Annotated in this window: 216 protein-coding genes, 1 tRNA gene and 1 pseudogene (1 of these 218 running past the window's edge); 100 read left to right on the forward strand and 118 right to left on the reverse strand. The window is 71.1% G+C overall.

The window, feature by feature from the left end; translation table 11 throughout:
- Positions 1-223 precede the first annotated feature (223 nt).
- Positions 224-2,650: an excinuclease ABC subunit UvrA gene (locus tag ITJ59_RS00005; protein WP_194649057.1), complete on the forward strand. Its 2,427-nt coding sequence runs from the start codon at positions 224-226 to the stop codon at positions 2,648-2,650.
- Between the two features lie 206 nt (positions 2,651-2,856).
- Here ITJ59_RS00005 and ITJ59_RS00010 read toward each other — a convergent pair whose 3' ends face one another.
- The 4 genes from ITJ59_RS00010 to ITJ59_RS00025 form a co-directional block, all read right to left on the reverse strand.
- The gene (locus ITJ59_RS00010) at positions 2,857-5,649 is read right to left on the reverse strand and encodes a choice-of-anchor G family protein (RefSeq protein WP_194649058.1); all 2,793 of its coding nucleotides are present in this window, start codon (positions 5,647-5,649) and stop codon (positions 2,857-2,859) included.
- Positions 5,650-5,918: 269 nt separating this feature from the next.
- Positions 5,919-7,904: a potassium transporter Kup gene (locus tag ITJ59_RS00015; RefSeq protein ID WP_323749341.1), complete on the reverse strand. Its 1,986-nt coding sequence runs from the start codon at positions 7,902-7,904 to the stop codon at positions 5,919-5,921.
- 180 nt (positions 7,905-8,084) lie between these two features.
- The gene (mtnN, locus tag ITJ59_RS00020; protein ID WP_194649059.1) at positions 8,085-8,795 is read right to left on the reverse strand and encodes a 5'-methylthioadenosine/S-adenosylhomocysteine nucleosidase; all 711 of its coding nucleotides are present in this window, start codon (positions 8,793-8,795) and stop codon (positions 8,085-8,087) included.
- 39 nt (positions 8,796-8,834) lie between these two features.
- Positions 8,835-9,722 carry a serine hydrolase domain-containing protein gene (locus ITJ59_RS00025; protein WP_194649060.1) on the reverse strand — a complete coding sequence of 296 codons (888 nt, stop codon included), beginning with the start codon at positions 9,720-9,722 and terminating at the stop codon, positions 8,835-8,837.
- Between the two features lie 125 nt (positions 9,723-9,847).
- On the opposite strand from ITJ59_RS00025, the gene ITJ59_RS19755 reads away from it, so the two are divergent.
- The 3 genes from ITJ59_RS19755 (at position 9,848) to ITJ59_RS00040 (ending at position 12,048) form a co-directional block, all read left to right on the forward strand.
- Positions 9,848-10,090: a helix-turn-helix domain-containing protein gene (locus ITJ59_RS19755; RefSeq protein ID WP_416354845.1), complete on the forward strand. Its 243-nt coding sequence runs from the start codon at positions 9,848-9,850 to the stop codon at positions 10,088-10,090.
- Between the two features lie 156 nt (positions 10,091-10,246).
- Positions 10,247-11,263, forward strand: a complete 1,017-nt coding sequence (locus ITJ59_RS00035) for a zinc-dependent alcohol dehydrogenase (protein ID WP_194649062.1) — start codon at positions 10,247-10,249, stop codon at positions 11,261-11,263.
- Complete coding sequence (locus ITJ59_RS00040; protein ID WP_194649063.1) at positions 11,263-12,048, forward strand: hypothetical protein; 786 nt, start codon at positions 11,263-11,265, stop codon at positions 12,046-12,048. Before ITJ59_RS00035 ends, ITJ59_RS00040 begins: the two co-directional genes overlap by 1 nt.
- Here the strand turns inward: ITJ59_RS00040 and ITJ59_RS00045 are convergent.
- Both ITJ59_RS00045 and ITJ59_RS00050 read right to left on the reverse strand, forming a co-directional pair.
- Positions 11,941-12,603 (reverse strand): response regulator transcription factor, encoded by a 663-nt coding sequence (locus ITJ59_RS00045; RefSeq protein ID WP_194649064.1) that lies wholly within the window; start codon positions 12,601-12,603, stop codon positions 11,941-11,943. The genes ITJ59_RS00040 and ITJ59_RS00045 overlap by 108 nt on opposite strands.
- Positions 12,600-13,778, reverse strand: a complete 1,179-nt coding sequence (locus ITJ59_RS00050) for a sensor histidine kinase (protein WP_194649065.1) — start codon at positions 13,776-13,778, stop codon at positions 12,600-12,602. The genes ITJ59_RS00045 and ITJ59_RS00050 overlap by 4 nt, the downstream gene beginning before the upstream one ends.
- A 146-nt stretch (positions 13,779-13,924) precedes the next feature.
- On the opposite strand from ITJ59_RS00050, the gene ITJ59_RS00055 reads away from it, so the two are divergent.
- The 4 genes from ITJ59_RS00055 (at position 13,925) to ITJ59_RS00070 (ending at position 16,607) form a co-directional block, all read left to right on the forward strand.
- The gene (locus tag ITJ59_RS00055) at positions 13,925-14,485 is read left to right on the forward strand and encodes a hypothetical protein (RefSeq protein ID WP_194649066.1); all 561 of its coding nucleotides are present in this window, start codon (positions 13,925-13,927) and stop codon (positions 14,483-14,485) included.
- A gap of 18 nt (positions 14,486-14,503) precedes the next feature.
- The gene (locus ITJ59_RS00060; protein WP_194649067.1) at positions 14,504-15,028 is read left to right on the forward strand and encodes a hypothetical protein; all 525 of its coding nucleotides are present in this window, start codon (positions 14,504-14,506) and stop codon (positions 15,026-15,028) included.
- 62 nt (positions 15,029-15,090) lie between these two features.
- A complete protein-coding gene (locus tag ITJ59_RS00065) occupies positions 15,091-15,639 on the forward strand; it encodes a cysteine hydrolase (protein ID WP_194649068.1) in 549 nt (182 codons plus the stop codon).
- 137 nt (positions 15,640-15,776) lie between these two features.
- On the forward strand, positions 15,777-16,607 hold the full coding sequence (locus tag ITJ59_RS00070) for an SDR family NAD(P)-dependent oxidoreductase (RefSeq protein WP_194649069.1): 831 nt from the start codon (positions 15,777-15,779) through the stop codon (positions 16,605-16,607).
- 32 nt (positions 16,608-16,639) lie between these two features.
- Here ITJ59_RS00070 and ITJ59_RS00075 read toward each other — a convergent pair whose 3' ends face one another.
- A complete protein-coding gene (locus ITJ59_RS00075) occupies positions 16,640-17,275 on the reverse strand; it encodes a TetR/AcrR family transcriptional regulator (RefSeq protein ID WP_194649070.1) in 636 nt (211 codons plus the stop codon).
- Positions 17,276-17,406: 131 nt separating this feature from the next.
- Between ITJ59_RS00075 and ITJ59_RS00080 the strand changes: the two genes are divergently transcribed.
- Complete coding sequence (locus ITJ59_RS00080; protein ID WP_228510721.1) at positions 17,407-18,342, forward strand: alpha/beta hydrolase family protein; 936 nt, start codon at positions 17,407-17,409, stop codon at positions 18,340-18,342.
- Entirely contained in the window at positions 18,339-19,316 is a 978-nt protein-coding gene (locus tag ITJ59_RS00085; protein ID WP_194649071.1) for an SDR family NAD(P)-dependent oxidoreductase, read from the forward strand. Before ITJ59_RS00080 ends, ITJ59_RS00085 begins: the two co-directional genes overlap by 4 nt.
- A gap of 33 nt (positions 19,317-19,349) precedes the next feature.
- Here the strand turns inward: ITJ59_RS00085 and ITJ59_RS00090 are convergent, their stop codons facing one another.
- Positions 19,350-20,195, reverse strand: a complete 846-nt coding sequence (locus ITJ59_RS00090) for a helix-turn-helix transcriptional regulator (protein WP_323749342.1) — start codon at positions 20,193-20,195, stop codon at positions 19,350-19,352.
- 106 nt (positions 20,196-20,301) lie between these two features.
- On the opposite strand from ITJ59_RS00090, the gene ITJ59_RS00095 reads away from it, so the two are divergent.
- The 3 genes from ITJ59_RS00095 (at position 20,302) to ITJ59_RS00105 (ending at position 23,392) form a co-directional block, all read left to right on the forward strand.
- On the forward strand, positions 20,302-21,249 hold the full coding sequence (locus ITJ59_RS00095; protein WP_194649073.1) for a quinone oxidoreductase family protein: 948 nt from the start codon (positions 20,302-20,304) through the stop codon (positions 21,247-21,249).
- A gap of 29 nt (positions 21,250-21,278) precedes the next feature.
- Positions 21,279-21,617, forward strand: coding sequence for a MoaF-related domain-containing protein (locus tag ITJ59_RS00100; protein WP_194649074.1), 339 nt, complete (start codon positions 21,279-21,281; stop codon positions 21,615-21,617).
- A gap of 230 nt (positions 21,618-21,847) precedes the next feature.
- Complete coding sequence (locus tag ITJ59_RS00105; RefSeq protein ID WP_323749343.1) at positions 21,848-23,392, forward strand: alpha-L-fucosidase; 1,545 nt, start codon at positions 21,848-21,850, stop codon at positions 23,390-23,392.
- A 14-nt stretch (positions 23,393-23,406) separates the two neighbouring features.
- Here the strand turns inward: ITJ59_RS00105 and ITJ59_RS00110 are convergent, their stop codons facing one another.
- Positions 23,407-24,390, reverse strand: coding sequence for an aldo/keto reductase (locus ITJ59_RS00110; RefSeq protein ID WP_194649076.1), 984 nt, complete (start codon positions 24,388-24,390; stop codon positions 23,407-23,409).
- 90 nt (positions 24,391-24,480) lie between these two features.
- Here ITJ59_RS00110 and ITJ59_RS00115 point away from each other — a divergent pair, with 90 nt between their 5' ends.
- Positions 24,481-24,903, forward strand: a complete 423-nt coding sequence (locus ITJ59_RS00115) for a MerR family transcriptional regulator (protein WP_194649077.1) — start codon at positions 24,481-24,483, stop codon at positions 24,901-24,903.
- Here the strand turns inward: ITJ59_RS00115 and ITJ59_RS00120 are convergent.
- Genes ITJ59_RS00120 through ITJ59_RS00130 form a run of 3 tightly spaced genes read right to left on the reverse strand, consistent with a single transcriptional unit; the run spans position 24,896 to position 27,323 of the window.
- Complete coding sequence (locus ITJ59_RS00120; protein WP_194649078.1) at positions 24,896-25,834, reverse strand: ABC transporter substrate-binding protein; 939 nt, start codon at positions 25,832-25,834, stop codon at positions 24,896-24,898. The genes ITJ59_RS00115 and ITJ59_RS00120 overlap by 8 nt on opposite strands.
- On the reverse strand, positions 25,834-26,616 hold the full coding sequence (locus ITJ59_RS00125; protein ID WP_194649079.1) for an ABC transporter permease: 783 nt from the start codon (positions 26,614-26,616) through the stop codon (positions 25,834-25,836). The genes ITJ59_RS00120 and ITJ59_RS00125 overlap by 1 nt, the downstream gene beginning before the upstream one ends.
- Positions 26,617-26,618: 2 nt before the next feature.
- Positions 26,619-27,323: an ABC transporter permease gene (locus ITJ59_RS00130; protein ID WP_194649080.1), complete on the reverse strand. Its 705-nt coding sequence runs from the start codon at positions 27,321-27,323 to the stop codon at positions 26,619-26,621.
- Between the two features lie 244 nt (positions 27,324-27,567).
- Here ITJ59_RS00130 and ITJ59_RS00135 point away from each other — a divergent pair, with 244 nt between their 5' ends.
- The 4 genes from ITJ59_RS00135 (at position 27,568) to ITJ59_RS00150 (ending at position 32,555) form a co-directional block, all read left to right on the forward strand.
- Positions 27,568-28,197 (forward strand): CPBP family intramembrane glutamic endopeptidase, encoded by a 630-nt coding sequence (locus tag ITJ59_RS00135; protein ID WP_194649081.1) that lies wholly within the window; start codon positions 27,568-27,570, stop codon positions 28,195-28,197.
- 140 nt (positions 28,198-28,337) lie between these two features.
- On the forward strand, positions 28,338-29,090 hold the full coding sequence (locus tag ITJ59_RS00140; protein WP_194649082.1) for a CPBP family intramembrane glutamic endopeptidase: 753 nt from the start codon (positions 28,338-28,340) through the stop codon (positions 29,088-29,090).
- A 612-nt stretch (positions 29,091-29,702) separates the two neighbouring features.
- Positions 29,703-31,184, forward strand: coding sequence for an FAD-dependent oxidoreductase (locus tag ITJ59_RS00145; RefSeq protein WP_194649083.1), 1,482 nt, complete (start codon positions 29,703-29,705; stop codon positions 31,182-31,184).
- A gap of 48 nt (positions 31,185-31,232) precedes the next feature.
- Complete coding sequence (locus ITJ59_RS00150; RefSeq protein ID WP_194649084.1) at positions 31,233-32,555, forward strand: cytochrome P450; 1,323 nt, start codon at positions 31,233-31,235, stop codon at positions 32,553-32,555.
- 189 nt (positions 32,556-32,744) lie between these two features.
- Here ITJ59_RS00150 and ITJ59_RS00155 read toward each other — a convergent pair.
- A tRNA-Gln gene (locus ITJ59_RS00155) sits at positions 32,745-32,816 on the reverse strand.
- A gap of 79 nt (positions 32,817-32,895) precedes the next feature.
- Here ITJ59_RS00155 and ITJ59_RS00160 point away from each other — a divergent pair.
- Both ITJ59_RS00160 and ITJ59_RS00165 read left to right on the forward strand, forming a co-directional pair.
- A complete protein-coding gene (locus ITJ59_RS00160; RefSeq protein WP_194649085.1) occupies positions 32,896-33,390 on the forward strand; it encodes a MarR family winged helix-turn-helix transcriptional regulator in 495 nt (164 codons plus the stop codon).
- Positions 33,391-33,428: 38 nt separating this feature from the next.
- Positions 33,429-33,869 (forward strand): VOC family protein, encoded by a 441-nt coding sequence (locus ITJ59_RS00165; RefSeq protein ID WP_194649086.1) that lies wholly within the window; start codon positions 33,429-33,431, stop codon positions 33,867-33,869.
- A 6-nt stretch (positions 33,870-33,875) separates the two neighbouring features.
- Here ITJ59_RS00165 and ITJ59_RS00170 read toward each other — a convergent pair whose 3' ends face one another.
- The 9 genes and pseudogenes from ITJ59_RS00170 to glp form a co-directional block, all read right to left on the reverse strand.
- The gene (locus tag ITJ59_RS00170; RefSeq protein ID WP_416354850.1) at positions 33,876-35,222 is read right to left on the reverse strand and encodes an ABC-F family ATP-binding cassette domain-containing protein; all 1,347 of its coding nucleotides are present in this window, start codon (positions 35,220-35,222) and stop codon (positions 33,876-33,878) included.
- Positions 35,223-35,278: 56 nt separating this feature from the next.
- Positions 35,279-35,747, reverse strand: a pseudogene (locus ITJ59_RS19760) (ATP-binding cassette domain-containing protein); the annotation flags it as partial.
- A gap of 214 nt (positions 35,748-35,961) precedes the next feature.
- Positions 35,962-36,636, reverse strand: coding sequence for a hypothetical protein (locus ITJ59_RS00175; protein ID WP_194649088.1), 675 nt, complete (start codon positions 36,634-36,636; stop codon positions 35,962-35,964).
- Between the two features lie 2 nt (positions 36,637-36,638).
- A complete protein-coding gene (locus ITJ59_RS00180; protein WP_194649089.1) occupies positions 36,639-37,037 on the reverse strand; it encodes a PLDc N-terminal domain-containing protein in 399 nt (132 codons plus the stop codon).
- Positions 37,038-37,112: 75 nt separating this feature from the next.
- On the reverse strand, positions 37,113-37,454 hold the full coding sequence (locus tag ITJ59_RS00185; protein ID WP_194649090.1) for a hypothetical protein: 342 nt from the start codon (positions 37,452-37,454) through the stop codon (positions 37,113-37,115).
- A 34-nt stretch (positions 37,455-37,488) separates the two neighbouring features.
- The gene (locus tag ITJ59_RS00190; RefSeq protein WP_194649091.1) at positions 37,489-37,938 is read right to left on the reverse strand and encodes a molybdopterin synthase catalytic subunit; all 450 of its coding nucleotides are present in this window, start codon (positions 37,936-37,938) and stop codon (positions 37,489-37,491) included.
- Positions 37,935-38,447, reverse strand: coding sequence for a MogA/MoaB family molybdenum cofactor biosynthesis protein (locus ITJ59_RS00195; RefSeq protein WP_194649092.1), 513 nt, complete (start codon positions 38,445-38,447; stop codon positions 37,935-37,937). Before ITJ59_RS00195 ends, ITJ59_RS00190 begins: the two co-directional genes overlap by 4 nt.
- Positions 38,444-38,950 (reverse strand): cyclic pyranopterin monophosphate synthase MoaC, encoded by a 507-nt coding sequence (moaC, locus tag ITJ59_RS00200; protein ID WP_194649093.1) that lies wholly within the window; start codon positions 38,948-38,950, stop codon positions 38,444-38,446. Before moaC ends, ITJ59_RS00195 begins: the two co-directional genes overlap by 4 nt.
- Positions 38,947-40,173 (reverse strand): gephyrin-like molybdotransferase Glp, encoded by a 1,227-nt coding sequence (glp, locus tag ITJ59_RS00205; protein WP_194649094.1) that lies wholly within the window; start codon positions 40,171-40,173, stop codon positions 38,947-38,949. Before glp ends, moaC begins: the two co-directional genes overlap by 4 nt.
- Before the next feature lie 114 nt (positions 40,174-40,287).
- Between glp and ITJ59_RS00210 the strand changes: the two genes are divergently transcribed.
- The 7 genes from ITJ59_RS00210 to pgm all read left to right on the forward strand — a co-directional run bounded on the left by ITJ59_RS00210 (position 40,288) and on the right by pgm (position 46,682).
- Positions 40,288-41,229: an MTAP family purine nucleoside phosphorylase gene (locus ITJ59_RS00210; protein ID WP_323749344.1), complete on the forward strand. Its 942-nt coding sequence runs from the start codon at positions 40,288-40,290 to the stop codon at positions 41,227-41,229.
- Positions 41,226-42,296 (forward strand): NAD-dependent epimerase/dehydratase family protein, encoded by a 1,071-nt coding sequence (locus ITJ59_RS00215; protein WP_194649096.1) that lies wholly within the window; start codon positions 41,226-41,228, stop codon positions 42,294-42,296. Before ITJ59_RS00210 ends, ITJ59_RS00215 begins: the two co-directional genes overlap by 4 nt.
- A gap of 270 nt (positions 42,297-42,566) precedes the next feature.
- Positions 42,567-43,352 (forward strand): glycosyltransferase family 2 protein, encoded by a 786-nt coding sequence (locus ITJ59_RS00220; protein WP_323749345.1) that lies wholly within the window; start codon positions 42,567-42,569, stop codon positions 43,350-43,352.
- The gene (locus ITJ59_RS00225; protein ID WP_194649097.1) at positions 43,349-43,981 is read left to right on the forward strand and encodes a TIGR04282 family arsenosugar biosynthesis glycosyltransferase; all 633 of its coding nucleotides are present in this window, start codon (positions 43,349-43,351) and stop codon (positions 43,979-43,981) included. Before ITJ59_RS00220 ends, ITJ59_RS00225 begins: the two co-directional genes overlap by 4 nt.
- Positions 43,978-44,640, forward strand: coding sequence for a methyltransferase domain-containing protein (locus ITJ59_RS00230; RefSeq protein WP_194649098.1), 663 nt, complete (start codon positions 43,978-43,980; stop codon positions 44,638-44,640). Before ITJ59_RS00225 ends, ITJ59_RS00230 begins: the two co-directional genes overlap by 4 nt.
- Before the next feature lie 59 nt (positions 44,641-44,699).
- Positions 44,700-44,945, forward strand: coding sequence for a hypothetical protein (locus tag ITJ59_RS00235; protein ID WP_194649099.1), 246 nt, complete (start codon positions 44,700-44,702; stop codon positions 44,943-44,945).
- A gap of 117 nt (positions 44,946-45,062) precedes the next feature.
- The gene (gene pgm / locus ITJ59_RS00240; RefSeq protein ID WP_194649100.1) at positions 45,063-46,682 is read left to right on the forward strand and encodes a phosphoglucomutase (alpha-D-glucose-1,6-bisphosphate-dependent); all 1,620 of its coding nucleotides are present in this window, start codon (positions 45,063-45,065) and stop codon (positions 46,680-46,682) included.
- A gap of 39 nt (positions 46,683-46,721) precedes the next feature.
- Here the strand turns inward: pgm and ITJ59_RS00245 are convergent, their stop codons facing one another.
- Genes ITJ59_RS00245 through ITJ59_RS00265 form a run of 5 tightly spaced genes read right to left on the reverse strand, consistent with a single transcriptional unit; the run spans position 46,722 to position 53,466 of the window.
- Positions 46,722-48,005 carry a glycoside hydrolase family 125 protein gene (locus tag ITJ59_RS00245; RefSeq protein WP_194649101.1) on the reverse strand — a complete coding sequence of 428 codons (1,284 nt, stop codon included), beginning with the start codon at positions 48,003-48,005 and terminating at the stop codon, positions 46,722-46,724.
- Positions 48,002-50,320: a glycoside hydrolase family 3 protein gene (locus ITJ59_RS00250; protein WP_194649102.1), complete on the reverse strand. Its 2,319-nt coding sequence runs from the start codon at positions 50,318-50,320 to the stop codon at positions 48,002-48,004. Before ITJ59_RS00250 ends, ITJ59_RS00245 begins: the two co-directional genes overlap by 4 nt.
- The gene (locus ITJ59_RS00255; RefSeq protein ID WP_111085518.1) at positions 50,317-51,171 is read right to left on the reverse strand and encodes a carbohydrate ABC transporter permease; all 855 of its coding nucleotides are present in this window, start codon (positions 51,169-51,171) and stop codon (positions 50,317-50,319) included. Before ITJ59_RS00255 ends, ITJ59_RS00250 begins: the two co-directional genes overlap by 4 nt.
- A gap of 36 nt (positions 51,172-51,207) precedes the next feature.
- Positions 51,208-52,146 (reverse strand): carbohydrate ABC transporter permease, encoded by a 939-nt coding sequence (locus tag ITJ59_RS00260; protein WP_123937565.1) that lies wholly within the window; start codon positions 52,144-52,146, stop codon positions 51,208-51,210.
- 30 nt (positions 52,147-52,176) lie between these two features.
- Positions 52,177-53,466 carry an ABC transporter substrate-binding protein gene (locus ITJ59_RS00265; protein ID WP_194649103.1) on the reverse strand — a complete coding sequence of 430 codons (1,290 nt, stop codon included), beginning with the start codon at positions 53,464-53,466 and terminating at the stop codon, positions 52,177-52,179.
- Between the two features lie 121 nt (positions 53,467-53,587).
- Here ITJ59_RS00265 and ITJ59_RS00270 point away from each other — a divergent pair, with 121 nt between their 5' ends.
- The 3 genes from ITJ59_RS00270 (at position 53,588) to ITJ59_RS00280 (ending at position 58,458) form a co-directional block, all read left to right on the forward strand.
- Positions 53,588-54,634 carry a LacI family DNA-binding transcriptional regulator gene (locus ITJ59_RS00270; protein ID WP_194649104.1) on the forward strand — a complete coding sequence of 349 codons (1,047 nt, stop codon included), beginning with the start codon at positions 53,588-53,590 and terminating at the stop codon, positions 54,632-54,634.
- 13 nt (positions 54,635-54,647) lie between these two features.
- The gene (locus ITJ59_RS00275; protein ID WP_194649105.1) at positions 54,648-55,892 is read left to right on the forward strand and encodes a glycoside hydrolase 5 family protein; all 1,245 of its coding nucleotides are present in this window, start codon (positions 54,648-54,650) and stop codon (positions 55,890-55,892) included.
- Between the two features lie 184 nt (positions 55,893-56,076).
- The gene (locus tag ITJ59_RS00280; protein ID WP_194649106.1) at positions 56,077-58,458 is read left to right on the forward strand and encodes an MDR family MFS transporter; all 2,382 of its coding nucleotides are present in this window, start codon (positions 56,077-56,079) and stop codon (positions 58,456-58,458) included.
- 110 nt (positions 58,459-58,568) lie between these two features.
- Here ITJ59_RS00280 and ITJ59_RS00285 read toward each other — a convergent pair whose 3' ends face one another.
- The 3 genes from ITJ59_RS00285 to ITJ59_RS00295 form a co-directional block, all read right to left on the reverse strand.
- Positions 58,569-59,075 carry a hypothetical protein gene (locus ITJ59_RS00285; protein ID WP_194649107.1) on the reverse strand — a complete coding sequence of 169 codons (507 nt, stop codon included), beginning with the start codon at positions 59,073-59,075 and terminating at the stop codon, positions 58,569-58,571.
- Between the two features lie 40 nt (positions 59,076-59,115).
- The gene (locus ITJ59_RS00290) at positions 59,116-60,924 is read right to left on the reverse strand and encodes an alpha/beta hydrolase (RefSeq protein WP_194649108.1); all 1,809 of its coding nucleotides are present in this window, start codon (positions 60,922-60,924) and stop codon (positions 59,116-59,118) included.
- A gap of 103 nt (positions 60,925-61,027) precedes the next feature.
- Positions 61,028-61,882 carry a site-specific DNA-methyltransferase gene (locus tag ITJ59_RS00295; RefSeq protein ID WP_194649109.1) on the reverse strand — a complete coding sequence of 285 codons (855 nt, stop codon included), beginning with the start codon at positions 61,880-61,882 and terminating at the stop codon, positions 61,028-61,030.
- A 55-nt stretch (positions 61,883-61,937) separates the two neighbouring features.
- Between ITJ59_RS00295 and ITJ59_RS00300 the strand changes: the two genes are divergently transcribed.
- Positions 61,938-62,225, forward strand: a complete 288-nt coding sequence (locus ITJ59_RS00300) for a GNAT family N-acetyltransferase (RefSeq protein ID WP_194649114.1) — start codon at positions 61,938-61,940, stop codon at positions 62,223-62,225.
- Between the two features lie 14 nt (positions 62,226-62,239).
- Here the strand turns inward: ITJ59_RS00300 and ITJ59_RS00305 are convergent, their stop codons facing one another.
- From ITJ59_RS00305 to ITJ59_RS00315, 3 genes are all read right to left on the reverse strand, one after another.
- Positions 62,240-62,569 (reverse strand): hypothetical protein, encoded by a 330-nt coding sequence (locus ITJ59_RS00305; protein WP_194649115.1) that lies wholly within the window; start codon positions 62,567-62,569, stop codon positions 62,240-62,242.
- Positions 62,570-62,784: 215 nt separating this feature from the next.
- Complete coding sequence (locus ITJ59_RS00310) at positions 62,785-63,834, reverse strand: lipoate--protein ligase family protein (RefSeq protein WP_194649117.1); 1,050 nt, start codon at positions 63,832-63,834, stop codon at positions 62,785-62,787.
- A gap of 85 nt (positions 63,835-63,919) precedes the next feature.
- Positions 63,920-64,798: an alpha/beta hydrolase gene (locus tag ITJ59_RS00315; RefSeq protein ID WP_194649119.1), complete on the reverse strand. Its 879-nt coding sequence runs from the start codon at positions 64,796-64,798 to the stop codon at positions 63,920-63,922.
- An 87-nt stretch (positions 64,799-64,885) separates the two neighbouring features.
- Between ITJ59_RS00315 and ITJ59_RS00320 the strand changes: the two genes are divergently transcribed.
- Both ITJ59_RS00320 and ITJ59_RS00325 read left to right on the forward strand, forming a co-directional pair.
- Positions 64,886-66,046 carry an inorganic phosphate transporter gene (locus ITJ59_RS00320; protein ID WP_194649120.1) on the forward strand — a complete coding sequence of 387 codons (1,161 nt, stop codon included), beginning with the start codon at positions 64,886-64,888 and terminating at the stop codon, positions 66,044-66,046.
- An 11-nt stretch (positions 66,047-66,057) separates the two neighbouring features.
- A complete protein-coding gene (locus ITJ59_RS00325; protein WP_194649121.1) occupies positions 66,058-66,327 on the forward strand; it encodes a hypothetical protein in 270 nt (89 codons plus the stop codon).
- A gap of 102 nt (positions 66,328-66,429) precedes the next feature.
- Here the strand turns inward: ITJ59_RS00325 and ITJ59_RS00330 are convergent, their stop codons facing one another.
- Positions 66,430-67,182, reverse strand: coding sequence for an SDR family NAD(P)-dependent oxidoreductase (locus tag ITJ59_RS00330; RefSeq protein WP_194649122.1), 753 nt, complete (start codon positions 67,180-67,182; stop codon positions 66,430-66,432).
- Between the two features lie 94 nt (positions 67,183-67,276).
- On the opposite strand from ITJ59_RS00330, the gene ITJ59_RS00335 reads away from it, so the two are divergent.
- Together ITJ59_RS00335 and ITJ59_RS00340 are read left to right on the forward strand one after the other, a co-directional pair.
- A complete protein-coding gene (locus ITJ59_RS00335) occupies positions 67,277-67,687 on the forward strand; it encodes a MarR family winged helix-turn-helix transcriptional regulator (protein WP_111085532.1) in 411 nt (136 codons plus the stop codon).
- Positions 67,684-69,030 carry an MFS transporter gene (locus ITJ59_RS00340; RefSeq protein ID WP_323749346.1) on the forward strand — a complete coding sequence of 449 codons (1,347 nt, stop codon included), beginning with the start codon at positions 67,684-67,686 and terminating at the stop codon, positions 69,028-69,030. The genes ITJ59_RS00335 and ITJ59_RS00340 overlap by 4 nt, the downstream gene beginning before the upstream one ends.
- Before the next feature lie 177 nt (positions 69,031-69,207).
- Here ITJ59_RS00340 and ITJ59_RS00345 read toward each other — a convergent pair whose 3' ends face one another.
- Positions 69,208-70,101: an alpha-E domain-containing protein gene (locus ITJ59_RS00345; RefSeq protein ID WP_194649123.1), complete on the reverse strand. Its 894-nt coding sequence runs from the start codon at positions 70,099-70,101 to the stop codon at positions 69,208-69,210.
- 164 nt (positions 70,102-70,265) lie between these two features.
- Between ITJ59_RS00345 and ITJ59_RS00350 the strand changes: the two genes are divergently transcribed.
- Entirely contained in the window at positions 70,266-70,784 is a 519-nt protein-coding gene (locus ITJ59_RS00350) for a MarR family winged helix-turn-helix transcriptional regulator (protein ID WP_194649124.1), read from the forward strand.
- Positions 70,785-70,794: 10 nt separating this feature from the next.
- Positions 70,795-70,998 (forward strand): hypothetical protein, encoded by a 204-nt coding sequence (locus tag ITJ59_RS00355; protein WP_194649125.1) that lies wholly within the window; start codon positions 70,795-70,797, stop codon positions 70,996-70,998.
- A 10-nt stretch (positions 70,999-71,008) separates the two neighbouring features.
- Here ITJ59_RS00355 and ITJ59_RS00360 read toward each other — a convergent pair whose 3' ends face one another.
- The 6 genes from ITJ59_RS00360 to ITJ59_RS19475 all read right to left on the reverse strand — a co-directional run bounded on the left by ITJ59_RS00360 (position 71,009) and on the right by ITJ59_RS19475 (position 77,050).
- A complete protein-coding gene (locus ITJ59_RS00360; protein ID WP_323749347.1) occupies positions 71,009-71,890 on the reverse strand; it encodes an NAD(P)-dependent oxidoreductase in 882 nt (293 codons plus the stop codon).
- A 27-nt stretch (positions 71,891-71,917) separates the two neighbouring features.
- The gene (locus ITJ59_RS00365) at positions 71,918-72,751 is read right to left on the reverse strand and encodes a M23 family metallopeptidase (protein ID WP_194649126.1); all 834 of its coding nucleotides are present in this window, start codon (positions 72,749-72,751) and stop codon (positions 71,918-71,920) included.
- 19 nt (positions 72,752-72,770) lie between these two features.
- Positions 72,771-73,109 (reverse strand): hypothetical protein, encoded by a 339-nt coding sequence (locus tag ITJ59_RS00370; RefSeq protein WP_194649127.1) that lies wholly within the window; start codon positions 73,107-73,109, stop codon positions 72,771-72,773.
- A gap of 137 nt (positions 73,110-73,246) precedes the next feature.
- Positions 73,247-73,993: a lysophospholipid acyltransferase family protein gene (locus ITJ59_RS00375; RefSeq protein ID WP_194649128.1), complete on the reverse strand. Its 747-nt coding sequence runs from the start codon at positions 73,991-73,993 to the stop codon at positions 73,247-73,249.
- A gap of 90 nt (positions 73,994-74,083) precedes the next feature.
- Positions 74,084-75,937: a DNA helicase RecQ gene (recQ, locus tag ITJ59_RS00380; protein WP_194649129.1), complete on the reverse strand. Its 1,854-nt coding sequence runs from the start codon at positions 75,935-75,937 to the stop codon at positions 74,084-74,086.
- A gap of 9 nt (positions 75,938-75,946) precedes the next feature.
- Positions 75,947-77,050 (reverse strand): CPBP family intramembrane glutamic endopeptidase, encoded by a 1,104-nt coding sequence (locus ITJ59_RS19475; RefSeq protein ID WP_194649130.1) that lies wholly within the window; start codon positions 77,048-77,050, stop codon positions 75,947-75,949.
- A gap of 36 nt (positions 77,051-77,086) precedes the next feature.
- On the opposite strand from ITJ59_RS19475, the gene ITJ59_RS19480 reads away from it, so the two are divergent.
- On the forward strand, positions 77,087-78,016 hold the full coding sequence (locus ITJ59_RS19480) for an EamA family transporter (RefSeq protein WP_194649131.1): 930 nt from the start codon (positions 77,087-77,089) through the stop codon (positions 78,014-78,016).
- Between the two features lie 9 nt (positions 78,017-78,025).
- Here the strand turns inward: ITJ59_RS19480 and ITJ59_RS00395 are convergent, their stop codons facing one another.
- Positions 78,026-78,454: a GNAT family acetyltransferase gene (locus ITJ59_RS00395; protein WP_194649132.1), complete on the reverse strand. Its 429-nt coding sequence runs from the start codon at positions 78,452-78,454 to the stop codon at positions 78,026-78,028.
- A gap of 94 nt (positions 78,455-78,548) precedes the next feature.
- Here ITJ59_RS00395 and ITJ59_RS00400 point away from each other — a divergent pair, with 94 nt between their 5' ends.
- Complete coding sequence (locus ITJ59_RS00400; protein ID WP_323749348.1) at positions 78,549-79,361, forward strand: class E sortase; 813 nt, start codon at positions 78,549-78,551, stop codon at positions 79,359-79,361.
- Positions 79,358-79,534: a hypothetical protein gene (locus ITJ59_RS00405; RefSeq protein WP_185021323.1), complete on the forward strand. Its 177-nt coding sequence runs from the start codon at positions 79,358-79,360 to the stop codon at positions 79,532-79,534. The genes ITJ59_RS00400 and ITJ59_RS00405 overlap by 4 nt, the downstream gene beginning before the upstream one ends.
- A gap of 12 nt (positions 79,535-79,546) precedes the next feature.
- On the opposite strand, the gene ITJ59_RS00410 is transcribed toward ITJ59_RS00405, so the two are convergent.
- From ITJ59_RS00410 to ITJ59_RS00425, 4 genes are read right to left on the reverse strand one after another with little or no spacing between them, the layout of a single operon-like run.
- Positions 79,547-82,522, reverse strand: coding sequence for an AAA family ATPase (locus ITJ59_RS00410; RefSeq protein WP_194649133.1), 2,976 nt, complete (start codon positions 82,520-82,522; stop codon positions 79,547-79,549).
- Positions 82,522-83,685: an exonuclease SbcCD subunit D gene (locus tag ITJ59_RS00415; protein WP_194649134.1), complete on the reverse strand. Its 1,164-nt coding sequence runs from the start codon at positions 83,683-83,685 to the stop codon at positions 82,522-82,524. Before ITJ59_RS00415 ends, ITJ59_RS00410 begins: the two co-directional genes overlap by 1 nt.
- A 60-nt stretch (positions 83,686-83,745) precedes the next feature.
- On the reverse strand, positions 83,746-84,918 hold the full coding sequence (locus ITJ59_RS00420) for a signal peptidase I (RefSeq protein ID WP_194649135.1): 1,173 nt from the start codon (positions 84,916-84,918) through the stop codon (positions 83,746-83,748).
- Positions 84,919-84,936: 18 nt separating this feature from the next.
- A complete protein-coding gene (locus tag ITJ59_RS00425; RefSeq protein ID WP_194649136.1) occupies positions 84,937-85,536 on the reverse strand; it encodes a hypothetical protein in 600 nt (199 codons plus the stop codon).
- A 206-nt stretch (positions 85,537-85,742) separates the two neighbouring features.
- Here ITJ59_RS00425 and ITJ59_RS00430 point away from each other — a divergent pair, with 206 nt between their 5' ends.
- Positions 85,743-86,288: a MarR family winged helix-turn-helix transcriptional regulator gene (locus tag ITJ59_RS00430; RefSeq protein WP_194649137.1), complete on the forward strand. Its 546-nt coding sequence runs from the start codon at positions 85,743-85,745 to the stop codon at positions 86,286-86,288.
- A gap of 36 nt (positions 86,289-86,324) precedes the next feature.
- Complete coding sequence (locus ITJ59_RS00435; protein WP_194649138.1) at positions 86,325-86,834, forward strand: mycothiol transferase; 510 nt, start codon at positions 86,325-86,327, stop codon at positions 86,832-86,834.
- 142 nt (positions 86,835-86,976) lie between these two features.
- On the opposite strand, the gene ITJ59_RS00440 is transcribed toward ITJ59_RS00435, so the two are convergent.
- Positions 86,977-89,094 (reverse strand): DEAD/DEAH box helicase, encoded by a 2,118-nt coding sequence (locus ITJ59_RS00440; protein WP_194649139.1) that lies wholly within the window; start codon positions 89,092-89,094, stop codon positions 86,977-86,979.
- A gap of 268 nt (positions 89,095-89,362) precedes the next feature.
- Positions 89,363-90,217, reverse strand: a complete 855-nt coding sequence (locus tag ITJ59_RS00445; RefSeq protein WP_194649140.1) for a PPK2 family polyphosphate kinase — start codon at positions 90,215-90,217, stop codon at positions 89,363-89,365.
- Between the two features lie 114 nt (positions 90,218-90,331).
- On the opposite strand from ITJ59_RS00445, the gene ITJ59_RS00450 reads away from it, so the two are divergent.
- Both ITJ59_RS00450 and ITJ59_RS00455 read left to right on the forward strand, forming a co-directional pair.
- Positions 90,332-91,342: an alpha/beta hydrolase gene (locus tag ITJ59_RS00450; RefSeq protein WP_194649141.1), complete on the forward strand. Its 1,011-nt coding sequence runs from the start codon at positions 90,332-90,334 to the stop codon at positions 91,340-91,342.
- A 236-nt stretch (positions 91,343-91,578) separates the two neighbouring features.
- Positions 91,579-91,917: a hypothetical protein gene (locus ITJ59_RS00455; RefSeq protein WP_194649142.1), complete on the forward strand. Its 339-nt coding sequence runs from the start codon at positions 91,579-91,581 to the stop codon at positions 91,915-91,917.
- Here the strand turns inward: ITJ59_RS00455 and ITJ59_RS00460 are convergent.
- From ITJ59_RS00460 to ITJ59_RS00470, 3 genes are all read right to left on the reverse strand, one after another.
- A complete protein-coding gene (locus ITJ59_RS00460) occupies positions 91,914-95,243 on the reverse strand; it encodes an efflux RND transporter permease subunit (protein WP_323749350.1) in 3,330 nt (1,109 codons plus the stop codon). The genes ITJ59_RS00455 and ITJ59_RS00460 overlap by 4 nt on opposite strands.
- A gap of 39 nt (positions 95,244-95,282) precedes the next feature.
- Positions 95,283-95,966, reverse strand: coding sequence for a DUF6518 family protein (locus tag ITJ59_RS00465; RefSeq protein WP_194649143.1), 684 nt, complete (start codon positions 95,964-95,966; stop codon positions 95,283-95,285).
- Positions 95,967-96,051: 85 nt separating this feature from the next.
- Positions 96,052-97,503: a PLP-dependent aminotransferase family protein gene (locus ITJ59_RS00470; RefSeq protein ID WP_194649144.1), complete on the reverse strand. Its 1,452-nt coding sequence runs from the start codon at positions 97,501-97,503 to the stop codon at positions 96,052-96,054.
- Positions 97,504-97,564: 61 nt separating this feature from the next.
- On the opposite strand from ITJ59_RS00470, the gene ITJ59_RS00475 reads away from it, so the two are divergent.
- Entirely contained in the window at positions 97,565-98,242 is a 678-nt protein-coding gene (locus ITJ59_RS00475; protein WP_194649145.1) for a YczE/YyaS/YitT family protein, read from the forward strand.
- A gap of 86 nt (positions 98,243-98,328) precedes the next feature.
- Here ITJ59_RS00475 and ITJ59_RS00480 read toward each other — a convergent pair whose 3' ends face one another.
- Positions 98,329-98,874 (reverse strand): cysteine hydrolase family protein, encoded by a 546-nt coding sequence (locus ITJ59_RS00480; protein WP_194649146.1) that lies wholly within the window; start codon positions 98,872-98,874, stop codon positions 98,329-98,331.
- 106 nt (positions 98,875-98,980) lie between these two features.
- Positions 98,981-99,283, reverse strand: coding sequence for a hypothetical protein (locus ITJ59_RS00485; protein WP_194649147.1), 303 nt, complete (start codon positions 99,281-99,283; stop codon positions 98,981-98,983).
- Between the two features lie 345 nt (positions 99,284-99,628).
- On the opposite strand from ITJ59_RS00485, the gene ITJ59_RS00490 reads away from it, so the two are divergent.
- From ITJ59_RS00490 to ITJ59_RS00505, 4 genes are all read left to right on the forward strand, one after another.
- The gene (locus ITJ59_RS00490; protein ID WP_194649148.1) at positions 99,629-101,002 is read left to right on the forward strand and encodes a hypothetical protein; all 1,374 of its coding nucleotides are present in this window, start codon (positions 99,629-99,631) and stop codon (positions 101,000-101,002) included.
- A gap of 171 nt (positions 101,003-101,173) precedes the next feature.
- Positions 101,174-101,824: a class F sortase gene (locus tag ITJ59_RS00495; protein WP_323749351.1), complete on the forward strand. Its 651-nt coding sequence runs from the start codon at positions 101,174-101,176 to the stop codon at positions 101,822-101,824.
- 153 nt (positions 101,825-101,977) lie between these two features.
- A complete protein-coding gene (locus tag ITJ59_RS00500) occupies positions 101,978-104,008 on the forward strand; it encodes a sigma-70 family RNA polymerase sigma factor (RefSeq protein ID WP_194649149.1) in 2,031 nt (676 codons plus the stop codon).
- A 28-nt stretch (positions 104,009-104,036) separates the two neighbouring features.
- On the forward strand, positions 104,037-104,408 hold the full coding sequence (locus tag ITJ59_RS00505; protein ID WP_194649150.1) for a cupin domain-containing protein: 372 nt from the start codon (positions 104,037-104,039) through the stop codon (positions 104,406-104,408).
- Positions 104,409-104,468: 60 nt separating this feature from the next.
- Here ITJ59_RS00505 and ITJ59_RS00510 read toward each other — a convergent pair whose 3' ends face one another.
- Together ITJ59_RS00510 and ITJ59_RS00515 are read right to left on the reverse strand one after the other, a co-directional pair.
- Positions 104,469-104,771, reverse strand: coding sequence for a hypothetical protein (locus tag ITJ59_RS00510; protein WP_194649151.1), 303 nt, complete (start codon positions 104,769-104,771; stop codon positions 104,469-104,471).
- 95 nt (positions 104,772-104,866) lie between these two features.
- Positions 104,867-105,709 carry an NAD-dependent epimerase/dehydratase family protein gene (locus ITJ59_RS00515; RefSeq protein ID WP_194649152.1) on the reverse strand — a complete coding sequence of 281 codons (843 nt, stop codon included), beginning with the start codon at positions 105,707-105,709 and terminating at the stop codon, positions 104,867-104,869.
- A 103-nt stretch (positions 105,710-105,812) separates the two neighbouring features.
- On the opposite strand from ITJ59_RS00515, the gene ITJ59_RS00520 reads away from it, so the two are divergent.
- Both ITJ59_RS00520 and ITJ59_RS00525 read left to right on the forward strand, forming a co-directional pair.
- A complete protein-coding gene (locus ITJ59_RS00520) occupies positions 105,813-106,751 on the forward strand; it encodes a DUF4097 family beta strand repeat-containing protein (protein ID WP_194649153.1) in 939 nt (312 codons plus the stop codon).
- Complete coding sequence (locus ITJ59_RS00525) at positions 106,748-107,329, forward strand: PadR family transcriptional regulator (protein ID WP_194649154.1); 582 nt, start codon at positions 106,748-106,750, stop codon at positions 107,327-107,329. Before ITJ59_RS00520 ends, ITJ59_RS00525 begins: the two co-directional genes overlap by 4 nt.
- 138 nt (positions 107,330-107,467) lie before the next feature.
- Here ITJ59_RS00525 and ITJ59_RS00530 read toward each other — a convergent pair whose 3' ends face one another.
- A complete protein-coding gene (locus ITJ59_RS00530; RefSeq protein WP_194649155.1) occupies positions 107,468-107,887 on the reverse strand; it encodes a MerR family transcriptional regulator in 420 nt (139 codons plus the stop codon).
- Positions 107,888-108,017: 130 nt separating this feature from the next.
- On the opposite strand from ITJ59_RS00530, the gene ITJ59_RS00535 reads away from it, so the two are divergent.
- The 4 genes from ITJ59_RS00535 (at position 108,018) to ITJ59_RS00550 (ending at position 111,996) form a co-directional block, all read left to right on the forward strand.
- Complete coding sequence (locus tag ITJ59_RS00535) at positions 108,018-110,255, forward strand: APC family permease (protein WP_194649156.1); 2,238 nt, start codon at positions 108,018-108,020, stop codon at positions 110,253-110,255.
- Between the two features lie 104 nt (positions 110,256-110,359).
- Positions 110,360-111,115, forward strand: coding sequence for a hypothetical protein (locus ITJ59_RS00540; protein WP_194649157.1), 756 nt, complete (start codon positions 110,360-110,362; stop codon positions 111,113-111,115).
- Between the two features lie 83 nt (positions 111,116-111,198).
- Positions 111,199-111,435 carry a DUF3072 domain-containing protein gene (locus ITJ59_RS00545; RefSeq protein WP_194649158.1) on the forward strand — a complete coding sequence of 79 codons (237 nt, stop codon included), beginning with the start codon at positions 111,199-111,201 and terminating at the stop codon, positions 111,433-111,435.
- 120 nt (positions 111,436-111,555) lie between these two features.
- Complete coding sequence (locus ITJ59_RS00550) at positions 111,556-111,996, forward strand: DoxX family protein (protein WP_194649159.1); 441 nt, start codon at positions 111,556-111,558, stop codon at positions 111,994-111,996.
- A 130-nt stretch (positions 111,997-112,126) separates the two neighbouring features.
- Here the strand turns inward: ITJ59_RS00550 and ITJ59_RS00555 are convergent, their stop codons facing one another.
- On the reverse strand, positions 112,127-113,242 hold the full coding sequence (locus ITJ59_RS00555; RefSeq protein WP_194649160.1) for an NAD(P)-binding domain-containing protein: 1,116 nt from the start codon (positions 113,240-113,242) through the stop codon (positions 112,127-112,129).
- A gap of 158 nt (positions 113,243-113,400) precedes the next feature.
- Here ITJ59_RS00555 and ITJ59_RS00560 point away from each other — a divergent pair, with 158 nt between their 5' ends.
- Entirely contained in the window at positions 113,401-113,619 is a 219-nt protein-coding gene (locus ITJ59_RS00560) for a DUF3073 domain-containing protein (protein ID WP_123310266.1), read from the forward strand.
- Between the two features lie 128 nt (positions 113,620-113,747).
- On the opposite strand, the gene purM is transcribed toward ITJ59_RS00560, so the two are convergent.
- A complete protein-coding gene (gene purM, locus ITJ59_RS00565) occupies positions 113,748-114,863 on the reverse strand; it encodes a phosphoribosylformylglycinamidine cyclo-ligase (RefSeq protein WP_194649161.1) in 1,116 nt (371 codons plus the stop codon).
- A gap of 73 nt (positions 114,864-114,936) precedes the next feature.
- Between purM and purF the strand changes: the two genes are divergently transcribed.
- Positions 114,937-116,394 carry an amidophosphoribosyltransferase gene (gene purF / locus ITJ59_RS00570; RefSeq protein ID WP_194649162.1) on the forward strand — a complete coding sequence of 486 codons (1,458 nt, stop codon included), beginning with the start codon at positions 114,937-114,939 and terminating at the stop codon, positions 116,392-116,394.
- Positions 116,395-116,477: 83 nt separating this feature from the next.
- Here purF and ITJ59_RS00575 read toward each other — a convergent pair whose 3' ends face one another.
- Complete coding sequence (locus ITJ59_RS00575) at positions 116,478-116,873, reverse strand: hypothetical protein (protein WP_194649163.1); 396 nt, start codon at positions 116,871-116,873, stop codon at positions 116,478-116,480.
- Between the two features lie 179 nt (positions 116,874-117,052).
- On the opposite strand from ITJ59_RS00575, the gene ITJ59_RS00580 reads away from it, so the two are divergent.
- Complete coding sequence (locus ITJ59_RS00580) at positions 117,053-119,569, forward strand: LuxR C-terminal-related transcriptional regulator (protein WP_194649164.1); 2,517 nt, start codon at positions 117,053-117,055, stop codon at positions 119,567-119,569.
- 279 nt (positions 119,570-119,848) lie between these two features.
- On the opposite strand, the gene ITJ59_RS00585 is transcribed toward ITJ59_RS00580, so the two are convergent.
- Positions 119,849-120,211, reverse strand: a complete 363-nt coding sequence (locus ITJ59_RS00585; RefSeq protein ID WP_194649165.1) for a sterol carrier family protein — start codon at positions 120,209-120,211, stop codon at positions 119,849-119,851.
- 57 nt (positions 120,212-120,268) lie between these two features.
- Between ITJ59_RS00585 and purD the strand changes: the two genes are divergently transcribed.
- Positions 120,269-121,537 carry a phosphoribosylamine--glycine ligase gene (gene purD, locus ITJ59_RS00590; RefSeq protein ID WP_194649166.1) on the forward strand — a complete coding sequence of 423 codons (1,269 nt, stop codon included), beginning with the start codon at positions 120,269-120,271 and terminating at the stop codon, positions 121,535-121,537.
- Positions 121,534-122,403 (forward strand): phosphoribosylaminoimidazolesuccinocarboxamide synthase, encoded by an 870-nt coding sequence (locus ITJ59_RS00595; protein ID WP_194649167.1) that lies wholly within the window; start codon positions 121,534-121,536, stop codon positions 122,401-122,403. The genes purD and ITJ59_RS00595 overlap by 4 nt, the downstream gene beginning before the upstream one ends.
- 133 nt (positions 122,404-122,536) lie before the next feature.
- On the opposite strand, the gene ITJ59_RS00600 is transcribed toward ITJ59_RS00595, so the two are convergent.
- On the reverse strand, positions 122,537-123,739 hold the full coding sequence (locus ITJ59_RS00600; protein WP_194649168.1) for a PP2C family protein-serine/threonine phosphatase: 1,203 nt from the start codon (positions 123,737-123,739) through the stop codon (positions 122,537-122,539).
- A gap of 98 nt (positions 123,740-123,837) precedes the next feature.
- On the opposite strand from ITJ59_RS00600, the gene ITJ59_RS00605 reads away from it, so the two are divergent.
- Positions 123,838-124,158 carry a hypothetical protein gene (locus ITJ59_RS00605; RefSeq protein ID WP_194649169.1) on the forward strand — a complete coding sequence of 107 codons (321 nt, stop codon included), beginning with the start codon at positions 123,838-123,840 and terminating at the stop codon, positions 124,156-124,158.
- 12 nt (positions 124,159-124,170) lie between these two features.
- On the opposite strand, the gene ITJ59_RS19485 is transcribed toward ITJ59_RS00605, so the two are convergent.
- The 4 genes from ITJ59_RS19485 to ITJ59_RS00625 form a co-directional block, all read right to left on the reverse strand.
- Entirely contained in the window at positions 124,171-124,983 is an 813-nt protein-coding gene (locus ITJ59_RS19485) for a helix-turn-helix transcriptional regulator (RefSeq protein ID WP_194649170.1), read from the reverse strand.
- Between the two features lie 78 nt (positions 124,984-125,061).
- Positions 125,062-125,682 carry a signal peptidase I gene (gene lepB / locus ITJ59_RS00615; RefSeq protein ID WP_194649171.1) on the reverse strand — a complete coding sequence of 207 codons (621 nt, stop codon included), beginning with the start codon at positions 125,680-125,682 and terminating at the stop codon, positions 125,062-125,064.
- Positions 125,679-126,242, reverse strand: coding sequence for a hypothetical protein (locus tag ITJ59_RS00620; RefSeq protein WP_194649172.1), 564 nt, complete (start codon positions 126,240-126,242; stop codon positions 125,679-125,681). The genes lepB and ITJ59_RS00620 overlap by 4 nt, the downstream gene beginning before the upstream one ends.
- Positions 126,243-126,375: 133 nt before the next feature.
- Entirely contained in the window at positions 126,376-127,260 is an 885-nt protein-coding gene (locus ITJ59_RS00625; protein WP_228510725.1) for a VOC family protein, read from the reverse strand.
- Positions 127,261-127,403: 143 nt separating this feature from the next.
- Here ITJ59_RS00625 and ITJ59_RS00630 point away from each other — a divergent pair, with 143 nt between their 5' ends.
- On the forward strand, positions 127,404-127,970 hold the full coding sequence (locus tag ITJ59_RS00630) for a GNAT family N-acetyltransferase (RefSeq protein ID WP_194649173.1): 567 nt from the start codon (positions 127,404-127,406) through the stop codon (positions 127,968-127,970).
- Between the two features lie 97 nt (positions 127,971-128,067).
- Here ITJ59_RS00630 and ITJ59_RS00635 read toward each other — a convergent pair whose 3' ends face one another.
- Together ITJ59_RS00635 and ITJ59_RS00640 are read right to left on the reverse strand one after the other, a co-directional pair.
- The gene (locus tag ITJ59_RS00635) at positions 128,068-129,594 is read right to left on the reverse strand and encodes a catalase (protein WP_194649174.1); all 1,527 of its coding nucleotides are present in this window, start codon (positions 129,592-129,594) and stop codon (positions 128,068-128,070) included.
- Positions 129,595-129,644: 50 nt separating this feature from the next.
- Complete coding sequence (locus ITJ59_RS00640) at positions 129,645-130,133, reverse strand: Fur family transcriptional regulator (RefSeq protein WP_228510727.1); 489 nt, start codon at positions 130,131-130,133, stop codon at positions 129,645-129,647.
- 169 nt (positions 130,134-130,302) lie between these two features.
- On the opposite strand from ITJ59_RS00640, the gene ITJ59_RS00645 reads away from it, so the two are divergent.
- Together ITJ59_RS00645 and ITJ59_RS00650 are read left to right on the forward strand one after the other, a co-directional pair.
- Positions 130,303-131,616 carry an acyltransferase family protein gene (locus ITJ59_RS00645; RefSeq protein ID WP_194649175.1) on the forward strand — a complete coding sequence of 438 codons (1,314 nt, stop codon included), beginning with the start codon at positions 130,303-130,305 and terminating at the stop codon, positions 131,614-131,616.
- A 148-nt stretch (positions 131,617-131,764) separates the two neighbouring features.
- The gene (locus tag ITJ59_RS00650) at positions 131,765-132,583 is read left to right on the forward strand and encodes a cytochrome c oxidase assembly protein (RefSeq protein WP_194649176.1); all 819 of its coding nucleotides are present in this window, start codon (positions 131,765-131,767) and stop codon (positions 132,581-132,583) included.
- 249 nt (positions 132,584-132,832) lie between these two features.
- Here ITJ59_RS00650 and ITJ59_RS00655 read toward each other — a convergent pair whose 3' ends face one another.
- Positions 132,833-134,482 (reverse strand): DHA2 family efflux MFS transporter permease subunit, encoded by a 1,650-nt coding sequence (locus tag ITJ59_RS00655; RefSeq protein ID WP_194649177.1) that lies wholly within the window; start codon positions 134,480-134,482, stop codon positions 132,833-132,835.
- Positions 134,479-135,087, reverse strand: a complete 609-nt coding sequence (locus ITJ59_RS00660) for a PadR family transcriptional regulator (RefSeq protein WP_194649178.1) — start codon at positions 135,085-135,087, stop codon at positions 134,479-134,481. Before ITJ59_RS00660 ends, ITJ59_RS00655 begins: the two co-directional genes overlap by 4 nt.
- A 176-nt stretch (positions 135,088-135,263) precedes the next feature.
- Here ITJ59_RS00660 and purS point away from each other — a divergent pair, with 176 nt between their 5' ends.
- The 4 genes from purS to ITJ59_RS00680 are packed head-to-tail and all read left to right on the forward strand — an operon-like array spanning position 135,264 to position 139,582.
- Complete coding sequence (purS, locus tag ITJ59_RS00665; protein WP_017886272.1) at positions 135,264-135,515, forward strand: phosphoribosylformylglycinamidine synthase subunit PurS; 252 nt, start codon at positions 135,264-135,266, stop codon at positions 135,513-135,515.
- Positions 135,516-135,520: 5 nt separating this feature from the next.
- A complete protein-coding gene (purQ, locus tag ITJ59_RS00670) occupies positions 135,521-136,216 on the forward strand; it encodes a phosphoribosylformylglycinamidine synthase subunit PurQ (protein WP_194649784.1) in 696 nt (231 codons plus the stop codon).
- Positions 136,217-136,263: 47 nt separating this feature from the next.
- A complete protein-coding gene (gene purL / locus ITJ59_RS00675; protein WP_323749352.1) occupies positions 136,264-138,645 on the forward strand; it encodes a phosphoribosylformylglycinamidine synthase subunit PurL in 2,382 nt (793 codons plus the stop codon).
- Between the two features lie 16 nt (positions 138,646-138,661).
- Complete coding sequence (locus ITJ59_RS00680; RefSeq protein ID WP_194649180.1) at positions 138,662-139,582, forward strand: 2-hydroxyacid dehydrogenase; 921 nt, start codon at positions 138,662-138,664, stop codon at positions 139,580-139,582.
- 340 nt (positions 139,583-139,922) lie between these two features.
- Here the strand turns inward: ITJ59_RS00680 and ITJ59_RS00685 are convergent, their stop codons facing one another.
- The gene (locus tag ITJ59_RS00685; RefSeq protein WP_194649181.1) at positions 139,923-141,029 is read right to left on the reverse strand and encodes a lactonase family protein; all 1,107 of its coding nucleotides are present in this window, start codon (positions 141,027-141,029) and stop codon (positions 139,923-139,925) included.
- Positions 141,026-141,349 (reverse strand): chorismate mutase, encoded by a 324-nt coding sequence (locus tag ITJ59_RS00690; RefSeq protein WP_194649182.1) that lies wholly within the window; start codon positions 141,347-141,349, stop codon positions 141,026-141,028. Before ITJ59_RS00690 ends, ITJ59_RS00685 begins: the two co-directional genes overlap by 4 nt.
- 86 nt (positions 141,350-141,435) lie before the next feature.
- On the opposite strand from ITJ59_RS00690, the gene ITJ59_RS00695 reads away from it, so the two are divergent.
- Positions 141,436-141,840: a DUF1304 domain-containing protein gene (locus ITJ59_RS00695; RefSeq protein ID WP_194649183.1), complete on the forward strand. Its 405-nt coding sequence runs from the start codon at positions 141,436-141,438 to the stop codon at positions 141,838-141,840.
- A 122-nt stretch (positions 141,841-141,962) separates the two neighbouring features.
- Here ITJ59_RS00695 and ITJ59_RS00700 read toward each other — a convergent pair whose 3' ends face one another.
- Positions 141,963-142,970, reverse strand: a complete 1,008-nt coding sequence (locus tag ITJ59_RS00700; RefSeq protein ID WP_194649184.1) for an iron-siderophore ABC transporter substrate-binding protein — start codon at positions 142,968-142,970, stop codon at positions 141,963-141,965.
- 58 nt (positions 142,971-143,028) lie between these two features.
- Between ITJ59_RS00700 and ITJ59_RS00705 the strand changes: the two genes are divergently transcribed.
- Positions 143,029-143,895 (forward strand): shikimate dehydrogenase, encoded by an 867-nt coding sequence (locus tag ITJ59_RS00705; RefSeq protein ID WP_323749353.1) that lies wholly within the window; start codon positions 143,029-143,031, stop codon positions 143,893-143,895.
- 33 nt (positions 143,896-143,928) lie between these two features.
- Here ITJ59_RS00705 and ITJ59_RS00710 read toward each other — a convergent pair whose 3' ends face one another.
- The 3 genes from ITJ59_RS00710 to ITJ59_RS00720 are packed head-to-tail and all read right to left on the reverse strand — an operon-like array spanning position 143,929 to position 145,738.
- Positions 143,929-144,882: an SDR family NAD(P)-dependent oxidoreductase gene (locus ITJ59_RS00710; protein WP_194649186.1), complete on the reverse strand. Its 954-nt coding sequence runs from the start codon at positions 144,880-144,882 to the stop codon at positions 143,929-143,931.
- 34 nt (positions 144,883-144,916) lie between these two features.
- Positions 144,917-145,303: a YchJ family protein gene (locus ITJ59_RS00715; protein WP_194649187.1), complete on the reverse strand. Its 387-nt coding sequence runs from the start codon at positions 145,301-145,303 to the stop codon at positions 144,917-144,919.
- A gap of 9 nt (positions 145,304-145,312) precedes the next feature.
- Positions 145,313-145,738: an organic hydroperoxide resistance protein gene (locus tag ITJ59_RS00720; protein WP_194649188.1), complete on the reverse strand. Its 426-nt coding sequence runs from the start codon at positions 145,736-145,738 to the stop codon at positions 145,313-145,315.
- Positions 145,739-145,931: 193 nt separating this feature from the next.
- Here ITJ59_RS00720 and ITJ59_RS00725 point away from each other — a divergent pair, with 193 nt between their 5' ends.
- From ITJ59_RS00725 to ITJ59_RS00735, 3 genes are all read left to right on the forward strand, one after another.
- Entirely contained in the window at positions 145,932-146,615 is a 684-nt protein-coding gene (locus tag ITJ59_RS00725; RefSeq protein ID WP_194649189.1) for a hypothetical protein, read from the forward strand.
- A 3-nt stretch (positions 146,616-146,618) separates the two neighbouring features.
- On the forward strand, positions 146,619-147,215 hold the full coding sequence (locus ITJ59_RS00730; protein WP_194649190.1) for a hypothetical protein: 597 nt from the start codon (positions 146,619-146,621) through the stop codon (positions 147,213-147,215).
- 113 nt (positions 147,216-147,328) lie between these two features.
- Entirely contained in the window at positions 147,329-148,069 is a 741-nt protein-coding gene (locus ITJ59_RS00735; RefSeq protein WP_194649191.1) for an SOS response-associated peptidase, read from the forward strand.
- Between the two features lie 25 nt (positions 148,070-148,094).
- On the opposite strand, the gene ITJ59_RS00740 is transcribed toward ITJ59_RS00735, so the two are convergent.
- From ITJ59_RS00740 to ITJ59_RS00755, 4 genes are read right to left on the reverse strand one after another with little or no spacing between them, the layout of a single operon-like run.
- Entirely contained in the window at positions 148,095-148,919 is an 825-nt protein-coding gene (locus ITJ59_RS00740; protein WP_194649192.1) for a carbohydrate ABC transporter permease, read from the reverse strand.
- A complete protein-coding gene (locus tag ITJ59_RS00745; RefSeq protein WP_323749354.1) occupies positions 148,916-149,827 on the reverse strand; it encodes a sugar ABC transporter permease in 912 nt (303 codons plus the stop codon). Before ITJ59_RS00745 ends, ITJ59_RS00740 begins: the two co-directional genes overlap by 4 nt.
- Positions 149,824-151,182 carry an extracellular solute-binding protein gene (locus ITJ59_RS00750; RefSeq protein ID WP_194649193.1) on the reverse strand — a complete coding sequence of 453 codons (1,359 nt, stop codon included), beginning with the start codon at positions 151,180-151,182 and terminating at the stop codon, positions 149,824-149,826. The genes ITJ59_RS00745 and ITJ59_RS00750 overlap by 4 nt, the downstream gene beginning before the upstream one ends.
- A gap of 39 nt (positions 151,183-151,221) precedes the next feature.
- Positions 151,222-152,172, reverse strand: coding sequence for a carbohydrate kinase family protein (locus ITJ59_RS00755; protein ID WP_194649194.1), 951 nt, complete (start codon positions 152,170-152,172; stop codon positions 151,222-151,224).
- A 195-nt stretch (positions 152,173-152,367) separates the two neighbouring features.
- On the opposite strand from ITJ59_RS00755, the gene ITJ59_RS00760 reads away from it, so the two are divergent.
- Together ITJ59_RS00760 and ITJ59_RS00765 are read left to right on the forward strand one after the other, a co-directional pair.
- Positions 152,368-153,147 carry a DeoR/GlpR family DNA-binding transcription regulator gene (locus tag ITJ59_RS00760; RefSeq protein ID WP_194649195.1) on the forward strand — a complete coding sequence of 260 codons (780 nt, stop codon included), beginning with the start codon at positions 152,368-152,370 and terminating at the stop codon, positions 153,145-153,147.
- Positions 153,144-154,502 (forward strand): 6-phospho-beta-glucosidase, encoded by a 1,359-nt coding sequence (locus tag ITJ59_RS00765; protein ID WP_194649196.1) that lies wholly within the window; start codon positions 153,144-153,146, stop codon positions 154,500-154,502. Before ITJ59_RS00760 ends, ITJ59_RS00765 begins: the two co-directional genes overlap by 4 nt.
- An 80-nt stretch (positions 154,503-154,582) precedes the next feature.
- On the opposite strand, the gene ITJ59_RS00770 is transcribed toward ITJ59_RS00765, so the two are convergent.
- The 3 genes from ITJ59_RS00770 to ITJ59_RS00780 form a co-directional block, all read right to left on the reverse strand.
- On the reverse strand, positions 154,583-160,153 hold the full coding sequence (locus tag ITJ59_RS00770) for an Ig-like domain-containing protein (protein WP_194649197.1): 5,571 nt from the start codon (positions 160,151-160,153) through the stop codon (positions 154,583-154,585).
- Positions 160,154-160,388: 235 nt separating this feature from the next.
- On the reverse strand, positions 160,389-160,718 hold the full coding sequence (locus ITJ59_RS00775) for a hypothetical protein (protein ID WP_194649198.1): 330 nt from the start codon (positions 160,716-160,718) through the stop codon (positions 160,389-160,391).
- 97 nt (positions 160,719-160,815) lie between these two features.
- Entirely contained in the window at positions 160,816-161,145 is a 330-nt protein-coding gene (locus tag ITJ59_RS00780; protein WP_194649199.1) for a hypothetical protein, read from the reverse strand.
- 260 nt (positions 161,146-161,405) lie between these two features.
- Here ITJ59_RS00780 and ITJ59_RS00785 point away from each other — a divergent pair, with 260 nt between their 5' ends.
- Positions 161,406-161,876: a VanZ family protein gene (locus ITJ59_RS00785; RefSeq protein ID WP_194649200.1), complete on the forward strand. Its 471-nt coding sequence runs from the start codon at positions 161,406-161,408 to the stop codon at positions 161,874-161,876.
- Between the two features lie 82 nt (positions 161,877-161,958).
- Here the strand turns inward: ITJ59_RS00785 and ITJ59_RS00790 are convergent, their stop codons facing one another.
- The 7 genes from ITJ59_RS00790 to ITJ59_RS00820 form a co-directional block, all read right to left on the reverse strand.
- Positions 161,959-162,519: a sortase gene (locus ITJ59_RS00790; RefSeq protein WP_194649201.1), complete on the reverse strand. Its 561-nt coding sequence runs from the start codon at positions 162,517-162,519 to the stop codon at positions 161,959-161,961.
- An 85-nt stretch (positions 162,520-162,604) separates the two neighbouring features.
- Positions 162,605-164,401, reverse strand: a complete 1,797-nt coding sequence (locus ITJ59_RS00795; RefSeq protein WP_194649202.1) for a DUF4012 domain-containing protein — start codon at positions 164,399-164,401, stop codon at positions 162,605-162,607.
- Positions 164,402-164,452: 51 nt separating this feature from the next.
- Entirely contained in the window at positions 164,453-165,337 is an 885-nt protein-coding gene (locus tag ITJ59_RS00800) for a glycosyltransferase (RefSeq protein WP_194649203.1), read from the reverse strand.
- Entirely contained in the window at positions 165,334-166,428 is a 1,095-nt protein-coding gene (locus tag ITJ59_RS00805; RefSeq protein ID WP_194649204.1) for a hypothetical protein, read from the reverse strand. Before ITJ59_RS00805 ends, ITJ59_RS00800 begins: the two co-directional genes overlap by 4 nt.
- Entirely contained in the window at positions 166,377-167,564 is a 1,188-nt protein-coding gene (locus ITJ59_RS00810; RefSeq protein ID WP_194649205.1) for a glycosyltransferase family 4 protein, read from the reverse strand. Before ITJ59_RS00810 ends, ITJ59_RS00805 begins: the two co-directional genes overlap by 52 nt.
- A gap of 10 nt (positions 167,565-167,574) precedes the next feature.
- Entirely contained in the window at positions 167,575-168,798 is a 1,224-nt protein-coding gene (locus ITJ59_RS00815) for a hypothetical protein (protein WP_194649206.1), read from the reverse strand.
- A 49-nt stretch (positions 168,799-168,847) separates the two neighbouring features.
- On the reverse strand, positions 168,848-170,080 hold the full coding sequence (locus tag ITJ59_RS00820; protein WP_194649207.1) for a hypothetical protein: 1,233 nt from the start codon (positions 170,078-170,080) through the stop codon (positions 168,848-168,850).
- A gap of 177 nt (positions 170,081-170,257) precedes the next feature.
- On the opposite strand from ITJ59_RS00820, the gene wecB reads away from it, so the two are divergent.
- A complete protein-coding gene (gene wecB / locus ITJ59_RS00825) occupies positions 170,258-171,409 on the forward strand; it encodes a non-hydrolyzing UDP-N-acetylglucosamine 2-epimerase (RefSeq protein ID WP_194649786.1) in 1,152 nt (383 codons plus the stop codon).
- Between the two features lie 9 nt (positions 171,410-171,418).
- Here the strand turns inward: wecB and ITJ59_RS00830 are convergent, their stop codons facing one another.
- The 3 genes from ITJ59_RS00830 to ITJ59_RS00835 all read right to left on the reverse strand — a co-directional run bounded on the left by ITJ59_RS00830 (position 171,419) and on the right by ITJ59_RS00835 (position 175,276).
- Positions 171,419-172,813 (reverse strand): sugar transferase, encoded by a 1,395-nt coding sequence (locus tag ITJ59_RS00830; protein WP_323749355.1) that lies wholly within the window; start codon positions 172,811-172,813, stop codon positions 171,419-171,421.
- Between the two features lie 62 nt (positions 172,814-172,875).
- Complete coding sequence (locus ITJ59_RS19490) at positions 172,876-173,823, reverse strand: hypothetical protein (protein WP_323749356.1); 948 nt, start codon at positions 173,821-173,823, stop codon at positions 172,876-172,878.
- Between the two features lie 13 nt (positions 173,824-173,836).
- Complete coding sequence (locus ITJ59_RS00835) at positions 173,837-175,276, reverse strand: polysaccharide biosynthesis tyrosine autokinase (RefSeq protein WP_194649208.1); 1,440 nt, start codon at positions 175,274-175,276, stop codon at positions 173,837-173,839.
- A gap of 158 nt (positions 175,277-175,434) precedes the next feature.
- Between ITJ59_RS00835 and ITJ59_RS00840 the strand changes: the two genes are divergently transcribed.
- Positions 175,435-176,157 carry a CPBP family intramembrane glutamic endopeptidase gene (locus tag ITJ59_RS00840; RefSeq protein WP_194649209.1) on the forward strand — a complete coding sequence of 241 codons (723 nt, stop codon included), beginning with the start codon at positions 175,435-175,437 and terminating at the stop codon, positions 176,155-176,157.
- A 70-nt stretch (positions 176,158-176,227) separates the two neighbouring features.
- A complete protein-coding gene (locus ITJ59_RS00845; RefSeq protein ID WP_194649210.1) occupies positions 176,228-177,526 on the forward strand; it encodes a PP2C family protein-serine/threonine phosphatase in 1,299 nt (432 codons plus the stop codon).
- Positions 177,527-177,531: 5 nt separating this feature from the next.
- Here the strand turns inward: ITJ59_RS00845 and ITJ59_RS00850 are convergent, their stop codons facing one another.
- Together ITJ59_RS00850 and glgX are read right to left on the reverse strand one after the other, a co-directional pair.
- Positions 177,532-177,969 (reverse strand): hypothetical protein, encoded by a 438-nt coding sequence (locus ITJ59_RS00850; protein ID WP_194649211.1) that lies wholly within the window; start codon positions 177,967-177,969, stop codon positions 177,532-177,534.
- A 33-nt stretch (positions 177,970-178,002) separates the two neighbouring features.
- Positions 178,003-180,021 carry a glycogen debranching protein GlgX gene (gene glgX, locus ITJ59_RS00855; protein WP_194649212.1) on the reverse strand — a complete coding sequence of 673 codons (2,019 nt, stop codon included), beginning with the start codon at positions 180,019-180,021 and terminating at the stop codon, positions 178,003-178,005.
- Between the two features lie 420 nt (positions 180,022-180,441).
- Between glgX and ITJ59_RS18885 the strand changes: the two genes are divergently transcribed.
- From ITJ59_RS18885 to ITJ59_RS00865, 3 genes are all read left to right on the forward strand, one after another.
- Positions 180,442-181,611, forward strand: a complete 1,170-nt coding sequence (locus ITJ59_RS18885) for a hypothetical protein (protein WP_228510731.1) — start codon at positions 180,442-180,444, stop codon at positions 181,609-181,611.
- Complete coding sequence (locus ITJ59_RS18890) at positions 181,608-183,299, forward strand: glycosyltransferase (protein WP_323749357.1); 1,692 nt, start codon at positions 181,608-181,610, stop codon at positions 183,297-183,299. Before ITJ59_RS18885 ends, ITJ59_RS18890 begins: the two co-directional genes overlap by 4 nt.
- An 83-nt stretch (positions 183,300-183,382) precedes the next feature.
- The gene (locus ITJ59_RS00865) at positions 183,383-184,480 is read left to right on the forward strand and encodes a BLUF domain-containing protein (protein WP_228510733.1); all 1,098 of its coding nucleotides are present in this window, start codon (positions 183,383-183,385) and stop codon (positions 184,478-184,480) included.
- On the opposite strand, the gene ITJ59_RS00870 is transcribed toward ITJ59_RS00865, so the two are convergent.
- Together ITJ59_RS00870 and ITJ59_RS00875 are read right to left on the reverse strand one after the other, a co-directional pair.
- Positions 184,435-184,896 (reverse strand): GNAT family N-acetyltransferase, encoded by a 462-nt coding sequence (locus ITJ59_RS00870; RefSeq protein WP_194649215.1) that lies wholly within the window; start codon positions 184,894-184,896, stop codon positions 184,435-184,437. The two genes, ITJ59_RS00865 and ITJ59_RS00870, sit on opposite strands and share 46 nt — an antisense overlap.
- Before the next feature lie 200 nt (positions 184,897-185,096).
- The gene (locus ITJ59_RS00875) at positions 185,097-185,720 is read right to left on the reverse strand and encodes a TetR/AcrR family transcriptional regulator (protein WP_194649216.1); all 624 of its coding nucleotides are present in this window, start codon (positions 185,718-185,720) and stop codon (positions 185,097-185,099) included.
- Positions 185,721-185,845: 125 nt separating this feature from the next.
- On the opposite strand from ITJ59_RS00875, the gene ITJ59_RS00880 reads away from it, so the two are divergent.
- Entirely contained in the window at positions 185,846-186,316 is a 471-nt protein-coding gene (locus tag ITJ59_RS00880) for a hypothetical protein (protein WP_194649218.1), read from the forward strand.
- A 29-nt stretch (positions 186,317-186,345) separates the two neighbouring features.
- On the opposite strand, the gene ITJ59_RS00885 is transcribed toward ITJ59_RS00880, so the two are convergent.
- From ITJ59_RS00885 to ITJ59_RS00920, 8 genes are all read right to left on the reverse strand, one after another.
- The gene (locus tag ITJ59_RS00885; RefSeq protein ID WP_194649219.1) at positions 186,346-187,014 is read right to left on the reverse strand and encodes a response regulator; all 669 of its coding nucleotides are present in this window, start codon (positions 187,012-187,014) and stop codon (positions 186,346-186,348) included.
- Positions 187,011-188,336 carry a sensor histidine kinase gene (locus tag ITJ59_RS00890; RefSeq protein ID WP_194649221.1) on the reverse strand — a complete coding sequence of 442 codons (1,326 nt, stop codon included), beginning with the start codon at positions 188,334-188,336 and terminating at the stop codon, positions 187,011-187,013. Before ITJ59_RS00890 ends, ITJ59_RS00885 begins: the two co-directional genes overlap by 4 nt.
- Positions 188,323-189,297: a type II CAAX prenyl endopeptidase Rce1 family protein gene (locus ITJ59_RS00895; protein ID WP_194649222.1), complete on the reverse strand. Its 975-nt coding sequence runs from the start codon at positions 189,295-189,297 to the stop codon at positions 188,323-188,325. Before ITJ59_RS00895 ends, ITJ59_RS00890 begins: the two co-directional genes overlap by 14 nt.
- A 95-nt stretch (positions 189,298-189,392) precedes the next feature.
- Positions 189,393-189,884: an SRPBCC family protein gene (locus ITJ59_RS00900; RefSeq protein ID WP_194649223.1), complete on the reverse strand. Its 492-nt coding sequence runs from the start codon at positions 189,882-189,884 to the stop codon at positions 189,393-189,395.
- A 202-nt stretch (positions 189,885-190,086) separates the two neighbouring features.
- Positions 190,087-190,647, reverse strand: coding sequence for a low molecular weight phosphatase family protein (locus tag ITJ59_RS00905; RefSeq protein ID WP_194649224.1), 561 nt, complete (start codon positions 190,645-190,647; stop codon positions 190,087-190,089).
- Positions 190,648-190,649: 2 nt separating this feature from the next.
- Positions 190,650-191,945 (reverse strand): adenylosuccinate synthase, encoded by a 1,296-nt coding sequence (locus tag ITJ59_RS00910; RefSeq protein WP_194649225.1) that lies wholly within the window; start codon positions 191,943-191,945, stop codon positions 190,650-190,652.
- Between the two features lie 179 nt (positions 191,946-192,124).
- A complete protein-coding gene (locus ITJ59_RS00915; protein WP_194649227.1) occupies positions 192,125-192,286 on the reverse strand; it encodes a hypothetical protein in 162 nt (53 codons plus the stop codon).
- Positions 192,287-192,455: 169 nt separating this feature from the next.
- On the reverse strand, positions 192,456-196,130 hold the full coding sequence (locus ITJ59_RS00920) for a S8 family serine peptidase (RefSeq protein ID WP_194649228.1): 3,675 nt from the start codon (positions 196,128-196,130) through the stop codon (positions 192,456-192,458).
- Positions 196,131-196,291: 161 nt separating this feature from the next.
- Between ITJ59_RS00920 and ITJ59_RS00925 the strand changes: the two genes are divergently transcribed.
- The 4 genes from ITJ59_RS00925 to ITJ59_RS00940 all read left to right on the forward strand — a co-directional run bounded on the left by ITJ59_RS00925 (position 196,292) and on the right by ITJ59_RS00940 (position 201,097).
- On the forward strand, positions 196,292-196,957 hold the full coding sequence (locus tag ITJ59_RS00925; protein ID WP_194649230.1) for a TetR/AcrR family transcriptional regulator: 666 nt from the start codon (positions 196,292-196,294) through the stop codon (positions 196,955-196,957).
- The gene (locus tag ITJ59_RS00930) at positions 196,954-197,679 is read left to right on the forward strand and encodes a hypothetical protein (protein WP_194649231.1); all 726 of its coding nucleotides are present in this window, start codon (positions 196,954-196,956) and stop codon (positions 197,677-197,679) included. Before ITJ59_RS00925 ends, ITJ59_RS00930 begins: the two co-directional genes overlap by 4 nt.
- On the forward strand, positions 197,676-199,910 hold the full coding sequence (locus ITJ59_RS00935) for a YhgE/Pip family protein (RefSeq protein WP_194649233.1): 2,235 nt from the start codon (positions 197,676-197,678) through the stop codon (positions 199,908-199,910). Before ITJ59_RS00930 ends, ITJ59_RS00935 begins: the two co-directional genes overlap by 4 nt.
- A 191-nt stretch (positions 199,911-200,101) precedes the next feature.
- Positions 200,102-201,097, forward strand: a complete 996-nt coding sequence (locus tag ITJ59_RS00940; RefSeq protein WP_194649234.1) for a LacI family DNA-binding transcriptional regulator — start codon at positions 200,102-200,104, stop codon at positions 201,095-201,097.
- A gap of 91 nt (positions 201,098-201,188) precedes the next feature.
- Here the strand turns inward: ITJ59_RS00940 and ITJ59_RS00945 are convergent, their stop codons facing one another.
- Positions 201,189-201,827 carry a TrmH family RNA methyltransferase gene (locus tag ITJ59_RS00945; RefSeq protein ID WP_194649236.1) on the reverse strand — a complete coding sequence of 213 codons (639 nt, stop codon included), beginning with the start codon at positions 201,825-201,827 and terminating at the stop codon, positions 201,189-201,191.
- Between the two features lie 133 nt (positions 201,828-201,960).
- The gene (locus tag ITJ59_RS00950) at positions 201,961-202,668 is read right to left on the reverse strand and encodes a TetR/AcrR family transcriptional regulator (RefSeq protein ID WP_194649238.1); all 708 of its coding nucleotides are present in this window, start codon (positions 202,666-202,668) and stop codon (positions 201,961-201,963) included.
- A gap of 193 nt (positions 202,669-202,861) precedes the next feature.
- Between ITJ59_RS00950 and ITJ59_RS00955 the strand changes: the two genes are divergently transcribed.
- The 3 genes from ITJ59_RS00955 (at position 202,862) to ITJ59_RS00965 (ending at position 204,977) form a co-directional block, all read left to right on the forward strand.
- Positions 202,862-203,659 (forward strand): HAD-IIA family hydrolase, encoded by a 798-nt coding sequence (locus ITJ59_RS00955; RefSeq protein ID WP_194649239.1) that lies wholly within the window; start codon positions 202,862-202,864, stop codon positions 203,657-203,659.
- Positions 203,660-203,661: 2 nt separating this feature from the next.
- Positions 203,662-204,474: a methyltransferase domain-containing protein gene (locus tag ITJ59_RS00960; RefSeq protein ID WP_194649241.1), complete on the forward strand. Its 813-nt coding sequence runs from the start codon at positions 203,662-203,664 to the stop codon at positions 204,472-204,474.
- A gap of 92 nt (positions 204,475-204,566) precedes the next feature.
- The gene (locus ITJ59_RS00965) at positions 204,567-204,977 is read left to right on the forward strand and encodes a hypothetical protein (protein ID WP_194649242.1); all 411 of its coding nucleotides are present in this window, start codon (positions 204,567-204,569) and stop codon (positions 204,975-204,977) included.
- Positions 204,978-204,996: 19 nt separating this feature from the next.
- On the opposite strand, the gene ITJ59_RS00970 is transcribed toward ITJ59_RS00965, so the two are convergent.
- From ITJ59_RS00970 to ITJ59_RS19495, 3 genes are all read right to left on the reverse strand, one after another.
- On the reverse strand, positions 204,997-205,869 hold the full coding sequence (locus ITJ59_RS00970; protein ID WP_194649244.1) for a L,D-transpeptidase: 873 nt from the start codon (positions 205,867-205,869) through the stop codon (positions 204,997-204,999).
- 153 nt (positions 205,870-206,022) lie between these two features.
- The gene (locus ITJ59_RS00975; protein WP_194649245.1) at positions 206,023-207,834 is read right to left on the reverse strand and encodes a phosphatase PAP2 family protein; all 1,812 of its coding nucleotides are present in this window, start codon (positions 207,832-207,834) and stop codon (positions 206,023-206,025) included.
- Between the two features lie 102 nt (positions 207,835-207,936).
- The gene (locus ITJ59_RS19495) at positions 207,937-208,827 is read right to left on the reverse strand and encodes a type II CAAX prenyl endopeptidase Rce1 family protein (protein WP_194649247.1); all 891 of its coding nucleotides are present in this window, start codon (positions 208,825-208,827) and stop codon (positions 207,937-207,939) included.
- Between the two features lie 37 nt (positions 208,828-208,864).
- On the opposite strand from ITJ59_RS19495, the gene ITJ59_RS00985 reads away from it, so the two are divergent.
- Positions 208,865-209,554: a metal-dependent transcriptional regulator gene (locus ITJ59_RS00985; RefSeq protein ID WP_194649249.1), complete on the forward strand. Its 690-nt coding sequence runs from the start codon at positions 208,865-208,867 to the stop codon at positions 209,552-209,554.
- A 243-nt stretch (positions 209,555-209,797) separates the two neighbouring features.
- Here ITJ59_RS00985 and ITJ59_RS00990 read toward each other — a convergent pair whose 3' ends face one another.
- Positions 209,798-210,442: a HEAT repeat domain-containing protein gene (locus tag ITJ59_RS00990; RefSeq protein ID WP_194649250.1), complete on the reverse strand. Its 645-nt coding sequence runs from the start codon at positions 210,440-210,442 to the stop codon at positions 209,798-209,800.
- A 111-nt stretch (positions 210,443-210,553) separates the two neighbouring features.
- Here ITJ59_RS00990 and ITJ59_RS00995 point away from each other — a divergent pair, with 111 nt between their 5' ends.
- Complete coding sequence (locus tag ITJ59_RS00995) at positions 210,554-211,507, forward strand: aldo/keto reductase (RefSeq protein WP_194649252.1); 954 nt, start codon at positions 210,554-210,556, stop codon at positions 211,505-211,507.
- A gap of 235 nt (positions 211,508-211,742) precedes the next feature.
- Here the strand turns inward: ITJ59_RS00995 and ITJ59_RS19500 are convergent, their stop codons facing one another.
- Both ITJ59_RS19500 and pyrE read right to left on the reverse strand, forming a co-directional pair.
- The gene (locus ITJ59_RS19500) at positions 211,743-214,100 is read right to left on the reverse strand and encodes a septum formation family protein (RefSeq protein ID WP_194649253.1); all 2,358 of its coding nucleotides are present in this window, start codon (positions 214,098-214,100) and stop codon (positions 211,743-211,745) included.
- Positions 214,097-214,648 (reverse strand): orotate phosphoribosyltransferase, encoded by a 552-nt coding sequence (pyrE, locus tag ITJ59_RS01005; protein ID WP_194649255.1) that lies wholly within the window; start codon positions 214,646-214,648, stop codon positions 214,097-214,099. The genes ITJ59_RS19500 and pyrE overlap by 4 nt, the downstream gene beginning before the upstream one ends.
- A gap of 85 nt (positions 214,649-214,733) precedes the next feature.
- Here pyrE and ITJ59_RS01010 point away from each other — a divergent pair, with 85 nt between their 5' ends.
- From ITJ59_RS01010 to ITJ59_RS01035, 6 genes are all read left to right on the forward strand, one after another.
- A complete protein-coding gene (locus tag ITJ59_RS01010) occupies positions 214,734-216,401 on the forward strand; it encodes a hypothetical protein (protein WP_194649256.1) in 1,668 nt (555 codons plus the stop codon).
- Positions 216,402-216,465: 64 nt separating this feature from the next.
- Complete coding sequence (locus ITJ59_RS01015) at positions 216,466-217,809, forward strand: peptidoglycan DD-metalloendopeptidase family protein (protein WP_194649257.1); 1,344 nt, start codon at positions 216,466-216,468, stop codon at positions 217,807-217,809.
- 137 nt (positions 217,810-217,946) lie between these two features.
- Positions 217,947-219,764, forward strand: coding sequence for an alpha/beta hydrolase (locus ITJ59_RS01020; RefSeq protein WP_194649259.1), 1,818 nt, complete (start codon positions 217,947-217,949; stop codon positions 219,762-219,764).
- 89 nt (positions 219,765-219,853) lie between these two features.
- On the forward strand, positions 219,854-220,441 hold the full coding sequence (locus ITJ59_RS01025; protein WP_194649261.1) for a hypothetical protein: 588 nt from the start codon (positions 219,854-219,856) through the stop codon (positions 220,439-220,441).
- A gap of 3 nt (positions 220,442-220,444) precedes the next feature.
- Positions 220,445-221,104, forward strand: a complete 660-nt coding sequence (locus ITJ59_RS01030) for a hypothetical protein (protein WP_194649262.1) — start codon at positions 220,445-220,447, stop codon at positions 221,102-221,104.
- A gap of 76 nt (positions 221,105-221,180) precedes the next feature.
- Entirely contained in the window at positions 221,181-221,768 is a 588-nt protein-coding gene (locus ITJ59_RS01035) for a hypothetical protein (RefSeq protein WP_194649264.1), read from the forward strand.
- Positions 221,769-221,790: 22 nt separating this feature from the next.
- Here ITJ59_RS01035 and ITJ59_RS01040 read toward each other — a convergent pair whose 3' ends face one another.
- From ITJ59_RS01040 to ITJ59_RS01065, 6 genes are read right to left on the reverse strand one after another with little or no spacing between them, the layout of a single operon-like run.
- Positions 221,791-222,558: an aminoglycoside 3'-phosphotransferase gene (locus ITJ59_RS01040; RefSeq protein WP_194649266.1), complete on the reverse strand. Its 768-nt coding sequence runs from the start codon at positions 222,556-222,558 to the stop codon at positions 221,791-221,793.
- Between the two features lie 7 nt (positions 222,559-222,565).
- The gene (locus tag ITJ59_RS01045) at positions 222,566-223,168 is read right to left on the reverse strand and encodes a hypothetical protein (protein ID WP_194649267.1); all 603 of its coding nucleotides are present in this window, start codon (positions 223,166-223,168) and stop codon (positions 222,566-222,568) included.
- Positions 223,165-223,803 carry a hypothetical protein gene (locus ITJ59_RS01050; protein WP_194649269.1) on the reverse strand — a complete coding sequence of 213 codons (639 nt, stop codon included), beginning with the start codon at positions 223,801-223,803 and terminating at the stop codon, positions 223,165-223,167. Before ITJ59_RS01050 ends, ITJ59_RS01045 begins: the two co-directional genes overlap by 4 nt.
- Positions 223,800-224,171 carry a hypothetical protein gene (locus tag ITJ59_RS01055; RefSeq protein ID WP_194649271.1) on the reverse strand — a complete coding sequence of 124 codons (372 nt, stop codon included), beginning with the start codon at positions 224,169-224,171 and terminating at the stop codon, positions 223,800-223,802. The genes ITJ59_RS01050 and ITJ59_RS01055 overlap by 4 nt, the downstream gene beginning before the upstream one ends.
- Positions 224,168-224,359, reverse strand: coding sequence for a DUF2273 domain-containing protein (locus ITJ59_RS01060; RefSeq protein ID WP_194649273.1), 192 nt, complete (start codon positions 224,357-224,359; stop codon positions 224,168-224,170). The genes ITJ59_RS01055 and ITJ59_RS01060 overlap by 4 nt, the downstream gene beginning before the upstream one ends.
- On the reverse strand, positions 224,356-224,841 hold the full coding sequence (locus tag ITJ59_RS01065) for an Asp23/Gls24 family envelope stress response protein (RefSeq protein ID WP_194649275.1): 486 nt from the start codon (positions 224,839-224,841) through the stop codon (positions 224,356-224,358). Before ITJ59_RS01065 ends, ITJ59_RS01060 begins: the two co-directional genes overlap by 4 nt.
- A 93-nt stretch (positions 224,842-224,934) precedes the next feature.
- Here ITJ59_RS01065 and ITJ59_RS01070 point away from each other — a divergent pair, with 93 nt between their 5' ends.
- Both ITJ59_RS01070 and ITJ59_RS01075 read left to right on the forward strand, forming a co-directional pair.
- The gene (locus ITJ59_RS01070) at positions 224,935-225,771 is read left to right on the forward strand and encodes an exodeoxyribonuclease III (RefSeq protein ID WP_194649276.1); all 837 of its coding nucleotides are present in this window, start codon (positions 224,935-224,937) and stop codon (positions 225,769-225,771) included.
- Positions 225,772-225,872: 101 nt separating this feature from the next.
- On the forward strand, positions 225,873-226,076 hold the 5' portion of the coding sequence (locus ITJ59_RS01075) for a nuclease (protein WP_194649278.1). 45 nt of this gene lie beyond the right edge of the window; 204 of the gene's 249 nt are visible here — the first part of the coding sequence; its start codon is at positions 225,873-225,875; the stop codon falls past the right edge of the window.

Consider the following 226,076-nt stretch of genomic DNA (forward strand, 5'->3'; position numbering starts at 1 on the left):
CCGTCAAGCGCGGCCTCCTCGTCGGCACCGCCACCATCACCGCACAGATCAAGTAACACCCAGCACCACCGCACCACCGCACCACCGCACCACCGCACCACCGCAGCACCGCAGCACTGCACCACACGAGAAGGGCCGCCCCGGGCAACCGGGACGGCCCTTCCGTCGTCCAACGGGCCATCCCCTGGACCGCGCTCAGCGCCGTCCGCCTACCATCGAGCAGATGCCCGCTCCCCGATCGACCGTGACCGACGACCAACCCGGGCCCGATGACTTCATCCGCGTCCGCGGCGCCCGCGAGCACAACCTGCAGGACGTCGACGTGGACATCCCGCGCAACCGGATCGTCGCGTTCACCGGCGTCTCCGGATCCGGCAAGTCCTCGCTCGCGTTCGGCACCGTGTTCGCCGAGGCCCAGCGCCGGTTCCTCGAGTCCGTCGCCCCGTACGCCCGACGGCTCATCGCGCAGGGCTCGACGCCGCACGTCGACTCGATCACCGGGCTGCCGCCGGCCGTCGCCCTGCAGCAGCGCCGCGGCGCTCCGAGCAGCCGATCGACCGTCGGCACGCTGACGACCCTGTCGAACTCGATGCGCATGCTCTTCTCGCGCGCGGGCACCTACCCGGCCGGCACGGAGCGGCTCGAGTCGGACTCGTTCTCGCCGAACACCGTCGCCGGCGCCTGCCCCCGGTGCCACGGCCTGGGCATCGCGCACGAGGTCACCGAGGCCTCGGCCGTGCACGACCCGTCGCTGAGCATCCGCGACGGCGCGATCACCGCTTGGCCCGGAGCGTGGCAGGGCAAGAACCTGCGCGACGTGACCGCCGTGCTCGGCTACGACATCGACGTGCCATGGCGTGAGCTCTCCCGACAGGACCGCGACTGGTTGCTGTTCACCGAGGAGCAGCCGGTGGTCCAGGTCCACCCGAAGCGCGACCGCGTGGCGAAGCCGTACAAGGGGCGGTTCTGGAGCGCACGCCAGTTCGTGATGCACACCCTCGCCGACTCGCAGAGCGAGACGCAGCGGACCAAGGTGCTGCAGTTCGTCGAGTCGGGTCCGTGCGGCCTCTGCGGCGGCACCGGCCTGACCCGGGCCGCGCTCGCGGTGACGGTCGGCGGCCACTCGATCGCCGACCTGAACGGCCTGCCGCTCACGGCGCTGGCCGACGTCCTGCGCCCGATCGCCACCATCACGGACGCTGGCGCTGCCACCTCACGCGCCTCGTCCGGCGAGCACACCGAGGTCGCGGTCGCGATCTCACGCGACCTGCTCACCCGGGTCGAGGTGCTCGTCGGCCTGGGCCTCGGGTACCTCGCGCTCGATCGGGCCACCCCGACGCTCTCCCCCGGCGAGACGCAGCGCCTGCGCATCGCGACACAACTGCGCTCCGGCCTGTTCGGTGTCGTCTACGTGCTCGACGAACCGAGCGCCGGCCTGCACCCGGCCGACGCCGAGTCGCTGGTCGAGGTCCTCGACGACCTGCGCGCCGGTGGCAACAGCGTGTTCGTCGTCGAGCACGACATGAGCATCGTGCGGCGTGCCGACTGGATCGTCGACGTCGGCCCCGGCGCCGGGTCCGGCGGCGGCACCGTCCTGTACAGCGGACCCGTCGACGGCCTGGCCGAGGTCGAGGCCTCGGTCACCCGCCGGTTCCTGCACCCGCGCGGACGCGCCGACGACGAGCGCGCCGTCCGGACCCCGGTCGGGACCCTCGAACTCCGCGACCTCACCCTGCACAACCTGCGCAGCCTCGACGTCGACCTGCCGCTCGGGGTGCTCACTGCGGTCACCGGCGTCAGCGGCTCCGGCAAGTCGTCGCTCGTCGGCGGCGTCCTGCCCGGCATGGCGACGTCGCACCCGCTCATCGACCGTGTCGTGCAGGTCGACCAGAAGCCGATCGGCCGCACTCCCCGGTCGAACCTCGCCACCTACACCGGCCTGTTCGATGCCGTGCGTGCCGCGTTCGCCGCGACCGACGACGCCAAGACCCGCGGGTGGAGCGCCAGCCGGTTCTCGTTCAACGTCGCCGGCGGTCGGTGCGAGGTGTGCCAGGGCGAGGGTTCGGTGTCGGTCGAGCTGCTGTTCCTGCCGGGCAGTTGGTCACCCTGCCCGGAGTGCCACGGCGCGCGCTACAACGACGAGACGCTCGAGGTGCAGTGGAACGGGGCGTCGATCGCGGACGTCCTCGGCATGACCGTCGACCAGGCCGCTCCCTTCCTGGAGTCGTTGCCCGCCGCTGCCCGCGGGCTCGAGGCCCTGCGTCAGGTCGGGCTGGGCTACCTGCGCCTCGGGCAGCCCGCACCGGAGCTGTCCGGCGGCGAGGCCCAGCGCATCAAGCTCGCCACCGAGCTGCAGCGCGCCCGCACCGGGCACACGCTCTACCTGCTCGACGAGCCGACCACGGGGCTGCACCCGGCCGACGTCGAACTCCTGACCGCACAGCTCGCGCGCCTCACCGACGCCGGCAACACGGTCGTCGTGGTCGAGCACGCGATGGACGTCGTCGCGAGTGCCGACCACGTCATCGACATGGGTCCCTCCGGCGGCGAGGAGGGCGGCCGCGTGGTCGCGACCGGCACCCCGGTCGACGTGGCAGCGTCCACCACGAGCCGGACCGCGCCGTACCTGCGGGAGCAGCTGGGGCGCTGAGCGCAACCACGCGTGGACTGGCGCGTCCTGTGGCGGGCCGGCACCGTGCCTCCCGTCCGCCGGTGCGTGTGCATGTTCCGACGTTCCACGCGTCGATCAACCGGTGCCGTGTCGCAGGATGCGCGCGCATGCACCGCGCCCGCACCCGCACGCGCGCAACAGCGCCCGCCGGGACGGATCCCGACGGGCGCTGCTGGTGGTGCGGACTAGGCCCGGCGGAAGCGACGGGCGATGGTGAGCCCGACGCCCGCGAGCATCAGCAGGATCGCGAGGGCGATCACCGGGGCCGGGTCGCTGCCCGTGTAGGCGAGCGTCCCGTTCGGGCCGGCGCCGTTCGTCCCCGTGCTCCCCGCGCCACCGTTGCCGGCGGTCGCGAGACGGACGGTGAACGTCACCGGGTCGGACGCCGCCGAGGTGCCGTCGGGGCCGGTCTGGGTGGCGGTGATGGTCACCGTTCCCGGGCCGAAGCCGACGATCGGCGTGCACTTCCAGGTACCGTCCGCCGCGACGACCGCGGTGCAGACGATGACCGTGCCGACGGTGACGGTGACCGTCGCGCCGGGCTGCCCGGTGCCGGTGATCGGCGGGGTGGGCGTCGTGACGGTGCCACCGTCGGTCGGCGAGGTGATCACCGGCGGCGGGGTCGTCGTGGTCGACGCGGGGTTGTAGGTGTAGACCAGCGGGTCGGACGTGCCACCCGCGGTCGTCACCGTGACCTCGACGTCACCGGCAGCGTGCGCCGGCGTCGTGAAGGTGAGCGACGTGCCGTCCGCCGACACGCTGGCCGGCGTGATCGGGTCGGAGCCGTCCACCGAGACCGTGGAGTCGTCGGTGAAGCCGGTGCCCGTGACGGTCACGACCGTGCCACCAGCTGCCGGACCGTTGTCGGGGTCCAGCGACGAGATCGTCGGGACCGCGGTCTGGGCCGGGTTGTAGGTGTACGGCAGCGGCGCCGAGGTACCGGAGCCGTTGGTGACGGTCACGGGGACCGCACCGGCGGTGTGCGCCGGCGTCGTGAAGGTCAGCTCGGTGCCGTCGTCCGACACGGAGTCCGGCGTGATCGGGTCGGAGCCGTCGACGGAGACCGTCGAGTCGTCGGTGAAGCCGGTTCCGGAGACCGTGACGACCGTGCCACCCGTGACCGGACCGTTGTCGGGGTCCAGCGCCGTCAGCGTCGGGGCCCCGGCGGGTGCCGGGTTGTAGGTGTAGGTCAACGGGTCCGAGGTGCCGACGTCGGTCGTGACGGTGACGTCGACGGGACCAGCGACGTGCGCCGGCGTCGTGAACGTCAGCTCGGTGCCGTCGTCGGAGACCGACTCCGGGTCGATCGGGTCGGACCCGTCGACCGAGACGGTCGCGTCGTCGGTGAACCCGGTGCCCGTGACGGTGACGAGCGTGCCGCCGCTGACCGGCCCGTTGTCCGGGTCCAGCGTGGTGAGCGTCGGAACGGCGGCGGGTGCCGGGTTGTACGTGTAGTCGAGCGGGTCCGAGGTGCCAGCAGGCGTGGTGACCGTGACGTCGACCGTCCCGGCAGCATGCGCCGGAGTCGTGAAGGTCAGCTCGGTGCCGTCGTCGGAGACGGAGTCCGCCTCGATCGGGTCGGAACCGTCGACCGACACCGTGGCGTCAGCCGTGAACCCGGTCCCGGTGACGGTGACGGTGGTGCCACCGGCGACCGGCCCGTTGTCGGGGTCCAGCGACGTGGCGGTCGGGACGGCGAGGGGACCGGCGTTCGGACCGACCGCAGCCGAAGCGAGGTTGACCACCGCGGTGCCGGAAGCCGGCACGAGGGCGCGCTGGGTGTTGGCAGTGGGCACGAGGACGAGACGCAGGGCGCGCTGGGTGAAGACGCCGTCGGCGCTGGTCTCCTGCACGTTGGCCTGCAGCGACACGACGGTCGTCAGGGCTTCGGCGAGGGGCGTGACGACCGTCTCCCCGAGGCCGGCGACGACCTGGTTGATCGGGGCGACCACCTGCGCGATGACCGGGTTCACGACGTCCAGCAGCTGACCGACGGGCAGCGGCAGGCCGGCCACCGTGACGGTGAGCCCCCGGAGCGACTGCGTGATCTGGGTCACGGCACCCTGCAGCGCGGTGGTGACCGCCGGCAGGAGCTGCGTCGTGAGCGCGTCCGTGATGTACGGCAGCAGCTCGGTGTTCGCAGGCAGGTTGTTGATGTCCAGCCCGGCGTTCGTCAGCACCGCGGCGACGTCGATCGTGATCGCACCCGTCTGCAGGTTCGCCGTGATCGAGCCGTCGGCACTGGTGACGTCACCGGTGGCCGAGTCGAGCACCGTGACCAGGTCGGGCAGGCCCTGCACCTGGACGAGCGGGCCGAGCGGGCCGAGCGCGTTCAGCGTGTCCTGGACGCCGTCGACGGTCGGCTGGAGCGTGCCGAGCGTGGTGCGGAGACCCGACACCGTGCTGCCGAGCGCGGGGCTGGTCAGCGACAGGTCGAGGCCGGCGATGCCGTAGTCACCCGTCTGCGCGCCGTCCGGACCGGCTGCCTGTGCGGCGGTGGCGGAGACGGCGCCGACCTCGAGCTGGGCGTTCGCGAGTGCGCCGGCCAGGTCGGGCCCGATGAGTCCGGACAGGTCGAGGGTGGCGTTCGACTGCGGGACGCCGTCCTGGCCGCCCACGCCGATGCCGCCGGTGTTCGTGACCGCGCCGGACGCGGCGACCGAGCTGCCGTCGGCGTTGGCGGCAGCGTACTGGTTGACGGCGCCGAGGGCGAGGATGCCGTTGTTCCCCAGCAGGTTGAGTCCCCCGCCCAGGTTCACGTTCACCGCGTTGAGCGCGGTGACGTCCAGCGGGTGGACGTCGGTGTCCGTGGCGCCGCCGCTGTTGACCGCGTTCGCCGGGGTCACGGTGAGGATGTCGTCGAGGTTCACGCCGAGCGCGGAACCGCTGACGAAGCGGCCCTGCGCGGTGGACGCGACCGGCGCTGCCGTCGCGGGGGCGGCGGCGAGGATGCTGCCGCCCGCGCCGAGGAGCGCCACGGTGACGACCGCGATGCCTTGTTTCCGACCTGACCATCGGGTGGATGTGGGCGCCCCTGGGACTTTCTGGGCGCGCTCGAGTACTCCAAGCCTCATGTGGCTTCGCTCCTGATCCTGGTGCTGGTCCGGCAGTTGGTGATGCTGCCTGCAGCTGTGGTGTGGTTCCGATGAGCGTAACCCTGAACGGGCGCACAAGACCATCACCCCCGATCGGGGGCCTGCGCTCTGCGGATGCGGATGCAGATGCAGAGCGCCGGTACACGACGCGGTCAGATCTCGACGTCGCTGCCCATCGTCACGGTGCGCTGCGCGGGGAGGCCGAAGCGTGCAGCGGGGTCCGCCGCGTTGTGGGCGAGCCCGACGAACAGCTTCTTCCGCCAGCCGACCATGCCGCGGTTGCCCGGCGTCGGCCGGAGCGCGCCGCGCGAGATGAAGTACGAGGCGCGGAGCATCTCGTCCGGGTCGATGTCCAGGATCTCGGCCAGGCAGGCGGCGTGCAGTGCCCTCGGCAGGTCCTGGTCGTCAGAGAAGCCGAACTTCACCGTGATGTGGTCGATGCCGTCGTCCGCGTACCCCAGGTCGTCGCGGTGGAAGGCCTTCGCGTGCGGCACGTGCGGCACGTTCGCGGTGAGCACCGAGACGATCAGGACGGTCCGGTGCACCACGTGGTTGTGCTCGACGTTCGCCCGGAGCGCGAGCGGGGTGGTCTCCTTGTTCGGGTGCGGGAACACCGCCACCCCGGGCACCCGCGGGATGCTGTGGTGGTTGATGCGGTCGATGAACTCGGAGAGCGAGCCCTCACGCTCCTTGCGTTCCTCCTGCACCAGCGCGCGGCCTCGGCGCCACGTCGTCATCACGGTGATCACGGCGAGGGCGATGAGGAGCGGCACCCATCCGCCGTGGATGATCTTCGACAGGTTGCCGGCGAGGAAGGTGAGCTCGAGCCCGCCGAACGCCACCGCCGCGACCACGAGCTTCCAGGTCTTCCACTTCCACAGCGGCCGCACGACGAGCAGCAGCAGGATCGTGTCGACGACGAGGGCGCCCGTGACGGACACCCCGTACGCCGTCGCGAGGTTCGCCGACGAGCGGAACGCGAGCATGATCGCGAGCACCCCGATGAACAGCAGCAGGTTCACCGCGGGCAGGTAGATCTGGCCGCTCTCCCGCAGCGAGGTCTGCCGGATCGTGAGCGGCGGCAGCAGCCCGAGCTGGACCGCCTGCCGGGTGAGCGAGAACGCGCCGGAGATCACGGCCTGGCTGGCGATCACGGTCGCGAGCGTCGCCAGCACCACCACGGGCAACCGCAACGCGTCCGGGAACAGCAGGAAGAACGGGTCCTTCGCCGCCGAGGGGTCGCGGAGCACGAGCGACGCCTGCCCGAGGTAGTTGAGGACGAGCGCCGGGAACACCACGAAGAACCACGCCTTCAGGATCGGCGACCGACCGAAGTGCCCCATGTCGGCGTAGAGCGCCTCGGCACCGGTGATGACCAGCACCACCGCGCCCATCGCCACGAAGGTGATGTACGGGTGCGCGAACGCGAACGAGATCGCCCACGTCGGCGAGAGCCCCTGCAGGACACCGGGGTGCTCGATGATGTGCGGGACGCCGGCGGCGGCGATCACCACGAACCAGAGCAGCATCACCGGGCCGAACAGGTTGCCGACCTTGCCGGTGCCGAACCGTTGCACCGCGAAGAGCACGACCAGGATGACCGCGGCGATCGGCACGATGAGGTGTTCCACCGACGGCGCTGCCGTGCCCAGGCCCTCGACCGCGGACAGCACCGAGACCGCCGGGGTGATCACGGAGTCGCCGTAGAACAGCGAGACGCCGACGATGCCGATCACCAGGAAGATCACCGAGCCGCCGCGGCGCTTCGCGTAGAGCCGTCGGGCCAGGGCGGCGAGCGCCATGACCCCGCCTTCACCGTCGTTGTCGGCGCGCATCAGGATCAGGACGTACTTGATCGAGACGATGATCGTGATGCTCCAGAACATCATCGAGATGACGCCGTAGACGTCCTCTTGGTTGGCCTTCACCAGGCCGTCGTCGATCGTGAACACCGTGCGGAGTGCGTAGAGCGGGCTCGTGCCGATGTCGCCGAACACCACGCCGAGGGCGGCGAGCGCCAGCACCGCGACACCCTTGCGCGGACCGTGACCACCGTCGTCGGTCGTCTCGGTCGCGGGGGTGGTCGGGTCCGTCGGCTTCGACGGTTCCGTCGGGGTCTCGGAGCGGGTATCGGTCACGCTCGGCACTTCCGTCTCCGGCCGTCGGGGCGACGGCCGCCGCTCATCATCGCACCGCTCGCGGGGCGCGCTCGCAGCTGGCGCACAAGCGTGCGCACAACGGCTCTCGACGTGCCCGCGGGGCGGACGGGAGGCACGTGGCGGCCTGGCACCGGGCCTCCCGTCCGACGACCGGCCAGTTCAGGGCCGCAGGCCGCGCACCAGGTCGTGGACCACGCGGGCGGCGCGCGCCGCGGCGCCGTCCAGGTGCTCGCGGAACTCCGCGCCGTCGGGTGCGCACAGGTCGCTGATGCACCGGACGGACACGAAGGGCATGTCGTGCACGTGGGCGAACTGGGCGATGGCGGCGGATTCCATGTCGACCGCGGCCACGTCGGGGAAGGCACCGCGGAGTGTCCGGGCGCGGCCCTCGGTGACGAAGACCTCGCTCGAGCCGATCGTCGCCGAGCGCAGCGGCCACGCGATGTCCGCACCCATCGCCAACTCGACCAGGCGGGCGTCCGGGGCGTACCCGGTCGGCATCCCGGGGACCTGGCCGAGGGCGTAGCCGAACGCCGTGGCGTCCGCGTTGAGGTTGACGTACCGGTCGCCGACGACGACGTCACCGATCGCGATGCCGTGCATGAGCCCGCCGGCGGTCCCGACGCTGATCACCGGGATGCCCGGCCCGAAGTCGTGGAAGCCGTGCGCGACGGCGGCCGTCGCGTTCGTGAAGCCGATGCCGCTGCGGCGGACGACGACGGTGGCGCCGCCGATGTCGAGCAGCTGGTGCGGGTCGTGCCCGCCGACGGGGCCGTCCAGGACGGGGACGCCGCCGAAGAGGTCGGCGAAGGCCGAGACCTCTTCGCTCATGGCCGCGATGATGATCGCGACGGGCGCCTGCTGTTGCACTGATCGATCCTCGCACGCCGAGGACGCAGAAGATGCCAGCTACCGCTGCCGGGCGAGCTCGTCGGCGACGAATGCCGCCATGGCGTCGGCGCCGAAGTGGTCGTCAGCGGTGATCGTGACCACGGTGTCGCCGCCGGGATGGTCGTCGAACAGCAGCATCTGCCCGTACGCCCCGTGCAGCCGCCACAGCTGCCCCGGACCACCCCACCCGGCCATCGCGTAGCGGTGGTACCCCGGCCCGGTCCCCTCGCGTTCGACCCAGTCGGTGTGCATCGCGTCGCACCAGCGGCCGCTGACGATGCGCCGTCCGTCGACCACCCCGCCGTCACGGATGAGCCGGCCGAGCCGGGCGAGCTCCTCGGTGCGGAGCGCCAGCCCCTCACCGGCGGCGACGTACCCGTTCGCGCAGCGCGACCACTCCACGTCCTCGATGCCGAGCGGGTCGAACAGCCGTCGGGACACGAACGCGCCGACGTCGCCGACACGGGTCTCGAGCACGCGCATCGCCGTGTAGGTGCTGACGTTGGCGTACTGGAACACGCGGCCCCGCGACGGCCGCCGCAGGAACTCGGCCGCCAGGTCCGGCCAGTCGGTCAGCTCGGTCGCCGACCAGGGCATGTCGATGCCGCTCGTCATGGTGAGCAGGTGCCGGAGCGTGACCCGGTCGACGCCGTCGCCGAGTTCGAACCCGGGCAGGGCGTCGGCGATCGGTTCGTCGACGTCGACCAGGCCGTCGTCGGCGGCGATCCCGGTGGCGAGGACGCAGACGCCCTTGGCCACGGAGTGGATCTCCTCGCGCACGTCGGGGGTCCAGCGGTGCTCGGCGACGTCGTCGTTCGCAGTCCGGACGTGCAGCCCATGGGCGCCGAAGCCGGTGTCGTCGACGTGGCGGACGATCGCGTCGAGGATGCTGGTCGCGGTGGTCACACCGCCATCTTCTCGCGTGGCACCACCCTGGTGCCGCCGTGTCCCTCACGCGAGAAGGGTGCGGAACCGATGGCGTTGGTTCTGTATTCGTCGTAAGTGTTACCAACGCGAGCGGGGATGAACGGGTGAGGGCCCTGGTCGACCTCGCGATCGAGCATCCGGTCCTCAACGCCGGTCTCATCCAGGATCGTCTCGGTGTCGCTGCGCCGACCGCGTACCGTGCCGTCGAGACCCTGGTGCAACGCGGTGTCCTCCGACCGGCGAACTCGAAGCAACGCAATCGGATCTGGATCGCCGAAGCGCTGATCGAGGCGCTGGAGGCCTTCGCGGCTCGCGCCGTGCGGCGCGGTCCGGCTCAGCGACCCTGAACCGTCGACCAAGCGGACGGGAGGCACGTGGCGGTCCCGCACTGTGCCTCCCGTCCGATGACCCGGCGCTACTGCGATCGCAGTACGTGCGCAGGTCGCCGTCTTGGTCAGATGGTTCCGTCCCGAGCCGACCGTGCTCGTGACGGAAGGAGCACCATGCGCACCGTCGTCGTCACCGGCCCCGGATCCGTCGAGATCCGCGACGAGCCCGTCCCCGAGGTCGGCCCCGCCGACGTCCTGATCGCCGTCAAGGCGTGCGGGGTCTGCGGCTCCGACGCCTTCTACGCCGCCCGCGGCGGCATCCCGCCGCGCGAGGGCCACACGCCCCTCGGCCACGAGGTCGCCGGCGAGGTCACCGTCGTCGGCGACGCGGTCGAGGGCATCGCCGTCGGCGACCACGTGGTGGTCAACCCGATGGGCGACCCACGCGGGATCATCGGCAACGGTGGCCCCACCGGCGGGCTCTCCGAGTTCCTGCTCGTCGAGCAGGCCGTGCTCGGCACCAGCATCGCGATCGTCCCGCAGGACCTGCCCTGGCAGGTGGCCGCGCTCAACGAGCCGATGGCGGTCGCCCTGCACGCCGTGAACCGGACCGCGCCGCAGCCCGGTGACACGGTGGTCGTGTTCGGTGCCGGCCCGATCGGGCTGGGCGCCGTGATCAGCTACAAGGCGCTCGGCGTCGGCCACGTGGTCGTCGTCGACGTGATCGCCTCGCGGCTCGAGAAGGCGCTGCTCGTCGGAGCCGACGCGGTCGTGAACTCGGCGGAGGAGTCGCTGGACGAGCGCCTGATCGCCCTGCACGGCGAAGCGCGCGACGGCGTCGGGCACGGCGGGAAGTCCGGCACCGACGTCTGGCTCGACGCCGCCGGGGTCCCAGCCACCGTGCAGACGGCGTTGCGACTGGCGAAGCACCGCGCGACGATCGGCGTCGTGGCGGTGCACAAGCGGCCGGTGGAGGTCGACTTCGGCGACCTGCTGGCCGTCGAGCCGACGATCGTGACCGCCATGGGGTACCCGACCGAGATCTTCGACGTCACCGAGCACATCATCGCGAACCCCGAGGCGTACGCACGGATCGTCAGCGACGTGTTCCCGGCGAGCGACGTGCTCGAGGCCCTCCGGGTGGCGGCGACCCCCGGGGCGGCCGACAAGGTCGTCGTCACGTTCGACTGATGCCGGCGCGCAGGCAGGCGGCCGTCCGGTACGCGGTCGCGGTGTGGCGGGACCGGCCGCGGCGCGGGCTCGTGCTCGCCGTGCTGTCGGTGCCGGGCAGCCTCGTGATGGCGGGGTGGAAGGTCGTCCTGTTCTGCGCCGCCCCCTCGTTGTTCCTCGCCGCGACCGTGGTCTTCACGCTCGGGGTCGCGGCCGCGAAGGTCTGGGCCGTCCGTCGGCACCGACGCTCGTTCGCGTTCGACGTGGCGAACGGCGAGCGGATGCGGTTCCGGCAGGCCGGACACCGGTGGATCGGGGGTGCGGTGACCGCGATGTCGGTCGTGTTCGTCGGGTGCAGTGTGCCGATGCTCGTCGGGCGAGCGCACCCGGTGCACTACGACCAGTGGGTGGCGATCGTCATCGCGGCCGCGACCTTCGCCGAGCTGGGGGTCGGGGTCTGGGGTGCGGTGACCGCTCGCAAGGACGGGGAACCGCTCGTCGAGGCGACGAAGCTCGTGAACGTCGCCGCCGCCGTGGTCCTGCTCGTCCTGACCCAGTCGGCACTGCTCTCGTTCGCGGCCAGCGCCGAGGACGCCGCTTCGACCACGGGTGCGAGCGGGGTGTTCCTCGGCGGTGTGGCCGCGGTGATCGGGCTCGCGATGGCGCTGCGGCGGTTCCCGGTGGTGACGGGTGCCGTCTCAGTCGACCAGGCCGGCCTGGAAGGCGAACGCCACGAGCTGGGCCCGGTCGCGGGCGTCGACCTTCGCCATGGCCCGGTTCACGTGGGTCTTGACCGTGAGCGGTGAGAGGAACAACTCGGCGCTGATGGCGTCGATCCCCTGACCCCGGCTGACCATGGCCACGACGTCGCGCTCGCGAGCGGTGAGGGCCTCGAAGCGCCGGGTCATCTCCGGGTCGACCGAGGACGCCGGAGTGCGGGCGACCTGTCCGATGAGCGCCGCTGCAGCCGCCGCGGACAGCGCCCCGCCGCCCGCGGCCACCTCCTCGATCGCCGCGACGAGCTCTGCGGGGCCCGCGGCCTTGCTGAGGAAGCCGTTCGCCCCGGCACGCAGCGCCGCGAAGACGAGCTCGTCCTGGTCGAAGGTCGTCAGCATGACGATCCGCACCTGCTCCGCGGTGCGTTCGGCGCGGATCCGACGGGTCGCCTCGACCCCGTCGATGCCCGGCATCCGGATGTCCATCATGACGACGTCCGCCGGCACCGACAGCGCCGTCTGCACCGCGGCGAGCCCGTCCGCTGCCTCGCCGACGACCTCGAGGCCGTCCTGCCGGTCGAGGATCGCGCGCAGCCCCAGTCGGATCATGTCCTGGTCGTCGACCAGGATCACTCGTGTGGTCATCGTGCTCCGTTCGTGGTGGGCAGGTGGACGCGCACGACGAACAGCACGCCGTCCGCCGCGGCCTGCACGGACCCGCCGACGGCGGCGACGCGTTCGCGCATGCCGACCAGGCCGAGCCCGCCGGTCCGGCCGGCGACGGGGTCGCTCGTCGGGGTCCGCCGACGGGGGTTGCGGACCTCGAGCACCAGGTCGCCGCCGCCGCGGGTGAGGGTGACGGTCGTCCGGCCCTCGCCGTGCCGGTGGGCGTTGGTGAGCGACTCCTGCAGCACCCGGTACACCGTCACACCGATCGGCGCGGAGACCGGACCGACGTCGTCCAGGCGCGCATCGACGTCGAGACCGATCCCTTCGTACGAGGCGACGAGTCCGGGGAGCTGCTCGATGCCGGGGGCCGGAGCCGTGGGGTCGTCGAGGTCGGCGACGCGGCCCGATGCGGAGCGCAGCACGGTCAGGACGTGCTGCGTCTCCGTCAGGACGTTCCGCACGCCGTCCCGGGCGGCGTCCAGCGCGCGCCGGGCCTCGTCCGCGCCGGCGGGCAGGGTGACCTCGGCGACCCCGAGCTGCATGCTGACGACCGCGATCTCGTGCCCGATGACGTCGTGCAGGTCCCGCGCGATCCGCACGCGTTCCTCGGCCACGCGGCGTTCGGCCTCGAGCTCCCGCGTGGCGACGGCATCGGCCGCGCGCTGTTCCAACGACGCCCGGTACTGGTGCTGGACCCGCAGCCCCGAGCCGATCGCCGCCGCGGCGACGACGGAGATGAGGGCGCCGAGCGCGGTCGGCACCGCACCGCCCTCCCCCGGTGCGAGGAGCGTGCCGACGACCACGCCGGGAGCGATGATCGCCGCGGCGCGGACCGGATGCCCCTCGCGCGATGACACCGCGAACAGCAGCAGCACCGCGCAGCTCCACGTCACGATCGGCGACCAACCGGACAGGCCGCCGAGCACGGGGGCGACCGTGGCGAGCCCGAGCGCCGTCCACGGTGCCCACGGCGCCGCGACGACGGCGAGCACGGTCGCGGCGACCGCGATGCCGGGCCCCGGTCCGGCACCGGCCGCGATCACCCGGCCCGACTCGATCGCACACGCGAGCAGGACGACGACGGCCGTGCCGCGGAACACCCAGCGGTCGTCCGGACGCCACGAACCCCAGATCGCCCGCAGTCGCCGCATGCACTCATCCTGTCGTGCGGGTCGGCGCTCCGGCTACTGCGAACGCAGTAGTCGGAGGTACCGCCGATCCGGGATCCCCCTGCGGCCCGTCCCCGGAACGATCGACACCAGGCCGGAACACTCCGGCACCGACCGGAGGAACCACCATGACGCTGACGAACACCGCCGCCCCCGCTGCCACCACGTACGACTACTGCACCGTCGACGTCCCTCGGGGCAAGGACGCCCTGTACGCCGACACCTACCGCAACTTCGGGTGGACGCCCGACGGCTCGGAGCGAACGGTCGGACCGACCCGACGGCACGTCCTCGGCCTCCGCCGCGACCGTTCCGTCCGCGCCGTCGAACTGACCGAGCTCCAGCAGAACGCCGAGACCGCCCTGGCCACGATCGACGCACTCGAGCGTTCCCGCACGACCGCGGCGACGGTCGTCGCGTACGCCCTCGGTGCGATCGGCAGCGTCCTGCTGGCCGGTTCGGTGTTCGCGATGCAGGACACCGTGGCCGTCCCCGACCTGCTCGCCGGACTCGACCCGGTCACGGTGTTCCTCGTCGGAGCCGGCGGCCTGGTCAACTGGGCGATCGCGCCGGTGGCCTTCCACCTCGTCCGGGCGGCGCGCACCAAGCGGATCCGTCCGGCCATCGACCGCCAGTTCGACGTCGTCTACGGCGCGTGCGAAGCGGCCAGCCGCCGCCGCAGCGTCTGATCCCGTCCGCGATCCGCGATGACGAACACCATCGCCCGAGCCGGCGCCGTCCTGCGTGCGCCGGCCCCCGGCCACCTGGAGACCCGGGTGCTGTACGCGCCGACCGCGTTCGTGCCGCTCCACCGGCACACGCTGGAGCAGTTCGGCTGGACGGTGACCGTGCAGGGCGGACGACTCGGCACGACGTCCCTCCTGCTCCAGCGTCTGCGCACCCGGCACGACCCGGCGCGACCGATCCTCGAACGTCGTGCCGAGCGGGCACTCGCCCGGATCGCCGCGCTCGAGCAGCAGCCGGTCCGACTCGCCGGTGTCGTCGCCACCGCCGGCTCCGCGGTCGCCGTGCTGGCGGTCGCGTTCGGCGGTCTGCTCGCCCTCGGCGGGGACCCGACGCTCGTCCCGGTCCTGGCCGGCGCCGGCGTGTGGATCGCCGCCGTGGCCGCTGCACCCGGCATCCGGTCGTGGCGGACCCAGCGGAACCAGGCCGAACTCGCTCGGGAGTACGCCGCCGTCGACGCATGCACGCACCCGCCCGTCGGGCCGTGAGCGCGACCGGGATACCGCAGACGCAGTACGCGCGGCACGGGGCGATCGAGCACCCTGGACCGGTGACCCGAACCCGCACCGACCACACCGCCCTGCTCGTCGTCGACCTGCAGGCCGGCACCGCCCCGTACCAGCGCACCCACCCCGTCGACGCCGTCGTGGCGAACGTCGACGCCCTCGCTCGCGCCACCCGGAACGCCGGCGGACCGGTGGTCTTCATCCGCCACGACCCCGCCGCGACCCCGGCAGGCGCGACCCAGTACGGCGGCGGCCCCCGCCCGGCTCCGGTCGCCTACGGCTCCCTGCTGCTCGAACCTGCCGACGACGACACCCTGACCCGCGGCGGGTGGAGCGCCTTCGCCGGCACCGACCTCGACGAGCGGCTGCGCGCCGGCGGCGTCACCGCAGTGGTCGTGGTCGGCCAAGCGACGACGTTCGGTGTCGAGTCCACGGCTCGGGCCGCGTACGACCTGGGCTACGACGTCGTCCTCGTCGAGGACGCCACCAACGACCCGGACCCCGACGCCCACGCCGCCCGGTTCCGGTCGGTGTTCCCCGCCCTCGGCGTCGTCACGCAGACGGCCGACCTGGCGGGGCCGGGCGCGGCCTGAGCGGCGACCGGACGGCGGACGGGAGGCACGGTGCCAGACCGCCACGTGCCTCCCGTCCATCACGTGGTCCGTTCAGGGCCGACCCTGTAGGACGGGAGTACTCGAGCGCACGCTCGCCCCCGACCCGAGGAGCACCCATGGCTGCGAAGACCATCGTCATCACCGGCGCGAGCGACGGCATCGGCGTCGCCGCCGCGCGGGAGCTCGTCCGCCGCGGCAACGAGGTCGTGGTGGTCGGTCGCAACCCCGCCAAGACCGAGCGGGTCGCCCGGGACCTCGGCGTGGACCACTTCGTGGCCGACTTCTCGGACCTGTCCGCCGTGCGGAAGCTCGCCGACGACCTGCTCGAACGATGCCCCCGGATCGACGTGCTCGCCAACAACGCCGGCGGCATCTTCAGCGCGGGCCGACAGGTCACCGTCGACGGCCACGAACTGACGTTCCAGGTCAACTACCTGGCGCCGTTCCTGCTCACGGAGCTGCTGCTGGACCGGCTCATCGCGTCCCGCGGAACGGTCGTCAACACCTCGAGCGTCGCGAACAAGCTGTTCGGCCGGGTGGACCTCGACGACCTCGAGGGCGAGCGGCACTTCCGGGCCACCAAGGCCTACGGCGACTCGAAGCTCGAACAGATCCTGTTCACCAAGGAACTCGACCGTCGGTACCGCGACCAGGGCGTCACGTCGACGGCGTTCCACCCCGGCACGATCAGCACCGGGTTCTCGAACGACAAGACCTCACCGATGTACCTCGTCTACCACACGCCCCTGCGCCACGTGTTCCTGACGACCCCGGAGAAGGGTGCCGACACGCTCGTGTACCTGGCCGACAACACCCCCGGTCGCGACTACCCGACCGGTGAGTACTACGTGAAGCGCAAGGTGGCGGCACCGAACGCGCAGGCCGAGGACGCCGACCTGGCGCGCGAGCTGTGGGACCGGAGCGTGGCGATGCTGCACGCGGCCTGACCGGTCGCGTTCCGCGATGGGTCTTCGGCGCGCTACGCGTCGGTCGTCGGCGCGGGGGTGGCCGTCGGCTGGGCCTGCCGCAGGCCGGTGACCAGCAGCGTCACGATCGTGCGCACGTCGTAGTCCGGGTCCTGGGGGCTCCACGCGACCAGGTCGCCCACGGCGCGGAGCAGCTGGTACGGCGACACCGTCGCGGCCACCTCGCCCGACGTGCGAGCATCGTCGAGCATCCGGCCGAGCACCGGGACGAGCTCGTCGACGAACAGGGTGTGCAGCGCAGTGAAGCCGTCGGCGTCCCCCTCCCACACCCGCGCCAGGCCGTGCTTCGTGCCGAGGAAGTCGACGAACTGGTGCACCCAGCGCAGGATCGCGTCGAACGCGGTCGGCGCCGAGGCGAGGAGCACGGGGCCGGCCTCGGCCAGGGCCTCGATCTGGTGCCGGTAGACGGCGACGACCAGGTCCGAGCGGGTCGGGAAGTGCCGGTAGAGCGTGCCCACCCCCAAGCAGGCTGCGGCGGCGACCTCGCGCACCGGCGCACCGACGCCGGACGCGGCGAAGACCCCGGCGGCGGCGTCGAGGATCGTCCGCTCGTTCCGTTCGACGTCGCGGCGACGCCGGGGCGGTGCGGTGTCGTTCGACGGCGCGGTGTCGTTCGACGGCGTGCTCATCCCCCGATCATCGCACGGTCTGCCCACGGAACGGAACGGCGCTCCGTTTCGCTTGCAATCCGGAGCGCTGTTCCGTATCGTTCCGGAACGTCGCTCCGTTTCGAGTGACGACCGCTTCCGGAAGGACCCCCTTGGCAACGACACCAGCACGCCCGCAGGTCATCAGCGTGCGCCCGATCACCCTCCCCGCGCCGCCACGCGGTCACGACCTCGAGGTCCGCGTCACCGCACCGACCACGGGCACGGACCTGCCCGTGGTCGTCTTCGCCCACGGCTTCGGGCAGTCGATGACCGGCGGCGACCCCCTCGTCGACCACTGGACCGCGGGCGGGTTCGTCGTCGTCCAGCCCACGTTCCTCGACTCGACGCAGTACGCCCTGCCGCTCGACGACCCCCGCACCCCGACGATCTGGCAGACGCGGGTCGACGACCTCGAGCGGGTGATCGACGACCTCGACGTCCTCATCGCCGCCGTCCCCGGTCTCGCCGGACGTGTCGACCCGGCGAACCTCGCGGTCGCCGGGCACTCGTGGGGCGGCCAGTCCGTCGGCATGCTCCTCGGCGCCCGGGTGATCGGGGCGGACGGGCAGCCCGGCGAGGACCGCACCGACCACCGGGTGCGAGCCGGGGTCCTACTCTCCACCACCGGGCTCGGTGGAGAGGACCTGACGCCGTTCGCGCAGGAGCACTTCGCCTTCATGAGCCCCGACTTCAGCCAGCTGCGCACCCCGTCGCTCGTCGTCGCCGGGGACCACGACCAGTCCCAGCTCTCCACGCGAGGCCCGGACTGGTTCACCGACGTGTACCACCACAGCCCCGGCGCCCGGCACCTGGTGACCGTGCACGGCGGGGAGCACCTGCTCGGCGGCATCCAGGACTACGCGTCCACCGCCACCACCGACGAGAGCCCGGAGCGCGTGGACCTGGTCCGCCGCACCACGACGGCGTTCCTCCGGACGACGCTCGGGCTCGACGACGATGCGTGGTCCGCTGTGGCCGCGGCCATCGCCCCTGCTCCGGGCGCGGACGCGGTCGGCCACATCGACACCAAGGAGGACCACTCGTGATCACCGCCCAGCACCCACTCCCCACCCCCTTCACCGCGTCGTCGACCGCCACCGACGTCCTCGATGGCGTCGACCTGACCGGCCGGAACGTCGTCGTCACGGGCGGCCACGGCCGTCTCGGCCGCGAGGCCAGCCGCGCCCTCGCAACCGCCGGTGCCACGGTCACCGTCGCCTCCCGCGACACCGACCGCGCGGGCGCCGCCGTCGCCGGACTCCCCGGCGTCCGCGTCGAGCAGCTCGACCTGACCGACCCCGCGTCGATCGACGCCTTCGCGGCGCGGTGGACGGCCTCCGGCTACCCACTCCACGCACTGGTGAACAACGCGGCGATGCTCTTCACCCCGGACCGTCGACTCGACGCCCGCGGCAACGACCTGTCGTTCTCGACGTCCCACCTCGGGCACTTCCGGCTCACGCGGGCGCTCCTCCCTTCCCTGCTGGAGGCCCGTGGTGCGCGGGTCCTCACCGTCACGTCCGGCGCCGCCAGGTTCGGGCAGATCCGGTGGGACGACCTGGCGTTCGCCAGCGGCTACGACGCGGCCGCCGCCTACGGGCAGTCCAAGCGGGCGAACGTGCTGTTCGCGGTCGAGCTCGACCGCCGGTACGCCGACCAGGGCATCCGCTCCTTCGCGGCACACCCCGGCGTGATCATCGGCCCCGGCCCGCACGACGAGTCCCGCATCGCCTCGTACCGCGAGCAGGGGTTGGTCGACGACGACGGCGAGACGGTCATCGATCCCGAGCACGGCAAGAAGACGATCGAGCAGGGGGCGGCGACGCTCGTGTTCGGTGCCGCGAGCCCGCTGCTCGACGGCGTCGGCGGCGTCTACCTGAAGGACAGCGACGTCGCCGTCATCGACGACGAGGTCCGGCCCCTCACCGCGGACAGCATCCCGTCGGACGCGAACTCGGCGATGCTCGATGCCGACGACGCGCGGCGGCTGTGGGAGGTCAGTGCGCGGCTGGCGGTGTGAGGACAGAGCGACCCGCCACCGTCCCTGACCGGGTCAGCCGCGTCGGTGCCGAGTGCGGTCGGCGAGCTGGCGCATCCGTTCCTCGGACACCGAACCCGGTTCCGCAGTCCACAGCACGATCAACTGGTCCTGGTCCATCGCCGACGCCAGGATCTCCCAGTCGAGCTCGACCTCACCGACGACTGGATGCCGCAGTGTCTTCCGTCCGGTCCCGCGACCGGCGACGGCATGGGCGGCCCAGATCTCCTGGAACTCCGGGAAGCCGGTGGACATCCCGTCGACGACCCGGTGGAGGTCGGGGTCGTCGGGGTACCGCGCGCTGTCACCCCGGAGCTGGGCGATGGCGAGTTCGACCACCTCTGACCAGTCGGCGTACAGAGTCCGCATGGCCGGGTCCGCGAACAGCAGCCGGATGAAGGTGCGATCCGCCGACGGGATGGCCCCGAAGTCGGTGATGAGCGCGGCACCGAGCCGGTTCCAGCCGATGATCTGCGTCAACCGCCCGAGGACGAACGCGGGCGTCGTCGCGAGGTCGTCCAATGCGCGCTGCAGCGCCGGTTGCACCACCTGGCTGCGAGGCAACGGCGGAGCCGTCTCGGCCTTGCGGGTGAGGTCGAACAAGTACGTCCGGTGCTCGTCCGTCAGGCGTAGCGCGTCCGCCAACCCTGCAAGGACCGGAGCGGACACGGCGATGCGTCCCTGCTCGATGCGCGTGTAGTACTCGACGCTGATCGACGCGGCCGCCGCGACTTCTCCCCGCCGGAGGCCGGGCACACGCCGCCTCGTGTCCGCGGGCACACCGAACGCCGCCGGGTCGAGTTCCGCACGCCGAGCGCGAAGGAAGTCACCCAGTTCCGCTGCACGCACGTCGATCGCCACGTCGGGCAGTCTGCCACCGGTCCGAGAGGGGGAGAGATCCCTGCCCTCCACAGCGCGTGCGCCGGCTGGCATCGTCGGGGTCATCCCCGACCACGAAGGAGCCGCCATGAGAGCGATCGGTCTGATCGAGTACGGAGCACCCGGTGTGCTGCACGAGGTGCAGCTGCCGGAACCGCACGCAGGACCGGGCGAGGTCCGTGTCCGTGTCCGTGCCGCCGCCGTCAACCCCGTCGACGCGATCATCCGATCCGGAGGGTTCGCCGGCAACGACCGTGCGATCGCCGTCCCCGTCGTCCCCGGCACCGACGTGGCCGGCATCCTCGACGAGATCGGCCCGGAGCAACCCGAGGGGTTCGACCTGGCCGTCGGCGACTCCGTCACCGGGTTCGTCGTGCCGGACGGGAGCCACGGCGGGTACTCCGAACAGATCGTCCTGCCGACCCTGTCGGTGACACGGATGCCGTCGAACGGCTCGTTCGCCCGAGGGGCGGCGTTCCTGTCGAACGCGCTCACCGCGGAGATCACCCTCGAACACCTCGCCCTGGGGCGCGGACAGACCCTCGCGGTGACCGGTGCGACCGGCGCCGTCGGCGGGTACCTGGTCCAGCTCGCCGCCGCGCGTGGCATCACCGTCATCGCCGATGCACGCCCCGCGGACGCACAGCGCGTCCGGGACCTCGGGGCGGCCGTCGTCCTCGACCGTGACGCGGACTTCGGGGCGGGGGTCCGGGAGGCCACCGACGGTCGCGGCGCCGACGCCGCCGCGGACCCCGCGATCCTCACCGACCAGGTCGTCGACGCGGTCCGCGACGGCGGGCAGGTCGCGTTCTACCTGCCGACCGACGTCGACCCGGGCCGTGGCATCAGCGTGTTCGGGTCCTACGTGATGCGCTCGAACCTCCGGCACGACGCCATCGAGCGGCTCGCCCGCTCTGTCGAGCGCGACGAGCTCACGGCCGACGTCGCCGGTGTCCTGCCGGCGCGCGACGCCGCCACCGCGCACGAACGACTCGAGCGAGGCGGCCTGCGTGGCCGGCTCGTCCTCGACTTCTGATCCCCGCCAACACACCGAAGGAACCACTCTTGGACACCACTGCAACCCTCCCCGCCGTCGGACAGACCTGGCTCGCTGACCTCGGCCCGGACACTCCCCTCGGCCACTTCACCGTCGAGATCACCTTCGACACGGACACCCAGGTCACCTTCCACGTCACCGGCGGTGCCATCGCCGGACGGACCGAGACGATGCCGTACACGACCACGAAGGTGCGCGACGGGCTCTACGTGGTCCGGTGGACCGAAGCCGACGCGGGCGACCACGTCACCCACATCGAGGACTACGACGCCGGGACCTGCATGGCCAGCTCCGTGGTCGGCGGGGAGTTCATCCAGCTCAGCGGCACCTGGACACGCGTCCGCTGACCTCTGGCGCTCTCGTCCGTCGCTGTCGACGCCTCGGCGGCGACGGCGGTGCCCTGGACGGGCGACGGGGCGGACGGGAGGCGCGGTGCCAGCTGGCACCGCGCCTCCCGTCCGTCAGGTGGTGGCGACGACTGCTCCTGCCCTCCGTGACGAGACGGCCGAGCAGACATAGGATGTCTCACGCTCGGGACATCGCCGTCGCGAGCCGCCGCAATCGATCGGAGCACGTCGTGCACGAACCGCTCACCCCGCTGGACCCGACCACCCTGCCCGAGCCCGTCGACGTGTCGGACAACTCCGCGGCCCTGGCCGCGGTCGACGCCGTCGTGCGCTCGGGCCCGTACGACGCGACCTGGGCGTCCCTGCAGGAGTACCGCGCGCCGCTGTGGTACCAGGACGCGAAGTTCGGGATCTTCATCCACTGGGGGGTCTTCTCGGTCCCGGCGTTCCGGAACGAGTGGTACTCCCGCGACATGTACCGCGCCGGGACGCCCGAGTTCGCGCACCACGTCGAGACCTACGGGCCGCAGGACGAGTTCGGGTACAAGGACTTCATCCCCTCGTTCACGATGGAGCACTTCGACGCCGCCGAATGGGTGCGGGTGTTCCGCGAGGCCGGCGCGCAGTTCGTCGTCCCCGTCGCCGAGCACCACGACGGCTTCGCGATGTACGACACCGACCGCTCCCGGTGGAGTGCCGCGCACCTCGGGCCGGGGCGCGACGTGTTCGGCGAGCTCCTCGTCGCCGCCGACGAAGCGTGGATGGTCCGTGGCGCGTCGTCCCACCGGGCCGAGCACTGGTTCTTCATGAACGGCGGGACCAAGACCCCCTCGGACGTGCTCGATGCGCGGTTCAGCGACTTCTACGGGCCGGCGCAGCGCGAGGAGACCGCCCCGAACGAGCGCTTCCTGGAGGACTGGCTGCTCCGCACCGTCGAGCTCATCGACAAGTACCGACCCCAGGTGCTCTGGTTCGACTGGTGGATCGAGCAGCCCGCGTTCCAGCCGTACGTCCGGACCCTCGCGGCCTACTACTACAACCGCGCCGCCGAGTGGGGCCGCGAGGTCGTCATCAACTACAAGTGGGAGACCTTCGCCCCGGGCAGCGCCGTGTACGACATCGAGCGCGGTGCGATGGGCAGTACCCCGGAGGCCGTCTGGCAGAACGACACCGCGATCGCGAAGACCGCTTGGAGCTGGATCGAGGGCCACGACTACAAGTCCGTGCGCGACCTGGTCGCCGAACTCGTCGACGTGGTCGCGAAGAACGGCGTGCTGCTGCTCAACACCGGGCCGAAGGCCGACGGCACCCTGCCCGAGGACGAGGTCCGCATCCTGCGCGGCATCGGCTCGTGGCTCGCGGTGAACGGCGAGGCGATCTACGGCACCCGGCCGTGGACGATCTCGGGCGAGGGACCGACGACGCGACCCGCCGGCTCGTTCGTGGACGCCGACGCCGTCGTCTACACCGCCGAGGACGTCCGGTTCACCACGCGTCACGACGTCACCGGCGACGCCGTCTACGCGACCCTGCTGGCGGACCCGGACGACGGGTCGGCGCGCATCCGCGCGTTCGGGTCTGCCTCTGGTCTGCTCGGCCGGACGATCCGGTCCGTCGCGGTCCTCGGCCACGATGGTGAGGTCACCTGGGAGCAGCGCCCCGATGCACTCGAGGTCGCGCTCGACGGCGTCACCAGCGTCGACTCCGGACCGGTGGTCCGGGTGCGGCTCGCGCCGGTGGTCGAGCAGGAGCGGCAGGACTCCCTGCACCAGTGACCGCCCCGCAGACGTCAGCCGCGGTCGCGGGCCATTCCCGCTTCGGTGTTGCGGGTGCCGACGGCAACACCGTGCGGTGAGGCCGCCCCGATCCGTTCGAGGTCGTCCGCGGTGAGCTCCAGGTCTGCAGCGGCGGCGTTCTCCTCGACGCGGGAGGCCTTGGTGGTGCCGGGGATGGGGACGGTGCCGGCCTGGACGAGCCAAGCCAGGGCGAGCTGCGCGGTGGTGACGCCCTTCTCGTCGGCGATGACCTTGAGCGCGTCGACGATGCGGCGGTTCGCGTCGATGGCTTCGTCGGAGAACCGTGGGAGGTTCCGGCGGGCGTCACCCTCGGGCAGGTCGTCCTTGCGGGTGACGGTACCGGAGAGGAACCCGCGCCCGAGCGGGGAGAACGGGACGAACCCGATGCCGAGTTCGGCGGCCGTGTCGAGGACGCCGTTGTGTTCGGCGTCGCGCTCGAACAAGCTGTACTCGGACTGGACAGCGGTGATCGGGAAGGTCACGTGCGCCCGTCGCAGCGTCTCGGCGGAGGTCTCCGACACTCCGATGTAGCGGGCCTTGCCGGCGATGACGGCTTCGCTCATCGCGCCGATCGTGTCCTCGATCGGCACGTTCGGGTCGGCGCGGTGCAGGTACCAGAGATCGACGTGGTCGGTGCCGAGGTGACCGAGGGACCGGTCGATCGCGCGACGGGCGTGTTCCGGGGAGCCGTCGAGGCCGATCGCGGCGCCGTCGTCGGTGAAATCGGTGGCGAACTTCGACGCGACGACGACGTGGTCACGGTCGGCCCCGAGGACCCGGCCGAGCAACTGCTCGTTCTCGAACGGTCCGTACGCCTCAGCCGTGTCGAACAGGGTGATCCCGAGGTCGAGCGCGCGGCGGATGGTCTCGACGGAACCCGCTTCGGTGGCCCCGCCGTAGAAGGCGCTCATCCCCATGCACCCGAGCCCGAGTGCGGACGTCGTGAGGCCCTGAGAGCCGAGAGGGATCTGCTGCATGTGCGTTCTCCGTTCACCGCCGGGGCGCCCCGGACGATGATGACCCTCCACCCTGGTGTGCACACCATGTCAAGTGGGAGACTCGGCGCCATGCTGCTTCCCGAGGTGCACGTCGACGAGCCGGTCACGATCAGCGTCGCCGCGGACCTGCTCGGCATCACGGTCGACACGATCCGGTACTACGAGAAGGAAGACATCGCGCCCTCGCCCGACCGCGGTCCGGACGGGTGGCGACGGTACGACACGTCCGCGCTGAGCTGGCTCGCCGGCACGGTGATGCTCCGCGGCACAGGGATGAGCGTGCGGGAGATGCGCGAGTACGCCGCCGCCTACCGGGCGGGCGCCGATGACGCCGAACGACTCACGCTCCTCGAACAGCACCACGCGGCCGTCCTCGTCCGGCAGGCCGAAGTCCAGCGGCACCTGGCCGCACTGGAACGGAAGATCGACGCGTACCGCCAGACCATCGCCGGGGCGAGCGAGGTCCGCCGCTCCCGAGCCCGCGCTACTTGAGCAGTCCTTCCTTGGTCAGCCAGTCCTTCGCCGCGGTCGCGGCCTGGGCCTTCTCGCTCCCCTCGACACGGTTGCGCAGGGCGATGAGATCATCGGTCGTGAGCTTCGCGGAGATCCCGTTCAGCACGGAAGCGAGCTTCGCGCTGGAGATCTTCTTGTTGAGGAACGGCAGGACGTTCTGCGCCGCGATCAGGTTCTCCGGGTCCTGCAGCACCTGGAGCTTCTCGGTCGTGAGGTCGGGCGACGTCGTGTAGATGTCGGCCACCTGCACCGTGTCGTCGACGAGTGCCTTGACCGTGTCGGGTCCGCCGTAGTCCTCGATCGACTTGAACGTCACCTTGTCGACACCGTACGTCGACTTGAGCCCGGGGATGCCGTACGGGAGGGTGCCGAACTGCGGGTTCGCACCGAGCGTGAACGGCTCGATCTTCGACAGGTCAGAGATCGACGTCAGGCCCTCCTTCTCGGCCGTGGCCTGGGTCACGACGTAGGCGTCCTTGTCCTGGGCCTTCGACGGGTCGAGGACCTGGAAGTCCTTCGGGATCTCGGTCTTGAGCGCGGCGTCGACCTCTTCCGTCGTCTTCGCGGTGGCCTTGGTGTCGTAGAAGAACAGCAGGTTGCCGTTGTACTCCGGCATGAGGTTGATCGAACCGTCCTTGAGCGCGGGGATCGTGGTCTGCCGGGGGCCGAGGTTGAACTTCGTCGTGACGTCGAACCCGGCGTCCTTCAGCGCCAGTGCGTACATGTTGCCGAGGATCTCGCTCTCGGGGAAGTTGAACGAACCGACCACGATCGGAGTGCTCCCCGCTTTGTCGTCTCCGCCGGAGGTCGCTCCGGTGGGATCCGAGGTGGAGCACCCGGAGAGCGCGACGATCGCGCCGATCGCCATCACGCCCGCGAGGATGCGTGTGCTGGTACCTGCTGTGAACATCAGTGGTCCCTTTCGTCGACGGTGGATACCGTCACCGCGCGGCGCCGGGATGGCAGCGCGCGGACGTGTGTGCGACGACGGCGGCGGGTCGGCTCTTCGTGGCCGCGTCGACTGAGGCGCTGCGCGAGCGCGAAGAGCCCGTCGATCACGAGCGCGAGCACCGTCACGAGCAGGGCGCCACCGAGGATGAGGTCGTTGTCGTTCAGGCTGATGCCGGTCGAGATGATCGCACCGAGCCCGCCGAGCGAGACGTACGACGCGATCACCACCGTCGCGATGACCTGCAGGACCGAGGCGCGGATCCCGCCGATGATGAGCGGCAACGACAGCGGGATCTCGACCCTGAAGACGATCTGCAGTTCGGTCATCCCGATCGAGCGGGCGGCATCCACCGTCTGCGGGTCCACGGATTCCACCCCGGCGTACGCCCCCGCCAGGATCGACGGGATCGCCAGGACGACGAACGCGATGACGGACGCGAAGAACGCCGTCTGCGTGAACGGCACCGTGAACCCGATGACGACGAAGAGGGTGCCGAGCAGCCCCAACGTGGGCAGTGCGCGCATGCCGCCGCTGAAGGCGATGACGAAACCGCGTCCGCGCCCGGTGTGACCGATGTACAAGCCCAGCGGGAGCGCGATCAGGGCCGCGATGGCGACGGAGATGAACGTGTACAGGAGGTGCTCGACGATCCGGTCCTGGATCGGGAGCGGACTCTGGAGTCCGTGACGGTAGTTCGCCGGGTCGAAGAGCCAGGCGAGCGCATCGAGGAAGAACTGCACCGTCAGGCCCCCCGCTCGATCGTCGCCAGCGCTGCCCGCCGCCGTGTCCGCCGCAATCCCCGCGACCGCCGATCGATGTGACGCGACCACGGCATCAGGAGGCGCCCGATCGCCACCAGGACGGTGTCGAAGACCAGTGCGATGACGAGGCTCGCCACGACGCCGACGAGGATCTCCTCGAGGAACTGACGCTGCCGACCGTCGGTGAACAGGAACCCGATGTTCGCGGAGCCGACCAGGGCACCCACCGAGACCAGGGCGACCGTGCTCGCGGAGACCACCCGCATCCCGGCGAGCAGGACGGGTCCGGCCAACGGGAACTCGACCGCCCAGAAGCGGTGCCACGCCGAGAACCCGACCGAGGTGGCCGAGTCGACGACGTCCGCCGGGACGGCACCGAAGGCATCAGATGCCAACCGCACCATGATGGCGACCGCGTAGACGGACAGCCCGACGACGATGTTCACGGGGTCCGTGATCCGGGTCCCGAGCAGGTACGGCAGGATCACGAACAGCGGCAGCGACGGGATCGTGTAGAGCAGACTGCCGCCGCCGACGATGACCGAGCGGACTGCGCGCCACCGGTTCGCCACCCAGCCCAGCGGCACCGACACGATGAACCCGAGCACGATCGGCACGGCGGCGAGCGCCGTGTGCGTGACGGTGAGGCTCCAGATGAGCCCGAAGTTCGCGATGATCCAGTTCACGTCGGCATCCCGATCGTCGTCGGACAGCCGACTGGTCGGCCGTCGTCCCGCAGGGGCGCTGCGTCCGTCTGACAGTAGCCGCGCGGGGCGGTTCTGACCGGGGAAGATCAGACGGCGCGTGCAGCGCGTACGGTCGGCTCTGGGTGCTCGGCCGGACGACCACAGCGCTCGTCGGCGGGTGGAAGCACCTCCACCCCGTCGCGAAGAACGCGCGCTGAAGGTCCGACCTCGCGTGTGGATCGGCTTGGCCATCTACGTCGGGTACGTCGCGGTGTTCTTCACTGTGCAGCGGCTCTCCGGGATCCCGTACGACCAGTTCGGACGCAACGGGCACACCCTGTTCATCGGGGCCGGTCTCTCACCCATCATCGGCGCCGTGCTGATGGCCATCACGACGACGCTGCTCGGTTGGTGGCGCCCCGCACTGTTCGACCGCCACCGCAGCGTCCGCTGGCCGATCATCGCGCCGATCATCATGTTCGTCGCGCTCGCCGTCAACCTCAGCGCCGTCGACTGGGGTTCCTACGACGGAGCGTTCTTCGCCGCTTCCCTCGTCCTGCTGCTCGTCGGCTTCACCGAGGAGATCACCACCCGCGCGCTCGTGCTCACGGCGCTCCGGAGCCGCCTCGGTGAAGGGTGGGTGTGGTTCCTCACCTCGGCCCTGTTCGGCCTGCTGCACGGAGCGAACGCCTTCCTCGGCCAGGACCTCGCGCCCACGATCCAGCAGATGGTCTTCGCGATCGGACATGGCACACCGGGCGCGATGGCCGGCTTCGGCGCGGTTCTGGAGTTCCCCACGTTCGCGCTCGCGCTCATCGCCGTCCCGTTCGTGATCCGACACGCGGACGAGCGCCTCCCGCGACCGCCACGCTAGATTCCGAAGGAAGCGAGTCGCGACACAGGGCGGTGCGGATCAGGCACCGGTCGCGCTCGGCGTCACCGTCGCTCACGCACGGTCGGGACGCATCCTCCCGCAGCCCGTCGCGGGCGACACAACGATCGAGGGGACACATCATGGCAACCGACGAACGACGGTACGGCAAGGCGATCGAACGAGCAGACGGTCGGGACTTCCCGTTCTACGACGGCGACCCGATCCGGATCCCCGCATGGCAGTGGGTGACGATCATCATCGCCTGCGTGGCCGGCATCACCGTGCTGAGCTTCTACCCGGCTGCGAACAACATCCAGTCGCTCGTGCCACGGTTCCTCTTCACCGCGATCATGCTCGCCGTCCTCATCGCCTTCACGAAACGGCACTGGGCGCGCATCTTCCAACGCACCACCGCACGCGACTTCGGCACCATGATCGTGTTCGCGATCCTCAGCCTCATCGTGTCGTTCGCGGTCGGCATCATCGTCAAGGCGATCTTCGGCAGCAACGCCAACACCGCGACCGACGGCATCCACGGCGCGGGTGAGATCGTCGCGTTCTACGTCGGGACCGCGATCCAACTGCTCGGCGAAGAGCTCTTCACCATCCTGCCGTTCCTCGCGGTCATGGCACTGTGCCACCGCATCGGACTCACGCGCACCCAGGGCATCCTCATCGCCTGGCTCGCGACGGCGATCTGGTTCGGTGCAGCCCACCTGCCGACCTACGGGTGGAACTTCGCACAGGCGTTCCTGATCATCGGCGTCGCACGACTCGTCCTCACGCTCGCGTACATCCGCACGAAGAACATCGCGGTCAGCACCGGCGCCCACATCATCAACGACTGGGTCCTCTTCACCGCCGCGATCATCGGAGCAGCGGTGAGCGCCTGACCCGACGTCGACGTCGGCGAGGTCCACGTCGACGTACAGGTCCTCGAAGAGTCCGAGGCGGAACTTCTCACGGAGCACACGACGGATCGAGGCGTTGATCCGAGCACCTGGCGGTTGAAGGCGAACGCGACCTCTTCGAGTTCCGTGTCGATCGGCATGCCGCGGTGGCTCACCGGGTCACACTCGACCGTGCCTCGGGAAGCAGACGCGCACGCTCGGCTCGATGGTCTTCGAGCTTCGGGTACAGGCGCCGCACCGACGCCGTCGATGCCCAGCCGCCGCAACGGTTGACCTGACCGGCTCACGAGCTACACGCTGCGTCGCCCTGCTGCTGGCGGGGCTCCGCAACTGCACCCGGTCTGCGCGCCACCAGCCTCAGCACCGCCGCCCGACGACCCACCGCTCCCCGATCGTCATCGGCGCATGCCCATCGAACCGGTGACTGCACCCCAGGCTCGGGCATCACGCCAGCAGATGTGGGCGCGCCTGACGTACTGCAGAAGCAGTGATCGGACTACCACGACTGCGGGACGAATCGAGTTGGTGCGCCGCCGACGATGGGAACGTCCCACAACGAGAACCCGGGAGGTCTTCGTGGAGATCGCGGTCGACATGACGAAATGTCAGAGCTATGCGCAGTGCTGCTTCCTTGCGCCGGGGGTGTTCCGGTTCGAGGGCGAGGAAGCGCTCGCCTACAACCCCAACCCCTCCGACGCCGAACGTTTCCGGGTGCTGCAGTCGGCAGCCGCGTGCCCCGTCCAGGCGATCCGTGTCGGGGGTGCACGTCTGCCGGTACGACCAGCTGACACCGCTGAACCGGTGCACACTCCGCTCGCCGCGGACGAACGAGTCGTCATCGTCGGCGCGTCACTGGCCGGTCTCACTGCTGCCGAGACGCTCCGCACAGCCGGTTTCACCGGCACGATCACCGTGCTCGGTGACGAACCGCACCTGCCCTACGACCGTCCGCCGCTGTCGAAGCAGGTGCTCACGGGCGTTGTCGGCACCACCACGACACGGTTGCCGCACGCCGCGGACCTCGACGTCGACTGGCGGCTCGGCGAGACCGCCACGTCCCTCACCACCGGTGCCAAGCAGGTGCTCCTGCAGAGCGGTGCGCGAGTCGGCTACGACCGCCTGCTGATCACCACCGGCCGCCGCTCCCGCCCCTGGCCCATCGCCGCCGAGGCAGCGCTGGACGGCGTCGTCGTGCTCCGCACCGCTGAGGACGCCGCCGCGATCCGCGAACGACTGTCGGCCGACCCCCGGAGGGTGCTGGTGATCGGCGGCGGATTCACCGGCGGTGAGATCGCCTCCTCCTGCAGCAGCCTCGGCATTCCCGTCACCGTCGTCGACCGCGGGCCAGCACCCATGGCGAAACTCTTCGGGACAGCCATCGGCGAGATGATGCGCAGCATCCACCACGAGCACGATGTCGATCTCCGGACCGGCACCAGCGTCACGGCCATGCTCGGTGACGATGCGGGACGGCTCACCGCAGTACAGCTCACCGACGGCTCCACGATCGATGTCGACGTGGCCGTCGTCGCGATCGGCGCCATCCCGAACAGCGGATGGCTCGCCGGATCCGGCATCGCGAGCGACGACGGGGGCGTGCTCTGCGACGCGGCCCACCATGCCCTCAGCGACGACGGCCACCCCATGCTCGACGTGTTCGTCGCCGGGGACATCGCCCGGCACCCGAACCCGCTTGCCGGGCCAGGCGCGTGGACGAGTGAACACTGGGGCGCCGCCGTCGGACGAGCCGAGACCGCAGCGCGGAACATGGTGCACGGCACTGACACACCCCATCAGGACGTGCCGGTGTTCTGGACGACGCAGTTCGGGCAGGTGCTCAAAGCGGCGGGAGAACCGGCGATCGCCGACACGGCACAGATCACACAAGGATCCCTCGCAGCGCGATCCGCGGTGGTCACGTTCGGCCGTGACGGCCGCCTGGTCGCCGCGGTCGCCGTGAACCAGTCGAAGTGGTTGCCGTACTACCGGGCGCAGATCGAAGCCGGCGCAGCCTTCCCCCTCGAAGACCCGACGGTCGATCCCGCCGCCGACACCACGCTGTCAGCGGCGCGGTAGCGCCCGGCATCGCCCGCCACTGATCGAACCCACCAGGAGTAGAACACGATGACCGACACCCCGCAGACCACACCGACCACCGACGCCGCATCGACGACAGCGACCGCGTCGGCGACCTGGGAGACGTTGCTCGAGCAGGACAGTCGACCCGACCCCAACCCCCACTACGAGCAGCTCCGCACCCAGCCGGTGCAGCGGCTCGACAACGACGCGTTCCTCATCACCGGGTACGACGAGATCCTGCAGCTCGTGCACGACCCCCGCATCAGCTCCGACCCGATGGCCGCGCACCGCGAAGCGGGTGCTGACGCGGGTGAGCCCGGGCTGACGTCCGCGTTCGTGATGACCGACCCGCCGGTCCACGACCGGCTCCGCCGGCAGACGATGCGCCACTTCGGCCCGCCGCACGCCGCCGACTACATCGACGGGCTCCGCCAGGACATCGACGCCATCACCCATGACCTCATCGACGGGTTCGCCGGCCGCACGGAGATCGACGTCGTCGAAGCCTTCGCGTACCCGCTCCCTGTGGCGATGATCTGCGACGTGCTCGGGGTCCCCCCGGAGGACGAGCCCCGCTTCCACGAGTGGAGCCAAGCCGTCATCGCGCCGCCGGAAGCGGTCGACGACGCAGACGCTGCGGTCAAGCGCCGCGAAGCCGACGACGCATCCCGCGAGATGGCGGCCTACCTCGGCGACCTCGCCGACGCGCGGAAGGGCACCCCGCAGGCCGACCTCCTGTCCGGCCTCGTCAACGACCACGGCCCCGACGGGCCGATGTCGCGCACCGAGATCCTCAACACGTCCATCATGTTGCTCATCGGCGGCCACGAGACCACCGTCAACATGATCGCCAACGGCACACTCACCCTGCTGCGCCATCCCGAGACCATCGACCTCATCCGCGACCACCCGCACACGATCGCGCAGGTCTTCGAAGAGCTCATCCGCGTCGAACCGCCCGCCCAGGTGACACCGAAGTACGTCGCCCTCGCCGACGTCACCGTTGCAGGCGTCACCATCCCCGCAGGTTCACCGGTCTGGATCGCATGGGCAGCCGCGAACCGCGACCCTCGCCACTTCGTCGACCCGGACCAGTTCAACCCGCACCGCGCCGGCAACGACCACCTCAGCTTCGGCGCCGGCATCCACGCATGCTTCGGGGCGCCATTGGCACGGCTGGAAACCCAGATCGCTCTCGCCGGCCTCTTCGGGCGCCTCATCAACCCGCAGCTGGTCATCGATCCGCCGCCCTACCGCCGCAACGCGCTCCTCCGCGGACCGAGCGAGCTGCGCATCACCTTCGACGGCGTTCGCCCCGCGATCGGACGCGCTCGACGCGAACCCCCGACATCGCCCGCGACGGAGTGATGCTCCTGCGCAGTGACCGACCTGACCGGGCTCCCTCGTCGTGAACAGGTTTCGACTCCTTTGTGGAGCAGTCGTGGGTCCGGTGCCGTGCGGCCGAGTCGGCTGTCCATGCTGTTCCGGTCAGCCAACCTCGCGAGTCATCAGCAGCCCAGCGATCACTCCCGCGGTCGGCCACCGAAGCCCAGGCAGCTCCGCCTCCAGGATTCGAACCCGGACCTAACGGCACCAAAGGCCGTCGTGCTGCCATTACACCAAGGCGGAACACACCCGTGGGTGCTCGTCCATCTTCCCATGACCGACGAGGCTGGCCGTCCGCCCCGCGTTCGGCCAAGATGGAGGGATGCCGCCACAGGACGAGGTCGACCGCATCGTCGCGGCGTGGGGTCGTGAGCGTGCGGACCTGGACTTCGGCCCGCTCGAGGTCCTGTCCCGCGTGGACCGGCTCGCCCGGCACCTCGATCGCGCCCGGCGCACGGCGTTCGACGCCGGCGACATGGAGCCGTGGGAGTTCGACGTGCTGTCGGCCCTGCGGCGCGCTGGTGAGCCGTACGAGCTGAGCCCGAAGATCCTGCTGCAGCAGACGCTGGTGTCGAGCGGCACCATGACGAACCGGGTGGACCGGCTGGCAGCACGCGGGCTGGTCGGTCGGCGCACGGACCCGAAGGACGGCCGGGGCATCCTCGTCTCGCTGACGGGAAAGGGCCGGGTCGCCGTCGACGCCGCGATCGCGGACCTGTTGACGGCGGAGCGGGACATCTTGGCGGGTGTCTCCGATGACGAGCAAGACCAGCTCGCCGGGCTGCTGCGGCGACTCATCCTCGGCCTCGGCGACTGAGCCGCCCGACCGACGAGACCCGGGGTAGCCTCCGGCCCATGCACGCGATCACCCTGGCCGTCGCCGACGTCGCACGATCGGCGGACTTCTACCGCGCCCTGCTCGGGGTCGAGGGCAGCGGGATCATCGGCACCGAGTACCCGTCGACGGAGACCCAGGCCGGTGGGACGACGGCGATGTTCACCCTCGACGACGGTCTGATCGTCAGCGTCTACGGGCGTGACGACCTGGGGAAGGACTCCGGGGTGACCCTCGCGACGGCGCCGAGCAGCACGATCGGGCACTTCGTCGACAGCCAGGCCGACGCCGAAGCGTTCCTCGACCGGGCCCGGATCGCCGGCGCGACGATGCTCGCGGCGCCGTACACGCGCCCGTGGGGCATGTGGTCCGGCTTCTTCCAGGACCCGGACGGGCACCTGTGGGAGGTCGTCGCGAACCCCGGCGGCGGGGCCCCCGAGGACGCGAAGCCAGCGGAGTAGAGCTGCTCAGACCCCGAGCAGCTCAGCGACCTCGAGCCAGCGCTCTTCGAGCTGCTCGATCTCGGCCTCGTGCGCCGCGAGCTTCGCCTGCAGTTCCCCGAGCCCGGCGTAGTCCGACTGGTCGTGGGTGGCGAAGTCGTCGAGCAGCTTCTTGCGCTCACCGCCGACGCGGGCGATCTTGCGGTCGAGCGCCGACATCTCCTTCTCGGCCGTCCGACGCTCCGCTCCCGACAAGCTCGAGGCGGCCGCAGCCGACGCGCCGGAACCGGCCGACGCACTGGAACCGGCCACGGCACCGGCCGAGCCGGTCCCGCCAGCGGTGTCGGGCCTCCCGGCAGACGCGGCGGCAGCCGCAGAGGCGGTCCGGCCACCGGTACCGGCCGCACGCAGCCGCATGTACTCGTCGACGCCGCCGGGCAGGTGCCGCAGGTGCCCGCCGAGCACGGCGTACTGCTGGTCGGTGACGCGCTCGAGCAGGTACCGGTCGTGGGAGACGACCAGCAGGGTGCCTGGCCAGGTGTCGAGCAGGTCCTCCATGGCGGCGAGCATGTCGGTGTCGAGGTCGTTCGTGGGCTCGTCGAGGATCAGCACGTTCGGCTCGTCGAGCAGGATGAGCATGAGCTGCAGGCGGCGCTTCTGCCCACCGGATAGGTCCTTGACCGGCGTGGAGAGCTGCTCCGCCGTGAAGCCGAGGCGCTCGAGCAGCTGTGCCGGCGTCATCTCCTTGCCGTCCGCGACGTAGCTCGTCTTCTTGCGCGCGACGACCTCGCGCACGCGGTCGTTCGCGAACTGCGCCAGGTCGGCGAGCTGCTGGTCGAGGATCGCGACCTGCACGGTCTTGCCCGTCTTCACGCGGCCGCTGGTCGGCGCGAGCGTGCCCGAGACGAGGTTGAGCAGCGTCGACTTGCCGGCGCCGTTCGGGCCGAGGATGCCGGTCCGCTCCCCCGGTGCGATGCGCCACTCGATTCGGTCGAGGATCTGCGTGCCGTCGAACGAGACGCTGACGTCGAGCAGGTCGACGACGTCCTTGCCGAGGCGGGCGGTCGCCGTCTTCGCCAGCGCGACCGTGTCGCGGATCGGCGGCACGTCGTCGATCAGGGCGTTCGCGGCGTCGATGCGGAACTTCGGCTTGCTCGTCCGGGCCGGTGCGCCACGGCGCAACCACGCGAGCTCCTTGCGGGCCAGGTTCTGGCGGCGCTGCTCGCTGGCAGCGGCCTGCCGGTCGCGCTCGACGCGCTGCAGGATGTACGCCGCGTAGCCGCCCTCGAACGGGTCGACGACGCCGTCGTGGACCTCCCACGTGTCGGTCGACACCGCGTCGAGGAACCACCGGTCGTGCGTCACGACCACCATGCCGCCCTGGTTCGACGACCAGCGACGGTTGATGTGCTCGGCGAGCCACTGGATGCCCTCGACGTCCAGGTGGTTGGTGGGCTCGTCGAGGAACAGGACGTCCCAGTCACCGACGAGCAGGCGTGCGAGTGCCACGCGGCGGCGCTGGCCACCGGACAGCTCGTCGACGCTGACGTCCCACGGGATGTCCGACACCAGGCCGCCGATGACGTCACGGATCTTCGGGTCGCCGGCCCACTCGTGCTCTTCCAGGTCGCCGACGACGGTGCTGCCGACGGTCGCGCCCTCGGGCAGGATGTCGCGCTGGTCGAGGTAGCCGACCGTCAGCCCGCGGCGGTGCGTGACGCGGCCGTCGTCGGGTTCGAGGCGCTGGGACAGCAGTGCGAGCAAGGTCGACTTGCCGTCGCCGTTGCGTCCGACCACGCCGATCCGGTCCCCCTCGTCGATGCCGAGGGTGACGTTGTCGAAGACGACCTTGGTGGGGAACTCGAGATGGAGGTTCTCGGCGCCGAGGAGATGAGCCACGCGTCAAGGGTAGGCGGCGCGGCGGGGTGGTCGGTGCGCGGGGGTGATTCGGGTGGTGGGGCCGGGGTGGGCCCGGGGTGCACGGTGCGGGGTTCGTCGAGTGGTGCGAGGTTGGTCGCTCGGTGCGAGGTCGTAGCGGCGCACGGAGCGTGCAACCTCGCACCACACGACAGAACGCGCGCGGTGCGCCGGCGCGTCGGCCTGGAGGCCCGGGTCAGCTCGCGGGGGTCGGCTCGGCTCCCGCGCGGGGCTCGGTCTCCTGCAGGAACGCTCGCCACTGCCTCCGCTTGCGGACGGTCCAGAGCAGCATCGCGAGGAAGAACACCGCGAGGAGTGCGTACAGCAGTCCGAACCACGTCCCCCAGTTGAGCAGGAACTGGGCGAACGCGAACGGCGTCCACCCGAGGGCAAGCCAGAACGTCGATGTCGATCGGTTGATTCGACGGCCGGCGAGCGCGACGAGCGCGGTCCGGTGCTGCAGGTCGGCTGGCTGCCGCCCACGAGCCATGCGCTCGATCCGTCGGCGGTCGGCACGGGCAAGCCCGAGCGTCGGGTCGGAGATCGCGCTCTGCAAGTTCCCACCGCCCCGGACGATTGCGGTGACCCAGCAGACCGGGCCAGCGATCATGAGCGGGAGGATGGCGAAGAACGTCCAGCCCGGCAGGTCTGCGCCGGACTGCGGCAGGTCCAACCCCGGCAGCCAGACGGCGCCGAGCCACCCGGCTGTGGCTGCTGCGACCACGGCCACGCCGATCACGATGATCCGTCGGACTGTCGAACGGCGGACGCGCGGACCGGCCGGAGTGCCAGCGAGACGGTCCTCGAGCTGCTGCCAGGTCTCGTCCGAGAGCGTGGCATGGGTCGCGTTGTGCGCAGCCGGAACGGACACGGTCAGCTCGCGGGAGCGGCGTCGCCCTCGCCTGCGGCTTCCTTCGCGCGCTTCAGGCGAGCCTGCGCCTCCCAGTACTCGATCTCGCGCTCGAGCTCGGCGAGCTCCTGCTCCGTGCCGCTGATGCGCTTCGCGCCGTGGGCGTTCCGGGCATCGCCGAGGGTGGCGTATCGGTCCTCGTGGCGGGTGGGCTCGAGGTAACGGCCGTGGTTCCGCTCACCCGGTGCCCAGTCGTGGCCGATGGCGAACCAGACGATGCTGCCGACGACGGGGACCAGGATCACGAGGATCACCCACGCGATCTTCGGCAGACCGCGGATCTGGTCGTCGTTCTTCGTCAGGATGTCGATCAGGGCGAAGACCAGCAGGATGACGGTGATCCCGGGCAGCAAGACGCTCATGTTCGAGATTCTATGGAGAACCTGAGGGCTGTCGCCATGCCCCGAACGCGTGCCGGTGTTGCGATCCGGCCACGGTCAGCTGCGGGGCCGTACAGGCTCGGTGTCGAGGTACCGTCTCGCGCCGACGACGTCGCGGAACACGGAAACGGTCCCGACGGCGTACAGCGCAGCGACGGCCGCGTCGGCCAGCAGGAGCACCAGGCCGAGAACGCTTGCGATGATCGCGGTGATCCAGCGACCCGTCGAACCAGGCTCGAACGAGAGTGCGGTCGCGAGCACGGCGGTGACGACGCCCGCGAGAGCGCCCGCAGCGAGCGCGATGGAGAAGCGACGTGGCGCCGGCTCGGCGAGCAGGACGCGTGCCTGCTCGTCGGCGAGCGCCCAGCGCCACTCGGCCTGTGCTGCGGTGTCGGTCACCGACCCGAGTGAACCAGCCGGACCTGAGCATCCATCACAGGGCAGCGACCCACTCGTCCGCCCCGTCGGTGAACCGCTGGTGCTTCCAGATCGGCACCCGCTCCTTCACCAGGTCGACCAACTCGCCGCACGCCGCGAACGCCTGGGCACGGTGCGACGACGCCACCGCTGCGGCGAGCGCGACGTCCCCGATGCCGAGTGCCCCGACCCGGTGGAGCACGGCGATGCGGACGTCGGGGTGGGCGTCGGCGATGGTGCGGGCGACCTCGGCGATGACGTCGCCGGCGCTGGGGTGCCGCTCGTAGTCGAGCGCGGTGACGCCCTTGCCGCCGTCGTGGTCGCGCACGACGCCGGCGAAGGTGACGACGGCGCCGTCCTGGTCGGTGGCGACGACGGCCGAGACCTCGTCGACGGTGATCAACCGATCGACGACGTCGGCGAGGACGACGCGCGCGTCCGGTGCCGGGGACGGGGACGCGGTCACGACGCGCTCCGCGGTGCGTGGCCCTCGCCGTGCACCTGGGCGAGCACGTGGTCGAGCAGCCCGTCGAGCACGGCCAGTCCGTCCGCCACCCCGCCGCGCGAACCGGGCAGGGTGACGATCAGGGAGCCGCCGGAGCTGATGCCGGCGATGCCACGGCTCAGGAGTGCGGTCGGGCCGGCCCCGGCGAGCCCGCGACGACGGACCTCTTCGAGGACACCGGGCAGCTCCAGGTCGATGAGGGGTGCGATGGCCTCGGGTGTCCGGTCGGTCGGGGTGACGCCGGTGCCGCCCGTGGTGATGACGACACGCGCGTCGGCGAGCAGTTCGGCGGTCACGGTCTCGGTGATGGCCCCGCCGTCGGGGATGATCACGGGCTCGGCGACGGTGAAGTCCCGCTCGCGCAGCCACGCGGCGATGACGGGCCCGGTGCGGTCGAGTGCCGGGTCGGCGGCGGCCTGCGTGGACACCACCACGACAGCGGCACGGCCCCTGGTCGGCTGCGAGGTCATCGGTTGCTCCAGTCTCCGGTCCGGCCGCCGTGTTTCTCGAGCACCCGGATGTCCGTGATCGAGGCCGCCCGGTCGACGGCCTTCACCATGTCGTACACGGTCAGGGCCGCGACGCTCGCGCCGGTCAGGGCTTCCATCTCGACGCCGGTGCGCGAGGTCGTCCGGACGGCGACCTCGATCAGCACGCGGTCGTCGGTACCGGTGATGTCGACCTGCACGCCGGCGATCGGCAGCGGGTGGCAGAGCGGGATGAGGTCGGAGGTCTTCTTCACGGCCATGATCGCGGCGATGCGGGCGGTGCCGATCACCTCGCCCTTCGGCAGGGAGCCGTCGAGGATCCGGGCGACGACGTCGGGCCGGGTGACGACCGTGGCGGTCGCCGTCGCCGAGCGGTCGGTGACGGCCTTGTCGGAGACGTCGACCATGTGCGCGGATCCGTCGGCGCGGACGTGCGACAGGGTCGTCTGGTCGGACGGTTCGGACGGGGTGGCGGGCTCGGTCACCGGAGACTCCAGACGGTCAGGACGTCACCGGGTTCGACGGCGTCGACCCCCACCGGGACGTGGACGAGGTGCGTGGCGGCGGCGTAGTGCGCGAGCAGGTGGGAACTCGGTCCGCCGACGAAGTGGACGGCCCCGTCGACGACCCGGCCGCGGCGCACCTGGTGCTTGCCGACCGGCGAGACAGCAGCCGTGGCCGCGGGCAGGTGCAGCTCGGGGCGGTCGGCCGGCAGCCCGACGAGTGGCGCGAGCAGCGGACGGAGGAAGACCTCGAACGAGACGAGCGCCGACACCGGGTTGCCGGGGAACGACACCACCGGCACCGGTCGACCGGCGATCACCACGGTGCCGAACGCCTGCGGCCCGCCGGGCTGCATCGCGACCGGGGTCACGGCCAGCCCGCGGGGTTCGAGCGCCTGCCGGACCACCTCGTACGCGCCGGCGCTGATCCCCCCGGTGGTGAGCACGAGGTCGGCCCAGTCCCCCACGGCGTCGTCGAGCGCGCTGCCGAAGGCCTCGACGTCGTCGGGGACCCGCACCGTGCGGGACGAAGCGCCCACCTCGGCGAGCGCCGCCCGGAGCGCGATGCCGTTCGCGTCGCCGATCGTCGCCGCGGCGGTGTCCGCGCCCTGCAGCTCGGAGCCGGTCGACACGACCAGGACCTGCAGCGGTCGACGGACCTGCACGGTGGACACCCCGGCGGACGCGAGCGCGCCGAGCAGGGCGGGGGTGATCGGCGCACCGGTCGGCGCGAGGGACGCACCGAGCGCCAGGTCGCTGCCGGTCGCACGCACGAAGGCGCCCGGCACGAGGTCAGCGGGCACCGTGACGTGCCCCAGGTCGAGCGCGGCCGGGAAGGACCCCGGCGACGTGGCCTCCACCGGGAAGACCGCGTCGGCACCGTCGGGGATCCGCGCGCCGGTCATGATCGGCGCGGCAGTACCGGCGGCGAGCGGCGCGGGCACGACCCCGGCCGGGATGGGCGCGACGACCCGGACGCGCTGCCCGGCATCGGCCACCCGGACGGCGAAGCCGTCCATCTGACTGTTGTCGAAGGGCGGGAGCGGAACCGGGGAGTGCACCGCCGCGGCGAGCACGCGGTGTCCGGACCCGGCGCGCGTGTCGACCGCGAGGCCGTCGATCGTGCAGCGGGACGGACCGAGCGCTGACAGGACGGGGGCGACCAGGTCCTCCAGACCGTCGCGGTGTTGACCGATGGTGCGCACGAGTGCCCTTCCGACGAGCGGCTCCCGGTTCGCCCGGGGCCGACATCAGTAGCGTATCCAGCGCGCAGACCGCGCCGACGACCTTTCGGAGGACCTGTGGAGAACGACGAAGCCGTGACGATCGGAGTCATCGGGGGCTCCGGCCTCTACCAGCTGTTCGAGGAGGGGACCGCGGAGGAGCTGGACGTACCGACGCCGTTCGGCCCGACCTCGAGCTCGATCAGCATCGGCACGATGTCCGGCCGTCGGGTCGCGTTCCTCACGCGCCACGGACGTGCGCACTCCGTCGCCCCGCACCGCATCAACCACCGTGCGAACGTCTGGGCACTCCGCTCCCTGGGCGTCCGCGCGATCGTGTCCTCGAGCGCCGTCGGTGGCCTGCACCCGGACTACGCCCCCGGCACCTTCGTCGTGACCGACCAGCTCATCGACCGCACCTTCGGCCGCGCGGACACCTTCTTCGAGGACGACGTGCAGCACCTGTCGTTCGCCGACCCGTTCGACCCGACGCTGCGCCGTGCCGCCGTCGAGGCGATCTCCGCCCTCGACGTGCCGTTCCGGCCGACCGGCACGTGCGTCGTCATCCAGGGCCCCCGTTTCTCGACGCGCGCCGAGTCCGTCTGGCTGCGCGAGGCCGGTGGCCACACCATCAACATGACGATGACCCCCGAGGTCCCGCTCGCCGCAGAGCTCGGCATCGCCACCGTGAACCTGTCGTTCGTCACCGACGCCGACGCCGGCCTGGCCCCGACCGAGGACGAAGCCGCCGCAGCGGCCGCCCACGCGGCTACGACGGGCGCAGCGGCCGCCCACGCGGCCACAGCGGACGCAGCGGACGCAGCCACGGCGGACACCTCCGACGACGCCGGCGCCCCCGTCACCCACGCCCTCGTGATGGAGCGCCTCGCCCGCGCCAACGAGGTGATCGTCCGCGCCATCGGCGAGATCGTCGCCGCGATCCCCGCCGACTTCACCCCGCGCGAACTCGTGCCGGCCAGCGCGAGCGCCAGCATCATGCAGACCCAGCCCACCGCTACCGCGGGCCCCACCGCATGAGCCGCCTGCTCGTCACCGGCGGCGCCGGCTTCATCGGCTCCGCCATCGTCCGCCGCGCCCTGGCCGACGGCCACGAGGTCCGGGTCCTCGACTCCCTCCGTGACGACGTGCACGGGGACCCCGGCGAGGTCGTCCGCGCCCACCAGCAGCAGGGCATCGCGTTCATCCACGGTGACGTCCGCGACCGGGTCGCCCTCGACGCCGCACTCGACGGCATCGACGTCGTGTGCCACCAGGCAGCCAAGGTCGGCCTGGGCGTCGACTTCCAGGACGCCCCCGACTACGTCTCGTCGAACGACGCCGGCACCGCCCACGTGCTGGCCGGCATGGACCGGCACGACATCGGTCGTCTCGTCGTCGCGAGCTCGATGGTCGTCTACGGCGAGGGTGCGTACACGACGGCCGACGGCGAGCCCGTCCGGCCGCCGGCCCGCCGCCGCGAGGACCTCGACGCCGGGCGGTTCGACCCGATCGGTGCGGACGGCCGCCCCCTGCTGCCGGGCCTGATCGACGAGTCCGCGGCGCTCGACCCCCGCAACGTCTACGCGCAGACGAAGGTCGCGCAGGAGCACCTGGCCTCGAGCTGGGCCCGGGCGACCGGTGGCCGTGCGGTCGCGCTCCGCTACCACAACGTCTACGGACCCGGCATGCCCGCGAACACCCCCTACGCCGGTGTCGCGTCACTGTTCCGCTCGGCTCTGGCCCGCGGCGAGGCCCCGCGGGTCTTCGAGGACGGCGCCCAACGCCGCGACTTCGTGCACGTCGACGACGTCGCCGGCGCCAACGCGGCCTCGATCGCCGCGACCGCGGAGCTGCCCGCCGACTCGTTCCGCGCGTACAACGTCGGCTCCGGCGTCGTGCACACGATCGGCGACATGGCCGCAGCGATCGCCGGACCCGACGGCCCGCAGCCGGTCGTCACGGGCGAGTACCGCCTGGGCGACGTGCGCCACGTCACGGCCAGCTCGGACCGCATCGCCGCCGAGCTCGGCTGGCGCGCCGAGGTCGACTTCGAGCAGGGCATGCGGGACTTCGCCACCGCTCCCCTCCGCAGCCCCGTCCAGTAGCGACCCGAGTGAGCAGAAGACGACGAGTGCCGCAACGCGACCCGTCGTCTTCTGCACACTCGACGAAGTGCCCCGCGCCCAGCGCGACCACGCGCGACCACGCGCGACACGAGCGCAGCTTGTCCCCCGTTCTGGGGACCCGCCCCTGAGAAAGTGCGCACACCGACCAACAGTTCCGGATTTCCTGTACCCCGACCAGCGTCGTCGTGTTACCTCGAGTGCATGCCAGGACAGACCCGTCGTTCCGACCGACCGCACCGAATGACGGACATGAGTGTCGACGTCATCCTCCCGTGCCTCGACGAGGCCGATGCCCTGCCGAAGGTCATCGGACGCCTGCCGGAGGGCTACCGGGCGATCGTGGTCGACAACGGCTCGACCGACGGTTCCGCCGACGTCGCCCGCGCACACGGCGCCCTCGTGGTCACCGAACCGGTCAAGGGCTTCGGCTCCGCCTGCGCTGCGGGCGTCGCCGCCGCGACCGCCGACTTCGTCGCCTTCTGCGACGCGGACGCCTCGATGGACCCCGCCGAACTGCCACCCCTGGTCGACCGCGTGGCCAGCGGCCGCGTCGACCTGGCGCTCGGCCGCCGTGTCCCCACCGGCAAGGGCGCGTGGGCACCGCACGCACGGTTCGCGAACCGTGTCCTCGCCGTCCTCATGCACCGCGCGACCGGCTACCGCCTGCGCGACCTCGGTCCGATGCGCGTGATGCGCCGCGAGGACCTCGTCGCCCTCGACCTGCAGGACCGCCGCAGCGGGTACCCGCTCGAGATGGTCCTGGCCGCGCACGCAGCCGGCTGGCGCGTCGACGAGTCCGACATCGGCTACGCGCAGCGCATCGGCGACAGCAAGGTGACCGGCACGCTCCGCGGCACGGTCAACGCGGTCCGCGACATGACCCGCCTGCTGCGCGCGTACCGCCGGGAGGCCCGTGTCCGGGTCGTCGCACCGGCGTCCGTCCGCCACGTGGCCGGCTCGACCGCCGCGACCGGTTCCGCGACACGGCCTGACTCCGCACCCGTCACCGCCTCGGTCGAGGGGAGCCGCGCATGACCGCCGGCATCACCGTGGCCGTGGTCGCGAAGGAGTGCCTGCCCGGCAAGGTGAAGACCCGACTGACCCCGGCGCTCTCCCCCGAGGGCGCTGCACGTGTCGCGTCCGCGAGCCTCGCCGACACCCTCTCGACCGTGCGCACCCTGCCCGCCGAGCGCCGCGTGCTGTTCTTCGACGGCGACGTCGTGCCGGCCTCGGCCGACGGGTTCGACGTGCTGCACCAGCCCGGCGGCGGCCTCGACGAGCGCCTCGGGTTCCTGTTCGACGCGATCGACGGCCCCCTGCTGCTCGTCGGCATGGACACCCCGCAGGTGTCCACCGACGTGCTCGCCCCGGTCTTCGACGAGCCCCACCGCGACGCGTGGTTCGGCCCCGCCGAGGACGGCGGCTTCTGGTCGCTGTACCTGCATGCCCCGACCGGCGACCTGCTCCGAGGCGTTCCGATGTCACAGGACGACACCGGCGCCGTCCAACTCGCACGCCTGACCGACGCCGGTCTCGACGTCGGGATCCTCGGCGAACTGCTCGACGTCGACACCATGCCCGACGCCGAACGCGTCGCCGAACTCGCGCCGGACTCCGGCTTCACCCAGGCACTCCGTGCCGAGACCGCGGGGAGTCTCCGATGACCATGCACGCACCCGTCTCCTTCGGCGCCGGCGGCGGCGAGCCGTACGCCCGGGCACTGCGCTCGGACGGCCGACTGCGCCTGACCGACCCGGACCGACCCGACGTCGTCACCACGATGGACGTCGGCCGGTGGAGCGCCGCGGCCGACCGAGTCGACCGTTCGCTGCTCGACGACGCCGACGGCCCCGTGATCGACATCGGGTGCGGCCCGGGGCGGATGCTCGTCGCGGCGCGCAACCGTGGCATCCCCGCACTGGGCGTGGACGTCTCCGCCGAGGCCGTGGCGATCGCACAACGGTCCGGTGGCACCGCGATCCAGGGGTCAGTGTTCGACGCGGTCCCCGACGAGGGCCACTGGGACACCGCTCTGGTGATCGACGGCAACATCGGCATCGGCGGCGACCCCGCCGCCCTGCTCGAGCGCTGCGGCGAGATCGTCCGCGCCGGCGGCCGCGTCATCGTCGAGACGAACCCCGACCCGCTGGCCGACCGGGTCTACACCGCCCGTGTCATGGACGCCGACGGCCACGAGAGCGCCGAGTTCCCGTGGGCCGAGGTCGGCCTCGACGCACTGCACCGGCACGCGGCGGACGCCGGGCTCGTGGCGCGGCAGAGCTGGACGGTCGCCGGCCGGAGCTTCTGCGAGCTCATGGCCTGAACGCGCACGTTCGTGCAGTTGTTTTGCATCATGCAAGACAGTCACGTACGGTCGAGCCCATGACGAACAGCACCTCCCCGCTCGGCGGCACCTTCGTGTCCGGTCTCCGCGACCGTGACGAGCGCGGTTCCTTCACGGGCACCCGCACCACCGACTCGGTCGGCACGTACACCGGCGTCCCGGCCACCGGACGCCTCGGGCGCTTCACCGACGTGCAGCGGTCGCGTCCCGGCACCTGGACCGCCTCCGTCCGCACGGCCACCGGCTCGTTCCGGACGGCGACGGGGTCGATCCGCACCGCCTGAGTCGCGCAGCTCGAGTCGACCCGAAGCGGCGGCCGGTCGACACGGCACGGTCCGCGCTCCGCGGACGGGCTGTGCGCCGGCCGGACGCTCGCGGGTGCTCGATGCCAGGATGGACCCATGAACGACCGCGCCGGCACCCCCGCGACCGCAGACGACCTCGTCGACATCGACGCGCTCGTCACCGCCTACTACGACCGTGTGCCCGATGTCTCCGTCGCCGAGCAGAAGGTGGTGTTCGGTACCTCCGGGCACCGCGGCTCCTCGCTCGACTCCGCCTTCAACGACACCCACATCGCCGCCATCACGCAGGCGATCGTCGAGTACCGACAGTCGCAGGGCACCGACGGCCCGCTGTTCATCGGACGTGACACCCACGCCCTGTCCGGCCCGGCCGAGCGGACCGCGCTCGAGGTCCTGGCCGCGAACGGCGTCCACGTCCTCGCCGACCGCGACAACGGCTACGTGCCGACGCCCGCGCTCAGCCACGCGATCATCCGCTACAACCGTGCCGGCAACCCCGACACTGCCGACGGCATCGTCATCACGCCGAGCCACAACCCGCCCCGCGACGGCGGGTTCAAGTACAACCCACCACACGGCGGACCGGCCGACAGCGACGCCACGAGCTGGATCGCGAACCGTGCGAACGCGATCATCGAGGGCGGCAACGCCGAGGTGCAGCGCACCGAGCACGCCACCCCGGACCGCTACGACTTCCTGCACACCTACGTCGCCGACCTCGAGAACATCATCGACATCGCCGCGATCAAGCGTGCCGGCGTCAAGATCGGCGCCGATCCGCTCGGTGGTGCCTCGCTCCCCTACTGGAACGCGATCCGCGACCACTACGGCCTCGACCTCACCGTCGTGAACCCGGACGTCGACCCGACCTGGTCGTTCATGACACTGGACTGGGACGGCAAGATCCGGATGGACCCGTCGAGCCCCTCGGCGATGGCCTCGGTGCTTGCCCACAAGGACGAGTTCGACGTCCTGACCGGCAACGACGCCGACTCCGACCGGCACGGCATCGTCACGCCCGACGGCGGCCTGATGAACCCGAACCACTACCTCGCCGTCGCGATCGAGTACCTCTACGCGCACCGTCCGGCCTGGCGCGACGACGCCGCCATCGGCAAGACGCTGGTGTCGTCGAGCATCATCGACCGCGTCGCGGAGTCGCTCGGCCGTCGCCTGTGGGAGGTTCCGGTCGGCTTCAAGTGGTTCGTGCCCGGCCTGATCGACGGTTCGGTGGCGTTCGGCGGCGAAGAGTCCGCCGGCGCCTCGTTCCTGCGCACCGACGGCACCGCGTGGACGACCGACAAGGACGGCATCATCCTGGCGCTCCTGGCGTCCGAGATCGTCGCGGTCACCGGCAAGACCCCCTCGCAGCTCTACGTCGAGCTGACCGAGCGCTTCGGTGACCCGGTCTACCAGCGCGTCGACGCCGCGGCCTCGAAGGAGCAGAAGGCCCGCCTGTCGAAGCTCGACGGCGACGCCATCACCGCCGAGACCCTGGCCGGCGACCCGATCACCGCGAAGCTGTCGAAGGCTCCGGGCAACGATGCGGCCGTCGGCGGCGTCAAGGTCGTCACCGACAAGGCGTGGTTCGCCGCGCGGCCGTCCGGCACCGAGGACGTCTACAAGATCTACGCCGAGAGCTTCGTCGGGCAGGAGCACCTGGAGCAGGTGCAGCGCGAGGCCAAGGAGATCGTGGACGCCGCCCTCGGCGCGTAGTCGGTCACCCGCAGCACCAGCGCTGGCGGCGGTCGGGGTTCAGTCCTCGGCCGCCGCCAGCGCCAGTTCGCAGAACATCGCGTCGGCCCACGAGAACCACGGGCGCGAGAACCGCGTCGGGTCCTCCACGTCGAACGACTCGTGCATGTCACCCGTGCCCGCGTCGGTCGCCACGAGCACGTCGAGCAACTCCCGTCGACGCGACGGCGATCCGGACACCAGCCCCTCCACCGCCAGGGCGATCGGCCACACGCGCTGCGGCAGGGTGTGTGGGCTCCCGACGCCGGCCGCCGCACTCCCGCTGAACCAGTACGGGTTCGCCGGCGACAGCACGAGGTCCCGCGTCGCCGCCCAGACCGTGTCGTCGAGCACCGACGGCGCCGACAGGGGCAGGGACAGCAGCGACGGGGTGTTCGCGTCGTCCATGAGCAGCACGCCGCCCAAGCCGTCGACCTCGTAGGCGTAGACGTCGTCCCCCGCCGGGCCGGTCACGATGCCGTGCTGCCGGACGCCGCCCAGGATCGTCGACCGGAGCAGATCGGCGTCGTCCGCCAAGCCGGCGTCCGACCAGACCTCGCGGGAGATCGCGGTGACGGCGAGCAGCGCCTCGGCCGCGAACAGGTTCGCCGGCACGTTGTAGCCGTACGTGCACGCGTCGTCCGAGGGTCGGAACCCGCACCACGTCATGCCGGTCACCGCGACCGGCGTCCCGCGTCCGTCACGCGCGAGGGTCTCGGTCGGGATCGCCCCGTCGCGCACGAACCGGTAGGCCGAGGCGTCGTGGTCCAGCTCGGCCCGCCACTGCGTCACGATCGTCCGGAACACCCGGTGCGCCCGCTCGTCGAGCACCGCGGTCGACCCGGTCGCTCGCCACAGCGCGTGCGCGAAGGTCACCGGGTAGGCCAGGCTGTCGACCTCGTACTTCTGCTCCCACACCAGCGGATCGGCGTTCAGGTCGTCGGGGTCGTAGTGCGCGCCGTTCGGTTCGCGGTTGAACGAGTTCGCGTAGGGGTCGTGCTCGATGAGCCGGAGCTGCCGCCGCAGGACCGCCCAGAGCAGCTCCGCGAGCGCCGGGTCGTCCGCCGTGAACCGCAGGTACGGCGTCATCTGCGTCGTCGAGTCGCGGAGCCACATCGCCGGGATGTCCCCCGTGATGACGAAGGCGCCGTCGTCGTCGAGCGAGATCGTGTCCCGCAGCGTCCGGACGAGCGCGCGCTCCACCCGGTCGCCGACCTCGGTGCCGACCGTGGCGCGGACCCGGTCGGCGGCCGCCACCAGCGTCGGCGTGATCCCCTCGAGCTGCGTCTGCGTCACGACACTCATCGCACTGACTCCTGTCCGTCGGTGACGCGGACGGTCCGCGTCGACCCGGGTGGATCGAGCACGTCGTCCGTCCAGCAGTCCAGTTCGAGCGGCCGTGCACCGAGCCGGAGACCAGCGTCCCACGTGCCGAGGGCATCGAGTCCGAGCGCGTACGCGGTGTCGACGACCCCACCGGCGGGCACGTCGACCGTCACCAGGGCGAGCAGCCGCCGTCGCCGCGGGCGGACGCCGGGCTCGCGCCGCCGCCCCCAGAGCGGCACCGAGACCCGACGGGGTGCGTCGGACGAGTTGCGCACGGTGACCGGGACGGTCACCGTGCCCCCGGCCAGGAGGCGCACAGCAGTCACCGCGTCGCTCCCCTCCGCCAGGCGCACGTCCACCCCATCACCCGGCCCTGGTGCACCGGTCGCGGTCGAGCGGGCGGTCACGTCGACGTACCCGCGCGCGGTCTCGAGCCGCTCGTCGTGCGCCACGGGCAGGACGCCGTCGGCGCCGGGCCACGTCGCGGGGAGTCGCCCCTCGGCCGGTGCGCCGAACAGGACGTCCGCGACGGCCTGGCCGCCGGAGGGCCCCGGGAACGGGACGACGAGCACGGTGTCGGCCAGGGCGAGCACCTCGGTCAGCACCCGCGGCCGACCGTCGACGACGACCGCGACGACCGGCAGACCGCTCTCGCGGGCGGCTCGGAGCACGGCGAGCTGCGCGTCGGGGACGGCGATGGAGGCCAGGTCGACCCCCTCGCCGTTCGTGGTGTCCGGTGCCGGACCGCTGACGGCCCCGTTGTCCTCGAACCCGTCGTCGTACGCGCGACGACTCGAGCCGCCGAGGACGACGACCGCGACGTCGGCACCGAGGAGCGCCGTGCGGACCGCGAGGAGCCCGTCGGGGTCCGGCAGGGGCTGTCGGAGACCACTTCCCCGGGCGGTGCGGACCCTGGCGGGGCCGAGCCGGGCCTCCAGGGCGGAGCGGACGGTGGACGCACCGGGGTCGACGAGCGGCCTCGGGGGTGAGTAGTCGCCGAGCAGGGCGTCGACGTCGTCGGCGTTCGGACCGACCACGGCGACGACGGCCTCGGGTGCGATCACGGGCAGCGCGCCGCCCAGGGCGACCACGGCGCGGCGGGCGGCGCGCTCGGCGAGCGCGATGGTCGCGCGCTCCGGTGGCTCGGCGCGCGTCGTGGTCGGTGCTGGTGTCGCTGCTGGTGCTGGCGGCGTTGGTGGTGCTGGTGTCGGTGTCGCGAGCAGGCCGACGCGGCGCTTCAGGGCGAGCACCCGGTCCACCGCTTGGTCGAGATCGTCGGTGCTGACCAGCCCGCGGTCGAGTGCCTCGTCGAGGTGCGTGTACGCCTCGTCCCACAGGCTGAGATCGACCCCGGCACGGAGCGCGAGCGCAGCGGCCGAGGCGGGGTCGGGCGTGACGTCGCGCAGCCGGTCGATCGCGGTGCCGTCGGCCATCACGAGCCCGTCCCAACCCCAGGCGTCGCGGATCGTGGTGGTGAGCAGGTCGCGGTTGCCGCAGCACGGCACTCCGTCGACGTCGTTGTACGCCGCCATGAAGCCGGCGACGTGCTCGCGTGCCGCGGCGAGCGCCGGGGGCAGGTGCACCTCGGCGAGCTCGCGGCGGCCGATGGGTGCGCCGGAGCCGTTGCGGCCGCCGATGCCGGCGCCCTGTCCGGCCAGGTGCTTCGCGACGACGGCGACGTGCCGGTCGTCGATCGCGCCTGAGCCACCGCCCTGCATGCCGCGCACGGTGGCGGCGACCATGATCGCGGCGAGGGCGGCGTCCTCGGACCAGCACTCCTCGCTCCGGCCCCACCGGGGGTCGCGCAGCACGTCGAGCCCGGAGACGAGGGCGACGTGGGTGCCGCGGGCGCGGACCTCGGCGGCGACCGCGGCGGCGAGGTCCTCGACGAGTTGCTCGTCCATCGCGGCGCCAAGGGCGAGGTTCACCGGTACCGTCGTGCCGCCGAGGGCCTGCAGCCCGTGCGGGACCTCTTCCACGAAGAGCGTCGGGACGCCGCCGTCACTGTGGGCGACGACGTGGTCCTGCACGGCGGCGTAGGCCTCGGCAGAGCATTCGGGTGGGATGCCGTTGCCCCAGTGCACGCCGGACCAGGGGTCGGCGCGGAGCACACCGTAGACCGCGCCGATGCCGCCCCAGCGGTCGACCTCGGCGCGCAGGACGTCGGTGATCCGCGGGCGGCCGTCGACCCAGCGAACGGCTTCCCAGCCCTTGAGGCGCTGGTTGAGCTGACCGATGCGCGCGCGGACGTCGAGGCTGGCCCCGATCGGCTTGTCGTTCGGGTACTCGGTCATCCCTTGATCGCTCCGGAGACCAGGGCACGCTGCATCTGGCGCTGCAGGATCGAGTAGACGAGGTACACCGGCAGCAGCGTGAACAGCGTGCCGGCCATGAGCATGCCGTAGTCGGTACCGGCGTCGACCTTCAGCGTCGGGAGCGCCACCTGGATCGTCCGCTGCGCCGTGTCCGGTCCGATGAGCACCAGGGCGTACAGGTACTCGTTCCAGAACGACAGGAAGTTCAGCAGCAGCACGGTGGCGATGCCGGGGATGCAGATCGGCAGGTACACCTGGCGCATCACCTGCCACGCCGAGGCGCCGTCCATCGACGCGGCCTCTTCCAGCTCACGCGGGATCGTCCGCATGAACTGCGTCAGGATCACGACGGCCAAGGGCATCGCGGTCGCGGGCAGCAGGAGCACCAGGAACGTCCGGGTGTGGAACAGTCCCATGCCCGCCGCGAGCAGGAAGGTCGGGAACAGCGCCGCGAACGACGGGATGAGGAACCCGAGCGAGAACAGTCCCTCGACGATGCGGCCCGCGCGTCCGGTGGCCCGGGCGAGGGCGAACGACGCCGGCAGGGCGAGCACGAGCGTCAGCACCAGTGCCGCCACCGTCGTGATCGCCGAGTTCGCGATCGCGGTGCCGAGCGACGCCTGACGGATGGCTTCGGTGAAGTTCGAGAGGTCCCACGACGCCGGCAGCGCCAGCGGGGACTCGAAGATGCCGTCGTTGTCCTTGAACGACGACACCACGAAGTAGTAGAAGGGCAGGATCAGCAGGGCGGCGTAGATCCACGCCACGGTACCGCTCGTGATGGAGCCGATCCGGTCGCGCAGCCGGATGCCGGCGGTGGGCTTCGCCATGGTGCTCTCCTCGGTTCTGTCGGTCGGGACTGTCGGTCAGTGGGTCTTGCGGAGGACGCGGCGGATGACGAACATGCCCGCCAGCCCGAGGACGAACAGGACGACGCCGACCGCCTGGCTGTAGCCGAGGTCGGTGTCCACGAAGGCCTTCTGGTACACGAGGTACGACAGCGTCGTGGTCGCGGTGCCCGGGCCGCCCTGGGTGAGCAGGAGCACGTTCTGCGCCGAGCTGAAGAGCATCGACAGGAACTGCAGCATCGCCACCACCCCGATGAAGTCGCGGGCGATCGGCCAGTACACGCCCCAGGCCAGCCGCCACGAGCCGGCGCCGTCCATGCGGGCGGCCTGCACGACCTCGGTGTCGACGCCGTCGAGCCGACTGGCGATGAGCACGGCCGAGTACCCGATGCCCGCCCACAGGTCGACGACGATGAGCGCGCCGAGGGCGGTCGCGGGGTCGGCAAGCCAGGCCTTACCGCCGATGCCGAGCGTCGCGAGCACCCCGTTGACCAGCCCGTCGGGGTTGAGCATGGCGTAGAACATCATCGCCGTGGCGGGCGCCGAGATGAGGGCCGGGATGAAGAGCAGGTAGCGGAGCACCTTGTGCCCGCGGGGCTTCTGCACGACGTGGAAGGCGAGCAGGAAGGCCAGGACGATCATGATCGGCAGGCCGACGACGATCTGGACCGTGCTGTTCCGGACCGCGGCCCAGAACGTCTCGTCCGAGAACAGCACCCGGAAGTTGTCGAGCCCCGCGAACGTCGGCGAGACGAGCATGCCCGGCCAGCTCAGGAACGCGATCACGATCATCGCGACGACCGGACCGATCATGAACAGGCCGTACCAGACCAGCGCCGGGATCGCGAAGGTCGGGAAGCTGCCGCGGGTGCTGCCGACCGCGCGCGATCCGCGGCGGACGGGTCCGGGTGGGGTCGACGCCGACCGGACGGGTGGTTCCTCGACGAGCACTGCCATTGGGAGCTCCTTCTCGCAGGGTCGGGTGGGTCACGCGGCCGTGTAGGCGCGCTCGAAGAGGTCGATGATGCGGTCGGCCGAGGTGCCGGAGCCGTACGCGAGGCTGGTCGCGCGGATCATCGGCTCGTACGCCGAGTCGGGCACGAGCAGGTCGGGCAGCATCACCGGGGTGACCTGGTCGTCGGTGAGCTTCGACGCCTGGGCGACGAGGGGGAAGTCGCGGCTGACGGTGTCCGTGATCCGGCTCATGTCGCGGCCGGAGTCGAGGATGAACTCGCTCGTCACCGCCGACGAGTACAGGTACTGCACGAACGGCTTGATGAGGTCGAGCTTCGCCCGGCCGTTCTCGCTGATCCAGATGCCGTGGCCGTTGTAGCTCTTGATGACGCTCGGGTGCGCGATCGCGGCGTCCTTCGACGGCACCGGCCAGCCGCCGACCGTCACCTCTTTCGCGCGTTCCTTCGACACCAGCGCGAGCGCGGACGACATCGCGGGGACGATCGCGGCCTTGCGGGTGGTGAACTGGGTCAGCTCGGAGTCCGAGGTGAACCCCTGCACCGAGTCGACGAAGACCCCGGCGTCACGGAGCTCGACGAAGTGCTCGACGCCGCGGACCGCACCGGGGCTCTCCGAGATCTTGCCCGTGGCGAAGACCTTCGCCGCTTCGTCCTGGGACACGAAGCCCTGGATGACCTGCATGAGGAGCTTCTGGCCGCTCCAGTCCGACCCACCGACCGTGACGGGCCCGATGTCGGCGGCGCGCAGGCGGTCGGCGGCGGCGATGAGCTGGTCCGAGGTCGTCGGGATCTCGCTCACCCCGGCCTGTTCGAGCAGCGCCGTGTTGAAGGACACCGGCCAGTTCGTCCGGGTGAACGGGAACGCCCGGAGTCGGCCCTGGTCGTCGGTCCACTCGTCGAGTGCCTCCGGGATGATCTTGTCGCGCAGGTCCCACTCGTCGAGGTACCGGGAGACGTCGATCGTGGCGTCCTCGCCCGTCCAGGACAGTGTGCGCCCGACCATGTTCACGATCGCGACGTCGGCTTCCTTGCCGGCGAGGGAACTCGTCTCGAAGACGATCGGCAGGTCGGACCCGTTCGACAGCAGGGCGACCTTGCGGTCCGTGCGGCGTCGGTAGGCGGCGACGACGTCCGTGAACGTCTGTGCACCGGCGACCGCGCCGCTGAGCTGGGTGTGCACGCTCAACGTGCCCGGGCCGCTCGAGGCCGGGGTGAGCGCGCTGCACCCGGCCAGGATCGGCGCGAGGATCCCGGCGCCGAGCCCGGCTCCGAGGAGTGTGCGCCTGCTGATGCCGTCCGTCACGGTGCCTCCCTGGCAGTGGATGGTGGAGCGATCGCGATGCATTTGGTACAGCGGTGTACTTCAGGTGACGAGCAACGTATACCGCTTTACACGAGGTGGTCAAGCCTCTACGCTCGACGGCATGGAGGACACCACCGCCGGAGCCGTCGACCGACGCCGCGTGACCATCGCGCAGGTCGCCAAGCGCGCCGGGGTCTCGACGTCGGCGGTCTCGCACGTCTTCAACGGCCGGCCGAACGTCTCCGTCGCCACCGCCGCACGGATCCGCAAGGCCGCCGACGACCTGAACTGGCGGCCGAACCTGGCGAGCCGCAAGCTCTCCGGCAACGCCGGCCACAGCCTGGGCCTGGTCCTCGCCCGCTCGCGTGACACGTTCCAGCGCGACCCGTTCACGATGCGGCTGATCGCCGGCCTGACCGAGCCCCTCGCAGCGATCGGGTGGTCGCTGTCCGTCACCCTCGTGCAGGCCGACGACGAAGCCGCCGTCTACCGCCAGTGGTGGACCGAGCAACGGGTCGACGGCTTCCTGCTCGTCGACGTCCGGACCGACGACCCCCGCATCCCGATGCTGCAGGCATTGTCCGCACCCGCCGTGATGCTCGGCGCACCGATCCCGGGCAGCACCGTCCCCGCGGTCACCGTGGGCGACGCCGACGCGACCGAGTCCCTGCTCGACCACCTCGGTTCGCTCGGGCACCGCCGGATCGCCCGAGTCGGGGACGGCCCTGCGCTCGCCCACACCGGCGCCCGCGACACCCGCTTCACCGCCGCAGCCGCACGCCGGGGCGTCGACGCACTCGTGCTCGGCTGGCACGCGGACGCCGAGGACCCGGTGGCCGACCTGCTCGCGCGACTCGACGGCGCCACCGCGATCGTCCTCGACGGCGAGGCGATCGCGGCCGAGGTGATCGCGCACGCCCCCGAGCTCGGCGTCCGCGTGCCCGAGGACCTGTCCGTCGTCGCGTGGGAGGACTCGTGGGTGTCCTCGATCGTCCGCCCGTCGCTGACCGCGCTCGACGCACCGGTCGAGGAGTCGGCCCGGACCGCCGTCGCCCTGGTCGAACGACTCGTCCGCGGTGACGAGGTCGCCGATGCCGAGGTCGGGGGGCGCGCGCTGCACGTCCGCGGCTCGACCGGTCCCGCGCCTGCCGCCGCCACCGCTCCCTGACCGAAGGAGACCGATGACCACCGCCACGCGCTTCGGCGTGAACTACGTACCCTCGTCCGACTGGATGTTCCAGTGGCAGTCGGTGCAGGAATCAGCGATCCGCCGCGACCTCGAGGCGATCGCCACCCTCGGCCTCGACCACGTCCGGCTGTTCCCGCTGTGGCCGACCCTGCAGCCGAACCGCACGCTCATCCGCCGGCAGGCCCTCGACGACGTGGCCCTGGTGGTGGACGTCGCCGCCGAGTTCGGCCTGGACGCCAGCGTCGACGTCGTCCAGGGGCACATGTCCGGGTTCGACTTCATCCCCGCGTGGCTCGTGAACTGGCACGACGGCAACATGTTCACCGACCAGCCGGCGATCGACGCGCAGGCCGCACTGGTCGCCGCCGTGTACGACGCCGTACGCGACCGGCCGAACTTCACCGGGCTGACCCTGGGCAACGAGCTCAACCAGTTCCAGCCGCCGAACCCCGCCGCGATGCCAGCCGACACCGCGCAGGTGACGCACTGGCTCGAGTCCCTGCTCGGGGCACCGCGCGACAAGGACCCGCGGCACGTCGTCACGCACTCGGAGAACGACCACCTCTGGTACCGCGACGGCCACCCGTTCGTGCCCGCGCACGCCAGCCGACTCGGCGACGTCACGACCGTGCACTCCTGGATCTTCAACGGCGTCGCCGGTCGGTACGGCGCGCTCTCCGACGAGTCCGTGCGGCACGCCGAGTGGATGATCGAACTCGCCCGCGCCTTCGCCACCGACCTGGAGCGCCCCGTCTGGCTGCAGGAGGTCGGGGCGCCCGACCGCCACCTCGCCGAGTCCGAGATGCCGGAGTTCCTCGAGCGCACGGTCGCCGCGGCACTCACCACCGAACGCCTGCATGCGGTCACGTGGTGGTGCTCCCACGACGTCTCGCGCGATCTGGGCGACTTCAAGGACCTGGAGTACTCGCTCGGTCTGCTCGACGTCGACAACCGGGTGAAGCCGCTCGGACGCCGGTACGCCGAGGTCGTCGCCGATGCGCGCCGAGCAGCGCCGACGCCGACGCCCCGCACGAGCGCCGTCGTGGTCGACGTGGACGATGCCGACCTGCCCCTCCACCGAACCGACCTGGCACCGGGCGGCGCCGTCTTCGAGCACTGGCACCGCCTGCGGGCGGCCGGCGAGGCGGTCACCGTCGTGACGAGCCGGACCGCCGCCGATCCCGCGGCGCTGGCCGCGCGCGGTGTGGTCCGGGTCCTGGAGACCGCAGCCGTCTGACGGGGCCGAGCCGGGCCTCCAGGCAGTGGATCGCGACCGCAACCGTGGCCGCGATCCGAGCGTACCGTGACTGCCGATCCACACAGGAAGCCGCTCCTGCGCGACCGACCACTTGCGGCAGATGTAACTTTGCACGCAGCGCAAAATTCGCGACGCAGCGCATCGGTACCGGGAGACCCTGCTCATGACCCAGACGGCGACCGCACCCGCGGCACCCACCACGGCGTCCAACACCGTGATGAACCACCGACAGATCCTGTTGGTGATCTACGGCCTGATGGCCGGCATGTTCCTCGGAGCTCTCGACCAGACGATCGTCGGTACCGCGATCCGCACCATCGGTGACGACCTGCACGGGCTCGACCAGCAGGCCTGGGTCACCACCGGGTACCTGATCGCCTCGACCGTGACGACCCCGATCTACGGCAAGCTCTCCGACATCTTCGGGCGGCGGCCGCTGTTCATCACGGCGATCGGCATCTTCATCGTCGGGTCCTTCCTGGCGTCGTTCTCGACCTCGATGCTCATGCTCGCCGGGTTCCGTGCGCTGCAGGGCCTCGGTGCCGGTGGCCTGATGTCCCTGCCGCTGGCGATCATGGGCGACATGCTCGCTCCCCGCGAGCGGGCGAAGTACCAGGGCTACTTCCTGGCGGTCTTCGGCATCTCGTCCGTCATCGGTCCGCTCGTCGGTGGCGTCTTCGCCGGCGCGAGCGAACTGCTGTTCATCTCCGGCTGGCGCTGGGTGTTCCTGATCAACGTGCCGATCGGCGTCATCGCGCTGTTCATGGTGCTCACGTTCCTGCACCTGCCGAAGTTCGGCGACCGCGGCAAGCCCCGGATCGACTGGTGGGGCGCGACGCTCGTCATCGTCACCCTCGTGCCGCTGCTGCTCATCGCCGAACAGGGCCGCGAGTGGGGCTGGAACTCCGCCGGCGCCTTCGCCTGCTACGGCATCGGCGCGGCCGGCCTGATCGCGTTCATCCTCGTCGAACGGGCGATGGGCAGTGACGCGATCCTGCCGATGAAGCTGTTCGGCTCGCGGGTGTTCTCGATGTCCGCCATCCTGTCCGTGCTCGTCGGCTTCGGCATGTTCGGCGCGATGCTGACGATCCCGCTGTACCTGCAGATCGTGAAGGGCGTCACCCCGACCGAGTCCGGGTTCGCGATGCTCCCGATGGTGCTCGGTCTGATGATCTCGTCGATCGCCTCGGGCCAGATCATCTCGCGGACCGGCAACTACCAGGTCTTCCCGATCACGGGCACCGCCTTCACGGCCATCGGCTTCACGGTCCTGACCTTCCTGACCGCCGGCCGTCCGCTCTGGTTCCTGATGCTCGGCATGTTCGGCATCGGCCTCGGACTCGGCCAGCTCATGCAGACGCTGACCCTCGCCGCGCAGAACTCGGTGTCCCCGCGGGACATCGGTGTCGCCACCAGCGCTGCGACGTTCTTCCGCCAGATCGGCGGCACCATGGGCACCGCCGTGCTGCTGTCCGTGCTGTTCACCCTGATGCCGACGAACATCACCGCCGCGATGCAGAACGAGCCCGACCTGAAGAGCGCGCTGAACGCCGCCCTGACGCCGTCCGTCGCCAACGCCTCCGACAACAAGGGCGTGATGGACCAGATCTGGAACAAGATCGTCGACCCGGTGCAGAAGAACGTGCAGGACGGCCTGAACCAGGGTGCCGTGCAGGCGAAGGAAGCCGCCGACGCCGCCGTCACGAAGCAGGTCACCGCGGCCGTGCAGCAGCAGGTCGCGGCGGGCAAGCTCCCCGCCGCAGCCGCCGACACCGTCATCGCCCAGCAGGTCGACGACGCCAAGCCGGCCGCCGAGCAGCAGGCCCTCGAGACGGCTGCGGCCAAGGCGAACGCGACCGTCGTCGACGGCACGCTGCAGGTCGACTACTCGGACAAGACCCAACGCGAGAACGTCGTCGACCAGGTCGCCCCGACGCTCATCAAGCAGCTCAAGAGCGGCGACTCGAGCGCGAACTCGTCCGGCTCCGCGGCGACGAGCGACACCTCGTTCCTGAACGGCGCGGACAAGCGACTCACCCGTCCGTTCCTGGTCGGCTTCAGCGACTCGGCCGTCCGCGTGTACTGGGTCGGTCTCGCGGTGATCCTGCTCGCGTTCGTGCTGACGTGGTTCTTCCGGGTGCCGCCGCTGCGCAAGACGTCGGCGCTGCAGGAGCAGGCCGATGCCGCGCGGACCGCTGACGCTGCGGCTGCCGGGGCCGGTGCCGGCTCCGGAGCTGGCGGCGGCTCGGGTTCGGCGGCGCTCGCGTCGACGGACTCCGTCCCGACCTCGCCCGACGTGCCCGCCCAGCCCCGGTCGGCTCGCGCTGCCGGGTCGTCCGACGTGTCGGTGCTGCCCAACGACGTCGCCACGGATGACACCCGTGCCCCGCTGCCCGACGCCACGACGCACGGTGCCCACTCGGCGGCTGCGCCCGTGGACGAGCCCCCGACCACGACCGGTGCCATCCGGACCCGGGCTGCGCACGCGGCAGTGGACCCGGCCGCTGACGCGGAGCACCCCCACGGGCGGCACTCGACGGAGTAGTGCGCGGGCGGGCCGGTCTGTCCGAACGCCTGCCAGCGCTCGTGATGCGCGCCCGTTCACGACGTTCCACGCGTCGAACGTCTCGTGGAACGTCGTGAACGGAGCGGACGCTAGGAGCGCTCTCGCTCGCGCATCTCGACGTAGTCACCGGCAGCGCACGCCGAGGTACCGCTGACCGTGTCGCCCCCGCCGAGGTCCGAGGACTGGAAACCGATGTTCGCCACGCCGTCCCCCTTGCCGTCGACACCGCTGTAGGACCCGTCGGCATCGGAGAACCGCTTCGTGTCGAGCCCGCGCTCGCCCCACAGCTTTTCGACCGTTCGGATCCCCTGCTCGACGTCGCCGCGGTCGGCACGGGACTTGATGTACGTGTAGTTCACGCCCTCGCCGACGCCGCGCTCGTCCTCGCACGTGCCGAGCCGCGGCCCTTCCTCGACCTGCCACGTCCCGCCGAGCGCTTCGGTCGTGTCGTCGACGAGCTGCTGGATGCTGCGCTTCGCATCCGCCGGCTCCTGGGTCGGTTGGTTCTGCATCTGTCCTCCAGAACAGCCGGCAGTGGCGCCGACGATCGCGATCGTGGTCACGGTGACTGCGATCCACTGCTTCAGGGCGGTCATCGGTGGCGGTTCTCCGTCCGGTCGTCGGGTGTCCAGCATGTCACTCTGCCGGTGTCACGCGGTCGCCGTGCCCTGTCGTCGTCTTCGCCACGTTCCGCAGCGACTCGGTTCCCGGGTCGAGGTAGCCGTTGCCGCTCTCCGTGTGCACGCCGTGGTCCTTCACCGGCTCGAAGCCGTCGGTGCCGTCCGCGCCGAAGGTCTCCGCGCCGAAGCTGGAACTCGTCGGGTCGAGTCGGTAGGGCACGCTGAAGCCCCTGCCGATGTACGCGTACTGGTCGCCCAGCCCGGGGATGCCGACCATCGTGTCCTGCGCCTGTCCCGCGTAGACGTGGTCGGCGTGGATGTCCTCCGCCGTCGGGATGGTCTGCGGGATGCCGGCGGAGGCGATCGACGTGAACGAGTCGACGTGGACGCCGGGTGCCGTGAGCCCGATCGACGCCGTCGTGGTGCCGTAGGAGTGCGCCAGGACGTTGGTCCGGGGCATGTCGCCCGCACGAGCGGCGTCGAGCCCACGGATCGATGCCGCGAGGTTCGCCCCGCCGCTCTCGGCCGCGTCCTCGTTGAAGACGCCGAGGTCGGGCGGTGCTGGCGGTGCGTCGTAGCCCATCCAGGCGATCACCGCACGGTTTCCCGGGCCGTCCACCTTGAACTGCTCGTCCGCGACGTTCTGTGCGGCCTGGACCCACCCCGTCATCGTCTTGGTACTGGATGCCATTCCGGGAACGGCCCAGGTGACGTTGGTCGCGGTGTCCAGGTCGCCGATCGAGACGGCGGCCAGGGGCGGGACGTCTCCAGTCAGGGATATGAGGAACCGGTTCTCTCCCAAGCTGGCCCGGATGCTCTTCAGCGCCTCGCGCTCGTCGGGATCGAGGTTCTTCCGTGCGAGTCGGTCGTCGAGGACCTCGTGGTTCGCGGTGTCCCGCGCCCAGTACGGGATCCCCTCCAGGTTCCCGAGCATGGCGAGCACCTCGAGCGGCAACGCCTGGAGGTCCGCCTCGTGCCCCTTCGTCAGGCCGAGACCCGCCCAGGTCGCCGCGACCTCGGCCGGCGTGGCCCCTGGTGTGAGCAGGGTCCGGAACGACGGGGGGATCGTCGCGGCCGCGGCGAAGTCGAGGACGGTGTTCGAGAGACCGTTGCTCCCGCCGGCGCGTTCGAACGCGGACGCGATCCGTTTGATCCAATCGGCATCGGAAGCGTTCTCCTGCAGGTACCGGTCGAACCCCGTGAGGAGCGTCGAACTGGACACCTCCGCCCAGGAACAGTCGGTCGTGAAGCCGGACCACGCCGTCCGCAGCTTCTCCGCACGCTCCGAGAACCCGCGATCCGAGGCGCGCGCCGACGCCACGAAGGTCCGGAGCCGCTCCGGGTCCGCCGAACTGCGGCCCGTGCTCGACCCGCCGGCAGTTCGCGGGCGGTCCGACGCGGAGAACGACGCTGAGATCGGTGTGGGTCGGATGGGGACGTCCGAGGGCTTCGGGTCGAACATCGGCGTCGGTTTGACCTCGAAGATCCCCAGAGGTTCGTCGTCGGCCTGCTGTCGCGCGGTCTCGCGCCCCTGCCAGGCGTCGACGTTCGCCAGCCGTTCGCGCTCTCGCTGGGCCTCGCCGATGACGACCTGCACCGCGTCGGCGAGTCGACCGAGCGCCCCGGCGAGGCGGACACGGTCACCGGCTTCGGCCACCGCGGCTTCGGCGAAGCGGTCCGCGTAGGCACCGGAGAAGTCGGCTGCGGCGTCCTCAGCGGCTGATCGACGGGCGGAAGCCGCGAACAGCAACGTGATGTCCGCTGCCGTCGCCGCCTTGATCAGGCTGTTCGCCGCGCCTTCGTCGAACGGTATGGTCCCCAACATCGCCCCCGTGATGCTCGCGTCCGTCCATCGACGGCCGAGACTCCCCACAATAGCCATCGACGACGACGGGCGGACGTTCCGGTCCCGGAACCCGCCGTCGGCCTCAGACCGCCGCGACCTCGAACGACGCTCCCGGCAAGCGCTTCCGCATCACGTCGATCGCCGCCGGGTTGTCATCCACCAGCACGTACCGCCGCCCGAGCGCCGACGCGACCGCGCCCGTGGTCCCGCTGCCCGCGAAGAAGTCGAGCACCCAGTCCCCCTCGCGCGACGACGCCTGCACGATCCGCCGCAGGACGCCCTCGGGCTTCTGCGTCGGGTAGCCCGTCTTCTCCTTGCCGGTCGGCGACACGATCGTGTGCCACCAGACGTCGGTGGGGAGCTTGCCGCGTTCCCGCTTCTCCGCAGTGACGAGGCCCGGCGCCATGTACGGCTCGCGGTCGACCGTGGCGGAGTCGAACCAGTACTGCGACGGGTCCTTCACGTAGACCAGGATCGTGTCGTGCTTGGTCGGCCACCGCGACTTGGACTTGGCGCCGTAGTCGTAGGCCCAGACGATCTCGTTGATGAACGACTCGCGGCCGAACAGCGCGTCGAGCAGCACCTTGGCGTAGTGCGACTCGCGGTAGTCGAGGTGCAGGTACAGGGTGCCGTCGATCGCCAAGAGCCGCCAGGCCTCGATCAGCCGCGGTTCGAGGAACGTCCAGTAGTCCTCGAACCGGTCGTCGAACCGCATCAGGTCACCGCGGACCCGCTCGTAGGTCCGCCCGTGAAACCCCATCACCGGCCCGTCGGCGCTCGGCACCGCGGACGAGGCGTGCCGCCGCTGGTACCGCCCCGTGTTGAACGGCGGGTCGAGGTACACGAGGGTGAACGTCCCGTCGGCGAGCGACGGGGTCACGTCGAGGGCGTCGCCGAGGACCACGCGGTCCGGGCCTCGGTCGTCTCCCGTGTGCACGGGACCATTCTGGCGCAGCCAGCGGCGGCTCGGGCGCGCGGCGTAGCCTCGGCGCATGGCAGCACCCGAGGTCCGCAACGACACCGACAAGCAGCAGTACTCCCTGGTCGAGGACGGCGAGGTCATCGGCTTCGCGGCGTACGAGGTCGACGGCGACGAGATCCGCTTCGTCCACACCGAGGTCGACCCGTCGCACCGCGGTGGCGGGCACGCGTCGATCCTCGTGCAGCACGCACTCGACGACGTGCGCGCGTACTCGTCACGACGGGTCGTCGCGCAGTGCAGCTACGTGCACGCCTGGATCGAACGGCACCCGGACTACCAAGAGCTCACGACGCGCTGACGCGCAAGCACCGGTCAGTACGACCGGTCGTGCGTCCCGATGCGCGCCTCGTGCCGACCGGCGCTCCGCACCGTCGGCACCTTGATGAGCACGTTGCCGCTGAGCAGGTCGTGGTCGTGGTCCGCCGGTGACGGTGCCTCTCTCGGGAGGCGCGACTGCCGTTCGTACTCGGCTTGCGTCTCGTAGCGGGTCGGCGCGAACACCTCGTCCAGCATCCCGCCGACACCTCCGGATCCGCCGCTGCGCGTGGACTTGTTCGACAGGTCGATCCACCCCACGCGATCGGCGATCCACACCACGACGGCCAGCGTGGCCACCGCCCCCAGGAAGATCAACCAGTTCACGCGAGCGACGCTACGTGGGCGATCCGGCCACGACATCAGCCGCGCGGGGGATTCTCATGATCCGCACGTCTGGTTCATCGGGTCGGTCGTCACACTTGAGGAGCGGCGGCCGGAGCGTCCCCCCTCTGCTCCGGCCGCCCACCATCCCGCTCGACGCAGCCCGCTCACGGGCAGCGCCTGCTCACGGGCAACGCCTGCTCACGGGCAACGCCCGCTCACGGGACCCGCTCGAGCCACTCCTTCGTCGCGAACTTCGTCCGCACCAGTTCCTGCGCCTTCTCGCGCTCGGCATCGGTCACCGCGCCGGGAGTCGCCCCGTACAGCTTCGTGAACGTGCCGATGAGCCGGTCGATGATCTCGGCGCGGGACAGCCCGGTCTGCGAGCGCAGCGGGTCCACGCGCTTCGCGGCCGAGGTCGTCCCCTTGTCGCTCATCTTCTCGCGCCCGATCCGCAGGACCTGGACCATCTTCTCGCCGTCCATGTCGTAGCTCATGGTGGCGTGGTGGAGCAGTGATCCGGTGCCGAGGCGCTTCTGCGCAGCCCCGCCGATCTTGCCCTTGGCCGAGGTGATGTCGTTGAGCGGCTGGTAGTACGCGTCGATGCCGAGCGACTTCAGCGCCTCGATCACCCACTCGTCCAGGTAGGCGTAGGAGTCCGCGAACGTCATGCCCTGCACCAGGTCGGCGGGGACGTAGAGCGAGTACGAGATGATCGCGCCGGCATCCATGAACATCGCGCCGCCGCCGGAGATCCGCCGCACCACCTGCACGCCGAACTTCTCGGCCCCGGCCGGGTCGACCTCGTTCTTCAGCGACTGGAACGACCCGATGACCACGGCGGGCTGGTCCCACTCCCAGATCCGCAGGGTCGGACCGCGGCGGCCGGCGCCGACCTCTTCGGTCAACACCTGGTCGAGCGCGAGGTGCTCGTTCGGGCTGATCGGGCCCTCGTGGATGATCTGCCAGTCGTAGTCCTGCCACGACGATGCACGGGACAGCGCACGGCGGACGGCGACACCGACGGACTCGGGCGTGAAGCCGAGCAGCACGGCGTCGGCGGGGAGCGCCGCACGGACGGCAGCGGCGATGCCGGCGGCGTCGGTGGTGGCGGGGAGGCCGTTCACCGCGGCGTCGATGAGCGGCAGCGCATCGTCGGGTTCGAGGAAGAAGTCACCCGCCAGACGGAACTCCCGGATCGAGCCCTCGTCGACCTCGAGGTCGACGACGACCAGTTTTCCACCTGGGACCTTGTACTCACCGTGCACGCGTCGAGCCTACGCCCGCCACCTGTCGGACTGGAGGCGCGGGTCGGCGCCGCCACGGGCCTCCCGTCCGCCAGTCGGTACCGTCTCAGGACGCGACGCGCGCCGTCACCCGGTCGAGCCACGCGACCAGATCTCCGACGACCTCGTCGCGGTTGGTCTCGTTGTAGACCTCGTGCCGGGCGCCCTCGTACACCTGCACCGTGACGTCGGACAGCCGACCGCGCCGTCGGTACGCCTGCGCCAACCGCTCGACCGACCGCGGCCCGCCGAGGGAGTCGTCCGACCCGACCTGCAGCAGCATCGGCAGGTCGTGCGGGATCCCTCGCCGCGGGACCCCGAGCAGCCGGAGCGTATCGGCCAGACCGAACAGCCCGATGACGTCAGCCTCGACGGCGAGCGGGTCCACCGACATCGCGTCGATGATCTTCCGGTCGCGGGTGAGCCACTCGTACTTCGTCGGTCCGGAGCCCGCGTGCCGTGCGTTGAGGTCGCCGCTGTTCATCCATCCGGGCAGCCGGTATGCGGTGGCGGAGAGCACCACGCCGTCGTACGACTCCGATGCGGTGTTCACGATCCGCTGTGCCATGAGGGAGCCCCACGAGTGCCCGAGCAGCACCAGTGGCACGCCGGGGGTGTCCGCACGGGCGACCTCCCCCATCTGCTCGACGGCGGCGATCGCGGCGCGCAGGCCACCGGGGCCGAGCCGTCCGAGCTTGGCGTGGTCGCCGTCCCACTGGCCGAGGCCGGTCCGACCGTGCCCGCGGTGGTCGTTCGCGTGCACGGTGTACCCGGCACGGACGAGGTCCTGCGCCAACGGTTCGTACCGCAGCCCGTGCTCGCCGACGCCGTGCGCGATCTGCACGATGCCCTTGGGGCGCGCCGCTCGCCAGGTCGAGTAGACGATCTCGACGCCGTGGGCGTCGGTGAACGAGGCGTCGCCTCGCGCTGCGGAGAAGGTGGGCACGTGAGCATCTTCGCAGAACCGGGTGGCCCGGCACCTGTTCATCCGGCGTTCACGCAGCGGGCTCCGAGCGGGCCTACCGTCCCCGGCATGGACGTCCTCGTCATCGTCGTGCTCGTGATCGTGGTGGCCCTCGTGTTCGACTTCACGAACGGGTTCCACGACACCGCCAACGCCATGGCCACGTCGGTCGCCACCGGGGCGCTCAAGCCCCGGACCGCCGTGCTCATCTCCGCCGTCCTCAACGTGGTCGGCGCGTTCCTCTCCACCGAGGTCGCCAAGACCGTCTCGCAGGGCATCATCCGCGAGGGCCAGGACGGCGTCCACATCTCCCCCACGATGATCTTCGCCGGGCTGGTCGGTGCGGGCCTCTGGAACCTCGCCACCTGGTACCTTGGGCTGCCCTCGTCGTCGACGCACGCGCTGTTCGGCGGGCTGATCGGCGCGTCGATCATCGGTGCCGGCCTGAACTCGGTCGACTGGGCGACGGTGGTGTCGAAGGTCGTGCTGCCGGCCCTGGTCTCCCCCGTGATCGCCGGTGTGATCGCGCTGGTGGCGACGTACCTGGCGTACACGCTCACCAAGAACGCGACGACGCACGGTGCCGCGACGGGCTTCCGGCACGGGCAGACGGTCTCGGCGTCGCTGGTGTCGCTCGCGCACGGCACGAACGACGCGCAGAAGACGATGGGTGTCATCACGCTGACGCTCATCGCCGCGAACTACCAGGACGGTGGCACGGGTCCGGCGCTCTGGGTGATCCTGGCCTGCGGGCTCGCGATCGGACTCGGCACCTACATGGGCGGCTGGCGGATCATGCAGACCGTCGGCAAGAAGATCTCCGACGTGCAGTCGCCGCAGGGCTTCGCGGCCGAGACGAGTTCCGCCGCGACGATCCTCATCTCCTCGCACCTCGGCTTCGCCCTGTCGACGACGCACGTCACGAGCGGCTCGGTCATCGGGTCGGGGCTCGGCAAGAAGCTCGCCGACGTGCACTGGTCGGTCGTCGGCCGCATCGTCGTCGCGTGGGTGATCACGCTGCCCGCAGCCGCGGTGGTCGGCGGGTTGGCGACCTGGCTCGCCTCGACCTCGGTGATCGGCCTCGTGCTGGTGGCGGTGCTCGCCCTGGCCGGGGGCATGACGTTCTACTTCCTCGCCAAGCGCAAGCCGATCTCGCACGAGGACATCACGACCGGATCGACCGAACCCACCGAGCAGGCCGAGCCGCAGTCGGCCGGCGCGACGAACTGAGGGGAACGACCATGGAGATCGACTTCGCCAGCATCGGCACGGTCGCGGGCGTCGGCTTCGTCGCCGCGGTCGGCATCGTGCTCGTCTACACGCTCGGCCTGCGGCTGCTCGGCACGGGGCAGCCGCTCGACACCGGCGGCGAGCGCACCCAGTACTCCGAGGAGACCCCGCGGTCGGGCCACACGCCGCCGGCAGCACTGGCGGGTGCCGTCCTGTGCTTCGCGGTCTGCGTGGCAGCGGTCCTGGCCGGCATCTGGCTCACGATCCCCCAGTTCCACTAGCACGTTCCTTCCCATCGCCCCCGCGCTGGGAAGCGGAAACGGGCGTACCGGGTCAGAACTTCCGACCAGGTACGCCCGTTTCGACCAGGTACGCGACCGACGTCAGTGGGCGCTGTACCCGCCGTCGACCAGGTGGTAGCTGCCCGTGATGAACGAGGCCTTGTCGCTCAGCAGGAACAGCACGAGCGCGGAGACCTCCGTGTCGGTACCGAGGCGCTTCGTCGCGTGCTCCTCTTCCAGCACGGAGATCGCCTCGGGCGTCATGGCGTTGCGGAGCAGCGGGGTGTCGATGAACCCGGGGCCCACGGCGTTGGTGCGGACGCCCTGCGCCGAGTACTCGAGCGCGGCGACCTTGGTCAGGCCGGCGAGGGCGTGCTTCGACGCGACGTAGGCGGCGTTCTGCGCGATGCCGACCGTGCCGAGCACCGAGGCCATGTTCACGATCGAGCCACCGCCGGCGGCGACCATCGCGGGGATCTCGTAGCGCAGGCCGTAGAAGACGCCGTCGAGGTCGACCGCACGGACGCGGTCCCAGGCGGCGATGTCGTACTCGCCGATCTTCTGCGGGGCAGCGCCGATGCCGGCGTTGTTCACGGCGAGGTGCAGCGCGCCGTGGGTGTCGACGGCGTACTGGACCATGCGCTCGTTGTCGGCGGCGACGGCGGAGTTGGCCTCGAACGCGCTGGCGCTTCCGCCCGCGTCCACGATCGACGTCGCGACGCGGTCGGCCGCGTCCTTGTTGATGTCGGTGACGACGACCGTGGCGCCCGCCGCGGCGAGCTCCTTCGCGACGGACTCGCCGATGCCGCTGCCACCACCGGTGACGATGGCGACCTTGCCCTCGAACTCGGACATGATTCCTTCTCTCTGAACAACACCTGTTGTCCAGGATCACGGTACACCCGAAAACCAGTTCGTTCACTGAACTAATGAGCTAGGCTAACGACCCGTGACCGACGCCACCGACCTCCGCATCGCCGTGAACCGGCTGTCCCGGACGCTCCGCGCGCAGAAGGCCGACACGACCGTCACCGACGCCCAGTTCGCGGCGCTCGCCCGGCTCCACCGCGACGGCGCGATGACCCTCGCCGACCTGAGCCGCCAGGACGGCGTCACCCCGCCCTCGATGACGAAGACCATCGCGGTGCTGGTCGAGCGCGGACTCGTCTCGAAGGGCGGCCACGACGACGACCGGCGCAAGGTCGTCCTCTGCGCCACCCCCGCCGGAGCCGCGTTCGTCGAGGAGACCCGGCGCCGCCGTGACGGCTGGCTGACGCCGCGGCTCGCCGCACTCACCCCCGTCGAGCGCGCCACCCTCGCCGACGCCACCGAGATCATGAGGAGGCTGGCCCAGCAGTGACCGCCATGTTCCGCTCCCTCGCCGGACGCAACTACCGCATCTGGTTCGCCGGTGCCCTGGTGTCGAACGTCGGCACCTGGATGCAGCGCACCGCACAGGACTGGATCGTCCTGACCCAGCTCTCCGACAACGACGCCGTCGCGGTGGGCATCACGATGGCCCTGCAGTTCGGCCCGCAGCTGCTGCTCCTCCCCCTGACCGGGCTCGCTGCCGACCGCTTCGACCGCCGCAAGATGCTCATGCTCACCCAGGCACTGATGGGTCTGTTGGGGCTCGGCCTCGGCGTCATGGTCCTCACGCACACCGCCACCCTGCTCGCGCTCTACGGGTTCGCGCTCGCCCTCGGCATCGTCGCCGCGTTCGACACCCCGATCCGCCAGGCGTTCGTCTCCGACGTCGTGCAGGGCGAGAACGTCGCCAACGCGGTGGCGCTCAACTCCGCCTCGTTCAACGCCGCGCGCCTGATCGGCCCGGCCGTCGCCGGCGTGCTCATCGCCGCGATCGGCTCCGGCTGGGTGTTCGTCATCAACGCCGGCTCGTTCCTGGCCGTGCTGGTCGCCCTGTGGTTCGTCGACCCCGCGCAGCTCGCCGAACGCGTGCACGCCGGCCGTGGCAAGGGGCAGATCGTCGCCGGCTTCCGCTACGTGCGGACCCGGCCGGACATCATCGTCGTGCTGTGCATGATCTTCGTCGTCGGCACGTTCGGCGTGAACTTCCCGATCTTCACCTCGACGATGGCCCGCGTCGAGTTCCACCAGGGTGCCGGCGAGTTCGGTCTGCTCAACTCGGTGATGGCGATCGGCTCGGTGTTCGGCGCCCTGATGTCCGCCCGCCGCGACAAGCCCCGGATGCGCACCCTGGTCCTCGCTGCCGGAGGCTTCGGCCTCGCCTGCACCGCCGCTGCCCTCGCCCCGACGTACTGGACCTTCGCGTTCGTCCTGGTGTTCGTCGGCCTGGCGGCGCTGACCTTCATGACCACCGCCAACGCCCTGGTGCAGACCACCACGAAGCCCGCGATGCGCGGCCGCGTGATGGCGCTCTACATGGCGATCTTCGCCGGCGGCACCCCCATCGGTGCCCCGATCGTCGGTGCCATCGCGGATGCGTGGGGTCCGCGCTGGGCCATCGCGGTCGGCGCGGCGTCGGGCTTCGTCGCCCTCGCCATCGCGATCGTCTGGCTCGTCCGCTTCCAGCGGCTGCGCCTGCGGTACGACGCGGACACCCGCCTGCACCTCGCGGTCACGCACGCGATCCCGGTGGTCGGCACGCGCGCCTCGCGCGCGGAGCTCCGCCGGGAGCTCGAACGCGAAGAAGCGGTCGCCGACCGCTCCAGCGCCGTCTGACGCGTCCAGTCCGCGAAAGCGACAGATCTCCGCGAACGGGTGCCGTCCATCTCGCGAAAGCGACAGGTCTCCGCGAACTGTTGACGGGTCTCTGACGCTCCCGCGTGGCGGACGGGAGGCCCGGGTCGACGCCGCCACGGGCCTCCCGTCCGCAGCCCGCCCGGTCCAGGGCCGTGGTCAGTGCGCAGGTTCGGCGACCGCGAAGACGCGCTCGTCGAGCGCGGCGGCGACGCGGTCGGCCGCGACCGCGAGCCGGTCGCCGACGTCCCCGACCACGTCGAGTGCCGAGTCCGCCGGCACGGACTCGAGCCGGTCGCGGGCGTCGACGAAGGCCGAGACCTCGTCCGCGACGCAGGACGGGGCCACGTCTGCGAGGCACTCGGCGGCACGGTGGACCGCGAACCGCAGCGACCGCGGACTGTGCTCGTCGAGGAGCAGGAAGGCCGCGGCGTCGTCCGGCACCGGAGCGTGGTCCCGCCCGCGCAGGAACGCCTCGCCGGCACCGCACGCCCGCAGTGCTGCCGTCCACGAGCCGACCGAGTCCGGTTCGAGGAGCCCGGACGCGAGCAGTCGCGCGGTCGACGCCACCCGGGTCAGGGAACGGCCCAGGGTGAAGAACTCCCAGACCTCGTCGCGGCTCGCGTCGCCCTCGACCACCCCGATGGCGAGCGCGCTCCGCTCCCGCGCCCACCCGAGGAACTCGTGCGCACGCCCCGGGGCGATCTTGCGTGGCATCCGCGAGCGGGTGACGTCGAGGCAGTCCCAGAGTTCGCTCGAGACGACCTCGCGCGCCCGCCGGGCGTGGTCGCGGGCGACGGCGACCGCTGCGGCGATGGACGCCGGTTCGTGCCGGTCCAGCGCGAGGGCGTCGATCGTCGCGGAACGGTCCGTGTCGTTCGCCGGCCCCGCGGTCCCCACGACCGCACGGAGCTCGGCGGCGACGACACGGTCCTCGTCGACGGTGCTCGGTTCACGGCGAGCGACGTAGACATCGAGCAGGCGGGCGACCACGTCGGTGCGCTCGACGGCGCTGCCCACGTGGAAGACGTTCCCCGCGAGTCGGCTCAGCACGACTGCTCCTGCATGCCGAGAACCTAACGAGCCGGCGTTGCGGGAGTGTTTCGGAGCCGCGTCACGGGTGTTGCAGTGTCCGATGTCCGCGTTCGGACCCGTGCCCTTCCGGTGATCGCACCACTCTCGCTAGACAATCTAACTAGAGCGTCTAACATTGCAGGATGACGTCCGAGCTCCTGACCAGCACCTCCGGGTTCTGGTACGAGGATTCTCCGGTCACCGCGGTCGACGTCCTGAACGCCCTCCGCCGCTACCGGACCGCCGAGAGCGCCTCGCAACGCCGGGCCCGCGAAGCCCTCGGCATCGGCGAGAACGCCCTGATCGCGTTGCGCCTCCTCATCGACGCCGACCAGGACGGTCGGACCGTGAACGCCAAGGAACTGGCCGAGCGCCTCGAGATCACACCGGCGTCGACCTCGGCGCTCATCGACCGACTCGTCCGCAGCGGCCACGTCGAACGGCACCCCGACCCCATCGACCGCCGCGGCGTGATCCTCACGGCGACGGGGACCTCGATGCGCCACGCACTCCAGGTGCTCGAAGAACTCGACGCCCGCTCCGCGCAGGTCACCGAGCACCTGCCGACGGACGAGATGTCGGTCGTCGTGGACTTCCTCGAGGAGATGGCCCGGGTGGTCGACGACGTCGATACCGAGGACCGTTCCGCACGTCGCGCGTAGCCTGTCCGGCATGGATCCTCGCGGCGCGCACGACCCCGAGGACGACATGCCGTTCGCCGAACTCGACTCTCGAGCCCGCGCCGATGCCGCACTCCGGCGGATCCAGGGCGGGGCCGATCCGACACGTGAGGCCTTCGACCTGGCGAACACCATGAACGACGAAGCCGTCGGGCGGATGGCGAAGCGACTGCGACGGTTCTTCCGCCGCGACTGACGGGGGCAGCTCAGAAGGCCGTGCCGACCGCCGCGATGTCGTCACCGCCGTGCCCCGCCGCGCTGGCGTCGGCGTAGACCCGAGCGAGAGCGTCGAGCACCGTCGTCGCCACGCCGTTCGATCGCGCCGCCTCGGCGATCAGGCCGATGTCCTTGCGCAGCCCGTCGAGCGCGAACTGCGCTGGGAACTCCCCCGCGATGATCGACGCACCCTTGGTGTGCGCGTACGCCGAGTCGCTCGCACTGCCGTCGATCGCGTCGAGGAACAGCTGCGGATCGAGGCCGAGGGCCGCCGCGAGGGCGAGTGACTGCCCCGTGGCCGCGGTGATCGAGGCGATCCAGGCGTTCGCCGCCAGCTTGAGCGCAGTGCCGTCACCGAACCGCTCTCCCGCTCGGATGGTCTTCGCGCCCATGGCGTCGAGCACCGGCGTGACCCGGTCGACCTGGTCGGCGGGGCCTGCCGCGAGCATCGTGAGCGTGCCCTGCTCGGCGGGCGCCTTCGTGCCGAGCATCATCGCCTCGACCAGGGTGATGCCGTACTTCGCGGCGAGCTGCACGACGGCCTCGGTGCCGGCGACCCCGATCGTCGAGGCCTGCACCCACACGGCGTCGGTGGGCGCGTCACCGGCGGCCTGTTCGAGCACGTCGACGACCGCATCGGTGTCGAAGAGGGTCAGGAGGACGACCTCGGCGTGCTCGACGGCACCGCTCGGGTCCGGGGCGACGGTCGCGCCGAGGTCGCCGAGCGGGACGGCCTTGTCGGCGCTCCGGTTCCACACCGTCACCTCGTGCCCCTCGCGCAGCAGTGAACCTGCGACTCCGGCACCCATCGCACCCGTCCCCAACACCGTCACTCGCACGTGCGTCTCCGTCCCGCCACGGCGGGGTGCCACGGCGACGCCGACGCTACGCGTCTGCGCTCAGAGCGCCCCGCGCGCCTGCAACCAGACAGCGGGATCGATGGGGACGCCGCCGACGATGACCTCGAAGTGCAGGTGCGCCCCCGTGGACACGCCCGTGTTGCCGACGGCTCCGATCTGCTGGCCGGCGGCGATCACCTGACCGGGCCGCACGCTGATGGCCGACATGTGGCCGTAGCGGGTCTGGACGCCGTCGGCGTGCTGGAGCAGGACCTGGTTGCCGTACCCGCCGAGCACGCCGGCCGAGATGACGGTTCCGGGCATCGTGGCGACGACGGTCGTGCCGATGGGCGCCGCGAAGTCGACCCCCTGGTGGTTCGTCGAGCACGCCGCGCAGCCGGTCACCCACCGTGAGCCGAAGCCGCCGGCGGCCGGGACCTCGCCGACGGTGGGGCGGGCGACGGCGCCTGACGAGCCGACCGTCGCGGACCGAGCCTGCGCGGCGGCGACACGACCGACCGAGAAGCCGTCACGGTCGGCGGACAGCCGAGCGGACCCGCCGGCCACGAACTGCTGCACGTCGGTCGTCATGGTCGGCGTCGACGGTTCCGACGCGATCGCGGTCTGCGGGGAGCCCACGGCGACGAAGAGGCAGGTGACGGCGGCGGCGGCGGTCGCCGGGATCGTGTGGCGGATCGAGCTGCGGAAGAACGAGGTGGAAGCCGGGGCGACGGGAGGGGACACCGTCACCCCGGCGGCTCTGGGGGCTCCTGCGCGGCCGGTTCGGGCACGACGCCGCGCGGGCGCTTCGGATCGGTGGGTGGTGGAGCGGTTCACGGTCCGCCGTGCGGCGCCGCGCGGGCGCAGCGGGAGGCCGTCGGTGGTCGTCGTCATCGCTCGGGGACCGCGGGGCTCAGACGCGGACGACGCCGTCGCGGGCGATCCGGTCGAGCTCGGTCGCGACGGCGTCGACGACCGCTCGGGTGATGGCGTCGGCGACGGTCTCGACCAGGACGAGCTGCTCGGGCTGGACCCGGAGCTCGGTGACGACCGACGGGGTGACTCGGACCGTGATGTCGTCGATCGCGGCGATGAGGGCTGCGGGGACCAGGGTGGAGTCACCAGCACGGACGGGGGCCGTCATCGGGGAGGTCGGTGCGGGAGCCGCAGTCGCCCGGGCCGGGTTCGACACGGGCGCCTCGGGCTGGTCGTGGCGTTGGGCGATGGAGTCGAAGAGCGGGGTGGAGGACATGCTGCTGACCGTCCGATCTGGATCGTGGGTTGCGGGCCGTTGTCGGGCGACCCGTCGGGAACCGTGCCGTGCGGCACGTCCCCTATTCAACCATCGATATTTCAGATGTGCAATAGTGACCGAACAGTGACCCGGAGTCAGTCGGGGTCGACCGCCGCTGCTGTCGGGTCGTCGGGCTGCAGCACACGACGGACACGCTCGACGATGGTGGCGGGCGGGTTGTTGTAGGTGTTCGCCGGCTCCTGGCCACTGAGTTCCTGGATCGCCGCCATCACGGCATCCGTCGCGTGGCGGCGTGCGCGGCCGGACGACGCCTCGCCGAACGACGACAGGTCGATCGGCTTGCCGAACTCGATCGTCACCTTGGCCAGCTTCGGCAGCTTCGAGCCGACGGGCTGGACGTCCTGGGTGCCGGTCAGCGCGACCGGCACCACGGGGGCGCCACTCGTCAGGGCGAGCCAGGCGACGCCGGTGCGCCCCTTGTAGATCCGGCCGTCGAGCGAACGGGTGCCCTCGGGGTAGATCGCGAAGGCCTCGCCCTCGTGCAGCCGCGCGAGCCCGAGGTCGAGCGCCTGCTGTGCCGCCGCACCCGCGCCGCGCTCGACGCCGATCGCGCCGATCCCCCCGAAGAACGCGCGTGACACCGCACCACGGAACCCCGTACCGGTGAAGTACTCCTGCTTCGCCAGGAACGCGACCTTGCGCGGTGCCATCAGCGTGATCGCCGGAGAGTCGATGAACGATCGGTGGTTGCTCGCGAGGATGACCGGACCGCGCTTGGGCACGTTGCGGCGGCCGATGATCTTCGGTCGCCAGAGCATCCGGGCGAGCGGGGTCACCACTGCGCGGCTCAGCACGGTGGCGAACTTGGTCGAACCGGACACCGGGCCTCCTCGTCGTGACGGCGAGCTTCCGAGTGTAATCACGCCTGCGAGCAGTACATGCCCACGGCGGCATGCACGTCGGGCGGTGGGTCAGTCGGCCTCGGACGCGACGACGTCCAGCACCGCGCGGCCGTACCGTTCGAGCTTCGCCGCACCGACCCCGGAGATCTCGGCGAGCTGGTCGACGTCGGACGGCCGCACCGCTGCGATGCCGCGGAGCGTCGCGTCGTTGAACACCACGTACGCCGGCACACCCTGTTCACGCGCCTGGGCTGCACGCCAGACCCGAAGGGCTTCGAACAGCCCGACCGCCTGCTGGGGCATGTCGGTGACGACGGTCCGCCGCGACGACCGGCTCGCCCGCGGCGCCTTCACCGGGTCGCGACGCATCCGCACCTGGACCTTGCCGGTCAGGACGTCGGCGCTCGTCGGGCTCAGGACCACGGTACCGAAGCCGTCGCCCGACACCGCCGCGTAGCCCTGCGCCAGGAGCTGCCGGGCCACCGCGCGCCACTCGCCGTCCGACAGGTCGGCGCCGATGCCGAAGGTCGCCAGGGACTCGTGCTGCAGCTCCTGCACGCGGGGCGACTGCTTGCCGACCAGGATGTCCACGAGGTGCGCGACGCCGTAGCGCTGGCCGCGCTCGCGCTCGAGCCGGACCACCGTGGACAGCAGCTTCTGCGCGGGCACGGTGCCGTCCCACGACTCGGGTGGCGCGATGCACGTGTCGCAGTTGCCGCAGGCCGTGGACGGCTGCCCGAAGTACGCCAGGAGTCGCACGCGCCGGCACTCGATCGTCTCGCACAGGCTCAGCATGGCGTCGAGGTGGGCGCTGAGCTGCCGACGGTGTGCTGCGTCGCCCTCGGACTGGTCGATCATCCGGCGCTGCTGCACGACGTCGTTCAGGCCGTACGCCAGCCACGCGGTCGAGGGCAGGCCGTCGCGCCCGGCACGACCGGTCTCCTGGTAGTAGCCCTCGACCGACTTCGGCAGGTCGAGGTGCGCCACGAACCGGACGTCGGGCTTGTCGATGCCCATGCCGAACGCGATCGTCGCGACCATGACGATGCCGTCCTCGCGCAGGAAGGTCGACTGGTTGCGAGCACGCACCCGGGCGTCGAGCCCCGCGTGGTACGGCAGCGCCTGGATGCCCTGCTCGGCCAGTGCGGTGGCGGTCCGCTCGACCGACTTGCGCGACAGGCAGTAGACGATCCCAGAGTCACCGCTGTGCTCGGTGCGGATGAAGGTGAGCAGCTGCTGCAGCGCGCCGGTCTTCGGTTCGATGCGGTACTGGATGTTCGGCCGGTCGAAGTCGGCGACGAAGTGTGCGGCATCGTCGAGTCCGAGCCGCGCCGAGATCTCCTGGTGGGTCTGCGGCGTCGCCGTGGCGGTCAGCGCGATCCGGGGCACGGTCGGCCAGCGCTCGTGCAGGACGCTCAGTTCGAGGTAGTCCGGCCGGAAGTCGTGGCCCCACTGGGCGACGCAGTGCGCCTCGTCGATGGCGAACAGCGCGACGCGGGCCCGGTCGAGCAGCGCGCGGGTGGACTCGAGGCGGAGCCGCTCGGGCGCGAGGTAGAGCATGTCGACCTCGCCCTGGACGACGGCGCGTTCGACCCGGGCGCGTTCGTCGGGCCCCTGCGTCGAGTTGAGGAACGCCGCACGCACCCCGTTCGCCGCGAGGGCGTCGACCTGGTCCTGCATGAGGGCGATGAGCGGCGACACCACCACCCCGACGCCGTCGCGCACGAGGGCGGGCACCTGGTAGCAGAGCGACTTACCGCCGCCGGTGGGCATGAGCACGAGGGCGTCACCACCACCGACCACCTGGTCGATGATCGACGCCTGCTCGCCGCGGAAGTCGTCGTAGCCCCACACGCGGTGCAGGACGTCGAGCGCTGCGGCCCGTGAGGCAGACACGGCAGCGGGCGCGGGCGTGGTGCTCATCCCACGAGCCTACGGGCGACCGGCGACACCCACGGCACTGTCCACAGCGGGTTCGCGGGGCGACGTGCTCACCCAACCCGAGCCAGCCGGACCGAACCACCGCCTACCGCCCGCCCAGACCGGCGGCTTCCCACGGAACCGGGGCGCCGCTGCTCCGGCGAAGGTGCGGTCGAGCCCGCGCCACCACGCCAGCAGTTCGACCATGCCCCAGAACGCGAGCGACGTGCCGAGGGTGACGAGCCATCCGATGGGCGTGCCGTTGGCGTCGGACGAGGTCAGGTCGATCCCCGACCACCCCGGTGCCTGCAGCACGAAGATCATGATGTTGTTGAAGGCGTGCTGCAGGACGGTGGCCTCGAGCCCACCGCTCCGGAGCACGATGATCGCCGCGATCAGGCCGAACGACCCGACGTCGAGGATGCCCCAGACGTTGTAGCCGTTCGGGATGTGCAGCAGGGCGAAGACGACGGTCGACACCGCCACGGCGATGATCGTGCCGGCCCGTCGCGGGATCCACGACGCGATCGTCTGCATGAGGAAGCCGCGGAAGATGAACTCCTCGGCCGCGCCCTGGAACGGGACGAGCAGGACCACGAGGACGATCGTGAGCGTGAGGGTGCCGAGGGAGACCGTCGACTGTCCGATCGCTGCGTGGTTCCAGGCGAACCCGCCGTCGGTCGTGATCATCCCGCCGTCCCAGAACAGGCCGGTCTGCACCACGAACATGATCGCGGCGATGACCAGGGTCGGCAGGACGCACCACGCCGTCCAGGCCCACCGGACCCGGAAGCGCGTCGACGTCAGGATCGCGCCCGGTCCGAGGCGTGCGACCTTGACGGCCAGCAGGATCCCCGGCAGCAGGACGACCAGCGACACGAGCGACAACGACAGGACGAGTGGATCGGTGGGATCCAGCGCTCCGCTCTGCAGGTCGTGGAGCAGGTCGAACACGCCGGACTCTCCACGCGCCGCCGCGACGGGGATGAAGTACGCCACGGTGATGACCACCTGGGACACGAGGTACCACCCGGCCAGGAACGCCAGGGCGACCAGCGGGCGCCACCACCTCCATCGTGCGTCGATACGGGGCAGGCGGTGGTAGGGAACGCTCACGCCACGCAGGCTACCGGGCCGGGCAGGATGGGAGCCGTGCTCACCGTCCTGTTCGGCCTGTCCGGCGCCGTCGTCTACGGCTTCGCCGACTTCCTCGGCGGCCTGGCGTCGCGGCGCGTCCGCCCGGTGACGGTCACCGCCGTCGCCGCGGCGATCGGCATCGCGCCGCTGCTGCTCGGGCTGGCCGTGCTCGGTGGCTCGCCGTCGTGGACGAGCACCCTCTGGGGAGCCGTCGCCGGGCTCTCCGGCGGCGTCGGGGTCCTGCTGCTGTACGCGGCACTGGCGATCGGCCCGATGAGCGTGCTGTCCCCGCTCACCGCGGTGTTCGCCGCCGTCGTCCCCGTCGTGGTGGCCGTCGCCCGCGGGACCGTGCTGTCCCCACTCGCGATCGCCGCGGTGGTCGTCGCCGTGGTCGCGGTGGTCCTCGTCGCGGCCGTGCGCGACACCTCGGGCGCGCGACCCACCGCGCGCGGGGTCGTCGCGGCCGCGGTGGCCGGGTGCGGGTTCGGCGGGATCGTGCTCGCCTACGACATGACCCCGCAGGGTGCGGGCATCCAGCCGCTCGTCGTCGCGCGGGTGTTGCAGACGGTGCTGCTGGGCGCAGCGGCCCTGGTGGTGACGGTGCGCGCCGGACGCGGGGCGCGGTCTGGAGGCGCGGCAGACCCCGCAGCGTCGGCCGGCGTCGCGGGGTCTGCCGTGCCTCCAGGGCGGTGGTGGCCGCCACGACTGCTGCTGACGGTCGCGGCCTGCGGCGTCTTCGACGCCCTGGCGAACGTGTGCATCCAGGCGGGGCTGCACGCGAGCGACGACCCGGGCACGCTGCCCGTCGTGAGCGTGCTCAACGCGCTCTACCCGATCGGCACGGTCGTGCTGGCCGGGGTGGTGCTGCACGAGCGGCTGACCGCACCGCAGTGGGTCGGCATCGCGCTGGCGTTCGTCGCGTCGGTGGGCCTGGCGCTCGCGTGACCGGGCGGGTCAGGCGTCGGGGATGAGCCGCTTGCCGAGCGACACGGTGCGGTCGTCGGAGTACCCGAGCGACTCGTAGAACCCGAGGACCTGCTCGTTGCCGGCCCGGATCTGCAGGTTGAGCTTCGGGCAGCCGAGCTCGGTGAGCAGCCGCTCGAACGCCGCCATGAGCGTCCGGCCGAGGCCCGACCCCTGCAGGTCCGGCTGCACGGCCAGGTAGTTCACCCAGCCGCGGTGCCCGTCGAACCCGGCCATGCCAGCGGCGACGATCCCGCCGTCCTCGTGCTCCGCGACCAGGAACAGCTCCGGCTGGACCGTCAGCTTGCGCGCGATGTCCCGTCGCGGGTCGTTCCACGGGCGGACGAGACCGCACGACTCCCAGAGGGCGACGACCGCCTCGGTGTCGTCGGCTCGGAACGGGCGGATCCGGTACTCCATGTCCCCACGGTACTTCGGTGTGGACAACCCGCTCACCGGGTCGTCGCCGTGATCTGATAGACCTTTCCCACCACCCACCGTGATCAGGAGCCCCGTGACCGCACACGACACCATCCCGTCGCGCCGCAGCGACCGGGACGACGAGGGCGGCCGACGGTCCAGGCGTCGCGCCCAGCGACGCCGCATGACGGTCGGCGGTGCGATCGTGTCGCTGATCGCCGAACTCCTGATCATCGCCGGCGCCGGCACCGGGCTGTACGTGGTGTGGACGGCCTGGTGGACGGACGTCGTCGCGGTCAAGGAGCAGTCGAAGCTGGTCGAGGGGCTCGACCAGCTGAAGACCCCGGACAAGGCCGGCACCGAGCACCGTGGCACCGCACCCGTGCTCGCCGAGCCGCCGGACCTGTCCGACGTGTTCGGGACGATGCAGATCCCCCGGTTCGGCAAGGACTACAACCGGCCGATCGGCGAGGGCACGGATCGTGAGAAGGTCCTCAACACCATCGGCCTCGGGCACTACCAGGACACCGCGATGCCCGGAGCGCCCGGCAACTTCGCCGTCGCCGGCCACCGTGTGACCTACGGCAAGCCGCTCAACCAGATCGCGGAGCTCAAGAAGGGCGACTCGGTCGTGGTGCGGGTCACCGACGCGAAGACGAAGTTCGACGTCTGGTACGTCTACAAGGTCACGGACAGCCAGATCGTGACCCCGGACCACATCGAGACCATCGCACCGGTGCCGAACAAGCCCGGTGTCGATCCGTCGCCGTCGGACCGGTGGCTGACCCTGACCGCGTGCCACCCGATGTGGTCGGCGGCCGAACGGTTCGTCACACACGCCAAGCTCGACTACTGGATGCCCGCTTCCGAGGGCACCCCGAAGGAACTCTCGGAGACGGCCAAGTGATCTTCCCCCTGGTCTGGCGACTGCTGCCCGGCCCCACCGTCCTGAAGGTGCTCGAGCTGCTCGTGCTGCTCGCCGCCATCGTGTTCGTCCTGTTCCAATGGGTGTTCCCGTGGATCGCAGCGGACATCCTGCCGCCGCCCGACGGCACGGTGGAGTCCACGCCGACGCCGTAGCGGCACGCGACGTCAGACGGTCGTCGTCACCTGCGATCCGCCTGTCGCGGTCCGCCGCACGGCGATCCGTTCCGGGATCCGCTGCTTGAGTTCCTCGACGTGGCTGACGATGCCGACCTGCCGCCCGCCGGCCGTCAGGCGCGACAGCTGCCCGATGACGTCGTCGAGGGTCTCCGGGTCGAGCGTGCCGAAGCCCTCGTCGACGAAGAGCGTGCCGAGGGAGACCCCGCCGGCCTCGGCCTGGACCACGTCGGCCAGACCGAGCGCCAGGCACAGTGACACCGTGAAGGTCTCGCCGCCGGACAGGCTGCGCGGGTCGCGCACGGTGTCGGTGGTGTGGTCGTGCACGGCGAGGGCGAGTCCGGTCCGACGGGCCCGCGACCCGGACTCGCGCTCGTCCGAGGTCTCGAGCGTGAACCGGCCGGCGAGCATCGCGCGCAGTCGGTCGTTGGCGGCTGCGACGACGTCCTCGAACCGGCGCATGAGGACGTAGGTGCCGAGGGTGATCCCCGTCGGGTTCACCGACCCGGCCCCGTTCGCGATGTCGGCGAGCCGGACCACCGCGCGGCTGCGCGCCGAGGTGTCGTCGCGCGCACGGACCGCACGGGTGAGCTCGGCAGCGCACCGGTCGACGGCGTCGGCGCGGTCGGTGGCGGAGACGGCGACCTCGGTGGCGGAGTCGAGCGCTGCGGTGGCGCGCACGCGGGCGTCACGGGCGCCGTCACGGTCGAGTCGTTCGGCGGAGTCGTCGGCTGCGGCGACCACGGCCGGCTCGACGAGGCCGGCCAGCACCACGGCCCGCTCGGCCTCGGCCGCACTGATCCGCGCGCGGAGCTTCGCGGCGCCGTCCGCGTCGAGTCGGCCCGCTCGTGCCGATGCGACGTCGGCGAACCCCTGCTCGTCGAGGACCCGGGCGACCTCGGCCCGCCGGTCGTCGCGTGCTCGGGTCGCTGCCGCCACCGTTTCGTCCGCCTGCACGACCGCCCGGTACGCCGCGAGCCGCTCGTCGAGCAGCTCCACCGCGGCCCGCAGCGACACGGGGCGCTCGTCGAGGAGTGCGCCGAGCCGCTCGAGCGCCGCGGCGACGGTGCCGAGGTCGGCCTCGAGCCGCTCGGCCTCGGCCACCGCGGTCGAGACGAGCACGGTCCGCCGGGCGTCGAGGTCGTTGCGCTCGCGCTGCAGGGTTCCCGTCGCCGTGTCGTGCTCCGCCCGCTGCCGCTCGAGCCGCAGGACGAGCGACGCGGCGTCGTGTGCGGCACGGACACGTTCGTCGGCTGCCGCGGTCAGGGCGTCGAGTGCGGCGGCGTCCAGGGTGCCGACGACGTCGACGAGGCGCTGGTGCTCGGCACGCTCGACCGCCAGGTCCGCGGCGGCGTCGGCCAGGCGCTGGTCGGCACGGCGGGTGGCGTCGCCGGCCGCGTCGACCGCCTGGGTCGTGGGGTGGTCGTCCTGCGGCGTCGCGACCGACGGGTGTGCGGTCGATCCGCACACCGGGCACGGGTCCCCGGTGGTGAGCGCTGCACCGAGTTCTCCGGCGAGCCCGGCGATCCGACGTTCGCGGAGCGCGCGCTCGGCGGCGACGGCCTCGGTGGCCGCCCGCCGTGCCGTCGCCACCGTCTGCTCGACCGCCGCGACGCGCTCCGCCGCGCGGTCGCGTGCGACGAGGTCGGCCCGCAGCGATCGGACGCGGGCGCCCTCGTGCGCGGCGGCGTCGGCGTCGGCGGCGGTCAGGGCCGCGGTGCGTGCGGCCTCGACGATGCGGGCCCGTTCGGTGGGGCGCGCGTCGAGTGCGGCGTCGCGTTCGACCAGTTGCTCGGCGAGCTGCTCGGCGGTCGCGGTGGCGTCGGCGATGGCGGTGCGTCGCGCTGCGGAGCCGTCCTCGACCGCCACGAGGTGCCGGACGGCGGACAGGTCGTCGGCCAGGGCGTCGCGGCGCCGCAGGACGTCGTCGGCGTCCGCGGTGACGCCGTGCCGTTCGCGCACGGAGCGGGCAGCCGTGGTGGCGTCGTCGGCCCGCAGCGCCGCGACGTCGAGCCCGTCGGCCACGGCGGCGACCCGAGCGGCTCGCTCGCCGACCGCCACGGCCGATCGCGCGCGGTCGATCGCGGGGGCGTCGTCGTCGAGGACGGCCTGCCGCTGGAGCAGCACCGCGCGGCGTTCGAGTGCCGTCGCACGCGCCGTGACCACCTGCTCGTGCTCGGCAGCGGTCGTCGCCGTCGTCGCAGCGGCGGCACGGGCGGCCACCGCGGCGTCGGCCGCCGCGCGGACCGCCGTGACCGTCGTCGGGACGGCGGGTTCGTCGGCGTCGTCGAGGCCGGCGGCCTGGGCGAAGCGGTTCAGGGCGTCGCGCACCCGGTCGTCGGCGCCGTCGACCTCGGCCTGCACGGCGCGACGTCGGGCGGCGAGCTCGTCGGCGGTCCGGTCGTAGACCTGGGTGCCGAAGAGCGACTGCAGGAGCTTGCGGCGGTCCTCGCCCGGAGAACGCAGGAACCGAGCGAACTCGCCCTGCGGCAGCACGACGGTCTGCAGGAACTGCGCACGGTCCAGCCCGACGCTGCGGCCGATCTCGACCGCGACCTCGGGGATGCGCGAGGACATCGGTTCACCGGCGACGTCGGACGGGTTGGCCAGCCGGAAGAGCTGCACGGAGGCCTGCTGCTTGACGGTGCCCGTCCCGCGCTGCTTGGGACGGTCGTACTGCGGCGTGCGACGGACCCGGTACGTCCCCGCACCGGTCTCGAAGACGAGCTCGACGAAGGGCTCCACCGCGGGGTCCGCGTGCTGGCTGTGCAGTCGGTCGGAGCTGGCGTCGGCCCCGGCGAGGCCGCCGTACAGCGCGAACACGACGGCGTCGATGATGGTCGACTTGCCGGAACCGGTCGGCCCCTCGAGCAGGAACACCCCGGACGCCGCGAGCGCCGCGAAGTCGATCGACACCAGGTCGGGGTAGGGCCCGATCGCCCGGAGCTCGAGTCGGTGCAGGTACATCAGCGGTCCCCCTCGCGCTGCAGTGCCAGCACCGCGGCCTCGTACGCCTCGGTCAGGACGGCGTGCTCGTCGTCGTCGGGGGCCGCACCCGTGGCGAAGGCCACGAAGTCGGCCGCGACCTCGACCGGGTCGGACGTCGCCGTCACCGCGCGGGCGGCCGAGGCCGGGCCGCGGTCAGCCGGTTCGTGCGTGATCGCGAGGGCGTGCGGGAAGTGGTCCTTGACCCGGGCGTACATGCGCTCCGGGTGCACGGTGTCGGTCACGGCCACCCGCACCCACGCGTCGGCGTCGGCACGGAACGCCCCGGACTCGATGTCGTCGATGCCGCCACGGACGTCGGCCAGACGGCGCGGGACGGGAGTGGGCACGAGCTCGACCGAGACGGCACCGGCGGCGTCGAGCTCGGCGATCGTCACCGACTTCTGCTGGTGCCGCTCACCGAACGAGAACGCCAGCGGCGACCCGGCGTAGCGGATGCGACCGCCGTCACCGACCCGCTGCGGGCCGTGCAGGTGCCCGAGGGCGACGTAGTCGAAGCCGTCGAAGACCGACCCGGCCACCCGGTCGACCCCGCCGACGCGGATGTCCTGTTCACTGTCGCTCGGGTCGGCCCCGCCGACGAAGGCGTGTGCGACGACCACGCTGCGCGTCCCCCCGCGCAGGGCGAGGTCGGCGCGGATCCGCTCGGTGGCGGCGTGCACGACCGCGTGGTGCGAGCGCGCGAGGGGCTCGTCCGGCACGTCGGCCAGGGCATACCGGGTCAGGTCGGGGTGCAGGTAGGGGATGCCGTAGACCGCCACCGGGCCGTCGGCGTCGTCGACGAGCACCGGGTCGGCGATCCGGGCGGGTTCGGCGAGGATCCGCACGCGGCGGCCCATCACCGCGGCACCGAACCCGAGGCGTGCGGCCGAGTCGTGGTTGCCCGGCGTGAGGACGACCGTCGTCGTCTCGGCCAGGCGCTCCAGTGCGCGGGACAGCATGCGGACGGCGTCGATCGGCGGGATCGCACGGTCGTACACGTCACCGGCGATCACGACGAGGTCGACGGCGCGGTCCCGCACGAGGTCGACGAGCCAGTCGGTGAACGCGCGCTGGTGCTCGAGCAGGTCGGCACCGAGCAGCGTCCGGCCGAGGTGCCAGTCGCCGGTGTGCAGGATGCGCATGCGGACACGGTAACGCCGGCCGGGGACATCGCCGGACGCCCACGGCGGCCTGTGGAGAACTCAGGGCACGCAGCTCGCCGACGCCAGACCGAGGACCGACACGACCTTGACCTTGACGGTCGGCGTGCTGGTGGCGGTCCAGCCGTTGCCGAGGTTCGTGCGGAGGTTCAGGGTGTACGTCGTGCCGAGGTCGAGCAGGCCGGCTCCCCCGTAGACGAGCGATCGCTGGTCGCCGGTGGTGGTGGTGACCTGCGTCGTGCCGTTCACGAGGTCGAAGGAGTTCGGCACCGTCGGGTCGGTGTACGTCCACGCGATCGTCACGCTGCTCGACGACGCTGCGGTGCACGTCAGCGTCGGCACACCGGTCGCCGTGCCCGCCGTGAAGTTCGACACCGGGTCGACGGTCGTCCGCGACCACGGCACGGCCACCGCCTGCGCCGGCACGAGCAGCCCAACGCTCCCCGCGATCACCAGGACGGCCGTGGCGCCGCCGAAGCGGCGCAGCCGCTGGACACGACGCTGGTGCGCCCGGAGCGAGCGACGGGTGACGACGGTCGACGCGCCGGACGGGAGGCCCGTGGCGGCGCCGTCACGGGCCTCCCGTCCGGCATCGCCACCGTCCGACGGTCCGTCACCCGACCCGTGGGACTCGTCGCCCGGGTCGGAGGCGTCGTCCGCCGTGGCGAGCCGCCGCAGCGATCCGTCGACCGCGCAGAGCGCGAGCAGCGCCGTCAGGCCGAGTGCGAGCACGAGGACCTTGGCCCACTCCCCCTGCCGGAGCCACAGGACCGGTGCCCCGACGAACGGGATGCGCAGGAAGGCCACGCCGTGCACGTCAGAGCGTTCGAGCGGGGTCGAGTCCTGTTGGGGGTTGGCGTCGCCCTTGGTGACGAGGGTGCCACCCGAGCCCTGCTCGACGTACCGGTGCATGCGCAGGTGCCCGGGCTGGTCCGGGTCGTCGGCGAGCAGGATCCTGCCCGGCCGGATCTCGCCCGACGCGACGGGACGGGACACGACCACGTCACCAGGGGTCAGACGCGGTTCCATGGAACCGGTCACCACCGTCGTGGGCTGCCAGCCGATCACCGCGGGTGCGGCAGCCCAGAGGGCCAGGCCGAGCAGCGTCGCGACGACGCCCCGGGCGACCGTGGCGACGGCGACGCGGCCCCAGTCGACGGCGTCGTGGAGCACGTCGTGCGGTGGGTGACCGCCGTGCGCTGCGATGCTGCTCATGACCGAGGTGCTCCCGACTCAGCTGTTCTGGGCCTCCCAGGTGAAGCCGAGGGCCGCGGTACCCCCCTGGACGGTGTTCGGGGCGGTGCTCGAGACCGTGTAGGTGAAGCGGTAGACCCGCGACTCGGAGGCGCTCCCCGTCGGGGTCCACGTGCCGACGCCCGTGGCGTAGTTGGTGGACGCCGTGCTGAAGCCGGCGACGGTGCCGCTGTAGAGCGTGCCACTCGTCGCGGCCGGGGTGAAGCCGCTGCAGGAGCCGAAGCCACCGCCGGTGCCCTGCTCGACGGAGAGGTTGATGTTCGCCGCCAGGTTGTTCGTCGTCGCTGCGTTCGTCGAGTACAGCTTCACGGCAGAGGGCAGCGAACCGGTCGAGGTGACCGTGATGCAGTTGGTGCCCGTCGACCCGGGCTTGAGGCCGGTCGCGGTGAACAGCGCGGTGTTGTTGTCGTCGTCGGAGAGGGCGACGCTGCCGGCGGTCCAGTTGCTCGTGGGGTTCACGGTGGTGGCCGAGAACGCCGAGTACGAGGCGGTGGAGACGACGACACCCGAGGCGACGAGGGCGGCGGGGATGGCGATCCAGGCCGCGAGACGGGCGGCGCGAGGGGTGACACGAGACATTGCGAGAGCTCCTGATCCGGAAACGGTGGCGCCGTGGTCGCGGTGGTTGGTCGCGTCGGAGCCGAGGTGTTTGCTACGACCATCAAGCTACTTTTCCGCTGAGCAACTCACAAGGGAAGGGAGTACCCCCGTGCTGGGGGTATCTTGATGACCGAGATACTTGTTGACTGAGTCACCTCACCGATCACTTCCGAGAAGAGCACCCGATGACGGACACCACCCAGGCCGTCCTGCCCGACGTCTCCCCCGACGGCGTGCCGGTGTCCCCGACGGTGTCGGTGTCCGACGCCGCGCCGTCGGACACCGACCTCGCCGAACTGCTCACCGCCTTCCGGCTGCTCCAGGTGCAGCACGGCCGCGTCCTGCAGCACGAGAGCATCTCGCGCGGGCTCAACGCGACCGACACCCGGTTCGTGTTCTTCCTGGCAGCGGCCGACGGCGACGGTGTCACGCCGAAGCAGGCCGGCGAGTACCTCGAACTCACCACCGGCGCCATGACCTCGCTCATCGACCGGCTCGAGCAGCGGGGACACCTCGAGCGGCGCCCGAACCCGCAGGACCGGCGCAGCGTGCTGCTGCACCTCACCGCGACCGGTGCCGAGGTCGCCCGGCAGATCGGTGCGGTCTACTCCGACGCCTTCCGCCAGGCCGTCGCGCCTGCCGAACGACGCCGGGTCGCCACGTCGTTCGAGGGGCTCGCGGACGCCCTGGCCCGCCGCTCCGGCTCGGGATCCGCCGACCGCCCCGCGTGACCTCGTGTGTCGGCGCCCGCGCGTAGCGTGATCGGCATGACCCCCTCAGATGTCCTGATCGAAGCGTTCTCCCGCGTGCCGTCGACCGTCGAACGTGCGCTCGACGGCCTGTCCGAGGACCAGCTCGCGGCGCGTCCGGCCGCCGGGGCGAACACCCTGGCGTGGCTCGCGTGGCACACCGCGCGCGGCCAGGACGTCCAGATCGCCGACCTCGCGGGCACGGAGCAGGTCTGGACCGCCGACGGGTGGTACGACCGGTTCGGCCTGCCGTTCCCGGCCGAGGCGCTCGGGTACGGCATGTCCCGCGACGACGTCGGCCGCGTCCGTGCCTCGGCCGAGCTGCTCACGGGGTACCTGCGCGCCGTGCACGACCGCACCGTCGCGTACCTCGGCACGCTCGGCCCGGACGACCTCGACCCCGTGGTCGACGACGCGTGGGACCCGCCCGTGACCGCGGGTGCGCGCATCGTGAGCATCCTCAACGACTGCACCCAGCACGCCGGACAGGCCGGCTACGTGCGCGGCCTGCTGTTCTTCACCCAGTAGCGCGCGTGCGCTCGCGCGCTCGCTGAGTGAGCAGAAGACGACGAGTCTGCCGCGGCGACCCGACGTCTTCTGCTCACTCGACGACGGACGGGAGGCCCGTGGCGCGCACGCCACGGGCCTCCCGTCGTCCCTCTGGTCGCGACTACCGCGCGGCGAGCTCGCTCACGATGCCGTCACCGGGGGCGGCCTGCACGAGGTCCGCCGCGATCTCGGCGCGCTCGAGGATGCCCTCGATCTTGCGGATGCGGCCACGCGGGACGAGCGTCACGACGGTGCCCTCCTTGCCCGCACGACCAGTGCGGCCGGAGCGGTGCATGTACGCCTTGTAGTCGTCCGGGGCGTCCGCCTGCACGACGAGCGACACGTCGTCGACGTGGATGCCGCGGGCGGCGACGTCGGTGGCGACGAGCACGTTCACCCGGCCGCTCGTCAGGAGCTGCAGGTTGCGGGTCCGGCGTGCCTGGTTCAGGTCGCCGTGGAGCGACGTGGCACGGATGCCAGCGTCCTCGAACTGGTCGGCCAGACGCTCGGCGTAGGCGCGGGTCCGGGCGAAGACGATCGTCTTGCCGTCACCGGCGACGAGCTCCTCGAGGACACGGTCCTTCTCGCGCTGCTCGACGACGAGGACACGGTGGTCGATGGTCGAGGACGCCTGGTCCTCACCCGCGACCTCGTGCACGCTCGGCTCGTGCAGGAACTGCTCGACGAGCGCCGCGACCTGGGTGTCCAGCGTCGCGCTGAACAGCAGCTTCTGCGCACGGTTGCCCTGCGGGGTGACCTCGGCGGTGGCGGAGAGGATCTCCTGCACCGGCTCGAGGAACCCGAGGTCGCACATGTGGTCGGCCTCGTCGAGCACGGAGATGACGACCTCGCTGAGGTCGAGCTTCCCCTTGTTCATGAGGTCCTGCACACGGCCGGGGGTGCCGACGATGATGTCGACGCCGCGCTCGAGGGCGCCCTCCTGGCGGCCGTACGGCACGCCGCCGTAGATCTGCGTCGTGAACAGACCGACCGAGCGGGCGATCGGCTGTACCGTGCGGTCGATCTGCAGGGCGAGCTCGCGGGTCGGCGCGAGGATGAGCGCACGCGGGGCGCGGCCCATCTTGCGCTTCGTGCCGCCGCCGTGCTCCATGAGCTTCTCGACGAGCGGGGCGCCGAACGCGATGGTCTTGCCGGAGCCCGTGCGGCCGCGGCCGAGGACATCCTTGCCAGCGATCACGTCGGGGATCGTCGCCGCCTGGATCGGGAACGGACTGCTCGCCCCGAGCTCCTGCAGGGCGCGGGAGATGTTGCCGCCGATGCCGAGGTCGCCGAAGGTCACGCCCTCGACGTCGGACGCCACGGTGGACTCGGCCTGGAGCTTCGCGAGCTTGACGTCGTCGGCGGGGACGAACTTGCCGCGCTCGGGCTCGTCGAATGAGCGGCGGGGAGCGCTGCGGTCGTCGCGGTCGAACTTGCGCGGAGCGCGGTCGTCGCGATCGAACTTGCGCGGAGCGCGGTCGTCGCGATCGAACGTGCGCGGGGCACGGTCGTCGCGGTTGAAGCTGCGCGGAGCACGGTCATCGCGGTCGAAGCGACGCGGGCGGTCGTCGTTGTCACGACGCGGCGCACGATCGTCGCGGTCGAACTTGCGGGGAGCACGGTCGTCGCGGTCGAAGCGACGGGGACGGTCGTCGTTGTCACGACGCGGCGCACGATCATCGCGGTCGAACGAACGACGGGGACGGTCGTCGTTGTCGCGGCGGGGAGCGCGGTCATCGCGGTCGAAGCGACGCGGGCGGTCATCGTTGTCACGACGCGGCGCACGATCATCGCGGTTGAAGCTGCGCGGGGCGCGGTCATCGCGGTTGAAGCTGCGCGGGGCGCGGTCATCGCGGTTGAAGCTGCGCGGGGCGCGGTCATCGCGGTCGTACGAACGACGCGGACGGTCGTCGTTGTCACGACGGGGCGCGCGGTCATCCCGATCGAACCGACGCGGGGCGCGATCGTCACGGTTGAAGCCGCGACCACCGCGGTCGTCACGCTCGGGGCGGCGCTGGGCACCGCTGTCGCGGGGCTCCCAGTTCGGACGCGCGGGGCGCTCGCCCTGCGCCGAGCGGCCGCGGCGCTCTTCGGCGTCCCAGCGCTGCTTCTGGCGCGGCGCGGTCGGCTCGGCAGCGCGGAACCCGCGGTGCTTGCTGCTGCGTGCGGCGGGGGTGCCGTTCGGGTGACGGGGACGATCGGAGGCGCGGTTGTCCGCGCCCTTGTTGTACGGGGCCATGTCTGCTTTCTCGGGTGCGCAACGAACCGCAGCGCCCGACAGCGACATCGGCGGGGGCTGCTTGCGGAGAGGGGGTTCATCCCGTCGCGATTCGACGTGATTCCAGCCCTCGAGCAACACACACCCAACAAAAAGCCCGTGATCACGATGTCACGGCGTCGAAGGCCGACCGAGCGAGTCTACGCGACCCCACGCTCTGACACCAGCCCCGTCGTCGACGGACGGCCGCGTGCCGGACGCGACCCGGGCCTCCCGGCAGACCGGAGGATCAGGACTCGGCGAGCCGCTGTCGCTGCTCGGCCACGTCGAAGTCCGCCTGCGGCCACGAGAGCTGCATGTCCTCGAGCGCACGGAGCAGCAGCTGCTGCACCGCCAGCCGGGCGTACCACTTGCGGTTCGCGGGCACGACGTACCAGGGCGCCTGCGGGGTCGAGGTCTGGTCGAAGACGATCTGGTACGCGTCCTGGTAGCGGTCCCAGAGCAGGCGCTCGTCGATGTCGCCCGGGTTGAACTTCCAGTGCTTGTCGGGGCGGTCCAGCCGCTCGCCGAGCCGTTCGCGCTGCTCGTCCTTCGAGATGTGCAGCATCACCTTGACGATCGTGGTGCCCTCGGCGACCAGGCGGTCCTCGAACTCGGTGATGGCGCCGTAGCGTCGCTCGATCTCGTCCGGTGCGGCGAGCGCACGGATGCGCTGGATGAGGACGTCCTCGTAGTGGGAGCGGTCGAACACGCCGAGTTGCCCGGCGCTCGGGAGCTGCCGCTCGATCCGCCACAGGAAGTCGTGCTCGCGCTCCTCGGCAGTCGGCGCCTTGAAGCCGGCGTAGTGCACGCCGTTCGGGTCCACCGCACCGACGACGTGCGACACGATCCCGCCCTTGCCCGCGGTGTCCATCGCCTGCAGCACGAGCAGCACCCGGCGCTGGTCGCCGGCGGTCGACGCCGCGTACAGGCGCTCCTGCAACGCGGCGAGGCGGGACGCCCCCGCGGCGAGCGCCTCGAGCCCGTCGATCTTGCGGCCGGGGAACCCGGGCGTGGCATCGGGGTCGACCTGGTCGAGACGGAAGCCCGGTTCGACGCGGAGCAGTGGTTCGGGATCGGCGTTCCAGGCCTTGCGACGGCTCACGGGTCCTCCTGCGGTGTGGGTGTCCCTCATCCTGGCACCGCATGGTGGACGCCGTGTCGGGGTTCCTCCGCTCGGGTGACGTGGCCGACCGTGGGTGCGGCTACCGTGGAACCGATGATGTCCGGCCGCCGCACAGTGCTCGCGCTCGTCGCCGCGGTCGTGGCGCTCGGCGCGGTCGCGTCCTGCAGTTCGGATCCCGTCGGCGACGAGAACGCGACGGTCACCGCCGACAGCGTCATCTACCCGCTCTCCCTGCAGTACCACGGCATCGACGTGGTGGCCGATGTGCCCTACGGCAAGGACCCGCTGCAGCGGCTCGACGTCTGCCTGCCGGCCGACAGTGCTCCGGAGACGACCGCGACCCCCACGGCGACGCCCTCGGCCAGCCCGACGGCCGACCCTGCCGACGCTGCCGCCAGCACCGGCCGACCCGCGGTGCTGATGATCCACGGCGGCAGCTGGTCGCACGGCGACAAGGCGACCGCCGCCTACCGGTCGGTGTGCAAGTACCTGGCGTCCGAAGGGTTCGTCACGTTCAACGTCGACTACCGGCTCGCCCCCACCGACCCGTTCCCAGCCGGCCTCGACGACGTGCGACGGGCACTCGACTACGTGTTCCGCCCGACGACGCTGTCCACGTACGACGTCGACTCGCAGCGGGTCGGGGTGTTCGGCGGGAGCGCCGGCGGCAACCTGGCCGCGATGCTCGCGGTGACCGACCACGAGTCCGACGCCTACGCCGCGGGCGACCGCATCCGCGCGGTGGTCGACCTGAGCGGCCCGACGAACCTGACGACGCGCTCGACCCGGGCCGACGGGGTGTCCGCGTCCTTCCAGCGCAAGCAGCTGCTGTACCTCGGCTGCCGCACGTACGCGAAGTGCCCGGCCGCGACCCGGGCGTCGCCGGAGTACCACGTGACCTCGGACACGGCGCCGTTCTTCATCGGGCACTCGACCGACGAGTTCATCCCGCTGTGGGAGTCGCAGGAGTTCGCGGCGACGCTGCGGTCGCACGACGTCCCGGTGACGTTCGTGCAGGTCGAGGGGACGGCGCACTCGATCGCGCAGCTCGACGAGGCCATGAGTCGCCGCGTCGCGACGTTCCTGCGGGCCCAGCTGGGCTGAGGCGCTGCGGGGGCGTGCGCGGGCACGGCCGTTGGCGGGCACGGCCGCGGGCAGTTTGCCGCCGAAGCGACACTTCTCGCCGACGAGCGGCCGTTCGTGCTGCGAGAGCGACGTTGTGCCGCCGATGTTCGGCGGAGAAGTGTCGCTTTCGCGGAGCCGCACTGCCGCGTGCCCCGGGTGGGTGGCACCCGGAGTCGGGACTGCCGCTGCCGAGCCCGCGGCCGCAGACTTCCAGGGTGACCGACACCTCGACCCGCCCTGCACGCGCCGCCGCGACCCGCTGGGACCGTTCTGCGCTGCAGACCTCTGCGGAGTTGCTGCTCGGGTTGTCGTTCGCCGCCACCATGGCCTTCGGCGGGTACGCAGCCGCGACCGGGCAGATGGCCGTGTTCGCGCAGGGTGCCGGGATCGTCTTCCTGGTCACGCTCACCTGCGTGCTCGTGTCGTGGTTCCGGGCCGTCGAGCGCGAGGAGCGTGCCGACCACCGGGCCGCTGCACCCGTCGTGCCACCCACGGTCCCGGTGCCGCTCACGACCGCCGCCATCGCGGCCGTCGACGCCGAGTACCGCCGCTAGTCCGCCGCCGCAGCCGCACGCCGGTCGGCCCGCCGTTCGCGCGCGCCCTCGACCACGAAGTACAGCGCCGGCAGCACCACGAGCGTCAGCAGTGTCGAGGACACCAGGCCGCCGATCACGACCAGTGCCAGCGGCTGCGAGATGAACCCGGACTTGCCGGTCAGCCCGATCGCCATCGGCAGCAGCGCGAAGATCGTCGCCATCGCCGTCATCAGGATCGGACGGAGGCGTCGTGTCGCGCCCTCGATCAACGCCTCACGCACCCGCAAGCCGCGCCGTCGGTACTGGTTGACGAGGTCGATGAGCACGATCGCGTTCGTCACGACGATGCCGACGAGCATGAGCAGACCGATGAGCGACGCGACGCCGATCGGGACGCCGGAGGCGATCTGCAGCAGGATCGCGCCCGTCGCGGCGAACGGCACCGACACGAGCAGCAGCAGCGGCTGGAGCAGGCTCCGGAACGTCGCGACCATGATCACGTAGACGATCAGCACGGCGACCAGGACCGCGAGCCCGAGCTGCGAGAACGCCGACGACTGGCTGGCAGCGACGCCACCGATGGAGGCGGTCGCGCCCTTCGGCAGGTCGAGTTCGTCGACGGCGGTCGTGACGGACTGCACGGCCGCACCCAGGTTCGTGGCGTCGGGCGACACGGTGATCGTGGCGGTGCGGGCGGCGTTCGTCGTGGTGACCGTGGTGGGCCCCTCGGACTCCTCCACCGTGGCGACGTCGGACAGCGGGACGGTGCCGGTGCTCGTCGGGACGTCGAGGGCCCGGAGGGCGGCGATCGTGGTCGGCGGCTCGGGGTCGGCGATGTAGACGTCGAGCGTCGCGTCGTCGATCTCGATGCTGCCGGTGTCCCGCGGTGAGACGGCGGCGGCGACGAGGCCACCCACCTGGGTCTCGGTGAGGCCGAGTGCCGCGGCCTTGGCACGGTCGACCCGGACGGCGAGGAACGGCTCCGCGGCGGACAGGTTGCTCGTGGCGCTCGTCGTGTCCGGGACCGACTGCATGGTCTTCAGCACCTGGCGCGACGCGGTCTCGAGCTGCGCCTGGGTCGGCGCGGTCACGTCGACCTCGATGTCGCTGCTGCCGCCGAACCCGCCGCCGGAGGACGCGATGGTGACCTCGCCGACGTCGTCGATCCGCGCGATCGACTTCCGGGCGTCGGCCTGGATGGTGGGCTGGTCGGCCTCGGCATCGGTCGTGACGGCGTACTGCACCGACGCGCTGCCGCCACCGCCGAACGCCGCCTGGATCGACTGGCCGCTCGTGCCGATGGTGGTCTGCACGGTCTCGACGCCGTCGACGCCCTGGAGCGCCCGCTCGACCTTGCGCGCGGATTCGGACTGGACGGCGAGGCTGGAGCCGGCCTTCAGGTCCTGCGTGACCGTGAAGGTGTTCTGCCCCGAGTCGCCGAGGTAGTTCGTGGTGACGAACGGCAGCGTGGCGACCGTGCCGCCGAGGACGATCACGGCGAGCAGGATGACGACGACCGGCTTGCGGACGACCCACCGGAGCACCGGCAGGTACACGCGGCGCAGGCGGTCCACCCGGCCGGCGTCGTGCAGGTCCGCGGCGGACGCGAGCGCTCCCTCTGGGCGATCGCGCTCGGCTTCGACCGCCGACGGTGCCGCTTCGGCGTCGGTGTCCGCCGCTGCCGTCGTCTCGCCCGGCTTCACCTTCGACGGGCGCAGCCACCAGTACGCGAGCACCGGGACGATGGTGAGCGAGACGAACAGCGACGCGACGAGCGCCAGAGTGACCGTCACGGCGAACGGACGGAACAGCTCTCCCACGAGTTCGGCGACGAAGGCCACCGGGAGGAACACCGCAACGGTCGTCAGGGTCGAGGCGGTGACCGCGCCGGCGACCTCGCGCACGGCCTCCCGCACGGCCTGGCCGCGGTCGACACCGGGGACCATGTGCCGCTTGATGTTCTCGATGACGACGATGGAGTCGTCGACCACGCGGCCGATCGCGATCGTCAGGGCGGCCAGCGTGATGATGTTGAGCGTGTACCCGGCGGCACGCATGCCGATCGCGGCCAGGAGCACGGACGTCGGGATCGAGATCGCGGTGACGAGCGTGGAGCGCCACGACAGCAGGAAGACCAGGATGACGAGCACCGCGAAGGCGAGGCCGAGCAGCCCCTCCTCGGCCAGGGAGTCGATCGACTGCTGGATGTAGGGCGCCTGGTCGAAGACGACGGTGAAGCGAGGATCGCCCTCGATCTTGTCCTCGATGCCCGGCAGTGCGTCGCGCACGGTCTTCGAGACGTCGACCGTGTTGGCCTCCTGCGTCTTGGTGATCGAGATCGTCAGGGCCTGCTCACCGTCCACCCGGCTGATCGAGGTGCGCGGTGACTCCGTGATCGCGACCTTCGCGACGTCGCCGAGCGTGGTTTCGGTCGGGGTGGCGGCGACCGTGGACCCGCCCGTCGCGGCGTCACCCGTGGGCGCGGAACCGGTCGCACCCGTGCCGGTCCCCGTCGTACCCGTCCCGGTCGCGCCCGCGGCCGTACCGTCACCGGACGCCGTCCCGTCGGCACCAGCGGACCCGGCCCCGTCCGAACCCGACGAACTCGACGAACTCGTCAGCGGCAGGGCGCGGATGTCCTTGAGCGAGGCGATCCGCTCGCCCGTCTGCACCGACAGCGTCGAGCCGTCCTCGGTGATCGTGCCGCCGGGGATCAGGGTGCCGTTGTCGTCGAGCGCGTCCGAGATCGCCGTCTGGGTGAGGCCACGGGCGGCGAGCTCGTCCTGGTCGGGCGTGATGACGACGCGACGGCCCGGGTTGCCGAAGACGTCCGCCTGCCGCACGCCGTCGAGCTTCTCGAGGTCGGGGATCGCCGAGGCCTGCAGCCGGTCGACGAGCTGCTCCTGGTTGCCCGACGCCGAGACCGCGACCTGCAGCACCGGCAGGTCGTCGAACGACCCGGTGACGATCTGCGTCTGCACCGAGTCGGGCAGCGACAGCGCGTTCACCGCGGTCTGGATCTTGTCCTCGGCGCTGGCCAGGTTCGATCCGTACTGGAACGACGCCGACACCACGCTCTGTCCGGTGGACGAGGTCGCGCTGGTGGACTCGAGGTCCGGGACGACCTGGATCGCCTGCTCGATCTTGGTCGAGACGTCGTTCGAGACAACCTCGGGCGTGGCGCCGGGGTAGGCGCTGACGATCGCGACCTGCGGGAACTCGACGCTCGGGATCAGCTCCTGCTTGAGGTTCGACAGCGCGATGCCGCCGAAGATCGCGACGACGATGGTGACGAGCGCGATGAGGGCCCGGTTGCGGAGGCTGAAGACCGAGAGGAGGTGCACGTCATCGATCCTCGCAGCCGCAGCCCGTGCGCGCCCGCATCAGCCACCGAGCAGCAGGTACGCGCCGAGGACACCGACCGTGCCGACGACCCCGGTGCCGAGTGCGATCACGCGGCCGACCGACGACCGGGCGGTGACCACCCCGACGGCCAGGAGCAGCACGCCGACCACGATCTCGACGACCCAGGTGACCGGTCCGGTCGTGGCCACCACATGCAGCAGTGCCCGGGTCCCCTCGCCGATCAGGATCGCGGCGGTGACCCCGAACGCGCCGGCACGCCAGCGGGCGTCACCGGACCGGACGAACACGGCGACCGCACCGGCGAGCAGCCCGGCCGGGATCCCGAGCAGCACCCACGGGTTCGTCAGCGACAGGAAGTCGGGGTACCCGCGCAGGTTCGTCGTCGCCCAGTAGCCGACGTGCATGAGCTCGAGCAGGACGACACCGAGCACCATCGCGAGCGGCAGGGCGAGCCGGCCGGCACGCGCCCCGGCGCCGATGCAGAGCGCCACGGCGACCACGAACCAGGGGCCGGCGGAGTTGGCGACCGAGGACAGCGCGGGCACCGACTGCCCGAACGACGTGAGCACACCGGCGAGCAACGCACCGCTCAGCGCCATCGTGACGCGCACCAGGGCGGGCACGGCGGGGCAGGGCTCGGACGAGGACGACGCGCCAGACGCAGCAGCGGCCGGAGCACCGGCGGACAGGGTCGCGTTCATGGCATCAGCATCGCGTCGACCGCCGCCGCGCGCATCACCCCGTGGAGCGAGAAGGGCACCAGACCCTCACCCCAGAGGATGACCCTCACACCACCGCGGCGAGCGATCCCCGGACCCCGGCGGACTCCCCACCGACCCGGGCCCACGCGCGCTCCAGCACGTCCACCAGACGTCCCCGATCGGCCGGCGCCATCGTGAACGGCACCCGCAGGAACCGTTCGAAACCGCCGTCCGGGCCGAACACCCCGCCGGACGCCAGCACCACGCCCTCGGACCTCGCGGCCAGCACGAGCGCACTCGACACCGGCCGTCCGAGGCCCACCCACGTCGTCAGCCCACCCGCCGGGGACGGCACGTCCCAGTCCGGGAGCCGTGCCCTGAGCGCGCCCACGACGTCGTCGCGACCCTGGCGCAGGGACTCGCGCCGTGCCTCCAGGACAACTGCCGTGCGTGGGACCAGCTCCCGCGCGACCAGCTGGTCGAGGACGGGGGTGCCGAGATCGCCCGTCGGGCGGGCGGCGAGCAGCCGCTGCAGGAGCGCCGGTGCGGCGCGGATCCAGCCGATCCGCAGCCCGCCCCAGAAGACCTTGTCGGCCGACCCGATCATCACCACCGACGACCCCGACGGGTCCGCTGCTGCCAACGGCAGCGACGGCGAACCGTCGATCCGCAGCTCGCCCATCGTCTCGTCCGCGATGACCGTCGTGCCGACCGAGGCGGCGACCGACAGCAGGAGCTGGCGGGTCGGTGCGGACATGGTCGCACCGGTCGGGTTGTGGAGCTCGGGCATGACGTAGGCGACGGCCGGGGCGGTCCGACGCAGCGTCGTCTCGAGCGCGGCGGCGTCCCAACCGGTCCGCGCGTCGACGGGGACGCCGACGAGCCGGCCGCCGGCCTCGCGGAACGCCTCGTGGGCGTGTGGGTAGGTCGGCGACTCGACGAGCACGGCGTCACCGCGGCGGACGAGCACGCGCGCGAGCAGGGCGATGGCGTGCTGCGCGCCGATCGTCACGATCACTTGGGACGGGTCGGTCGGCAGTCCACGCTCGGTGTACCGGTCGGCGATCGCAGCGCGGAGGCCGGGGTCGCCGACGGTGTCGTACCCGATGCCGGCGAGCGCCGCGGGCACGTGCCGCATCGCCCGCTCGACGGCCTCGGCCACTCCGGGAGCCGAGTGCATCGCGGCCTTCCGCAGGTCGAGCAGTTCGTCGTCGACCACACCGCCGAGCCGTTCCGGGTCCGGCCGACCGATGAGCGACGCCGGCAGGTGGACCACGCTGCCGGAGCCACGGACCGACACGACGAACCCGTCGGACCGCAGTCGTGCGTACGCGTTCGCCACCGTGGTGCGGGAGACACCGAGGGCGACGGCGAGCCCGCGCTCGGCCGGCAGTCGCACGCCCTGCGCGACCCGGCCGTCGATGACGAGCACGCGGATGGCGTCGGACAGCGCCTCGTAGGCCGGTGCATCGGTGCCGTCGCGCCAGTCGGTGAGCAGCAGGGCAGCGGAACGGGCACTCAACAGCACGGGGGTCATGGGTCCACGGTAGCGTGATTGGCTCTCGACCAGCAGTCCAATTAGGCGGGACGATCTCCCCATGCCCCGCAGCACCGCCCTCACGTTCCGCTTCGTCCAGCTCTTCGTCGGCCTGTTCCTCTACGGCGCCTCGACCGCGCTGCAGGTCCGCGCGGTCGTCGGCGTCTCGTCGTGGACCGTCCTGACGCAGGGGCTCGAGAACGTGGTGCCGTGGTCGTTCGGTGTGATCACGGTCGTGTCGAGCGGCGTCATCCTGCTGCTCTGGATCCCGTTGCGGCAGAAACCGGGCATCGGCACGCTGCTGAACGCCCTGGCGATCGGCCCGAGCGCCGACCTGGTGCTCTGGCTCGTGCCGGAGCCGTCCGGCCTGCTCGCGCGGATCGCCCTGTTCGCCGCGGGCCTGGTGCTGCTCGCCGTCGCGACCGCGTTCTACATCGGCGCGGGGTTCGGCACCGGTGCCCGCGACGGCCTGATGGTGGGGCTGCACGAACGCCTCGGCTGGCCGCTCTGGCTCGCACGCACCCTGGTCGAGGTGTCGGTCGTCATCGTCGGGTGGATCCTCGGCGGCAACGTCGGCGCCGGCACCGTGATCGCGGCGTTCGCGATCGGCCCGATGGTCCAGCCACTCATGCCGTTCTTCCGGCGGTTCCCGTGGAGCCCCGAGCGGCGGGACGTCGGTGCGACTCCCGAACCGCGCGCCCCGGGTGTGCAGCGCGTGCGCTCGGAGCTGCCCAGCTGACCGACGCGGTGGGGGCCGACCGCCTCTGCACGCTCTTCCGGCCAGGCCCGGCCCGGCCCGGCTCGGCTCGTCACGTCACCGGTCCATCAGTGGACGGCTTCGAACGTCACGTCGTGGTGCCGGAGCGCGGCGAACCGGCGACCCGGGTAGCGAAGCCCGCCGAAGTACATGTTCGTGTGCGCGACGATCTGCTCACCGGTGATGACGACACCGTCGTGCTCCGCATCCGTCGTGGTGTGCGCGTCCGACACCAGGGTCACGTCGAACCCGCGCACAGCGGCAGCCTGCGTGGTCGTCCGGACGCAGTAGTCGCTCTGTGCCCCTGCGACCACCAGGTGCCGCACACCGAGTGATTGCAGCACCGCCGCCAGGTCCGTCTCCGTGAACGAGTCCCGGTACTCCTTCTGCACGAGCGGCTCGTCGGGTCGACGAACGAGCGGCGCAGCCAGTTGCCAGTCGTCGCTGCCCTCGGCGAAGTCGCCGTGGTCCTGCACCCAGACGACGGGCACACCGCTCGAGCGCGCCCGATCGACGAGCTGTGCGGTCCGCAGGAGCACGTCTGCGCTGTCGAAGCAGTCGCGCACGACACCGTGTTGCAGGTCGATGACGAGGAGCGCGGTGTCGGCTGGCATGGCGCAATCCTCGCAGCAAGTGGCCGTCGACCGGTCGAGTGGGTCGGGGTTCGGTGGTTGGGGGTCGGTGGTCGTCGTGCCGGAGGCGAACTTGAGCGCGGCGACGTCAGATCTCGACGGTTGCGATCTCCACTTCGGTGCGGACGAAGCGCAGTCCGTGCGCGGCCATCGCCTCGACCGCGAGTTCGTGCACGTCGTGTGCGACCTGGCGCGCGATGCTGCCCGCTGCCGTCCCGATCGCGACCCGCACGACTCCGTCGCGGACCTCGACTCGCGACGCGCCCTCCCCTCGCGCTGCCACGGACCGCAGTACCGCCGACGCCGTGGAGAGTGGGTACACACGGGACACGGTCCGCAGAGCCAGGATGCGCCGTTCGATGTCCGTCTCCGCTGCGAGCGCATGCGCCATACGTGAGTTCCCTTCCTGCTCGAGGTCGGCCCGGCCGCCGTGCGATCCGCATGGCCAGCACGCCCGACCGACACCTGAGTGAGTCGGCGCAGCGTCGATCGTCACGCGGAACGGAGTGCGAGCGAGCTGTGCGCGCGGAGTACTGCGCGCGTGGAGGACGGAGTGCTGGCAGCGGATGCGCCCGCGCACGAGGCTGGCACCCGACAGACGTCCCCGCCGAGTCGCGTGACGTTCTGGGGGCTGCGCACTCACCCTGTGTGGCGCCGAGATCCACCGCTCCGACCTGGTGGAGCCGTGCTCGTGTGGCGCCACGAGCACGCTCACCGCAGGAACCCGAGAACCCGAATGCACCATCACACTGCTGCCCAGCGTCGCCGACGCGGGGCGCTCATCACCGCGACCACGATGGCTGCGGCCGCTGCCGTTGCCGGAGGCGTCGCTGCCGGGTTGCCGGCATCGGCAGCCGACGGCTACACCACGAACGCCTCCATCGACGAGCTGCACTTCACGTCCGAAACCGTGACCTCGGGCAGCTCCGCTGAGCTGTCCGGAACGTGGTCGCTGCCGGACGACCCGGCGACACCAGCGGGCTTCGTCATCGACCTTCCCGAAGCGCTCCAGGGCCGCTCCGACGGCTTCCCTTTGCTCGCCCCCGGCGGCTCGGCCATGGGGCGGTGCACCGTCACGGCGACGCAGCTGGACTGCGCCATCGACAGCGACTACATCGCAGCACATCCGAACGATCTGCACGGATCGTTCTCGTTCTGGGTCACGGTGCAGACCCAGAACGACGCGGCGACGTCGACGACGTACGAGGTCGGTGGACAAGCGGTGACGATCAGTGTCGAGCCCGCGCCGTCGAACCCGGGTACCGGCGTGTGCACCGTGGGCTGCGACTTCACCGGCCGCACCAGCGGCAAGTGGGGGAACTACGACGCCGCGAACGGCGTGATCGAGTGGGTCGTCGTGGTCGGCTCCGGCGCCGACGGCATGACCGGTGGACAACGCGTGAGCGTCACCGACCGCCCCGGGGCGAACCAGGAGCTCATCACGAGCTTCGGCCAGTACCAGTTCCCGACGCTCTGGCAGACGAACCGGAAGAACACCGGAGCCGACGGACGCGAGGGCCTCACCGGGTGGGCTCCGGCGCCCCGTGATGCGTACACGAGCTCTGCAGGGACCGTCGCCTTCACGACGCAGCAGGGGTACTTCTACGACGTGCACTTCGCCACGAAGGTCACCGACGGCGGGCTTGCCGGAACCTACACGAACCGAGCGACGATCACCATCGACGGTGGTGACTCCACCCCGGTCACCAGCGCCGTGGTGCACCAGGGCGGCGGCGGAACGGGGTCGGGTGCCACTCCCACCCCGACACCGACACCGACACCGACACCGACACCGACACCGACACCGACACCGACTGTGACCCCGACGGCGCCGACCCCCGAGCCGTCCCGGTCGCCCGTGCCGACCGACTCGACGGCTCCGACGGGAACCCCGAGCCCCGTGTCCCCGTCGGCGCATCCGGCCACACCGAACTCGCCGGTGACGCCGACGGCTCCCCCGACACCCGTCGGGGCCGCGGTCGACACCGGCGGCACCACCATCGACCGCCCACTGCCGTGGACGTCCATCGGGTTGGTCGGGGCCGGCGCCGTGACACTGCTCGTCCTGCTCGGTGGGTGGTACTCCCGAGCACGGCGTGCCGACCGCTGACACAGCGACCGGCACCCCCGAGACGGCTCCGCTCCCCATCCCTGGAGTGCGGCGGAGCCCCACGCCGGATCGTCATCCCTAGCTGACGAACCGGCGTGTGGGCCGGTGGCATGCACCCGAAGCATCCACCGGCCCACTGTTCACCGCTCACCCGGATCGGAAGGCTCGAACGTGCGGAACCCACACCGTCACCGACGGAGCTGGCCGCCGCTGCTGATGGTCGCAGCAGCAGCGCTGGCGGCAGCGATGCTGACCGCTGGAGTCGGCGGCATCGTCACCGGCCTCGGCTCGGACCCCTCGTCCTCTGCCCACGACATGCGCGGTGATCCGGTGCGCCTCGAGACAACCGACGGCACGGTCCCGAGCGCGCGTTCGACACCCAGCGGATCTGGACGGCTGCGCGTGGCATCCGTCGGCCTGGACGTTCCGATCGGTTCGCTGGATGCTGTCGGCGGGCGGATCACCCCACCCGGCTTCGCCTCCGCCTACCTCGTGCGGAACATGGGCGTCACCCCGGACGACGCAGCCGCAGGAACGGTGTTCGTCGTCATGCACTCGTTGCGCGGTGGCGGCGTCGCACCCGGCAACTCCCTGACCGATGTCGATCGTGCACGCAGTCGGGTGGCGGTCGGCGCGGCCGTCTCGGTCGCCGGCGTCGACTACACCGTGACGGATGCGCTCCTGGTCGACAAGGACCGGATCGCCCGCGATGCGGACGTGTGGCACGATGTGCCCAACCGGCTGCTGCTCATCACCTGTCTGCAACAGCCGGACGGGTCGCCCTCGACGCAGAACCTCGTCATCGCAGCCACACGAACCTGATCAGAACGCGCGCTCGCCGAGCTCGCGACGGGGTGTTGCAGCACGATCGCGTGATGAAATCGTCGATGCGCACTCGTGGTCAAGAGGTGGCGTGTTCGGTCTGGGGGAGCACGCCGTCGGATCAGCAGCCCCCGGGAGCGAGGAGGCGGACACGTGCCTGTTGCCCCAGACGTCATCGGCGATGCCGCACTGATCAGTTCGGTCCGCGCAGGCGACCAGTCCGCGGTCGCAACGCTGTGGCAGCGCCACCACCGCGCGGCGGTCCTCCACGCGCACGGACTCGTCGGCGCATCCGATGCCGAAGACGTCGTCTCCGAGGCGTTCACGAGCGTCATCGGAGCCATCGTCCGTGGAAAGGGACCGGAGGAGCTCTTCCGCCCGTACCTGTACACGGTGATCCGCAACCTCGCCGGCGCCGAGTTCCGCAGGCGAGCCCTCCACGCTGACAGCGAGGTCGACTTCGACACGTTCGAGGACGACGCGGTGGACGCTGCAGCCCAGATGGCGCACGCAGCGGACCGCTCGACGTTGGGGCGGGCGTTCCGGTCGCTGCCCGAACGGTGGCAGAGCGTGCTGTGGTACCTCGACGTCGAGCAGATGCGGCCTCGGCACATCGCCCCGTTGGTCGACTTGAAACCAGGAGCCGTGTCGTCCCTGGCGTACCGGGCACGACAGGCACTCCGCGCGGCGTGGGTCCAGGAACACCTGGCGCTGGAGAGCCTGTCCGAGGAGTGCAGGCGACACCTCGCCGGATTCGGCGCCTACGAAGCAGGGACGCTCGCCGCTCGAGACCGCCGTCGCCTCGAGGAACACATCCGGGGATGCCCGAACTGCCCGCCGGTCGTGGAGGACGCCAGACGCCTCGCGGCGAGGATCGCCGCCGCCGTCCTCCCGACCGTCGGCGGCCTCGCTGCCGCACGAGCAGCGTCCACTGCCCCACCGACCTCCGCAGCATCCGCCGCCCCCGCACGCCGACTCACCGGTCCCCGACGAGTCGGAGCAGTGGTCGCGATCGTGGCCGGCGGCACGGCCGTCGCCGTGGCCATCGCGGTCGCCGTCACCGCTCCCGTGGTGGACGGCGAGCAGGCCAGCCCGGCCACGTCGCACGCTCCTGCGACTCCTGCGACTCCTGCGACTCCTGCGCCTCCCGCCGCTCCGCAGACCGTCCCCGTCGTACCGCCACACACCACGCTCCCCCGGATCACCCCACCGACTCCTGGCGGGCCGGTCGTCACGGCCGTGGAGCTGACCACCACCGAGCAGCCTCGTTCCGATGTGCAGGAGACCGCCGCGACGCCCCTGATACCGAAGCCGACGCCGGTGCCGGTGCCGGAGCCGCCGGTCGAGTCCCCTCCTGCTGGAACGCCCACCACCCCGGTCACTCCCACGCCCCGTTCGGCATCCCCCGTGCCGACGAGCAGCAGCCTGCTCGTCGCCGACCTCGTCGTCGACGTCTCCGGCTCCGCGAGTCCGGACAGTCGCATCGTGCTGCAGACCAGCGACGGAACAGTCGACACCACCACGGACGCGGCCGGACGGTGGAGCGCCCGGCTGCAGTTCGCAGCCGACGGCGTCCACCGGGTCACGGTCACCGCGACCGCTCCCGGTCACACCGTGTCCGCCCCCGCGACGATGTGGATCACCGTCGACACGACTGCGCCGGCAGCACCGACGATCGCCACCACCTGGAGTGACACCGACACCGCCGCGCCGGAGTTCGCCGGTACGGCAGAACCCGGCAGCACGATCGCGATCTCCGCCACCGGACAATCGCTCGCGGCCGAGACCGTCACCGGAGCAGACGGCACGTGGCGGGCAACGCTGCCGGGTCTCCTGCCGACAGCGTCGGGCGTGCACGCCACCGCGACCGACACCGCCGGCAACACGTCCGCGTCGACCGCCAGCACCCCCTTCGCGTTCGTCCCCACCATCACCGATCCGAACGACGGCGACATCGTGCCGTGGGGGCCGATCCCCGTCACGATCCGGGGATGGGCGGGAAGCACCGTCGCCGTCAGCGTCGACGGCACCCTGATCGGCACGGTCACGATCGGCAGCGACCAGCGGTTCAGCGGCCACATCCGCACCGGCGTCCAGGGCGGGCTCCCGCCAGGGACCCACGCGCTCACCGTCGCCTACACCGACGGCGCCAGCACGACCGTGACGATCACCGTCGTCGGCTGAACCGACGTCACGCCGGTACCGTCTCCACATGACCGACGACGTCCGGAACATCACCACCGCTCTCGCGACCATCTCCGAACACTGGCAGCCCCACCGGTTGACGAGCATCAACGACTACGACGTCAAGGTCGTGAAGTTGCAGGGTGCGTTCGTCTGGCACACACACCCCGACACCGACGAGCTGTTCCTCGTCCTCAGCGGCGAGCTCACCATCCAGCTACGGGACCGTGACGTCGTGCTCGGACCGAACGACGTGTTCGTCGTCCCTCGTGGCGTGGAGCACTGCCCGAGGGCTGCGGGAGAAGTCGAGGCGCTGCTCTTCGAGCCGCAGGGCACGGTGAACACAGGCGACGCCGGCGGAGACATGACCAGCCAGCTCCGCGAGATCGACGGGGTCTAGTCCACGCCTGCACGGACGATCGGCTCTCGAGACCGCCGGAGCGCCGTCGATGGTCGCGGATCAGCCCTGCCCCTGGTCGGTGAGGCGCCACCCATCGCCGGTCTCGGTGTAGCAGAAGTTCCACTCCCGCTTGCCGTTCATCGGTTCCTGCTCGCCGGAGGCCTTGCTCGTGACGGTCGTCGCGACGCAGGTCTCCTTCCTGTTCCCAGGATTGAACGGAACGACCTCGGCTTTGCTGGCAACCGTGTAGGACTGCAGCGTCGGGTTCGTGCACCACGCCCACGTTCTGCTGCGCGTGAGTGCCTTCGTGACATCACACTGCTTCGCTTTCGCGGCGGCCAGGTAGACCTTGGTCAGCGCCACGGGACCCGTCGATCTCGGCGGGAGCTCGGGCGAACTGCAGGCCGACAGCGCCCCGAGGACAGCCCAGATGTCCCCAGCCGCAGCGCCGACGGCGGCTACAGCGCTGCGAAGCCCGTGCGCCAGCTGGAGTACCGGGGCGCGAAGCCGTGCCTCCGGGCACGGTCGTTGAGGACGGGGCGCCCCGCATCACCCGAGTGCTGGACAGCGGGCATCGGCGCGCCGAGCGCATCAGCGAACGCTGGCACCCATTCGGTCCCGGGCGCAGGCTCGTCGTCGACGATGTTCCACAGCCCTGCCGGCCATCCGAGTGCCTGTACGACGGCTGCAGCGGCGTCGTCGACGTGCACGAACGACGTCACGGTCTCCGTGGCGGGCAGCGCAGCAGCTCGGGCAGCCGCAGCGAACCGGCCCTCCCGCGAGTACCAGGTGCCCGGGCCGTAGAGCTGTCCGAAGCGCAGCACCACGCTCTCGGGGATCTCGCGGACGGCGGATTCGAGTTCACGGACGGCACGGACGGTCGTCCGTCGAGGCTCCGGCGCATCGACGTCGAGCGGGTCGTCCTCGCTCGCCGGGAGCGTCGCGGACCGGTAGACCCACGAGATGCTCTGTCCGATGACCCGGGTCACGCCTGCCGCACGCGCCGCGTCGACCAGGTTCCGGGTGCCCTCGGATCGGAGCCGTGCGTTGCTCGCCGAGTCTCCGGTGCCGAGGTCGGTCATCAGGTGCACGACCACGTCGGGTGCAGCGGTCGACACGGCTGCGACCGTGGAATCACGGTCGAGGGCGTCCAGGACCAGGCCGTCCGCCCCGAGGCCGCGCAGCGACTGTGCCTTCTCGGCGGATCGCGACGTGGCGATCACCGCATGCCCCAGACCGATCACCTTCGGGATGACCGCTCGACCGAGGACCCCGGACCCGCCAGCAACCAGTACACGCATGCAGCAATGATCCCAGGACCACCGCGAGCCCCTTGCGGAGCCACGAGTCGCGATATAACGTGACTTCCACAGACGCGATACATCGCGACTTCGAGGAGGCAACATGGCGCAGGAGAAGTGGCTCGTCGACGAGCCCAAGGTCATCGACACCGGCATCGTCCGCACACTCCGTGTCGGACTCGTCGGTGGTCAGGTGGACGTCGTGGCACACGACGAACCCACCGCACGGGTCGAGGTCCACAGCGTGTCCGGCAAGCAGCTGAAGATCGAGGTCGACGGCGACACGCTCACCGTCGACCACCCGCAGATCCGCTGGGACGACCCCATCGGGTTCCTCAAGTCGTTTCGCGGCAAGGCCCACGCGGACGTCAGCATCCTGGTCCCCCGTGACGCCGCCGTCACGCTCGGTGTCGTCTCGGCCGGCGCCCTGCTGTCCGGCACGAACCGTGGTGCGATGCTCAACACGGTGTCCGGCGACATCGTCGTCGACGGCGTCGCCGGTGACGTCACGGTCAACGCCGTCTCGGGCGCGACGACCATCCGCGAGCTCGACGGCGCCCTGACGGTGCACACCGTCTCCGGTGACGTCGTGGCCACGGGCGAGATCCCGCGGTTCCAGGCGGACGGCGTCTCGGCCGACGTCGTGCTCGACCTGCACGGGGTGCCGGAGTCGGCGCGCGTCAACACGGTGTCCGGTGGCGTGAGCGTCCGGCTCGAGGACGGCGTCGCCTACCAGTGCACCGTCAGCACCGCGACCGGCAAGCTGCAGTTCGACGACGCCGAGATCCGCGGCGTGCGCGGCTCGTACGTCAAGCAGGGCGGCGAGCTGTCCGGCCAGTGGCTGGACCTGCGCGTGAACTCGGTCTCCGGCGACATCTCGGTGCTGCACGCCCCGCCGGTCGCCGAGGAGCACTCGGCGCCGACCGCGGCGCCGACGACCCCGGCCGCGCCGACGACCCCGGCCGCACCGACTGCCCCGGCCGCACCGACCACCCCGGCCGCACCGGCCGCGCCGACCAACGAGAGCGAGGTGCCCGAATGAGCCCCGTCTTCGCCCACGGCCACCTCCGCCTGTACCTGCTCGTGCTGCTGGCGGACCACCCGATGCACGGCTACGAGCTCATCCAGGCGCTCGGCGACCGGTTCGGCGGCACCTACGTGCCGAGCGCCGGCACCGTGTACCCGCGGCTCGCGAAGCTCGAAGACGACGGTCTCGTCTCGAAGACCGCCGACGGCCGCAAGACGGTCTACGCGATCACCGAGGCCGGCCGCACCGAACTCGCGGCCCGTGCCGACGAGATCGCCGCGGTCGAGTCCGGCGTCGCCGACTCGGTGAAGTCCCTGGCCGACGGCGTCCGCGCCTCGGTCGGCGAGGTGATGCGCTCCCTCCGTGCCGACCTCGCCGCCTCGGCGGAGAGCCCCGGCACCGGCACGCACGAGGACCCCGTCTCGGTCCCCTCGGAGAGTGCCCGCGCCCTGCGCGAGCTCGAGATGGCGCTGTCGTCGTTCCGGCAGCAGGTCCGCGCGGACCTGCGCCGCCGTGCGACCCGCGGCACGCTCCGCGCGGACACCGTGACGCGTCTGCGTGACGGCCTGGAGGCCCTGCGCAAGTCGCTCTGACTGCCGTCGGCCGACAGGCGGTCGCGACCCGTGCCTCCCGGCCGTCCGTCGCGCCCCGCGCGTCGCGCCACCCACGGAACCAGGTTCCGGACACAGCACCACGCCGCTGCGTGGTGTCGTGACCGGAACCTGGTTCCGTCACGTCACGGGGGCGAACCCGTCCAACGCGGCGGCCACCGTCAGACGCTCACCGTGCTCGATCCGGGCGACGGTGGTCCGAACGGCTGCGAGCTGCCGGGCGAGCCGGTCCCGCTCACGCTCGAGGCCGACGACGTGCGCGGCGAGCGCCGACGCGTCATCCGGCTCGGTGTGGAGCCGCCGGCCGATCTCGGGCAGGCCGAGGCCCGCGCTGCGAAGCAGCAGGATCCGCTGCAGTCGGACGAGCGCCCGGTCGTCGTAGCGACGCAGTCCGCCCGCACCGACGGCCGTTGCCGGCAGCAGCCCGATCGCGTCGTAGTGCCGCAGCGTGCGGCTCGACACCCCAGCGGATCGCGCCACGTCGACGATGCCGTGGGGCGCTTTCGCAGCTGGGCTGACGATGTCTGACGGATCGCTCATGCAGCTCACCGTAGAGGTTGACGTGGCGTCAACCACAGGCGGTGTTCGGGAACCAGCACCGACAGCGCTCGGCGGAACGGGAATGACCACCCGGGCACCCGTGTTGACTCCCGCCCGGAACTGAGTAGGTTTGCCGCTCGTGACGAACGAGATCCGGTCGCTGAAAGCGCGGCTGATCGGGGATCCCCTCCCCTCTGAGAAGCTCGAAGGACAGCTCCTCCCGAAGCACCTGGCCCTGCCGATCTTCGCGAGTGACCCGCTGTCCTCTGTCGCGTACGCGCCGCAGGAACTGCTGATGATCCTGCTGCTCGGCGGCATGTCGTTCCTGACGTTCGCGCCGTGGGTCGCCGCGCTCGTCGTGCTGCTGCTCGTGGTGGTCGTCGCGTCCTACCGGCAGCTCATCAAGGCGTACCCGTCCGGCGGCGGCGACTACGAGGTCGCGCACCGGAACCTCGGCGAGAAGGCCGGCCTGGTCGTCGCGAGCGCGCTGCTCGTCGACTACGTGATGACCGTCGCGGTGTCGGTGGCGTCCGGTGTGGACAACATCATCTCGGCGCTGCCGATGCTGAACGACTTCCGGGTCGAGCTGGCGCTGCTCTTCGTCGTCCTGCTGGCGGCCGCGAACCTGCGCGGGGTGCGAGAGTCGAGCAAGGCGTTCGCCATCCCCACCTACTTGTTCGTGGCGTCGGTGTTCGTCATGGTCGTCACCGGACTGGTCCGCGTCGCCGCCGGGCACGCACCGGTCGCCGAGTCCGCCGCGTACACGATCGACAACGTGGAGCACACGACGCAGGCGGCGTTCATCCTGCTGCTGCTCCGGGCGTTCGCGTCCGGCTGCTCGGCCCTCACCGGCGTCGAGGCGATCGCGAACGGCGTGCAGGCCTTCCGCCGCCCGAAGATCAAGAACGCGCAGGCGACCCTGGTGGCGATGGGCGGCATCGCGATCGTCCTGTTCATCGGGCTGATCACCCTGGCGCTGGTGTCCCGCGTGCACTACGCCGAGCGCGCCTGTGACCTGCAGGGGTTCGCGAACTGCGCGACCACCCCGCAGCGCTCCCTCATCGCCCAGATCGCGGCGGCCACGTTCGGCGACAACTCGGTGCTGTTCTTCGTCATCCAGGCGACGACCGCGGCGGTGCTGCTGCTGGCCGCGAACACGGCGTTCAACGGCTTCCCGCTGCTCGGCTCGATCTTGGCCCGCGACTCCTACGCCCCCAAGGCCCTGTCGACCCGCGGCGACCGGCTCATCTACTCGAACGGCGTCATCGTCCTGGCGCTCGTCGCCGCAGCACTGCTCGTGGTCTACCGGGCGAACGTCACGAGCCTCATCCAGCTCTACATCATCGGTGTGTTCGTGTCGTTCACCCTGGGGCAGACGGGCATGGTCGTGCACTGGACGCGGCTGCTGCGGGCGGACCGCGCAGGTGCCGGCGCGGTCCCCGGCACCGGGGACACGCCCGTCAACCGCGGGCAGGTGCTGCGCTCGCGCACCATCAACGCCATCGGCGCCACGTTCACCCTGGTCGTCCTGGTCATCGTCACCATCACGAAGTTCACGCACGGCGCCTGGCTCGTCTTCCTGATCATGCCGATCCTGTACGTGCTGATGCTCGGCGTGAACCGGTACTACCGCGACGTCTCGCACGAGATCGAGGCCGACGTCGAGACCGAGTTCGGCGCCACCGGCGACCACGCCATCGTGCTGGTGAACAAGCTGCAGAAGCCCGTGCTCAAGGCGCTCGACTACGCGATCGCCGCCGAGCACGCCAGCTGCGAGGCCGTCCACGTCGCGATCGACGACGCCGACGCCCAGCACCTGCGCGACCAGTGGGCCGAGTACGGCATCCGGATCCCGCTGACGATCGTGCCGAGCCCGTACCGCGACATCTCGATGCCGCTCATCAAGTACATCAAGACGCACCGGCTCGAGCACGGCTCCGAGGTCGTGACCGTCTACACGCCGATCTTCATCGTCGGCCACTGGTGGGAGGGCCTGCTCCACAACCACCGCGGCCGTCGCATCCGCAAGAAGCTCCTGCTCGTGCACGGCGTCACGGTCGCGCTGGTGCCGTGGCTGCTCGACTCGTCCGAGCTGCTCTACGGTCGCCGGTCACGTCCGCTGCCTGGTCAGGAACGCCGCGGCGAGCCCGTGCGGCCGCCGCTCCGCCGATCCGTCGCGGGCACGGCCGGGGCGCCGGTCGACGGTGCCGTCGACGACCGCCTGGCCCGTTCCGCAGAGCGCAACAGCCTGCAGCCGCGTCGGGCGACGCGTCCGGCCGGCCCCGCCGAGGGCGTCGACCCCGCGTTGTGCACCGGCGAGCTGCACGCGCTCGTGCCGAGTCCTCCGCGCCGGGGCGACGGGTCGTAGGTACCCGTCGGGGGTCGCGTGTCGCCGTACGTCAGCACGGGTCGTCGGGTTCTGTCGGGGCCGCGTGTCGCCGTGCGTCGGCACGCGTCGTAGCATCTGACGTCATGACGATCACCGACCTGCGGACGTTCGCCACGTTCGACGGCCACGGCGGCAAGGTGTCGAAGCGCGTCGAGGTCCTGGACCACGAGCCCGCCGCCGGCAGCCCCCACGAGGGACTCGTCGCCGTGCGCGGCGAACACCCCCTGGGCGCGCTCGACGAGCGTGCGGCCGACGAGTCGGCAGCGCTGTCGCGCGGCGTCCCCAGCATCGGCTGGGTGGACCCGTCGACCCTGCGGGACTGGTACCGCCCGGACCGCGTCGTCATCACCCGGCTCGAAGCACGGCAGTCCGGCATCGAGCCGGGTCTGTACGCCGATTCACGCGGTCGCGGACGGGTCCGGATCGACGGCCTGGAGGCACGGATCGCCCCCGATGGTCGGCCCGCGTTCCGCGCACTGGCCGGCTCCGACGACGCGCCGGTGGTCGACGTCCCCCTGCCGACGGACCAGGCGGTGCGGCTGGTGGCGGTCGCCGAGGTCGACGAGGGGCTCGAGGTCGTGACCGCGCCCGTGTCCCCGTTCGTGCAGCCCGGCGAGTACGCGGCGTACGACGACGACGTGCCAGGCCTGCCCCCGCGGCCGTCCAGCGGTCGCGTCGTGGTGTCCGCGACCCTGCTGCTCGAGGGCTCGCAGCACGAGGTCGAGCGGATCGACGAGCAGGCCGCGACGATCTGGGTGCACCGCGACGGACGTGTGGTGCCGATCGCCACGAGTGCCGTGGGTCCGGACCTGGTGCGGTACTCGACCGTCCCGGCCTGATGCAGGGCCCGGGCAGCGGGGATCGGCCAGCGGGGGACACCGGGCTGCGTGGGGCGTCGGAGGTGCGGCGTAGCGTCGCCGGCATGAGTGATGCAGAACAGACCCTCGGCGGGCCCCGTCCGGACCCCTCCACCGACGCGAGCAAGGACCCGGAGCAGTGGGTCACCGGCGACGAGCCGATGACGGGCCCGCAGCGCAGCTACCTGGACACCCTCGCCCGCGAAGCCGGCGAGGAGATCTCCGCCGACCTCACCAAGGCCGAGGCGTCCGAGCACATCGACCGCCTGCAGCAGCAGACGGGCCGCGGCACCGATTCCTGAGAGCCGGTCCGCCCTTCGGCGGACCGCTGTCTGGGCATGCTCTGGGCATGTTCTGACGAAGCGCAGCCAGACCGCTGGTCAGTGCGGGTCGGTGACGCGTCAACGGCTACGGTCGGGGCCATGCGAACGACATCGACCTCCATCGGCCTGACCGCGCTCCGCATCGTCCTCGGGGTGGTGTTCATCGCCCACGGCGCGCAGAAGTTCGCCCAGGGCATCCCGAACGTCGCCCAGGGCTTCTCCGGCATGGGCGTCCCGCTCGCCGACGTCGCAGCACCCCTGGTGGCCGGCCTCGAGCTCGTCGGCGGCGTCCTGCTCGTGCTCGGCGTCGCGACCCGTGTCGTGGGTGTGCTGCTCGCCGTCGACATGGTCGTCGCCGGGCTGCTCGCGCACGCGACCGCCGGGTTCTTCTCGCAGGACGGCGGGTTCGAGTACGTGCTCGTCCTGGCCGTCGGGTCGCTGGTCGTGGCGCTGACCGGCCCGGGTCGGTTCTCGCTCGACGCCGTGTTCCTGGCGGCGGCGCGCCGTCGTCGCGGGGTGCAGGAGCCCCTCCCCGCCTGACTCGCGGTGCGTGCCGCGGTGGCTTGTAACGTGCGAGCTTCCGTACTCGGTGCGTGCCCGTGTGGCTCGCACGGTGTCCGGGACCTCGCACCGTTCGCGCGGCACCTCGCACGGTGCGAGGTTGACCAGCTCACGCGGCGGTGAGCACGTCCATCACCTGGCGAGCGATGACCCGACCGGCCCGGTTCGCGCCGATCGTCGACGCCTGCGGCCCGTAGCCCGCCAGGAACAACCGTGGTTCGTCGACCGACCGACCGTCCTCGACCACCACACCGCCCGCCGTGGTCCGCAGGCGCAAGGGCGCCAGGTGCCGAAGGTCGGGCCGGAACCCGGTCGCCCAGAGGACGGCATCGGCGTGCACATGGGTGCCGTCGGTCGTGACCACGCCGGTCTCGTCCATCCGCGCGAACATCGGCTGGTCACGCAGGACCCCGCGGTCGATGCCCGCGCGGATCCTCCGCGAGACCGGCACGCCGGTGCCGCTCACGATGCTCGGCAGGACCTCGCCGGCACGGGCTGCCCGGTCCTGCTCGTCCACCGCAGCGACCGCCGACTCGACGTCGAGCGAGGCCGTGCCCGCCCACACCATCGGGCGCCGGGTGAACCAGTGCGTCGACCGGGCGACACCGTCGAGCTCGAGCAGGAATCCGATGGCACTCGTCCCGCCACCGATCACGACGACGTCCTGCCGGGCGAACTCCGCGGCGCTCCGGTACTCGGTCGTGTCGAGCTGTCGTCCGCGGAACGCGCCTCGGCCCGGGTACCAGGGTACGAACGGTGTCCCCCAGGTGCCCGAGGCGTTCACGACGACGTCGGCTCGGATCCGGGTCTCGACGCCGTCTGCTGATCGGGTCGTGACGCACAGGGCACCGTCCGTGGTGCGCGAGACCGACGACACCGCAACGGGGCGCCGGACCCGCAGGTCGTAGTGCTGCTCGAACCGCCGGTAGTACTCCCCGACGACGTCCCGGGCGGGCCGTGACCGGTCGGCGTCGTCGAACTGCAGCCCCATCGCCCGCATCCCCGGCAGGTCGTGCACACGGTGCGCCGCGCCGAGCCGCAGCGCCTCCCAGCGGAACTGCCACGCTCCCCCGGTGCTCGGCGCACGGTCGAGGATCACCAGATCGGTGCCGGGCACGAGTCCGAGCCGCCGCAGGTGGTATCCCACCGACAGTCCGGCCTGCCCCGCACCGATCACGACCACGCGGGCGTGCTGGTCGACTGGGTCCTCGTGGGGTTCGGTCATCACTTCGATTCTCCTGTGCGCGGAGCCGTCGCGGCGACGTCCAGATCGAGGTACATGGTAGAGTGATCGGCAGATTTCAAACCACGAACCGTCTGGTTCCCCGAGTGATCTTCCGTCATTCGCCAGGACCGGACCAGAGCCGAACGAGGGGGTCACGCATGGGGCGCGGCCGTCAAAAGGCGAAGCACACCAAGGTTGCCCGTGAGCTGAAGTACTTCAGCCCGCAGACGAACTACGGTGCACTCGAGCAGGAGCTCTCCGCCGGACAACACTCCGATGACGATCTCGTCGACCGCTGGGCGGACCAGTACGGTCCTGAAGCAGCCGACGACGCTGACGAGTTCGAGACCGAAGCGGACCAGAACAAGTCCGCCTGACCTTCGTCGCCGTCACGCCGCGCACCTCCGGGTAGCGCGGCGTTTCTGCGTGCCCGGACAGCGGCTACCGGGGGAGCACGAACTGCCGCCCGGATCGCATCCGAGCGGCAGTTCGTGCGGCCCCGAAGTCAGGCCGCGTAGCTCCCGACGAGCCGCACGGCCCCGCCGTCCACGCCCTTGGCACCCTGCTCGAAACCGGTCAGGTCACGCGCGGACGTCGCGATCGTGCCGACCGGCCACGCGGGCAGCCCCGCCACGCCGAGCGATTCGATGACGTCGACCGCGGCACTCGCCGACACGACGGCGAACATGCCGATGCCCAGGTTCCAGGTGCCCTCGGTGTCCTCGATCGGCGTCCCCGCCATCGACGCCAGCACGCGGAAGACGGGCAGCGGCTGCCAGGTCGAGCGGTCGACCTCGATCCACGAGCCGACGGGCAGCACGCGCGCCAGGTTCGCCGCGATGCCGCCACCGGTCACGTGCGACAGGGAGTGCACGGCGCCGGGCTGCTGCGCGATCAGGTCGAGCAGCGGTGTCGTGTACAGGCGGGTCGGCTCGAGCAGCGCCTCGCCCACCGAGACCGAGCCGCCGAACTCCGGGCCGGAGAGATCCGGCAGCTGGTCGGTGAAGCCGACCCCGCGCGACGCCAGGATATGCCGGACGAGCGAGTACCCGTTCGAGTGCAACCCCGACGACTCGATCGCGAGCACGACGTCGCCGTCCTGCACCAGGTGGGCGCCCAGCTGCGAACCGGCCTCGACGACACCCGTCGCGGCGCCGGCCACGTCGTAGTCGTCCGGCCCGAGCAGCCCCGGGTGCTCGGCGGTCTCGCCACCGACCAGCGCGGTGCCCGTCTCCGAGCAGCCGCGCGCGATGCCGGCGACGATGTCCGCGATCCGCCCGGGCACGACGCGGCCGCAGGCGATGTAGTCGGTCATGAACAGCGGCTTCGCGCCGACCACGACGATGTCGTCGACGACCATGCCGACCAGGTCCTGCCCGATGGTGTCGTGCTTGTCGATCGCCTGGGCGATGGCGACCTTGGTGCCGACGCCGTCGGTCGAGGTCGCGAGCAGGGGGTGTGAGAAGTCCTTCAGGAACGAGACGTCGTAGAGTCCGGCGAAGCCGCCGACGCCGCCCAGCACGTGGCTGTTGTGCGTCGCCGCGACTGCGGACTTCATGAGTTCGACGGCCAGGTCACCGGCGGCGGTGTCCACTCCGGCTTCGGCGTACGGGTTGGGCATGCTGAGTCCTTCGCGGTGACATGGCAGACTTGTTCGGTACCCCCCGATTCTACGGTCTGGAGCACACCCGCGAATGTGCGGCATCGTCGGCCTCGTTGCACAGGGCCCCGCCAACCAATCCATCTACGACGCACTGCTCCTCCTGCAGCACCGCGGGCAGGACTCGACGGGCATCGCCACGGTCGAGGGTCACGTGCACCACATGCACAAGACCCGCGGTCACGTGCGGGAGTCGTTCCGAACCCGCGACATGCGCGCCCTGCTCGGCACCATGGGCCTCGGTCACGTGCGCTACGCGACCAAGGGCGCGGCGAGCAACGAGGAAGAAGCGCAGCCGTTCTACGTGAACGCGCCGTACGGCATCGTCCTCGTGCACAACGGCAACCTCACCAACACACGGGAACTGACGCGTGAACTGTTCGACATCGACCGTCGGCACCTGAACACGACGAGCGACACCGAGCTCCTGGTGAACGTGCTGGCGCACGAACTGCAGGGACAGGTCCGCGGCACCGACCTCGACCCCGGGCAGGTCTTCGACGCCGTCGAGCGCGTGCACGAGCGGGTCGAGGGCTCGTACGCCACGATCGCCACGATCGCGGGCCACGGGCTGCTGGCCTTCCGCGACCCGTTCGGCATCCGGCCGCTCATCCTCGGGCACAAGTTCGACGAGGCCGGCCAGCCCGAGTGGGTCGTCGCGAGCGAGTCCCTGGTGCTCGAGTCCGGCGGCTACGAGATCGTCCGCGACGTCGCTCCGGGCGAGGCGGTCTTCATCGAGATGAACGGGCAGATGCACGCCCGCCAGTGCGCGAAGAACCCGCGGCTCGTGCCGTGCTCGTTCGAGTACGTGTACCTGGCCCGTCCCGACTCGGTCATGAACGGCATCTCGGTCTACGACGCCCGCCTGCGCCTCGGCAACCGCCTGGCGGACACGATCGAGCAGTACGCACCGACCGGTGACATCGACGTCGTGATGCCGATCCCGGACTCGAGCCGTCCTGCGGCCATGCAGGTCGCACGGAAGCTCGGCATCGAGTACCGCGAGGGCTTCTACAAGAACCGCTACGTCGGCCGGACCTTCATCATGCCGGGCCAGGCGGAGCGCAAGCGGTCCGTCCGGCAGAAGCTCAACGCGATGTCGTCCGAGTTCAAGGGCAAGAACATCCTGATCGTCGACGACTCGATCGTGCGCGGCACGACGAGCAAGGAGATCGTGGAGATGGCCCGCGCGGCCGGTGCGAACGAGGTCACCTTCACGAGCGCCGCTCCCCCGGTCCGGTTCCCGCACGTCTACGGCATCAACATGCCGACGCGCGACGAGCTCATCGCGCACGACCGCAAGATCCCCGAGATCAACAAGGTGCTCGGCAGCGACCACCTGATCTACCAGGAGATCGGCGACATGCGGGACGCCATCATCGAGGGCTCCGACGTGACCGACCTCGAGATGAGCTGCTTCACGGGCGAGTACGTCACGGGCACCGTGAGCCCGGAGTACCTGTCCTGGGTCGAGGCGAACCAGCTCAGCTAGGTCGCGTCCGAGACGCACCCACCTGACAGACGGGAGGCCCGTGGCGGTGTCGCCACGGGCCTCCCGTCTCGAAGCGGTTGCGGCTACGGCCGCTGGTCGCCGTGGTCGTCGATCTCGCCCTCGACCGTCTCGGGCGGCAGCTCGACCTCGACGCGCTCTGCCGTCAGGCGGGCCGCACGCCGGGCGAAGACCCGGTCGAACACGACCGCGACGACCGCGCCGACGAAGGCGCCGATCGTGACGCCCCACAGGCTGAAGTAGCCGACCAGGCTGCCGAAGCTCGACTCTTCCTGCTGGCCACCGAGGTTCATGGTCAACGAGACGACGATGAGCGTCGCGATGAACCCGAGCACGGCGCCGCCGACGATGAACACCCCGAACTTCGGTGCACGACGGATCGTGACCTCGTCAGAGGTGGAGACGGCGTTCGGCGCAGGGGCCGGGACCGGCTGGTCGTCGGGTCGATCGGTGGTGCTCACGGACCCATTGTCCCCCACTGTGGGACGTCCTCCGGCCTGTGCGCGCAGTCGGTTCCGGGAGAGGATGGTTCCCTACCGGTTGGTATCCCACGGGGCAGGAGGTGACACGGATGCGAGAACGGACCGTACGGGGACGGAGTCGTACCCCGAACGCCCCGGCGCGCGTGACGTGGCCGGTCATGCAGCGCGGTGAAGAGGACCGCGCGGTCGCCGTCGTCGCAGAGCACCGGTGGAGCGTCGCGCTCGTCGGCGCACCGGGACTCGGCAAGAGCACCGTCGCGGCGCGTGTCACCGACCGCGTCGCGGGACGTGACGGCTCCGGCCGCACCGTCGTCGTGCCGATCACCGCCGTCGCCGCCAGCCGGTCGATGCCCTTCGGTGCGGTCGCCGACCGCTTCGGCGAGCTGCCGGCCACCCTCACGGAGCTGTCCGACGACTCCGGAGCCGAACAGCGCCTCCGCGCGATCGCCGACCTGGCGGACCGCGACGTCCTGTTGCGCGTCGACGACGCCGACCACCTCGACGCGATCTCCGCGCGCTACGTGGCGTGGCTCGTCCGGCACCAGGGCGCACGGCTCGTACTGACCTGCCGTGACTTCTCCGCACTGCCGGAACCGCTCCGGGCGCTGTGGCAGGACGACCTGCTCGAACGGATCGACCTCGAGCCGCTCAGCCTGCACGAGACCGGGGCGCTGGTGGCCGAGGCGCTCGGGTCGCAGCTCGAGAACGCCTCGGTCGAACGGGTGCACCGCGCGACCGCCGGCAACCCGCTGTACCTGCGCGAGGTCGTCCGGGCGGCGCGCACCTCCGGCGCCCTCGAGCACACGGCGTCCGGGTGGTACTGGCGGGGTCGGGTGACCGCGTCGAACAGCCTGGCCGACATGTACCGGACCGAGCTCGGATCCCTGCCGGAGGACCTGCGCGACGTCGTCGACATCGTGGCGTTGGCCGACCCGATCCCCCTGGCCCGGCTGCTCGGCCTGGTGAGCGGCGGGGACGTCGACCGCGTCGTCACCCTCGGCCTGGTCCGGATCGAGTCCCTCGACGACGGCGCCGCGGTCGCACGGCCCCAGCACCCGCTCGTCGGCGACGTCATCCGCGCCCTGGTTCCGGTCGCCCGCCGCACGACGCTCTTCGCCCGCGCGAACGCGTTCCGCGCCGACACCGAAGAGGGCGCTCCGCCCGCCGCACGGCTCCGGTCGGCGCTCTGGGCGCTCGACTGCGGTGTCGTACCACCGGTCGAGCAGCTGCTCGACGCGGCGCAGGTCGCCGTCCGACTGCAGGAGCACGACAGCGCGATCGCCCTGGGTTCCGCGGCGCTCCGCAGGACCCTGCACCCGGCCGAGCAGGTCGCAGCCCGCTGCCTGCGGTCCCTGGCGTACTCGTACACGGCCGGGCGCGAGGCCGGTCGCGCCGATGCCGAGGCGGCGTGGGCCGTCGCGCGGTCGAGTCCCGGCGAGGTGGGCGACGCCTTCGTGGTCGAAGCCTGCGAGATCCTCGCCAACATCCGGCAGTTCCACGACGACGACGTCTTGGCCGCGGTCGCCCTGACCGACGTGGCCGCGCGCCTGGTGTCGGGTGAGGCCGTCGAGCGGCTCCGGCTGTTGCGGCTCGCACACCTCGGCTGGGGTGGGCGGTTCGACGAGGTCCGGGCGGAGCTCGAGCGCAGTGGGATCGTGCACGCCCCGACGATCCCGTTCGCCTTCCTCAGCGTCGCCCCGTGCGCGATCATGGCGCTCGCCACGGCCGGTCGGCTCGACGATGCCTCGGCGCTCGGGCGTCGTGCCCTGGCCACCGCGGTCGAGCACCTGGAGGACGCCCCGTGGAGCGTCGGCGAGATCGTGTCCGTCCTGCACCAGGTGCAGGTCTGGCGGGGCGACCTGGCCGACCTGCTCACCGAGGTGCCGGTCCGACCCTCCAACCCGTTCCTGAAGTACGACTTCACGCTCGAGCTGATCGGGGACGGCAACCTCGCCATCGGTCAGCGACGCTGGGACGACGCGATCGCCGCGTTCTCGGCCGCGTGCGAGCGGTACGACGTGATGGACCACGGTGGCTTCGCGGCCTACCCGTGGGCGCGCCTCGCGATGGCGTACGCGTACGCCGGCCGCACCGAGGACGCCACGCGTGCTCTCGACCGGGCACGGAACACCCCGCCGCGGGCGATGCGGATCACCGGTGAGCAGCTGGCCGTGACCATCGCCTGGACCGAGGCGGTGCTCGGCAACCCCGCGGGGCTGCGGCACGCCGACGACATCATCGATCGCGGGACGGCGCGCGGCGCGTGGACGCACGTCATGTACGCGCAGACGCTGCACTACACGATGGACATGCTGAACGGACGCGAGACGGGGGCCTCGCTCGCGCGGATGCACGACGCGGCGGCCCGGGTCGAGGGACCGCTCGCCGCGGCCATCGTCGAGTACGCGGACGCCCTGGACGCGGGCGACCGCACGCGGGTGATCGCCGCCCAGGGGGTGCTCGCCTCGCACGGCATGGCGGTCACCGCCGGTCGTCCGAAGCCGCCGCTGACGAACCGCGAGTACCAGGTGGCCGAACGCGCGGCCCAGGGGCTGAGCAACCGGCTCATCGCCGAGGAGCTCGGACTCTCCACGCGCACCATCGACGCGCACCTGTCGCGGGTCTTCGCCAAGTGGGACCTGCACGCGCGTTCGGAGCTCGCCGAACTCTTCTGAGGGCGCGCTTGACGCAAGAACGTTGCGCATTGCAGCACGACGCGCCGCAGCGATTGACACGTTGTGTGGAACATCGCGTACCTTTGTCCCTGTCGCCGGGTTCGGACCCGTTCGGGTCGGGTCCGAATCCCGGCGACTTCAAGCGTAGCCAGCCGCTTCATGCGCTCGCATCGGTAGGCACTACCTAATTCGGTTCGACTGGCTCAGTACCCAGCCCCGCCTCTTCCAGCAGGCGGGTGGCGGGCCCGCCACGGGCCTCCCGGTCCGCGCTTCCAGCGTCTAGGACGCGACCCGCACCGGCAGGAACCCCGTCAGGTCCGCACGCGACCCGGACGCGCTGACGCGCGCCTGCGCGACCGCGTCGTCCCAGGTCAGCTCGCCGGTGGCGAGCGCGAGCCACGTGGTGGCGTCCGTCTCGACCACGTTCGGCGGCGTGCCACGGGTGTGGCGGGGGCCGGGGACGGCCTGGATCGCGGCGAACGGCGGCACCCGGACCTCGACGCTGTTGCCGGGCACGTCGTCGGCGAGACGCTGCAGCGTCCACCGGACCGCGGTCGCCAGGGTCGGCCGGGCCGTCTCCCCCTGCTGCACGGCGGTCAGTGCGGCGCGTCCGTCGGCGTCCTCGATCCTCCTGGGTGGCATCTCCACAGGCTAGCCGTCGCCTCGCGGCGGGCTCACGCTGATCGGTAGGGTGATCGGGTGCGAATCCTCGTCCTCGGTTCCGGTGCCCGCGAGCACGCGATCATCACGGCCCTCCTCGCTGAACAGGCCGGCCACGTCATCACGGCTGCACCCGGCAACGCCGGCATCGCGGCCGACGTCGAGACGGTCTCCCTCGACCCCACCAACGGCGCCCTCGTCGCCGAGTACGCGATCGAGAACGACGTCGAACTCGTCGTCGTCGGGCCCGAGGCACCGCTCATCGCCGGTGTGGCCGACCCCGTCCGCACGCGTGGCATCCCGGTCTTCGGCCCGGGCAAGGCCGCCGCGCAGCTCGAGGGGTCGAAGGCCTTCGCCAAGCGCATCATGTCCGAGGCGAACGTGCCCACCGGGCGCCCGGTGTACGCCGGCACGGTCGACGAGGCCGTCGCGGCCATCGACGAACTCGGCGCACCCCACGTCGTGAAGGCCGACGGGCTCGCCGCGGGCAAGGGCGTCCTGGTGACCGAGGACCGTCAGGCCGCGATCGACCACGCCACCTACTGGCTGCAGCACGGGCACGTCGTGGTCGAGGAGTTCCTCGACGGCGAAGAGGTCTCGCTGTTCTTCCTGAGCGACGGGCACGACGTCCGTCCGCTCAGCCCCGCGCAGGACTACAAGCGCCTGGCCGACGGCGACCTCGGGCCGAACACCGGCGGCATGGGGGCGTACTCACCGCTGCCGTGGTTGGCGGACCGCTGGGCGTCGGAGCAGGCCTTCGTCGACGAGGTCACCGAGCTGGTCGCGCTGCCCACCGTCCGTCGCCTCGAGCACGAGGGCACGCCGTTCGTCGGGCTCCTGTACTGCGGCCTGATCGTCACCGAGCAGGGCGTCCGGGTCATCGAGTTCAACGCGCGCTTCGGCGACCCGGAGACCCAGGTGGTCCTCCCCCGCCTGGCGACGCCGCTGAGCGGACTGCTGCTCGCCGCCGCCACGGGGCAGCTCGGGCAGACGCCGGCGCCCGCGTTCCGCGACGAGGCCGCCGTCACCGTGGTGCTCGCGAGCGAGGGCTACCCCGAGAACCCGCAGACCGGCCGCGCCATCACCGGTATCGACGCCGCGAACGCCCGCGACGGCGTCTCGGTCGCGCACGCCGCCACCGGGCTGCTCGACGACACCCTCGTCGCCACCGGCGGCCGGGTGCTCAGCGTCGTCGCGACCGGCGCCGACTTCGCGCAGGCCCGGGAGCGCGCGTACGCGGGCCTCGGCGACATCACCCTGCAGGGCGCGCAGTACCGCACCGACATCGCCGCGAAGGTCACCCGATGAGCGCCGCGCCCGTCATCGCCGGCTGGGAACACGTCTCGTCGGGCAAGGTCCGCGAGCTCTACGTGCCGACGGGCACCGCCGACATCGCGAGCGCCTCCGAGCTGCTGCTCGTCGCGTCCGACCGCGTCAGCGCCTACGACTTCGCGCTCGAACCACCCATCCCGGGCAAGGGCGAGCTGCTCACCCGGCTGTCGCGCTTCTGGTTCACCCAGCTGAGCGACGTGCCGAACCACATCATCGGCCCGTCGTCCGGCCGTACCCCCGTGCCGGCCGAGGTCGAGTCGCGGTCGATGCACGTCATGCCGCTCGAGATGTTCCCCGTCGAGTGCGTCGTGCGCGGGTACCTGGTCGGCAGCGGCTGGGCCGAGTACCAGGAGACCGGCAGTGTGTGCGGCGTCGCGCTCCCCGACGGGCTGTCGAACGGCGATCGGCTGCCCGAACCGATCTACACCCCCGCGTACAAGGCCCCGCAGGGTGAGCACGACGAGAACATCTCGTACGAGCAGACCGTCGAGCTGGTCGGCGCCGAGGTCGCGGCGACCCTGCGCGACCTGTCGTTGCACGTCTACACCGAGGCCGCCGCGATCGCCCTCGAGCGCGACGTCGTGATCGCCGACACGAAGTTCGAGTTCGGGCAGGACGCCGACGGCCGGATCCGGATCGCGGACGAGGTCCTGACCAGCGACTCGAGCCGGTACTGGGACGCCCGGGCCGACGGCCGCACCGACTCGTTCGACAAGCAGATCGTGCGCGACTGGCTCAGCGCCAACTGGGATCGCCAGGGCACGCCTCCGGTGCTGCCCGACGCGATCGTGGCGCGCACGGCTGCGCGCTACGCCGAGCTCATCGAGCGCCTGGGGGCGTAGGGCGCGCTGCGGTGGCGTGCGTGCTGCCGCGCCGGTGTGCTCGCTGCGCCGTGTGCGTGCTGCCGCGCCGGCCTGCTCGCTGCCGCGTGCTCGCTGCGCCGTGTGCGCGCTACCGTGCGCTCGCCGCGACGGCTCAGGCGTCGCGCGCGACCACGACGACGGTCAGGTCGTCACCCGGGTCGTGTTCGACCGCACGCGCCCGCACCCGCTGCAGGAACGTCGCGATGTCCGGCGACTCGCGGTACAGGGTCCCGAGCAGGGACAGCGATGCGAGCGTGGAGTCCCACAGCTCGAGCGCCCCGTCGCTCACCACGATGAGCACGTCGCCGGCACGCATCACGAGCGAGCCCGAGGCCCGCTCGACGCCGGCCGGGTGCAGCCCGATCGGCAGGTCAGAGGACCGCAGGATGCGCTCGGCGCCGTCCTCGCGGAGCTGCAGGACGAGCCCGTGCCCGGCGTCGGCGAAGTCGAGTCGGCCGGTGGAGGGTGTCAGCCGGCCGTGGAACAACGTCGCGAAGGACTCGGCGCGGCTCAGGTCCGGTGCGACCTGCGCTTCGAGCGCGGCGACGGCCACGTCGGGCGCGACGTCGCCGCGTGCGAGCAGCGCACCGCGGATGTTCGCCGCGAGGAGCCCGGCCGCCATGCCCTTGCCCATGACGTCCGCCACGGTGAGGTGCACCGCGTCGTCACCGGAGCGGTGCCAGTCGTGGAAGTCGCCGGAGACGACACCGTGCGGCACCGACAGGCCGGCGATGCGGTACCCGGGTACGTCGACGGTGCCGGGTTCGAGGCCCGCGAGCACGGAGCGCAGGCGGTCCTCGTCGGCACCGGCAGCGAGTTCGCGCTCGGCCCAGATCCCGAGTTCCTCCAGCAGGGCGACCTCGTCGGCGTCGAGGGTCCGGGGCTCGGGATCGACGAGGCAGAGCGTGCCGACCTTGACGTCGTCGTCACCGAGCCGCAGGGGGACGCCCGCGTAGAAGCGGACGTTCGGGTCGCCGACGACCATCGGCATGTCGGAGTACCGGGCGTCGATGCGTGCGTCGGGCACGAGCACCGTGCCGCGTTCGGCCAGCGTGCGCCCGCAGAAGGTGTCCTGCAGCGGGATGACCGGACCGAAGTGTGAGTCGCTCTGCTGGGACTTGATCGTCAGCGAGGTGTCACCCGCCAGGTTCAGGAACGAGCCGGCTACCCCGAGGGCCTCGCGTGCGATCCGCGTGATGCGGTCGAAGCGTTCTTCGGCACCGCCGTCGACGACGTCGAGTGCGGCGAGCAGCGCTGCTCGGCGGACCGCGTCGGACGTGCCGGTGGCCGGGACGGTCGCTGTCTCCGAGTGCATGCACTCACGCTAACGCGCCAACCGGACAGGGTCTGTCCCCCCTGCGAAGGACCCGGTACCCCAGTCAGTGGGACACGGTGCCGGACTACCCTGGAACGGTGCTCCGTTCCGTCGTCCCCGCCCTCGCCCTCGCCGCTGCGGCACTGCTGGCCCTGGCCGGGTGCGGTGCCCACGACTCCACCGGGCAGGTGTCGGTGACGGTGTCGGCCAACGCCGCCGACCACCCGTACGAGGTCGAGGTCTTCGCGTCGACAGGCAAGCTGTCCGAGCACCAGCGGGTGTTCCCCGGCGGCACGGCCGACTTCGCGGGTGTGCCGCTCGGCGAGGTCACGGTCCGCGCGGGCCAGTTGTGCCCGCAGACCACGACCGTCACGAACGACGCCGTCGCGACGGTCACCCTGGCGACGACGGGCTGCTGACCGCACGTCGTCTCACACGGCGCCCGGCCCCCGCGCGATGGTCTCGTGCGGCTGCTCCCCGAAGCGCGCGCGGTAGTGCGCGGCGAACCGTCCGAGGTGCGCGAACTGCCACCGTCGTGCCACGTCGCTGACGAGCGACGCTCCGGACCGTGAACGGCCGAGCTCGAGGTGCACCCGGTCGAGCCGCACCTCGCGCAGGTACTGCATCGGCGTGACCCCGAGTCGCCGCCGGAACAGGTCCTGCACACCGCGCTCGCTGAGCCCGCAGGCTGCCGCGACGTCGGCCACGGTGACGGGGCGGTCCGCCTCGTCGTGCACGAACCGGATCGCACGGCGCATCCGGTGCTCGACGTCGGAGCGTGCCGGCACGAAGGTCGAGAGCACGACCGTCGCGATGCGTCGGTTCAGCGCGGCCCGTTGGTCGGCCGGCAGAGCGGCATCGAGGACGCGTCCGGTGACGTCGCGCAGCAATGCGCGGAGTGGTTCGATCCGGGGGTCTGCAGCGTCCGGCTGTCCGAACTCGGTCTGCCCGTCGCCGTCGCCGAGCAGTCCCGGTGACAGGTGCATCAGGGTCATGGCGGTGGCGTCGGTGTCGAACCCGTACGCCACCGGCGCGGACAGCATCATCGGGCGTTCGGCACCGACGTCCCAGGTCCCGCCGCCGTCCGAGGTCACCCGGGCTCGGCCGTCCGTCAGCCAGAACACCACGTGCTCCGGGCGTGGCCCGATGGTGCCGGACTGCGGACCGTGGGTCCCGATGCGGCGGATCGAGAGCTCGTCGTCGCCGCCGACCTGGTAGTCGAAGGGGGTGTCGGAAGCCGTCACGCGCGCCTCCGGTCCGCTCGGCACCGGCCGGTCCGGCGCGCGAACCGGAACGCTACCGCACCGGCGGCGCGACCACCGTCACGACGGGTCGGGCACCCGGTCCCACTCGTCGGCGTACCGCGACAGGACCGTCCACCGCGAGACCGGCCACGTGGTGATGAACGCACGGCCCACCACGTCGTCGACCGGGACGGTGCCGTGCACCCTCGAGTCCGCCGAGTTGTAGCGGTTGTCGCCCATCACCCAGATGCGTCCCTTCGGCACGGTGATGTCGAAGTCGGTACCGGAGACCCGGTCGGATCCGATCTCGGGCACCACGTAGGGCTCGTCGACCGCGTGGCCGTTCACCGACAGACGGCCACCGGTGCCGCAGCACGAGACGGTGTCGCCCGGCAGGCCGATCACGCGCTTGATCAGGTCGTCCCCTTGGCCGGTGCCGAGCCAGCCGCCCGGGTCCTGGAACACGACGACGTCGCCACGCTGGAGCGGGACGGCACCGGGCACGAGCTCGTTGACGAGCACCCGGTCGCCGATCAGCAGCGTGTTCTCCATCGACGCCGACGGGATGTAGAACGAGCGGACCAGGTAGGTCTTCACCAGGAAGGACGCCAGGAGCGCCACGACGACGATGATCACGAGGTCGCGGAGGAACCGCCACCCGGCACGCTTCGGCTTGGACTCGGTCTCGATGTCACTCAATGCGTCAACACCACCTTCACCAGGCCGATCACGAAGGCGACGGCAGCGAGCACGATGCCGCCCCAGAGCCCGAGGAACGTGGGCTGCTTCCCACTGAACCGCTGCATGAACACGCCGACCAGTCCGATGCGGACGACCAGGATGACGAGCGCAGCGGTCTGCGCCCACCCCGCCGGGACCCAGCCGAGCCACGCCACCGCGTAGAGCACCGCGGGGATGAGTCCCGACGTCGCGATCGGGTTGGCGTTCCGCATGATCGTGACGACGGATTCACGCCGGGCGTCGTCTGATGCGGACTCGTCACCGCCGAGCCCGTGCGCCACGAGGTGCGCGAGCACGTGTGCCAGGTAGGTCAGGACCGCGGTCGCCAGCACCGCCCAGATCGCCGAGCCGTGCCGGATCGCCTCCGGGTCGACCGCGATCGCCGCGGCGAGCACGGTGATGTTGCCGTAGATGTAGGACGACATCCGGTCGCGGACGTGCTCGATCGGCAGGTCGCGCGGGTCCGGACGACCGCCGCGGGGTCCGTGCCCCGGAGGGGACGGTCGTTTGCGTGGCATCCGTCCATCTTGGCCCCCGCGGGCTGGTCCCCGCCGACAGGACACCGAGTGCGATGCTGTCGCGCCGGTCGCGCCGGTCGTGCCGGTTGCGCCGGTCGCGCCGGTCGGAGCGGATGACCGGACGGGTCGCGTGTCAGCCGCGACCGGGCGCGGTCACCTCGATGCGGTTCGCCCACGGGTCCTCGAACGCGACGGTCCGGCCGTCGTCCGCGGTCTGGACGCCGGTGTCGTGCATGCGGTCGATCAGCGCGCCGAGGTCGTCGGCCCCGGGGACCTCGACGCGCACGAGCCCCAGTCCGAGCGCGAGCTGCCGACGCCCGGCACCGCGGGAGTTCCACGTGTTCATCGCCATGTGGTGGTGGTAGCCGCCGGCGCTGACGAACAGGGCCTCTCCCCATCCGGCGGTCGTCGCGAAGCCGAGCTTGTCGACGTAGAAGTCCTTCGCGCTGGCGACGTCGCCGACCGACAGGTGCACGTGCCCGACCCGACCCGGCGCGTTCGGCGCGGACTCCACCGCGTCGGCCGTCAGGTTCTCCTGCAGGAACGCGTTCGGGTCGACGTACTTCGTGTCCATGTCGACCATGCCGTGCGTCCACGACCACTCCGTGCGGTCGCGGTCCCAGTACAGCTCGACGCCGTTGCCCTCGGGGTCGGTGAAGTAGAACGCGTTGCTCACCAGGTGGTCGGCGCTGCCGGTGAAGGTCTGCGGGAACTTCGTGGCGACGGAGTACAGGGCGGCGGCGAGGTCGGCCTTGGTGTCGAACAGGATCGCGGTGTGGAACAGACCGGCGTCGTGGGGTCCGGCGTGCTGCATCGCGGGGGCGTGCTCGAGGATCACGATCGGGATCGCCAGGCCACCGGCGCCCGGTCGCCCCAGCACGGCGACGCCGCCCTCGTTCGAGAGCAACGAGAGCTGCACCCCGTCGCGGTAGTAGCCGATCATCCGGTCGAGGTTCGCGACGCGGAGGGTGACGGCACCCATCCCGGTGTCGGCGGCGAGGAGGTCCTGCGTGTGCATGGCACCAGTGTGCGCCCATTTGGTTGACGCGTCAACCAAATGGGCGCCGCCGAGTTTCGCGCTGAGCGACACTCCTCGGAGCGCGTTGCCCGAATTGTGTCGCCCATCGCGAAACGCAGAGCTCTCACCGGCAGGATGGATGCGTGACTGATGACATCCGGTGGGAGGTGGTCGAGGAGAGCACCCTCTCGCTCCCCGACCACGAGGCGATCGCAGCACTGCTGGCGCAGGCGTTCCCGGACTGGTCCCACTGGTACGTGGGCGGCCGCAGCTGGTCCGGCATGCAGCCCGAGCGCCGAGTGCTCGCCCGCGACCAGGACGGCGTCGTCCTCGCGCACGTCGGGATCCGCCGCATGTTCATCACGGTCGGCGGCCAGGACGTCCTGGTCGGCGACACCGGCCTCGTCGCCGTGTCGCCCCGACTGCAGGGAACGGGCAGGGGCCGCGAACTCATGGAGCGGACGCACGCCGTGCTCGACGGGCTCGCGGTGCCGTACGGGTTCCTCGGCGCGGGCGAGAACCGGATCCCGTTCTACGCGAACCTCGGCTGGCACGAGTTCCCCGACGTCGTCTGCACGTTCTCGGCGTTCACCGCCGAGGGTGCCGGCATCACGAACACGGAGCAGGGCGGCTGGATGGTGCGGCCGGTGGCCGCAGCCCTCGAGGACTGGCCGACCGGCCCGATCTGGCTGAACGGCCAGCAGGTCTAGACGCGACCCACGACGGACGGGAGGCCCGGTACCAGCTGGTACCGGGCCTCCCGTCCGTCAGGTGGTGCAGCGGGGCTCACGCCCCTGCGCCTGCTGGCTACGCTTCCACCGCCACCGTCTCCGGGTCCTCGTTGGAACCCGGCGCGCTCGGCACGACGGCCGCGCGCACGCGCGCACCGAGGTCGGCGTCGACGTTCGTCCAGTACGCGAACACGCGCTCACGCAGGTCGTCGCGCGTCACCTTCGAGACGTGCCCGGCGATGTTGCCGACCAGGCGCTCACGGGCGGCGTCGTCGAGGACCTCGCGCACCAGCGTGCCGGCCTGACCGAAGTCGTCGTCCTCCGGGTGCAGGGTCGCGGCGGAACGCTGCAGCGCGCCGTCCGACTCCCACCCGGGCACGTCGTCGGTCGCGGTCGGGTCGGCGTGCGCACCACCGAGCGAGTTCGGGGCGTACACCGGCACCTCGGACTTCTGGAAGTCGAAGCGCATGGCGCCGTCCTTCGAGTACGAGTGCACCTCGTTCTTCGGGGCGTTCACCGGCAGCTGCGCGTGGTTGGTGCCGACGCGGTAGCGGTGGGCGTCCGCGTAGCTGAAGATGCGGGCGAGGAGCATCTTGTCGGGGCTCGTCGCGATGCCGGGCACGAAGTTCGACGGCGCGAAGGTCGCCTGCTCGATCTCGGCGAAGTAGTTCTCCGGGTTGCGGTTGAGCTCCATCGTGCCGACCTCGATGAGCGGGTAGTCGCCCTTCGGCCACACCTTCGTCAGGTCGAACGGGTTGAACCGGTACGACTCGGCGTCCGCGTAGGGCATGATCTGCACCTTGAGCGTCCAGCGCGGGAAGTCGCCACGCTCGATGGCGGCGTGCAGGTCGCGGATGTGGAAGTCCGCGTCCTCACCGGCGATGCGGTCCGCGTCCTCTTGCGTCAGGGTCTTGTGGCCCTGCTCGGTCAGGAAGTGGTACTTCACCCAGAAGCGCTCACCCTCGGCGTTGATCCACTGGTAGGTGTGCGAGCCGAAGCCGTCCATCTCGCGCCACGACGCGGGCAGGCCGCGGTCGCCCATCAGCCACGTGACCTGGTGCGCCGACTCGGGCGACAGGGTCCAGAAGTCCCACTGCATGTCGTGGTCGCGCAGGTGCGAGCCGGGCAGGCGCTTCTGCGAGCGGATGAAGTCGGGGAACTTGATGCCGTCGCGGATGAAGAAGACGGGGGTGTTGTTGCCGACGAGGTCGTAGTTGCCCTCGGACGTGTAGAACTTCAGCGCGAAGCCGCGGGGGTCGCGCCACGTGTCGGGCGAGCCCTGCTCACCGGCGACGGACGAGAAGCGCGTGAGCATCTGGGTCCGCTGGCCGGGCTGCAGGAACGCGGCACGGGTGTACTTGCTGATGTCCTGCGTGACGGTGAAGGTACCGAAGGCGCCGCCGCCCTTCGCGTGGACCACGCGCTCCGGCACACGCTCGCGGTTGAACTGCGCGAGCTTCTCGATCAGGTAGTGGTCGTGCAGCGCGAGGGGGCCGTCGGCTCCGACGCCCATCGAGTGCTCGTCGCTCGAGACGGGAGCGCCGCTGTTGGTGGTCGTGGTGGGGGTGCCGGACGCGGTGCCGGTCGTGTTCTGGTCGGACACGGTTCCTCCTTGGGTGGAACGGTTGGTTCGGTCAGGGATGCTCGGGTGGTTCAGGGGGCGGCCGGGGCGCCGGAGGCGCTTGCGGCTGGGGCGCCTGCGGCCTCGTCGTCGGGGGCGTCTTCGCGCTCGGCCGCGGCGCAGCGCTCGCAGATGCCCCAGTAGGTGACCTCGGCGGTGGTGACGGCGAAGCCGTGCGCGTCCGACGGGGTCAGGCAGGGCGAGTGACCGACGGCACAGTCGACGTCCTCGATCGCGCCGCACAGTGTGCAGACGATGTGGTGGTGGTTGTCACCGGTGCGCCGCTCGTAGCGCGCAGGACTGCCTGCCGGCTCGATGCGGCGCACGAGTCCGACGCCGGTCAGGGCCGCGAGGACGCCGTAGACGGCCTGGTGACTGGTCGTCGGCAGTTCCGCGGCGAGCGCGGTGACGATGTCGTCCGCGGTGGCGTGCGGCATCGAGTCGGTCGCGCGCAAGACCGCCAGCCGCGGCGTCGTGACCCGGAGGCCCGAGGTGCGGAGCAGATCGGCGTCGGCGTCCATGCTGAGCCTTTCTTTTGCAGGAATCAAGACAACGAGTCCACTGTACACGAGCCGTGGTGGCGCGTGCCCGGCGGGACGCATTCCGCCACCGGAATGCGACGTGTCACGATCCGGCGGCGATCACCTGGAGGGACGCTGGAACGATCGGTCTGCACGCTAACGTCCGGACATGTCCACGAGCCACGGCCTGCCTGAACAGGCGAACAGCACCGCGGACGTCCGGGGGATCATCGCGAAGCGAGACCTGGTCGTCGACCTCATCCGGACGGCCTGCGTCGTCCTCGTCGTCGTCGTGCACGTCACGATGGTCGGCGTCGCCGCCGACGACCAGGGGGTGCGGGTGACGAGCCCGCTGCAGGAACTCCCCTGGTACGTCGCCGCCACCTGGATCGGTCAGGTGATGCCCCTCTTCTTCGTCGTCGGCGGCTTCGCGAGCGCGGTCGGCTGGCGCAGCACCGTGGCCCGCGGTGCGCCGAGTCCGGCTCGCGACTACCTGGCCACCCGGCTCGTGCGTCTGTTCCGGCCAGCGGTCCCCTTGTTCGTGTTCCTCGCGATCGGGCTCGGGGTGGCAACGGCCGCCGGAACCCCGCCGGACCTCCTCGCCGAGGTGGCGTTCGGCGTCGGCTCGCCGCTCTGGTTCCTCGCCGCGTACGGCATCACGCAGTGCTGCGTGCCGCTGATGATGCGCCTGCACGAGCGGGCACCGTGGGCCACCCTCGGCGTCCTGGTGCTGCTCGCCGGAGCGGTCGACGCGGTGCGCCTCGCCACCGGGGTCGCCGAGGTCGGACTGCTCAACCTCGGGCCGGTGTGGCTCTTCGCGCAGCAGCTCGGGTTCCTTTGGGCAGACGGCTGGTTCGCGCGGCGGTCGAAAGCGCTCCTGCTCGCGGTGGCCGTCGCCGCCTACGCCCTGCTCGTCCCGATGACCTCGATCGGACTGTGGGCGCCGGACATGCTGCAGGACCTCAACCCGCCGATGCTGCCCCTGGCGTTCCTCGCGATCGCGCAGGCCTGCCTGGTGCAGATGGTGCACGCACCGCTCACCCGCCTGATGCGCACCCGGGCCGCGCTCGGCGCCGTGTTCGTGCTCGGCCGCGACGGCATGACCATCTACCTGTGGCACCTGCCGCTCTTCATCGCGCTGAACGGGGTCGCCCTGCTGATCGGGGTGCCGTTCCCGACGCCGGGTTCCGGCCCGTGGTGGGCGTCCCGCGTGGTCGCGGTGGTCGTGGTGCTCGCCGTGGCGCTCGGGGTCGCGCGGGCGCTGCGCTGGTTCGACCGTCCGCTCCCCCGGCTGCTGGCCTCCGCCGACCGACCGGCGTGGCCGGTGCTGGTCCTCGCGGCACTGTGCACGATCGGTCCGGCGTTCCTGGTGATGCAGCTGCACCTGTCGTTCGCGGTCGCGACCGTCGGAGCCGTTGCCGTGCCGATCGGGGTGTGGCTGCTGTCGCGGACCACACCGGCCAAGGGCGTCACCCGGATCTGAACCGGTTCTCACCGGCCGGGGCCGCTCGGGTCTGCTCCGACACCGTCGCCGGGCAGAGGATGGCGTCAGACCGATCGCCAGGAGGCACCCGACGCCGTCGACACCCGAGTTCTGGAGCACCTGGCGGTTCGATCCCCTGTCAGCCGCGATGATCGTCGTCGCTGCGGTCGCCTACGGCTGGTGGGTGGTCGGCGCCGCACGCCGGGGCACACGCTGGCCCTGGTGGCGCACCCTCGCCTTCGTCGCCGCGCTGGTGCTGTTCGGCATCCTGCAGTTCGGCATCGTCGGCGTGTACGACCAGCAGCTGCGCTGGGCGTTCGTGCTGCGGTCGGCGCTCCTCTTCTTCGCCGTCCCCACCTTCGCGGCGCTCGGTGCGCCCGTCTCGTTGCTCCGGACGGGAGGCCCGGATCACCTCGCGCACGCAGCCGACGCCGCCATGCGGTCGCGTCCAGTGCGTCTGCTCGGCAACGCGATCGTCGCGCCCCTCGTCGCCCTCGTCCTGTTCGGCCTGCTGCTGACACCGTTCGCGGCGACCCTGCGCGGATCGTCCGTCTGGGAGGCCGTCATCACGGTGACGGTCCCGATGCTCGGGTTCGGCTTGCTCGCGCCGCTGTCCGAACCCGGAGTGCTGCGGTCGTCGACGTTCGTCACGGCGGAGTTCCTGCTCGCGTTCGTCGAGCTGATGATCGACGCGGTGCCGGGCATCGTGCTGCGGATCACGAACCACGTGCTCGACGGGTCGGTGGTGCGGGCCGTCGGGCAACCGTGGTTCCCGTCGCCGCTGCGCGATCAGCACCTGGCGGGCGACCTGCTGTGGTTCATCGCCGAGGTGGCGGACATCCCCGTGCTCATCTCGCTGTTCATCCGGTGGCAGCGGACCGATCGCCGCGAGGCCCGCGCCGTCGACGCCCTGACCGACGAGCAGATGGACGAGTTGACGCGCGAGCACCTGCAGCGCCGTCGGTGAGGGCGCGGGCGCGGGTGGCGCAGGCGGCGGACGGCGGCGGCGACCCGGAACGACATCGTCGACGTCGGACGACGTCGAGGGAGTCGCACCCCCGCGGCCGCAACTGTTGCAGACGCGGGACTGCGACGAACCCGCTGTCGGACGACGTCGACGATGTCGCAACCCCGCGGCCGCAACGACTGCCCCCGGACGCACGCGAGCCCCGTGCCGCTCGTGTGAGCAGCCCGGGGCCGGAGTGGTCGGCGCGGGTCAGGCGTCGGCGTGCTTGCCGTGGTGGTCGATGGCGGCGAGCTCGGCCTCGGCCGTCGCCGGAGCAGCGGCCGCAGCGTGCGCACCGTGCTCGGTCGGCTTCGCGTCGCCCTCGGCCGGCGCAGTGCCCTCGGCGCCGGACTGCGTGGTCACGCCGCCGGTCTGCTGCCAGGCGACGGTCTGCTTCGGCTTCGCCAGGAACAGCGCCGCCACGATCGCCGCGATGAGCACGATCGCCGGCAGGAACAGCGACTCGCCCATGGCCCGCGAGAACGGCTCGAGCAGGAACCCGGGCAGCCCGCCGACCTGCTGCTCGGCACCACCGGCGGAGGTCCCGCCGGTCGAGGCCGGGAAGTTCGCGGTGATCCGGGCCTCCATCAGCGCGGCGATGCCGGCCGAACCGAGGACCGCGCCGATCTGACGAGTCGTGTTGTAGACACCCGAACCGGCACCGGCCAGCTTCGGCGGCAGGTTCCGCGTCGCCGAGACGGACAGCGGACCCCACATGCAGGCGTTCGCGATGCCCAGGAGCGCGCTCGGCAGGAGCACCCAACCCCAGTCGGCACTGGACGACAGCAGGGCGCCGAACCAGAACAGGCCGGCCGAGAAGCAGGCGAGCCCGAAGGCGGCGACCCAGCGCGGGTTCCACCGGTTGAGGTTCTTGCCGACGAGCGGGGCGAGCGCGGCCGACAGCACGGCCTGCGGCACGAGGAGCAGTGCGGCCTGGGTCGGCGAGAAGCGCAGGACGTCCTGCGCCCACAGCATGATCGGCAGCGCGAACGAGGCGATCGCGACACCGACGGCCGTGATGGCGACGTTCGCCAGGGTGAAGTTGCGGTCCTTGAACAGGCCGAGGGGCAGCAGCGGCTCGCCCTTCTGCACGCCCTGCCACACCACGAAGGCTGCGAGCACGACGATGCCGGCGATGATCAGGCTCCACACCGAGATCGGACCGGTGATGGTCCCCCAGTCGTACGTCTCGCCCTCTTGGATGCCGAAGACGAGCAGGAAGAGACCGACCGCCGACAACACGATGCCGAGGGCGTCGAAGCGGTGGCCGTGGCGGTCGAACGACGGCACGAAGCGCTGCGCGAGCACGAACGCCACGACACCGACGGGGACGTTCACGAAGAAGATCCACTCCCAGCCGAAGCCGTCGACGAGCAGACCGCCGACGATCGGGCCGACGAGCGAGGCGACACCGGCGACGGCACCCCAGAGGCCCATCGCCGCCCCGCGCTTCTGCGGCGGGAAGATGCGCGTGATGACGGACATCGTCTGCGGGCTCATCATCGCGGCACCGAGGCCCTGCACCACGCGGGCGACGATGAGCACCTCGATGGACCCGGCCAGGCCGCACCACAGGCTGGCGAGCGTGAAGACCACGAGGCCGATCTGGTACATGACCTTCGGGCCGAAGCGGTCACCGAGACGGCCCGTGATGAGCAGCGGCACGGCGTAGGCGAGCAGGTAGGCGCTCGTCACCCAGATCACGGAGTTGATGTCCGCGTCGAGCTTCTGGGCGATGGTGGGGGTGGCGACCGACACGATGGTCGAGTCGACGAGGATCATGAAGAAGCCGACGACGAGTGCCCAGAGGGCGGGCCACGGCTTCTTCTCGGTCGTCCGCGGAGGCGTGACGGTGCTCATCGAGTGGTGTCCTTGCTGTTCGTGGTGGTGTCTGCGGACGCGGCGGGGGCGTCCCAGGAGATGTGGCCGGCCGCGATCCGGTCGGCCGTGGCGGCGAGCCACTCGATCTGCGTCGTGAGCATGGCACGCACGTACGACACGTCGAGCCAGTACCGCTCGGGCAGGTCCTTCGCCCGGACGATCCCGAGGATCTCGTCGGTCTCGTCACGTTGGGCTCGGAGTGCCGTGACCCGCGCCCGGAGTGCTGACTCGGCCTCGTCGGCCGACAGGTTCTCGATCTCGGCGACGGCCAGGTGGAAGACGGGGTACTCCTCGGCCGGTTCGGCGATCAGCCGGACGAGCCCGTCGTGCAGGGCCGTCCACCCGTCGTCCGTGATGGCGTAGGTGGTGCGTTCCGGACGGTTGCCCGCCCGGTCGGTCCCGACGACCTCGGCGAGGCCGAGCTCCACCAGGCGGCCGACCTGGTGGTACAGGGTGCCGGGCCGGACCTTGACGTTCCGGCCGTCCCGACGGTGCGTCATCGTCTGGAACATCTCGTAGGGGTGGGTCGGCCCCTCGGCCAGGAGGCCGAGCGCGGCGAACGCGAGTGGCGTGAGCGACGGCACACGTGCCTCCAGTCCGCTTGTCGTTGTTGACTATTCGAACTGGAATATACGCGTTGGAACACACGTGAGCAAACGCACAGGACGCTCTCCACAGGAGGCCCGGATCCGTCCCGGCGTGTCGCGCCCGCCCCGTAGACTGGTCGCGTCCCCCACCCCTGAAGCGCTGGAGAGAACACGTGCCAACGATCGTCGTCGAGGTCATGCCCAAGGCTGAGATCCTCGACCCCCAGGGCAAGGCGGTGGGCAACGCCCTCGCCCGTCTGGGCAAGGCCGACCTGACCAACGTCCGCATCGGCAAGCGCTTCGAGGTGACCGTCGACGGCCCCGTCGACGACGCCAAGCTGGCCGAGGTCCGCGACATCGCCGCCGACGTCTTCTCGAACGCGGTCATCGAGGACGTCGTCTCCGTGACCGTCGAAGGTCAGTGACCCGGATGCGCATCGGCGTCATCACGTTCCCCGGCTCGCTCGACGACCGTGACGCCCAGCGCGCGGTCCGTCTCGCCGGTGCCGACCCCGTCGCGCTCTGGCACGGCGACCACGACCTGCAGGGTGTCGACGCGATCGTGCTGCCCGGCGGGTTCTCGTACGGCGACTACCTGCGCGCCGGTGCGATCGCCGCGAAGGCGCCGATCATGGCCGAGGTCATCGACGCCGCCAGCAAGGGCATGCCCGTGCTCGGCATCTGCAACGGTTTCCAGATGCTGGCCGAGGCCCGTCTGGTCCCCGGCGCGCACACCCGCAACGCGCACCAGCAGTTCATTCGCCGCGACCAGAAGCTCCGCGTCGAGACGACCTCGACCGCCTGGACCTCCGGGTTCACCGCGCAGCAGGAGATCACGATCCCGCTCAAGAACGCCGACGGCCGGTTCGTCGCCGACGCCGACGAGATCAAGCGCATCGAGGACAACGGCCAGGTCGTGTTCCGCTACGTCGGCGTGAACCCGAACGGGTCGATCGACGACATCGCCGGCGTCTCGAACGAGCGTGGCAACGTCGTGGGCCTGATGCCGCACCCCGAGCACGCGACGGAGCCCGGCTTCGGCCCGGACACCGCCGCTGCCATGGCCTCCGGCACGGACGGCCTCACCTTCTTCACCTCCGTGATCGAGTCGACACTGGTCAAGTGACCGCGACTCCAGTGCCCGCAACTCCAGTGACAGGGAACGACACCACCGTGACGACTCACGTTCGCCCGAAGCCCGACACCGTGCAGGATGCCGCGGCGACCCCCGACAAGGAGCAGCCGTACGACGCGCTGGGCCTCAAGCCGGACGAGTACGCCCGCATCAAGGAGATCCTCGGCCGCCGCCCCACCTCGGGCGAGCTGGCGATGTACTCCGTCATGTGGTCCGAGCACTGCTCCTACAAGTCCTCGAAGAACTACCTGCGTCAGTTCGGCAAGAAGGTCACGCCGGAGATGACGAAGAACCTGATGGTCGGCATGGGCGAGAACGCCGGTGTCGTCGACGTCGGCAACGGCTGGGCGGTGACCTTCAAGGTCGAGTCGCACAACCACCCGTCCTACGTCGAGCCGTACCAGGGCGCCGCGACCGGTGTCGGTGGCATCGTCCGCGACATCATCTCGATGGGCGCGCGTCCGGTCGCCGTCATGGACCAGCTCCGCTTCGGTGCCATCGACCACGAGGACACCGCGCGCATCGTGCACGGCGTCGTCGGCGGCATCTCGTTCTACGGCAACTGCCTCGGCCTGCCGAACATCGGCGGCGAGACCTACTTCGACCCGGTGTACCAGGGCAACCCGCTGGTCAACGCGCTCGCGGTCGGCGTCCTGCGCCACGAGGACCTGCACCTGGCGAACGCCTCCGGCGCCGGCAACAAGGTCGTGCTGTTCGGTGCCCGCACCGGTGGCGACGGCATCGGCGGCGCGTCGATCCTGGCGTCCGACACCTTCACCGAGGGCGGCCCGACCAAGCGTCCCGCCGTCCAGGTCGGCGACCCCTTCGCCGAGAAGGTCCTGATCGAGTGCTGCCTCGAGCTGTTCCAGAAGGAACTGGTCGAGGGCATCCAGGACCTCGGCGCCGCGGGCATCTCCTGCGCCACGTCCGAACTCGCGAGCAACGGCGACGGCGGCATGCACATCTCGCTCGACGACGTCCTGCTGCGCGACCCGACGCTCACGGCCGAAGAGATCCTGATGTCGGAGAGCCAGGAGCGCATGATGGCGGTCGTCCGCCCCGACAAGCTCGACGAGTTCCTCGCGGTGGTCGGCAAGTGGGAGGTCGAGACCAGCGTCCTGGGCGAGGTCACCGGCACCGGCCGTCTCGTCATCGACTGGCAGGGCCAGGAGATCGTGAACGTCGACCCGCGCACCGTCGCCGTCGACGGCCCGGTCTACGACCGCCCGGTCGCCTACCCCACCTGGATCGACGCGCTGCAGGCCGACACCGCTGCATCACTCGACCGTCCGGCGGACGGTCCGGCCCTGAAGGCGCAGTTCCTCAGCCTGCTCGGTTCGCCGAACCTGGCGTCGAAGAACTGGGTCACGAACCAGTACGACACCTACGTGCTCGGCAACACCGCCCTGTCGTTCCCCGACGACGGCGGCATGATCCGCGTCGACGAGGAGACCGGACTCGGTGTCGCGATCGCCACGGACGCCAACGGCCGCTACTGCCAGCTCGACCCGAAGCAGGGCGCACGTCTGGCCCTGGCCGAGGCGTACCGGAACGTCGCCGTCACCGGCGCGGTCCCCGCCGCGGTCACCGACTGCCTGAACTTCGGCTCCCCTGAGAACCCCGAGGTCATGTGGCAGTTCTCCGAGGCGGTCGAGGGACTGGCCGACGGCTGCATGGAGCTCGGCATCCCGGTCACCGGCGGCAACGTGTCGTTCTACAACCAGACCGGCACGACCCCGATCCACCCGACCCCGGTCGTCGGTGTGCTCGGTGTCATCGACGACGTCGCCAAGCGCGTCCCGTCGGGGTGGCAGGACGACGGCCACAACATCTACTTGCTCGGCACGACGAGCCTCGAGCTCGACGGCTCGGCATGGGCCGGCACCGTGCACGGCCACCTCGGCGGTCGCCCGCCGGCGGTGGACCTCGGCCGCGAGAAAGCACTCGCCGAGCTGCTGTTCGCCGCCACCGGCGAGCAGCTGTTGACGAGCGCGCACGACCTGGCGGACGGTGGCCTCGGCCAGTCGCTCGCCGAGTCGGTGCTCCGCTTCGGCCTCGGCGCCCGTGTGGTCCTCGACGAGCTGGAGTCCCGCGACGGCGTCGACACCGCGACCGCGCTGTTCTCCGAGTCGACCGGCCGCGTCATCGTGACCGTCCGGCGCGAGGACGACGTCAGGTTCCAGGGCCTGTGCGACGGCCGGGGCTTCCCGGTCCTGCGCATCGGCGTGACCGACGCCACGTCGAACGCCCTCGAGGTCCAGGGCGCGTTCACGGCGACGATCGACGAGCTCCGCAGCACGCACAACGCGACGCTGCCGGCCCGCTTCGGCGACGTGATCGTCGAGGACGTCACCGAGGGGTACGTCGGCCGCGGGCCGCTGGACTCCGACGGTGCGTTCTCGCCCCGCACGGACTCCTAGGCCGGGCGGACACCGCATGCCCGTCGTCACCCTGCCCTTCGCGGAACTCGTCGACCGGTTCGGCCCCGTGCCGGACGGCATCGAGCTGGACGTGTGGGACGTCGAGGCGCCGTACGGTCGTCCGGACGACGTCGCGATCACGTTCCTGCCGTTCTACTTCGGTGGACGGCACCGCTGGCAGTTCGTGCACGACCTGCCGGCGCTCGAGCTCCTGCAGCTGCCGAGCGCCGGCTACGAGCACGCGGTGCCGCACGTCCCCGGTCACGCGCAGCTGGCGAACGGTCGGGGCATCCACGACGACGAGACCGCCGAGCTCGCCGTCGGCCTGGCGCTGACCTCGCTGCGTGAGCTCGGCGCGTTCCAGGCCGACCGCGCGAACGGCATCTGGGACGCCCGGCAGACCCGCTCCCTGGCCGACCGGCGGGTGACGGTCGTCGGCTACGGCGCCATCGGGTCCGCGATCGCCACCCGCTTCGAGGCGTTCCGCACCGACGTCACCGTGGTCGCCCGCACCGCTCGCGAGCAGGACGGCCGCCACGTGCACGCGTTCGGCGAGCTGCTCGAGCTGGCACCGACGACCGACGTGCTCGTGCTCATCGCGCCGCTGACGGACGAGACCGAACGCCTGGTCGACGCCGAGCTGCTCGCAGCACTGCCCGACGGGGCACTGGTGGTGAACGTCGCGCGCGGCAAGGTGGTCGACACCGACGCCCTGGTCGCCGAGCTGCAGTCCGAACGCCTGTTCGCGGCACTCGACGTCACCGACCCGGAGCCCCTGCCCGACGGACACCCGCTGTGGACGACGCCGAACACCGTGCTCACGCCGCACGTCGGCGGCAACACGGACCTGAGCGTGCCGCGGTCGATCGAGCTGATGCGTCGTCAGGTCGCCGCGCTGGCCGAAGGTCGCCCGTTCGAGAACCTCATCGAGCGGTAGCGCCCCACACCCCAACACGCCGGCGTCACCACCAGACGCCTCCATGTCACCGAGACGCCGCCGAATACGGGGGCGTCTCGGTGCACCCGCGGCGTCTCACCCACACGCCGGCGTCACTCGCACCCGCACGCACCCACACCCCAACACACCGGCGTCATCACAAGACGCCTGCATGTCACCGAGACGCCGCCGAATACGGGGGCGTCTCGGTGCACCCGGGGCGTCTCACCCACACGCCGGCGTCACTCGCACCCGCACGCACCCACACGCCGGCGTCACGCGAACAGCCGCGCGCCGACGTCAGACGCTCAGACGCTCAGACGCTCAGACGCTCAGACGCTCAGAGCGGGACGATGCAGGTCGGGGTGCCGACGGCGATCTGCTCGACGGCCGCACCCGGCACACCGTCGGCACCGACCGGCAGCACCGCGATGGCGTCGGACCGCTCGTTGGCGACGAGCACGTAGCCCGGCACCCGGGCGAAGTGCCGCGGCCACGCACCACCACACGATGCCGACCCGACGAGCGCGAGCCCACCGTCGGCGGCATCGAGCACCACGATCAGGTCACGGCCACGGACGGCCACGGTCACGAGTCCGGCGTCGTCGACCTCGATGTGGCTGAGGAGCGATTCCCCCACCGAACCCTCGAACGTCGGGGTCGACACGATCGTGACGAACGAACCGGACTCGTCGCGACGCAGGCGGTGGACCGAGCCGTCGAGCTCGCCGGCGACGAACAGGTCGCCGTCGTACCAGGCGAGGTGCCGCGGGCCGACTCCGGCACCGACGTGGTGCACGTGCAGCGCCTCGATGGTCGGTACGCCGTCGGCAGACACAGTCACCCGGAACTCGTGCAGCGCGTCACCGCCGAGGTCGGCGACGAGCACGGTGCCGTCCGGCGTCGCGACGGACTGGTGGGCGTGCGGGGCATCCTGCCGGTCCTGCACCGGACCGGTGCCGTCGGGGAGCGCCGCGACCGCGATGGCCGAGGCGGGGACGGCGAGGTGGTCGGAGCGGCCGTGCACGCCGTCGGTCGGCAGGACGACGCCGTCGCTCGCGGTCACCGACGCGGCGAACGACTCGGCCGCGGCCAGGGAGATCGCGGTGACCGTGCCGGAGACGTAGTTCGTGACGATGAGCGCCCCGGAAGGGTCGACCCGCACGTGGCAGGGCGCATCCCCGCCGGCGGAGGCGTCCCACAGGTGTTCGAGCGTGCCGCTCTGCAGCCGGAAGGCCGAGACGCCGCCGCTGTTCGTCTCGGACACCGCGTACACACGGTCACCGGACACGGCGAGGAACGAGGGATCGTCGAGCACCGCGACGGTACGAGCACCCGCGCGCGCGACGGCACCCGCGCCACCGTCGACCAACGAGATGCCCGTCGCGTTCCCGCCGCCGGTGGCGGTGTAGGAACCGACGAGCAGGGTCGGCAGGTCGACGCTCATTCGTCGCGCCCGGCGATGCGCTCGTGGTGGTGGATGACCTCGGCGACGATGAAGTTGAGGAACTTCTCGGCGAAGGCGGGGTCGAGGTTCGCCTCGAGAGCGAGGCTCCGGAGCCGTGCGACCTGGATCTGCTCGCGGTCGGGGTCGGCCGCCGGCATGCCCGACTCGGCCTTCAGGTGCCCGACCCGCTGCGTGTACTTGAAACGCTCCGCGAGCATGTGGATGACGGCGGCGTCGATGTTGTCGATGCTCTGCCGGATGCTCCGCAGTTCGGCGACGGCCGTCGCTTCGGCCTCGGGCTGGGTGACGTCGTCGCTCATGGTCCGAGCCTACTGGCGGAGCTCACGGTCCGAGCCGACCGGCAGACGCGCAGCCCCACCCAGCCGACGCCTGCGAGAATGAGCACATGTCGGTCTTGCTCGTGATCTCGGGCGTGTGTGCGGTCCTCGCTGGCCTCGTCCACGTGTACATCTGGTTCCTCGAATCCATCATCTGGACGAGTCCCCGAGCACGGAAGGTGTTCGGCATCGCGACCGAGACCGAAGCCGACGCGACCCGGTCCCTCGCGTTCAACCAGGGGTTCTACAACCTGTTCCTGGCGATCGGGGCGATCCTCGGTGTCGTGCTCGTGCTGGCGGGCAACACCGTCACCGGGTGGACCCTCGTGGTGTTCTCGACCGCGAGCATGCTCGGCGCCGCGGTGATCCTGATCGGCTCCGGCCGCAAGTACGTCAACTCTGCGTTCAAGCAGGGCACGCTCCCGCTGATCGCGCTGCTCTTCGCGCTGCTCGGCTCGAGCTTCCCCGTCTGAGCCGTCTGAGTCGTCTGAATCGTCCCGGCCACACCGTCAGCCCCGAACACCACGCGAAAGCGACAGGGTGCCGCCGAAGTCCGGCGGCACCCTGTCGCTTTCGCGGGTGAAGACAGGCCAGGTCAGCCGAGCTTGTCCTCGAACTGCGCGGGCAGCTTGTCGAGCGCCCACTCGATCGCAGCGGTGGTGCCCATCGAGAACGCCGACGACACGTCCTTGTCGTCGAACACGATGTAATGGCCGGCCTCGACCGACGGCACCTTCTGGAACAGCGGGTCCGCCTCGGCCTTCGACGCGTCGACGTAGATCGGCAGGATCAGCGTCAGGTCGGCGTCGAGCAGGTCGAGGTTCTCGTCCGACAGGGTGACGGAGAACGCCTTGCCGGCTTCCTTGTCGATGGCCGACGGGATCGTGAAGCCGAGGTTCTTCATGAACGACGAGCGGCTGTCGGTCGACGCGTACGCCCCGAAGCCCTCGGAGCTGTAGGCACCGACGACGGCGGTCTTGCCCTCGAAGTCCGGGTGGGCCTTGCGCGCTGCGGCGTAGGCGTCGTCGAGGCCGGAGAGCAGCTTCTTGCCCTCGGCTTCCTTGCCGAGCGCCTTCGCGATCATCGTGGTCTGCTGCTCGGTCGACGCCAGGTAGTTCTCGCCGCCCTTCGGGATCGCCACGGTCGGCGCGATGGCTGACAGCTTGTCGTAGCGGTCCTTGTCACCCGACGACTTCACGTCGAGGATCAGGTCCGGGTTGAGCTTGAGGATGTCCTCGTAGCTGGGCTCGAGCGTCTGGATGATCTTCGGCGACTTCGTGTAGGCGTCCTTCAGCCAGGGGCCGACACCGTCACCACCGAAGGCGAGCCAGTCGCTCGCGCCGACCGGCTGCACGCCGAGCTCGAGGGCGGTCTCGGCGTCGCCCCAGCCGAGTGCGACGACGCGCTTGGGCTGCGAGTCGATCGTCGTGGTGCCGAGGCCGGTCGTGATGGACACCGGGAAGGCACCGTCGGATGAGCCGGACGACGTCGTGTCGGTGGACGAACCGGAGCCGGAGGCACAGCCGGCGAGGACGAGGGAGGCTGCGACGACGGCACCCGCGGCGGCGAGGACACGTCGGAGACGAAGGGATGAGCGGATCACGAAGGGTAGCCTAACCTAACGGGGTGCGCAGGAAATCAGCTGGATAGGCTGGGTGATCGTGGCCGTCCCAGATCCAGACCGCACGCGCCTCGCGGTGCTCGGCTCCCCCATCGCGCACTCGCTCTCGCCCACGCTCCACGCAGCGGCCTACGACGCGCTCGGGTTGCGGTGGTCGTACGGGAGGCACGAGGTCGCGTCCGGCGGGCTCGACGCGTTCGTCGCGGGGCTGGGTGCCGAATGGCGTGGGCTGAGTCTCACGATGCCGCTCAAGCGCGAGGTGCTGCCGCTCCTGGACCGCACGACCCCGCTGGTGGACGAGCTCGGCGTCGCCAACACGGTCGCGTTCCGCCTCGAGGGCGCCAGCGTCGTCCGCGCGGGTGCCAACACCGACGTCCAGGGGCTCGTCCGTCCGGTCGAGGCCCTCGGGCACCTGCCCGGCGAGGCCACGATCCTCGGCGGTGGGGCGACCGCGGCGAGCGCCCTGACCGCGGCCGTGCGGCTCGGGGCGTCGCTCGTGCGGGTGTTCCTGCGCGACACCGCGAAGGCCGGGTCGCTCGTGGAACTGGCCGTCCGCCTCGGCGTCTCGCTCGAGGTCCTGCCGCTCACCGACCTGCCCGGCACGCGCCACGGGTTCGTCCTGTCGACGCTGCCCGGCGGCGCGGCCGACCCGCTCGACCTCGTGCCGTCGGGGTCGGACGCCGTGCTGTTCGACGTCGCCTACGAGCCGTGGCCGACCGCCGCCGCGACGCGCTGGTCCGGGGCTGGCGGTCGGGTGCTGAACGGCCTCGACATGCTCACCGAGCAGGCGATCGGCCAGATCCGCTTCTTCCTGACCGGCGACGAGGACGAGCTCCTGCCCGACGAGGCCGCCGTCCGCCGGGCGATGCGCACCGCCGTCGACCTGCCCGCCGTCATCGGCAGCTAGCCACAGACGGCCGACGTCGTGGGCCGGCAACCGTCAGCGCCGCGACCGCGCCTCGGCGTCGAGCAGCGCCACGGACACGTCCCACAGCCGGTCCGCCTGGTCCGGGTCGAGCGCCCAGGGCAGCACGCCGTGCAGGCCGTCCTCGATCCGCTCGACGACCGCGGCCTCGTGGCAGTCCTCGAAGTAGCGCCCTGTGACCCCGTCGAGTTCGGGTGCGGTGGCGAGCAGCACCGAGGTCGCCGCTCCCTGCTCCGGGGTCTTCACGGCGTCGGCCGCGGCGATCTTCGTGGCGGCCAGGACCTCGGGGTCCCAGTGCTTCTGCAGCCCGGTCCAGATCCCGCCGGGCATCAGGGCGTTCGCGGTGATCCCGTCGGCAGCCCACCGTCGGCCGGCCGCGACGGCGAACAGCACGTTGGCGGTCTTCGACTGGCCGTAGGCGAGACCGGGCTCGTACGGACGCCGTCGGAAGAACAGGTCGTCGAACACGACGGGTGACCCGCCGTGCCCGCTCGAGGACACCGACACGATGCGGGCCGAACCCGAGGCGACCAGGGCGTCGTGCAGCCCGAGCGCGAGGGCGAAGTGCCCGAGGTGGTTCGTCGCGAACTGCGATTCCCACCCGGCCGCCGTGTACGACTCGGGAGCGTCCATGATGCCGGCATTGGCCACGAGCACGTCGAGCGGCCCCGACCACGCTGCGGTGAACGCCTCGACGGAGGCCGGTCGGTCCAGGTGCAGTTCGACGACGGCCGGCGTGTCCGTCCCCGTCGACCGGGCGATGTCGTCCGCGACCCGTCGGCCGGCGTCGACGTCCCGCACGGCGAGGGTCACCCGCGCTCCGGCTCCGGCGAGTGCTCGGGCGGTCTCGACCCCGATGCCGGAGGCGGCACCGGTGACGATCGCCGTGCGGCCCGTCAGATCGAGGCCGTCGACGACCTCGGCAGCCGTGGTCCGGTCGCCGAAGCGGGTGAGGTCGCGTGCGGGCATGTCGACTCCTGTCAGCTGGCGTGGTGCGGAGCTGTCAGGCGACGACGCCGTCCACGTAGAACCATCGTCCCTGCTCGCGCACGAACTCGCTCGTCTCGTCGAGCGTGCCGCGGTCGTCGTCGGAACGCCACCACGCGCGGAACGCGACCGTGCCCCGGGAGTCGAACGGGCCTCCCGAGGTCGTCGTCAGCACGTCCAACCGGGTCCAGCACTGGGACGCGTCCAGTTCGAGGTCCGCCGGCCGGGTGCGCGGGTGCCAGGTGAGCAGCAGGTACTCCGGCAAGCCCAGCGCGAACGCGCTGAAGCGGGAGCGCATGAGGCGCTCCGCGGTCGGCGCGGCCGCGCCGCGGTGCAGGGGGCCGCAACACTCGCCGTAGGGGTTACCACTCAGGCAGGGGCAGCGCGTCTCGTCGGTGACCACGCCGGAACGCTAGTCGACGATCGACAGGGTGACGGTGATGTTGCCGCGGGTGGCGTTCGAGTACGGGCAGATCTCGTGGGCGCGCTCGGCCAGCCGCTGGCGCTGCTCCTGGGGTGCGGCGGGGGCGTAGACGTCGAGCTCGACCGCCAGGCCGAACGCCCCGTTGCCGGTGCCGCCGATGCCGACCTCGGCGGAGACCTCGGCGCCCGTGGTGTCGATGCCGAGCTCCTTGCCGGCACCGTGCAGTGCGCCGAGGAAGCACGCGGCGTACCCGGCGGCGAACAGCTGCTCGGGGTTGGTGCCCTCGCCGCTGCCACCCATCTCCTTGGGAGGACGGGTGTCCAGGTCGAGCCGGTCGTCCTCGCTGCGGACGTGCCCGTCGCGGCCGCCTCCGGTGGCGTGGGCGGCTGCGGTGTAGACGATGTCGAGACTCATGGAGCCGAGGTCATCGCGCCCAGCTGAACGTGCGCTGCGCGTCCCCGGGGTACCGGGCGCGCGCTGCCTCGCGTGCCCGCGCCGCCGGGCGTGTCCGCCTCCGTCGACGGGGCGCCGACGGGGCGCCGAGCCCGCGCGCCCGCCCGCCCACGCCGCCCGCGCACGCGCGCCCCGGACCCGGTAGACATGACACGTGTTCAAGATCGGGTGGCAGGTGTACCGGGAGCGCCTGCCCGAGCTCGTCGACCAGCGTGCCCGCCGCCGCGTGGTCCACGTCGGGGTGCTCGTCGCGGGCATCGTGTTCGTCGGACTGCTGCTCGTCGGGCTGCTGCTCGGTGGGGCCACCCCGTTCGCCGCGTGGGTCGTCGTCGCGGTCCTGGGTGCAGCGGGCAGCGGCTGCGTCGGCGCGGCGTTCACCCCGATCGGTCCGAAGGGGTGGGCCGTCCCGCCGGTCCCGGGCATCGGCTGGCGCACGCAGGAGGCCGTCGCCCGCTACTACCGCCGCAACCCGCCACCCGTCGCGCCGGAACACCGCGATGCCGTCCTGCGCCGGATGCCCGAGAGCCGCGACCTGATCGTGCGCTCGGCGTTCCGCGCCTTCCTGCTGCTCGGCAGCTGGGTGGGCATCATCCTCGGCACGGCAGTGCTCGACGTCACCCTGGCGGTCGGCGACGACACGGCCATCCTCTTCCCGGGCGTCTGGGTCGTCTACCTGTTCGTCTCGGGCGGCACCGGGGTCCTCGGCATCCGCACCCTCGGCCGCCAGGAGCAGCTGCGCGTCGAGGCCGAGGCCCTCCCGCCCGTCCCGCCGGCACCGCCCGCACGCGGCCGGCCCGGCACCCCGAACGGCAGCAAGTTGTCGCTGCCGGGCGAGTGACCCGTGCTCGCATTCGGTTGGCGGGTCTTCTTCCGGCATGTCGACGACGTGCTGGAGCGGCGTCGTGTCCGCCGCGCAGCAGCGTGGTCCGGTGCCGCAGGCGTGGTCGCGTTGGCGCTCATGCTCGTCCTGGAGGCGCGGCTCCACTGGACGGAACCCGGTCACCTCCGCAGCGTGGCCGGCATCGTGCTGCTGGCGGCCGGGGTGGGGCTGCTCACGTTCGCGTGCTTCCCGACGCGGCGCCCGCCGGACCCCTCGGCGACGATCAACGGGCGGCAGGTCCGGGCCTCGTGGCAGAACTCGGTGCGGACCTCGGTGCAGCCGTACCTGGAGCGGCGACCACGACCCGTGGCGCCGGACGACCGCGAGGCCGTCCGCACCGACACCGTCCTGCTCCGCCGCGGGCTGATCGGCACGCTCGCCCGGATCACCCCGCTGCTGCTCGCCGGGCTCGCCGCCGTGCTCGGTGGCCTGCTGCTCGACTACCGGTCCTGGTTCCCAGCGGCCTTCGTCCTGCTCCACGTCCTGAGGCTGCCCGAGTACGTCGTCCGCCTCGGCCGCGCCGAACGCGCGCGCATCGCCGCCGGTCCCGCCGAGTGAGCAGAAGAGCACGGCTCGCCACACCACAGCCGTCGTCTGCTGCTCACTCGATGCCCCGACGCCCGCAGCCCGCAGCCCGTGCGACTGTCGGCGGCACCGAGCACACTGGGCGCATGTGTGGAAGGTTCGTCGTCTCCGACACCACGGCCGATCTGTTGCCCGAGCTCCTCGGTGAGCTCGCCGACCGCACGGAGCACGTCGACCAGGACACCGGCGTCGTCGCGACCGGCCTGGTGCCGAACTGGAACGTCGCGCCGACCGACCCCGTGTTCGCCGTCCGGCAGCGCCGCGGCGAGCGCGAGCTGCCGCAGATCAGCTGGGGCTTCGTGCCGAGCTGGGCGAAGGACTTCCAGAAGCAGCGCCCGAAGCCGATCAACGCCCGCATCGCGACCGTCGCGACGAGCGGCATGTTCCGGCGGGCCTTCGCCACGAACCGCTGCATCGTGCCGGCGCAGGGCTACTACGAGTGGGTCGTGCGCGAGGACGGCAAGGAGCCCCACTTCGTCCACGAACCCGGCGGCGCCCTGGCGATGGCCGGGGTCGTGAGTGCCTGGCCCGACCCGACCAAGCCCGAGGGCGACCCGGACAAGTGGCGACTCTCGCTCGCGATCATCACGCGGGACGCCCACGTGGCCCCGGGCGAGGTGCACGACCGGATGCCGGCGTTCCTGACGCCCGACGGCTACGACACCTGGCTGGGTGGCGACGACGGCGGACTCGGCACCGACGACCTGCTGGCGCTGCTCGACCACGAGTCACTGACGGTCGCAGCCGGTCTGGAACAGTACGAGGTCGCCCGCACCGTGAACAGCGTGCGGAACGACGGCCCGCAGCTCATCGAACCCGTGGCGTAGGGATCGTGCTCCGACGCTGCCGGTGCTAGCGGTCGGCGAACCCGCCGAGCATCCCGGAGATGAAGCGCTTCTGCAGGAAGAAGTACAGGACGACGATCGGGAGCGCGACGATCACCCCCGCGGCTGACAGCAGGGAGTAGTCGGTCAGGTGGGCCCCCTTGAAGAAGGCGAGCCCGAGCGGCGCGGTGCGGTGGTCCTCGCTGGTGATCAGGACGAGCGGCAGCAGGAACTCGTTCCAGGTCCACATCGTGATGAGCAGTGCCATCGTCATGATCGGTGCGATGGCGGCCGGCACCATCACCGTCCACAACAGCCGCACGTCGCGGGCTCCGTCGAGCCGCGCCGCTTCGATGACCTCGCCCGGGAAGCTCCGGAACTGGCTGCGCATCCAGAAGATGCCGAACGCCAGCGACTGCGCGGTCTGCGGCAGGATCAGGCTCGAGTAGGTGTCGGTGAGGCCGACGCTCCGCAGGTTGAAGTACAGCGGGATGATGAACGCCTCGGCGGGCAGCATCAGACCCGCGAGCATCAGGAAGAAGATGACGTTCGAGCCGGCGAAGTCGAGCCGGGCGAACGCGAACCCGGCGAAGACGGCGAGGACGGTCGTGAGCACGACGACCGACACCGTGACCAGCACGCTGGAGAGCATGTAGGACGCGAAGTGTCCCTGGTTCCACGCGGCGCCGAAGTTGCCGAGGTCGAGGGTGGTCGGCACGCTGAACCCGCCGGAGTTCTGCGCCGACGGGGTGACCGAGGACAGCAGGACGCCGATCAGGGGGATGATCGCGAAGAGCGCGAACAGCGACAGGATGACGTAGTTGACCGTCTTCTCGCGGACGGAGAGCCTCATGCGACGTCCTTCGGTTGGAGGCGGCTGATCAGGGCCGTCACGATCATGATCACGACGGTGAGCGACACCGCGACGGCGGCAGCGGACCCGACCTGACCCGTCTGGAAGGCCCGGTTGTACGCCTCGAACGCCGGGACGGACGTCGAGTTCCCCGGGCCGCCGCTCGTCGTGACGTAGACCAGGTCGAAGGTCTTCAGCGCGGACACCACGGTCAGGGTGAGTGCCGCCGCGATCTGGCCGCGGAGCGACGGGAGCGTGATCGAGAAGAACTCCCGCGCGGACCCGGCACCGTCGATGCGGGCGGCCTCGAACAGGCTCGGGTGGATGTTGCCGACGCCGGACAGGAACAGCACCAGGCACAGTCCGACGTTCAGCCAGGTGCCGACGAACCCGATGGCCGGCAGCGCCGTGTCGTAGCCGCCGAGCCAGACCTGCGCGAACTGCCCGAGGCCGATCAGTCGGAGGCCGTCGTTGAGCAGGCCGTCGGCGGAGTAGATCGAGACCCAGATCGTGGCGACGACGACCGACGCGATCACCTGGGGCAGGAACAGGACCGTCCGGAAGAACGACATGCCGGGCAGGCCGTTCGCCCGCGAGATCAGTGCGGTCAGGAACAGCGCCACCACGACGGGGATCACGGCGTAGAAGACCATGAGCACCAGCGCGTGCCCGAACGACGCCCGCAGCTGCGCGTCGGTGACGACGTCGACGTAGTTCGCGAACCCCGCCCACGTCGCCGCGGACAGGCCGTCCCAGTCGTAGAACGAGTACTGGATGCTCTGCAGGAACGGGACCCCGAGGAACACCGCGAACACGACGAACGCCGGCAGGATGTAGAGGTACGCGACGAGGTTCCGTCGCCGTTTGCGGGTGCCGGTGGGCCTGCTCACCCCGGTGGTCGCGGTCACTTCTGCACGAAGCCGGTGTAGTCGTCCTGGAGCGTCTTCGTGTACTGCTCCGGGGTGGCCTTGCCCGCGACGAGGTCCTGCATGGCGGACGTGATGGTGTCGTAGAACGTGGGCGTGGCGTAGTCGAGGTACGGCGTGATGTTGTTCGAGCTCGAGATCGTCTTGTAGTTGCTCGTGATGTCGCCCGCGATGGTGCCGGTGGCGGGGGTGTCGTCGTCGGGGACCACGGTGGGCAGGTTGCCCTTGTCGACGAGGGTCGAGGCGGCCTTCGCGTTGGTGATGAAGTCGATGTAGGCAGCGGCGGCGTTCGCGTTCTTCGTCTTCGAGGTGATCGCCCAGGCCAGCCCCTCACCGCCCATGGTCACCGGCGTGGAGGCACCCGCCGGGGTGAGTGCCGTGAAGCCGATGTCCTTCGCGCTGCTGGCTGCTTCGAGGGTCGCCTGGTACCAGGTGCCGGTGATCAGGAACGCGGAGCCACCCTTGCCGAACGTGCTGACGGCGTCGTCGCGGGAGACCCCGTTGGCGCCTTCGGTGACGTAACCCTTGTCGACCCAGCCGGTGATGGTCTTCGCCGCCGCCACCTCGTCGTCGCCGGTCCAGCTGCCGGACTTGCCGGCGACGAGGTCGTTCACGGCGTCGTGTCCGGCGAGCGCGGAGAGCACCAGGCCGTACAGGTGGATGCCGGGGCTCTTCTCCACGTCGCCGTAGCTGAGCGGCAGGGCACCGGCGGACTTGACCTTCGCCATGTCTGCGGTCAGTTCGGCCACGGTGGTCGGCGGGGAGTCGATCCCGGCGCGCTGCAGCACGGCCTTGTTGTAGTAGACGCCGACGAGTTCCCCGGTCTGCGAGACGCCGTACAGGTCGTCGCCCTGCCAGGTCGTGCCGTCGGGTGAGAACGAGTTGAGCTTGAGCAGTCCGGACGGGTAGTAGTCGTCCCAGCCGTAGAGCTTCGCGTAGTCGTCGACGGGGCGCAGGAAGCCGGCCTTCACGAAGGCGCCCATGTCGGGGTAGCCCTGGTTCGCCTGGACGACGTCCGGCGGGTTGTCGCCGGACAGCGCGAGCTTCAGCGTCGTCTTCAGGTCGGCGAACGACCGCGAGACGCGCTTGATCGTGATGTCGGGGTGCGCCTTCTCGAACTCGTCGTTGAGCACCTGTTGGGCGTCGTTGATCCCGGTGTCGGTGTTCTGGTCCCAGACCGTGAGCGTCGTCTTGCCCGATCCGAGGTCCTTCGACACCGGACCGAGGGTCTGGGACGCCGCGGGTGCTGCGGAGCCGCCCGGGGTGCACGCGGTCAGGCCGAGGGTGATCGCGGCCGCGACGCCGATGAGCATCGTCGCCTTGCTGAAGTGCTTCATGGTGGTCCAGTTCTGCGAGTGGGTGGGTGGTGCTCGGGATCAGGGGACGAGGAACGACCAGTCGCCGGACGGGTCGGCGCTCCGGACGAAGGCGCGGAGCTGCTCGGGGCGGGGTGCGCTGGCGGCTCCGCCGAGCCCGGTGACGGCGAACGCGGCACTGGCGGCCGCGAACCGCAGCCGGGTCTCGAGTGGCCAGCCGTGGTGCGCCCCGGCCATGAACGTCGCCACGAAGACGTCGCCGGCACCGGTCGGGTCGACGACGTCCACCGGGATGGTCTCCGCCGTGACGACCACGCCGTTCGCGGAGTCCACCGCGACGACGCCGTCGCCGCCGCGGGTCACGACGGCGAGCGGGACGTGTTCACCGAGGGCCTTCGCGGCGTCCAGCGCCGAGTCGGTGCGGGTGTACCGCATCGCCTCGACGTCGTTCGGGACGAAGACGTCGACCTCGGCGAGCCGGTCGAGCACCCCTCCGGACCACTCGCCGGTGTGGTCCCAACCGACGCCGCCGACGACGGTGGTGCCCGCGGCGCGCAGGGCCGCGACCCAGGCGGGCAGGGGCCGTGCGATCCCGACGTGCGTCGCCGCGACCGGACCGATGCCCTCCGGTGCCGAGAGCGGGCCGAGTGGCTCCTCGTAGGTGATGAAGCTCCGGTCGTCCGGGCCGGTGAGGGCGACCGACACGGGGCTCTGGTGTCCGGCGACCAGCTCGAGCAGGTCGGTGTCGAGCAGGGGTTCCGCCGTCAGGACCTGGTGGACGTGGCGGCCGAGCACGTCGTCGCCCAGCCGGCTGAGGAGCGCTGTCGGCGCACCGGCCCGTGCCGCGGCCACGGCGCGGTTGGCGACGCCACCCGGCGTGACGGTGAAGGCGTCGGCGTACACCTCGGCGCCGAGCTGGGGAGCGGTGACCCCGGCGAACACCAGGTCGCAGAAGACGTCGCCGGCGAACAGCAGGACGCCTGGGGCGGGGGTCGGGCTCGCCTGGTGCACGGCTTCTCCTCATCGTTGCGGATCACCGGCGCAGGACGACTCACCCTGGACGGATCCGTTGGTGATGCTCAAGCCTGCGCGATTGGTGTTGCGAGGACGTTACTTGATTGCACCAGATTTGTTAAGTCTGATCGAAAGAAGAACAGAAGTGCACGACTCTGCGTGAGTTTGCGTGTTTTGGGATATGGTCGGGGCATGATCTTGCGAGAGCGGCAGAACCGCATCATCAAGGCGCTCCGGGCCGACGGAGCCGCCTCGGTGCAGGAACTCGCCGACGCCCTGTCGGTGAGCCCCGCCACGATCCGCCGCGACCTCGAGATGCTCGACCGCAACGGCGAGCTGGTCCGGACCTGGGGCGGCGCCGTCCTCGCGCCCCGGGCGACCGCGCAGGAAGACGACGACGGCGAGGCGATCGAGACGCCCTTCGAAGAAGCCGGTGACCTCGACCTCAAGCGCCGCATGGCCGAGGCCGCCGCCGCGATGGTCACCGACGGGCAGGTGGTCATCCTGGACATCGGGACCACGACGCCGCAGATCGCCGAGCTCCTCCGGGGCCGCGACATCACCGTCATCACGACCAACCTCGCGGTCTTCGACGTCCTCCGCGACGACGAGGCGGTACGGCTCGTCCTGCTCGGCGGCGTCGTCCGCCGCAACTACCGGACCCTCGTGGGCTCCCTCGCCGAGGCCGCACTCGAGCACGTCAGCGCCGACGTGCTGTTCCTGTCCTGCACCGGCGTCCGCGCGAACGGCCACGTCGTCGACAACATGGCCGTCGAGGCGCCCATCAAGCAGTCGATGATCGCGGCTGCCGACCGGGTCGTCCTGCTCGCGTCCGAACGGAAGTTCCCGGGGACCGGAGCCCTGCGGCTCTGCTCCCTCGCCGACGTGGACACGCTGATCACCACGACCGGCGCCCCCGACGAAACACTCGCACACAGCCGGAACGCCGGCGGAGAGGTCATCACGACATGAAGCTCTGCATCCTCGGAGGCGGCGGGTTCCGCACGCCCTACGTCTACCAGGCACTCCTGCGGGACGCCGGCTCGCCCCGCGTCACCGAGGTCGCCCTGTACGACGTCGACGAGGTCCGCCTGCACGCCATGGTCGCGATTCTCACCGAGCTCGCTGCCGGGTTCGAGGACGCTCCCGTCCTGCGGCCCACCACCGACCTGCACCGCGCGGTCGAGGGCAGCGACTTCGTGTTCGCCGCCCTGCGCGTCGGCGGTCTCGAGGGCCGGCGCTGCGACGAGCACGTCGCACTCGACCTGAACGTGCTCGGCCAGGAGACCACCGGCCCCGGCGGCCTCGCCTACGCCATCCGCACCGTGCCGGTGATGGTCGAGGCCGCGAAGGTCATCCACGACCTCGCCCCGAACGCCTACGTGATGAACTTCACGAACCCGGCGGGCATCATCACCGAGGCAATGCAGACCGTCCTCGGCGATCGCGTGCTCGGCATCTGCGACACCCCGTCCGGCCTCGGGCGCCGGGTGGCCGGCATGCTGGGACTCGACCACACCCGCGTCCAGATGGACTACGTCGGTCTGAACCACCTGGGCTGGATGCGCCGTGTCATGTACGACGGCCGCGACGTCCTGCCGGAGCTGATGGCCGACGACGAGCGCCTCGGGGCGATGGAAGAGGGCCACGTCTTCGGCCTCGACTGGATCCGCTCGCTCGGCGCGATCCCGAACGAGTACCTGTACTACTACTACTTCAACCGCGACGCCGTGCGGTCGATCGTCGGCTCCGGCAAGACCCGCGGCGACTTCCTCGCCGAGAGCCAGTCGGCGTTCTACGACCGGGCGACCGCTGCCGGGGACGGCGTGGCCGAGCTCTGGCGCGAGACCGTGGAGCGTCGCAGCGCGTCGTACATGGCCGAGGCCAAGGGTGGCACGCAGGACGATCCGGTGGACTCCAAGGAGCGCGAGACCGACCCGTCGCACCAGGGCTACGCGGGTGTCGCCCTCGGCGTGATGGCCGCGATCAGCCGCAACGAGCGCCAGACCATGATCCTCAACGTCCGGAACAACGGCACGATCGCCGGACTCCCCCGCGATGCGGTGGTCGAGGTCCCGACGATGGTGGACGCGAACGGCGTCCACCCGATGAGCACCGAGCAGCCGGATCTGCACCAGATCGGCCTCATGTCGCAGGTGAAGGCGGTGGAGCGGCACACGATCGCCGCCGCGCTCACGGGGTCGAAGGACGAGGCGCTCAAGGCCTTCGCGCTGCACCCCCTGGTGGACAGCGTCAGCGTCGCCCGTGACCTCGTCAGCGGCTACGTCGCGCGCATCCCCGAGGTGGCCGCCGTCCTCACGCGGTGACCGCGGCAGGAAGACGGGAGGCCCGGATCACGTCCGCCTGTCGGCTGACGTGATCCGGGCCTCCCGTCCGGTGCCCCTGGTCAGGGACGCGCGCTGCGGCGGATCCCCGGGGCGGCTGCGATGCCCGCCGCGAGGCGGCGACGCGTCACGAGCAGCAGGCCGGCCAGCAGCAGGGCGATCGCGGCGAGGCCGAGGCCGACCAGGCCGGTCGCGCCGGTGAACGCGAGCTCCGCGGTGTGCAGGACGGCCGCGACGCCGACCGGGTAGGTGACCGTGATGGTCGCCCGCACGGCCTGGCCGTTGCTGTCCGTCACCCCGTACCCGATGAACGCGGTGCCGTTGAACGCGGTGCCGCTGTGGCCCGTCGCCGGGGTGAAGACGACCTTGCCGTCGCGGACGGTCCAGGTGCCCTCACCGTCGACGACCACCCGGTCGACGGACTTGCTCGTCGACGGGTCGATCAGGTGGAGCGTGCCCCGGTCGAACGTGGCGCCGCCGCTGGCGGAGTCGTTCGCGAGCGGGTCGATCGTGACGCGGTGTCCGACGGTCCCGGTGGCGGAGTCGTCCTTCGCGACCGCGGCGGCGACGACCGTCATCGTCGCGGTGGCGGTGGTGGTCTGCCCCGAGGCGTCCGTCACCGTGTAGGTGAAGGTGTCCGTGCCGGTGAAGCCGGCGGCCGGGGTGTAGACGTACGCGCCGGTGGGCTGGACCGTGACGGTGCCGTCGGCCGGCTTCCGCGCCAGGGCGGCGGTGAGGCCGGTGCCCTGGTCGTTGGCGAGCAGGCCGTGGGCGGCGTCACGGGCGATCGGGGTGCCGGCGGTGGTGCGGCCGGAGTCCTTCGTCGCGGCGATGCCGACGGTGACGGTGACGGTGGCGTCGACCCGCTGACCCGAGGCGTCCTGCGCCCGGTAGGTCACGGTGTCGGTGCCCGAGAAGCCCTTCGCCGGGGTGTAGACGAACGTGCCGTCCGCGGCGATCGAGACCCTGCCGTGGGCTGCCTTGCCGGTCCTGACGACCGTCAGGTCGGTGCCCTGGTCGTTGCCGAGCACGCCCGGACCCGCGACGGTGACGGTCTTGCCGGCGGTGGTGCTGGCCTTGTCGTCCTTCGCGGTCGGGGTGACGTCGATCACCACGAAGGCCTGGGCGCTGCTGCCCTCGGAGTCGTTGGCGGCGTAGGTGAACCAGTCGCGGCCGGACCAGCCGGACGGCGGCGTGTAGACGTAGGAGCCGTTCTTCGCGAGCGCGAGGCGCCCGTGCTGCGGCTTCGCACCCATCGACGCCCACAGCCCGGTGCCGGAGTCGCCGACGAGCACGCCGTCGGCGGCCGACATGCGCATCACGCCGTTCGTCGACATCGTGTGCCACTGGTCCTTGGCAGCGACCCCGACCAGGACGGTGACGGTCGCCATGGTGGTCTGACCGGAGCCGTCCGTGACGGTGTAGGTGAACGTGTCCGTGCCGGAGAAGCCCTGCTTCGGCGTGTACACGAGCGAGCCGGGCTCGGCGCCCTCGGTCACGTCGCCGTGCGCGGCGGTGCCGTGGCCGGTGACGGTGAGCGTCGTGCCGTGGTCGTTGGCCGTCAGCGTCGTGCCCGCGATCGCCAGCGCGGTGCCGGCTCCGGTGCGCAGGGTGTCCGCGACGGCGACGGGCGTGACCGTCACCGTGACGGTCGCCGTCGCGGTGCCGCCGGTCGGGCCGGTCACCGTGTAGGTGAACGTGTCCGTGCCGGAGAAGCCGTCCTTCGGCGTGTAGGTGACGGTGCCGGTGGCGGCTCCGCCCCCGGTGATCGCGGCGTCGCCGTTGCCGGGCTTGGTGACCGCGGTGATGGTGAGCTTCGTGCCGGAGTCGTTGCCCGTGACCGCGACGTCGACCGGGGTCGACGCCGTGGTGGTCGCGGTGTCGGCGACGGCCTTCGGCGCGACGACGATCGTCACGGTGCCGGTCGTGGTGCCGCCCGAGCCGTCGGTGACGGTGTAGTCGAACGAGTCCGGACCGGAGTAGCCGGGCTCGGGGGTGTAGGTGTAGCCACCGTCCTTGTCGACGACGACGTCACCGTGCGACGGGTCCGTGTTGTCCGTGACCTGCAGGTCGGTGCCGATGGCGCCGTCGAGCACGCCCTTGTCCGCGGGGACCGTCGTGCTGCCGCCGGCGTCCACCGTCGCGGAGCCGCCCGTCGTGACGGGGGTGACGGTGACCGTGACGGTCCCGGTGTTCGTGTTGCCGTCGCGGTCGCGGACCGTGTACGTGAACTCGTCCGTGCCGGAGAAACCGGCCTTCGGCGTGTACGTGACGGTGCCGTCGTCGTTCCGGACCGCGGTGCCGTTCGTGCCGCTCTTGCCGACCGGGATGTCGAGCACGGACAGGCCGGTGCCGTGGTCGTTGTCGGTCAGGTCGGCGGAGGTGACCGTGGTGCTGCCGCCGGCCCGCACGGTGATGGCGTCCGGCTCGGTGCCGGGCTTGACCAGGATGGTCACGACACCGGTGGTGGTCCCGCCGGACGGGTCCGTCGCCGTGTAGGTGAAGGTGTCCGTGCCGGAGAAGCCGTCGTTCGGGATGTACGTGTACGAACCGTCCTTCGCGAGCTCGAGTTCGCCGTTCGACGGCTCGAGGTCGACGGTGGCGGTCAGCTTCGTGCCGGCGTCGTTCGCGAGCACACCCTTGCGGTCGTCGCCGTCCGTGCCGACGGTCAGCGTGGTGCCGGCCGTGGCGGTCGCGGTGTCCGGGGTGGCCATCGGGCCGACGACGACGGTGATGGTGCCGGTGGTCGTCTGACCGGAGTCGTCACGCACCGTGTAGATGACGGTGTCGGTGCCCGAGAACCCGGGCTTCGGCGTGTACGTGATGACGCCGGTGGCCGGGTCGATCGCGACGTCGCCCACGGTGTCTTCGTCGGCCGCGGCGTCCGTCACGGTCAGCTTCGTCCCCGCGTCGTTGGCGGTGAGCGTCCCCGGCGCGATCGTCAGCGCCTCGCCGGCCTTCGTCGACACCGTGTCGCCGTTCGCGACCGGCACCACCGTGACCGTGACCGTCGCCGGCTGCGTCGTGGTCCCGTGGCCGTCGGTCACCGTGTAGGTGAACGAGTCGGTGCCCGAGAACCCGTCTGCCGGCGTGTAGTCGACGGAGCCGTCCTCGGCCACCACGGCGGTGCCGTTCGCCGGGCCGGTGACGATGGTCGTCACGAGGTCCGAACCACGGTCGTCGTGCTGGACGTCGACGGTCACCGGGGTGCCGGCGTTCGTCGTCGCGGTGTCATCCGCGATCGTCGGGTTGACCGTGATGGTCACCGTGGCGGTCGTCGGTGCGCCGGAGGAGTCGCTCGCCGTGTACCGGAACGAGTCCGTGCCGGAGAAGCCGTCGGCGGGCGTGTAGGTGAACGCGCCGGTGGCCGTGTCGAGGGACAGGTCGCCGTGGGCCGGCTTCGTGTTCGACGAGACGGTCAGGCCGGTACCGAGGTCGTTGCCGAGCACACCGGTGGCGCGGGTGTCGGCGGTGTACGTGGTGCCGGCGGCGACGCGGACGGTGTCGTCCTTCGCGAGCGGGGCCACGTTCACCGTCACGGTGACGGTGTCGGTGCCCCCGTTGCCGTCGGTCACCGTGTACGTGAAGGAGTCCGGGCCGGAGGTGCCGGTGGCCGGGGTGTAGGTGTAGCTGCCGTCCTTGCCGACGACGACGTCACCGTGCGACGGCTTGGTGGTGCCCGTGACCGTCAGGTCCGCGCCGCGGTCGTTCGCGAGCAGGCCCGGGGCGGAGCCGGTGCCGGGCGCGCCGGTGCCGGTGCCGCTCGTGCCGCTGCCGCTGCCGCTCGTCGGCGAGCCCGCCGTCGCGGTGATGGTGTCCGCGACCGCGGTCGGCAGCACCGTGATGGTGACCGTGCCGGAGATCACCGCACCGTCGCGGTCCTTCGCCGTGTAGGTGAAGGAGTCCGGGCCGGAGTAGCCGGCGGTCGGCGTGTACGAGTACGAACCGTCCTGCTCGACGGTCAGGTCGCCGTGGTCGGGCTTCGTGTTGCCCGTGACCGTCAGGCCTGTGCCGTGGTCGTTGGCGAGCAGCCCGGTCTTCGCGTCCGCGGTCGCGACCTGACCGGTGTGCACGCTGAACGCGTCGTCGGTGCCCTGCGGCGCGACGGTGATCGTCACCGTGCTGGTCGACGTCTGTCCGGAGGAGTCCTTCGCCGTGTACTGGAAGGTGTCCGTGCCCGAGAACCCGTCGGCCGGGGTGTACGTGTACGAGCCGTCGGGGTTCACCGTCGCCGTGCCGTGGGCCGGGGTGGTGTTCGACACGACGGACAGGCCGGTGCCGCTGTCGTTCGCCAGGACACCCTGCGATGCGGACTTCGTGAGCTTCGTGCCGTTCGGGGTGGAAGCCGTGTCCGAGGTGGTGGTGATGTGCACGGCCTTGAGCGTGTTGGTGAAGGTCACCATCACGTCGGTGCCGTCGGCGGTCGTGGCCGCGGGGAACGTGAAGGTACCGGTGTTCCCGGAGCCCTTGGCGACGACCGCACCGGTCGTCTGGTTCCGTGCCACCCACGACGTGTCGTAGTTCGCCAGGTCGGTGGTGCCCGCTGCGGTCTGCGTGACCGTGTAGTCCTTGTTCGGCGTGCTCAGGACAGCGCCGGCGCGTTGCGACTGTGTGCCGGTGGACTGGCCCGTCGTCGTGGCCGAGTTGCCGCTCTTCGTGGCGTCGATGCCGCCGCCGGTGATGGCGAGGCCGAACTGGTCCCCCGTGTTCCAGCGCTGGTCGACGCTCGCCTCACCGGTGACGGTGTCGGCGTAGTTGCAGCTGGCCAGGTCGCTGGCGGCGTAGTTGCCGACGATCGGGAAGCTGCGGACCTGTGCGCCCGAGGTGGGGTCGAGCTGGTAGATCGTGGTCGTCGAGACGTTGTTCGCCGTCACGGTGTTCGACACGTACAGGTAGCCGTCGGACGAGAACGCGATGCCCGGGCTGCTGGTGCCCGCCGGCAGCGTCGCGATGGCGGTGGTCGTCATGGCGGTGGTGCCCGAGGTGCTCGGGACCTGGTCGGTGTTCACGCGGTAGACCGTGTCGGCCGCGACGACGAAGAACAGGCCGCGCGAGCTGAACGCGAAGTCGCCGTTGCCGGACTTCAGGCCGTTGATCTGTCCGACCTGGCCGAGGTAGGTGCTCGTGGCGGGGTCGTAGGCACCGAGCCACCCGGTGTTGTCGCCGTAGTAGTAGATGCCGTCCTTCGGGTTCACCGCACCGCGGATCACCACGCGCTTCTGGTCCGTCGTGATCGGGTCCGACGCGGTCCCGTCCTTCGGGTTGTACTGCCGGAGCGTGGCGCTGACGTTGTTCGACGCGGCGAACATCGAGACGCCCTCGCGCGAGATGCCGAGGCCGTTGTTGGCTCCGGTGCCGAGGTTCGTGACGTCGGCGGTCGTGCCCTTGGAGTCACCCGTGGTGATGTCCACGGCGACGACCTTGCCCGTGCTGTCGATCGCGTAGAGCGTGTTCTGGTCGCACACCAGTGCGCCGTTCGACGTGGCGGTGACGGCTGAGGCCGGCTCGGCGGCGATGACCGCCGTGGTCGTGGAGAGACCGGCGCCGACGAGCAGCGCAGCGCCGAACATGGCGACGGTTCGGACGCCGAAGCGGCGTCGGGGCACAGCGGTGCCCTGGTGTGCAGGCAGCATGATCACTTCCGGGTCGAGACGATGCGAGCGCCTGGACCACGGCCGTCGGATCAGGGAGGACGGTCGGTGGCGCTGGGTCGATACTGGCAGGTCTCGACACCGGATTGGGGTCACGACGGGTCCCCAATAGGGGGGACCACTCGTTGTGGGGGTAGAGGCTCGCAGTCCCGCGTCACCCGCTCGGGGCACAGGAAAACCCCACCGGGATCCGGTGGGGTTTCAGGGGGCGAGCGCGTCAGGCAGTCGGTCGGATCACGTCCGGCAGCAGCACGTGCAGCCGCTCGGCCAACCGGCCCTTCGCCTCGTCGAGGGTCCGGAAGTCACCGACGTACTCGCCGAACGTGTCGGCGACGAAGAAGTGCGTGCCCTGCCGGTCCACGGTGCCGCCGTAGTACCCGCCGTAGTTGGCGACCCACAGGCCGCTGTCCGGCTGCGCCCAGCTGACGTGCACACGGGCGGGATCCGTCGAGGCGACGACCTGGGCCTCGATCTCGGCGATGACCTCGATCGTCCGGGTGTCCAGGGTGACTTCGGCCTGCTGGGGGTGGTCGGCGGTCATGCTCATGGTCGTGCTCCTTCGGGCGGGGCTGCGTGCTGGTGGTGCCGACGTCGCGGACGCCGATGGTGCGTGGTGGTGCGTGGTGGTGCGGACTGGGCAGGTGTCACTCGACCGGTCGGATGACCGACGGGAGCATCACGTGGAGCTGGTCCTCGAGCTTGGTCTGTGCTTCTTCGAGCGACGCGAAGTCGCCCACGACGAGACCGAAGGTGTCTGAGGCGACGTAGCGGCCGTCGCGCTTGTCGACGCTGCCGCCGAAGTACCCGCCGTAGCCGGCGATCCACTCGCCCTGGTCTTCCTGCACCCAGGTGACCTTGGCGCGGGTGGGGCGGCTCGCGGTGGCTGCATCTGCTTCGAGGATCGCGATGGTGTCGACCGTGTCGGTGTCGAGGGTGACCTCGGCCTGCGTCGCGTTGCTGACGGTGATGCTCATGTCGCTCTCCTTCACGATCCGGGGTACATCTGCTGACACCAGAACGCTACGAGAACCACGGGCCGAACCGCCAGCGAGGCCCGTTGATTCACGGGTTTCGTCAATGCGGCACATCGGCGAACCCTGGTTTTCCGGGGCGGTGTGACGTCTTTCCGGGGTACAGGCCGGGGATCGGGGTACTCGCTTTCCGGATCGACCGCTCACGGGGTACGGATGGCTGCGGAGCCAGCCTGGAGGCGCGACTCGCTACCGTCTCTCGGGTGACCTCCGACAGTCCCCGCGATCCCGAGCACGCCCCGGCCACCGGGCGCAGCCGCCGGATCGCGACGTGGCTGGCCGTCGCCTACGGCGTCGGGGTGGTCCTGATCGCGTTCTGGGGTACGCCGGTCGACGCCGGAGCCGGTCCGTGGCTCGGCCGGGTGATCGGGGCCGCCCACCGCCTCGGTGCGCCGGAGTGGTTCGGCTACAGCACCGTCGAGTCGCTGTCGAACGTGGTGTTCTTCGTCCCGTTGGGCCTGCTCGTGGTCCTGCTCGCCGGTACTCGCTGGTGGTGGGCTGCCGCGGCCGCGGGGCTGGTCGTCAGCGCGTGCATCGAGACCGGCCAGGCGCTGTTCCTGCCAGCACGCACCGCATCACTCGACGACGTCCTGGCGAACGGCCTGGGCGCGGTCCTGGGGGCTGTGGTGGGGGTCCTGGCGCTCGCGTGGGCGGCACACCGCCGACGCCCCTGAAGAGCCCCCAGCTCATCCGGACCGGACACGACGAAGCCCCCGGAGCGTTGCGCTCCGGGGGCTTCGTGCAGTGCGGTCTGACTCAGACGTTCTCGCGCTGGCGACGGACCGAGCCGCGGACCAGCAGCAGGCCACCACCGAGGACGACGGCGCCACCGGCGACCCAGATCGCGAGCATCGAGATCGTGGAACCGGTGAAGGCGAGGGAGCCGTTGCCGTTGGTGCCGGCAGCGGCGGCCGGCACGACCGCGGTGCCGTCGGCCGGAACGACCGTCAGAGCCGAGGTCGCGACGTTGCCCGAGGTGGCGCCGGTCGCGGTGAGCGAGTAGGTACCCGAGGCACCCTGCGGCAGCGTGACGGAGACTGCGGCGGACCCGTTCGACGACGCCGTGTAGGTCTTCGAGACGGTGGTGATGGGCAGCGCGCCCAGGGTGACGGCGCCGGCGCCGGTCACCGAGACGGTGACGGTCTCGTCGGCGACGAACGAACCGGCGGCGAAGCCGACGGTCGCGGTGCCTCCGGAGACAGCCGAGCCGGAGACGCTGACGTTCGACGCGGGCACGTAGCCGGCGGCGTTCGCAGCGGACGGAACGGCGACGAATGCGGCAGCAGCCAGGACGACCGCAGCGATGATCTTCTTCATGATGTGTCCCCTAGACCCTGATGGCTTCGCGCAGATGGAGGTGCGACCAAACCCGAGTGCTTGCAGGCGCGATGGCGAAGTTCGCTCAATCTACCGGGGATTCACAGCTGGTGGACAGCGGTTCTGTAACGGACTGGTGAACTCCGGGGGTCGACACCGCGTCGACCGGCGTGCGGCCCTGGTCCGGACCACCGAGGTACTCGATCCGGATCGTCGTGCTTTTCCCTGGTGAGAGGGTGGTCTGGAACTGTGCGACCGGATGGTCGCCGTCCATCGCGGTCTGCGGAGCGGCCGTTTTGCCGTCCTGAGTGGAGGCGACGTACACCCCTGAAGAGGGGGCGTAGATCACGACGTTTGTCCGGACTGCGCCAGGCGACACACCGAAGGCACCGCCTCCGGTGACATACTCCGGCAGGCTCGTCGCCGCATCCGCCGGGGCCGTGCTCTTCAGGTTGACCTCGACCGTCCACGTCGGGCGGCCGTCCTTCCGGCAGACCTGGCTGCCAATCGAGACGGTCTTCTCGAGGTAGTAGTCCATCTTCGCGCCGGTGGCGTCGTTGAGGTAGACGCCGAACTGCTGCGAACTCGTGTCGCTCGTCGGCAGGCCACCCGCGATGGCCGTGCCGGTGAGTTCTGCCTGTTCGCCCTTGTCGGCGCTCCAGAGCTTGACCCGTCCCTCGCCGACCCCCGTCGTCAACGCCGAGATGAACGCCGTGGGGTCGAAGCCGCCCTCGGACACCTTCGTGAACACCGCGCTGGCCGCCGACGCGAAGAACGCGTCCTGCACGGTCGGGTCCGGGTACTTCGCGTACGCCTCGCTCAGCAGCAGCTGCACGGCGTTGTCCGACGTCAGCTGGTCCCCCGTCGCCAGCGTCACCGGCCCCGTGGCCTTGAGGATGTAGCCGAGCGTCACCGGGTCGATCGACAGCACCCCGTCGACCCGCTGCCCGTACTGCCGCTTCCACATCTCCCGCGCGAGCTTCGCCGAGGTGTCGAACCGGGGCGTCAGCGTGACGTCCTGGATGAACTCGCCCGTGATCGATCCGTACAGGCCCTGTGTGTCCGTCGCGAGGGGCAGCACCGGGTCATCCGACTGCGGGAAGTCCGACGTCGAGGCCTGCTGCCCGAGCGAGATCGCGCCGTCCTGCGCCGTCACCATCGCCAGTGCCCCTGGGATCCCTCCCCCGGCGCGCAACTCCGCGTTGTTCTGGAACAGCACGAGGTAGTGCTTCGCACCACCGTCGCCGAGCATGGCCGGCGCCAGCTGCACCACCTTGTCCGCGACGGCCGCCTGTTCCGACACGGACGCCAAGGAGGCCCGGAGCTGGTTCACGGCGTCCGTCACGGCCGACACGGTGTCACCGGTGTCGATCCGCTCGGCCGCACGGTTCGCCTTGCCGAGCGCCGTGGTCGCCTTCGCGACCGCCGGCTGCGCGGTCACGAGCGGCTGCAGGTCGATCTTGCCGTCGGCGGGCTTGAACGCATCGACGTCCACATCGCCCAGGACCCCGGCGACCGGACGGACGGCGTCGCTCGCCACGTCGTCGACGATCGCCGATACCTGCCGCACCGCACGCAGGTTCCCGCCGATGAACGGCGTGTGCTCGAAGACGGCCCACACCGGATCGCTCGTTTTTGCCCGTGCGTCAGCCGCGCTGGACTCGAGCTTCGCCGCCGTGCGCTGGGCCCCGGCTGTGTCGCCCTTCGCCAACTGCGACCGCAACGTGTCGACGTGTGCCACGGACGACTCGAGGTCCTGCTTCGCCAGCATCCCGCGGATCGTCACCCAGGCGACCGCGGCGATGACGAGCAGGACGACGAAGAGGACGCCCCACAGGGCCCAGCGGCGTTGCGCGCGTCTGAAGGTCGGCGCGTCGGACATGGTGCTCATCTTAGGAAGCCAGCAAGACGAACTCGCGTGATCGTCCGAGTCTCACAGGCGGTCCGGCCTGGTCGAACGGCTGCCGAGTCCCCGACGCACTCCACGAGCGACCGCTCGAGCTGCCTGCGGATTCCGCGTGATCAGTCCAGCCGCCATCGTAAGCCGCGCGACGATCCACAAGCCGACGCGGATCGGATGGTACTTCTTGCCGAAGACGACCACCGACCGCGAGGCCTCTTCGTAGGCGATCGTCGACCGAGCGCCTCCGTCGTAGCCGCCCGGAGAGACCGTACCGCCCCTCCCATGTCGGACGATGACGTCCTCGGCCACGCGGAACACATTCCGTTCGCCCTGCCTGCCGAGTCGCTCGACGAACTCGATCTCTTCGCAGTACAAGAACAGTTGCTCATCGAGGAGGCCGAACTGCTCGAAGCTCCGAGCCTTCGCCAGGAAGGCAGCGCCGAAGAAGGTCGGGGTGAACCGTCGTCCGAGAGGCGCTTCGAGCACCCCACGACCGACCAGGAGGTCGAAGCCCGGACGACGCAGGACAGTCTCCTGCCCGCTCGGCGTCTCGGCGAGCGCGGGCGACACGACGTGCGCACTCGACGCCACCAGCTCATCGACCAGCGAGCGAACCGTGCCAGGTGCCAGATCGACGTCGGGGTTCAGCACCAGGACGTACTCGTGTCCCGAGGTGATGGCCTCGCGAATCCCGACGTTGTTGCCTCCGGCGTACCCGAGGTTCCGCTCGGGCCGGACGACGACGACGTGTTTGCTGAGGTCGTCGAGTACGAACACCTCGTGTCGCTGCTCGCTCGCCGAGTTGTCGACGATCGTGACGCTCACGACGTCTGGCTCGAACGCCACCGACCGCGCCGCCGCGACGGCGGCGACTTCCGACCGGTAGGAGACGATGACGACAGCGACTGAGCTCACAGCGCCCCCATGGCGGACCGAGCTCGGGTGTCCCAGTTGTTTTCGTCCACGAACGACCGTACTTCCGCCTGGGTGCGACGTGGCGTACCTGTGCTCGCCAGCACCGCACCCACGAAGGACTCCGTTCCGGAAGCCCGAGAGATGTCAGATCCGAAGTGGGCGAGCTCCGGGTAGTCGGAACACACGACCGGGCGCCCCGAGACGACGTACTCGTACACCTTGACGGGGTCGACGCCGAGGACGAGTGGGGTGATCTCGAACGGCATCACCAGGACATCACTCGTCGCCATGAGCGACAAGACTTCAGCATGCGGCTTCGGACCGAGCGCGATAAGACGCGGATGGCTCGGGACCCGCACGTCGGTCGGACCCACAAGTTCCACTCGGACATCAGGGTCAGCATCGAGCAGGGCGAGGACGTCCCCGAACCGGAACCACTCCGAGACCGTGCCTATGTACCGCACTGTGCTGGCCTCGACCGCACCGGGCGCAGCGAACACCGACTCGGCGCTCGCTCGATCGAGCGCGTTCCTCACGACCCAGGTCTTCGTTCCCGGGTGCGTCGAGCGGACGTCGTCCGCGATGGCCGCACTCGAGCACCACACGACCTCCGCCGCCGCCCTCAGCAGATGCTCTGCATCGTCGTCCGCTTGGGTCGCATCCGAAAATTCGCGGTTGAGGTCCATGCAGTCGTAGACGATCCGCACCCGCGCGGCGCGCAGGACCCGGACGAGGCGTTGATGTCTCGCGTGGGTCACGACGACGACGTGAGGCCGCCAGAGCACGAGGAGCAAGAGCGCGGACACCGAGCTCAGGAGGACATCCGCGGCCTTGAGTCGGTCGCGGAGTCGCTGCGGGACGAGGGGCAGGTGCCGAACCGGCACGGCGAGACGCTGGTCCTTGATCAACCGACCACGCTTGACGAACAACGAGTCGAAAAAGGCGATTTCGACGCCGTCGATACGGCCGAGCGCTTCGCTCAGGAAGTGTGGGCGCTGCTTGATCCACCGGCTGCTCACGTGTGACACGTATGCGATCCTCACAATGCCTCCTCGTACATCTCGCTGATACGGGTCGCGATGTTCGACCACGCGTACGACCGTTCGACGAAACGCCGCGCCTCGTCCGCCATGACGAGCCGCACTTCGACAGGGAGCGCGGCGAGCTGCGCCACTGCCTCAGCCAGTTCGAGCGGTGAACGCGGGGGGACGAGCAAGCCGGTCTGATGGTTCACGAGCTCGGGAAGCCCTCCGACGTCGGATGCGACGAGCGGCAGTCCGCTCGCCATCGCCTCCAACGCAGAGAGACTGGTTGCTTCCAAGAGCGACGGGATGACGCACATGTCCGACGCGCGGAGGTAGCGCGCCATTCCCGTGGCGTCGACCGAATCGACCACTGCGACACTGCACCGTGCTTGCGCGAGGAGTCCTCGTACCTCCTGCGCATACTCGGGAAAGTCAGACTCACCGGCTCCCACGAACACCATGGCGATCTCCGTCGGCCACTCCGGCAGTGTGATCGCCTCGGCGGCGAAGACCACACCCTTGCTCGGAGCCCAGCGACGGGGAATGATGCAGACGTTCTCTGCCGCAGGTATGCCCAGTTCGTTGCGGAGTTCCTGGCGCTCGACGTCACTTGCCGGCCGGAAGGTCGTCACGTCGACGCCGTTGGGGACGTAACGGATCGGACACCGCACGGCGGCTTGGTCTGCGAGTTCCTGCGACGGACCTGTCGCTGCTTGGAACGGCGTCGTGAGCCACCTCGTGATCCACCGTCCGACAACGGGGATTCGTCGCAGGATGAGGAACTCTCCGAGGTGATTCGTCCAGACCTGGCGGACGCCGGTGCGACGGAGCCGTCGCGCGATGACGGCGCTCGTGACGAAGTCGTGGTGGTGGACGACGTCGAACCGCTTCTCCAGTTCCACTCCCTGCAGCGTCCGACCGATCCTCCGACCGATCTGGACGCGAGCGAGGAAATTCGAGAGGAACCGGCCGCTTCCGGTGCTCCGTCGAGTCCGCGCGCGCCCCTCGGTCCCGGTCGTGTGAGGGTCTATGACCCACAATTCGGGTCCATCGACCGAGAGCTGGCTCGCTCCCGGGCTGGTTCGCCCTACCGTGACCGTGTGGCCGGCCGCCTCGAGCTCCTTGGCCAGGTTGAAGACGTGCAGCTCGACACCACCCCGGGTCCGGTCGACGTAGCTGTTCGTCAGCATCAGGATTCTCATTGCGCCTTCTTCAGATCTGCGTGAGGAGAACGGCCAGGAGGACGAGGCCGACCGCGGCAGTCGAGGCCATCACGGCCGGGCGGTCGAGGCCAAGAGCCGGCTCCGCGCGCCGGAGGAGTACAGAGGTGACCAGCGCTCGTGATGCGGTGCCGAGCGCGATCCCGGCACCCGCAGCCTCCCAGCCGGATGTCAGGACCAGCAGAAAGCAGCTCCCTGATGCGACCACCACGCCGACGATGGTCCCGACCGACACCGCCCCGGACCGCCCGAGCCACATCAGGGCCGCTGCTCTGTTGTCGGCGAGCGCTTGGAACGATCCGGCACTGAGCGAGACCAGGACGGCGCCCCGCACTGCGTCGGCGTCGTAGGTGGGCGGAAGCCAGACGGGCAGGAACACGAAGACGAAGATCACGACTGCGGCCGCGACGGCCACGAGCACTGCCTGGATCCGAACGAGGTTCCGGTTGAGCAAGCTCCGCAGCTCCGACGCAGTCGTCGCTGCTTGAGCCCGGGTGGACCAGTGCGCGTCGAGAGATGCCCCGATGGTGGTCACTCCGCCGATCAGCAACGAGGCGTACTGGAAACCCGCGAGTCCGACCGGACCAGTGATCAGTCCGACGATGATCCTCGCAAGGAGAAGAGTGGCGACCGCAAGCACGAGGTGCGGCACGAGACCGAGCGACTGCAAGCCGATGCGCAGAGCGCGGCCCTGCGTGTCCACATCGGGCTGTCGGTTCACGAGTGGCACGACCACGATCGTGCCCATGACCAAGGCGACGACGTAGACGATGAGACCGGCGTCGAGGGAGCCGGCGATCCCGGCGACCATCGAGAGCATGAGCAATGAGAGGAACTGCGACCAGATCGTCAGTGCGGCGTACAGACCGGCTCGGTTCAGTCCACGGATCACTCCGAGACCCAGGATTGAGCAACCCGTCGCCGCGACGACTGCCGAGACCCGGAGGACCGAGTTCTGGGGCGCCAAGATCAAGCCGATGACACCGAGGGCCGCGACCGCGATCAGGACAACGAGCAGCAATCGAACGAGGCGGCCATCCGCTCCGCCTGCCCTCCTGGGCTCCCTTGCCAGACGGTTCGCGACGTGCAGATGGGCTCCGAGCGTGACGACCGGCGCCAGGATGCTGCTGACCGCGAGGACGCCCGACAGCTGACCGACGGGAGCCGGTGGCAGGAGCCGGCCGAGGAGCGGCCACACGAGGAGCGTGGTCCCCACAACGGCGATCGGTCCAGCCTGGAAGAGGGCGAAGCGAGTTCGTTGCGCGTTAATGAAGTGGTCTCCTCACGGCGATGGCACCCGGTGTCCGGCGTCGTCCGAGGAACACCTGGCCGACACCCGCGCAGATCACCAACAACCCGAAAGTGAACGTCAGGTTGATCAGGAGGTAGGCGCCGTTGCCGTTCATCAAGAACAGGCGGATCCCGTACACCAACACGCCGGCGCCGACGGTGAGCAACGGACCGCTCGCCTGTCGCAGCCGCACGACGGCCGACCGCCAGACGACCCCGAGGGCGAAGATGACGAGGATGCAAGCGAAGACCGGCATGCTGTAGAGCAGGTAGACAGGCCCACCCACCGTCACTGGCACGAGGAAAGCCCCTCGCTGGATCGGCGTCCCCGTCACGACCGACGAGACCAGTTCGTCGAAGGAGTACCCCTCTGGGGCAGTCCCCAGGTAGCGGCCGAAGAGCACACCGAGGTCGCGCAACAGCACCGAGGTGTGATCGGAGATCCCAACCGGGCGAGCGGTCAAAGCGGTGTAGCCGGCGATGATCGCGTCGCTCGTCGAACGCCGGATCACGTAAGCGATGCCAGCGTCAGATCCAGCGAGCGTCTGGTACTTCGAGCCGACGTACGTGACGTATCCGATTGCCACCACCCCGCCGACGGCGAACCCAGCGAGCTGCTTGAACCCAAAGCGCCCGTACCGGATCGCCAGACCGAGCGCGGTGATGATCAGCACCTCGATGAGGCCGCCCTTGAATCCGAGGAACACCTGGGTCGAGGCGAAGAGGACCCACAGTGTCACCGCGGGACGCTTCGAGGCATCCCGGATGGTCGCCAACCCGATCAACGCCGCGATCGGCAGCGCGTAGAGGACAGCGCGGCTCGGGAAACCACCGAGCCCGCTCGAACCGATGTCGAACCGGCTGGTCTCGACGCTGCTGCTGAGCAGCGGGATACCGACGGCGGAGAAGTGCAGGACCGCAAGCACGCCCAACACCAAGATGCATCCGCGGAGGAACGAGGGAAGCCATGCCGGCTCGTCCAGCTCCTCCGCGAGACCTCGAGAGCCGACTCGACTGGCGAGGAACACCCCCGCAGTGAAGATGAGCGGCGCGAGCAGCACGACAGCCGTTCCGCGCACCTGACCTCGGTCATGCACGAGCAATGCGAACCCGACGGTCGGCAGGATCCACTGTGCCAGCATGATCGCGGTCACCCCGAAGGTGGCGGCGCGGGTAGCGGTCGCGGGAGCCGGTCGCGGATCCACCACGGAACGATCCGCAACGGTCTGACGTGGCAACAGGTCCCCTTCCGCGGCAGACCTGGCCAGTCCCGCGCTCGGTCATTCTGCCACGAAGATCAATCCGGACAGAGGTCTTTCGGCCTTTAGAATCTCGCATGGGGGCACACGGGCTCCCATAGTCGCTCGGAGACCCACTTGAACATCATGCCGATCTACGGCACTCGCCCGGAAGCCATCAAGTTCGCGCCGATCGTCAAGGCACTCCAGTCGCACTCGACCTTGATGTCGCACGTGACAGTGACCGGTCAGCACCGAGAGATGCTCGACCAGGTGAACGAAGTATTCGGGATCGTCCCGGACACCGATCTGGCGATCTTGAAGCCGCGCCAGACACTGGTCGACATCGCGACGGCCACGATGCATGGGCTCGACAGCCTGTTCAGCGCGGAGAGGCCCGACGCTGTGATGGTGCAGGGAGACACGTCCACGGCCTTCGCAGCGGGTCTGACAGCGTTCTACCACCAGATTCCTGTTGTGCACCTCGAGGCTGGGCTTCGGAGCCACGATCTCCGTCTTCCGTTCCCGGAGGAAGGCAACCGCAAGCTCCTGACCCAGATCACCTCGCTCCACCTCGCTCCGACACCACACAGCCGCCAGAACCTGCTGAACGAAGGCGTGGCCGCTGACTCGATCGTCGTCACGGGGAACAGCGTCATCGATGCGCTCCTCCAGGCGCGTTCACGCGACCATGTTTCGTTCTCCGACCCGGCCCTGGAGCAGGCGGTCAGGAGCGGCCGAAGGATCCTGCTGGTGACGTCGCATCGGCGAGAGAACCTCGGAGGAGGGATGGAGCAGATTGCCTCGGCGCTCAGGACCTTGGCCACCACCCACCCTGATCTCCTCGTCGTCCTCCCGGTCCACAAGAACCCCGCCGTCCGCGAAGCACTCCTGCCCCCACTACAGTCGTTGCCCAACGTCCTGATCACCGAGCCCGTCGGGTACGGCGAGTTCGTCTACTTGCTCAATGCCTGCTCGATCGTGCTCACTGATTCCGGCGGCATTCAAGAGGAAGCACCCGCACTAGGCAAGCCGGTCTTGGTGATGCGCGACTCCACTGAGCGGCCGGAAGCGGTGGAGTTCGGTGTCGTCAAGCTCGTCGGGACCGATGCGTCCGTGATCGTCAGCTCGGTCGATGAACTCCTGCGGTCGGACGACTCGTACGCCGCGATGTCACAGGCGGTCAACCCCTACGGTGACGGCCGCGCAACCGAACGCACGATCGCTGCTCTCGAGGCGCTGGCCGCAGACCGTCCAGTCACCACCGTCGTCGACTTCGCACCGGCAACGAGCGAGTAGACGCCCGAGCTAGTAGGCGTCGCTGCCCGGTCGGAGGACTGCTTTCACCGTACGCCAGAGGATGACGAGGTCACCCGTCATCGACCAGTTCTCGACGTAGTACAAATCGAGTCGGATGGCGTCCTCCCATCCAAGTGAGGACCGTCCGCCGACCTGCCAGAGCCCGCTCATGCCGGGTTTCAACAGCAACCGCCGACGCGCGGCATCGTCGTACATCGCGACTTCGCCTTCGCGCTGGGGGCGAGGCCCGACGAGGCTCATCGAGCCCGTCAGGACATTGAACAGCTGTGGGAACTCGTCCAACGAGTGTTTGCGGAGGAAATGCCCGATCGATGTCACACGCGGGTCGTTCTCAACCTTGAACAGCGGCTGGTCGGATGTTCCCTGCCGCGCGAGCAACGCCGCGAGTTCGTCATCAGCGTTGACGCGCATCGAGCGGAACTTCAGCATGCGGAACGGCTCACCGTTCTGACCGATCCGCTCCTGCCGGTAGAAGACCGGCCCTGCGCTCGTCAATTTGACGAGGAGAGCGAGGACGAGCAGCACCGGCGACAACAGCGCGATGAGCAACGCCGAACCAACGACGTCGAAGGTGCGCTTCAGCAGGTGCGTCGACCCTTCGTAGCGGGGCATCTCGACGTGGATCAGTGGCAGGCCAGCGACGGGGCGTGTGTGGATACGGGGGCCGTTGATCTGCGTCAGGCTCGGCGCCACGATGAGGTGCTGTCTGCCGCCGTCCAGTCCCCAGCTGAGTTCACGGACTGCTTGGGCTCCGAGCTCCTCGGAACTCGTGACGGCGACAGTGTCGGCGCCGATCGAGTTGAGCGCCTCCAAAGCGTCAGGAATCTTGCCCACGATCGGCACGTCCATGCCTGTGAGTGTGTCCCCGACGTTCCCGTCAGGGACGCATGCTCCGACGACCCGGTAGCCCTCTTCAGGATGTCGCGCGAGCTCCCCTGCGAGGTGCTCAACGCTCGATCGAGAACCGACCAGGAGCACCCGGGCGGAGAATCGTCCGCCATGCCGCTGGGCGTTCAGCCATTGCCGCCAGATCCACCGACTGAACATCAGGACGAGGATTCCGAGCGGAAACGCGATGAAGATGTACCCGCGAGCGAGATCGACCTTGAAGACGTACGCGACGATGGCAACGAAGGCGAAGAGACGGATCGAGGCATCGACGATCCGTCGGTACTCCGCTGAGCCGGTCCCGACATACCGGTGGTCACGAGTGTCGTAGATCGCGAGGACGACGAGCCAAGCGACGATGATCGCGAGCGAGACTGCCGTGTACCCGATGGCCAGGTCCGCGACGCTGCCGCTGACTGCCGCGCTGTCGAAGCCGAACCACGCGATCTGCACGCCGAAGACGACCCAGATGAGCACGAGGATGTCGGTGATCACGAGTCGACGCGCGTAGCTCTTCGCCCAAGGCACTGCTGCTGTCGTCTGTCGACTGGTGAGGGTCACCACGAAGTGCCACCGTCGTCGGACACGAGTACGGCTCCACCGGACCAGAGCCACACGGCCCCGCCGGCCCGAGCGAGGGCGACGGCGCCGTCCGGGTCGGCATCCGCCGCACAGCCGACGACGGCGGTCGTCGTCGTCGGCGTGACCCCGGCTGCGGGCATCGACCGGATCTCCACCCCGGAGCACGCGGTGGCCCCGACGCGGGCGACCAGGTACGCGTTGCCGTCGTCGGCCAGGGAGCGGACGCCGGCGAACGGGACCCCGACCCAGGCTCTGGTGCCCGAGCGCCACTGCACCTCGTCGGCGCAGACGACCGCGGTCGTGAACTGGCCCTCGTAGGCCTCCGCCGGGTCCGCGCACGGCGAGGCCACCACGCCGGTCGACAGGATCAGTCCATCGGGAGCGATGCCCGCTCCAGCGGCGCCGGGGGCGCCGTCGGTCCAGGACCGGCCGTCGTCGGCCGAGGTGCGTACCGTCGGCGCGCAGTCGTCGCCGGAACCGACGACGACCGAGACGCCGTCGGTGCTGGCGCGCAGCGCCAGGATCGCGCCGGCGCCCGCCCCGAGACCGACGTGAGTCCACGTCGTTCCGCCGTCCACGGTGTGTTCCAGCACCCCGTCGGTTCCGCCGCATGTCCCACTGGAGGCGCGCCATGCCTCCCGTCCGTCCACTGCGGACAGCAGACGGCGGCCGGGCGCGACCATCCCTGCGGGATCCGCCGTGGCGGAGACGCCGGGCGTCGCCGAGGGCGACGGACGGGGCGTACTGGAGAAGGTCGGGACCGGTCCGGTGGTGCCGTTGGAGGCGGGCGCGGTGCGCGAGAGCGCCAGAGCGACGAGCAGGACGTCTGCGACGACGAGCACCACGACGAGGACGGCGACCCAGACGAGCGTGCGGCGCGAGGAGACGCTGCCGAGGATCCGTGACCCTCGGCGCGGACTCACGCGGGGACCGCCGTCATCGGGCGGCTCCGCGGGTGGCGGCGACGCGGCCGCGCTTCGGGGGCTTCGGCGGGGTCGGCTGGTCCTCGTCCTGCAGGCCGTACCCGTAGGCGTAGCCGTAGCGGCCGTAGCCGTACGCGCCCGGTCCCTTGGTCGGCATCATCGTCATGACGAAACCGGCGATCGGCGCACCGACGTTCTCCAAGGCGCTCACGGCACCGGCGAGCTGGCCCTTGTGGGTCCGACCGGAGGCGACGGCGACGATCGCGCCGGACGCCTTCTTGGCCAGGATGGCGGCGTCGGTGACGGGCAGCAGGGGCGGCGCGTCGAACAGGACGTAGTCGAACTGCTGCTCGAGGCCGGCGATCAGGTCCTGCATGGCACGCGAACCGAGCAGCTCCGACGGGTTCGGCGGGATGGGACCGGCGGGCAGGACGATGAGGTTGCCGCGGCCCCACGGAACGGCGACGTCCTCGATCGTGGCGCGCCCGATGAGTACGTCGGTGAGTCCGGCCCCGCCCTCGAGGTCCATGTAGGTGGCGATCTTCGGACGACGCAGGTCGGCGTCGATCAGGATCACGCGGAAGCCGGCGCTGTCCAGGGCGATGGCGAGGTTCGCGACGGTGGTGCTCTTGCCCTCGGACTCGACCGACGACGTCATCACGAAGGTGCGGGAGCCGGTGCCGATGTCGAGGAACTGCAGGTTGGTGCGGAGCGTGCGGAAGGACTCGGCGCGGGGGCTGCGCGGGTCGACCTGCACGATGAGCGGTCGCTCCGACGCCTTGCTGTCGTAGGCAATCCCGCCGACGACGGGCTTCTCGCTGATCTTCTCGACATCCGACTCGGTGCGGACGCGGTTGTCGAGCGTCTCACGGAGCACCGCGACGCCCACACCGAGGGCCAGGCCGACCAGCAGCCCGAGCACGACGTTCACCGGCACGTTCGGGCTGACCGGCACGTTCGGCACCTGGGCTTCCTTGACACGGGTGAGCTTCACCGTGCTGGTGCCGTCGGCGTCGGTCGCCTCGATGTTCTGCACGACGTTCGTCAGGCTCTCCGAGGTCGCGTTCGCGATGTCGGCGGCCTGCTTGGCGTCCGTGTCGTTCACGCTGATCGAGATGAGCGTCGTGTTGAGCGGTGCGTCCGAGGTGACGAGCTCGGCGAGCTGGTCGGACGTCATGTCGAGCTTCAGGCTCGAGATCACCGGCAGGAGCACGATCGGCGTCTCGACCAGGTTCGAGTACGTCAGCACCCGCTGCTGTGTGAAGGTGTTGCCCTGCGCCAGGTCACTGGCGCTGCCGCTGGTCTGCGTCGACACGAAGACCTGCGCCGACGCCGAGTAGACCGGCTGCTTGAGCAGCGAGAAGCCCGCAGCGGCAGCGACGCCGACCAGTGCCAGCACCAGGATGAAGACCCATCCCTTGCGCAAGACCGCGATGTAGTCGCGTAGCTCCACGCGGCACCCTTCCCCGGAAGTCGCCGTTTCCTGCACAGTCCCTGTCACAGGTCGACCGGGATCATCCCAGTGTTCGGCATGGAAATAGTGCCACACGGATGAGTCGCACTCGGGTCGTCCGGCACATCGTCTCGTCGCGTGTCCCGTACGGTGGCGACATGCAGCCCGAACCGGACGCGTCGTCGGTCACCCGCCCCACCTCGGCGGTGCGGGACCTGCAGGTCGTCGTGATCGCGCTGCTGGTCGCCGTGCTGCTGTCGCGGATCGTCGGCGGCGTCGCCCGGACTGGGGGTCTGCCCTCGCCGATCGTGCAGGTCGTCGTCGCCGATCTGGCCGTGTGGGTGCCGCTCGTCCTCGGTGTCGGGTGGGTGCTGCGGCGGTCCGCTCCGGGCGTGCTCGTCCGACGGCTCGGGCTCGGCTGGGCCGACGTCGTCGCCGCGATCGGCATCGTCATCGTCTGCCGGGGGCTCGACGCCGTGCTGTCCGTCCTGTTCTTCGGCGCGACCGGGCTGACGCCGCAGGCGACCCTCGGCACGCCGGACGTGCTGCTGCTCGTGGTCTCGGCGATCGGGGTGTGCCTGCTCGGTCCGGTGCTCGAGGAGATCGTGTTCCGCGGAGTCGTGCAGCGCCGGCTGGCCGCCGAGCTGACGCCGCGCACGCAGTTCCTGGCGGTGCTGGTGACCGCGCTCGCGTTCGCGTTCATGCACCTGGCGATCAGCACGACGACCTCGTCGGTGGCGGGCTTCGAGGTCTTCGTGACGACCTTCGTGCTCGGGCTGCTCACCGGCACGCTCGTCGCCATGACCGGACGCATCGGCGGCGCGATCCTGGCGCATGTCCTGTTCAACACCGTCGCCGTCGTGCTCACCTGGCCACGCTGATACCGATCGTGCTGTCTGGTCTGAGTTGTTCTCAGCGATGACACAGCCGGAACGGTAACGTCGTACTCGAATGTCTCGCCGAACCAGCATCCTCGAGAGCCCCCTCGCACGGCAGGCTCCGCTCAGTGGGTTGCTGGCGCTCAGCGCGGTCCTCACCCTCGCGGTCCCGTCGCTCCAGATCACGGACGACGACCTGTTCGTCGCGAGCCTCGTCTGCACCGGTGTCGCGACGATCGTGGCTGCGGTGGCACTGGCGTTCCCCCACGCCGTCGGACTGGTGCCTGCCTTGCTGCTGCTCGACTTCGTGGCGATCGCGCTGTTCCGGACGAGTACGGGCGCGGGTACGTCGGTCTTCACCTCGCTCGCCGTCCTGCCGGTCGTCTGGTGCGGGTCGCTCCGTGGGCGGCTGACCATCCTGTGGGCAGTGCTGGGCGTGTCGCTCGTGATCCTGGCGCCGTACTTCCTGACGCCGACGACCACCCCCGGTGGGAGCGAACTCGTCCGTCTCGGCATCACCGTGACCGTGTTCGGCACGGTCGCCGCAGTGGTGCACGAGCTCTCCCGGCGAGCGCGACGCAACGTCCGTGCTGCCCAGCTGGGCGAGGAGCGCGTGCGCGCGGAGATCGACCGGGCCGCCGTCGTCCAGCGGTCCCTGCTGCCGACGTCGACCGCGCACCTGGGTGCCGACGTGGCGGTCGCGGGTGCGTGCCTGCCGGCGAAGTCGGTCGGTGGCGACTTCTTCGACTGGTACGAGACGAACACCGGGGTCGCCGTCAGTCTCGGCGACGTGATGGGCAAGGGTGTCGGGGCCGGACTGATCGCAGCGGCCGTGCGGGCCACCGTCCGCAGTGCCCGCGCCGTCGACGACCCGTCCGAGGCGCTCCTCCGTGCGGCCGACGGACTCGCCGCCGAGCGCAGCACGACCGACGTGACCTTCACGACGTTGTTCCACGCGCGCCTGTCCACCGACGGCACCTTCCGGTGGGCCGACGCCGGACACGGGTTGAGCCTCGTGCTCCGGTCCGACGGCAGCGTCGAGCGGCTCCGGTCGAGCGACCTGCCGCTCGGGATGGGGCTCCGCGACGAGTGGGCGACGACCGAGGGGTTCCTCGGGCTCGGTGACCTGCTCATCTCGTTCAGCGACGGCGTGCTCGACCTCTACGGAGGCCGCGAGGACACCGTCGACGCGGTGGCCGATCTCGCACGTTCATGCGACTCCGAGCCCACCGCGCTGGTGGCGGCGCTGTCCGCGCGGGCGGAGGAGATCGAGCACGACGACGACGTGACGGTGATCGCGATCAGACGGACACCCGTCACGACGGACACCTCCGCGATGGCTGCCCCTCCAGGGCACCAGGAGCGCGCATGACGAGGTCAGTCGTCGGTCGGTGATCCCTGTTCCCGCCGGAGCCGCTCGACCTCGGCATCGACCTGGCGCCGTGAGAACCGCTTCGCCACGACGATCGCCCAGGTCGCACCGACCACGGTGAGCACGGCCCCGAGGACGGTCCCCTCGACACGGAGAGGACCGTCGCTCTGGTTCGGGACGAGCGCGCCGATCAGCAGGCTCAGGCCACTCGCCAGGAGCACGAAGGCGACGATCGTCGCCGGTCGTGCTGCCGCACGAGGAGCGCCCTGGGGGAAGGCGGATCGCGAGAGCGCCACCACCAACCACACCCCGGCGACACCGGCGCTGACGGGGAACCACTGCCCGAGCACGAGCAGCGCCACCACCGTCACGACGAACCCGCCGGCGCACCACAGCCACCACCGGTTCCGGTCGCGGCGCTCCGCCGCGTCATCGTTCCCCATGACTCGACGGTAGCGGTCCCCGACCCCGCGATGTCAGTGCAGGGCGGTGAAGGACGCGTCGCGGACGAGCACGGTCTCCGCGTCGCCGGTGACCTGCTGCTGCGGGTCGCTCGAGAGCCCGAGCTGCCAGGTGCCGCCACCCGGCTTCTCCGGCAACGTGAACTCGACGGTGGTGTCGGAGGCGTTCAGCAGGACCGCGACGGTGTCGTCGCCCTGCTCGAAGACGAGCATCACCGCCCGGTTGCCGCCGTCGGCCCAGTCGCCGTCCTCGAACCCGGCGTCGTCGGCACGCAGGACCGACACGGTGGACTCGGAGTCACCGGGTGCCGTGCGGTACCACTCCGGGCGCAGGGAACGGTGCTGTGCTCGGAAGGCGATCGCCGCGGTCGTGAACGCGAGCAGGTCACGGTCGGCCGCCTGCCAGTCGAACCACGAGATCTCGTCGTCCTGGCAGTAGGCGTTGTTGTTGCCGCCCTGCGACCGGGCGATCTCGTCGCCGCCGAGGATCATCGGCACGCCGGCCGACAGCAGCAGGGTGCCGAGGAAGTTCCGGCGCTGCCGGTCGCGGTACTCGGTGACCCCCGCGTCGTCCGTCGGGCCCTCGACCCCGCCGTTGAACGAGGCGTTGTCGCTCTCGCCGTCGTTGTTGTCCTCGCCGTTCGCCTCGTTGTGCTTCTCGGCGTACGAGGTCAGGTCCGCCAGGGTGAAGCCGTCGTGCGCGGTGACGAAGTCGACCGAGCACAGCGGCGAGCGCCGTGACCCCTCGTAGACGTCCGGGCTGCCGAGGACGCGCTGCACGGCGTCGCCGAGCGCACCCTCGTCGCCGCGCCAGAAGGCGCGGAGGTCGTCGCGGTACTTGCCGTTCCACTCGGACCAGTCGGCCGGGAACCCACCGACCTGGTAGCCCGCGGTGTCCCACGGCTCGGCGATCATCTTGACGCGACGGAGCACCGGGTCCTGGTGGATGATGTCGAGGAACGCGGAGTGCTTCTCGGCCTCGCCGCCCTGACGCGTCAGCGTCGTCGCCAGGTCGAAGCGGAAGCCGTCGACATGCATCTCCTCGACCCAGTAGCGGAGCGAGTCCATGATGAGTCCGAGTGCCGCCGGGTGCGAGACGTTCAGCGAGTTGCCGGTGCCCGTGGTGTCGAAGTAGTTCGCCTCGTCGCCCTCGACGAGGCGGTAGTACGACTCGTTGTCGATGCCCTTGAGTGACAGCGTCGGGCCCATGTGGTTGCCCTCGGCGGTGTGGTTGTAGACCACGTCCATGATGACCTCGAGCCCGGCGGCGTGCAGGGCCTTGACCATCTCCTTGAACTCGGCGACCTGCTGACCGGCCGTGCCGCTGGACGAGTACTCGTCGTGCGGTGCGAAGAAGCCGATGGAGTTGTAGCCCCAGTAGTTGCGGAGTCCCTTGTCGGCGAGGGTCGAGTCCTGGACGAACTGGTGCGTGGGGAGCAGCTCGACAGCCGTGACGCCGAGGTCGACCAGGTGCTGGATCGCCGCCGGGTGCGCCATGCCGGCGTAGGTGCCACGGATCTGCTCGGGCACGTCGGGGTGCTGCTTCGTGAAGCCCTTCACGTGGACCTCGTAGAAGACGGTGTCGGCCAGGCTGGTCGCGGGACGGACGTCGTCGCCCCAGTCGAACGAGCGGTCCGCGACGACCGACTTCGGCATCGCGGCGGCGGAGTCGGTGTCGTCGCGGGTCTCCGGGTCGTCCATGTCGTGCCCGAACAGGGCCTGGCCCCACTCGTACGAGCCGTCGACCGCCGTGGCGTACGGGTCGAGCAGGAGCTTGGCGCCGTTGTGCCGCAGACCCTTCGCCGGGTCCCACGCACCGTGGACGCGGAAGCCGTAACGGGTACCGACGGCGACGCCGGGGACGATGTCGTGGAACGTGTAGCCGGTGCGGTGCTGCAGCTCGGTGCGGTGTTCGGTCCCGTCGTCGTCGAACGTGCAGAACTCGACGCGCTCCGCGGTGCTGGAGAAGAGTGCGACGTTGGCGCCGCCGTCGACGAGGGTGACGCCGAGCGGGGTGCGGGCAGAAGAGGTCATCGTGTCGTTGTACCGGGTGGCCGCTGTGCTCCTGGATCGTGTGCGTACCCCGACGGGCATCGCTGCGCAGACCGGACAATCGATGCTCGACGCCATCCGGAGAACGCGCGTTCCCCGTTCGGGGGATACCGCCGTGTCGAGGCGGCTGGTTGAGTCGTCGGGTCAGCAACTCCGTTGCGGACGATATCCGCGCGGAGCCTCGGCACCATGCGAAGGCGGTCCCCTTCGGGTAGGGCGATCGCAGTGGTGCCGCCGTGTCGATTCGGGTTCGGGGCGGCGGCACCCATTCCCCGGGTTCGACGCGATGTCCTCATTGTGGGGGACCTTCTTGTACCCCGTTCTGGGCGTACCGAATCGTCTGTCCTCGCAGTGTGATGGACGACAGGACTCCACTGTCTGCTTCCACCCGAAGGAGCGCGCATGACCCTCACGGTCCCTCGTCGACTCGACGCCCCGTCGATCCCCCCGTCGACGCGCCGCTCCGCGCTCCGTCCACTCCCCCACGCGTGGACCCGGTGGATCCTGCGCCTCGCGTTCGCCGTGCCCTACGTCCTGGTGGCCGTGCTCTCGATCGGCGTCCCGTCGACGCCGCTCCTGGCACTCACCGGCAACCAGGCGACGCTCGACCGCGCCACGGCGGCACTCGACGGCGGCGTCGTGCAGGCCGTCGGACAGCTCTACCCGCTGCTCTCCGGCGTCCTGCTCCGGTTCCTGCCGTTCGGTGTGCACGGCGCAGCTGTCCTCGGCGGCCTCGCAGCCGGCGTGCTCCTGCAACTGCTGGCGCAGGCCATGCTCCGGCGCGGGATCCGGATGCGGAAGGTGGTCGTGTTCACCATCGCGCTCGGCGCGAACCCGCTCTACGCCTTCGTCGCCCTCAACGACCTGCAGGCCTTCCTCGGCATCGCGCTGTTCGCCCTCGCGATCGCGGACATGGTGCGGTTCTTCTCGTACGGCGACACGCAGGCGGGCTTCCGCGCCGGGCTGTCCCTCATGCTCTCGACACTCGTCGACCCGATGGGCCTCGTCTACGTCGTGATCGCGGCGTTGACGGCTCCGCTCCTCGAACTCGCTCGCCGCGGACAGCCGGGCATCCGACGGGCGAACACCCTCGTGCTCGTCTTCCCGAGCCTCGCCGTCCTCGGCTCGATGTCCGTGCTCGACCTGCTCGTCCTCCACGATCCGTTCGCGGCGCTCCGGAACACCGTGCACACCGACAGCACCCGGCTGAACGGCCTACAGCACCTGGTGGGCTCGTTCGACGGCCTGCTGCTCCTCGCGATGGTCGTCGCAGGCTGCCTCCTGGCCCTGCTCGTCCACCGGCCCGGTGCGATCGTCATCGTCATCGCGTTGTTCGCCGGGATCCTCGCCGGCTACGCGATCGGACTCATCCCCGTCGCCACCGCGGGCAACACCTTCGTCACGATGCTCGCCGTCGCGATCGCGATCCTCCCGCGGGCCAGCAGCCGCGTCACGAGCGCCCTCATCATGGTGCTCGCAGCCCTCCAGATCCCGCTCGCGTGGACCGCCGCGTTCGAACGCGAGGTCGTCGCCGAGTGGATGCAGTCCCTCGTGGCGATGGTGACCGCGTGACCGCCGTCGCGCCAGGACGACTCGACGACCCGAACGGCCGCCACCGGGGACACGACTCCGACTGGCGACCACAGCACCGGTGCTCGGTCCGCCGACACGTCGACGAGGGCTGGGTCGCCTCGTCGCGGATCCGCGAGGGTGTCCTCGTCCTGACCAGCGGCCGGTCGGACCCGGACGTGCTCCGGGCCGCGCTGACCGAGGAGTTCGGCGAGCCCGTCGTGCTCCGGACCGTCGACGAGTCCGAGGTCCGGCAGCGCATCATGTGGGAGCTGGACGACGAGGTCGCCGACCTCGCCGCCCACGACCTCGCTCGCACGATCCCCGCAATGTCCGCTCGCACCGTGCTGTCCCGCGGCCAGCAGGTCGGTGGCGGCATCGCCCTCCTCGCCTTCGCCGCCTGCATGGTGGTCGCGCCGGGCACGACGGCGGCTGTCGTCACCGCGGTGCTGTCGCTCGGGTTCCTCGCCGGCATCGTCTTCAAGTTCTGGGTGTCCATGGTCGGCGCCCGCTTCGACCTCGTCGAGCAGGTCTCGGCGGCGGATGTCGCCGCACTCGACGACACGACACTGCCGACGTACACCGTGCTGGTCCCGGTGTTCCGCGAAGCCAACATCGTCGGGGACCTCGTCCGCAACCTCGAGGCCATCGACTGGCCGAAGGAACGGCTCGAGGTCCTCGTCCTCGTCGAGGCCGAGGACCACGAGACGCGCCAGGCCGTGCTCGACGCCGAGCCACCGGCGTGGATGCGGATCGTGATCGTGCCGCCCGGTTCACCGCAGACCAAGCCACGCGCCTGCAACGTGGGCCTCACGATCGCCCGCGGCGAGTACGTCGTCATCTACGACGCCGAGGACCGTCCGGACGCGGACCAGCTCAAGAAGGTGTTCATCACCTTCGACCGAGCCGGCGACGACACGGTGTGCGTGCAGGCGGCGCTGAGTTACTTCAACGCCGACGAGAACGCCCTGACCCGGATGTTCACGCTCGAGTACTCGTACTGGTTCGACTACATGCTCGCCGGCCTCGACGCCCGCAACCTGCCGATCCCGCTCGGGGGCACCTCGAACCACTTCCGCACCGAGCTGCTGCGCGAACTCGGCGGCTGGGACCCCTACAACGTCACCGAGGATGCCGACCTGGGCATCCGTGCGTCCGCGGTCGGGTACCGCGTGTCCGTCGTGAACTCCACCACCATGGAAGAGGCGAACACCTCGATCCCGAACTTCGTCCGGCAGCGGTCGCGGTGGATCAAGGGCTACATGCAGACTGCCCTCGTGCACGCACGTCGGCCCAGGGCGCTGGTCCGTGAGATCGGGCTGCGTCGGGCCGCCGCGTTCACACTGCTCATCGCCGGGACACCGCTGACGTTCCTCGGCATGCTGCCCGGCATCGCCGTCACCATCGCCACGCTCGTGCTGCCAGCCTCGTGGACCGCCCCGGTGTTCCCCGCACCGGTGCTCTGGTTGTGCGTGCTCGACTTCCTGCTCGGCAACGCCACGATGATCTACCTGACCATGATGGGTCCGTACAAGCGCGCGCGGTTCGATCTCATGCTCTGGGCGTTGCTGAACCCGGTCTACTGGGTGCTGCACTCGGTCGCCGCGTACAAGGGGCTGTGGCAGCTGATCACCCGCCCGCACTACTGGGAGAAGACGGAGCACGGCCTCACCAAGACCACCGCCGCCTGAGCGTCGCGATCCGACGCTTGTCATCGAGGCCGGTGTGCGCCACTGTGTGGAGCGGACGCACGCTTCGAGGAACAGGGGCCCGCATGCTGTCGTTGGTGTACGTGAGCACGATGAGCCGACCGGTCACGGACGACGAACTCGCCGAGATCCTGGTGATCGCTCGCGAGAAGAACCTGGCACTCGGCATCACCGGGATCCTGGCGCACCAGGGCAGCAACTGCATCGGCATCATCGAGGGCGACGACCAGGTCGTGCGGGAACGGTTCGACGGCATCCGTCAGGACCCCCGGCACACCAACGTGCGCCAGATCGCTGCGGACACCGTCGCCACCCGGTCCTTCCCGGAGTGGTCGATGGCGTTCCAACCCGCCGACCCGTTGATCAAGGAGATCCCGGGGTTCCTGGACCTCTTCGCCGAAGGGCACACACCCGACCCGGCGGGCACCGCATCGCGCGCGAAGGCCCTGCTGGGATGGTTCCGGAAGCACCCCCTGGCGCCGCTGACGAACCAACACGGCGACGACGCGGTCGAGATCCGCACCCGGATCGTCGGCGCGGCGATCACCGTGCTCCACGGCACCGGGGTCGAGCAGGCTGACGTCGACACCGTCGCCAGCCGCGCCGGGCTGTCCGCCGACGAGCTCCGGAAGCACTTCCCCACCCGCGAGAGCCTGCTGACGGCCACGGTCGACCGGTGGTCCAGCTCCGTGTCACGACCCCTGCGGCCGATCGCCGACACGCACGGCGCGGTCGCCTACCTGCACGCACTGGTCGTGGCGTACTCGGAGGAACCCGCGCTGATGCGGCTGCTCGCTTCCGCCCTCGCGGCGAGCACGGACCCCGGCCACGAGGGGGCGCAGTACTACCGCACCCTGTACCTCCGGTTCCGCCAGACCGTCCGGGAAGCACTCGAGCAGGACATCCGGACCGGCCGCGAGCCGGCCACCATGGATCCCGCGCGCGCCACCGAGCAGCTCCTGGCGCTCTACGACGGCCTCAGGATCCAGTCGCTCCTGATCGAGGGGTTCGACATCATCGCGTCCTTCGACCGCGCGGTGTCACGGCAGCGGCGGGGGTGGGCCGAGGACTACCGGCACACGGACCTGTTCGAGATCCCGGTCGACCGGACCAGCGGTCACAACGCCCGCGAGAAGCAGACCGACTCGGAGTCCTCGCGGTAGGGCCCGAACGGCATGATCCGCACGAACCCGTTCCGGGTCAGGAGCGCGGCGGCGTGCGGCTGCAGCGCCCCGATCTCGGCGACGACGGCCGGTGCCTGCAGCTCCTCGGCCTGGGCGAGCAGCTCGAGCAGCAGCAGGTCGCCGACACCCTGCCCGCGCGAGTCCGGCCGCACGAACAACCGCCGGACCTCGAAGACCCCGTCCCCGGCGGCGCTGAGCGACGCGGTGCCGAGCGCCAACCCGGTGCGGTCGCGTGCGATCACGTGCGCGGCGGCGGTCGCGCCGGTCAGGGGACGCCCGCGGTCGGCTGGTCGACCGTAGGTCCGATCGACCTCGATCCGCGCGGCGGCGCGCAGCCGAACAGAGTCGTCGGCGTCGAAGGGCTCGGCGACGACGGAGAACGGCGGGCGCTGCATCGTGGAGGGTCTTCCTCACCGGCGCCGCGTCGTCGCGGTGCCACGTGGGCGATCGGTGTGCGTGCCGCCGCTCGAACCCGAATCGAGCGGCGGCACGGTGTGCGCTCTGCCGCTCGAACCCGAATCGAGCGGCGGCGCGTGCAGACGACTGGCGTCTGCCCTCGGACGCCCTAGCGTCCGTGGCCTGTGGTGGGTCTGGGTCAGCTCGCCAGGTCGAGGTCCCAGACGGGCGCGATGTAGGTGCGGGACCATCCTTCACGCATGCGTGTCACGGCACGGTCGAAGGACTCGAGCAGGTCCATGTCCGGTCGCACCATGGACTGCAGCTGCAGTCCCTCGTACGTCGCGAGCAGCTGTTCGGACCCGCGGGCGGGTTCCATCGTCCGCGGCTCCCGGCCGAGCAGGATGTCCCGCTCGAGGGCGTGCTGCACGAAGGCGTGGAAGCGGCGCCAGCGCGCGTGGAGCATCGGCGCGAGCGGGTGCTCGGGCGACGCTGCGATGTTCAGCGTGGCCGTCAGGAAGCGCATGAGCGAGGGGTCGGCGATGTTGGCGGTGACGATCGCGCGTAGGAACCGCACGGTTCCGTACTGCTCGGCCAGGGGCATGAGCGGCGCGGTGCGCTGTTCGTTCCAGTGGTCGATGGTCGCCAGCAGCAGCCCGTCCCAGCTCGGGAAGGTCTGTTCCACGACCGTGACCGACTCCCCCGCCTCGGCGGCGACGACGGCCGGGGTCACCTCGTGCAGCGGGCGTGCCCGCAGCGCGCGGATCATGCCCTCGACGACCGTCGAACGGAGCAGCGCCGCGTCAGGCGTCTCGATGTGCATGCATGTACTCCACCAGGTGTGCAGGCAGTCCAGAAGCCCCCAGAACGGGACCGTTCGCATACCGGACGACCACCAATCCGGTCACGAATCGGTTCCGGCATGCGCCGGCGAGGGATACTCATCCCATGCGTTGGGGACGGATCGGACCGGTGGCGGTGGCGGTGGTGGCCGTGATGGCGAGCGGCCTGCTGGCGGGGTGCGGCGCCGACGGACCGGTCCAGGGCATCGGACCGGGCACGTCGGTCAGCTCGTGCGTCGACTACGTCACCATGACGGCCGCCGAACGCCGCGAGGCCGCCGACCTGGTCGTCGACGCCCGGGTCACGAGCACCGACCGCACGGTCGAGCTCGGCGGTGTCTACGCCGTCCACGAGGCCGAGGTCACGAAGGTCTCCAAGGGCGACGACCCCGGCGCCACCATCGACGTCGTCAGCACGTCGGACATGTGCACGACGAGCGGTGAACCCGTCGAGTACCTCGAGGGTGACGTCCTCGATGCCGAGGGCACGTTCCGCCTCTACCTGACCCAGGCCGACCACGACAGCGCCTGGCGACTCGTCGTCCCCGGCGCCGCCGAACCGCTCACCACCGGCTGACACGCCAGCGTCGAGCCACGATGCAGCCCCTACGGCTCGGGGACCGCCACGATCCGGTTCTGGTACGCCCACACCACGGCCTGCAGCCGCGACCTGACCCCGAGCTTCGGCAGCATCCGCGACAGGTGCGACTTCACGGTCGAGACCTCGAGCACGAGCGCGACCGCGATCTCCTCGTTCGACATCCCCTGCGCGAGCAGCAGCAGGACCTCGCGTTCACGGGCGGTCAGCACCCCGTCGGCCCGGTCCCCCGACACCGGCTGCAGGCTCCGGCGCGACACGAACTCGCGCAACACCCGCCGGGTCAGGGCCTGGTCGAGCGTCCCGTTCCCGGCGGCGACCTGGCGCACGGCGTCGACGATGACGTCCGGCTCGGCGTCCTTGAGCAGGAACCCCGACGCCCCGGCCTCGAGCGCCCCGAACACGTAGTCGTCCAGGTCGAAGGTCGTCAGCATCAGCACCGGGATCGGCGGGTCGGCGTCGGGAGCGCAGAACACCCGGGCGAGCTCGATCCCGTTCATGACGGGCATCCGGATGTCCAGACACGCCACGTCGGGCCGCAACGTGCGTGCCAACGCGAGCGCCTCGCCGCCGTCGGCGGCCACGCCGACGACCTCGATGTCGGCCTCCGCGCCGAGCAGCGCAGACACCCCGGCGCGGACCAGCGGCTGATCGTCCGCGACCAGCACGCGGATCACGCGACCACCCCGCCGCCGCCGGCGGCCTGCGTGACTGCGGCAGGTGCCTCCCGTCCGAGCGTCAGCTCCACCAGCCATCCGCCGGTGGCGCTGGGACCGGTCTGGAGGCTCGCCCCCACCAGGTCCGCCCGCTCGCGCATCCCCCGCAGGCCGTTGCCACCCGACGGTGAGGTCGGCGCTGCCGGAGCGGCGGCCCGTGCGTTCTCCACCCGGATCACCACCCGGGTCGCGTCGCGGTCGTCGACGGTGACCGTGCACGGGGCGGACGGGGCGTGCAGGACGGCGTTCGCCAGCGCCTCTTGCACCGTGCGGTAGGCGGCGAGCTGCGCGAGCGGACCGACGCCGTCGGCCAGCGCCTGCGCCCCGAGCGGGCGGTCGCCGGTGAGCACGTCCAGCCGCACGTCGCTGCGGAACCGGGCCCGCTCGACCAGGTCGACGATGCCGGCCACCGTCTCGACCGAACGTTCGGCCGGGGCGTCGTCGCGCAGGAGCCCGACCAGGCGACGCAGGTCGTCGAGGACGGCGGTGCTCTGCTCCCGTACCTGGCGCGCACCCTCGTGCGCACGCTCCGGGTCGCTGTCGATCTGCCGGTCGATCACGGCGGCCATCAACGCGATGCCGGACAGGTGGTGCGCGGCGATGTCGTGCAGTTCGCGGGCCATCGCGGCGCGTTCGCGGGAGACGGCGGCGTCGACCAGGGCGTCCTGCTCGCGGCCGACGGCGCTCGCCTCGGCGGTGCGGGCGACGCGGACCTCGCGACGGGAGCGCACCAGCAGGGTGACCAGGAGCGGGAGCCCGACGGCGCCGACGGCCTGCAGGGCGCCCTGGCCGAGCGAGCCGGTCAGCCCCGTCGCGAAGTCGCCACGGAACGCTCCGGCGGCGACCGCGGACAGGACCACGCTGCCGGCTGCCACCAGCGCGCCGGCGACCAGCAGCGCGGGCCACAGACGTGCGAGTGGGACGCGCAGGGCGGCGAGGACGACGGCGACGACCACCGGCAGGGCGGTGAGGCCGAACAGGTCGAACGACTGCGGCGCGAGCGCGGCGACGAGCACCGGCAGCGCGGACACCGCGACGAGCACGGTCCCCGGTGCCCGACGGGCGGCGAGCAGGGCGGCGGACTGGACCAGCAGGCCGAGCGCCAGGACGGTCCACGCGGCGGTGAACGGCGCCGGGACCCGCAGGGCCAGGGCGGGGCCGTCCGGCTCGACGGCGTCGAGCGGCGGCAGGCCGAGCAGCAGGCCCAGTGCCAGGACGGCCGTGCCGAGTGCGACGAGCACGTCGACGCGGCGGTCGCGGGTGCGCGGGTCAGCGGAGGCCATCGTTGGATCCTACGAGGCGGGTGCGAGCGGGGACCGGGGCGTCGATCGGCAGCGCGCGGCGCGCCGGGTCGTAGCCCAGGCGGCCACGGGTCACGACGAGCAGCACGGCGGCGGCGACGGTCGAGGTGATGGTCAGGCCGATCATCAGCGTGCCGGCGGTCATGCTCGGGTACATCTCCGGGAACAGCGTCGAGATCGTGTTGTTCACGCCGACGTGCAGCAGCAGGGCCAGGGGCAGGCTCTCACCGGTCTTGTTGAACACCTGGATCATCACGACGTTGAACGTGATCGTGAACAGGGCGAACACCACGGGCTCGCTCCAGTGCGCGTTCGGCCATCCGCCCCAGTCGCTCAGGTAGAGCGGCATGTGCCAGAGCGCCCAGATCGGCCCGAGGACCGCAGCGGCACCGAGTCCACCGAAGCGGTGCTGCAGGCGGGGCAGGGCGAAGTCGCGCCAGCCGGGCTCCTCGCTCAGGCCGGTCGAGAACAGCTGGATGAGCAGTCCCGGCACCAGGGCGGCGAAGGCCAACGCCGAGGGGGCCCGCACGTCGCCGCCGGCGAAGGGCAGGGCGGACGCGACGATCATCGCCGGCACGACGACGAGCGCCAGGGCGTACCAGTACCAGGCGACCCGCCAGCGGAACAGGCGTCCCACCCAGCGGCGCAGGCCCGGACGGCCGTCGGCGACCGCGGTGACGATGAACGCGCCGCCCAACGGGCCGAGCAGCGCTCCCGGCAGCACGCCGGTGAACTGGGCGGAGCCGAGGACCTCGGGGAAGTGGATGCCCCACACCCCCATGCCGTGCGGCGACAGGATGTACGGCACCCACGCCAGCCAGCTCAGGCCGAGCGCGAGGGTGAAGAAGGACGCGAGCGGGTGCCGGGCGATGACGCCGCTGACTCCCCCGCGTTCCTGTGGGCTGGTGCCGGCGCTGGGCCGGACGTCGGTGGTGTTCGTCATGCACACGACGCTAGGAACTGCGGCGTCGCGGGACGACCGGCGCAGGGATGCACCTGCCGGACTTGCATCGAAGGATGCAGGTGCCTCCGGGCTGTTCAGACGATGCGCTGCGCGGCGACGTGCGCCAGGACGACCGGGTCCTCGCAACCCCCGGCGAAGCCGCGGATGCGCCGGTCGATGTCCCGCTGCAGCACGAGCACGCCGATCCGTTCGGCGAGCGGCGCCAACCACCGCGGCCGGCAGGTGAAGTTGTAGCGCCAGACCGCCAGCGTGCGCCCCGGCTCGCCCTCGACCGCGGTGAAGCGCCACCCGCCACCCATCCGCTCGAAGAACCACGACCCCTTGGTCATCTTCATCCCGACGTTCGACGGCGGGTGGTACGAGACGTACTCGCTCTCCATCGCGAAGCCGAACCGCTGCACCGTGTACGTCCGCACGCCCTTGCCGGGGACCGTCGCGCCGCCGACCAGGTGCTGCCGGCGGATGAATGGGTCCCAGCGCTTCCGGATCGCTCCCTGCGTCTGCGAGACGGCGAAGGCAACCTCGGGCTCGACCGGCACGACACAGCGGGACTCGACGACGGGCATGAGTCATCCTCGCACGCGCACGCGCACGGTGCGAGGTCCGCCAGCCCGTGCGAGGTTGCTCGAACCCGCACGGTGCGCTGTCCACGGGCCCGTGCGAGGTTGCACACTCCGTGCGCCGACAAAGCCCCCGCACCGAGTAGGGAACCTCGCACCGGACGAAGGACCTCGCACCGTGCGAGGTTGCACCCGGCGCAGCGCGGCGTCAGCGCAGCGCGGCCCGGAGCGCGTCGGCGATGATCGCGAGCGCAGCGTCGACCTCGTCCGCCACCCGCTCGTGCGTCGCCTCGGACCGGCGGTAGGGGTCGTCGACGTCGTCGTCCGCGGGGTCGGCCGGCGGCGGGACGGTGCCGCGCAAGCGTGCCACCCGTTCGACCAGGGCCTGCGGGGTCGTGACGTCCTGCAGGTCACCGGGCTCGAGCCCTGCGAGCACCCGCGCGAACTGCTTGATGGTGAACGCCCGCTTCGTCGCCCGGGGTGCGAGCGACACCACGGCCGCTCGGTGTGACCGCTCGGCTGTGAGCACCAGGTCGACCTGCTCGACGATCGCGGCCGTCAGGTACCGCGAGCCGTGCGCCGACGGGTCACCGCCGAGCCGCACGGACTGCGCCGCGGCGGCACCGTCCATCGCGGCACCGTCGTCGGCGATCGTGCCGGCGGACTCGACCTGGAACGCCGGAGCGTCCGGGCCGAGTCGCGCCGTCAGGACCTGCGCGCCGAGCGGCGAACGGCAGATGTTGCCGCTGCAGACGAACAGGACCCGCATCGTCAGGCGCCGGCGCCGAGCAGGTCGTGCCGGACGACGATGGCGTCGCGGCCCGGACCGACGCCGATCGCGGAGATCCGCGCGCCGGACATCGCCTCGACCGCGAGCACGTAGTCCTGGGCGTTCTTCGGCAGGTCCTCGAACGAGCGGGCGCCGGTGATGTCCTCGGTCCAGCCCGGGAAGTCTTCGTACACGGGCTTCGCGTGGTGGAAGTCGGACTGGTTCACGGGGACCTCGTCCACGCGGACGCCGTCGACCTCGTACGCGACGCACACCGGGATCGTCTCGAGCCCGGTCAGCACGTCGAGCTTGGTCAGCACGAAGTCGGTCACGCCGTTGATGCGCGCGGTGTACCGGGCGATCGGGGCGTCGTACCAGCCGCAGCGTCGCGGACGACCCGTGGTGGTGCCGAACTCGAAGCCGTTGGCGCGCAGGAACTCGCCGGACTCGTCGAACAACTCGGTCGGGAACGGGCCGGCGCCGACGCGGGTCGTGTACGCCTTGACGATGCCGATGATGCGCTCGAGCTTGCCCGGGCCGATGCCGGAACCGGTCGCAGCACCACCGGCGGTCGCGGAGGACGACGTCACGAACGGGTAGGTGCCGTGGTCGACGTCGAGCATGGTCGCCTGACCCGCCTCGAACAGGACGGTGTCGCCACGCTCGAGGGCGCGGTGGATCTCGAGGGCGGTGTCCGCGACCATCGGGCGCAGGCGCTCGGCGAAGGACAGCAGCGACTCGACCACCTCGTCGGCGTCGATCGCGCGGCGGTTGAAGACCTTCACCAGCAGGTGGTTCTTCTGGTCGAGGGCCGCTTCGACCTTCTGGCGCAGGATGTTCTCGTCGAAGATGTCCTGGATGCGGATGCCGACGCGGTTGATCTTGTCGGCGTACGACGGGCCGATCCCGCGACCGGTGGTGCCGATCTGGCGCTTGCCGAGGAACCGCTCGGTCACCTTGTCGATGGTGCGGTGGTAGTGCGTGATGACGTGGGCGTTCGCCGACACGAGCAGCTTCGAGGTGTCGACACCGCGGGCCTTCAGCGCGTCGAGCTCCTGGAACAGCACCTCGAGGTCGACGACGACGCCGTTGCCGATGATCGGGGTGACGCCGGGCGTGAGGATGCCGGAGGGCAGCAGGTGCAGCGCGTACTTCTCGCCGCCGATGACGACCGTGTGCCCGGCGTTGTTGCCGCCGTTGAACTTCACGACGTAGTCGATGCGGGAGCCGAGGAGGTCGGTGGCCTTCCCCTTGCCCTCGTCGCCCCACTGGGCTCCGATGATGACTGCTGCGGGCATCTGGTTCTCCTCACGTTGGCGGAGGACCTCACGCGACCAGGCGGGCCGGTGGTCCACCCCACTCTATCGGCTGGTCACCTGCGCGTCATCCGCGCGTCATCAACGCGGGAAACGGCGGACGGGAGGCCCGGTGCCAGCTGGCACCCCTCGCTCGCCGGCTCGGTCGGCGCGTTCCGCGATCAGGCGCGGAAGAAGTCCTGGTACGACGGATCGCCTACGGGCTGCGAGTACCCGGGCTCCGCCAGGCGCTGCTCGATCATCGCCTGGACGACGTCCGGCGGGGTGAGGCCACGACGTCGCCACTCGGTCGGGTTGCTTCGGAGCTGGCTCAGCGACTGCATGCTGCAACCCTGGCACCCGATAACTAGTTTGTCTAACTACCTGTCCGCATTCCGCGACGCGGCCCACGAACACCGCGCCGAGTGTGCAGAAGACGTCGGGTCCGAAGTGCGAACCCGACGTCTTCTGCTCACTCAGTGGCGCGAACGCCGCGCGCGACTGCCCGCGCGACTACCCGCGCGACACCTTCGCGGTGGCCTTGGACGTCGCAGTGCCGTCCTTGTAGCCCGAGGCGTGCGCGGTGACCTTCACGGAGACCTTGTGCCCCGCGTCGGACGTGCCGAGCTTGTACGTCGCACCGGTGGCGTTCTTGACGGTCTTGCCGTCACGGAGCCACTGGTACTTGTACGTCGCCTTCGTCGTGCTCCACGTGCCGTGGTTCGCCGAGAGCTTCGAGCCGACCTTCGCCGTCCCGCTGACCGTCACCTTGCTGCCCGCGGCGAGCGCGAGCGTGGGCGGGGTCACCGAGATGGTCGACGTGCCGGCCTGCTTGCCCGACGCGTTGCCGAGGTGCAGCAGCAGGACGGTGGCCTTCGTGACACCCGATGCCCGCGTGACCCGGATGGAACCCGAGTCGGCGAACAGGACGCCGGTGCTGCGACCCTGCGCGAACGACAGCGCGGGCTTCGTCGGGTCGAACGAGGCGCTCTTCGTCTCGTCCACGACGGACGAGCCGGTGGTGGCGGCACCCGGGGCGTACGCCGACTCGGTGAGCACCGAGTAGGTGAACTTGCCCTTCGCGCCGATCAGCGCACCCGTGGTCGTGAGCACCTTCACCGAGCTGTCGAAGGTGTTCACGTCCTGACCGGGCGCCCCACCGTTCAGCGGCTGGACGTCGACGACCGGGTCGACGTCCGGGTCGTTCAGCGCGGCCTTGGCCAGGTCGATGGTCGTGGCGAACGTGGCGTCCACCGCGGCCGACTTGGCGTTGTAGACCAGGTAGTCGGGCTGGCCGTCACGGTTCGTGTCGATGAGGACCTCGACGTTGGTCACGGCGCCGGGGTCGGCGTCGGGGCCGGCGGTCTGGATGCCGAACGCGACGGTGTCCGAGGCCTTGTCGTAGCTCGCGCCGTAGGAGCGGATGTCCGCCGCCTGCAGCGAGCGCTGCGCCGAGCCGTCCGGGAACGCCTCGGCCGGGTCGGTCCCGCCGAGCACGAACGGTGCGACCGCGGCGTGGTAGCCGGTGGTCAGCCCGCCCTGGTCGACCGTGCGGCCCTTGAGCGTCAGGTCGGCGGACTTGCCGGGGCCGGTGAAGGCCACGGTGGAGCGACCCTGGACGGAGCTGACCGGCTTCGGGGCGAGGTACGTCCCCACGCGCAGCGGCACCGCGGTCGTGTCGGTCGGCGTGAACGCCACGATGCCGGAGGCCGCGGTCACGAACTCGCGCTGGTAGCCCTGCTGCACCGACTCCTGGGTGGGGTCGATGACACGGCGGAGCTGCGTCGGGTCGGCGATCGTGAAGGTGAGCTTCACGGTCGCGGTGCGGTTGGCGGGGACGGTGACCTGCTTGCGGTCGAGTGCGAACGCCACGCCGGGCTGCGACACCTGCGGCTGGTAGGCCACGTCGTAGGTGTGTGCGACGCCGTCGGTGTTCGCGATCTGCAGGGTGCGGCTCTCACTGGTCGCACCCGAGACCTCGACGACACCGAACGAGGCGGTGACGAGCAGGTCGTTCTCGACGCTCCGGACGGTGGTGCCGGCGGTCACGGCCTGCAGGGCGTCGACGCGTCCGGTGCCCTGCCGGAGCAGGGTCGCCGAGCGGGTGCCGTCCTTGACGTCGTGCGTCGCCGTGTTCATGAGCGCCGCCTTGACCTGCGGTGCGCTCCACTCCGGGTGCGACTGGAACGTCAGCGCCGCGATGCCCGCGACGTCCGGCGTGGCCATCGAGGTGCCGCTCATCGACATGCGGCCGTCACCGGTGCCGTTGGCCGCCGAGATCACGTTGACCCCGGGGCCGGCGATGTCCGGCTTGACGATGTCGTTGAACGAACCGTGCACGCCACGGCTGGTGAACCCGGCGAGCGTGTTCACGGCCTCCGGGTCGGTGGCGAGTTCGAAGCCCTTGAGCTCGTCCGCGAGGCGCACGTGCAGGGTCCCCGCCTTGGCAGCGGCCTGGAGGCTCGTGACGGCACCCAGCGTCAGCTCGGCTCCGGGGATGGTCGCGTTGCCGGCGATGCCCCCGTCGAAGGTGTTGATCGTGCCCGCGAGGAGCACGCCGACTCCGCCGGCGGCCTTGACGTTGTCGAAGCGGGTCTTGGAGCCGCACTCGAGCGCGGCGTCCGTCCACTTGAGCCAGACGACCTTGCCCGCGACGGCGGCCGCGTCGGCCCCCGTGAAGGCAGCACAGCCGTCGATGTTCGTGGTCGGGACGACGACGGCGCCCTCGACCGGCAGCGTGCCCGTGAAGTCCTGCGAGTACTGCGAGCGGTAGGTCTTCGCGACGTCCGACGGCGCGGTGGCCTCGACGCCGTCGTACAGCGACTGACCGGTGGCGCTGGCGGCGACGGTGAGCGCACCCTCGGCGTTGCCCGGTGAGCCACCGATGTCGGTGAAGTCGTCGGCGTTGCCCGAGGCGATCACGGGGAGCACCCCGCGGGCGGTCAGTGCGTCGATCTTGGCGTTGTCGGGGTCGTCAGGTGCGCCGTAGTCGGAGCCGAGCGACAGGTTCAGGACGTTGATGTCCTTGCCCTCGGTGAGCGCCTGGCCCACCCAGTCGAGCGCGGCACCCGTGACGTCGGTCGAACCGCCGCCGTCACCGAAGACCTTGAGCGCGTAGAGGCCGGCCTCGGGCGCGGTGCCCGGACCGATCCACATGTCCTGCACCTGCTGCGTGGTGAGCGCGGTGTAGTCGCCGTCGAACTGCTGCTTGTCGGCGGTCAGGCCGTAGCCGGCGATCGTGCCGGACACGTGGGTGCCGTGGTCGCCGCCCTTGCCGTCGATCGGGTTGTCGTCCGGAGCCGGCACCGGGTCGTAGCCCTCGGCGTCCGGGTCGGCGTTGTAGGTCGCACCGGCGAAGTCGTACCCGCCGAGGAACTTCGACGCGTCGTACAGGCTGGGGTCCGGCGCGCCGGAGCTCGCGTTCGCCAGGGCCTGGTCGTAGGCGGCCGTGGTGCCGGGGCCGCCGAAGTCCGCCTGCGTGTAGTCGAGACCGGTGTCGAGGACGGCGACGTTGACGCCCTTGCCGGTGTGCCCGGTCTGCTGCCAGGCGTTGAGCGCACGCGTGTAGACGTCACTCGCGGCGTTCTTCGGCGAGACGCCGTCGGCGCCCGGCTTCACGAGGCTCGGGTCCACGCCGGACGGTGCCGCGCTCGCGTCGGCGTTCACCGTCGGCTCGACGATCTTCTTCGGCGTGAGCGGGATGATGCTCTCGACGTCGGAGCGCTTCGCGATGTCCTGCAGCGCGGAGACGTCGGCGACGACCGCGACACCGGGGACGGTGTACTCGGTCGAGTAGAGCTCGGTGGAGTCGGCGTCGGCGCGCTTGACGGCGGCGCGCACGGATGCGGTGGTCGACTCGATCGCCTTGACGCGGCTCTTCGCTGCCGAGGACTGCGTCTTGGACTTGGTCAGGTCACCGCCCTTCGCGTTCGCGTCGACCTCGAGGGCCCCCTGACCGGTCGTGCGCACGAAGGCGGCGACGGTCTTGGTCGGCTTGGCGTCGCGCAGTGGAGCGGACAACTTCAGGTCTGCCACCGACACCCCGGCCGGAGCTGCGGAGGCCGCGCCCCCGACTGCGAGGCCGCCGCACGTCAGGGCCACGGCGGCGATGCCGGCGGTCAGGACGCGTGCGATGCGATGGGAGTTCGGGGTCGGGTTCGGGTCGTGGTTCGGTGTTGCACGGTTCAAAGAGGGCACTCCAGGCTCAGTCCGTGGTTCGCATGAGATTGCTGTGAAGTTATGCGCTTACATTCAGAAAGGGCAGTCCGCTCTTTGGGGGACACCCGCGTTCGGGGGCCGGTGTTCCTGTTAAGTTGCACACACGTGTGCACGTTATTACGATGGGGTGCATGACCACCGCTCCCCACTCCGCACGCGCGCCACGCCGCGACGCAACCGAGAACCGGGCAGCCCTCCTCGACGCCGCCCGAGCCTGCCTGCAGCGCGATCCCGATGCCTCCATCGAGACGATCGCCGCTGCCGCCGGGCTCTCCCGTCGCGCGGTGTACGGACATTTCCCGTCGCGCGACGACCTCGTGCGCGAGGTCGTGACCTCCGGCGCCGCCCGGATCGCCGCGTCCATGCCGACCACCTCGGACCTGCAGGGACTCCCGCCGGCCGCCCGGCTCGCCGCGATCGCGGTGACGCTCTGGACCGAGGTCTCGCACGTCCGCTCGATGGCCAGGATCGCCGTGCGCAGCCCGTTCGCCGAACCCGTCGCCGAAATCTTCGCTCCCCTGCGCGCCCAGGTCCGACAGGCGTGCGCGCTCGGGATCGCCGAGGGCGCCATGCGCGACGACGTCGACCCGGCCACACTCGGGCGACTGGTCGAGGGCGCGTGCATCGCCGTCCTCGACGAGGCCACCCGCTCCGGCACCCCGCACGAGGTCGGTCGGCGCATGGTGGTGGTGTCGGCGCTCGGCATGGCCGGCATCGACTGGCGCACCGCACTGCTGTCCGAACCCGCGGCTCCGGCCGCCCGCTCCGCTGTCTCCCCCGTGAAGGACCCCGCATGACGCTCGAACTCGACCACGTCGGCATCGGCGAGGAACCCGGCGCGGCACTGCCCGTCGTCTCCGCCGTCGCCGCCCCCGGACACCCCGGGGTCGTCGCCGTCGAGACCGAGCAGGCGCCCGTCCTCGCCTCGCTCGTCGCCGGCGGCCGGATGCAGCCCGAGACCGGCCGCCTGCTGCTCGACGGACACGAGGACGCCGCCGCCGTGCGCCGCACCTTCGCCCTCGTCGACACCCCCGGCGTCGCCGAGCCCTTCCCCGTGATGACCGTCAAGCAGATCGTGCGCGAGGAACTCGCGTTCGCCGCACAGCGTCCCTCGCGCGACCACGTCGACACCGTGCTCGAGGAGCTCGGCCTGCGGCACTGGGCAGACACCCCGGTCCAGCGGGTGCCGACGGCCGTGCGGGTGCAGCTGCTCGTCGAGCTCGCCCTGCTCCGCGACGGTGTGACCGGCGTCGTCGTCACGGCGCCCGAGCGGCACGGCGGCATCGTCGAGGAGTGGTTCGCGGTGCTCCGCGACGTCTCCCGACGCGGCGTGACCGTCGTGCTCGTGACCTCGAAGGCCGCAGCCGCGACCGTCGAGGCGCTGCTCGAGACCATCCCGACGACCGAAACCGAGGGTCCCGACGACGCGGCCCTGTCCGACGGAACCGAGCCGGGCCTCCCGTCCGGTCCTTCCGTCACCGCAGAATCCGCAACCGTCCCGACGGAGGCAACCCCGTGACCACCACCTCGCTCGTCCGCGCCGAACTGGCGCGCCTCACCGCGACCCCGCTCGCACGTCTGGCGTTCATCGCCCTGATGATCGTGCCGCTGCTGTACGGCGGCGCCTACCTGTGGGCGAACCGCGACCCGTACGCCAAGCTCGACCAGATCCCGGCGGCGATCGTGGACCTCGACGCCGGGGCCACCCTCGACGGCGACCAGGTCGACTACGGCACCGACGTCACGAAGGAGGCGATCGACGGCGCCGACTTCAAGTGGACGAAGACGACCGCCGCCGACGCCCGCTCCGGCGTGCGCAACGGCACCTACGACTTCGTCGTCACCATCCCGCACGACTTCTCCGAGCACCTGGTGTCCGCGCAGTCGGACGACCCGACGCAGGCGAAGCTCGTCATGACGACGGCCGACACGAACTCGTACCTGGCCTCGACCATCGCCGAGCAGGCGGGCAAGACCATGCGCACAGCCGTCGCCGAGCGGGTCGGCAAGCAGGCGGCGAAGACCCTGCTCGTCGGACTCGCCGACGTCCGCGACAGCCTGGGCGACGCCGTGGACGGGGCCGACCAGCTCGCCTCCGGTACCGCGAAGGCGGACTCGGGTGCCCGCAAGCTGGCCGCGGGTACCGGCAAGTTGTCGTCCGGAGCGGCGGAGCTCGCGTCCGGTACTGCCTCGTTGCCGTCGCAGACCGCGCAGCTGAACAGCGGGGCGCAGCAGGTGGCGTCGGGGGCATCGACCCTGGCATCCGGGCTGGCCAGCGCGCAGGAGCAGACGGCTGCGCTGCCGTCGCAGACGCAGCAGTTGGACAGTGGGGCGCAGCAACTGCAGTCCGGGCTGCACCGGCTCCGTGACCAGACGGCTTCGCTGCCGTCGGACTCGGCGCGCCTGTCCAGTGGTGCGTCGCAGGTCGCCAGCGGCAACGCCGAGCTCGCCGACAAAGCCGCACCGTTCATCGCGGGCGTCCAGCAGATCTCTGCGCAGTCGCCGGAACTCGTCGCGTCGCTGAAGCCCGTCGTCCAAGCCTCCACGGTGCTCTCCGCGGAGCAGAAGACCCAGCTGCTCGCCGGGCTCGACAACCTGCAGACGGGCAGCACGAAGCTCGGCGCCGGCGCTGGCGACCTGTCGGAGAACCTGCAGAAGTTGCGGACCGGGAGCGCGACGGTGTCCGCCGGGGCGTCGCAGCTCGCCGCGAAGGCCCCCGAGCTGACCAGCGGCGTCCAGAAGCTGTCCGATGGCTCCGACACGCTCGCTGCGGGGACCGGGAAGCTCGCCGCGAAGGCTCCGGAGCTGTCCTCCGGGATCGCGACGGCCGCGACCGGTGCTTCGAAGGTCTCGGCGGGTGCGTCGAAGGTGGCCGACGGCACGTCGAAGCTGGCCTCGGCCGCGCCGACGCTGTCGTCGGGTGCTGCTTCGCTCGCATCGGGCGCAGCGGCGGCAGATGACGGCACCAAGTCGCTCGTGACCGGGCTGGACAAGCTGAAGACCGGTTCGTCGAAGCTCGCGTCCTCGCTCGACGAGGGCCGGACGAAGATCCCCGCCTCGAACGCCTCGGAGCGGGAGTCGCAGGCCTCGGTCATCTCCGACCCGGTCAAGGTCGGTGACGACAACGTCGCCGCCGCATCGAACTACGGTGCCGGCCTCGCGCCGTTCTTCATCTCGCTCGCGGCCTGGATCGGCATGTACGCGCTGTTCCTCATCCTCAAGCCGATCTCGAAGCGGGCCATCACCGCGGTGCGGAAGCCCCTGGCCGTGGTGTTCGGCGGCTGGCTGACCCCGGCCCTGCTCGGTCTGGTGCAGATGGTGGCGCTGTTCTTCATCGTGCGGTTCGCCCTCGACCTGAACGTGGTGCACGTCGGCGGCACGATCGGGATCATGGTGCTGGCCTCGGCGACCTTCGCGGCGATCATCATGGCGCTCAACGTGCTGCTCGGGTCGGTGGGGCAGTTCCTCGGCCTGGTGCTGATGCTCGTGCAGCTCGTCACCGCCGGCGGCACGTTCCCCTGGCAGACGCTGCCCGGGCCGTTGGCGGCGCTGCACTTCGCGTTGCCGATGACGTACTCCGTCGACGCGATCCGGCAGACGATGTACGGCGGGAACCTCGGCGCCGCGTGGTCCGACGCCGGCGTGCTGCTCTGCTGGCTGCTCGGGGCGCTCCTGGTGTCCTTCGTGGTCACCGCGCGGCAGACCCGCTCTCGCACGTTGCGCGACCTGCGCCCGAGCCTGATCGGGTAGCGCGGGGCGGGCGCTTTCGCCGAGTGAGCAGAAGACGACGGGTGGCCCCGGGCGACCCGTCGTCTTCTGCACACTCGACGATCCGAACTCGACGGGACGAGACCGACCCCGCACCGCGCGACCCCCGCACCGGACGGGACCACGCCGCCCGCTACGATCGACGCACGAACCAACGGAGGTCGAAGCGCATCATGGGAGACGGCAAGCCCGCGACCATCTACGACGTCGCCGCACGCGCCGGGGTGTCGAAGTCCCTCGTCTCCCTGGTACTGCAGCGTTCCCCCCGGGTGAGCGACCAGCGCCGAGCCGCCGTGCTCACCGCGATCCAGGAACTCGACTACCGGCCCTCCACCGCGGCCGTGTCCCTCGCCGGCACCCGCAGTCGCACCATCGGCGTGGTCCTCGACGACTTCCGCAACCAGTGGTTCGTGGACCTGCTGACGGGTCTGCGCGAGGCCCTGCAGGACCAGGGCCACCGCCTCGTCGTCGCGGACCGGTTCCTCAACACCGGGCTCGATGCCTCACCGGTGGAGGGCTTCCTGTCCATGCGCGTCGAGGGCATCGTCATCGCCGGTGAACCGACCACCGACCTCGCGATCCCAGCGTCGATGCCGGTGGTCGTCGCGGGTGGTCGGGTGTCGATCCCCCGCGCGGACACCGTGGCGAACGACGACCGTGCGGGCGGTGGCATGGCCGCCGAGCACCTGCTCGCCCTGGGGCACACGCGACTCGGGTTCCTCGGCGCGGGTTCGGCAGCGTCAGAGGAGCGCCGCGTGGGCTTCGCGGCGACCGTCACGGCCAGTGCGGGAGCAAGCGTCGCCGTCGTGGTCCTGCCCGGCGAACCCACCGAAGAGGCCGGCTCCCGCGCCCTCGGCACCCTGCTCGACGCGCACCCCGACGTCACCGCGGTGTTCGCCGCGAACGACGTCATGGCCCTCGGCGCGCTGTCCGAACTCGCCGAACGCGGCCTGCGCGTCCCCGAGGACGTCTCGGTCATCGGCTACGACGACACCCCGGTCGCGGCCACCCGCTACGTCGCGCTCACGAGCATCGACGACCGGAGCGTCGAGATCGGCCGCGGCGCCGGCGAACGCCTGCTCGCCCGCATCGCGGACCCGGGCCTGGCGGCCACCGAGTCGCTCGTCGAACCCCGCCTGGTCGCGCGCCGCACGACCGCTCCGCGCTGACGCGGCTGCCGGGAGGCCCGTCCCACGCCCGCCACGTCCGCTCAGTGAGCGGAAGACGACGGGTCCAGAGCGCGTACCCGACGCGTTCTGCTCACTCGGCAGGCGTCGCGTGCTGCACGATCCACGAGTGCATGACGATCGCGGCCGCCGCCGACGCGTTGATGCTCCGCGTCGACCCGAACTGCGTGATCTCCAGGTGTCCGGACGCCCCGGCGACGGCTTCGTCGGTGAGCCCGGGGCCCTCTTGGCCGAACAGGAACACGCAGCGCTCGGGGATCGCCGCGGTCTCGATGCGCTCAGCACCGGGGGTGTTGTCGATCGCGATCACCGGGCGCTGCTCCTCGGCCATCGCGGTGAGGAACGCCTGCACGTCGGGGTGGTACCGGACGTGCTGGTAGCGGTCGGTGACCATCGCCCCGCGCTTGTTCCAGCGCCGACGCCCGATGATGTGCACCGTGCCGGCCAGGAACGCGTTGGCGCTCCGCACGATGGAGCCGATGTTCAGGTCGTGCTGCCAGTTCTCGATCGCCACGTCGAACGCGTGCCGGCGGGTGTCGAGCTCGGCGACGATGGCGTCCATCGACCAGTACCGGAAGTGGTCGAGCACGTTCCGCGAGTCGCCGGCCGCCAGCAACTCCGGGTCGAGCCGTGGGTCGTCGGGCCAGGGTTCCGGGTGCGGGCCGACCCCGTTCGTCGTCAGTTCGTGCGACGGTTCGGGCGCAGTGGTCACCGCACCAGCGTACGGCGGGGTCGCACGGAACCAGGTTCCGGACACAGCACCGCGGATCTGCGCGGTTCCATGTCCGGAACCTGGTTCCGGGGCCACGCGGAGCCACGCGGGGCCACGCGCGCGCGGGCTCGGCTCAGGCCAGCCGGGCGGTGCGCGCCTCGATGCCGGCGATGAGCACGTCGAGCCCGAGGTCGAACCGCGTGTCGTACGAGTGCTCCCCCAGGATCTGCCCGACCAGGGTGTGCCGCTCCGGCCGCCCGGTGTCGTCGTCGCCCCGCCCGATCTGGACCGAGGTGTGCCCGACGACGAAGTCGTACACGACGAAGAACGTGTACATCGCCTCGACCTCGGGCAGCCCGGCGTCGCACAGGGCTCCGACGACCTTCGCCACGACGGCGTCGGACTCGGTGGACACCAGCGCGCCGCGGCGGCTGTGCGACTCGAGCACCAGAGGGTGGGTGCGCATCAGGTCGCGGAAGGTCTTCGCGAACACCCGGACGACCGCGTGCCACTCGTCCGGCCAGACGAAGGTGGCGGTGAACTCGTCGACGGTGCGGCGCACGAGCTCGGCGTGCAGGTCGTCGAGCCCGCCGATGGTCCGGTGCACGGTCATGGGTGCGACGCCGAGCCGCACGCCGAGTGCCCGGAAGGACAGGCGGTCGAGTCCGTCCTCGTTCGCGATGGCCGTGGCGGCGTCGATGACCTGCTCGCGGCTCAGCACGTTGGGCCGACCACGGCGTCGTCGCGGAGCAGCTCCGACCTCGGCTGCCACCGCGGCGGCGGACCCCGGAGCGGCAGCCGCTCGAGGGGTGGCGGTCGGGGATCCGGGTTCGACGAGCACGGCGGGTTCTCCTTGATTCGGTACGGGTCCCGAAAAGCCTAGGGCAAAGCCGAACGGCGTTCGGTGTCTCGACCATCTCGGGTCCGGGGCCGGCGCGCAAGAGCCGATCCGTGCCTCCCGGCCTTCTCCGAGCCGACGCCGAGCCGGGTCGTCACCGAGCCGGGCCGTCACGGGTGCGCAGTAGGGTGAGGCCATGGCGACCCGCGACGACGTCGAGTGCTGGCTGACCGACATGGACGGCGTGCTCGTCCACGAGAACCAGGCACTCCCCGGTGCCCCCGAGCTCATCCAGCAGTGGCTCGACGAGGGCACCGAGTTCCTGGTCCTGACGAACAACTCGATCTTCACGCCGCGCGACCTGAGTGCCCGGCTCCGGGGTTCCGGCCTGCACGTGCCAGAGGAGCGCATCTGGACGAGCGCGCTCGCGACGGCTGACTTCTGCAAGTCGCAGATGCCCGGCGGCTCCGCGTTCGTCATCGGCGAGGCCGGCATGACCACCGCCCTGCACGAGGCCGGGTTCATCATGACCGAGACCGCTCCCGACTACGTCGTCGTCGGCGAGACCCGCAACTACTCGTTCGAGGCGATCACCAAGGCCGTCCGCCTGATCCGCGACGGCGCACGCTTCATCGTCACCAACCCCGACGCCACCGGGCCGAGCGCCGAGGGCGTCCTGCCCGCCACGGGTGCGATCGCCGCGATGATCGAGAAGGCCACCGGCAAGCAGCCCTACGTGGTCGGCAAGCCGAACCCGATGATGTTCCGCTCGGCGATGAACCGCATCGGCGCGCACTCCGAGAACACCGGCATGATCGGCGACCGGATGGACACCGACGTGCAGGCGGGCATCGAGGCCGGGTTGCACACGGTCCTGGTGATGACGGGGATCAGCGACCAGGCCGAGATCGACCGGTATCCGTTCCGCCCGAGCGAGGTCATCGCCGGCGTGCACGAGCTCGTCCGCACCGCCCCGTTCGAGGTCGAGCTGTAGCGGTGCGCTGGGACCCGTCGCGGTACGCCGCCTTCGCGGACGACCGCGGCCGCCCCTTCCACGACCTGGTCGCGCAGGTCGCGTGGACGACGGACGACGGACGGGAGGCCCCGCGTCGCGTCGTCGACCTCGGCTGCGGTCCCGGGGGCCTCACCGCCACGTTGGCAGCGCGGTGGCGTTCGTCGCCGGTGGTCGGGATCGACAGCTCGGCGGAGATGCTCGCGTCGGCGGCGGCCGATCCCGCCGTCGCAGACCTGCCGAACCTGTCGTTCGAGCTCGGGGCGATCGAGGACTGGACCCCCGGGCCGACCGACGACGTCGTTGTGACGAACGCGGCGCTGCAGTGGGTGCAGTCGCACGTGGCCCTGCTGCCGGCGTGGCTCGACGCGATGCCGTCCGGGTCGTGGTTCGCGATGCAGGTGCCGGGCAACTTCGGCTCGCCGTCGCACGCGCTGATGCGATCGGTCGGGGCGTCCGGGCCGTGGGCCTCGGCACTCGACGGCGTGCTGCGCGAGGACCCCGTGCTCGACCCCGCCGGCTACCTCGACATCATGCTCGACGCCGGGTTCACGGCCCGCGCGTGGGAGACGACCTACGCGCAGCTGCTGCCGGGCGAGGATCCCGTGCTCGACTGGGTGCGCGGCACCGGGTTGCGGCCGGCGCTGGCAGCCCTCGACGCCGCCGACCCCACCGGTGCGCTGACGTCGGAGTACGTCGAGCGGTACCGGTCGGCGCTGCGCGAGGCGTACCCGGCGAGCGCCCACGGCACGGTGTACCCGTTCCGCCGGGTCTTCGCCGTCGGCCGCAAGCCCTGAACCGAGCGCCCTGGCAACGTGTTGCCATCGCCGTTGCGGCACCTCTGTCCCCTTCGGCAGACTTGCGTGGAACATCAGATTGGAGTTCCACCATGGGCACTCGCGCTCGCTTCCTCACCCTGGCCGTCACCACCGGGCTCGTCGGCGCCGTCGCGCTGCCCGGCACCGCCGCCGCGGCCGTTCCGCGTGATCCGGGTGCGCCGGGCTGCGTCCTGCAGGGCATCGGCGCCGACCACCGCGCGGGCACGGTGGTCTGGCAGATCGCGTGCGACGAACGGCGCTGGGTGACCGTCGACGCCACGGCCTTCTCCGGCACACCGGACGACCACGTCGTCGTCGACGAGCAGCAATCCGCACGGTGGGTCGAGCCCGGCGACACCTGGGTCGACGTCCTGACGGTCGAGACGGCCGGCGTCGATCAGATCCGTGCGCAGGCGATGACGAAGACCGCGCCGTCGGACTCGACCGAGCCCCCGGCGATCATCGGCGGCACCACGGGCTGACCCGTGCCTGGCGGACGCGCTACTGCACCGTCACGAGGGTGCCGAGGGGCAGCGAGTTCACCGCGGCGACGGCCTCGGCATCGAGGCGGACGCAGCCGTGCGAGACCGAGCCCGAGGTCGTGGCGTTCCAGTGCAGGCCGATCAACCCGCCGTCGTGGCCGCCGTACGGCTCGTCGGCGACCCCCGAGTGCAGCGACGTGAGCTGGATCGGGTGGTCGCCCGTGCCCTGCGTCGGGTCGACGTAGCGCTGCTCGAGGTACCCGGTCACGTTCGTCGGCGTCGGGGTGTCCGCCGTGCCGACTCCGGCGTCGAAGCGCTGCAGGGTCGCGCCGGCCGCGCTCACGACGGACACGGTCTGGTCGGTCGTCGAGATCACGATCCGGGAGCGCGGTGTCGCCGCCTTCCGGAGCGCGCGCACCGGTACCCACGCCGCGGTCTGCGCGGCGGCACCGGTGGTCCCCGCGGCCGACGGCAGCTGCTGGCGGGCCGGGGTGAGGACGAGTTCCCAGTCGCCGTCGCGTTCGAGGCCGACGACCGTGGTGGGCTGCCGCATGAAGTCCCGCGCGGCGAGACGGGCGACGGGTTCGTCGCGGTGGGCACCGAACAGTGGTGCGTCCGCGGTCAGGTGGAACACGGTGTCCGACCGCACGGTGCGGTCGAAGGGCATCAGGCCGGCGATGACGGCGGAGTACTGCGCTTCGGGCAGCTTCGCGACCGCGGCGGCATCGACGTGCGGGACGGCCGGCGCGGCACTGGCCGGTCCCGAGGCCGGGGGCGTCCCCGGCGCCGCGGCGGTGCGGTCGCCGCCGAGGAACGCGTTCGTGACGAGCCCGGCGGCGGCGAGCACGGCCAGTGCGGCACCGGCGGCGGTCCAGATGGTGCGCGTGCGCATGACGTGACTCCGAGCAGTGGTGATGAGCGGCGGGGGCGCCGAGTGGTGGTGAGCACCGAGGGGTGGTGAGCGCGGGGGCGGGGAGCCGAGGGCCGGTGCCCGCGGGGTGCGGGCACCGGCCGGTCGCATCGGTGGTGCGGTGGGGCGAGCGGGTCAGCCGCTGACGACCGGCAGGTGGATGCCGGTCCCGCCCGTGGTCGTGCCGGGGCCGGTCGCCGCGCCGGTTCCCGCGCCGCCGGTGCCGGTTCCCGTTCCGCCTGTCGCCGCCGGGGTGACGGTGATGGCGAGCGGTACGGCCAGCACCGAGTCGCCCGTGCTGGCGACCAGGTCGATCGTGTGCGCACCGGTGGCGGTGCCGACGGGGATCGTCACGGCACCGTCGACCGTGCCGTCGGCGGCGACGGTCAGCGTGCCCACCGTGACGGGGTCGGAGTGCAGGACGACCGACAGCGTCGCACCGGCGGTGAAGCCCGTGCCCGCCAGCGCCAGCGCCGACCCGGCTGCGACCGACGAACCGTGCGGCGCGGTGAGGACCCCGGTCAGCACCCGCGCGGCGCCGCCGGTCGACAGGACCCGCACGGCGCCGTCGGTCGCGACGGACACGGTGGCGCTCGTCGCGGCGGCGAGGTCGAGTCGCTCCCAGGAGCCGTTCGCCGTGCCGGTCTGGTCGAGCGGGTAGCCCGAGCCGATCTCGGTCTGGGCGAGCACCGAGGTGCGCTGGGCGTCCGTCAGCGTCGGGAACGCGGTGCGGAGCAGGCTCCCCGCGCCGGCGGGGACGGAGGGCGCCTGGCCGACGGTCCCGGTCGTCGCGAACCCGTAGGTCATGCGCTCCCGGTAGACCTGCACGGCCGAGGCGCGGTCGGTCACGACCTGGGCGGTGCCGCCGGGGATCGCCTTCCCGCCGTAGGGGTTGTTCGTGTAGGGGCGCTCCTTGGCGATGCAGTTCGCCAGGGTGTCGCCGCACTGCTGCTCGAGGTACCGCACGAGCTCGGCCCGGGCGGGCTCGAGCACGTCGGTGCGGTACTGGGTGTCGGACCAGCGGGCGGCGAGGGCGGCTTCGCCGTCGATGCGACCGCCCATGATGTCGAGCGGGTAGTGCACGCCGAGGACGATGCGGTCGTTGCCGTTCTCGGAGGTGCGGGCGAGGATCTCCGGCGCGAGCTCGGGGACGAGCGTCGCCAGGGTGATGCCGGCCTGGTACGCGGTGGTGGTGTGCCCGCTGGGGTACGAGCCGCCGGTGCAGATGCCCGCGGTGCCGTAGCCGGGGTCGAGCACGACGTCGTTCGGCGAGAACTCGTGCGTGGTGTCCGTGGCGACCGGGACGCGGGTGATGTCGAGCGTGCCGTCGGCCGAGGCCCACGCCGTGCCGGCGCGGTTCGCGGCGACCGACGAGGCGTTCACCGTCGCCGGTGCGCAGCCGACCTGGTCGTCGCCCGCGGGCAGCGTCGCCGTGGTGGTCGCGGGCAGGTACGGGCGGGGGTAGCTGTAGTGCGCCTTCGCGGTGCCGGTGCTGACGTACGCGCCGGTGGTGCCGTTGGAGCTGTTGATGAGCGCGGTCGTGAGTGGCAGCGCCCCCGACGAGCGGCCCTGCACGTACGCCTTCTCGAGCACGTCGCCGAGCCCCTGGGCGACCGTGGAGGACTGGTCGTAGGCGGTGTTCGTGGCGTTCTGGTACTCGGAGTCCTGCAGCGCGGTGAACTGCTGCGCCTTCGTGGCGTTCTGGTTGATCCACGACGTCAGCTGGTCGTTCTTCGCCAGCGTGGCCGGGTCGACGACGGTGCCGTGCAGGTCGTTGGCGCCGCTCGACGTCCAGAAGTGGTCGTAGCCGCTCAGCAGCGAGACGAGGTCGGGCTTCGCGGTGTCGCTCGGGTACGTCGTGGCGGCCTGGCCGACGAGGGGTGTCCCGAGCACGAGTGCGGTCGCGGCGACGGCGACGGTCACCCCGCGGACAGCGGTTCTGCGCATGTGTGGTGGCCGCTCGGAGACCGAACGGCGCTCCTCTCTTGGTACCGACTTGGAATCACCATGACGGTAGGAAGACGCGGTTGCCAACGCGCGAACGGGGGTCTACCGCGAGGTGAACCGGACCGCAGGCTGTGCGGGTTCGAATCCCCGGGCCTCCAGGGCGAACGCCGCCATCGGCGGCACCGAACGCCACCGCTTCGCCAGGCGACGCGGGCGGTCGTCGCGCCACGCGACCATGCCGCCCGCGACGATGCCGAACGCCAGCACCAGGAACGAGAACAGGCCGATCAGCCCGAGGCCCACGAGCCGTCCGGTGTCCGACGCGTCGGCGGTCGCGGAGTAGCCGATCGACCCGAAGTCCCAGAACGCGTGCAGCAGCACCGGAACGAGCAGTGACCCGGTCACCCGGCGGGCGACGTAGAGCGTGGAGCCGAACGACCCCGCGAACACGACCTGCAGCAGCGTCGGGCCGATCCCGGCACCGGCGAGCGCGTTGAGCAGGTGCAGCAGCCCGAACAGCGCGCAGGACAGGGCCCACACGCCGAACTCGGGCAGCCGGCGTCGGAGCCCGACCAGGAGCGTCCCGCGGGCCATCAGCTCCTCGAACACGCCGACGAACAGCACCCCGACGGTGAGCAGCAGGAAGTAGCGCACGGGGAGGGCTGCCCAGTCGATGAACGGCAGGCGCGCGACGCACACCACCAGCACGAGGGCCGGAGCCAGCGCCGACCAGCGCAGCGGCGTCCGGGTGCGGCCGACCGTCGCGATCCGCCACCACCCGAGCCCCGTGACGACCACGGCGAGCGCGACGACCGCGATGCCCTCCGGCACGACCAGCGCACGCGCGACGCTGTCGACGGTCTGGCCGAGGGTGGGGTAGTCGTCGCTCGGGCGCGACCGCCACGCGCTGATCGCCGCGAAGACCACGAGCGGCGCGAGCCCGATGAGCAGCGAGGGCGGGACCGGCCAACGGCGGCGACGGGGTGGGTGCACGTCCCGGTTGTACCAGTCTCGCCGTACGATTGGCGGTATGCGCCTGCCCTCCTTGTCGACGATGGCAGAGGACTACGTCAAGCTCATCTGGAAGGCCGGCGAGCGCGGTGGCGGTGGACTCGCCACCCGCGACATCGCCGCGTCGCTGAAGGTGTCGGCCTCGACGGTGTCCGGCAACCTCAAGAAGCTCGACCGTGACGGCCTCATCGAGCACACCCCGTACTACGGCGTCGTGCTCACCCCGCTCGGGCAGCAGGTCGCGGTGGCGATGGTCCGGCGGCACCGGCTGATCGAGTCGTTCCTGGTGTCGCGCCTCGGCTACACCTGGGACGAGGTCCACACCGAGGCCGAGGCGCTGGAGCACGCCGTCTCGGAGCGGTTCCTCGACCGGGTCGACGCCGACCTCGGTCACCCGACCCACGACCCGCACGGCGACCCGATCCCCGCCGCCGACGGCACCGTCCCCGCCACGCTCGGGGTCCTGCTCGGCGCGGTCGAGCCCGGCGCGTGCGGCACGGTCGACCGGGTGTCCGACGACGACCCCTCGCTGCTGCGGTACTTCGACGAGCTCGGGGTCGGTCTCGGCACGCACCTGCGGGTCGAACAGGTGCGGGACTACGCCGGCGTCATCGCGGTGTCGCGCCGCGGGGTGGACGGTGCCGAGGCGCTCGTCGACCTGCCGGCGGCCGCGGCGACCGCGATCTGGCTGGCCCCCGACGCCGACTGACGCGAGCGCGCCCGTACCCGCGCGTCCGTCCCCGTCCCCGTCCCCGTCCCCGTCGAGGTTCCGAAATCTTGGAACCTCGACGCGCCCACGGGCCGCACGTGGAACCTCGGCGGCGGGCCGACGGCGTGTTGTGGAACCTGACGCGAGCTCCCCGAGCCCGGCCCGCCCCGTGACGGACGGGAGGCCCGTGGCGGCGTCGCCACGGGCCTCCCGTCCGTCAGGTGCGGACGTCCACCGCCGCACTCACCCCTTGGCGGACCGGGTGCGGCCGAGCGCGACCTCGCGCCGAGCCCGCTCGAGGGCGAGCAGCGACGCCGCGTCCGGGTCGTGCAGCAGCCGCTCGGTGTCGGCGACGTGGTCCCGCACGGCCTCGGAGCCACGCGCAGCGGCGGCCTCGAGCACCGGCGAGACGATCTCCTCGCCCAGACCGACGAGGGAGCGCGACAGGCTGAGCCGCCGTTCGCGCGGACCGGCGCCGAGCTGCACCGCGAGCGTCCGGGCCAGGTCGACCCGCTCGTCGTCGGGCACGAGCGCGACGGCCGTTCGCCAGGAGGCTCGGAGCACCTCGTCGTCGCGGTCCTGGAGCAGCGGGCGTACCGACGGCCACACTGCGGGGTCGCCGACCTTCGACAGGGTGTGCAGCGCCTGGCTGCGGGCCTGCGGTTCGGGCCGCTCGAGTTCACGGACCACACGGGGCACGACGTCGTCCGCCGGGTGCCGGGTGAGTGCCCACGTGAGCATGTCGCGCACGAAGAAGTCCGGTTCGACCGTGCACTGTGCGACGAGCACGTCGAGGTCACCGGCGTCCGGAGTGGTGCCGGCGGCCATCACGGCCTGCAGTCGCACCGAGGAGCGAGGGTCGGCGAGGGCATCGGTGAGCGCGGTCATGGGTCCATGCAACCCGCTGCCACCGGGGCCGTGTCAAGCCTCGGGGCATAACGTCGGCCGAGGAGCGGTCCGCACGGAGGACCACTCGCCTGACCACGAAAGGACCCCCGTATGCCCCGCATCGGTACCAGTGACCTCCACGTGTTCCCCCTCGCCCTCGGCGGCAACGTGTTCGGGTGGACGGCGGACGAGTCGACCTCGCACCAGGTCCTCGACGCCTACACCGCGGCGGGCGGCGACTTCATCGACACCGCCGACGTGTACTCCGCGTGGGCTCCCGGCAACGAGGGCGGTGAGTCCGAGCGGGTCATCGGTTCCTGGCTGGCGGCCTCGGGCAAGCGGGACGACGTCGTCATCGCCACGAAGGGCTCGCAGCACCCGCAGTTCCAGGGCCTCGGCGCGGACACCGTCGCCGCTGCCGCCCGTGCCAGCCTGCAGCGCCTCGGCACCGACCGGATCGACCTGTACTACGCGCACTTCGACGACCAGTCGACCCCGCTCGAGGAGACCGTCCGCGCCTTCGACCAGCTCGTCACGGACGGCATCGTCCGGTACACCGCGATCTCGAACTACTCGAAGGACCGCGCCGAGGAGTGGATCCGCATCGCGACGGAGAACGGCCTCGCGCAGCCCGTCGCGATCCAGCCGCACTACAACCTGGTCACCCGCCAGCCCTACGAGTCCGAGATCGCCCCGCTCGCCCACGCGCACGGCCTCGGCGTCGTGCCGTACTTCGCACTCGCCGCAGGGTTCCTGACCGGCAAGTACCGGACCAAGGACGACTTCGCCGGTAAGGACCGCGAGGGCCAGGTCTCCGGGTACTTCACCGACGAGGGCCTGGCGGTCGTCGATGCGCTGTCCACGATCGCCGAGGCCCACAGCACCGAACTCGCGACCGTCGCGCTGGCCTGGCTGCAGGCGCAGCCCGACGTCGTCGCGCCGATCGCCAGCGCCCGGAACACCGAGCAGCTGCCCGCGCTGCTGGCCTCGGCCGACCTCGAGCTCAGCGCCGACGAGCTGCAGACCCTGTCCAACGTGTCGGCGAAGGTCCCTGCGACCGCCTGACCCGGAGCCCGCCTCGCCCGGCGACCGCCTCGACCTCGAACGACATCCTCGACGTCGCACGACGTCGGGGATGTCGTTTGTTGCGCGCGCGGGCATCACCGGCGTGCAACGAGCGACAAGGTCGATGTCGCACGACGTCGACGGCGTCGTTCCACGTCGCCCGCCCGCACCAGACCGCCCGCCCGCACCAGACCGCCCGCACCAGCCCGACCGCCCGCGACCCCGCCAGCAGCCCCTACGCCCCCGGCGCCAACGACCCCGTCAGCTCCTGCCCCGACGACCGCGTCACGAAGCACGAGATGAACCGGTCGCCCTGGTCCCAGGTCGCCTGGTCCGGCGCGTACGACCCCTGCACCTGCACGTCCCCGACAGCCGCGGCCGCCGAGGCGTTCAGTGCCGCGTCCGACTGGCACTGGTCGGCGGCCTGCGTCGCGAGGGCCTCGGCCCCCGGGTAGGCGTCCCCGTCGACGGCGATCCGCGCGGTGAGCTGCCCGATGTGCGGCGTCGCGCAGTCGACGACCGTGAAGCTCTGCGCCCACGCGTTCGTGAACGGCGACAGGCACTCCCCGCCGGCCAGGTCGGTCCAGGCGTGCTCCCCCGGCAGGGCGGGCGTGGTGGCGAACTGGAGCGTGGCGGCCGGGGCGGCGGCTTCGTCCGACTGCGCGGTCGAGGGCGCTGCCGTCGGCGTGGCAGCCGGAGAGGACGCCGCCGCCGGGGACTTCGTCGGTGCGATCGTCTGGTCGGAGATGTCGTTGCCCCGGATCCACTGGGTCAGGAAGAAGACCGCGGCGATGAGCACGAGGATGAGCACGATCGAGCCGCCGATGAGCAGCTGCTTGCCGCGCGTGCCCTCGCTCCGGAGCCGAGCGGCACCCTGGTTGATGAAGTTGTCCCGCTCGCCGGTCGACGCGGCGGCGGGCGTGGACGACGGAACAGCGGCAGCAGACGGCACGGCAGCCGCCGGCATCATCCGCGTCCCGGTGTCCTCGGGGTCGTAACCCGTGCCACCGAGCTGCCCGACGGCCTCGGTGCCGAACAGGTCCTTGATGGCGCTCGTGTCGCTGGTCTCGCGGCCGTCCCACTCGGACTGGTCCAGATCGTCCGGGGCAACGGGCGGCAGGGACGCGGGCTGCGTACCCGTGTCGTCGCCGCGCAGTCCGAGCACGGCGTCCAGGTCCTGGCCCACCGCGGGCGGCAGGTGCGCCGGGTAGGCCGGAGAAGCAGCGGGTTCGACGAGGGGCGGCGCAGCGGTCGGCGGCACGGTCGCGTCGGGCTCGGACCACCACGGCGTCCCGGCGACCGGCAGTGCGGTGGTCGCGGCGTCCTCCGGGAGGCCCGTCCCCGACTCCGCCCCGTCGGCCTCGGCGCGCGCCCCGCGCACGTCCATTGCCTCGGTCGGCGCCGCAGGAGCAGCGGCCGGATCAGGAACAGGAGCAGGCGCCGAAGCAGGAGCAGGAGCAGGAGCAGCGGCGGGCGCGACCGCAGCAGTGGTCGGGGCGACGGCAGCGGGCGGGGCGACGGCCGGCGGGACGGCAGCCGGCACCGCGGGCGGCACCGGGAACGTCCGCAGCGCCTGCGGCACACCGTCGGCCGGGGTGTCGACCTCGCCGGAGACGACCTCGTCCTCGGCGTCGGACTCGTCCGCCAGCGACCACGAGCCGCTGCCACCGAACGCCGTGGTGTCGAACGAGTCGCTCGTGAGCGTCGTCGGGACCTCGCCGGTCTCGTCGTCACGGATGGCCCAGTCGAACGGCCGGTCCGGTCCGGCGCCCTGCGTGGCCACGGGACCCGTGCCGGCGATCCGGAGCAGGTCGGTGAAGCTCGGCGGCTCCTCGGTCGGCGGCAGCACGTTCTCGACGCCGAGCGGCTGGTGCGCGACGGGACCGGCGGGCGGCACCTGCGTGCCGGCGACGAGGCCCGCCCCGGAGCCGGTCGCGCGACCGAGCCAGTCGACGTCGGCACGGCCCTCGCCGAACGGGTCGGTGCGGCGACGCTCGTCCTCGATGGCCTTCGACGCCGCGGCGCGCTCGTCGCGGTGGGTCTGCGCGGTGGGCAGCACGATCGACGAGGGGTGCGGCGCTGTGGGGTTCGGCGGCACGACAGCGGCAGGCGGGATGCGGTCGTGCAGGGTGGAGCGCTCGTGCTCGGCGGCGGCGTCGGGGCTCTCGGACGGAGCCGACAGCTGCTCGGGCATCGAGATGGCCTGCGTCGCGCCGTCGTCCAGCGCCGGAACAACCGGAGCAGCCGGAGCCGCCGGAGCAGCCGGTGCAGCCGGTGCGACAGGTGCTGCAGACGGAACAGGTGCAGCCGGCTCGGGCTCGGGGGCCGACGCCTCGAACGGCTCGGGCAACGGTGCGCCCGTCTCGCGCGCGGTGCGCTCGGCCTCGCGGCGTTCGCGTCGCGACGGCCAGTCCTCCTCGCCCCGCGGGGCGCCGAAGATGTCCGCGGCACTGCGGAGCCCGTGGAACGGAGCGTCCGTGTCGGACGCGCGCTGGGCCTCCCGGCCGTCCACCCCGTCGGATCCGTCAGCCGCGTCTGCCAGGCCGGCGGTCTCGTCGGGGTCGCGCGCGTCCTCCGGACGCTCCCCGGTCACGCGGTCAGCCCCAGATCCGCCAACCCGATGGCCGCGAAGTAGGGGTACCCGGCGGCCTCGATGGTCTCCTTGGCGCCGGTGTCGCGGTCGACGACGACCGCGACGGCGGCGATGATCGCGCCTTCGCGTTCGAGCGCCTCGGCCGCCTTGAGCGGCGATCCGCCCGTCGTGGAGGTGTCCTCGAGCACGACGACGCGCTTGCCCTTGAGGTCCGGCCCCTCGACCTGCTTGCCACGGCCGTGGTCCTTCGGCTCCTTGCGGACGACGAACGCGTCGTAGGTCAGGCCCTGGGCGGCGGCCTGGTGCAGGACGGCACTCGCGATCGGGTCGGCACCCATGGTGAGGCCGCCGACGGCCGAGACGTCCGGCACCTGCTGCACGAGCTCGGTCATGACCTGACCGATCAGCGGGGCCACGCGGTGGTCCAGGCTGACCTTCCGCAGGTCGATGTAGTACGTCGCCTTCTTGCCGCTGGTCAGGGTGAAGTCGCCGTGGAACACCGCTTCGGAGGCGATGTACTGGATCAACTGTTCGCGCGCGTCGGTCACAGCGCACAAGGGTAGCCGGTCGGACTCACAGCGCGCTCCCCCGTGCTGTGGGGTCGTGCAGAGCAGCGCTCGGTACGCTCCGGGCATGCCCCGAGCACCGCGTCGCACCGCCGTGGCGCCGACTCCGTCCGGCGGCCGCCGGACCGCCGTCGTGGCCGGGGCGATCGGATGGGAGGCCCTGGGCGCGCTGGTCGCGCTGGCCCTGTCCGTCATCGCCCTCCGCCACGTCGTCGCCACCGAGCGGGTCGCCTTGCTCTGGTACGACGGCGACTCGGTGCTGCTGCCCCTGGTCCAGCGGTCCCTGCAGCTCGGGCAGCCGTTCGAGTGGGCGATGTCCCCGGCGCTGTTCTTCTTCCCCGAGCTGCCGGTCTACCTGCTCTGCGCACTCGTCACGGGGACCCCGCAGCAGGCCCTGGCACTGAACGGCGTGCTGGTCCTGCTGGCCGTGTACGCGCTGGTGCGGGCGGCCGCGAACGAGCTCATGCCCTCGGCCGGACGCGCGGCCCGCATCACGGTGTCGGCGACGGCCGTGGCGTTCGTGACCCTGCTGGTGCTGACGGAGTCGTCGGGCACCGCGACGTCGCTCGAGCTGGCGTCCCTGCTCCTCACCACGACCTACTACTACGGCGTCGTGCTGGCGATGCTCGGCACCGCGGTCCTGGTGCTCCGTGCCGTGCGGCTGGGGCGCGCGTCGGTCGTGGTGCTCGTGGTGCTCGGCCTCGTCGCGGTCTGCACGACGGCGTCGAACCCGCTGTACGTGCCGTGGTCCGCCGCACCCGTGGTCGTCACGCTCGTGCTGCTCGCGGCGGTCCGCCGGGTGCCGTGGCGGCCCGCGCTGCTGCTCTCCGGCACCGTCACGGCCGGATCGCTGGTCGGGTACCTCGTGCGGATCCCACTGCGGCCGTTCGTGTCGCTCGACCCCTCCACCTACGTGCAGCCGTCACGCGCTGCCGAGACGCTGCGGTTCTTCGCCGCCCTCACCGACGAGCGCGCCGGGACGGCCGCCGGCGACGCCGGGCTGCTCCTGATGTTCGTCGGGGTGCTCGTCACCGTCGGCGGCACGGTCTGGGCCTGGCGGGTCCGGACCGCGCGCACCGTGCTCGTCGCGACCGCGTTGCCCCTGGTGACCGTGGTCGCGGCGTCGATCGGTGTGATCGTCGTCGGGTCGGAGACCCCGCGGTACCTCGAGCCGGTCGTGACCGCCCCGCTCCTGGCCCTCGTCGCGGTGGCCGAGCTCACCCGGACCGCGGTCCGTCGCACCCGTGTCCACCGGCCGTTCCGCGGGGCCCGGGCCACCGTCGCGATCGCTGCCGTCGCCGTGCTCGCCGCCGGCGTCGCCACCGCCCCGAGCACCACGCACGCCGTCGCGGGCGCCCGCTACACGCCGGCGTCGTGCCTGGACCGGTGGGCGGACGGCCGTGCGGTCACCGGCGTCGGGCAGTTCTGGACCGTGCGGCCGCTCGCCACCTACTCCGCGACGAACGTGCAGCTGCTGCAGGTCCGCGACACCTTCGACACGTACCCGTGGTTGGTCGACCTCGGGGCCTACCGCGACGCGGACCCGACCTTCGTGGTGGTCGGCTCGCACGACCTGTGGACCACCGCCGTCGAGGACTCCCTCGGCGCCCCGGCCACGATCACGCACTGCACGGGCTTCGACGTGTACGACTACGCGGGGACCTCCGGCGCGGACGTCCTCCGGCGCGACGTCGTCGGCAGCGCCGACGATATCCGCCGGGAGCGCGGCTTCTAGGAGTTGTCCACAGCGGCGCGTCGGCGCCCGATCTTCTCTGTACGGATGTATAGGCTCGTGGTCGATGTCTCGCCCCAGCAGCCACCGCGCCCCTCGTGCCTCCGTGCGCCTCCGCCTCGCCGTCACCGGACTGGCGCTCGCTGGCCTCGTCGGCACGGTGGTCGTCGATGCACCCACCGCCCAGGCGGTGACCTACCCCACGTGGGACGAGGTCAAGAACGCCCGCGGCAAGGAATCCGCCAAGCAGGGGCAGATCACCGAGATCAAGGGCATCATCAGCGACCTCGACGCCAAGGTCGAAGCGGCACAGGCGAAGGCGCAGAAGCTCGGCCAGGTCTTCTTCACCGCCCAGTCCAAGGCGCAGCGAGCAGCGGAGAAGGAACAGCAGCTCCGGGCCGACGCCGACGAGCACGCCAAGGTCGCCGACCAGAGCGCCGCCCAGGCCGGTCAGTTCGCCGCGCAGATGGCCCGCTCCGGCGGGGCCGACGTCACCACGTCGGTGCTCACCAAGGGCGACGACGCGCGCGACCTGCTCTACGACCTCGGTGCGCTGAGCAAGCTGTCCGAACAGGCCGAGAACGTCCAGGCAGCCGCCAGCGTCGACGCCGGTGTGGCCCGCTCGCTCGAAGCCCAGGCCGACCGCGCCGCCGAGAAGCTCGAGGGTCTCGCCGCCGAAGCCCAGGACCGCATGCAGGAAGCCCAGGCGGCGTCCGACGCCGTGCAGACCGCCTACGACGAACAGCAGTCGAACAAGGCCCGACTCGACGCACAGCTCGCGACCCTGGTCTCCGGTCGTGTCCGCACCGAGGCCGAGTTCGCCAAGGGTGAGCGCGTCCGCAAGGCAGCCGAGGCGAAGGCCGCACGCGAAGCCGCTGCACGCGCCGCCGCAGCAGCACGTGCGGCCGCAGCGGCGAACTCCGGCGGCACGTCTGCGGGCGGCGGCTCCACCGGCAGCAGCGGTTCGGCTGGCGGCGGGGGCTCCGTCGGGTCCGGCACCGGCACCGGGTGGGTCCGTCCGGCCAGCGGCTACGTCATCAGTCCCTACGGCTACCGCGTGCACCCGATCACCGGGAACGTCACCATGCACGACGGCACCGACCTGGCCAGCGGCTGCTCGACGCCGATCGTCGCGGCATCCGCCGGCACCGTCGAGTACGTCGGCTGGTTCGGCGGGTACGGCAACTACGTCCGCATCAACCACGGTGGTGGCGTCCAGACCGCCTACGGCCACATCGTGAACGGCGGCTTCCGGGTCAGCCCGGGGCAGCAGGTCTCTGCGGGGCAGCTGATCGCCCTCGTCGGCTCGACCGGTGCCTCCACCGGGTGCCACAGCCACGTCGAGGTGCACATCAACGGCGCCACGACCGATCCGGTGCCGTTCATGTCCGCGCGGGGCGTCGCCTTCTAGTCCCCGCTCGACCACCAGGCCGCCGTCCGCTCCACGTGGGCGGCGGTTTGCTGTTTCCACACTCTCGTTCACAATTTCACACTGCACCGCTGAAATGCTACGTTTTCCCCATCGGCCAGTTCGGATGGTGGGGGACGATGGGGATCGAGTTCGACGACGCAGCGGCGTCCCGGTTGGTCGACTGCGCGGTCGAGGTCGCGCTGACGCTGCGATCCAGCGCCGGACCACGTCGGAGCAACGCCGAGGCCGCACTGCTCGACTTCGACGGTGCGTACGCGCGCCTGTTCGAGGCGGCTCGTGCCACGGAGTCGACCGACCGCGTCCGGCTCGCGAAGGGGCTCGAAGCGCTGGTCGACCAGCTGCGGATCGCCCAGCGGCAGGCGGGCGAGGAACGGCAGCGTCTGGCCGACCTGGCAGCGTGGCGGCAGCGCGAGGCCGACCGTGAGCTCGTGCGCACCGCCGGGGGCGTGCCGATGCAGCCCGTGCTCGACTGGACCAGTGCGGTCTTCGACCCGAAGCCGTCCAGCACACCGAAGCGGCCTTCCCCGGTGTCCGCCACCTTCAGCGCCCAGACCCGCCAGCGCACCGGCGGCGGTCGCTCCGGCGGACGCAGCAGTGCTGATCCGACCAGACTGCGGCAGTTCAGCGCGACGGCCCGAGCACAGGACGCCTCGACCGGACAGGACCTGGTCCGGGTGCGCAACGCCTGGACCGCGTTCACGAGCCGCTGCAGCTGGGTCCCCGTCGACGGTGCCACGCTGCCGGGCGGGTTCGGCGACTACCTCGCCGAGAACGCCGAGGACACCTCGTGGATCGACCGGATCGCGGACGCCTTCAGTGCAGCCGGCGGTGGTTCCCTGGCGATCGCTACTCTCGACATCGCTGTCGCCTCTACGTTCTCACCCGGGCTCCAACGGTTGCTCGATCCGTCTCTGACTCCGGCAGAAGTCGCGGCGGCATGGGCCGCACTCGAGCTCTCCGACGCCGACGTACGAGCGCTGCCGCTGACGACACAACTGCAGATCGCCAACCTCGACGGCATCCCCGCTGCGCAGCGCGACATCGCGTCCCGGGCGGTGCTGTCCGCGGCAGTGCAGGACCCGGAACGGGTGTATCGGCTGATGGGGCTGCCGGACACCTACGGCGCGGTCAGCCGCGACGAGTTCCGGAAACAGGTGATCGCGCTCCGCGACGGACTCAACCGTGCCGACCAACTCGCAACCCGCGTGAAAGCTCCGTCGGTGGCCGTCGCGCAGCTCGTCGGGTTCGGCGTTTCGGATGGTGCGCTCGTCGCCGCCGTTGTGATCGGGGACCTCGACACGGCGACGAACGTGACGGTCAACGTCCCGGGTGCGATGACCGACGTCGGCGGCATGGGTGAGAAGGTGATTGCGGCGGACGCACTGCTCAAGGCGGCTAGGCAACGCAAGTCCGATGAATCGTTCGCGATCGTTTCGTGGATCGGGTACCGCGCCCCACAGCCGATCGAGGTCTTCAGTCAGAAGCGCGCGATCAATGGAGGGACAAACCTCGCATCGTTCCTCGACGGTATCCACGACAGCCGCGGCAGCGCACCGCGGTCCGTGACCGTCCTCGGGCACTCTTACGGTTCAACCACCGCGGCCCAGGCGCTCGCGCAGACCCGCTACCGAGTCGACTCCTTCGTCAGCTACGGATCTGTCGGGTTCACCGACACTACGACTCCCGAGCACCTCAACGTAGACCAGGTGTACGCGACCCAGGGGGCCGTAGATACAACCGCGAACGGCGGACGGTTCGGACGGACCGATCCACGCAGCTTTGAGGACGTCGACACCTTCAGCGCTGAAGCATCCCGTGGCGGAAAAGCGGTGACTGGACACGACATGTTCCCGGACAGTGGCGTCGGCTACCTGTCACCCGACGCCACGTCGCAACACACCATCGCGAAGATCATCGCGACTGGGAAGCCATGATGATCATCATGCGACCGATGTTCCGCGCCATCACGGCAGCTGCGCTGGCCCTCGGGCTGCTGTCAGGATGCGCGGCAGGAGGAGACCAGATGCCCACTGACGCAGCCGGCCTGACCCAGGACGACGTCGCGGAGATGTCCCTGCGCCAGGAGTTCGACGCCTACCGCGACCACTACGAACACATGCAACGACTCCTCGAGGATGCGCAGCTCCAGGTCCACGACGGCGAATGGGAGTGGGGTGCCGGTGACGATCTCCCGATGAACGGTGCAAACGGCGTCGCGCCACTGACCGGTGCGACCTTCCAGAAGAGCTATTACCTCAGCAGCACCCGGCTCTGGTCCCCACCCGGCGCAATTGACCAGGAACGCGACCTGCAACCGATGATCGACTACTTCACCGAACAAGGCTGGCAGGTCGAACACCGGACCATCACGGGCGACCAAGAAGTCTGGGCCACCACCGACGACGGCTGGCAGATCCAGTACACCGCCCAGGAGAACGGCGACAACCCCATCACCGTCTACAGCGAGCCGTTCTGGACCAACGACTCCAATGCCCTTTCGACCGCTGTCTACGGACGCTCAACCGTCACGTTCCCGGACCGGTCCCGCCCCGGCGAGTACCCGGACTTCCCCGACTGGGACGACCCCGTCGTCAACAAGCCCAAGATCTGACCGATGCTCCGCATCATCACGACGGCATCCCTGATCCTGGGACTGCTGACCGGGTGCGCAGCAGGAGGAAACCAGATGCCCACCGACGCAGCCGGCCTGACCCAGGACGACGTCGCGGAGATGTCCCTGCGCCAGGAGTTCGACGCCTACCGCGACCACTACGAACACATGCAACGGCTCCTCAAGAATGCGCAACTCCAGGTCCACGACGGCGAATGGGAGTGGGCTGGCGGCGACGACCTGCCGTTGATCGGCGGGGACGGCGTCGCCCCGCTGCCGGGCGCGGACACGAAGAACAGCTATTACATGCGCAGCGGACGACTCTGGTCACCCCCCGGCGCCATAGGCGAGCAGCGCGACCTGCAACCGATGATCGACTACTTCACCGATCAGGGGTGGGCCATCGAGCAACGCGACATCACCGGCGACCATGAACTCAGGGGGTACACCGGCGACGGCTGGCAACTCATCTACACCGCTCAGGAGAACGGCCGCTACACCCTCGAGGTCTACAGCGAACTGTTCTGGACCAACGACGGCAACGCGCTTTCGGATGCCATCTACGGACGCTCGACCGTCACGTTTCCCGACCGGTCCATTCCGGGCGTCTTCCCGCCGTTCCCCTCTTGGGATGACCCCATCGTCAACGAGCCCAAGATCTGATTCGATGCTCCGCACCATCACGACGGCAGTCCTCACCCTGGGACTGCTGACCGGGTGCGCAGCAGGAGGAAACCAGATGCCCACCGACGCAGCCAGCCTGACCCAGGACGACGTCGCGGAGATGTCACTCCACCAAGAGTTCGACGCCTACCGCGACCACTACGAACACATGCAACGACTCTTGAAAGCCGCGCAGCTCCAGGTCCACGACGGCGAATGGGAGTGGGGTGGCGGCGACGACCTGCCGTTGATCGGAGGGGACGGCGTCGCTCCGCTGCCGGGGTCCGACACCAAGAACAGCTACGACATGAGCAGCACCCGGCTCTGGACTCCGCCCGGCGCGACCGACCAGCGGTGCGACCTGCAACCGATGATCGACTACTTCGCCGAACAGGGCTGGACCATCGAACGCCGCACCATCACCGGCGACGAAGAAGTCTGGGCCACCACCGGCGACGGCTGGCAGATCCAGTACACCGCCCAGGAAAACGGCGACAACCCCCTCACCGTCTACAGCGAACTGTTCTGGACCAACGACTCCGATGCGCTCTCCTCAGCCGTCTACGGACGTTCGACCGTCACGTTCCCGGACCGGTCCCACCCCGGCGAGTACCCGGACTTCCCCGACTGGGACGACCCCATCGTCAACAAGCCCAATATCTGACCCTGCAGGAAACTCGGCTCGCTCAGACGTCATCGACATCGACGTTCCACAGCGCCCGGTACCACGCCGTCCGCTCCGGATCATCGGGGAGCCCGTACGCCTCGTGGAACAGCGGCTCCCACCCCGGCCCGTAGTTCCACCCGAGCGCCATCGTCGCCACCGCCAGGTCGGCCCAGCGATCCGCGATCCCTGTGGCGTCCAGGTCGACGTGCCCGCTCCACCGACCGCCGGCACCGATGAGCGTGTTGGGCGTGCACGGGTCTCCGTGGCACACCACGACGCGGTCGTCGGGCGGCTCCTGGCCCAGGCGATCTGTGTCGCGACCCGCCGCACGAGCCCGGTCGAGCCGCGCCACGGTCGACCACGCGAAGGGGCAGCCATCCACCGGCAGTGCCTCGTGGAACGCACGGAGCCCCTCGCCGACCGCGACCACCGCGGTCCGAGGTTCGTCGTGCCAGCGCGGGTCGACGGCACTCCACCCGGGGACGGCACGGGTGCGCAGCCAGACGCCGTCGTCATCCGCACCGTGGCCGAGCACCTCGGGGACTCGGACGTACCGTGACGCCCACTCCAATCGCGCAGCCTCGCTGGCGATCCACCGGCCGTAGGCGGGCGGCAGGACCTTGACGAACTCGTCGGCGCGCTCGTCCGGGCCGATCCGGAACGTCGTGCCGCCGATCTCGTTGTGCCAGACCAGGGCGACCTCGCGGCCCCTGGCGGCCTCGGTGACCACACGCGGTACGGGGACGACGGAGCCCGGGCCCGGCAGCCCGCCGATCGACCGCACCACGACGGACCTAGTGCACGCGGTCCGGGCGCGAGGACCCGGCACCACCGCGCGCGATCTCCAGCAGGACCGGCAGGCGTTCACCGAGCAGGGCGTCCAGGTCGGCCACGACGACCTCGACCCGTTCGGTGATCTCCCTCGGAGAGGCACCCCGGCGCGGATGCACCCGCACCCGGATCGCCCGGGTTCCACGGACGCGGTACACGTCGACGGCGAGCGAGGCCACTTGCGGCAGCGCCCCGATCGCGGAGGACAGCGCGTGCTGCACGGCGGTGGACTCGATCCGTACCGAACCGGCGACGCCGTCGGCCGATCCGTCGCTCTCGACGACGGTGCCCTCGCGGCCTCCGCCGAGCGTCGTCAGCACCACGATCGCCAGGATGCCGACGACGACCCCGCCGCCGAGCACCCACGTCCACGACAGCAGGGAGTCGTCCCGCGACGTGTGCGTACCGAGGCCCGCGAGCGCGTCACCGACGGAACGCCACGACGAGGCCACGAGCGGCAGCCCCTGGGCGGTCTGCACCAGGATCGCGCCGACGCCACCGACGAGCAGGACGAGCCCGACGACCACGAGTGCCACCCGGCCCAGGCCACGGTTGGTCGCGTTCATCCGTCGACCCGTCCGGTCGGCTGGACCCGTACCCGCGGGGCGACGGCGGGCCGTGCGTCGATCGCCGCGAACTCGCGCTCGACGGCCTCGGTCGCAGCGACCACGGGCACGTCGACACCGGCAGCCGGGCGCAGCACGACCTCGACGGTCCGGCGCCCCACGGTGCCGACGGCAGCGTCCGGGCCGAGGCGTGTGGGCGAGCGGGCAGCACGGGCGGCAGCAGAGGCGAGCACCTCGTCGTCGACCACGACGGCGAGCCGGTCAGATGCCATCGCGTGCCGCGGACGCCGCTGCGGCAGGACGCCCTGCAGCAGGAGCACCAGGCCGACGAGGGCGACGATCGCGGCGATCCCGACGACGAGCGTGGTGTCGAGGCCGTCCGGCGCTGCGAGCGCGGCGTCCACCACGGCGCGCGGGTCGACGCCGAGGACGTTCTGGTCGAGCAGGACGAGCGCGCCGGCGAACACCGCAGTGGCGGCGAGCACCAGGGCGATGAGCATCGCGACCACGACGGCGCCCGAGCGGGACGCGTGGGTCTCGCGGCGGAGCAGACGGCGGTACGTGGCGGCGTGACCGGCGGACGGTGCAGGACCAGCCTCGGGAACCGATGCGGTCCGGCCGTCGACGGCGGTCACCGGACCCTCCGCGGCACGTCGAGGACCGAGGATGCGAACGTCACGGTCACCCGGGACACCTGACGGCCGGTGATGGTCCGGAGCCGCTCGGCGATCGTGCCGCGGGCGCGGTGCGCGCTCGTGACGACGGGTTCGTCGGGGACCGCGTGGCTCCCCAGCACGGGCAGGGTGAGCGGGGCGGTGATCTCGACCGCCAGCGCACCGCGGCCGTCGTCGGCGACCCGGGCACGGACCTCCCGGAAGGCCACGCGCAGCGCTTCGGCGGCCACCGCCTGCGCGGTGTGCACGAGCGCCGGCGTGCCGATGCGGTCCGAGCCGGGCAGTCGCACGCCGCGGTCGCCGGGCGTGGCGACGGCGGCGGCGGTCACGACGAGCTCCGGCGTCCGCGCAGCACGTCGACCAGGCGACGCACGTCGACGTCACCCGTGACGATGCGGGCCACGAGCCCACCGACGGCCGTGCAGACGGCGACGACGATGAACGCCCAGAAGCCGAGGGTCACCGCGACGATCGCGAGCAGCGCGCCGACGCCCATCCCGACGACGGTGGCGTTCACCGGACCCGACCCTCGCGGACATCGCCGTCGAGGTCGTCGGCGGTGCCGTTCAGTGCCGGTATGTTCACGTCGTTGATCGCGATGTTGACCTCGGTGACCTCGAGCCCGACGAGCTCGGTGACGGCCTTCGTGACGGCGGCGCGCACCGCGGTGGCGACGTCCATCATCGGCGTCGGGTAGTCCACGACGATCGTCAGGTCGACGGCGACCTGGGTCTCGCCGACCTCGACACGGACACCCTGGCCGAGCGCGCTCGAGCCGATCGCGTCGCGGATGGCGCCGAAGGCCCTGGCGGCGTTGCCGCCGAGCGCGAAGACGCCGGGGACGTCACGCGCGGCGATGCCCGCGACCTTGGCGACGACGGTGTCGTCGATGATCGTCTTGCCCTTGGCCGTGACCTGCGTGGTGGTGGTCCCGGTCGTGGTGCCCGTCGCGGTGCCCGTCGTGACCGTCCCGTCGACGCGGTTCGTCGTCGATGCCATTGCTGCCTCCGATGCGATCGATTCCTGGTGTTCCAGCGAACACCATCGTGCCGTACCCCGACCGAGGATGGGCGTGCCGGTAGGTTCGATCCCATGCGCGTGGCGACCTGGAACGTGAACTCCGTCCGCACCCGAGTAGGGCGGATCGTCGACTGGCTGGTGCGTGAGGACGTCGACGTCCTCGGCATGCAGGAGATCAAATGCAAGCCGGAGCAGTTCCCGGTGCAGGCGTTCGAGGACGCCGGGTACCACGTCGAGGCGCACGGCCTCAACCAGTGGAACGGTGTCGCGTTCGCCAGCCGGCTGCCGATGGAGGACGTGACGCGCGACTTCCCCGGGCAGCCCGGGTTCCTCAAGGGGCACGAGGGTCCGGACCTGCCGGTCGAGGCCCGTGCCATCGGCGTCACCGTCGACGGCGTCCGGCTCTGGAGCCTGTACGTGCCGAACGGGCGCGAGGTCGGCGACCCGCACTACACGTACAAGCTCGACTGGCTCGCGCAGCTGGCCGACCGCACCGCCGAGTGGATCGCGGCCTCCCCCGAGACCCCGCTCGCGCTGATGGGCGACTGGAACGTCGCACCGTTCGACACCGACGTGTGGGACGTCCGCGTGTTCGAGGGCCACACTCACGTCAGCGAACCGGAGCGCGACGCGTTCCGGGCATTCGAGGCGAAGGGGCTGCAGGACGTCGTCCGTCCGATCGTCCCCGACGGCTACACCTACTGGGACTACAAGCAGCTGCGGTTCCCACGCAACGAGGGCATGCGCATCGACTTCGTGATGGGCTCCCAGGCCTTCGCCGACGTCGTCACCGATGCCTCGATCCACCGCAACGAGCGGAAGGGCGATGCCCCGAGCGACCACGTCCCCGTGGTGGTCGACCTCGACCTGGACACGTCGCTGGACGACGACCGCCCGATGATCTTCTGAGCCCGACGGCTTCTGTTACGTCCCGGGTCCGCCCGCGTTGAGCGGGGCGGGTACCGGACGTAGATTTCCTGCACCGAACCCCTTCGAGAGCAGGTGAAGCCATGTCCCGCACGACGATCCTTCCCATCCAGCGCGTCATGGCGAGCGCGGCCCCCGGCGCCTGGCGCGACGGTATCGTCGTCGAGACCCGCACGGCCGACGCGGTCGTGGCGTTCCTGGACGGCGGCGTGACCCAGCTCCGGGTGACGGACGCCGACGGCTTCCTGTCGGTCGGCGATCCGGTCGCCCACCACCCGGTTGCGGAG

Source organism: Curtobacterium sp. VKM Ac-1393 (assembly GCF_015350995.1).
GTDB lineage: Bacteria > Actinomycetota > Actinomycetes > Actinomycetales > Microbacteriaceae > Curtobacterium.

Bases quoted from the DNA above. Each gene is read 5' to 3' on its own strand.
- ITJ59_RS00005 (WP_194649057.1), top strand. From the start codon at position 224: ATGCCCGCTCCCCGATCGACCGTGACCGACGACCAACCCGGGCCCGAT.
- ITJ59_RS00035 (WP_194649062.1), top strand. From the start codon at position 10,247: ATGCGCACCGTCGTCGTCACCGGCCCCGGATCCGTCGAGATCCGCGAC.
- ITJ59_RS00040 (WP_194649063.1), top strand. From the start codon at position 11,263: ATGCCGGCGCGCAGGCAGGCGGCCGTCCGGTACGCGGTCGCGGTGTGG.
- ITJ59_RS00045 (WP_194649064.1), bottom strand. From the start codon at position 12,603: ATGACCACACGAGTGATCCTGGTCGACGACCAGGACATGATCCGACTG.
- ITJ59_RS00050 (WP_194649065.1), bottom strand. From the start codon at position 13,778: ATGCGGCGACTGCGGGCGATCTGGGGTTCGTGGCGTCCGGACGACCGC.
- ITJ59_RS00055 (WP_194649066.1), top strand. From the start codon at position 13,925: ATGACGCTGACGAACACCGCCGCCCCCGCTGCCACCACGTACGACTAC.
- ITJ59_RS00060 (WP_194649067.1), top strand. From the start codon at position 14,504: ATGACGAACACCATCGCCCGAGCCGGCGCCGTCCTGCGTGCGCCGGCC.
- ITJ59_RS00070 (WP_194649069.1), top strand. From the start codon at position 15,777: ATGGCTGCGAAGACCATCGTCATCACCGGCGCGAGCGACGGCATCGGC.
- ITJ59_RS00075 (WP_194649070.1), bottom strand. From the start codon at position 17,275: ATGAGCACGCCGTCGAACGACACCGCGCCGTCGAACGACACCGCACCG.
- ITJ59_RS00095 (WP_194649073.1), top strand. From the start codon at position 20,302: ATGAGAGCGATCGGTCTGATCGAGTACGGAGCACCCGGTGTGCTGCAC.
- ITJ59_RS00110 (WP_194649076.1), bottom strand. From the start codon at position 24,390: ATGCAGCAGATCCCTCTCGGCTCTCAGGGCCTCACGACGTCCGCACTC.
- ITJ59_RS00115 (WP_194649077.1), top strand. From the start codon at position 24,481: ATGCTGCTTCCCGAGGTGCACGTCGACGAGCCGGTCACGATCAGCGTC.
- ITJ59_RS00120 (WP_194649078.1), bottom strand. From the start codon at position 25,834: ATGTTCACAGCAGGTACCAGCACACGCATCCTCGCGGGCGTGATGGCG.
- ITJ59_RS00140 (WP_194649082.1), top strand. From the start codon at position 28,338: ATGGCAACCGACGAACGACGGTACGGCAAGGCGATCGAACGAGCAGAC.
- ITJ59_RS00145 (WP_194649083.1), top strand. From the start codon at position 29,703: ATGACGAAATGTCAGAGCTATGCGCAGTGCTGCTTCCTTGCGCCGGGG.
- ITJ59_RS00150 (WP_194649084.1), top strand. From the start codon at position 31,233: ATGACCGACACCCCGCAGACCACACCGACCACCGACGCCGCATCGACG.
- ITJ59_RS00160 (WP_194649085.1), top strand. From the start codon at position 32,896: ATGCCGCCACAGGACGAGGTCGACCGCATCGTCGCGGCGTGGGGTCGT.
- ITJ59_RS00165 (WP_194649086.1), top strand. From the start codon at position 33,429: ATGCACGCGATCACCCTGGCCGTCGCCGACGTCGCACGATCGGCGGAC.
- ITJ59_RS00170 (WP_416354850.1), bottom strand. From the start codon at position 35,222: ATGGTGGTCGTGACGCACGACCGGTGGTTCCTCGACGCGGTGTCGACC.
- ITJ59_RS00180 (WP_194649089.1), bottom strand. From the start codon at position 37,037: ATGAGCGTCTTGCTGCCCGGGATCACCGTCATCCTGCTGGTCTTCGCC.
- ITJ59_RS00195 (WP_194649092.1), bottom strand. From the start codon at position 38,447: ATGACCTCGCAGCCGACCAGGGGCCGTGCCGCTGTCGTGGTGGTGTCC.
- ITJ59_RS00215 (WP_194649096.1), top strand. From the start codon at position 41,226: ATGAGCCGCCTGCTCGTCACCGGCGGCGCCGGCTTCATCGGCTCCGCC.
- ITJ59_RS00220 (WP_323749345.1), top strand. From the start codon at position 42,567: ATGAGTGTCGACGTCATCCTCCCGTGCCTCGACGAGGCCGATGCCCTG.
- ITJ59_RS00225 (WP_194649097.1), top strand. From the start codon at position 43,349: ATGACCGCCGGCATCACCGTGGCCGTGGTCGCGAAGGAGTGCCTGCCC.
- ITJ59_RS00230 (WP_194649098.1), top strand. From the start codon at position 43,978: ATGACCATGCACGCACCCGTCTCCTTCGGCGCCGGCGGCGGCGAGCCG.
- ITJ59_RS00235 (WP_194649099.1), top strand. From the start codon at position 44,700: ATGACGAACAGCACCTCCCCGCTCGGCGGCACCTTCGTGTCCGGTCTC.
- pgm (WP_194649100.1), top strand. From the start codon at position 45,063: ATGAACGACCGCGCCGGCACCCCCGCGACCGCAGACGACCTCGTCGAC.
- ITJ59_RS00245 (WP_194649101.1), bottom strand. From the start codon at position 48,005: ATGAGTGTCGTGACGCAGACGCAGCTCGAGGGGATCACGCCGACGCTG.
- ITJ59_RS00250 (WP_194649102.1), bottom strand. From the start codon at position 50,320: ATGACCGAGTACCCGAACGACAAGCCGATCGGGGCCAGCCTCGACGTC.
- ITJ59_RS00255 (WP_111085518.1), bottom strand. From the start codon at position 51,171: ATGGCGAAGCCCACCGCCGGCATCCGGCTGCGCGACCGGATCGGCTCC.
- ITJ59_RS00260 (WP_123937565.1), bottom strand. From the start codon at position 52,146: ATGGCAGTGCTCGTCGAGGAACCACCCGTCCGGTCGGCGTCGACCCCA.
- ITJ59_RS00270 (WP_194649104.1), top strand. From the start codon at position 53,588: ATGGAGGACACCACCGCCGGAGCCGTCGACCGACGCCGCGTGACCATC.
- ITJ59_RS00275 (WP_194649105.1), top strand. From the start codon at position 54,648: ATGACCACCGCCACGCGCTTCGGCGTGAACTACGTACCCTCGTCCGAC.
- ITJ59_RS00280 (WP_194649106.1), top strand. From the start codon at position 56,077: ATGACCCAGACGGCGACCGCACCCGCGGCACCCACCACGGCGTCCAAC.
- ITJ59_RS00285 (WP_194649107.1), bottom strand. From the start codon at position 59,075: ATGACCGCCCTGAAGCAGTGGATCGCAGTCACCGTGACCACGATCGCG.
- ITJ59_RS00290 (WP_194649108.1), bottom strand. From the start codon at position 60,924: ATGTTGGGGACCATACCGTTCGACGAAGGCGCGGCGAACAGCCTGATC.
- ITJ59_RS00300 (WP_194649114.1), top strand. From the start codon at position 61,938: ATGGCAGCACCCGAGGTCCGCAACGACACCGACAAGCAGCAGTACTCC.
- ITJ59_RS00320 (WP_194649120.1), top strand. From the start codon at position 64,886: ATGGACGTCCTCGTCATCGTCGTGCTCGTGATCGTGGTGGCCCTCGTG.
- ITJ59_RS00325 (WP_194649121.1), top strand. From the start codon at position 66,058: ATGGAGATCGACTTCGCCAGCATCGGCACGGTCGCGGGCGTCGGCTTC.
- ITJ59_RS00330 (WP_194649122.1), bottom strand. From the start codon at position 67,182: ATGTCCGAGTTCGAGGGCAAGGTCGCCATCGTCACCGGTGGTGGCAGC.
- ITJ59_RS00350 (WP_194649124.1), top strand. From the start codon at position 70,266: ATGACGTCCGAGCTCCTGACCAGCACCTCCGGGTTCTGGTACGAGGAT.
- ITJ59_RS00355 (WP_194649125.1), top strand. From the start codon at position 70,795: ATGGATCCTCGCGGCGCGCACGACCCCGAGGACGACATGCCGTTCGCC.
- ITJ59_RS00365 (WP_194649126.1), bottom strand. From the start codon at position 72,751: ATGACGACGACCACCGACGGCCTCCCGCTGCGCCCGCGCGGCGCCGCA.
- ITJ59_RS00370 (WP_194649127.1), bottom strand. From the start codon at position 73,109: ATGTCCTCCACCCCGCTCTTCGACTCCATCGCCCAACGCCACGACCAG.
- recQ (WP_194649129.1), bottom strand. From the start codon at position 75,937: ATGAGCACCACGCCCGCGCCCGCTGCCGTGTCTGCCTCACGGGCCGCA.
- ITJ59_RS00395 (WP_194649132.1), bottom strand. From the start codon at position 78,454: ATGGAGTACCGGATCCGCCCGTTCCGAGCCGACGACACCGAGGCGGTC.
- ITJ59_RS00410 (WP_194649133.1), bottom strand. From the start codon at position 82,522: ATGTACCTGCACCGACTCGAGCTCCGGGCGATCGGGCCCTACCCCGAC.
- ITJ59_RS00415 (WP_194649134.1), bottom strand. From the start codon at position 83,685: ATGCGCATCCTGCACACCGGCGACTGGCACCTCGGCCGGACGCTGCTC.
- ITJ59_RS00420 (WP_194649135.1), bottom strand. From the start codon at position 84,918: ATGAGCAGCATCGCAGCGCACGGCGGTCACCCACCGCACGACGTGCTC.
- ITJ59_RS00425 (WP_194649136.1), bottom strand. From the start codon at position 85,536: ATGTCTCGTGTCACCCCTCGCGCCGCCCGTCTCGCGGCCTGGATCGCC.
- ITJ59_RS00430 (WP_194649137.1), top strand. From the start codon at position 85,743: ATGACGGACACCACCCAGGCCGTCCTGCCCGACGTCTCCCCCGACGGC.
- ITJ59_RS00435 (WP_194649138.1), top strand. From the start codon at position 86,325: ATGACCCCCTCAGATGTCCTGATCGAAGCGTTCTCCCGCGTGCCGTCG.
- ITJ59_RS00440 (WP_194649139.1), bottom strand. From the start codon at position 89,094: ATGGCCCCGTACAACAAGGGCGCGGACAACCGCGCCTCCGATCGTCCC.
- ITJ59_RS00450 (WP_194649141.1), top strand. From the start codon at position 90,332: ATGATGTCCGGCCGCCGCACAGTGCTCGCGCTCGTCGCCGCGGTCGTG.
- ITJ59_RS00465 (WP_194649143.1), bottom strand. From the start codon at position 95,966: ATGAACGCGACCCTGTCCGCCGGTGCTCCGGCCGCTGCTGCGTCTGGC.
- ITJ59_RS00470 (WP_194649144.1), bottom strand. From the start codon at position 97,503: ATGACCCCCGTGCTGTTGAGTGCCCGTTCCGCTGCCCTGCTGCTCACC.
- ITJ59_RS00475 (WP_194649145.1), top strand. From the start codon at position 97,565: ATGCCCCGCAGCACCGCCCTCACGTTCCGCTTCGTCCAGCTCTTCGTC.
- ITJ59_RS00480 (WP_194649146.1), bottom strand. From the start codon at position 98,874: ATGCCAGCCGACACCGCGCTCCTCGTCATCGACCTGCAACACGGTGTC.
- ITJ59_RS00485 (WP_194649147.1), bottom strand. From the start codon at position 99,283: ATGGCGCATGCGCTCGCAGCGGAGACGGACATCGAACGGCGCATCCTG.
- ITJ59_RS00490 (WP_194649148.1), top strand. From the start codon at position 99,629: ATGCACCATCACACTGCTGCCCAGCGTCGCCGACGCGGGGCGCTCATC.
- ITJ59_RS00505 (WP_194649150.1), top strand. From the start codon at position 104,037: ATGACCGACGACGTCCGGAACATCACCACCGCTCTCGCGACCATCTCC.
- ITJ59_RS00515 (WP_194649152.1), bottom strand. From the start codon at position 105,709: ATGCGTGTACTGGTTGCTGGCGGGTCCGGGGTCCTCGGTCGAGCGGTC.
- ITJ59_RS00520 (WP_194649153.1), top strand. From the start codon at position 105,813: ATGGCGCAGGAGAAGTGGCTCGTCGACGAGCCCAAGGTCATCGACACC.
- ITJ59_RS00525 (WP_194649154.1), top strand. From the start codon at position 106,748: ATGAGCCCCGTCTTCGCCCACGGCCACCTCCGCCTGTACCTGCTCGTG.
- ITJ59_RS00530 (WP_194649155.1), bottom strand. From the start codon at position 107,887: ATGAGCGATCCGTCAGACATCGTCAGCCCAGCTGCGAAAGCGCCCCAC.
- ITJ59_RS00540 (WP_194649157.1), top strand. From the start codon at position 110,360: ATGACGATCACCGACCTGCGGACGTTCGCCACGTTCGACGGCCACGGC.
- ITJ59_RS00545 (WP_194649158.1), top strand. From the start codon at position 111,199: ATGAGTGATGCAGAACAGACCCTCGGCGGGCCCCGTCCGGACCCCTCC.
- ITJ59_RS00550 (WP_194649159.1), top strand. From the start codon at position 111,556: ATGCGAACGACATCGACCTCCATCGGCCTGACCGCGCTCCGCATCGTC.
- ITJ59_RS00555 (WP_194649160.1), bottom strand. From the start codon at position 113,242: ATGACCGAACCCCACGAGGACCCAGTCGACCAGCACGCCCGCGTGGTC.
- ITJ59_RS00560 (WP_123310266.1), top strand. From the start codon at position 113,401: ATGGGGCGCGGCCGTCAAAAGGCGAAGCACACCAAGGTTGCCCGTGAG.
- purM (WP_194649161.1), bottom strand. From the start codon at position 114,863: ATGCCCAACCCGTACGCCGAAGCCGGAGTGGACACCGCCGCCGGTGAC.
- purF (WP_194649162.1), top strand. From the start codon at position 114,937: ATGTGCGGCATCGTCGGCCTCGTTGCACAGGGCCCCGCCAACCAATCC.
- ITJ59_RS00580 (WP_194649164.1), top strand. From the start codon at position 117,053: ATGCAGCGCGGTGAAGAGGACCGCGCGGTCGCCGTCGTCGCAGAGCAC.
- ITJ59_RS00585 (WP_194649165.1), bottom strand. From the start codon at position 120,211: ATGCCACCCAGGAGGATCGAGGACGCCGACGGACGCGCCGCACTGACC.
- ITJ59_RS00595 (WP_194649167.1), top strand. From the start codon at position 121,534: ATGAGCGCCGCGCCCGTCATCGCCGGCTGGGAACACGTCTCGTCGGGC.
- ITJ59_RS00600 (WP_194649168.1), bottom strand. From the start codon at position 123,739: ATGCACTCGGAGACAGCGACCGTCCCGGCCACCGGCACGTCCGACGCG.
- ITJ59_RS00620 (WP_194649172.1), bottom strand. From the start codon at position 126,242: ATGCCACGCAAACGACCGTCCCCTCCGGGGCACGGACCCCGCGGCGGT.
- ITJ59_RS00625 (WP_228510725.1), bottom strand. From the start codon at position 127,260: ATGCACACGCAGGACCTCCTCGCCGCCGACACCGGGATGGGTGCCGTC.
- ITJ59_RS00640 (WP_228510727.1), bottom strand. From the start codon at position 130,133: ATGGACGCCGACGCCGATCTGCTCCGCACCTCGGGCCTCCGGGTCACG.
- ITJ59_RS00645 (WP_194649175.1), top strand. From the start codon at position 130,303: ATGTCCACGAGCCACGGCCTGCCTGAACAGGCGAACAGCACCGCGGAC.
- ITJ59_RS00650 (WP_194649176.1), top strand. From the start codon at position 131,765: ATGATCGTCGTCGCTGCGGTCGCCTACGGCTGGTGGGTGGTCGGCGCC.
- ITJ59_RS00655 (WP_194649177.1), bottom strand. From the start codon at position 134,482: ATGAGCACCGTCACGCCTCCGCGGACGACCGAGAAGAAGCCGTGGCCC.
- purQ (WP_194649784.1), top strand. From the start codon at position 135,521: ATGCGCATCGGCGTCATCACGTTCCCCGGCTCGCTCGACGACCGTGAC.
- ITJ59_RS00680 (WP_194649180.1), top strand. From the start codon at position 138,662: ATGCCCGTCGTCACCCTGCCCTTCGCGGAACTCGTCGACCGGTTCGGC.
- ITJ59_RS00685 (WP_194649181.1), bottom strand. From the start codon at position 141,029: ATGAGCGTCGACCTGCCGACCCTGCTCGTCGGTTCCTACACCGCCACC.
- ITJ59_RS00690 (WP_194649182.1), bottom strand. From the start codon at position 141,349: ATGAGCGACGACGTCACCCAGCCCGAGGCCGAAGCGACGGCCGTCGCC.
- ITJ59_RS00695 (WP_194649183.1), top strand. From the start codon at position 141,436: ATGTCGGTCTTGCTCGTGATCTCGGGCGTGTGTGCGGTCCTCGCTGGC.
- ITJ59_RS00710 (WP_194649186.1), bottom strand. From the start codon at position 144,882: ATGCCCGCACGCGACCTCACCCGCTTCGGCGACCGGACCACGGCTGCC.
- ITJ59_RS00720 (WP_194649188.1), bottom strand. From the start codon at position 145,738: ATGAGTCTCGACATCGTCTACACCGCAGCCGCCCACGCCACCGGAGGC.
- ITJ59_RS00735 (WP_194649191.1), top strand. From the start codon at position 147,329: ATGTGTGGAAGGTTCGTCGTCTCCGACACCACGGCCGATCTGTTGCCC.
- ITJ59_RS00740 (WP_194649192.1), bottom strand. From the start codon at position 148,919: ATGAGGCTCTCCGTCCGCGAGAAGACGGTCAACTACGTCATCCTGTCG.
- ITJ59_RS00750 (WP_194649193.1), bottom strand. From the start codon at position 151,182: ATGAAGCACTTCAGCAAGGCGACGATGCTCATCGGCGTCGCGGCCGCG.
- ITJ59_RS00760 (WP_194649195.1), top strand. From the start codon at position 152,368: ATGATCTTGCGAGAGCGGCAGAACCGCATCATCAAGGCGCTCCGGGCC.
- ITJ59_RS00765 (WP_194649196.1), top strand. From the start codon at position 153,144: ATGAAGCTCTGCATCCTCGGAGGCGGCGGGTTCCGCACGCCCTACGTC.
- ITJ59_RS00770 (WP_194649197.1), bottom strand. From the start codon at position 160,153: ATGCTGCCTGCACACCAGGGCACCGCTGTGCCCCGACGCCGCTTCGGC.
- ITJ59_RS00775 (WP_194649198.1), bottom strand. From the start codon at position 160,718: ATGAGCATGACCGCCGACCACCCCCAGCAGGCCGAAGTCACCCTGGAC.
- ITJ59_RS00780 (WP_194649199.1), bottom strand. From the start codon at position 161,145: ATGAGCATCACCGTCAGCAACGCGACGCAGGCCGAGGTCACCCTCGAC.
- ITJ59_RS00790 (WP_194649201.1), bottom strand. From the start codon at position 162,519: ATGAAGAAGATCATCGCTGCGGTCGTCCTGGCTGCTGCCGCATTCGTC.
- ITJ59_RS00795 (WP_194649202.1), bottom strand. From the start codon at position 164,401: ATGTCCGACGCGCCGACCTTCAGACGCGCGCAACGCCGCTGGGCCCTG.
- ITJ59_RS00810 (WP_194649205.1), bottom strand. From the start codon at position 167,564: ATGAGAATCCTGATGCTGACGAACAGCTACGTCGACCGGACCCGGGGT.
- wecB (WP_194649786.1), top strand. From the start codon at position 170,258: ATGCCGATCTACGGCACTCGCCCGGAAGCCATCAAGTTCGCGCCGATC.
- ITJ59_RS00840 (WP_194649209.1), top strand. From the start codon at position 175,435: ATGCAGCCCGAACCGGACGCGTCGTCGGTCACCCGCCCCACCTCGGCG.
- ITJ59_RS00845 (WP_194649210.1), top strand. From the start codon at position 176,228: ATGTCTCGCCGAACCAGCATCCTCGAGAGCCCCCTCGCACGGCAGGCT.
- ITJ59_RS00850 (WP_194649211.1), bottom strand. From the start codon at position 177,969: ATGGGGAACGATGACGCGGCGGAGCGCCGCGACCGGAACCGGTGGTGG.
- glgX (WP_194649212.1), bottom strand. From the start codon at position 180,021: ATGACCTCTTCTGCCCGCACCCCGCTCGGCGTCACCCTCGTCGACGGC.
- ITJ59_RS18885 (WP_228510731.1), top strand. From the start codon at position 180,442: ATGACCCTCACGGTCCCTCGTCGACTCGACGCCCCGTCGATCCCCCCG.
- ITJ59_RS00865 (WP_228510733.1), top strand. From the start codon at position 183,383: ATGCTGTCGTTGGTGTACGTGAGCACGATGAGCCGACCGGTCACGGAC.
- ITJ59_RS00870 (WP_194649215.1), bottom strand. From the start codon at position 184,896: ATGCAGCGCCCGCCGTTCTCCGTCGTCGCCGAGCCCTTCGACGCCGAC.
- ITJ59_RS00875 (WP_194649216.1), bottom strand. From the start codon at position 185,720: ATGCACATCGAGACGCCTGACGCGGCGCTGCTCCGTTCGACGGTCGTC.
- ITJ59_RS00880 (WP_194649218.1), top strand. From the start codon at position 185,846: ATGCGTTGGGGACGGATCGGACCGGTGGCGGTGGCGGTGGTGGCCGTG.
- ITJ59_RS00890 (WP_194649221.1), bottom strand. From the start codon at position 188,336: ATGGCCTCCGCTGACCCGCGCACCCGCGACCGCCGCGTCGACGTGCTC.
- ITJ59_RS00895 (WP_194649222.1), bottom strand. From the start codon at position 189,297: ATGACGAACACCACCGACGTCCGGCCCAGCGCCGGCACCAGCCCACAG.
- ITJ59_RS00900 (WP_194649223.1), bottom strand. From the start codon at position 189,884: ATGCCCGTCGTCGAGTCCCGCTGTGTCGTGCCGGTCGAGCCCGAGGTT.
- ITJ59_RS00905 (WP_194649224.1), bottom strand. From the start codon at position 190,647: ATGCGGGTCCTGTTCGTCTGCAGCGGCAACATCTGCCGTTCGCCGCTC.
- ITJ59_RS00910 (WP_194649225.1), bottom strand. From the start codon at position 191,945: ATGCCCGCAGCAGTCATCATCGGAGCCCAGTGGGGCGACGAGGGCAAG.
- ITJ59_RS00915 (WP_194649227.1), bottom strand. From the start codon at position 192,286: ATGCAGTCGCTGAGCCAGCTCCGAAGCAACCCGACCGAGTGGCGACGT.
- ITJ59_RS00925 (WP_194649230.1), top strand. From the start codon at position 196,292: ATGACCACCGCTCCCCACTCCGCACGCGCGCCACGCCGCGACGCAACC.
- ITJ59_RS00930 (WP_194649231.1), top strand. From the start codon at position 196,954: ATGACGCTCGAACTCGACCACGTCGGCATCGGCGAGGAACCCGGCGCG.
- ITJ59_RS00940 (WP_194649234.1), top strand. From the start codon at position 200,102: ATGGGAGACGGCAAGCCCGCGACCATCTACGACGTCGCCGCACGCGCC.
- ITJ59_RS00955 (WP_194649239.1), top strand. From the start codon at position 202,862: ATGGCGACCCGCGACGACGTCGAGTGCTGGCTGACCGACATGGACGGC.
- ITJ59_RS00965 (WP_194649242.1), top strand. From the start codon at position 204,567: ATGGGCACTCGCGCTCGCTTCCTCACCCTGGCCGTCACCACCGGGCTC.
- ITJ59_RS00970 (WP_194649244.1), bottom strand. From the start codon at position 205,869: ATGCGCACGCGCACCATCTGGACCGCCGCCGGTGCCGCACTGGCCGTG.
- ITJ59_RS00975 (WP_194649245.1), bottom strand. From the start codon at position 207,834: ATGCGCAGAACCGCTGTCCGCGGGGTGACCGTCGCCGTCGCCGCGACC.
- ITJ59_RS00985 (WP_194649249.1), top strand. From the start codon at position 208,865: ATGCGCCTGCCCTCCTTGTCGACGATGGCAGAGGACTACGTCAAGCTC.
- ITJ59_RS00990 (WP_194649250.1), bottom strand. From the start codon at position 210,442: ATGACCGCGCTCACCGATGCCCTCGCCGACCCTCGCTCCTCGGTGCGA.
- ITJ59_RS00995 (WP_194649252.1), top strand. From the start codon at position 210,554: ATGCCCCGCATCGGTACCAGTGACCTCCACGTGTTCCCCCTCGCCCTC.
- ITJ59_RS01010 (WP_194649256.1), top strand. From the start codon at position 214,734: ATGCCCCGAGCACCGCGTCGCACCGCCGTGGCGCCGACTCCGTCCGGC.
- ITJ59_RS01015 (WP_194649257.1), top strand. From the start codon at position 216,466: ATGTCTCGCCCCAGCAGCCACCGCGCCCCTCGTGCCTCCGTGCGCCTC.
- ITJ59_RS01020 (WP_194649259.1), top strand. From the start codon at position 217,947: ATGGGGATCGAGTTCGACGACGCAGCGGCGTCCCGGTTGGTCGACTGC.
- ITJ59_RS01025 (WP_194649261.1), top strand. From the start codon at position 219,854: ATGCCCACTGACGCAGCCGGCCTGACCCAGGACGACGTCGCGGAGATG.
- ITJ59_RS01030 (WP_194649262.1), top strand. From the start codon at position 220,445: ATGCTCCGCATCATCACGACGGCATCCCTGATCCTGGGACTGCTGACC.
- ITJ59_RS01035 (WP_194649264.1), top strand. From the start codon at position 221,181: ATGCCCACCGACGCAGCCAGCCTGACCCAGGACGACGTCGCGGAGATG.
- ITJ59_RS01045 (WP_194649267.1), bottom strand. From the start codon at position 223,168: ATGAACGCGACCAACCGTGGCCTGGGCCGGGTGGCACTCGTGGTCGTC.
- ITJ59_RS01065 (WP_194649275.1), bottom strand. From the start codon at position 224,841: ATGGCATCGACGACGAACCGCGTCGACGGGACGGTCACGACGGGCACC.
- ITJ59_RS01070 (WP_194649276.1), top strand. From the start codon at position 224,935: ATGCGCGTGGCGACCTGGAACGTGAACTCCGTCCGCACCCGAGTAGGG.